The sequence below is a fragment of the Streptococcus oralis SK304 genome, from assembly GCF_000287715.1.
Lineage (GTDB): Bacteria > Bacillota > Bacilli > Lactobacillales > Streptococcaceae > Streptococcus > Streptococcus oralis_Y.
Genome location: NZ_ALJN01000016.1, coordinates 171,807 through 402,492, shown reverse-complemented (window position 1 = coordinate 402,492; position 230,686 = coordinate 171,807). Strand labels below are relative to the sequence as shown.

214 protein-coding genes, 3 tRNA genes, 8 pseudogenes and 1 other annotated feature (1 of these 226 running past the window's edge) are annotated in these 230,686 nt (G+C 39.1%); of the genes and pseudogenes, 38 read left to right on the top strand and 187 right to left on the bottom strand.

Features of this window, described 5'->3' with window-relative positions; all coding sequences use genetic code 11:
- Position 1: 1 nt before the first annotated feature.
- Positions 2-643: a redox-sensing transcriptional repressor Rex gene (locus tag HMPREF1125_RS08830; RefSeq protein ID WP_000653419.1), complete on the top strand. Its 642-nt coding sequence runs from the start codon at positions 2-4 to the stop codon at positions 641-643.
- A gap of 15 nt (positions 644-658) precedes the next feature.
- Positions 659-1,348 carry a gamma-glutamyl-gamma-aminobutyrate hydrolase family protein gene (locus HMPREF1125_RS08825; RefSeq protein WP_000743323.1) on the top strand — a complete coding sequence of 230 codons (690 nt, stop codon included), beginning with the start codon at positions 659-661 and terminating at the stop codon, positions 1,346-1,348.
- Here the strand turns inward: HMPREF1125_RS08825 and radC are convergent.
- From radC to HMPREF1125_RS08805, 4 genes are all read right to left on the bottom strand, one after another.
- Positions 1,345-2,025: a RadC family protein gene (gene radC, locus HMPREF1125_RS08820; protein ID WP_000286941.1), complete on the bottom strand. Its 681-nt coding sequence runs from the start codon at positions 2,023-2,025 to the stop codon at positions 1,345-1,347. The two genes, HMPREF1125_RS08825 and radC, sit on opposite strands and share 4 nt — an antisense overlap.
- Before the next feature lie 42 nt (positions 2,026-2,067).
- The gene (gene pcrA, locus HMPREF1125_RS08815) at positions 2,068-4,359 is read right to left on the bottom strand and encodes a DNA helicase PcrA (protein ID WP_000992899.1); all 2,292 of its coding nucleotides are present in this window, start codon (positions 4,357-4,359) and stop codon (positions 2,068-2,070) included.
- Positions 4,360-4,447: 88 nt separating this feature from the next.
- Positions 4,448-4,960, bottom strand: a complete 513-nt coding sequence (locus tag HMPREF1125_RS08810; RefSeq protein WP_001142346.1) for a GNAT family N-acetyltransferase — start codon at positions 4,958-4,960, stop codon at positions 4,448-4,450.
- 73 nt (positions 4,961-5,033) lie between these two features.
- The gene (locus HMPREF1125_RS08805) at positions 5,034-6,704 is read right to left on the bottom strand and encodes a formate--tetrahydrofolate ligase (protein ID WP_000845253.1); all 1,671 of its coding nucleotides are present in this window, start codon (positions 6,702-6,704) and stop codon (positions 5,034-5,036) included.
- 231 nt (positions 6,705-6,935) lie between these two features.
- Between HMPREF1125_RS08805 and coaB the strand changes: the two genes are divergently transcribed.
- The 5 genes from coaB (at position 6,936) to HMPREF1125_RS08780 (ending at position 9,972) form a co-directional block, all read left to right on the top strand.
- Positions 6,936-7,625 (top strand): phosphopantothenate--cysteine ligase, encoded by a 690-nt coding sequence (coaB, locus tag HMPREF1125_RS08800; protein WP_002883223.1) that lies wholly within the window; start codon positions 6,936-6,938, stop codon positions 7,623-7,625.
- A gap of 11 nt (positions 7,626-7,636) precedes the next feature.
- Complete coding sequence (coaC, locus tag HMPREF1125_RS08795) at positions 7,637-8,188, top strand: phosphopantothenoylcysteine decarboxylase (protein ID WP_001274052.1); 552 nt, start codon at positions 7,637-7,639, stop codon at positions 8,186-8,188.
- The gene (locus tag HMPREF1125_RS08790) at positions 8,172-8,735 is read left to right on the top strand and encodes an ECF transporter S component (protein WP_001042724.1); all 564 of its coding nucleotides are present in this window, start codon (positions 8,172-8,174) and stop codon (positions 8,733-8,735) included. Before coaC ends, HMPREF1125_RS08790 begins: the two co-directional genes overlap by 17 nt.
- A 182-nt stretch (positions 8,736-8,917) precedes the next feature.
- Positions 8,918-9,445 (top strand): ECF transporter S component, encoded by a 528-nt coding sequence (locus HMPREF1125_RS08785; protein WP_000354646.1) that lies wholly within the window; start codon positions 8,918-8,920, stop codon positions 9,443-9,445.
- An 11-nt stretch (positions 9,446-9,456) separates the two neighbouring features.
- A complete protein-coding gene (locus tag HMPREF1125_RS08780) occupies positions 9,457-9,972 on the top strand; it encodes a transcription repressor NadR (protein WP_000159161.1) in 516 nt (171 codons plus the stop codon).
- Here the strand turns inward: HMPREF1125_RS08780 and HMPREF1125_RS08775 are convergent.
- The 6 genes and pseudogenes from HMPREF1125_RS08775 to HMPREF1125_RS08755 all read right to left on the bottom strand — a co-directional run bounded on the left by HMPREF1125_RS08775 (position 9,969) and on the right by HMPREF1125_RS08755 (position 16,782).
- The gene (locus HMPREF1125_RS08775; protein WP_000091535.1) at positions 9,969-10,436 is read right to left on the bottom strand and encodes an 8-oxo-dGTP diphosphatase; all 468 of its coding nucleotides are present in this window, start codon (positions 10,434-10,436) and stop codon (positions 9,969-9,971) included. The genes HMPREF1125_RS08780 and HMPREF1125_RS08775 overlap by 4 nt on opposite strands.
- Positions 10,437-11,255: 819 nt before the next feature.
- A complete protein-coding gene (locus HMPREF1125_RS08770; RefSeq protein ID WP_000366286.1) occupies positions 11,256-11,759 on the bottom strand; it encodes a GNAT family N-acetyltransferase in 504 nt (167 codons plus the stop codon).
- Between the two features lie 16 nt (positions 11,760-11,775).
- Positions 11,776-11,859 (bottom strand): annotated as a pseudogene (locus HMPREF1125_RS12620) (UvrB/UvrC motif-containing protein); the annotation flags it as partial.
- Between the two features lie 33 nt (positions 11,860-11,892).
- The gene (locus tag HMPREF1125_RS08765) at positions 11,893-13,749 is read right to left on the bottom strand and encodes a DNA/RNA helicase domain-containing protein (RefSeq protein ID WP_000185537.1); all 1,857 of its coding nucleotides are present in this window, start codon (positions 13,747-13,749) and stop codon (positions 11,893-11,895) included.
- A gap of 14 nt (positions 13,750-13,763) precedes the next feature.
- Positions 13,764-15,752, bottom strand: coding sequence for an excinuclease ABC subunit UvrB (gene uvrB, locus HMPREF1125_RS08760; RefSeq protein WP_000610407.1), 1,989 nt, complete (start codon positions 15,750-15,752; stop codon positions 13,764-13,766).
- A 76-nt stretch (positions 15,753-15,828) separates the two neighbouring features.
- Positions 15,829-16,782: a CPBP family intramembrane glutamic endopeptidase gene (locus tag HMPREF1125_RS08755; protein ID WP_000792133.1), complete on the bottom strand. Its 954-nt coding sequence runs from the start codon at positions 16,780-16,782 to the stop codon at positions 15,829-15,831.
- A 172-nt stretch (positions 16,783-16,954) separates the two neighbouring features.
- Between HMPREF1125_RS08755 and HMPREF1125_RS08750 the strand changes: the two genes are divergently transcribed.
- The 3 genes from HMPREF1125_RS08750 to zwf all read left to right on the top strand — a co-directional run bounded on the left by HMPREF1125_RS08750 (position 16,955) and on the right by zwf (position 21,497).
- Entirely contained in the window at positions 16,955-19,120 is a 2,166-nt protein-coding gene (locus tag HMPREF1125_RS08750) for an ABC transporter substrate-binding protein/permease (protein ID WP_000726964.1), read from the top strand.
- Positions 19,120-19,860: an amino acid ABC transporter ATP-binding protein gene (locus HMPREF1125_RS08745; protein ID WP_001096337.1), complete on the top strand. Its 741-nt coding sequence runs from the start codon at positions 19,120-19,122 to the stop codon at positions 19,858-19,860. Before HMPREF1125_RS08750 ends, HMPREF1125_RS08745 begins: the two co-directional genes overlap by 1 nt.
- Positions 19,861-20,009: 149 nt before the next feature.
- Complete coding sequence (zwf, locus tag HMPREF1125_RS08740) at positions 20,010-21,497, top strand: glucose-6-phosphate dehydrogenase (protein WP_000096114.1); 1,488 nt, start codon at positions 20,010-20,012, stop codon at positions 21,495-21,497.
- Between the two features lie 43 nt (positions 21,498-21,540).
- Here the strand turns inward: zwf and ftsY are convergent, their stop codons facing one another.
- The 3 genes from ftsY to HMPREF1125_RS08725 are packed head-to-tail and all read right to left on the bottom strand — an operon-like array spanning position 21,541 to position 24,455.
- Positions 21,541-22,842, bottom strand: coding sequence for a signal recognition particle-docking protein FtsY (gene ftsY, locus HMPREF1125_RS08735; RefSeq protein ID WP_000522280.1), 1,302 nt, complete (start codon positions 22,840-22,842; stop codon positions 21,541-21,543).
- Between the two features lie 3 nt (positions 22,843-22,845).
- Positions 22,846-23,664, bottom strand: a complete 819-nt coding sequence (locus HMPREF1125_RS08730) for a Cof-type HAD-IIB family hydrolase (protein ID WP_000763413.1) — start codon at positions 23,662-23,664, stop codon at positions 22,846-22,848.
- Positions 23,664-24,455 carry a Cof-type HAD-IIB family hydrolase gene (locus HMPREF1125_RS08725; protein WP_002883258.1) on the bottom strand — a complete coding sequence of 264 codons (792 nt, stop codon included), beginning with the start codon at positions 24,453-24,455 and terminating at the stop codon, positions 23,664-23,666. The genes HMPREF1125_RS08730 and HMPREF1125_RS08725 overlap by 1 nt, the downstream gene beginning before the upstream one ends.
- 205 nt (positions 24,456-24,660) lie before the next feature.
- On the opposite strand from HMPREF1125_RS08725, the gene HMPREF1125_RS08720 reads away from it, so the two are divergent.
- On the top strand, positions 24,661-25,356 hold the full coding sequence (locus HMPREF1125_RS08720; RefSeq protein WP_000136043.1) for a VIT1/CCC1 transporter family protein: 696 nt from the start codon (positions 24,661-24,663) through the stop codon (positions 25,354-25,356).
- A gap of 39 nt (positions 25,357-25,395) precedes the next feature.
- Here the strand turns inward: HMPREF1125_RS08720 and HMPREF1125_RS08715 are convergent, their stop codons facing one another.
- Positions 25,396-27,384, bottom strand: coding sequence for an ABC transporter permease (locus tag HMPREF1125_RS08715; RefSeq protein WP_000489345.1), 1,989 nt, complete (start codon positions 27,382-27,384; stop codon positions 25,396-25,398).
- A gap of 1 nt (position 27,385) precedes the next feature.
- Entirely contained in the window at positions 27,386-28,144 is a 759-nt protein-coding gene (locus tag HMPREF1125_RS08710) for an ABC transporter ATP-binding protein (RefSeq protein WP_000173369.1), read from the bottom strand.
- 444 nt (positions 28,145-28,588) lie between these two features.
- On the opposite strand from HMPREF1125_RS08710, the gene HMPREF1125_RS08705 reads away from it, so the two are divergent.
- Positions 28,589-30,583 carry a DUF1430 domain-containing protein gene (locus HMPREF1125_RS08705; protein ID WP_000832033.1) on the top strand — a complete coding sequence of 665 codons (1,995 nt, stop codon included), beginning with the start codon at positions 28,589-28,591 and terminating at the stop codon, positions 30,581-30,583.
- Between the two features lies 1 nt (position 30,584).
- A complete protein-coding gene (locus HMPREF1125_RS08700) occupies positions 30,585-31,235 on the top strand; it encodes an ABC transporter ATP-binding protein (RefSeq protein WP_000571613.1) in 651 nt (216 codons plus the stop codon).
- A gap of 104 nt (positions 31,236-31,339) precedes the next feature.
- Here the strand turns inward: HMPREF1125_RS08700 and HMPREF1125_RS08695 are convergent, their stop codons facing one another.
- Genes HMPREF1125_RS08695 through HMPREF1125_RS08685 form a run of 3 tightly spaced genes read right to left on the bottom strand, consistent with a single transcriptional unit; the run spans position 31,340 to position 34,231 of the window.
- A complete protein-coding gene (locus tag HMPREF1125_RS08695; RefSeq protein WP_001092795.1) occupies positions 31,340-31,612 on the bottom strand; it encodes a PspC domain-containing protein in 273 nt (90 codons plus the stop codon).
- A 59-nt stretch (positions 31,613-31,671) separates the two neighbouring features.
- On the bottom strand, positions 31,672-32,115 hold the full coding sequence (locus tag HMPREF1125_RS08690) for a SprT family protein (protein WP_001054538.1): 444 nt from the start codon (positions 32,113-32,115) through the stop codon (positions 31,672-31,674).
- Complete coding sequence (locus HMPREF1125_RS08685; RefSeq protein ID WP_000359161.1) at positions 32,102-34,231, bottom strand: Tex family protein; 2,130 nt, start codon at positions 34,229-34,231, stop codon at positions 32,102-32,104. The genes HMPREF1125_RS08690 and HMPREF1125_RS08685 overlap by 14 nt, the downstream gene beginning before the upstream one ends.
- 136 nt (positions 34,232-34,367) lie before the next feature.
- On the opposite strand from HMPREF1125_RS08685, the gene HMPREF1125_RS12935 reads away from it, so the two are divergent.
- From HMPREF1125_RS12935 to HMPREF1125_RS08670, 3 genes are read left to right on the top strand one after another with little or no spacing between them, the layout of a single operon-like run.
- On the top strand, positions 34,368-34,499 hold the full coding sequence (locus HMPREF1125_RS12935) for an SPJ_0845 family protein (RefSeq protein ID WP_000268696.1): 132 nt from the start codon (positions 34,368-34,370) through the stop codon (positions 34,497-34,499).
- Complete coding sequence (locus HMPREF1125_RS08675; RefSeq protein ID WP_000151872.1) at positions 34,500-35,405, top strand: permease; 906 nt, start codon at positions 34,500-34,502, stop codon at positions 35,403-35,405.
- On the top strand, positions 35,402-36,217 hold the full coding sequence (locus tag HMPREF1125_RS08670; protein ID WP_000617755.1) for a TIGR03943 family putative permease subunit: 816 nt from the start codon (positions 35,402-35,404) through the stop codon (positions 36,215-36,217). Before HMPREF1125_RS08675 ends, HMPREF1125_RS08670 begins: the two co-directional genes overlap by 4 nt.
- Before the next feature lie 91 nt (positions 36,218-36,308).
- Here HMPREF1125_RS08670 and HMPREF1125_RS08665 read toward each other — a convergent pair whose 3' ends face one another.
- The 42 genes from HMPREF1125_RS08665 to gyrA form a co-directional block, all read right to left on the bottom strand.
- Positions 36,309-36,722: a type II toxin-antitoxin system death-on-curing family toxin gene (locus HMPREF1125_RS08665; protein ID WP_000219494.1), complete on the bottom strand. Its 414-nt coding sequence runs from the start codon at positions 36,720-36,722 to the stop codon at positions 36,309-36,311.
- Entirely contained in the window at positions 36,719-36,955 is a 237-nt protein-coding gene (locus HMPREF1125_RS08660; protein WP_000260599.1) for an AbrB family transcriptional regulator, read from the bottom strand. The genes HMPREF1125_RS08665 and HMPREF1125_RS08660 overlap by 4 nt, the downstream gene beginning before the upstream one ends.
- A gap of 356 nt (positions 36,956-37,311) precedes the next feature.
- Entirely contained in the window at positions 37,312-38,238 is a 927-nt protein-coding gene (locus HMPREF1125_RS08655) for a bifunctional riboflavin kinase/FAD synthetase (protein WP_000633636.1), read from the bottom strand.
- 143 nt (positions 38,239-38,381) lie between these two features.
- Positions 38,382-41,921, bottom strand: a complete 3,540-nt coding sequence (gene smc / locus HMPREF1125_RS08650) for a chromosome segregation protein SMC (protein WP_000280889.1) — start codon at positions 41,919-41,921, stop codon at positions 38,382-38,384.
- The gene (gene rnc / locus HMPREF1125_RS08645; RefSeq protein WP_000661473.1) at positions 41,912-42,610 is read right to left on the bottom strand and encodes a ribonuclease III; all 699 of its coding nucleotides are present in this window, start codon (positions 42,608-42,610) and stop codon (positions 41,912-41,914) included. Before rnc ends, smc begins: the two co-directional genes overlap by 10 nt.
- 173 nt (positions 42,611-42,783) lie before the next feature.
- Positions 42,784-42,855: transfer RNA gene (locus HMPREF1125_RS08640), tRNA-Arg, on the bottom strand.
- A gap of 66 nt (positions 42,856-42,921) precedes the next feature.
- Positions 42,922-43,908: a GMP reductase gene (locus tag HMPREF1125_RS08635; protein WP_000931191.1), complete on the bottom strand. Its 987-nt coding sequence runs from the start codon at positions 43,906-43,908 to the stop codon at positions 42,922-42,924.
- 173 nt (positions 43,909-44,081) lie between these two features.
- Complete coding sequence (locus HMPREF1125_RS08630; protein ID WP_001223078.1) at positions 44,082-45,386, bottom strand: McrC family protein; 1,305 nt, start codon at positions 45,384-45,386, stop codon at positions 44,082-44,084.
- Complete coding sequence (locus tag HMPREF1125_RS08625) at positions 45,373-47,271, bottom strand: McrB family protein (protein WP_000361337.1); 1,899 nt, start codon at positions 47,269-47,271, stop codon at positions 45,373-45,375. The genes HMPREF1125_RS08630 and HMPREF1125_RS08625 overlap by 14 nt, the downstream gene beginning before the upstream one ends.
- Positions 47,272-47,421: 150 nt before the next feature.
- A complete protein-coding gene (locus HMPREF1125_RS08620) occupies positions 47,422-48,201 on the bottom strand; it encodes an L-threonylcarbamoyladenylate synthase (protein WP_000160506.1) in 780 nt (259 codons plus the stop codon).
- A gap of 27 nt (positions 48,202-48,228) precedes the next feature.
- Entirely contained in the window at positions 48,229-48,822 is a 594-nt protein-coding gene (leuD, locus tag HMPREF1125_RS08615) for a 3-isopropylmalate dehydratase small subunit (RefSeq protein WP_000410644.1), read from the bottom strand.
- A 9-nt stretch (positions 48,823-48,831) separates the two neighbouring features.
- Positions 48,832-50,214, bottom strand: coding sequence for a 3-isopropylmalate dehydratase large subunit (gene leuC / locus HMPREF1125_RS08610; protein ID WP_000907580.1), 1,383 nt, complete (start codon positions 50,212-50,214; stop codon positions 48,832-48,834).
- 3 nt (positions 50,215-50,217) lie between these two features.
- Positions 50,218-50,487 carry a DUF1294 domain-containing protein gene (locus HMPREF1125_RS08605; RefSeq protein ID WP_000700095.1) on the bottom strand — a complete coding sequence of 90 codons (270 nt, stop codon included), beginning with the start codon at positions 50,485-50,487 and terminating at the stop codon, positions 50,218-50,220.
- Positions 50,484-51,521, bottom strand: coding sequence for a 3-isopropylmalate dehydrogenase (gene leuB / locus HMPREF1125_RS08600; protein WP_000162513.1), 1,038 nt, complete (start codon positions 51,519-51,521; stop codon positions 50,484-50,486). Before leuB ends, HMPREF1125_RS08605 begins: the two co-directional genes overlap by 4 nt.
- An 11-nt stretch (positions 51,522-51,532) precedes the next feature.
- Entirely contained in the window at positions 51,533-53,095 is a 1,563-nt protein-coding gene (locus tag HMPREF1125_RS08595) for a 2-isopropylmalate synthase (RefSeq protein WP_001261094.1), read from the bottom strand.
- 314 nt (positions 53,096-53,409) lie between these two features.
- Positions 53,410-54,066: an MmcQ/YjbR family DNA-binding protein gene (locus HMPREF1125_RS08590; RefSeq protein ID WP_000461570.1), complete on the bottom strand. Its 657-nt coding sequence runs from the start codon at positions 54,064-54,066 to the stop codon at positions 53,410-53,412.
- Between the two features lie 43 nt (positions 54,067-54,109).
- Complete coding sequence (locus HMPREF1125_RS08585) at positions 54,110-54,742, bottom strand: copper homeostasis protein CutC (protein WP_000638815.1); 633 nt, start codon at positions 54,740-54,742, stop codon at positions 54,110-54,112.
- Positions 54,743-54,835: 93 nt separating this feature from the next.
- Positions 54,836-55,195, bottom strand: a complete 360-nt coding sequence (locus HMPREF1125_RS08580; protein ID WP_001220360.1) for a YbaN family protein — start codon at positions 55,193-55,195, stop codon at positions 54,836-54,838.
- Positions 55,196-55,301: 106 nt separating this feature from the next.
- On the bottom strand, positions 55,302-57,389 hold the full coding sequence (gene topA / locus HMPREF1125_RS08575) for a type I DNA topoisomerase (protein WP_000179622.1): 2,088 nt from the start codon (positions 57,387-57,389) through the stop codon (positions 55,302-55,304).
- A 117-nt stretch (positions 57,390-57,506) separates the two neighbouring features.
- The gene (gene dprA, locus HMPREF1125_RS08570) at positions 57,507-58,355 is read right to left on the bottom strand and encodes a DNA-processing protein DprA (protein WP_000705332.1); all 849 of its coding nucleotides are present in this window, start codon (positions 58,353-58,355) and stop codon (positions 57,507-57,509) included.
- Between the two features lie 80 nt (positions 58,356-58,435).
- Entirely contained in the window at positions 58,436-59,059 is a 624-nt protein-coding gene (locus tag HMPREF1125_RS08565) for a hypothetical protein (RefSeq protein WP_000734764.1), read from the bottom strand.
- A gap of 138 nt (positions 59,060-59,197) precedes the next feature.
- On the bottom strand, positions 59,198-61,021 hold the full coding sequence (gene lepA / locus HMPREF1125_RS08560) for a translation elongation factor 4 (RefSeq protein ID WP_001047201.1): 1,824 nt from the start codon (positions 61,019-61,021) through the stop codon (positions 59,198-59,200).
- A 78-nt stretch (positions 61,022-61,099) separates the two neighbouring features.
- The gene (locus HMPREF1125_RS08555; RefSeq protein ID WP_000133325.1) at positions 61,100-61,828 is read right to left on the bottom strand and encodes a metallophosphoesterase family protein; all 729 of its coding nucleotides are present in this window, start codon (positions 61,826-61,828) and stop codon (positions 61,100-61,102) included.
- Positions 61,829-63,496, bottom strand: a complete 1,668-nt coding sequence (recN, locus tag HMPREF1125_RS08550; protein ID WP_000923558.1) for a DNA repair protein RecN — start codon at positions 63,494-63,496, stop codon at positions 61,829-61,831.
- Between the two features lie 6 nt (positions 63,497-63,502).
- A complete protein-coding gene (locus tag HMPREF1125_RS08545) occupies positions 63,503-63,934 on the bottom strand; it encodes an arginine repressor (protein ID WP_001034391.1) in 432 nt (143 codons plus the stop codon).
- Positions 63,927-64,742 carry a TlyA family RNA methyltransferase gene (locus HMPREF1125_RS08540; RefSeq protein ID WP_001041060.1) on the bottom strand — a complete coding sequence of 272 codons (816 nt, stop codon included), beginning with the start codon at positions 64,740-64,742 and terminating at the stop codon, positions 63,927-63,929. The genes HMPREF1125_RS08545 and HMPREF1125_RS08540 overlap by 8 nt, the downstream gene beginning before the upstream one ends.
- Positions 64,735-65,610 carry a polyprenyl synthetase family protein gene (locus tag HMPREF1125_RS08535; RefSeq protein ID WP_000743792.1) on the bottom strand — a complete coding sequence of 292 codons (876 nt, stop codon included), beginning with the start codon at positions 65,608-65,610 and terminating at the stop codon, positions 64,735-64,737. The genes HMPREF1125_RS08540 and HMPREF1125_RS08535 overlap by 8 nt, the downstream gene beginning before the upstream one ends.
- Entirely contained in the window at positions 65,607-65,819 is a 213-nt protein-coding gene (locus HMPREF1125_RS08530) for an exodeoxyribonuclease VII small subunit (protein WP_000043226.1), read from the bottom strand. The genes HMPREF1125_RS08535 and HMPREF1125_RS08530 overlap by 4 nt, the downstream gene beginning before the upstream one ends.
- Positions 65,797-67,137 carry an exodeoxyribonuclease VII large subunit gene (gene xseA, locus HMPREF1125_RS08525; RefSeq protein ID WP_025172351.1) on the bottom strand — a complete coding sequence of 447 codons (1,341 nt, stop codon included), beginning with the start codon at positions 67,135-67,137 and terminating at the stop codon, positions 65,797-65,799. Before xseA ends, HMPREF1125_RS08530 begins: the two co-directional genes overlap by 23 nt.
- Before the next feature lie 128 nt (positions 67,138-67,265).
- Entirely contained in the window at positions 67,266-67,904 is a 639-nt protein-coding gene (gene udk / locus HMPREF1125_RS08520; protein WP_001181376.1) for a uridine kinase, read from the bottom strand.
- Positions 67,905-68,238: 334 nt separating this feature from the next.
- The gene (locus HMPREF1125_RS08515; RefSeq protein ID WP_000273110.1) at positions 68,239-69,321 is read right to left on the bottom strand and encodes an HNH endonuclease signature motif containing protein; all 1,083 of its coding nucleotides are present in this window, start codon (positions 69,319-69,321) and stop codon (positions 68,239-68,241) included.
- 125 nt (positions 69,322-69,446) lie between these two features.
- Positions 69,447-71,402, bottom strand: coding sequence for an AAA family ATPase (locus HMPREF1125_RS08510; protein WP_000132388.1), 1,956 nt, complete (start codon positions 71,400-71,402; stop codon positions 69,447-69,449).
- Positions 71,403-71,797: 395 nt separating this feature from the next.
- Entirely contained in the window at positions 71,798-72,676 is an 879-nt protein-coding gene (gene truB / locus HMPREF1125_RS08505; RefSeq protein WP_001013230.1) for a tRNA pseudouridine(55) synthase TruB, read from the bottom strand.
- A 28-nt stretch (positions 72,677-72,704) separates the two neighbouring features.
- Positions 72,705-73,952 carry a hypothetical protein gene (locus HMPREF1125_RS08500; protein WP_000749104.1) on the bottom strand — a complete coding sequence of 416 codons (1,248 nt, stop codon included), beginning with the start codon at positions 73,950-73,952 and terminating at the stop codon, positions 72,705-72,707.
- A gap of 25 nt (positions 73,953-73,977) precedes the next feature.
- Positions 73,978-75,252, bottom strand: coding sequence for a DUF2130 domain-containing protein (locus HMPREF1125_RS08495; protein WP_001002600.1), 1,275 nt, complete (start codon positions 75,250-75,252; stop codon positions 73,978-73,980).
- A gap of 94 nt (positions 75,253-75,346) precedes the next feature.
- Complete coding sequence (locus tag HMPREF1125_RS08490) at positions 75,347-76,627, bottom strand: O-acetylhomoserine aminocarboxypropyltransferase/cysteine synthase family protein (protein ID WP_000196328.1); 1,281 nt, start codon at positions 76,625-76,627, stop codon at positions 75,347-75,349.
- 150 nt (positions 76,628-76,777) lie between these two features.
- Positions 76,778-77,575 (bottom strand): formate/nitrite transporter family protein, encoded by a 798-nt coding sequence (locus HMPREF1125_RS08485; RefSeq protein WP_000254787.1) that lies wholly within the window; start codon positions 77,573-77,575, stop codon positions 76,778-76,780.
- 124 nt (positions 77,576-77,699) lie between these two features.
- Entirely contained in the window at positions 77,700-78,047 is a 348-nt protein-coding gene (locus HMPREF1125_RS08480) for a hypothetical protein (protein WP_001008305.1), read from the bottom strand.
- 487 nt (positions 78,048-78,534) lie between these two features.
- Positions 78,535-79,164: a hypothetical protein gene (locus HMPREF1125_RS08475; protein WP_000359630.1), complete on the bottom strand. Its 630-nt coding sequence runs from the start codon at positions 79,162-79,164 to the stop codon at positions 78,535-78,537.
- 26 nt (positions 79,165-79,190) lie between these two features.
- Entirely contained in the window at positions 79,191-79,607 is a 417-nt protein-coding gene (locus tag HMPREF1125_RS08470) for a hypothetical protein (protein WP_000464449.1), read from the bottom strand.
- Between the two features lie 74 nt (positions 79,608-79,681).
- Positions 79,682-80,428 carry a class A sortase gene (locus tag HMPREF1125_RS08465; RefSeq protein WP_000018514.1) on the bottom strand — a complete coding sequence of 249 codons (747 nt, stop codon included), beginning with the start codon at positions 80,426-80,428 and terminating at the stop codon, positions 79,682-79,684.
- On the bottom strand, positions 80,428-82,896 hold the full coding sequence (gene gyrA / locus HMPREF1125_RS08460) for a DNA gyrase subunit A (RefSeq protein WP_001154043.1): 2,469 nt from the start codon (positions 82,894-82,896) through the stop codon (positions 80,428-80,430). The genes HMPREF1125_RS08465 and gyrA overlap by 1 nt, the downstream gene beginning before the upstream one ends.
- A 194-nt stretch (positions 82,897-83,090) precedes the next feature.
- Here gyrA and HMPREF1125_RS08455 point away from each other — a divergent pair, with 194 nt between their 5' ends.
- Positions 83,091-84,077, top strand: coding sequence for an L-lactate dehydrogenase (locus HMPREF1125_RS08455; protein WP_000204722.1), 987 nt, complete (start codon positions 83,091-83,093; stop codon positions 84,075-84,077).
- Between the two features lie 275 nt (positions 84,078-84,352).
- Here HMPREF1125_RS08455 and HMPREF1125_RS08450 read toward each other — a convergent pair whose 3' ends face one another.
- Entirely contained in the window at positions 84,353-84,628 is a 276-nt protein-coding gene (locus HMPREF1125_RS08450) for an HU family DNA-binding protein (protein WP_001284630.1), read from the bottom strand.
- Positions 84,629-84,734: 106 nt separating this feature from the next.
- On the bottom strand, positions 84,735-85,571 hold the full coding sequence (locus HMPREF1125_RS08445; RefSeq protein ID WP_000195448.1) for a DegV family protein: 837 nt from the start codon (positions 85,569-85,571) through the stop codon (positions 84,735-84,737).
- Positions 85,572-85,714: 143 nt separating this feature from the next.
- On the opposite strand from HMPREF1125_RS08445, the gene HMPREF1125_RS08440 reads away from it, so the two are divergent.
- Complete coding sequence (locus HMPREF1125_RS08440; RefSeq protein WP_000619961.1) at positions 85,715-86,563, top strand: YitT family protein; 849 nt, start codon at positions 85,715-85,717, stop codon at positions 86,561-86,563.
- A 22-nt stretch (positions 86,564-86,585) separates the two neighbouring features.
- Here HMPREF1125_RS08440 and HMPREF1125_RS08435 read toward each other — a convergent pair whose 3' ends face one another.
- The 17 genes from HMPREF1125_RS08435 to parE all read right to left on the bottom strand — a co-directional run bounded on the left by HMPREF1125_RS08435 (position 86,586) and on the right by parE (position 104,461).
- Positions 86,586-87,983 (bottom strand): APC family permease, encoded by a 1,398-nt coding sequence (locus HMPREF1125_RS08435; protein WP_001020303.1) that lies wholly within the window; start codon positions 87,981-87,983, stop codon positions 86,586-86,588.
- A gap of 124 nt (positions 87,984-88,107) precedes the next feature.
- Positions 88,108-89,520, bottom strand: a complete 1,413-nt coding sequence (gene sufB, locus HMPREF1125_RS08430) for a Fe-S cluster assembly protein SufB (RefSeq protein ID WP_000797062.1) — start codon at positions 89,518-89,520, stop codon at positions 88,108-88,110.
- A 53-nt stretch (positions 89,521-89,573) separates the two neighbouring features.
- The gene (sufU, locus tag HMPREF1125_RS08425) at positions 89,574-90,014 is read right to left on the bottom strand and encodes a Fe-S cluster assembly sulfur transfer protein SufU (RefSeq protein WP_001218489.1); all 441 of its coding nucleotides are present in this window, start codon (positions 90,012-90,014) and stop codon (positions 89,574-89,576) included.
- On the bottom strand, positions 90,001-91,227 hold the full coding sequence (locus HMPREF1125_RS08420) for a cysteine desulfurase (RefSeq protein WP_000887691.1): 1,227 nt from the start codon (positions 91,225-91,227) through the stop codon (positions 90,001-90,003). Before HMPREF1125_RS08420 ends, sufU begins: the two co-directional genes overlap by 14 nt.
- Positions 91,228-91,237: 10 nt before the next feature.
- Positions 91,238-92,500, bottom strand: a complete 1,263-nt coding sequence (gene sufD, locus HMPREF1125_RS08415) for a Fe-S cluster assembly protein SufD (RefSeq protein WP_000159853.1) — start codon at positions 92,498-92,500, stop codon at positions 91,238-91,240.
- Positions 92,501-92,527: 27 nt separating this feature from the next.
- Complete coding sequence (gene sufC / locus HMPREF1125_RS08410; protein ID WP_000114489.1) at positions 92,528-93,298, bottom strand: Fe-S cluster assembly ATPase SufC; 771 nt, start codon at positions 93,296-93,298, stop codon at positions 92,528-92,530.
- A gap of 152 nt (positions 93,299-93,450) precedes the next feature.
- Positions 93,451-93,645, bottom strand: coding sequence for a DUF3272 family protein (locus HMPREF1125_RS0102390; RefSeq protein ID WP_001081614.1), 195 nt, complete (start codon positions 93,643-93,645; stop codon positions 93,451-93,453).
- 27 nt (positions 93,646-93,672) lie between these two features.
- The gene (gene dnaX / locus HMPREF1125_RS08405) at positions 93,673-95,328 is read right to left on the bottom strand and encodes a DNA polymerase III subunit gamma/tau (protein WP_000283831.1); all 1,656 of its coding nucleotides are present in this window, start codon (positions 95,326-95,328) and stop codon (positions 93,673-93,675) included.
- Positions 95,328-95,825, bottom strand: a complete 498-nt coding sequence (locus HMPREF1125_RS08400; RefSeq protein ID WP_000887131.1) for a GAF domain-containing protein — start codon at positions 95,823-95,825, stop codon at positions 95,328-95,330. The genes dnaX and HMPREF1125_RS08400 overlap by 1 nt, the downstream gene beginning before the upstream one ends.
- An 82-nt stretch (positions 95,826-95,907) precedes the next feature.
- Positions 95,908-97,110, bottom strand: a complete 1,203-nt coding sequence (gene rpsA / locus HMPREF1125_RS08395) for a 30S ribosomal protein S1 (RefSeq protein WP_001001620.1) — start codon at positions 97,108-97,110, stop codon at positions 95,908-95,910.
- Positions 97,111-97,272: 162 nt separating this feature from the next.
- A tRNA-Gln gene (locus HMPREF1125_RS08390) sits at positions 97,273-97,344 on the bottom strand.
- Positions 97,345-97,352: 8 nt separating this feature from the next.
- A tRNA-Tyr gene (locus HMPREF1125_RS08385) sits at positions 97,353-97,433 on the bottom strand.
- A 49-nt stretch (positions 97,434-97,482) separates the two neighbouring features.
- Complete coding sequence (locus HMPREF1125_RS08380) at positions 97,483-97,713, bottom strand: DUF2969 domain-containing protein (RefSeq protein WP_000037107.1); 231 nt, start codon at positions 97,711-97,713, stop codon at positions 97,483-97,485.
- A gap of 112 nt (positions 97,714-97,825) precedes the next feature.
- On the bottom strand, positions 97,826-98,863 hold the full coding sequence (locus HMPREF1125_RS08375; RefSeq protein WP_318779489.1) for a branched-chain amino acid aminotransferase: 1,038 nt from the start codon (positions 98,861-98,863) through the stop codon (positions 97,826-97,828).
- A gap of 116 nt (positions 98,864-98,979) precedes the next feature.
- On the bottom strand, positions 98,980-101,460 hold the full coding sequence (parC, locus tag HMPREF1125_RS08370; protein WP_080585607.1) for a DNA topoisomerase IV subunit A: 2,481 nt from the start codon (positions 101,458-101,460) through the stop codon (positions 98,980-98,982).
- 205 nt (positions 101,461-101,665) lie between these two features.
- Positions 101,666-102,484 carry an aminoglycoside 6-adenylyltransferase gene (locus tag HMPREF1125_RS08365; protein WP_001258607.1) on the bottom strand — a complete coding sequence of 273 codons (819 nt, stop codon included), beginning with the start codon at positions 102,482-102,484 and terminating at the stop codon, positions 101,666-101,668.
- Positions 102,485-102,511: 27 nt separating this feature from the next.
- On the bottom strand, positions 102,512-104,461 hold the full coding sequence (parE, locus tag HMPREF1125_RS08360) for a DNA topoisomerase IV subunit B (RefSeq protein ID WP_000037255.1): 1,950 nt from the start codon (positions 104,459-104,461) through the stop codon (positions 102,512-102,514).
- 135 nt (positions 104,462-104,596) lie between these two features.
- Here parE and plsY point away from each other — a divergent pair, with 135 nt between their 5' ends.
- A complete protein-coding gene (gene plsY, locus HMPREF1125_RS08355) occupies positions 104,597-105,238 on the top strand; it encodes a glycerol-3-phosphate 1-O-acyltransferase PlsY (protein ID WP_025172350.1) in 642 nt (213 codons plus the stop codon).
- A gap of 108 nt (positions 105,239-105,346) precedes the next feature.
- Complete coding sequence (locus tag HMPREF1125_RS08350; RefSeq protein ID WP_000789516.1) at positions 105,347-106,621, top strand: MFS transporter; 1,275 nt, start codon at positions 105,347-105,349, stop codon at positions 106,619-106,621.
- 119 nt (positions 106,622-106,740) lie between these two features.
- Here HMPREF1125_RS08350 and HMPREF1125_RS08345 read toward each other — a convergent pair whose 3' ends face one another.
- The 9 genes and pseudogenes from HMPREF1125_RS08345 to HMPREF1125_RS0102385 form a co-directional block, all read right to left on the bottom strand.
- Positions 106,741-107,697, bottom strand: a complete 957-nt coding sequence (locus HMPREF1125_RS08345) for an ABC transporter permease (RefSeq protein ID WP_000029134.1) — start codon at positions 107,695-107,697, stop codon at positions 106,741-106,743.
- 2 nt (positions 107,698-107,699) lie between these two features.
- A complete protein-coding gene (locus HMPREF1125_RS08340; protein WP_000038645.1) occupies positions 107,700-108,758 on the bottom strand; it encodes an ABC transporter permease in 1,059 nt (352 codons plus the stop codon).
- Positions 108,751-110,285 (bottom strand): annotated as a pseudogene (locus tag HMPREF1125_RS08335) (ABC transporter ATP-binding protein). Before HMPREF1125_RS08335 ends, HMPREF1125_RS08340 begins: the two are co-directional and overlap by 8 nt.
- A gap of 137 nt (positions 110,286-110,422) precedes the next feature.
- Positions 110,423-111,478: a BMP family lipoprotein gene (locus tag HMPREF1125_RS08330; protein WP_001036153.1), complete on the bottom strand. Its 1,056-nt coding sequence runs from the start codon at positions 111,476-111,478 to the stop codon at positions 110,423-110,425.
- An 89-nt stretch (positions 111,479-111,567) separates the two neighbouring features.
- Positions 111,568-111,957 carry a cytidine deaminase gene (locus HMPREF1125_RS08325; protein ID WP_000246110.1) on the bottom strand — a complete coding sequence of 130 codons (390 nt, stop codon included), beginning with the start codon at positions 111,955-111,957 and terminating at the stop codon, positions 111,568-111,570.
- Positions 111,944-112,606 (bottom strand): deoxyribose-phosphate aldolase, encoded by a 663-nt coding sequence (deoC, locus tag HMPREF1125_RS08320; protein ID WP_000773699.1) that lies wholly within the window; start codon positions 112,604-112,606, stop codon positions 111,944-111,946. Before deoC ends, HMPREF1125_RS08325 begins: the two co-directional genes overlap by 14 nt.
- Before the next feature lie 19 nt (positions 112,607-112,625).
- Positions 112,626-113,903, bottom strand: a complete 1,278-nt coding sequence (locus HMPREF1125_RS08315) for a pyrimidine-nucleoside phosphorylase (protein ID WP_001202936.1) — start codon at positions 113,901-113,903, stop codon at positions 112,626-112,628.
- Positions 113,900-114,490, bottom strand: coding sequence for a class I SAM-dependent methyltransferase (locus tag HMPREF1125_RS08310; protein WP_080585606.1), 591 nt, complete (start codon positions 114,488-114,490; stop codon positions 113,900-113,902). The genes HMPREF1125_RS08315 and HMPREF1125_RS08310 overlap by 4 nt, the downstream gene beginning before the upstream one ends.
- A gap of 202 nt (positions 114,491-114,692) precedes the next feature.
- Entirely contained in the window at positions 114,693-115,097 is a 405-nt protein-coding gene (locus tag HMPREF1125_RS0102385; RefSeq protein WP_000698665.1) for a hypothetical protein, read from the bottom strand.
- A 200-nt stretch (positions 115,098-115,297) separates the two neighbouring features.
- Between HMPREF1125_RS0102385 and coaA the strand changes: the two genes are divergently transcribed.
- The 3 genes from coaA to HMPREF1125_RS08295 all read left to right on the top strand — a co-directional run bounded on the left by coaA (position 115,298) and on the right by HMPREF1125_RS08295 (position 117,108).
- Positions 115,298-116,218 carry a type I pantothenate kinase gene (gene coaA, locus HMPREF1125_RS08305; protein WP_000180476.1) on the top strand — a complete coding sequence of 307 codons (921 nt, stop codon included), beginning with the start codon at positions 115,298-115,300 and terminating at the stop codon, positions 116,216-116,218.
- 67 nt (positions 116,219-116,285) lie between these two features.
- On the top strand, positions 116,286-116,522 hold the full coding sequence (gene rpsT, locus HMPREF1125_RS08300) for a 30S ribosomal protein S20 (RefSeq protein ID WP_001274008.1): 237 nt from the start codon (positions 116,286-116,288) through the stop codon (positions 116,520-116,522).
- A gap of 52 nt (positions 116,523-116,574) precedes the next feature.
- Entirely contained in the window at positions 116,575-117,108 is a 534-nt protein-coding gene (locus HMPREF1125_RS08295; RefSeq protein WP_000684221.1) for a DNA topology modulation protein, read from the top strand.
- 16 nt (positions 117,109-117,124) lie between these two features.
- On the opposite strand, the gene metG is transcribed toward HMPREF1125_RS08295, so the two are convergent.
- From metG to HMPREF1125_RS08275, 4 genes are all read right to left on the bottom strand, one after another.
- Positions 117,125-119,122 (bottom strand): methionine--tRNA ligase, encoded by a 1,998-nt coding sequence (gene metG, locus HMPREF1125_RS08290; RefSeq protein ID WP_001291388.1) that lies wholly within the window; start codon positions 119,120-119,122, stop codon positions 117,125-117,127.
- Positions 119,123-119,257: 135 nt separating this feature from the next.
- Positions 119,258-120,517, bottom strand: a complete 1,260-nt coding sequence (locus HMPREF1125_RS08285; protein ID WP_000429252.1) for an ABC transporter permease — start codon at positions 120,515-120,517, stop codon at positions 119,258-119,260.
- Between the two features lies 1 nt (position 120,518).
- Positions 120,519-121,220 carry an ABC transporter ATP-binding protein gene (locus HMPREF1125_RS08280; protein WP_000733792.1) on the bottom strand — a complete coding sequence of 234 codons (702 nt, stop codon included), beginning with the start codon at positions 121,218-121,220 and terminating at the stop codon, positions 120,519-120,521.
- Complete coding sequence (locus tag HMPREF1125_RS08275; protein ID WP_000742428.1) at positions 121,204-122,355, bottom strand: efflux RND transporter periplasmic adaptor subunit; 1,152 nt, start codon at positions 122,353-122,355, stop codon at positions 121,204-121,206. The genes HMPREF1125_RS08280 and HMPREF1125_RS08275 overlap by 17 nt, the downstream gene beginning before the upstream one ends.
- A gap of 266 nt (positions 122,356-122,621) precedes the next feature.
- Between HMPREF1125_RS08275 and gor the strand changes: the two genes are divergently transcribed.
- The gene (gene gor / locus HMPREF1125_RS08270) at positions 122,622-123,968 is read left to right on the top strand and encodes a glutathione-disulfide reductase (protein WP_001209558.1); all 1,347 of its coding nucleotides are present in this window, start codon (positions 122,622-122,624) and stop codon (positions 123,966-123,968) included.
- A 143-nt stretch (positions 123,969-124,111) separates the two neighbouring features.
- Positions 124,112-124,648 (top strand): biotin transporter BioY, encoded by a 537-nt coding sequence (locus HMPREF1125_RS08265; protein WP_000709025.1) that lies wholly within the window; start codon positions 124,112-124,114, stop codon positions 124,646-124,648.
- 85 nt (positions 124,649-124,733) lie between these two features.
- Here HMPREF1125_RS08265 and HMPREF1125_RS08260 read toward each other — a convergent pair whose 3' ends face one another.
- Complete coding sequence (locus HMPREF1125_RS08260; protein ID WP_000359389.1) at positions 124,734-130,118, bottom strand: Cna B-type domain-containing protein; 5,385 nt, start codon at positions 130,116-130,118, stop codon at positions 124,734-124,736.
- Between the two features lie 904 nt (positions 130,119-131,022).
- Here HMPREF1125_RS08260 and HMPREF1125_RS08255 point away from each other — a divergent pair.
- Entirely contained in the window at positions 131,023-131,598 is a 576-nt protein-coding gene (locus tag HMPREF1125_RS08255) for a TetR/AcrR family transcriptional regulator (RefSeq protein ID WP_000159199.1), read from the top strand.
- 16 nt (positions 131,599-131,614) lie between these two features.
- Here the strand turns inward: HMPREF1125_RS08255 and HMPREF1125_RS08250 are convergent, their stop codons facing one another.
- A complete protein-coding gene (locus HMPREF1125_RS08250; RefSeq protein WP_000807302.1) occupies positions 131,615-131,833 on the bottom strand; it encodes a YdbC family protein in 219 nt (72 codons plus the stop codon).
- Positions 131,834-131,935: 102 nt separating this feature from the next.
- Here HMPREF1125_RS08250 and HMPREF1125_RS08245 point away from each other — a divergent pair, with 102 nt between their 5' ends.
- Positions 131,936-132,256, top strand: coding sequence for a hypothetical protein (locus tag HMPREF1125_RS08245; protein WP_001270812.1), 321 nt, complete (start codon positions 131,936-131,938; stop codon positions 132,254-132,256).
- A 27-nt stretch (positions 132,257-132,283) separates the two neighbouring features.
- Here the strand turns inward: HMPREF1125_RS08245 and HMPREF1125_RS08240 are convergent, their stop codons facing one another.
- From HMPREF1125_RS08240 to rpsP, 7 genes are all read right to left on the bottom strand, one after another.
- Positions 132,284-132,622: an ATP cone domain-containing protein gene (locus HMPREF1125_RS08240; protein WP_001196046.1), complete on the bottom strand. Its 339-nt coding sequence runs from the start codon at positions 132,620-132,622 to the stop codon at positions 132,284-132,286.
- An 11-nt stretch (positions 132,623-132,633) separates the two neighbouring features.
- Complete coding sequence (trmD, locus tag HMPREF1125_RS08235; RefSeq protein WP_025172349.1) at positions 132,634-133,353, bottom strand: tRNA (guanosine(37)-N1)-methyltransferase TrmD; 720 nt, start codon at positions 133,351-133,353, stop codon at positions 132,634-132,636.
- Positions 133,343-133,861: a ribosome maturation factor RimM gene (gene rimM / locus HMPREF1125_RS08230; RefSeq protein WP_001105879.1), complete on the bottom strand. Its 519-nt coding sequence runs from the start codon at positions 133,859-133,861 to the stop codon at positions 133,343-133,345. Before rimM ends, trmD begins: the two co-directional genes overlap by 11 nt.
- Positions 133,862-133,891: 30 nt before the next feature.
- A complete protein-coding gene (locus HMPREF1125_RS08225; RefSeq protein WP_000819213.1) occupies positions 133,892-134,683 on the bottom strand; it encodes an alpha/beta hydrolase in 792 nt (263 codons plus the stop codon).
- 102 nt (positions 134,684-134,785) lie between these two features.
- A complete protein-coding gene (locus HMPREF1125_RS08220; protein ID WP_000654127.1) occupies positions 134,786-135,115 on the bottom strand; it encodes a MazG nucleotide pyrophosphohydrolase domain-containing protein in 330 nt (109 codons plus the stop codon).
- Between the two features lie 44 nt (positions 135,116-135,159).
- Positions 135,160-135,399, bottom strand: coding sequence for an RNA-binding protein KphA (kphA, locus tag HMPREF1125_RS08215; protein ID WP_000379616.1), 240 nt, complete (start codon positions 135,397-135,399; stop codon positions 135,160-135,162).
- Positions 135,400-135,418: 19 nt separating this feature from the next.
- Positions 135,419-135,691, bottom strand: coding sequence for a 30S ribosomal protein S16 (rpsP, locus tag HMPREF1125_RS08210; protein ID WP_000268760.1), 273 nt, complete (start codon positions 135,689-135,691; stop codon positions 135,419-135,421).
- Between the two features lie 1,062 nt (positions 135,692-136,753).
- Here rpsP and HMPREF1125_RS08205 point away from each other — a divergent pair.
- From HMPREF1125_RS08205 to HMPREF1125_RS08190, 4 genes are all read left to right on the top strand, one after another.
- Complete coding sequence (locus tag HMPREF1125_RS08205) at positions 136,754-137,350, top strand: hypothetical protein (protein ID WP_000749565.1); 597 nt, start codon at positions 136,754-136,756, stop codon at positions 137,348-137,350.
- Between the two features lie 2 nt (positions 137,351-137,352).
- Positions 137,353-137,577, top strand: coding sequence for a helix-turn-helix transcriptional regulator (locus tag HMPREF1125_RS08200; protein ID WP_001123662.1), 225 nt, complete (start codon positions 137,353-137,355; stop codon positions 137,575-137,577).
- Between the two features lie 325 nt (positions 137,578-137,902).
- Entirely contained in the window at positions 137,903-138,064 is a 162-nt protein-coding gene (locus tag HMPREF1125_RS12765; protein WP_002883133.1) for a hypothetical protein, read from the top strand.
- A gap of 108 nt (positions 138,065-138,172) precedes the next feature.
- A complete protein-coding gene (locus HMPREF1125_RS08190; RefSeq protein WP_000731900.1) occupies positions 138,173-138,976 on the top strand; it encodes a peptidylprolyl isomerase in 804 nt (267 codons plus the stop codon).
- A 56-nt stretch (positions 138,977-139,032) separates the two neighbouring features.
- On the opposite strand, the gene abc-f is transcribed toward HMPREF1125_RS08190, so the two are convergent.
- The 7 genes from abc-f to HMPREF1125_RS08155 form a co-directional block, all read right to left on the bottom strand.
- The gene (gene abc-f, locus HMPREF1125_RS08185; protein WP_000025417.1) at positions 139,033-140,574 is read right to left on the bottom strand and encodes a ribosomal protection-like ABC-F family protein; all 1,542 of its coding nucleotides are present in this window, start codon (positions 140,572-140,574) and stop codon (positions 139,033-139,035) included.
- A complete protein-coding gene (locus HMPREF1125_RS08180; protein ID WP_000163105.1) occupies positions 140,571-141,053 on the bottom strand; it encodes a VanZ family protein in 483 nt (160 codons plus the stop codon). Before HMPREF1125_RS08180 ends, abc-f begins: the two co-directional genes overlap by 4 nt.
- Position 141,054: 1 nt before the next feature.
- Positions 141,055-142,140, bottom strand: a complete 1,086-nt coding sequence (gene rlmN / locus HMPREF1125_RS08175) for a 23S rRNA (adenine(2503)-C(2))-methyltransferase RlmN (protein ID WP_000804768.1) — start codon at positions 142,138-142,140, stop codon at positions 141,055-141,057.
- Positions 142,141-142,161: 21 nt separating this feature from the next.
- Entirely contained in the window at positions 142,162-142,692 is a 531-nt protein-coding gene (locus HMPREF1125_RS08170; protein ID WP_001224377.1) for a YutD family protein, read from the bottom strand.
- Between the two features lie 154 nt (positions 142,693-142,846).
- The gene (gene sodA, locus HMPREF1125_RS08165) at positions 142,847-143,452 is read right to left on the bottom strand and encodes a superoxide dismutase SodA (RefSeq protein WP_000974729.1); all 606 of its coding nucleotides are present in this window, start codon (positions 143,450-143,452) and stop codon (positions 142,847-142,849) included.
- A 72-nt stretch (positions 143,453-143,524) separates the two neighbouring features.
- Positions 143,525-144,559, bottom strand: coding sequence for a DNA polymerase III subunit delta (gene holA, locus HMPREF1125_RS08160; protein ID WP_000879621.1), 1,035 nt, complete (start codon positions 144,557-144,559; stop codon positions 143,525-143,527).
- 32 nt (positions 144,560-144,591) lie between these two features.
- Positions 144,592-145,527: a dihydroorotate oxidase gene (locus HMPREF1125_RS08155; RefSeq protein ID WP_000255181.1), complete on the bottom strand. Its 936-nt coding sequence runs from the start codon at positions 145,525-145,527 to the stop codon at positions 144,592-144,594.
- A gap of 205 nt (positions 145,528-145,732) precedes the next feature.
- On the opposite strand from HMPREF1125_RS08155, the gene gdhA reads away from it, so the two are divergent.
- The 3 genes and pseudogenes from gdhA to HMPREF1125_RS08140 all read left to right on the top strand — a co-directional run.
- Complete coding sequence (gene gdhA / locus HMPREF1125_RS08150; protein ID WP_000199512.1) at positions 145,733-147,079, top strand: NADP-specific glutamate dehydrogenase; 1,347 nt, start codon at positions 145,733-145,735, stop codon at positions 147,077-147,079.
- A 31-nt stretch (positions 147,080-147,110) separates the two neighbouring features.
- Positions 147,111-147,596, top strand: a pseudogene (locus HMPREF1125_RS08145) (GNAT family N-acetyltransferase).
- A gap of 15 nt (positions 147,597-147,611) precedes the next feature.
- Positions 147,612-147,761, top strand: a pseudogene (locus tag HMPREF1125_RS08140) (NADP-specific glutamate dehydrogenase); the annotation flags it as partial.
- A 96-nt stretch (positions 147,762-147,857) separates the two neighbouring features.
- On the opposite strand, the gene HMPREF1125_RS08135 reads toward HMPREF1125_RS08140, so the two are convergent.
- The 4 genes and pseudogenes from HMPREF1125_RS08135 to HMPREF1125_RS08120 all read right to left on the bottom strand — a co-directional run.
- Entirely contained in the window at positions 147,858-148,502 is a 645-nt protein-coding gene (locus HMPREF1125_RS08135; protein WP_000444596.1) for a TetR/AcrR family transcriptional regulator, read from the bottom strand.
- 16 nt (positions 148,503-148,518) lie between these two features.
- Positions 148,519-149,523: pseudogene (locus HMPREF1125_RS08130) on the bottom strand (NADP-dependent oxidoreductase).
- 213 nt (positions 149,524-149,736) lie between these two features.
- Positions 149,737-150,105, bottom strand: a complete 369-nt coding sequence (locus tag HMPREF1125_RS08125) for an EXLDI protein (RefSeq protein ID WP_000559017.1) — start codon at positions 150,103-150,105, stop codon at positions 149,737-149,739.
- Positions 150,106-150,167: 62 nt separating this feature from the next.
- Positions 150,168-150,980 (bottom strand): annotated as a pseudogene (locus HMPREF1125_RS08120) (DUF2268 domain-containing protein); the annotation flags it as partial.
- Here HMPREF1125_RS08120 and HMPREF1125_RS08115 point away from each other — a divergent pair.
- Positions 150,961-151,281, top strand: a pseudogene (locus HMPREF1125_RS08115) (NADP-specific glutamate dehydrogenase); the annotation flags it as partial. The pseudogenes HMPREF1125_RS08120 and HMPREF1125_RS08115 overlap by 20 nt on opposite strands.
- Before the next feature lie 21 nt (positions 151,282-151,302).
- Here the strand turns inward: HMPREF1125_RS08115 and HMPREF1125_RS08110 are convergent.
- The 30 genes from HMPREF1125_RS08110 to HMPREF1125_RS07980 all read right to left on the bottom strand — a co-directional run bounded on the left by HMPREF1125_RS08110 (position 151,303) and on the right by HMPREF1125_RS07980 (position 178,952).
- Complete coding sequence (locus HMPREF1125_RS08110; RefSeq protein WP_000443016.1) at positions 151,303-151,869, bottom strand: hypothetical protein; 567 nt, start codon at positions 151,867-151,869, stop codon at positions 151,303-151,305.
- Positions 151,870-152,306: 437 nt separating this feature from the next.
- Positions 152,307-153,494: a tyrosine-type recombinase/integrase gene (locus HMPREF1125_RS08105; RefSeq protein ID WP_000237021.1), complete on the bottom strand. Its 1,188-nt coding sequence runs from the start codon at positions 153,492-153,494 to the stop codon at positions 152,307-152,309.
- Entirely contained in the window at positions 153,466-153,735 is a 270-nt protein-coding gene (locus HMPREF1125_RS08100; RefSeq protein WP_000450956.1) for a DUF3173 family protein, read from the bottom strand. The genes HMPREF1125_RS08105 and HMPREF1125_RS08100 overlap by 29 nt, the downstream gene beginning before the upstream one ends.
- 269 nt (positions 153,736-154,004) lie before the next feature.
- Positions 154,005-154,232: a helix-turn-helix domain-containing protein gene (locus HMPREF1125_RS0102365; protein WP_000919634.1), complete on the bottom strand. Its 228-nt coding sequence runs from the start codon at positions 154,230-154,232 to the stop codon at positions 154,005-154,007.
- 103 nt (positions 154,233-154,335) lie between these two features.
- Positions 154,336-156,165, bottom strand: a complete 1,830-nt coding sequence (locus tag HMPREF1125_RS08095) for an SAG1250 family conjugative relaxase (RefSeq protein ID WP_000237136.1) — start codon at positions 156,163-156,165, stop codon at positions 154,336-154,338.
- A complete protein-coding gene (locus HMPREF1125_RS08090) occupies positions 156,152-156,517 on the bottom strand; it encodes a MobC family plasmid mobilization relaxosome protein (protein ID WP_000401235.1) in 366 nt (121 codons plus the stop codon). Before HMPREF1125_RS08090 ends, HMPREF1125_RS08095 begins: the two co-directional genes overlap by 14 nt.
- Before the next feature lie 4 nt (positions 156,518-156,521).
- A complete protein-coding gene (locus tag HMPREF1125_RS08085) occupies positions 156,522-156,878 on the bottom strand; it encodes an SAG1252 family conjugative relaxosome accessory protein (protein ID WP_000817504.1) in 357 nt (118 codons plus the stop codon).
- Positions 156,879-157,250: 372 nt separating this feature from the next.
- Positions 157,251-157,952 (bottom strand): MgtC/SapB family protein, encoded by a 702-nt coding sequence (locus HMPREF1125_RS08080; RefSeq protein WP_000103927.1) that lies wholly within the window; start codon positions 157,950-157,952, stop codon positions 157,251-157,253.
- A 97-nt stretch (positions 157,953-158,049) separates the two neighbouring features.
- Positions 158,050-159,051 carry a LacI family DNA-binding transcriptional regulator gene (locus HMPREF1125_RS08075; RefSeq protein WP_000793418.1) on the bottom strand — a complete coding sequence of 334 codons (1,002 nt, stop codon included), beginning with the start codon at positions 159,049-159,051 and terminating at the stop codon, positions 158,050-158,052.
- Between the two features lie 585 nt (positions 159,052-159,636).
- Complete coding sequence (locus tag HMPREF1125_RS08070; protein ID WP_001195063.1) at positions 159,637-160,347, bottom strand: MgtC/SapB family protein; 711 nt, start codon at positions 160,345-160,347, stop codon at positions 159,637-159,639.
- Between the two features lie 2 nt (positions 160,348-160,349).
- Positions 160,350-162,041, bottom strand: coding sequence for an ABC transporter permease (locus tag HMPREF1125_RS08065; protein WP_001216193.1), 1,692 nt, complete (start codon positions 162,039-162,041; stop codon positions 160,350-160,352).
- 11 nt (positions 162,042-162,052) lie between these two features.
- A complete protein-coding gene (locus HMPREF1125_RS08060) occupies positions 162,053-163,063 on the bottom strand; it encodes an ABC transporter ATP-binding protein (protein WP_000589130.1) in 1,011 nt (336 codons plus the stop codon).
- Positions 163,064-163,166: 103 nt separating this feature from the next.
- Complete coding sequence (locus tag HMPREF1125_RS08055) at positions 163,167-164,246, bottom strand: extracellular solute-binding protein (protein ID WP_000748691.1); 1,080 nt, start codon at positions 164,244-164,246, stop codon at positions 163,167-163,169.
- 37 nt (positions 164,247-164,283) lie between these two features.
- Positions 164,284-164,940 carry a DUF1868 domain-containing protein gene (locus HMPREF1125_RS08050; protein WP_000793817.1) on the bottom strand — a complete coding sequence of 219 codons (657 nt, stop codon included), beginning with the start codon at positions 164,938-164,940 and terminating at the stop codon, positions 164,284-164,286.
- Positions 164,941-165,084: 144 nt separating this feature from the next.
- Positions 165,085-166,098 (bottom strand): UDP-glucose 4-epimerase GalE, encoded by a 1,014-nt coding sequence (galE, locus tag HMPREF1125_RS08045; RefSeq protein ID WP_000996576.1) that lies wholly within the window; start codon positions 166,096-166,098, stop codon positions 165,085-165,087.
- Between the two features lie 12 nt (positions 166,099-166,110).
- On the bottom strand, positions 166,111-167,586 hold the full coding sequence (gene galT, locus HMPREF1125_RS08040) for a UDP-glucose--hexose-1-phosphate uridylyltransferase (RefSeq protein WP_001193547.1): 1,476 nt from the start codon (positions 167,584-167,586) through the stop codon (positions 166,111-166,113).
- A 16-nt stretch (positions 167,587-167,602) separates the two neighbouring features.
- On the bottom strand, positions 167,603-168,241 hold the full coding sequence (locus tag HMPREF1125_RS08035) for a phosphate signaling complex PhoU family protein (protein WP_000946442.1): 639 nt from the start codon (positions 168,239-168,241) through the stop codon (positions 167,603-167,605).
- Entirely contained in the window at positions 168,241-168,975 is a 735-nt protein-coding gene (locus HMPREF1125_RS12610) for a PP2C family serine/threonine-protein phosphatase (protein WP_000687247.1), read from the bottom strand. The genes HMPREF1125_RS08035 and HMPREF1125_RS12610 overlap by 1 nt, the downstream gene beginning before the upstream one ends.
- Positions 168,962-171,079: a glycosyl hydrolase family 28-related protein gene (locus HMPREF1125_RS08030; protein WP_000680431.1), complete on the bottom strand. Its 2,118-nt coding sequence runs from the start codon at positions 171,077-171,079 to the stop codon at positions 168,962-168,964. Before HMPREF1125_RS08030 ends, HMPREF1125_RS12610 begins: the two co-directional genes overlap by 14 nt.
- Before the next feature lie 851 nt (positions 171,080-171,930).
- Positions 171,931-172,221, bottom strand: coding sequence for a DUF5960 family protein (locus HMPREF1125_RS08025; RefSeq protein ID WP_001080185.1), 291 nt, complete (start codon positions 172,219-172,221; stop codon positions 171,931-171,933).
- Complete coding sequence (locus tag HMPREF1125_RS08020; protein WP_000981958.1) at positions 172,211-172,576, bottom strand: hypothetical protein; 366 nt, start codon at positions 172,574-172,576, stop codon at positions 172,211-172,213. The genes HMPREF1125_RS08025 and HMPREF1125_RS08020 overlap by 11 nt, the downstream gene beginning before the upstream one ends.
- Positions 172,573-173,988 carry a Y-family DNA polymerase gene (locus HMPREF1125_RS08015; RefSeq protein ID WP_000219661.1) on the bottom strand — a complete coding sequence of 472 codons (1,416 nt, stop codon included), beginning with the start codon at positions 173,986-173,988 and terminating at the stop codon, positions 172,573-172,575. The genes HMPREF1125_RS08020 and HMPREF1125_RS08015 overlap by 4 nt, the downstream gene beginning before the upstream one ends.
- A 2-nt stretch (positions 173,989-173,990) precedes the next feature.
- Positions 173,991-174,674: a LexA family transcriptional regulator gene (locus HMPREF1125_RS08010; protein ID WP_000492703.1), complete on the bottom strand. Its 684-nt coding sequence runs from the start codon at positions 174,672-174,674 to the stop codon at positions 173,991-173,993.
- Between the two features lie 263 nt (positions 174,675-174,937).
- Positions 174,938-175,696: a type II toxin-antitoxin system toxin PezT gene (gene pezT / locus HMPREF1125_RS08005; protein WP_000405347.1), complete on the bottom strand. Its 759-nt coding sequence runs from the start codon at positions 175,694-175,696 to the stop codon at positions 174,938-174,940.
- Positions 175,696-176,172: a type II toxin-antitoxin system antitoxin PezA gene (gene pezA, locus HMPREF1125_RS08000; protein WP_000579606.1), complete on the bottom strand. Its 477-nt coding sequence runs from the start codon at positions 176,170-176,172 to the stop codon at positions 175,696-175,698. Before pezA ends, pezT begins: the two co-directional genes overlap by 1 nt.
- 69 nt (positions 176,173-176,241) lie before the next feature.
- Positions 176,242-176,514: a hypothetical protein gene (locus tag HMPREF1125_RS0102345; RefSeq protein ID WP_000495440.1), complete on the bottom strand. Its 273-nt coding sequence runs from the start codon at positions 176,512-176,514 to the stop codon at positions 176,242-176,244.
- A gap of 37 nt (positions 176,515-176,551) precedes the next feature.
- Positions 176,552-176,935: a DUF5945 family protein gene (locus HMPREF1125_RS07995; RefSeq protein WP_000159212.1), complete on the bottom strand. Its 384-nt coding sequence runs from the start codon at positions 176,933-176,935 to the stop codon at positions 176,552-176,554.
- Positions 176,932-177,165, bottom strand: a complete 234-nt coding sequence (locus HMPREF1125_RS07990; RefSeq protein ID WP_000152421.1) for a DUF5965 family protein — start codon at positions 177,163-177,165, stop codon at positions 176,932-176,934. Before HMPREF1125_RS07990 ends, HMPREF1125_RS07995 begins: the two co-directional genes overlap by 4 nt.
- A gap of 50 nt (positions 177,166-177,215) precedes the next feature.
- Positions 177,216-178,301, bottom strand: a complete 1,086-nt coding sequence (locus HMPREF1125_RS07985) for a toprim domain-containing protein (RefSeq protein ID WP_000401895.1) — start codon at positions 178,299-178,301, stop codon at positions 177,216-177,218.
- A 9-nt stretch (positions 178,302-178,310) separates the two neighbouring features.
- Positions 178,311-178,952: a hypothetical protein gene (locus HMPREF1125_RS07980; protein ID WP_000933083.1), complete on the bottom strand. Its 642-nt coding sequence runs from the start codon at positions 178,950-178,952 to the stop codon at positions 178,311-178,313.
- 159 nt (positions 178,953-179,111) lie between these two features.
- On the opposite strand from HMPREF1125_RS07980, the gene HMPREF1125_RS07975 reads away from it, so the two are divergent.
- Entirely contained in the window at positions 179,112-179,309 is a 198-nt protein-coding gene (locus tag HMPREF1125_RS07975) for a hypothetical protein (protein WP_002883212.1), read from the top strand.
- Positions 179,310-179,322: 13 nt separating this feature from the next.
- Here the strand turns inward: HMPREF1125_RS07975 and HMPREF1125_RS07970 are convergent, their stop codons facing one another.
- The 5 genes from HMPREF1125_RS07970 to HMPREF1125_RS07950 all read right to left on the bottom strand — a co-directional run bounded on the left by HMPREF1125_RS07970 (position 179,323) and on the right by HMPREF1125_RS07950 (position 187,381).
- A complete protein-coding gene (locus tag HMPREF1125_RS07970; RefSeq protein ID WP_000998893.1) occupies positions 179,323-179,619 on the bottom strand; it encodes a DUF5966 family protein in 297 nt (98 codons plus the stop codon).
- A gap of 13 nt (positions 179,620-179,632) precedes the next feature.
- On the bottom strand, positions 179,633-179,917 hold the full coding sequence (locus HMPREF1125_RS07965; protein WP_000969635.1) for a DUF5962 family protein: 285 nt from the start codon (positions 179,915-179,917) through the stop codon (positions 179,633-179,635).
- A gap of 75 nt (positions 179,918-179,992) precedes the next feature.
- Positions 179,993-186,205: a DEAD/DEAH box helicase family protein gene (locus HMPREF1125_RS07960; protein ID WP_000404913.1), complete on the bottom strand. Its 6,213-nt coding sequence runs from the start codon at positions 186,203-186,205 to the stop codon at positions 179,993-179,995.
- A gap of 47 nt (positions 186,206-186,252) precedes the next feature.
- On the bottom strand, positions 186,253-186,663 hold the full coding sequence (locus tag HMPREF1125_RS07955; protein WP_000387491.1) for a thrombospondin type 3 repeat-containing protein: 411 nt from the start codon (positions 186,661-186,663) through the stop codon (positions 186,253-186,255).
- Positions 186,664-186,814: 151 nt separating this feature from the next.
- Positions 186,815-187,381, bottom strand: a complete 567-nt coding sequence (locus tag HMPREF1125_RS07950; protein WP_001263044.1) for a PBECR4 domain-containing protein — start codon at positions 187,379-187,381, stop codon at positions 186,815-186,817.
- Positions 187,382-187,399: 18 nt separating this feature from the next.
- Between HMPREF1125_RS07950 and HMPREF1125_RS12820 the strand changes: the two genes are divergently transcribed.
- Positions 187,400-187,588, top strand: a complete 189-nt coding sequence (locus HMPREF1125_RS12820) for a hypothetical protein (protein WP_196218623.1) — start codon at positions 187,400-187,402, stop codon at positions 187,586-187,588.
- A 30-nt stretch (positions 187,589-187,618) separates the two neighbouring features.
- On the opposite strand, the gene HMPREF1125_RS07945 is transcribed toward HMPREF1125_RS12820, so the two are convergent.
- The 24 genes and pseudogenes from HMPREF1125_RS07945 to mecA form a co-directional block, all read right to left on the bottom strand.
- Entirely contained in the window at positions 187,619-190,444 is a 2,826-nt protein-coding gene (locus HMPREF1125_RS07945) for a phage tail tip lysozyme (protein WP_000653447.1), read from the bottom strand.
- 11 nt (positions 190,445-190,455) lie between these two features.
- A complete protein-coding gene (locus HMPREF1125_RS07940; RefSeq protein ID WP_000824178.1) occupies positions 190,456-192,813 on the bottom strand; it encodes a VirB4-like conjugal transfer ATPase, CD1110 family in 2,358 nt (785 codons plus the stop codon).
- Positions 192,764-193,123, bottom strand: a complete 360-nt coding sequence (locus tag HMPREF1125_RS07935) for a PrgI family protein (protein ID WP_001097589.1) — start codon at positions 193,121-193,123, stop codon at positions 192,764-192,766. The genes HMPREF1125_RS07940 and HMPREF1125_RS07935 overlap by 50 nt, the downstream gene beginning before the upstream one ends.
- 53 nt (positions 193,124-193,176) lie before the next feature.
- Positions 193,177-194,031 (bottom strand): conjugal transfer protein TrbL, encoded by an 855-nt coding sequence (locus tag HMPREF1125_RS07930; protein ID WP_001054256.1) that lies wholly within the window; start codon positions 194,029-194,031, stop codon positions 193,177-193,179.
- A gap of 16 nt (positions 194,032-194,047) precedes the next feature.
- Positions 194,048-194,290, bottom strand: coding sequence for a hypothetical protein (locus HMPREF1125_RS07925; protein ID WP_000627865.1), 243 nt, complete (start codon positions 194,288-194,290; stop codon positions 194,048-194,050).
- 20 nt (positions 194,291-194,310) lie between these two features.
- Positions 194,311-196,188, bottom strand: a complete 1,878-nt coding sequence (locus HMPREF1125_RS07920) for a VirD4-like conjugal transfer protein, CD1115 family (RefSeq protein WP_002883241.1) — start codon at positions 196,186-196,188, stop codon at positions 194,311-194,313.
- Positions 196,188-196,676: a hypothetical protein gene (locus HMPREF1125_RS07915; protein ID WP_000093681.1), complete on the bottom strand. Its 489-nt coding sequence runs from the start codon at positions 196,674-196,676 to the stop codon at positions 196,188-196,190. The genes HMPREF1125_RS07920 and HMPREF1125_RS07915 overlap by 1 nt, the downstream gene beginning before the upstream one ends.
- Positions 196,666-196,965 carry a hypothetical protein gene (locus HMPREF1125_RS07910; protein ID WP_000869759.1) on the bottom strand — a complete coding sequence of 100 codons (300 nt, stop codon included), beginning with the start codon at positions 196,963-196,965 and terminating at the stop codon, positions 196,666-196,668. The genes HMPREF1125_RS07915 and HMPREF1125_RS07910 overlap by 11 nt, the downstream gene beginning before the upstream one ends.
- Before the next feature lie 313 nt (positions 196,966-197,278).
- On the bottom strand, positions 197,279-197,866 hold the full coding sequence (locus HMPREF1125_RS07905) for a CPBP family intramembrane glutamic endopeptidase (RefSeq protein ID WP_000821268.1): 588 nt from the start codon (positions 197,864-197,866) through the stop codon (positions 197,279-197,281).
- A 2-nt stretch (positions 197,867-197,868) separates the two neighbouring features.
- Positions 197,869-198,102, bottom strand: coding sequence for a hypothetical protein (locus HMPREF1125_RS07900; RefSeq protein ID WP_000840776.1), 234 nt, complete (start codon positions 198,100-198,102; stop codon positions 197,869-197,871).
- 12 nt (positions 198,103-198,114) lie between these two features.
- On the bottom strand, positions 198,115-198,495 hold the full coding sequence (locus tag HMPREF1125_RS07895; RefSeq protein ID WP_000566551.1) for a hypothetical protein: 381 nt from the start codon (positions 198,493-198,495) through the stop codon (positions 198,115-198,117).
- Entirely contained in the window at positions 198,488-198,937 is a 450-nt protein-coding gene (locus HMPREF1125_RS07890; protein WP_000645882.1) for a hypothetical protein, read from the bottom strand. The genes HMPREF1125_RS07895 and HMPREF1125_RS07890 overlap by 8 nt, the downstream gene beginning before the upstream one ends.
- Entirely contained in the window at positions 198,921-200,279 is a 1,359-nt protein-coding gene (gene dcm / locus HMPREF1125_RS07885) for a DNA (cytosine-5-)-methyltransferase (RefSeq protein ID WP_000668589.1), read from the bottom strand. Before dcm ends, HMPREF1125_RS07890 begins: the two co-directional genes overlap by 17 nt.
- A gap of 99 nt (positions 200,280-200,378) precedes the next feature.
- Complete coding sequence (locus HMPREF1125_RS07880) at positions 200,379-201,158, bottom strand: replication initiator protein A (protein ID WP_000822771.1); 780 nt, start codon at positions 201,156-201,158, stop codon at positions 200,379-200,381.
- Entirely contained in the window at positions 201,155-201,328 is a 174-nt protein-coding gene (locus HMPREF1125_RS12600) for a hypothetical protein (RefSeq protein ID WP_000159607.1), read from the bottom strand. Before HMPREF1125_RS12600 ends, HMPREF1125_RS07880 begins: the two co-directional genes overlap by 4 nt.
- A 201-nt stretch (positions 201,329-201,529) precedes the next feature.
- The gene (gene rplL / locus HMPREF1125_RS07875; RefSeq protein ID WP_001196962.1) at positions 201,530-201,898 is read right to left on the bottom strand and encodes a 50S ribosomal protein L7/L12; all 369 of its coding nucleotides are present in this window, start codon (positions 201,896-201,898) and stop codon (positions 201,530-201,532) included.
- 74 nt (positions 201,899-201,972) lie between these two features.
- Positions 201,973-202,473, bottom strand: coding sequence for a 50S ribosomal protein L10 (gene rplJ / locus HMPREF1125_RS07870; protein ID WP_001287266.1), 501 nt, complete (start codon positions 202,471-202,473; stop codon positions 201,973-201,975).
- Between the two features lie 38 nt (positions 202,474-202,511).
- Positions 202,512-202,647, bottom strand: a sequence feature (ribosomal protein L10 leader region).
- A gap of 62 nt (positions 202,648-202,709) precedes the next feature.
- Positions 202,710-203,968, bottom strand: a pseudogene (locus tag HMPREF1125_RS07865) (TRZ/ATZ family protein).
- Positions 203,969-204,068: 100 nt separating this feature from the next.
- The gene (locus HMPREF1125_RS07860) at positions 204,069-205,817 is read right to left on the bottom strand and encodes an ABC transporter ATP-binding protein (RefSeq protein WP_001254282.1); all 1,749 of its coding nucleotides are present in this window, start codon (positions 205,815-205,817) and stop codon (positions 204,069-204,071) included.
- 1 nt (position 205,818) lies between these two features.
- Positions 205,819-207,543 carry an ABC transporter ATP-binding protein gene (locus tag HMPREF1125_RS07855; protein ID WP_000681718.1) on the bottom strand — a complete coding sequence of 575 codons (1,725 nt, stop codon included), beginning with the start codon at positions 207,541-207,543 and terminating at the stop codon, positions 205,819-205,821.
- A 59-nt stretch (positions 207,544-207,602) separates the two neighbouring features.
- Positions 207,603-208,541 (bottom strand): peptide-methionine (R)-S-oxide reductase MsrB, encoded by a 939-nt coding sequence (gene msrB, locus HMPREF1125_RS07850; RefSeq protein ID WP_000818211.1) that lies wholly within the window; start codon positions 208,539-208,541, stop codon positions 207,603-207,605.
- A gap of 99 nt (positions 208,542-208,640) precedes the next feature.
- On the bottom strand, positions 208,641-209,510 hold the full coding sequence (gene thrB, locus HMPREF1125_RS07845) for a homoserine kinase (RefSeq protein ID WP_000707046.1): 870 nt from the start codon (positions 209,508-209,510) through the stop codon (positions 208,641-208,643).
- 1 nt (position 209,511) lies between these two features.
- Positions 209,512-210,798 (bottom strand): homoserine dehydrogenase, encoded by a 1,287-nt coding sequence (locus tag HMPREF1125_RS07840; protein WP_000216367.1) that lies wholly within the window; start codon positions 210,796-210,798, stop codon positions 209,512-209,514.
- A gap of 148 nt (positions 210,799-210,946) precedes the next feature.
- Positions 210,947-211,687, bottom strand: a complete 741-nt coding sequence (gene mecA, locus HMPREF1125_RS07835) for an adaptor protein MecA (RefSeq protein ID WP_000782709.1) — start codon at positions 211,685-211,687, stop codon at positions 210,947-210,949.
- Between the two features lie 122 nt (positions 211,688-211,809).
- On the opposite strand from mecA, the gene HMPREF1125_RS07830 reads away from it, so the two are divergent.
- Positions 211,810-213,288: an oligosaccharide flippase family protein gene (locus tag HMPREF1125_RS07830; RefSeq protein ID WP_000789701.1), complete on the top strand. Its 1,479-nt coding sequence runs from the start codon at positions 211,810-211,812 to the stop codon at positions 213,286-213,288.
- 45 nt (positions 213,289-213,333) lie between these two features.
- On the opposite strand, the gene HMPREF1125_RS07825 is transcribed toward HMPREF1125_RS07830, so the two are convergent.
- The 16 genes from HMPREF1125_RS07825 to HMPREF1125_RS07750 form a co-directional block, all read right to left on the bottom strand.
- Positions 213,334-216,042 (bottom strand): MBL fold metallo-hydrolase, encoded by a 2,709-nt coding sequence (locus HMPREF1125_RS07825; RefSeq protein WP_000792507.1) that lies wholly within the window; start codon positions 216,040-216,042, stop codon positions 213,334-213,336.
- Between the two features lie 44 nt (positions 216,043-216,086).
- Entirely contained in the window at positions 216,087-216,899 is an 813-nt protein-coding gene (locus HMPREF1125_RS07820) for a LicD family protein (RefSeq protein WP_002883278.1), read from the bottom strand.
- Positions 216,900-216,956: 57 nt separating this feature from the next.
- Positions 216,957-219,116 (bottom strand): LicD family protein, encoded by a 2,160-nt coding sequence (locus tag HMPREF1125_RS07815; protein ID WP_001011687.1) that lies wholly within the window; start codon positions 219,114-219,116, stop codon positions 216,957-216,959.
- A gap of 21 nt (positions 219,117-219,137) precedes the next feature.
- A complete protein-coding gene (locus HMPREF1125_RS07810; RefSeq protein ID WP_000971793.1) occupies positions 219,138-220,106 on the bottom strand; it encodes a glycosyltransferase family 2 protein in 969 nt (322 codons plus the stop codon).
- Positions 220,103-220,939, bottom strand: a complete 837-nt coding sequence (locus tag HMPREF1125_RS07805; RefSeq protein WP_001281440.1) for a LicD family protein — start codon at positions 220,937-220,939, stop codon at positions 220,103-220,105. The genes HMPREF1125_RS07810 and HMPREF1125_RS07805 overlap by 4 nt, the downstream gene beginning before the upstream one ends.
- Positions 220,940-221,084: 145 nt before the next feature.
- Positions 221,085-222,380 carry an LCP family protein gene (locus tag HMPREF1125_RS07800; protein WP_000032330.1) on the bottom strand — a complete coding sequence of 432 codons (1,296 nt, stop codon included), beginning with the start codon at positions 222,378-222,380 and terminating at the stop codon, positions 221,085-221,087.
- Positions 222,377-223,225 (bottom strand): prephenate dehydratase, encoded by an 849-nt coding sequence (gene pheA, locus HMPREF1125_RS07795; RefSeq protein WP_000686395.1) that lies wholly within the window; start codon positions 223,223-223,225, stop codon positions 222,377-222,379. The genes HMPREF1125_RS07800 and pheA overlap by 4 nt, the downstream gene beginning before the upstream one ends.
- The gene (locus tag HMPREF1125_RS07790) at positions 223,222-223,698 is read right to left on the bottom strand and encodes a shikimate kinase (protein ID WP_001151359.1); all 477 of its coding nucleotides are present in this window, start codon (positions 223,696-223,698) and stop codon (positions 223,222-223,224) included. The genes pheA and HMPREF1125_RS07790 overlap by 4 nt, the downstream gene beginning before the upstream one ends.
- Entirely contained in the window at positions 223,691-224,974 is a 1,284-nt protein-coding gene (gene aroA, locus HMPREF1125_RS07785) for a 3-phosphoshikimate 1-carboxyvinyltransferase (protein ID WP_000769896.1), read from the bottom strand. Before aroA ends, HMPREF1125_RS07790 begins: the two co-directional genes overlap by 8 nt.
- A gap of 89 nt (positions 224,975-225,063) precedes the next feature.
- Entirely contained in the window at positions 225,064-225,402 is a 339-nt protein-coding gene (locus tag HMPREF1125_RS07780) for a YlbF/YmcA family competence regulator (RefSeq protein ID WP_000065970.1), read from the bottom strand.
- 10 nt (positions 225,403-225,412) lie between these two features.
- Positions 225,413-226,516 (bottom strand): prephenate dehydrogenase, encoded by a 1,104-nt coding sequence (locus HMPREF1125_RS07775; protein WP_001140857.1) that lies wholly within the window; start codon positions 226,514-226,516, stop codon positions 225,413-225,415.
- A 9-nt stretch (positions 226,517-226,525) separates the two neighbouring features.
- The gene (gene aroC / locus HMPREF1125_RS07770; protein WP_001269853.1) at positions 226,526-227,692 is read right to left on the bottom strand and encodes a chorismate synthase; all 1,167 of its coding nucleotides are present in this window, start codon (positions 227,690-227,692) and stop codon (positions 226,526-226,528) included.
- A gap of 9 nt (positions 227,693-227,701) precedes the next feature.
- Entirely contained in the window at positions 227,702-228,769 is a 1,068-nt protein-coding gene (gene aroB / locus HMPREF1125_RS07765; protein ID WP_000702147.1) for a 3-dehydroquinate synthase, read from the bottom strand.
- A gap of 18 nt (positions 228,770-228,787) precedes the next feature.
- Positions 228,788-229,642, bottom strand: a complete 855-nt coding sequence (locus tag HMPREF1125_RS07760; RefSeq protein WP_000762469.1) for a shikimate dehydrogenase — start codon at positions 229,640-229,642, stop codon at positions 228,788-228,790.
- Positions 229,632-230,309, bottom strand: coding sequence for a type I 3-dehydroquinate dehydratase (aroD, locus tag HMPREF1125_RS07755; protein WP_000767777.1), 678 nt, complete (start codon positions 230,307-230,309; stop codon positions 229,632-229,634). The genes HMPREF1125_RS07760 and aroD overlap by 11 nt, the downstream gene beginning before the upstream one ends.
- On the bottom strand, positions 230,306-230,686 hold the end of the coding sequence (locus HMPREF1125_RS07750) for a class I SAM-dependent rRNA methyltransferase (RefSeq protein WP_001079981.1). It continues 783 nt past the right edge of the window; 381 of the gene's 1,164 nt are visible here — the last part of the coding sequence; the start codon falls outside the window, past its right edge; the stop codon is at positions 230,306-230,308. The genes aroD and HMPREF1125_RS07750 overlap by 4 nt, the downstream gene beginning before the upstream one ends.

The following is a 230,686-nucleotide window of genomic DNA, read 5'->3' as shown; positions in this document are numbered from 1 at the left end:
TGTGAAAGATAAACAGTCTGCTATTCCAAAAGCAACAGCAAAAAGACTCTCTCTCTACTATCGAATTTTCAAGAGATTTCATGCCGAGAAAATCGAACGTGCCAACTCCAAGCAAATTGCAGAGGCTATTGGTATCGATTCTGCGACTGTTCGTCGTGATTTTTCCTATTTTGGTGAACTAGGTCGTCGTGGTTTTGGTTATGATGTTAAAAAACTGATGACTTTTTTTGCTGATCTCCTAAATGATAACTCCATTACCAATGTTATGTTGGTTGGGATTGGGAATATGGGGCATGCCCTTCTCCACTATCGCTTCCATGAGCGTAACAAGATGAAAATCATCATGGCATTTGACCTAGATGACCATCCAGAAGTCGGAACCCAAACACCTGATGGAATTCCAATCTATGGTATCTCCCAAATTAAAGAAAAAATCAAAGAAGCAGATGTTAAAACTGCTATCCTAACTGTTCCAAGTGTTAAATCACAAGAAGTCGCCAATCTTTTGGTCGATGCAGGTATAAAAGGTATTCTCAGTTTTTCCCCTGTTCACCTCCACCTTCCAAAAGATGTAGTCGTTCAGTATGTCGATTTGACAAGCGAACTCCAAACCCTCCTCTATTTTATGCGTAAAGAGGATTAGAAAGCGAAAGCATTTATGAAAAAACCAGTTATTGGGATTACAGGAAATGAAAAAGCTCATCCAGATGATGACATCATGATGAGCTATGCAGCAAAGGGCTTTGTTGAAGGAGTCAAGGACGCTGGCGGAATTCCAATCATCCTACCGATTGGTGATCAAGAAATGGCTACCCATTACATCAGTATCATTGATAAGCTCATCCTAACGGGTGGGCAAAATGTTGATCCAAAATACTATGGTGAGCCTAAAACCATTGACAGCGATGACTACCATCTTCAAAGAGACCAGTTTGAATTAGCCCTTATCAGAGAAGCGATTAAACAGAAGAAACCAATTTTCTCTGTTTGCCGGGGTACTCAGCTTTTCAATGTCGCTATGGGAGGTACGCTTCACCAAGATATCGAGGATCATTGGCAGGACTGTTCAGCCGAATACACGACCCAACGCCTCGCAACGGAACCTGATACCATTCTCCGAGAGATCTATGGAGAAATCTCTCATATCAACTCCTTCCACCACCAGAGCATTAAAGATTTAGCTCCTAATCTTAAGGTTGTAGCACATGATCCTAAAGATGGAATCATTGAGGCTGTGACAACTACGGACGGTCTTCCTTATCTTGGTGTTCAATGGCATCCTGAATTTCTCTTTGAAAATCGCCCCAAAGACAAAACGCTATTTGACTATGTTGTTAATGAACTCTAGATTAGATCCGTCTTTTCACAGTAACTAAAGTAATCAGAGTGAGAGACAATCAGATGATCCAGGAAAACCAGTCCCATCAGTTCACAGGCTTCCTTGACTAACTTGGTTACATGATCATCATTTCGGCTAGGTGATACGGCACCGGATGGATGATTGTGAACAAGAATCACAGAGGTGGCCATATGCTTGATGGCATAGTGAAGGATTTCCCTTGGTTCTGCAATGCTGCGTGTCGCAGATCCGATAAAGATAGTTTGCTGATGAATGATTTGATTTTGAGTATTGAGATAGAGCGCCACTAGGTGCTCTTGTTTTTTATCGCCGAGTTCCTGTTGCATTTTCTTGGCTAGCTTTTGACTACTGAGAATACTTTCCATCTCAAGGGTTTCATGTTTGTGAATACGATGTCCCAGTTCAATCACCGCTTGTAGTTCAATGGCCTTAATCCGTCCAATACCAGACAGACTCTGCAATTCCTGCAGGGTCATTTTTTTCAAATCAGTTAGACTAGTCAGACTATTCAAGACTTTCTGAGCAATTTCAAATACATTAGCCTGACGCGTTCCGGTTCTAAGCAGAATAGCTAGTAATTCTTGATTGCTCAGAGCCTCTACTCCTTCTTTAACTAGTCTTTCTCTAGGCAAAAGTGAATCTTCTTGGAATGAAATACTGTACATAAAAATCCTCCTCACTTTATTATTCGTGAGAAGGATGAAAAATTAGATTTTTTTCTCAATTGGGGCAACACTAGCTAGGAGTTTTTTCAGACCCACTTCTGGGAAATTGATTTTCAATTCCTGAGTAGCGCCACTACCCGACACTTCAAGAACTGTTCCTTCACCCCACTTTTTGTGAAGTGCAATATCTCCAATAGACCAACTTGTATCAGTCGAATCTTTTTTATTTCCAGCTGTAAATTGTCCAAATGGGAGACTACTTGACTGGATAGAGCTTGGTGCGACATTGCGTTTCCGTTCTTGAAGGGCCTGAGCTAAACTCATACCTTGACCGAAAGCAATCCCACCACTGCTATAAGAAGCCTTGAAACTGGTATTTGCCGGACGAGCCAAACCTTGATACTCAAGCAGGTCCGAACTGATTTCATTGATGAAACGTGTTGGACGATTATAATTGGTACGACCAAAAAGCAGACGAGAATTTGCATTGGTCAGATAGAGGATCTTTTCTGCGCGTGTGATACCGACATAGGCCAAACGGCGTTCCTCTTCTAGCTCATCTGGATCTTCAGCTGCACGGCTAAGTGGAAAGACATTTTCCTCCATCCCAATGATAAAGACAACTGGGAACTCAAGTCCCTTAGCTGCATGGAGGGTCATCAAGGTCACTTCTGATGTCTCCTGACTGCCTGAATCTGTATCTGCAATCAAGGCTAAGTCATTCAGGAAACGACTGAGTTTATCCAAACCTGTTGCCTCTTCTTGACTATCAGGATTGTCGTCAAAATTCTTAGTAACAGATAGGAACTCTTCGATATTTTCAACCCGAGCCTTGCTTTCTAAGGTCGCTTGAGCATTAAGAATATCGATATAACCTGTTTTTTCTAGAACAGCCTCAACCAGCTCAGTAATACTTAACTGGTCCAGTTGCTCCCGCAAATCCAGAATCATATTGGCAAAATCCCAGATAGACTGGGCTGCTTTTCCTTTGATACCAGACAGCATGATATTAGCTGAAGCATCCAGCATAGACATGTCTTGCATATTAGCAAAGTCGCGAATTTTCTCAACCGTTCCTGGGCCAATTCCGCGTTTTGGTTCGTTAATAATGCGCTCAAAACTGATATTATCACTCAAATTGGCAATGAGGTTAAGATAAGCGATAATGTCACGGATTTCTTTACGGCTGTAGAACTTGGTTCCGCCAACCATAGTATAAGGAATATTGGACTTTAGGAGGGCTTCCTCAATAGTACGAGATTGGGCGTTAGTCCGATAAAGAACTGCAAAATCCTTGTGGGGGAAGTTTTGAGTTCGACCAAGTTCATCGATGGTTTTTGCTACAAAAACAGCCTCGTCTTGTTCGTCATTTGCACGATAGTAAATAATCTGTTCCCCATCAGCATTCTGGGTCCAGAGATTCTTGGGGCGGCGATTTTGATTGTTTTTGATGACGTCATTGGCAGCTTGGAGAATGGTTTTGGTTGAACGGTAATTTTCCTCTAACAAAACGACCTTGGCGTTAGGGTAATCTTTTTCAAAATCCAAGATATTCTGCATATCAGCCCCACGCCAACCGTAGATAGACTGATCCGCATCACCGACCACACAGATATTTTTAAAACGCGAAGCCAAGAGTTTGACCAATTGGTACTGGGCATGGTTAGTATCTTGGTACTCATCGACATGGATGTACTGGAACTTCTGCTGATAGTAGGTCAAGACGTCAGGATTCTGATCAAAGAGACGCAAAGTCAACATAATCAAATCATCAAAGTCAACGGATTCAGACTGACGAAGCTCCTTTTGATAGGCCGTATAACACTGGGCCACGATTTGCGTATACATATCACCAGCTTGAGCAGCATAAGCCACATCATCAATTAGGTCATTCTTAGCATTGGAAATGGTTCCCAAAATAGTCCGTTCATTCCATTTTTTAGGATCCAAGTTCAACTGCTTGAGAATGCGTTTCATGAGGGTTCGCTGTTCTCCAGGATCTACTATGGTAAAATTGCGGTTGTAGCCAATATGATCCGCATCGCGACGTAGGATACGAACACACATGGAGTGAAAGGTCGCAATCAGACAGTCCTGGGTTGCTGGATTGAGCCCATAGGCACGCTCCTTCATCTCACGCGCAGCCTTATTGGTAAAGGTAATGGCCAAAATATTCCAAGGATTGACCATCTTCTCATCAATCAAATAAGCAATACGATGGGTCAAAACTCGGGTCTTCCCAGAACCAGCCCCTGCCATGATCAACAAGGGCCCTTCTGTCGTTTGCACCGCCTCAGCCTGACGGTCATTCATTCCATTCAATAATGCGTTCATTTTCTCTTCCTTACTCTTGAAGTCAATGTTTCTATTATATCAGAAATTAGGGAAAATATCTTTACCTAGACTGGTTGCGTGTGGAATTCTACTCTTTCATATCATCAGGAGGAGTCAATGACTTTTGCATCCAAACGATATCATGCCATTTTTCAAACTTATAGCCTATCTTAGGGAAATGAGCTACTTGTTCATAGCCCCTCTTTCGGTGAAGAGAAATGCTCCTATCATTTGGCAAAGTGATACAAGCTAAGAAGCGTAAGTAACCCCTTGACACTAATTCTTCCTCCAGACAATCATAGAGTAGACTCCCTAACCCTCGACCTTTGGCTTCTTGGTGCAAGTAAATTGACACCTCAACTGACCAATCATAAGCTCTCCTATCATAATAGGTGGAGGCATAGGCATATCCCAAAATTTTGCCTTCTTCCTCTAGCACTAGATAAGGATATTTAAGCAAGGTCTTTTGGATTATTCTTTGAAATTCTTCAACACTTGGCACCTCATATTCAAATGTAATGGCTGTATTAAGGACATAGGGAGCATAAATAGCAAGTAGGTCTGGAATATCAGACTCCCTTACTGTTCGAATCGTTGGCATATATTTCTCTTTCTAAAATCGAAAATGAGCTTGGATAGCTTTTCCAAACTCATTTGAAATCAATTGCAATATACTAGAACAATCCTAAAACGGTTCCATCACTTTCAACATCCATATTAAGAGCGGCTGGACGTTTTGGAAGGCCTGGCATGGTCATGACATCACCAGTTAAGGCAACGATGAAGCCTGCACCCAATTTTGGTACCAATTCACGAATGGTAATTTCAAAGTTTTCTGGCGCTCCAAGTGCATTCGGATTGTCAGAAAAACTGTACTGAGTTTTAGCCATACAGATTGGCAATTTGTCCCAACCATTCTGAATGATTTGGGCAATTTGCGTTTGAGCTTTCTTCTCAAAGTTCACTTTGCTACCACGATAGATTTCAGTGACAATTTTTTCAATCTTTTCTTGGACAGAAAGGTCATTGTCATAAAGACGAGTATAGTTGGCTGGATTTTCAGAGATTGTCTTGACAAGCGTTTCGGCAAGCGCTACGCCTCCTTCTGCGCCATCAGCCCAGACACTAGCCAACTCAACTGGCACATCGATTGATGCACAAAGTTCCTTCAAAGCTGCAATTTCAGCTTCTGTATCAGAGACAAATTCATTAATCGCAACAACTGCTGGAATACCAAACTTACGGATGTTCTCAACGTGGCGTTTCAAGTTAGCAAAACCGGCACGGACCGCCTCCACATTTTCCTCTGTAAGAGCGTCCTTAGCTACACCACCATTCATCTTAAGGGCACGAAGGGTTGCGACGATGACAACTGCATCTGGAGATGTTGGCAAGTTTGGCGTCTTGATATCAAGGAATTTCTCAGCACCAAGGTCTGCACCAAAACCAGCTTCAGTAACAGTATAATCAGCCAAGTGAAGAGCTGTGCTTGTTGCCAAGACAGAGTTACAGCCATGAGCAATATTGGCAAATGGACCACCGTGTACAAAGGCAGGTGTACCGTAAATTGTCTGAACCAAGTTAGGCTTAATAGCATCTTTCAAAATCAATGCCAAAGCACCTTCAACCTGTAAATCACCAACAGAAACTGGCGTGCGGTCGTAACGATAGCCAATAACAATATTCGCCAAACGACGTTTCAAATCTTCAATATCAGTCGCCAAGCAAAGAATGGCCATGATTTCTGAAGCTACGGTAATATCGAAACCATCCTCACGTGGAATACCATTTAGAGGGCCACCAAGTCCAACGGTAACATGGCGAAGGGCGCGGTCGTTCAAGTCTACTACACGTTTCCAGAGGATACGACGTTGGTCAATTCCTAGCTCATTCCCTTGGTGCAAGTGATTGTCAATCAAGGCTGAAAGAGCATTGTTAGCAGTTGTAATGGCATGCATATCCCCCGTAAAGTGGAGGTTGATGTCCTCCATTGGCAACACTTGGGCATAACCACCACCGGCTGCACCTCCCTTAATCCCCATGACTGGACCAAGAGACGGTTCGCGAATGGCAATCATGGTTTTCTTACCAATCTTGTTCAAGGCATCCGCAAGACCAATGGTAATGGTTGATTTCCCTTCACCTGCAGGTGTTGGGTTAATGGCAGTAACCAAGATCAATTTTCCAACTGGATTGCTCTCAACTGCACGAATTTTATCAAAGCTGAGTTTAGCCTTATACTTCCCGTACAACTCCAGGTCGTCGTAAGAAATACCCAGTTTCTCTACAACATCAACGATTGGCTTCAACTCAATACTCTGTGCGATTTCAATATCTGTTTTCATTCAAAACTCCTCTAACCTCTAATATGATAACTCATTATAACACAAAAAAAAGTTTTTCACATACAAAAAGCTTAGTAAAGTTTATAAACATCAAGTTTTAAGGCCGATTTTAGTCATCTTTTTTACTTTTTATAAGTTTTTATAGCCAAAAACTATAATCTTGCTGGAAAATTAGATAAAATAACAAACGCTTTCTTTGACTTGCATTTCTTTTTTTTGTACAATAATCCTATGAAAATTTTAGTTACGTCAGGCGGTACAAGTGAAGCAATCGATAGCGTCCGCTCTATCACTAACCATTCAACGGGTCGCTTGGGGAAAATCATCACCGAAGCCCTACTTGCTGCTGGCCATGAGGTTTGTTTGATTACTACTCCTAGTGCTATTAAGCCAGAACCTCATCCCAACCTAAGCATTCGAGAAATTAATAATACCAACGACCTTCTTCTGAAAATGAAGGATTGTGTTCCAAATTATCAGGTCTTAATCCACTCAATGGCTGTATCAGACTATACTCCTGTTTATATGACGGGGCTGGGGGAGGTCCAGGCTAGCTCTAATTTAGAAGAATTTTTAAATAAGCAAAATCATCAAGCTAAGATTTCTTCAACTGACGAGGTTCAGGTTTTATTCCTGAAAAAAACACCCAAAATCATCTCTCTAATCAAAGAATGGAATCCTGCCATTCATTTGATTGGTTTCAAACTGTTGGTTGATGTCTCTGAAGATTATCTCATAGAAATTGCTAGAAAAAGCCTTATCAAGAACCAAGCAGACTTAATCATTGCAAATGATCTCACTCAAATTTCAGCAAATCAGCATCGCGCAATCTTTGTTGAGAATGATCATCTTCAAACTGTTCAAACCAAAGAGGAAATTGCAAACCTCCTTCTTGAAAAAATTCAAGCATACGATTCATAGAAAGGAAAGCCATGGCAAATATTCTCATCGCAGTGACAGGTTCCATAGCCTCCTATAAAGCAGCTGATTTAGTCAGTTCTTTGAAAAAACAAGGCCATGGTGTCACTGTCTTAATGACTGAGACGGCAAGAGAGTTTATCCAACCGTTGACACTACAGGTCCTCTCACAGAATCCAGTTCACCTTGATGTCATGCAGGAACCCTATCCTGATCAAGTCAATCATATCGAACTAGGCAAAAGGACTGACCTTTTTATTGTCGTCCCCGCTACTGCTAATACCATCGCAAAGTTAGCCCACGGATTTGCTGACAACATGGTGACAAGCACAGCGCTTGCCCTGCCAAACCACGTCAAAAAGTTAGTCGCACCAGCCATGAATACAAAAATGTATGACCATCCGGCGACTCAGGCTAATCTAAAAACATTAGAGACCTATGGTTATCAGATTATCTCCCCAAAAGAATCTTTACTAGCCTGTGGCGATCACGGCAAAGGCGCCCTAGCTGACCTGAATACTATATTAGAAAGAATAAAGGAAACCCTCGATGAACAAACGCTCTAACATTGCCCCAATTGCTATCTTTTTTGCAGTTATGCTCGTTATCCACTTTTTGAGCTCCCTCCTATTTAATCTTTTCCCATTTCCAATTAAACCAACTATCGTTCATATTCCAGTAATCATTGCTAGTATCATTTACGGCCCACGAGTTGGAGTTACACTTGGTTTTCTTATGGGACTATTGAGCTTAACGGTAAACACGATTACCATCCTTCCAACCAGCTACCTCTTTTCTCCATTCGTACCGAACGGAAACATCTATTCTGCGATTATCGCTATTGTCCCTCGCGTTTTGATCGGTCTGACACCTTACTTGGTTTATAAACTGATGAAAAATAAAACTGGGCTAATCCTAGCTGGTGCCCTTGGTTCCCTTACCAACACCGTCTTTGTCCTTGGTGGAATCTTCTTCCTTTTTGGAAATGTCTTCGATGGCAATATCCAAAAACTCCTAGCAACTGTTATCTCTACAAACTCAATCGCCGAATTGGTTATCTCAGCCATCTTGACTGTAATGATTGTCCCACGTCTCGAAACCTTGAAGAAATAAAAAAACAACTCCACTTTCGTCCTGAAGGTGGAGTTTAGTAGTTAAAACATAAGAATTAAGTTCCCAGTATTCTTTCTTTACCACATTTAACCAAATATCCATTAAAAATCACTAATGCTTCTTGACTTGATTGGTGATTTATTGTACTATACTTGTGTATATACAGATAAATGGAGGTTCTTATGGATATACGGAAAAAAACGCGGTTTATGACTATGACTGCCCTACTCACTGCAATAGCGATTTTGATTCCAATCATTATGCCTTTTAAAATCGTTATCCCACCGGCTTCTTACACCTTGGGAAGTCATATCCCCATCTTTATCGCCATGTTTCTTTCGCCTTTGATGGCTGCTTTTGTGATTATTGCTTCTAGTCTCGGTTTCCTGATGGCAGGCTACCCTATGGTTATTGTCCTACGTGCCTTCTCTCACATTGTTTTTGGTACTTTGGGGGCTTTGTACTTAAAAAAATTCCCTGAAACCTTGGATAAACCAAAGGCATCTTGGATTTTTAACTTTGTTTTGGGTGTTGTTCATGCTATCGCTGAAGTACTAGCTTGTATCATCTTTTATGCTACTTCAGGGACAAATGTTGAAAATATGTTTTATGTTCTCTTTGTCCTAGTTGGTTTTGGCACAATCGTCCATAGTATGGTAGACTATACATTAGCACTAGCTGTCTATAAAGTGCTTCGAAAACGTCGCTAAAAGGAAAAACTATGACAAAGGATCGCAAACAAGCTCTTCTCAAACTGTTAAAAGAGGCGCCAAAAGCTCTCAATGGTCAAACCTTGGCTGAACACTTCCATGTTACGCGCCAGGTCATTGTACAGGACATCGCTATTCTCCGAGCAGATGGGGCTCCTATCCTATCCACCAATCGTGGTTATATCTACAAAGAAAATGATGCCACCCCCTACGTCCACAAACTTTTTAAAGTGAAACATGAACTGGAAGAAATCGGGCAGGAACTTCTAGCCATTGTAGATAATGGCGGACGCGTTCAAAATATCTTAATCGATCATCCCGTTTATGGCGAAATTGAAACCCATCTCAAACTCACCTGTCGCCGAGATGTCCAGCACTTTCTGGAACAAGTCGAGAATTCAGACTTTAGACCCCTTTCTGAATTGACAGACGGCATCCATTACCACCTTGTTGAAGCTGAGACACAACAAGACCTCCACTATATCGAGGAGGCCTTGGATCAGTTGGGTTATTTGGTAAAAGACTAGAAAATTTCTTTCTCCCAGCCGTCCTCTGTACGGTGGCGATAGAAAAATTCAGACTTGTCAGGTGCTTCCATCATTTCCATCAAAGGCAACATATCATAGGCCAGATCCAAGCTTGGAATCTGGTCTTTTTTCACCCAAGAAACTTCTCCTTCATCTGAAGAGCGAAGGGTACCAGAGAACTCAGTCGCCTTATAACAAATGACAATATAGCGCTCACCTGTATCTAATGGCCAATTTTTAATGCCGACAAGTTGAGGATTTTGGATAGTCAATCCTGTTTCTTCATAGATTTCACGAATGACAGACTCTGCGAAAGCCTCGCCATTTTCTACATGACCTCCAGGAAAGGCATAACCAGACCAGCGATTGTTTTCAGGAGCGCGGTACTGCATAACCACGCGCTGAGTTTCGAGGTCTTCAATCAGACAAATGTTTGTTAAAATCGTTAATTGGGAACGGGACATAAATTCGCTCGCTTTCTAATTTGTTATATAATTTTTTCAGACTTGATGTCAGATTTCATGATGAAGGGATTAATCAGTTCATGATAATAGTATACATCATGAAGCAAATATCCTTTTTGAATGACGATTTCTTGTTCCTGAACTTCAAAATCAAGTGTTATTGGAACAGGAAACTTTGGAACAAAGGTAAAAATCGATAAAGACAAATACTAGTAAAATCAGATAGACTATTCTAAAAAAGTTAGATGTTTCAAAATGGTTTATTCCTTATTCTTTCGATATGGTTCTGCAATAGAACGGTTAAGCCAGCAAGGGAGAAAAAGAACAGATAAGTTGAAATTGGAAACCAGATGTAGCGGTGATCTAAGGATAAGAGGGAAGGCAGAATACCCTTACTGTTTTTCCCACCAATCCCTATAAAAAGATGTACAATTAAACCGATACTATTAAGATAGATAAATAATTCAGTAAATCTTTTTAGGGTCATCTTTTTTCTAGACGAGTCTAGAAAAAAATAGTCAAATACCCTATAAACTAGACAAAAAAGATTCAGATACAAGGGAAAACTATAATTGATTTCCTTGTAGGGCAATGGAATTGGTAAGATATTAAAAATTTGATTAACACCAAATCCTATCACTAATACCAAACTAAATATAAGACAGAATCCTACTAATTTATGAGAATCTAGCCCCGATGACTTCTTATACTTCGTCTCTTTTACTTTCACAATAACTTCTCTCTATTTAAAAATATATTCTAAAACGTAATCATTTGTTCATTGTGCAATCTGAAAACAAATCACAACTGTCCTTGCATTTAACTCTCTGATTTTGTTGAACTCTTAAATACCATTCTAATTTCAATGATAGGCTTTCCAAGTTCAAGTATTTTTTCTTGGCCATCAACAGTAAAACCCATTTTTTGATAAAAAGCAATGGCTCGCTTATTTTCTTTTAATACCCATAAGAATATTTCAGAGAAATGTTCAAGAGTAGTCAGAGCTTCCGTCATTAACTTCTGAGCAATACCTTTTCCATAATAGTCTTTTAAAACATATAAGGCGATAATTTCACCAGCTTGAATAGTCTCATTACGAAAGTTTCCATAACTGATAAAACCAACTACCTTCATGCCGTCCATCGCAATCAATGTATTTTCTGGATATTTTTGACTAAAGAATCGACATCTTTCTAATGTCATCGTCTCCTGAAATTCTGCAGGTAAAAGGTCATCATAAGCCTCTCTCCACGTTTGCCAGTGAACGAGGGATTTTCCTTCTATCTCTTCAGGAGTTTCCATCTGTTTGATAGTAAGATCCATTTATTTTTATCCTTCCCTATCCCAACGCCTTGACTTCCAACATCATATCCCGAATCTGGGCGGCAAGTTCAAAATCAAGCACTTCGACGGTTATTTGAATTTATTAAGAATCAATATATTCTTTCACAAACTATTAATTTTTATCAGTCGGAAATATTTTTAGCAAAAACTCCCTTAGTTTATCATCCTCTATATAAACCATTTGACCGTACACAGCTCTCGTCAATAAAATATAATAAGCATTTTTTACAAATTCATCAATTTGATCAACACCTTTTTTAGTAGCAGTATCGAAAGAATTATCTTTATCCACTTTAATACATTTTTCTTTCTCATCTAAATAGATATCTTTACCAATATAAATAGATGCAAAATCTATATCAAACCCATGAATATCATAAACATTTCCAACTTCTGTTGATTTATTCGCATAATTTCTAAACTTATCTCCATCCCTACTCCATTTCAATGAATATTCTTTAGTATGTATTTTTATGAATTCATAATCATTTGCTTTTTTTGCTGGTTTACAGTACCCAGCCAAACGAAGTGATTTCTTTTCAGGAAATTTAGATTGCTGATTTGATAAATAGTCTACCCACTCCTCTATATTTCTTGCTATTTTGAAATACCCTTTTTCTCCCAAGTCTTTATATTTAGAAATAAAGCGATTATCCAAATCTTTTTGAGATTCTATTCCTAACAGATCTTTTATAAATGTTATAAACTTATTTGCAAATTTACTATCACTACCTTTTAAAATTCTGAGCTGAGGTTCTAATTCAGGCGTATTATTAACAACATTCTGTAAATCTTTAAAAGTTTCTTCAACATATTTATTATCACCTTTTCTTAAACATTGAGTATTATCATAAGAAATTATTAATTGTGAATCATCGAATTTCTTTTTGATATAGTCTAAAACAGCTGGATAAGGTAGTTTATCAAACTCTTCCTTCGAAAAATCTTCTATATTATTTGAAATTCCATTAATATTTTTTAAAATATCTGTATCATGTTTGGCACCTGTAGGATAGATTAAATTCTCAGTTAATCTTGTTGTTCGTTGAGCCTCATCAATAAAAATATAATCAAACTTTTTGTTAGTATTTTTTAATTTATTAAAAGTAACAATATCTATATTGTTTTTATTTGGTTTCAATCCGTAACTAGTTAAAATTTTTTTAAATCTATCTCTATGTGTATTCCTTACAAATATAGCAATTTGAGAATTAGGTTTTTCTAATTTTAAACGAGCAATAAGATGTAATAATAGTACAGTTTTCCCTGTTCCAGCTCCTCCTTTAATAAAATGAACACGTTTATCACTTTGTTCTAAAATCATTTTTAAAATAGAATTTTGATTTTCTGTAAGTTCAAAGAATGGACTTTCTGCAAACAAACTTGAAGTTACTCGCTTTAAATTTGGTTTATCATCAATTAATTTATTTTCCTGTAAAAATTTAAGAATATTATTGATCACATCTTTTTCAACAATTTCTCTTAATGCTTGATATTTTCCCGATTCATTACCTATATCTTTGTTTGCAAGTAATTTACCAACGTAATCACCATCTTTATTCATGTTTACAAAATTTAAAAAATTAAATTCTTCTATAAAAGTTAAAATCAAAATTTTTTCAATATAATTTAAATTTTGGGATATATTCTCTCCATAAAAAGCTATATACTCACCATTTATAAATTCTTTAAAACGTTCATAATTTTCTTTTTTTAACTTTTCACTATGCTCTTTAGTTCTCCTACTCGCATCAATAGTCTGACCTATATAATAATACCTTCTTCCATCACTTTGAATAGGGGATATATAAATATAAATCAAAGGAAAGTCAGATAGTGCTCTAAAATCTTCATCAGAAATCTTAGGAATAATTGTATCATCGAGTTTGGCCCTAACATAATTAAATTTAGGATTATTTTTTGGATATTTACCCCAGCGTGGAAATTTATTATTTTCTGTATTTGTCATTCGTTTTCTCCTATCTAACCCAACGCCTTGACTTCCAGCATCATATCACGGATCTGAGCTGCCAGTTCAAAGTCAAGCACTTCGACGGCTTCTTGCATTTGTTTTTCCAGTTTCTTGACGAGTTCTTTGCGCTCTTGCTTGTTGAGGCTGTTGATGTCAATTTCCTTGTCCTCTTCCTTGGTAACTGCCTTGGTTACGGCAATCAGGTCACGGATTTCTTTCTTGATTGTCTGAGGTACGATACCATGTTCTTCATTATATGCCATCTGGATTTTCCGACGGCGAGCTGTTTCATCGATAGCGCGTTGCATAGACTGAGTCATCGTGTCCGCATACATAATCACGTGCCCTTCACTATTACGGGCAGCACGACCAATGGTCTGGATGAGGCCACGTTCGTTACGAAGGAAACCTTCCTTATCAGCATCGAGAATGGCAACCAAGCTTACCTCAGGAACGTCAATCCCTTCGCGGAGCAGGTTGATTCCGACTAAGACATCAAATACACCCAAGCGCAGGTCACGGATAATCTCCGTCCGCTCCAAGGTCTTGATGTCCGAGTGCATATACTTGACCTTGATGCCCATTTCCTTGAAGTAGTCGGTCAAGTCTTCTGCCATCTTCTTGGTCAAGGTTGTGATAAAGGTTCGTTCATTCTTTTCAACACGGGCATTGATTTCACCCAATAGGTCATCAATCTGTCCCATAGTCGGACGGACTTCCACCTCTGGGTCTAGAAGCCCTGTTGGACGAATGATTTGCTCAATCACTGTCTCGGTCTGTTCATTTTCATAATCACCTGGTGTCGCTGAAACGTAAACAATCTGATGAACGTGACTTTCAAACTCTTCACGACGAAGAGGTCGATTGTCCAAGGCTGATGGCAAACGGAAACCATAATTTACCAGCATTTCCTTACGAGAGCGGTCTCCATTGTACATGCCCTTGATCTGCCCCATGGTCATGTGACTTTCATCAATCATGATCAAGAAATCATCTGGGAAGAAGTCGAGAAGCGTATAAGGGGGCTCTCCTTCGCTACGACCATCCATGTGACGAGAGTAGTTTTCAACACCGTTGGTATAACCCATCTCACGTAACATCTCAATATCATACTCTGTCCGCTGTTTCAAACGCTGGGCTTCTAGCAGTTTACCTTCCTTCTCAAAGATAGCTAACTGCTCCTCCAACTCTGCCTGAATCTTGGCAATCGCAACCTCCATGTGGTCATCATTGGTCACAAAGTGAGTGGCAGGGAAAATCGCCAAATGATCCACTTCTCCCAATACCTGACCTGTCAAAGCCTCTACTTCACGGATACGGTCAATCTCATCCCCGAAAAACTCTACTCGAAAAGCGTGTTCATCACGAGAAGCTGGGAAAATCTCCACCACATCCCCACGAACGCGAAATCTTCCCCGTTGGAAATCAATATCATTACGTTCAAACTGGATATCAACCAAGTCATTCAAGAGTTTATCACGAGAAATCTCAAGACCTGGACGAAGACTAACGACGCTATCAGCGTATTCCTTTGGCGAACCCAGACCATAGATACAAGAGACAGAAGCCACAACGATGACATCATTGCGCTCTAGAAGGGCTGAAGTCGCTGAGTGGCGAAGCTTGTCAATCTCATCATTGACGGAACTGTCCTTCTCAATGTAGGTATCGCTAGAAGGTACATAGGCCTCTGGTTGGTAATAGTCATAGTAGGATACGAAGTACTCAACAGCATTTTCAGGGAAAAATTCCTTGAACTCCCCATAGAGCTGCCCAGCTAGAGTTTTGTTGTGGGCAATGACCAGAGTTGGCTTATTAACTTTGGAAATGACTTGACTCATGGTATAAGTCTTACCTGTACCAGTCGCCCCCATCAAAATCTGAGCCTTTTCTCCACCCTCGATATTGTCAACCAACTGCTCAATCGCTTGGGGTTGATCTCCTGAAGGTTGGTATTTTGATACTAGTTTAAATTTATTATCTGTAATCCGATTGATCATAAGAATCCTCTCTCGATGTGCTATTCCTATTTTAGCATACTTGTAGCATTTTCACGAAGAAAAGGACGGACCTAAGTCACATCCTTTCATTTTCTTTCTTTAATTGATAAGCGAGATAGACAATCAGAAGTAACAAGACTAAACTTGTCATGATAGAACCTTCAATCCCAAAAGAGCCTCCTGATAGCCAAACTTGATTGCCTTGTGGTAAAAAGGTCATCAGAGACGTTCCTGACGGTTGACCGCTAACTAAAATGCCAAAAAGATTGCCCTGAGCAAAATTCCAAGCTCCATGAATACCTGCAACACCCCAAACTGTATCAGCTTTGAGAAGGTAAAGAGCCATGGCAACTCCGAATAAGAAGAGATTCACTAGAGATAGAGGTGTTAGACCAGAATTTCCCACATGAAGCAGGGTAAAGAATATGCTAGATATGACAACAGCAAGTTTTAGATTGGTTCTTGAGGCCAATTGTGGAAGAAGCCAAGCACGGGACACCACTTCTTCTGCTGTCCCCTGTAAAATCCAAAATGGGATAGTAAAGACGACAAAAGTAAGCGAATAAGGATTCAAGCGAATGGATTCCAAACGATATTGCCCCAAGACCACCAAACCTAACAAGGTCAGAAGAAAAAGTGCCAAACCTAGGCCAAATCCTTTCAGAAGACTGCTAAGGAAATTTTCTCTATAAAATCCCAAGGTTCTAATAGATCTTTTCTCAACTTTTTTAGTCCATCTGAACACAGTGTTGAGAATAAAACCAAAGGACAGCAATGCTAAAATTAAACGAAAGTCACTTGTTTTATCCGTCAAGCTCTGCTGCAAGGTCTGCAAGTAAGTTGCAAGATTTTGACTAGCCTCTCCAAAATTTCTAGCAAGTCCGATGAGAGCTAACAAGCTAATACCATACAAAGTATATGCAACAAACTCTCCTATAAAGACAAAAACAAAGGCTAACAAAGGACTTGTGTAAATATTTAAACTCATTTGGGAAGATTGGAAGTCTTTAAATATTCTTTTATTCTTCATGTTCCTGCCCTCATTTCTTCTATTACATACTATTATTATATCATTTTACAGTAGCAATTCAAGAAGGAAAAGAAAACATAGATGTTATATTTTCTGACACAAAAATATAAAAATTTGCCTTTTCACCTTTTTTCTGGTATAATGGAAAAATATTCGAAAAAGGAGACTAAAAATGAAGAAAAAAATACTAGCATGTTTGCTCATTTTATTTCCCATTTTCTCACTAGGTATGGCAAAAGCTGATACTGTTAAGATTGTGTCTGATACAGCTTACGCACCTTTTGAGTTTAAAGATTCAGATCAAACCTATAAAGGAATTGATGTTGATATTATCAATAAAGTCGCAGAAATCAAAGGATGGAACATCCAAATGTCTTATCCTGGATTTGACGCAGCTGTAAATGCAGTGCAGTCAGGTCAAGCGGATGCCATTATGGCAGGTATGACAAAAACAAAAGAACGTGAAAATGTCTTTACCATGTCTGATACCTATTATGATACAAAAGTTGTCATTGCTACCACAAAGGCGAATAAAATCACCAAATATGAGGAACTTAGCGGGAAAACAGTTGGAGTTAAGAACGGAACTGCCGCTCAACGTTTCCTCGAAAGTATCAAAGATAAATACGGTTTTTCTATTAAAACCTTTGATACAGGTGATTTGATGAATAACAGTCTAAGTGCTGGTGCTGTAAATGCCATCATGGATGACAAACCTGTTATTGAGTATGCGATTAACCAAGGACAAGATCTCAGCATCAATATGGATGGTGAGGCTGTTGGAAGCTTTGCTTTTGGTGTCAAGAAAGGGAGCAAGTATGAACACTTGGTTACAGAGTTTAACGAAGCTCTAGCCCAAATGAAGAAGGATGGTAGCTTGGAGCAAATCATCCAAAAATGGACAGCTTCTACAACTACGGCAAGCCCAACAACAACTACTGCTGCTGGACAAAAAGCTACTCCAGTGAAAAGCAAGTACATTATTGCCAGCGACTCATCTTTTGCCCCATTCGTCTTTCAAAATTCAAGCAATCAATACACTGGTATTGATATGGACCTCATCAAGGCCATTGCCAAAGACCAAGGTTTTGAAATTGAAATTACCAACCCAGGATTTGACGCAGCCATTAGTGCTGTTCAAGCAGGACAAGCAGATGGTATCATTGCTGGTATGTCTGTAACAGATGCCCGTAAGGAAACCTTCGACTTCTCAGAATCCTACTACACAGCAAATACGATTCTCGGTGTGAAAGAATCAAGCACGATCGCTTCTTATGAAGACCTCAAGGATAAAACTGTCGGTGTTAAAAACGGAACTGCTTCCCAAACATTCCTTACTGAAAATCAAAGCAAATACGGCTATAAGATTAAAACCTTTGCAGATGGCGCATCAATGTATGACAGTCTGAATACTGGATCTATCGATGCCGTGATGGATGATGAGCCAGTTCTCAAATATTCTATCAGCCAAGGTCAAAAATTGAAAACGCCAATCGCTGGAACACCAATCGGTGAAACTGCCTTTGCGGTTAAAAAAGGAACAAACCCTGAATTGATCCAGATGTTCAATAATGGACTTGCGAACCTCAAAGCTAACGGAGAATTCCAAAAGATTCTTGACAAGTATCTAGCTAGCGAAACTTCAACTGACTCTACAAGTACGGTTGACGAAACTACTATCTGGGGCTTGCTTCAAAACAACTACAAACAACTTCTTAGCGGACTTGGAATCACTCTTGCTCTAGCGCTTATTTCATTTGCAATTGCCATTGTCATCGGTATTATCTTTGGTATGTTTAGCGTTAGCCCATACAAATCTCTTCGTCTAATCTCTGAGATTTTCGTTGACGTTATCCGTGGTATTCCCTTGATGATTCTTGCAGCCTTCATCTTCTGGGGTATTCCAAACTTCATCGAGTCCATTACAGGCCAACAAAGTCCAATCAATGACTTTGTAGCTGGTACTATCGCCCTCTCACTCAATGCAGCAGCTTATATCGCTGAAATCGTTCGTGGTGGGATTCAAGCTGTTCCAGTTGGGCAAATGGAGGCCAGCCGCAGTCTTGGTATTTCTTATGGAAAAACCATGCGTAAGATTATCTTGCCACAAGCGACTAAATTGATGTTGCCAAACTTTGTCAACCAATTCGTTATCGCTCTTAAAGATACAACCATCGTCTCTGCTATCGGTTTGGTTGAACTCTTCCAAACTGGTAAGATCATCATTGCCCGTAACTACCAAAGTTTCAAGATGTATGCAATCCTTGCTATCTTCTATCTTGTAATTATCACGCTTTTGACTAGACTAGCGAAACGCTTAGAAAAGAGGATTCGATAATGGCAAAACTAAAAATTGATGTAAATGATTTGCATAAGTATTATGGAAAAAACGAAGTTTTAAAAGGAATTACAACTAAATTCTATGAAGGAGATGTTGTCTGCATCATCGGTCCTTCTGGTTCTGGTAAATCCACTTTCCTCCGTAGCCTTAACCTTCTCGAAGAGGTAACGAGTGGCCACATCACAGTGAATGGTTATGATTTGACTGAAAAATCAACCAATGTCGACCATGTTCGTGAAAACGTGGGAATGGTCTTCCAACATTTCAACCTCTTCCCTCACATGTCCGTCCTAGAAAATATCACTTTTGCTCCTATTGAACACAAACGGATGACCAAAGAAGAAGCTGAAAAATTGGGGATGGAGTTGCTTGAAAAGGTTGGCCTTGCAGACAAAGCGAATGCCAATCCAGATAGCCTTTCAGGTGGTCAGAAACAGCGTGTAGCCATCGCACGTGGACTTGCTATGAACCCTGATATCATGCTCTTTGATGAGCCAACTTCCGCTCTTGACCCTGAAATGGTTGGAGATGTACTGAATGTTATGAAGGAATTGGCGGAACAAGGCATGACCATGATTATCGTAACCCATGAGATGGGATTTGCTCGTCAGGTGGCTAACCGTGTTATCTTTACGGCTGATGGTGAATTCCTGGAAGATGGAACTCCAGATCAAATCTTCGATAACCCGCAACACCCTCGTCTAAAAGAGTTCTTGGACAAGGTCTTAAATGTATAAAACAAAACTGTAAGGTTCTCCTTACAGTTTTTTAATTGCGTATTGGATTTTTTGTTTTTTTTGAAAATTATGATAAAATAAAAACTATGATAATGAGGAAATCTCATCCCTAGTCCAACTAGGAAAAAATATAGAAATTAGGTAGCTAGATGTCATCAAAGGTTATTGTTACAATTTTCGGTGCGAGTGGAGATTTAGCTAAACGCAAACTCTACCCTTCCCTTTTCAGACTCTATAAATCAGGCAATCTCTCTGAGCATTTTGCTGTTATCGGAACAGCTCGTAGACCTTGGAGTAAGGAATATTTTGAATCTGTAGTTGTCGAGTCCATCCTTGATTTGGCAGATAGTACCGAGCAAGCTCAAGAATTTGCTAGCCACTTCTACTATCAAAGCCATGATGTGAATGATACGGAACATTACATTGCTTTGCGTCAATTACAAGCTGAGCTCAATGAAAAATACCAAGCTGAACACAATAAACTCTTCTTCTTGTCCATGGCACCTCAGTTCTTTGGAACCATTGCCAAGCACCTCAAATCTGAAAACATTGTCGATGGTAAAGGTTTTGAGCGCTTGATCGTTGAGAAACCATTTGGTACAGACTACGAAACAGCTAGCAAACTCAATGAAGATCTCCTTGCGGCCTTTGATGAGGAGCAAATCTACCGTATCGACCATTACCTAGGTAAAGAGATGATTCAGAGTATCTTTGCTGTTCGTTTTGCCAACATGATTTTTGAGAATGTTTGGAATCGCGAACACATCGATAATGTTCAGATTACCTTTGCAGAGCGCTTGGGTGTAGAAGAACGTGGTGGCTACTATGATCAATCTGGTGCCCTTCGTGATATGGTGCAAAACCATACACTCCAACTCCTCTCTCTTCTAGCCATGGACAAACCAGCTAGCTTTACAAAGGATGAGATTCGTGCTGAAAAGATAAAAGTCTTTAAAAACCTCTATCATCCAACTGAGGAAGAACTGAAAGAACAGTTTATCCGTGGTCAATATCGCTCTGGTAAAATCGATGGTATGAAATACATTTCCTATCGAAGCGAGCCAAATGTCGATCCTGAATCTACAACAGAAACCTTTGCGTCTGGTGCCTTCTTTGTAGACAGCGATCGCTTCCGTGGCGTTCCTTTCTTCTTCCGTACTGGTAAACGCCTGACAGAAAAAGGCACTCATGTCAATATCGTCTTTAAGCAAATGGACTCTATCTTTGGAGAACCATTAGCACCAAATATCTTGACCATCTATATCCAACCAACAGAAGGCTTCTCACTCAGCCTAAATGGGAAACAAGTCGGTGAAGAATTCAACCTGGCACCAAGCTCTCTGGATTACCGTACAGATGCTACTGCTACTGGAGCCTCACCAGACCCATACGAGAAATTAATCTACGATGTCTTGAATAACAACTCTACCAACTTTAGCCACTGGGATGAGGTAAGTGCTTCGTGGAAATTGATTGACCGTATCGAAAAGCTCTGGGCTGAAAACGGAGCTCCACTCTACGATTATAAATCTGGGAGCATGGGGCCACAAGCTAGCTTTGACTTACTTGAAAAGTATGGAGCTAAATGGACCTGGCAACCAGATATCGCCTATCGTGAAGAGGGCCGTTTAGAATAGCAAAAATATCCTGCAAGATGACTTGCAGGATATTTATTTTGTATTAAATCAATCCTTCTAAGAGACCCTTCATAAAGTTTTCTGAGTTAAATTCCCCGATATCATCGATTTTTTCACCGAAACCAATCAATTTTACAGGGATATTGAGTTCTTCTCGAATTGCCAGAACAACACCACCACGGGCAGTTCCGTCAATTTTTGTCAAAACAATACCAGTCAATGGTGTTATCTTCGAAAATTCCTTAGCTTGTACCAAGGCGTTCTGTCCAGTTGAAGCATCGAGTGCCAGGAAAGTTTCATGAGGTGCTTCAGGAACGACACGTTTGATAATTCGACCAATCTTTTCCAACTCGGCCATAAGGTTGTCCTTGTTTTGCAGACGGCCTGCTGTATCAATCATAAGGATATCAATTCCTTCTGCTACAGCACGTTCCATCCCATCAAATACCACACTTGCTGGATCAGCCTTTTCAGGTCCCGTCACAACAGGAACATCCACACGACGGCCCCATTCTACTAGCTGGGCAACGGCGCCAGCACGGAAGGTATCTGCCGCAACCAACATGACTTTCTTGCCAGCTTGTTTGTAGCGATGAGCCAATTTCCCGATAGAAGTTGTTTTCCCAACACCATTGACTCCGACAAAGAGCATGACTGTCAAACCATCTTGGAAATGGATTTGTTCATCGTAGTTGCCATCCTTCTCATAGAGCTCGACCAATTTCTCGATAATGACACGACGGAGCGCGTCAGGCTTCTTAGCATTTTCGAGTTTAGCTTCATAGCGTAGTTCTTCTGTTAAGTTTGAAGCGACTTGCACACCGACGTCGCTCATGATGAGCAGTTCTTCCAATTCTTCGAAGAATTCTTCATCGACAGAACGGAAGTTGGCAAAGAAGGCATTCAAACGAGCACCGAATCCTGTACGGGTTTTCTTGAGACTGCGGTCATATTTTTCCTGCACGGTTTCTTCAACCTGAGGAAGTTCTTCTTCTACTACTTCTGACGCTAGTTCTTCTTCAGTTTCTTGGTTCTCTTCTTCTAGAAATTTTTCCGACTCTTGGAATTGTTCCAATTCATCAGATTCTAGCCCAAGCTCTTCCTGAGCAGTTTCCTCGACTGCTTCTGGTTCAATCACTTCTTCTGTTGAGACTTGAGGAAGTTCTTCTTGAGCAGGTGTTTTTTCCACTTTGTCTCTTGCTGTCTCTTCCTGAGCAGTTTCTTCGACTGCCGTTTGGTTTTCTTCAACCTCTTCTGACAAATCAAGATTTTCCAGAGCTTCTTTAACAATATCTTCGATTTTCGGCTCTTCTTTTTTCCCGAATAGACGGTCAAATAATCCCATATTCTAATTCTCCTTTAGCACGTATTCTTCGATAGCCCAGGCAACGGCTTCCTCGTCGTTGGTCATGGGGGTAATCACATTGGCAACTTCCTTAACCGCTGGAACAGCATTTTGCATGGCAACTCCTAGACCTGCCCACTCAATCATGGAAAGGTCATTGGCCTCGTCACCACAAGCCATGACTTGACTTTGATCGATTCCTAAGTGTTTAATTAATTTCGCTAAACCTGTTGCCTTGTGGACGTTTTTCGGCGACCATTCCAATAAGAGTTCACGCGATTTGAAGATTTCGTATTGGTCAAACAATTCTGGAGAAATCTGTTGAATCGCTGCATCCAAAGGTTCTTGGGCAAAAGCAGTCACGCATTTATTATACGTCATCTGACTAGATAGATCTTCAAAAGCGACAGGTACGAAAGTCAGGGCTGGGTTGAACTTAGCATAGAGACTTTCTTGGTCTGACTGGATTTGATAGACGGTTCCTTCTGAAATAGCATCTAACGGTAATCCGAGTTTTTCAGTTTCCTCGTACAAGCGTGCCACATCGTCGATTGAAAAGACGGTTTTATCGAGAATCTCCCCTGTATTTTTCTGTACTAGACCACCATTAAAGGTGATGGTGTACTCATCCTCCTGACCATCAGTCCCTAGCTCATGGAGAAAGAAATCCATAGCCTTCAGAGGACGTCCCGTTGTCAGAACGACCTTGATGTCACGGTCACGCGCAGCTTTGAGGACCGCCTTGGTACGATCTGTCAGCTTTTTATCCGTTGTCAGCAAAGTACCGTCCAAATCCAGTGCAATCAATTTAATATCTGCCATTACAAACCCTCCATATAAGCCATCACTGATTGGTCCTTATGGTGGCCAATCACTGCTTCTGCTAATTCTAAAATTTCTGGTCGCGCATTTTCAGGAGCGATGGGGTGCCCCACTACCTGCATCATGTGAAGGTCATTGAGATTATCGCCAAAAGCCATAACCTGATCCATGGTCAGACCCAGTTTTTTTGCCAGCTCAACAATAGCTACACCCTTATCAACATAGTCCAAGACAATATCAATGGATTCAAAACCAGTTGTCATGGCTTTCACACCAGGAACATTTTCGTTGACCCAGGCCTCACCAACTTCTATCGTTTCTTCTGTGAAGTTGGTGGTGAATTTAAAAATCTCATCCGTGATATCTTCTAAACTCGCTACTTTTTGAATGTTTTCATTGTAGTGACGACTAAACATCAGATAGATCTCATCCACTGTATCCAATACATAACAAGCTTTTTTCCCAGTCAAGAGCATTTTTCTTTCATCAAAATAGGGCGATTTCTTTAAAGCTTCAAAAGTGCTCAAGTAAAAATCCCGAGACATAGTAGCCTCATACATATCCTCACCATGAAACTCAACATAGCTCCCATTTTCAGCTATAAAAATCACTTCATCACGCACATCTGCAAACAACTTTTTCAGGGACAGGATACCACGACCTGAAGCCACTGCAAAATAAATTCCCTTTTCCTTGTAGGAAACAAGTACGTTTTTAAGGCGTTCCATATCAAACCGACCCTCTCCATCTAGAAAGGTTCCATCCATATCGGTTGCTACAAGTTTAATCATAAAATCCTTCATTCTCCAATTGATAAATCTATCTTCTATTATACCATAGATAAGTTTAAAAAGGTCCAGTACAGTAGGATAGCACTACTTTTTCGGAGAAACTTCAAAGGGCATAAAAATTAGAATAGTAGAACTTTTTTCAGATAGTTTAAAAAGTTTGTATTCCCCTACCCTTTTCTCTATAATGGAGAGAAAGGAGATGACTATGACAGAAATAAAACATGAAATTGATGCAAACTTTGCAGGCCGACTCAATATCCTGCGCGCGGGTGTTCTTGGTGCCAATGATGGGATTATTTCCATCGCTGGAGTCGTTATTGGTGTTGCCAGTGCGACAAGCAATATCTGGATTATCTTTCTATCAGGATTGGCCGCTATCCTCGCTGGTGCTTTTTCTATGGCTGGTGGCGAATATGTCTCTGTATCGACTCAGAAAGACACGGAAGAAGCCGCTGTTGCTAGAGAGCAATTACTCTTGGATAAAGACATGGAATCTGCAAAACAATCTCTCTATGCTGCTTACTTACAAAATGGTGAGTGTGAAACGTCCGCCCAACTCTTGACCAACAAGGCCTTTTTAAAGAATCCACTCAAAGCCTTGGTTGAGGAAAAATACGGTATCGAGTACGAAGAATTTACCAATCCTTGGCATGCTGCTATTTCTAGCTTTATCGCCTTTGTACTGGGTAGTCTTCCGCCTATGCTTTCAATCACTGTCTTTCCAAGTGGCTATCGCATCCCTGCTACTGTTCTTATCGTGGCCCTTTCCCTTCTCGTCACTGGCTATACCAGTGCTAAACTAGGCAAGGCACCTACGAAAACGGCTATGATCCGTAACCTCTGTATCGGTCTTCTCACCATGGCAGTAACTTACCTGTTTGGACAACTCTTTAGTATTTAAGATAAAAGAAATACCTCGATAAACATCGAGGTATCTTTTTTACATTTGCACAATCTTGCGATAACTTCTTGAGGTAATCATAAAGATTAAGACATAGACAATGAGGAAGATAGCACAGATGGATAAAGTGACTGTCAACATCATGGTCGCATCTAGCACACCAATGACTTTTAGGATGAGGCTAAGCATGTGATAAGCAAAGGCAAGGTGTAGGAAGGCAAATAGCAAAGGAAGGAAGAAAACAGTTAGGACCTGTTTGTTAATGGTTTGCTTGATTTGCTTTTGATCGAGACCGACTTTTTGCAAAATGATAAAGCGTTCACGATCTTCATAGCCTTCAGAGATTTGTTTGTAGTAGATGACAAGAACCGTTCCCACCATAAAGATGATAGAGAGGAAGATACCGATGAAGAAAACTCCACCAAAGAGAGCACTCATCTGCGCACTACTATCAGCCAGATTGCTTCCGTAAACATAGCTTCCTTCTTTGTTTAGTTCTCTATTAAAGTTGTTAACGAATTTTGAATAGTCATCTGCAATTTTAAGCTGCTCTTCCTCACTAGCCGTTACATTCATACCACCATAGTATTGATTAAAGATGGAAGAATTAGGATGCTGGTCAAGAAAGGCTTTCAAGTCAGGAACAACCAAATAGTTATAATCCGAAGTTAGAATATTGTACTGATTTGGGACATGTTCAAGAATAAAATCTTTTTTGATTTCTTCTTTGATCGTGTAGGTCTGGTCATTCAGAGTCAGTTCTTTTTGACCTTGAAGTTGCTTGTTTTGAGCAAACAATCCAACTTCCTTACCTGAAAGTGCAAGTTTCTGTCCTGTCATATTCTCATAGTCTTTTTGGTCAAAGACCATAAAAATAGTTTTCGGTTGAACACGATTTTGACCTTTCTCAAAAATTGTCAATTTCGTACCTTCTTGATTTGCCACACCAAAGTTACTGTATGTAAGGACTTCTTTCTTTGTGACAGTCAATCCTTTTTCACTAGCATACTGGCTCAAGAGTTTTTCGATATCTTCTTTTTCAACATTCTGTCCTGTAATCCCAAAATCATGTGGATTCATGACCTTCTTGAAGTTTTCTGATGCCTTAAAGATACTTGTTGCAGCAGACATAGTCACTAAGACCATGGTTGAGAGAATAGCAATCGTCGCCAGACCAACCGCATTTTTCTTCATACGGAAAATGAGATTGGATACGGAAATCATGTTGTTGGGTTGGTAATAATAACGCTTGTTTTTCTTTAAGATTTGTAAGAAAACTGTAATCCCTGCATTGAAGAGAAGATAAGTTCCCAAAATTACTAACAAAACTGCTACGAAGAAAATCAGAACAGCAGAAAGTGGGTTTTCGACTGTTACTGCTAGATAGTAACCCGCTCCCAAACTAATCAGACCTAGAATGGTTTGGACACCTAAGAAACGTCCTTTTTTCTCACCACTGGCCTTCTCACGAGAGAGCTGAAGGGCATTCATGCGTGCAATACGAAAGGCATTGATAAAAATCAGACCTAGGAAGATAGCTCCAAAGACGATGAGAACTAGGATAAAGACAATTGGTTGGAAAGTCGAAACGAGCTCCACTTTCATCTTCATCAGCTTCAGAAGAAGGGCGAAGATTAGCTTATCAAAGAGAGCTCCTAGACCGAGACCAGCTGTCAAGGTTAAGGAACCAAAAATAAGAAGCTCCTTAAAAACCATACTGATCAAATGGCGCTTTTCGAGACCCAGCATACCATATACACCCAGCTCCTTGGAGCGGTTCTTCATGACAAAACTATTGGCATAAAGTACAATAATTCCAGAAGCGATGGTAACAACCACCATACCGAGGGCAAGCGTCATAGAGATAGTTTCTCCCCCTCGGATCTTGCCAATGTTAGGATTAAGCGACAGTGAGTAAAAGAGATAGGTGATGGTCACTGCTAAGAGAACAGCTAAAGCAAAGGGATAGTAGAGTTTGCGGTTTTTGATCAAGTTGGATACCGCTAACTTATTGGTTAATCGGAACATACTAATTCACCTCGCTTGCCATAACAGTCAAAGTATCAGAGATTTCTTGGAACATCTGACGCTCTGTCTTGTCTCCACGGTAGATTTGGTTGTAAAGAATGCCGTCTTTGATAAAGAGAACGCGCTTGGCCCTGCTGGCTGCTGCCGTTGAGTGAGTTACCATGAGAATGGTTTGGCCACGTTCATTGATTTCATCAAATACATCCAGAAGTGCTGCAGATGACTTGGAGTCAAGGGCTCCTGTTGGCTCATCGGCAAGGAGAATTTCAGGTTCTGTGATGATGGCGCGTGCTACTGCTACCCGTTGCTTTTGACCACCAGAAATCTCATAAGGGTACTTCTCTTGCAATTGGTTTATGCCCAAATTTTCAGCTGTTACCACCAATTTCTTCATCATCTCTGTGATAGGTTTTCGTGATAAAACTAGCGGAAGCAAGATATTGTCCTTAACAGATAAGGTATCTAGCAAGTTAAAGTCTTGGAAGACAAATCCCAACTTCTCACGACGGAAACTCGAAGCCTGTGAATTTTTAATAGTGGCTGTGTCGGTTCCATTCAGGTAAACCTGCCCACGAGTTGGTTTATCCAGCATAGCTAGAATGTTGAGCAGGGTTGACTTTCCTGAACCAGACTCTCCCATGATAGCCACGTAGTCACCCTTTTCCACGGTAAAGTGAATATCCTTGAGGGCCTCTACTTGGTTGCCTTGGAAACGTGTTTTGTAGATTTTTTGAACGTGTTTTACATCTAAAAGTGTCATGATTTTCTCCTTCTTAATATCCCATCATTTGAAACTGCGCTTGCATCATAGCGCATCCAAGTTGAACACGCTCGATATCTTTTTGACTTGGTTTTCTTGTTTTCTTTTGTAAAATTCTTTTCATGGTTTTACTCCTTTGTTCTTTATGAGTCTAGTTTATCGCAAAAAAAGACGGCTTGCCATAATCTAACCTTACAAAAGAGACTTTAATCTTACATTTTTGTAAGATTGAAGAATATTTATGAAAATAGCTACTATAAAAAGCCATAGTATTGCTTGTTTTATCCTTAAAATAATAGTAAAATTAAATTATGAAAAGGCTTTCTTTAACGTCTTGTAAAAGAATTAGCTTTCTGATAATTATTTTTAAAAGTGCTAAACTATCATTCGTATCGCTGCTATAAGGAGGGAGGTTCAGCCCCTCTTTTTTAGAAAGAGGTTCCTATGAAACGTGTTTTTCTCTTTATCAGCAATCTTCTTTTAACTTTCTTTCTCATTGCCACTCTGTCCTTTTGGAAAGACTCTCTTCCACAAATCCTGTTCCCGGGTGCAGCAGTATTAAGTGGGCAAGCAGATTATTCTACCGTTAAAGATGAATTAAATAGTCTTGCTAAAGAACATAATAGTCTTATCGCAAGAACCATTTGGGAAGTAGATAGTGATGGAAAATCACAAACTTACTACGAAGTTTTTGGAGATGGGAAACTCCCAGACTGGATGCCTCCAGCAAGTCAAGAAAGCATTCACAAGAGCGATCTTCTCAACAACTACAATATTATCAGCGGATCCCTAACTAGTCAAGAATTGGCCACTCATCTGAAAGAACTTGGACTAGAAAAAGCGAATGCATTTGAAAATGACAGAGTATCCTTTGTACTTGCCCTCTTTACCCAACCTAATCAGCTTACCAGTATGTTAATCTTTTTGCTGACTTTCTTAGCTTTGATTGTTATTGGCCAAATTCAATCTCTCTCTCAGTCAGGGATTCGATTGATTTCTGGAGAACGACTGAGCCATCTCTTCTTTCGTTCTCTCGCAAGAGACGGACTTGATATCCTTCTTTTTGGTCTACCTGCTTTGCTGATAGCAAGTGTCTTGCTCGTTTCCCTAGGATATCCTTATGAAGTTCAGACTTTTCTAGGAATACTTTTTATTCTTTACAATAGCCTACTTCTCTTACTTAGCCTCCTAATTGCCCTTCTTTTTACCATTTCTTTAAAAAAAGTCCATCTCCTCTCTATCATCAAAGGAAAATTACCAATCAAGTCAATTCTACGCATTCTCTACTTTGGTCAGGTACTTGCCATTCTACTGGTTATTGTAGGATTTGGACGAATGTCTACTTACTATCATATCCTTGAGAAAAATGAGGCTGGACAAGCTACTTGGGAACAACGCTCCAATGTTGTCAATCTTCAAACAGGGCGTTCCAGTCATATAAAAAATTCAGATGAACTACAAACAAATGCTAATAAATGGTTTGACTTTATTCAGCATGCCATAGATAAAGAAAATGCCTTCCTTGTTAAACACAATTTAGTTGAACAAGCTCTTAAACAAGCTACCTCAAATCATAATGAAACTGAAAATAACCCTTATGGTGTGGAAGGAAAAAATATTCTCTATGTAACACCTAACTACTTCAAAAAAGAAGGTATAAAGTTAACATCAGAAACCTTTCAAAAAATCAACACCCTCAAAGATGGACAGATCCTTGCCATACTCCCAGAAGAACTACAAAAAAATGAAAAAGATATAAAAGCAAACTTGCAACAAGAGTTAACCAACCGATTATACAGTAGCAAGTCTAATCAAACTGTCGAAATTAGTATAGCTTATACCAATAAAAATAATGATGTATTTCTCTATAATACCACCCATATCGCTTATGATCAATGGTTATCAAATCCCATCTTTCTTGTGCTTTCTCCTAAAGCACTTGGTAAGGCTTCCTCCATCTTCTGGTTTACAAATCTAGAATATCTCTATTTTACAGACCTCCACCAGACACAAGAACTTTTAAAACACTATCAACTTGATCAAATGGTCTCAGGGCTATCGTCTGCTAGGGAAACCTATCTCCAGTTAAATCAAAAAATTAAAATCGAAATTTTTAGTAACTTAGCGAGTGCTATGTTTGCTATTTTGACTTCAATTTTGCTGTTTACAAGTTTAAATCTGCTCTATTTTGAAGCCTTTCGCAAAACCATATTCTTGAAAAAAATAGCAGGCTATTATTTCTTTGAATTACACAGTAGATATATCACTTCTCAAATAGCAGCTCTCTTTCTCGGAAGTGGTCTAGCTTTCATTATTTCTAAGAATATCTGGATTACCCTAATCCTATTTTTCAGCTTTTCAAGTTTAGCCGTTCTTCTATTGAAAATCTGTGATAAGAAGGAAAGTAAAACCTATGCTAGCATCATCAAAGGAGGATAGTATGATTGAATTACAACATATTTGGAAACAATTTGGTTCTCGTATTATTTTTTCAGACTTGAATCTGAATTTTCAAAGTGGTATGGTATATGCTTTGATAGGAGACAGTGGTTGTGGAAAAACCACTTTGCTCAATATGCTTGCAAAACTAGAGACTTTCGACAAAGGAGAAATCATTTATAAAGGAAAGTCTTTGACTTCTCTAAAAAATGAGGAATTCTATCGTAACGAGCTAGGTTATCTCTTCCAGAACTTCGGACTATTAGAAAGTCAGACCATTCGAGAAAACCTTGAGCTGGGACTGATTGGCAAAAAACAGAACAAGAAACAAGAAAAAGAGAGACTTCTTCTTCAAGCACTACAAGCTGTCAGACTAGATTATCTAAGTCTCAACCAAAAAATCTATGAATTATCTGGTGGTGAAGCTCAACGCGTAGCGCTTGCTAAGATTATCCTGAAAGACCCTCCCTTAATTCTAGCTGATGAGCCTACCGCCTCGCTAGACCCCAAAAATTCCAAGGAAATTATGGAAATTCTCCTTGAACTTCGTAATGCTAATAGAACAATTATCATCGCAACTCACAATCCTAGTATTTGGAAAATGGCTGATCAGGTAATTCGTCTTTCTAAAGACGAAACAGAATATAATTAAATACCAAAATCCCTTGTGGTTATTTAGCCACAAGGGATTTTCAATCATTTATGCTACTTCTTTTAAGTATCATAGTGCAAATAATAAATATTTACTGTTAAATCTCACCAAAACCAGCCATCATTGTCATCAATGGCTTCGGCTTCCTTGCGTTTGCGTGGTCCTGTTCCGTACATTTCTGCTTCGATTTCTTCCTTAGTTGGCAGGATGGAGGCGAGAATGATGTAAATAATCACACCAACTCCAAAATTTGATATGGTAAAAATGGCGAAGAGAAAGCGAACTAAGGTTACGTCAAAATTCCACTTGTCTGATAGACCAGCTAAGACTCCCGACACCATGCGATTTCGTCTCATTTTATAAAATTTTGTATTCATGATTATTTCCTCTTTCGGTATTCTTACAGGTAGTATAGCATGAAACAGGGGCACAAACATCAGTCCTTAGGCCGATTTAAGATGACGAGTTTACCACGGCAGACGCCACAGCGATAGCGTTTCGTGTCAATCTTCCTCTTTCGTTGATAGGATTGCTGGCAGGATTGGCACTGATAGACTAGGTAGGTACTTTGGTCTTTCAAAGGGGGAACAAAGCGCAGCCCATCCACTTCTTTCAAAAGTTTTTTAAAATCTCGGTCCTTATGTCGATATCCTTTTTTCTGAAAATAAAGGTGATAGTGACAGAGTTCATGGCGCACGATTTTCCGAAAAACCTCCAAACCAAGTTCATCATAAACCTTGGGATTAAAATCCAAATGCCCATCCTTTGGGAAAAATCGCCCACCTGTCGTTCGTAGACGAGAATTCCACTGGGCTTGGTGGGTAAAAGGTCTACCAAAGTCTTCGAGGGAAACAGACTGAACGTACTCAGTTAGATTCATCTGGAGCTAGGAGCGACAGATTAACTTTTTCACGTTCAGTATCGATTTTCTTAACCCAAACCGTTACCAAATCTCCGACTGACACCACTTGGCTGGGATGTTTGATAAATTTGCGACTCATGTGGGAAATATGAATCAAGCCGTCCTCGTGAATTCCGATATCAACGAAGGCACCGAAGTCAACGACATTACGCACCACACCTTCCAGCTTCTGGCCGACTTTTAAGTCTTTAATATCCAAGACATCTTGACGGAGAACTGGAGCATCAAAAGAATCACGGAAATCGCGACCTGGTTTGAGAAGATCAGCAATGATATCTTTAAGGGTTTCTGGTCCAAGTTCTAGTTCTTGCGCCATTTCTTTGGCTGAAAGGGACTTGAGTTTGCTTTGAGCTTCTTCATTCAAGTCCTTGATATCCAAGCGTTTGAAGAGCTCCTTAACAGCAGCGTAATTTTCTGGGTGAACTCCTGTATTATCAAGGATATTGCTACTTTCAGGGATACGGAGGAAACCAGCTGCCTGTTCAAAAGCCTTGGCACCTAGACGCGGAACCTTTTTGATTTGAGCGCGTGAAGTGATTTTTCCTTCTTCTTCACGGTATTTGACGATATTTTCAGAGATGGTTTTATTGAGTCCAGCTACGTGTGAAAGAAGAGCTGGGCTGGCTGTATTGACATTGACACCGACTTGGTTTACCACGGTATCGACGACAAAGTCCAGACTCTCAGATAGTTTCTTCTGACTAACATCGTGTTGGTATTGACCGACACCGATTGACTTAGGATCGATTTTAACCAACTCAGCAAGAGGATCTTGCAAACGACGGGCGATAGAGATAGCAGAGCGTTTTTCAACGGTTAATTCTGGAAACTCTTGACGAGCAAGTTCACTGGCAGAGTAGACAGAAGCGCCACTTTCATTGACAATGACATAGCTGACTTCTGGAAAATCTTTAAGAACTTCCGCCACAAAGGCTTCACTTTCACGACTGGCAGTCCCGTTTCCAATCGCAATAATTTCCACACTGTATTGACCGATCAGGTCGGCTAAATCTCGCTTGGCTTCTTCAATCTGACGAGCAGAGGCTGGTTTAACGGGATAGATGACTTGAGTCGTCAACATTTTCCCCGTCGCATCAACGACAGCAAGCTTGGCACCTGTACGAAAGGCGGGGTCAAAGCCTAGAACCACGCGCCCTTTCAGTGGAGCAACCAAGAGGAGATTTCGCAAGTTGTCAGAAAAAAGTTGGATAGCTCCTTCTTCTGCCTTCTCAGTTAACTCTGTCCGAATGCGTCGTTCGATAGCAGGCAAGACCTTTTTCTTAACTGACTGTTGGACAACTTCATCAATATAGGCATTTTTCACCTTGAAACGAGCAGCAAAGAAAGTCAGGATACGATCCGTCGCATGTTCAAAGCCAACTTTCAAGATGCCTAATTTTTCCCCACGATTGAGGGCTAAGGTTCGATAGCCCTGCATATTGCCAACTGTCTCTGAGAAATCGTAATATATCTGAAACACTTGTTTTTCATCGAGACTTTCATCCTTGACTTGCGAAGTGATTTTAGAGTGTCTCAACACTTCCTGATAGGTCATAGCACGTAGATTGACATCTTCGGATAAGGCTTCTACCAAGATATCAACTGCTCCAGCTAAGGTTTCTTGAACAGTCGCAAATCCTTCACAGACAAACTTCTCAGCCTCTTTCTCTAAGTCAGCTACGTTTTGCAAAATCAAGCGTGCGAGAGGGAAGAGTCCAGCTTCACGGGCAATAGTTGCCTTTGTTCGACGCTTTTCCTTGTATGGAAGGTAAAGTTCTTCTACGTCTGCTAATTTCTCAGCTGCCAGGATAGCTTCTTCCAGTTCTTTGGTCAGCTTGCCTTGTTCTTGAATCTTAGCCAAGACAGCTTCTTTACGGTCGTTGAGATTTGTCAGACTTTTATCCAGGTCAATAATAGCCTTAATCGCCACCTCATCCAGACTACCAGTCATGTCCTTGCGGTAACGTGCGATGAAGGGAATCGTCGTCCCTTCTGCCGTCAAACTTAGAACAGTATCGATTTGCTTTAAGGTTACACCCAAATCTTGGGAGATTTTTTCATATTTTTTATCCATATACCTATTATACCATAAGGGACAAGGCTTGTTTCACCTTACCTGTTTTCACCTCTTTGATTATCAAAATAAAAATAATCCCTTTTCCGCAAAATAATAGTATAATAGAGGTAACATTTAGAAACGAGGTAGGCCCATGGCTGTTAAATTTACAAAAACTGATGACTTGGACAAGATGTTTGAAGAGTTTGCCAAACTTCCTGACTTAACACAAGTCACTTTCCCAGATGACAAAGACAAAAAAGAAAAAGTTGAGAAGAAAAAATAGATGACGATTTTCCAATCTCTTCCTCCTAGCATCTTACAAGCAGGGGCTATTTTTCTCTCTATCATGATTGAAGCCCTTCCTTTTGTCTTGATTGGGAGTCTAATTTCGGGGTGGATTGAGATCTATATCACGCCTGATAAAGTTTATGAGTTTCTTCCTCGCAATCGTTGGGGGAGGATCTTTTTTGGTACCTTCATTGGTTTTCTCTTTCCTTCTTGTGAGTGTGGAATCGTCCCGATTATCAATCGTTTTTTGGAAAAAAAGGTGCCCAGCTATACAGCAGTTCCCTTTCTGGTGACTGCTCCCATCATCAATCCTATCGTTCTTTTCGCTACCTATTCTGCCTTTGGCAATTCAATAAAACTTGCCTTCTTGCGAGCGCTGGGAGCCATTGTGATTGCTTTGGTTATGGGGATTTTCCTAGTATTTTTCTGGAAGGAACCCATTCAAAAAGAGAATCCTATCACTTGTCACGAACATGACTTTTCACACTTAACTCCTGCTAGAAAGATCTTTCAGGCCTTTATACAAGCTATTGACGAGTTTTTCGATATGGGGCGTTACTTGGTCTTTGGCTGTCTCTTTGCGGCTATCGTGCAGGTCTATGTCCCGACTCGGATCCTGACCTCTATCAGTGCTAGTCCAGTCCTTGCGATTCTCTTACTCATGTTTCTAGCCTTTCTCCTCTCTCTTTGTAGCGAGGCGGACGCCTTTATCGGTGCTTCTCTCCTCTCGAGCTTCGGCCTAGCGCCAGTCCTTGCTTTTCTGGTCATTGGCCCCATGCTTGATATCAAAAATCTCCTCATGATGAAACACTATCTCAAAGCGCGCTTCATCTGGCAATTCATGGGGATCGTGACTCTGCTTGTCTTACTTTATTCTTACGTGATGGGGGTGATGTTATGATTCGATTTATCATTCTATTGGGCTATTTTGCTCTGACCCTTTATCTACAGCTATCTGGCAAGCTTAACCACTACATTAACCTCCACTATTCCTATCTAATCTATATTTCTATGGTCCTTTCTCTTCTGTTGGCTCTGATCCAATTCTATATCTGGATCAAGAAAATCAACTCTCACAGCCATTTGGAAAGTCGTCAAGCTAGACGAATCAGCATCCTTTTACTGTCTCTACCTCTCTTGATTGGAGTTGCTTTTCCGACAGTAAGTTTGGACTCGAGGACCGTATCTGCTAAGGGATATCATTTCCCGCTTGCTGAGGGAATAGACACAGCTATTCAGGCAAGCGAGGGTACATCCAGTCAATACCTCAAACCCGATACCAGTACCTATTTTTCCAAATCTGCTTATGAAAAGGAAATGAGGACTACAGCTGACAAATACCTCGCCCAGCCAACCATTCAGGTTACAGATGAAAACTATATGGAGGTCATGGAAATTCTCTATGATTATCCTCAAGAGTTTGAAGGAAAGAAAATTGAATTTACAGGCTTTGTTTATAACGATCCTAGCCATCCAGATAGCCAGTTCCTCTTTCGCTTTGGGATTATCCACTGTATCGCAGACTCTGGTGTATATGGACTCTTGACCAAGGGAAACTCACGCCAGTATCCTGACAACACCTGGATTACCGCTAGAGGAACCCTGACCCTCCACTACCATAAAGAACTCAAACAAAAACTCCCAACACTGGAGGTTGAGAGTTTCACAAAAGTAGACAAACCAGAAAATCCTTATGTCTATCGTGTGTTTTAATAAAAAGAGACAATATTAGAGTTTCTGCATTACAGAATTCTAATATTGTCTTTTCATTTTTTCTTATGCTCTTTCAATCCAGCATACTATCTTACTTTTTGACCTTTTCTCTGACAGAATGTTCAGAAACCCATTTAGAATAGCTTATCATTTTTTCATCAGTTAAAGCTTCTACCGCTATAGTCACGCACATATCAACCGCTTCTTCCACGGAAACAGAAAGGTGATAACCATTTAATTGTAAAAACTTCACCAAAACAAAGAAGGCTGTTCGTTTATTGGCGTTTGCAAAAACATGCTTCTTTATCAATTGGACAAATAATATTGTTGCTTTATCAAAAATTGTTGGATAAAGAGGTTTGCCAAAAACAAATTGTTCTGGTAAGTTCACAATCATATTTAACGCTGAAGGACTAACTGTTTGAATTTGCTCATTTGGAGAATACCGTTGAATTGCTAAAGAATTGATTTTTTCAATTTGCTTTTCTGATAGATAGACCGTCATTTTTCCACCAAAGCTTTGAAAACATCGTCGTATTCATCAAAAATTGTATCCAATTTTAAGTCAAAGGCATCATCAGAAACATAAGAAACCTGATGATCCAATTCTTCAGGAGTAAAGATAATTTCGCCACTTGGTAACAATTTCGCTTCGTATTTTACACCACTTGGAATATTGAATTCACTAGGAATGGTAATGGTGATTGAATTTCCTTGTTTTCTTGTTTTTACGACCATCTGATTTCCTCCTTTGAAGTATTATAACAAATAATTACCGTAATTACAATGATAGTGTAAAACTGCTATCTCCTCTCAAAGCTTATCCAAATATTCCTGCATAAGTGATTTTTTCAAAGTTTCTAATTCTTCCAGAGGTTTTTGAATTGCAAATTGTGATTTTGCTCGTTCTATCATAGGTTCAGTATTTATTAGAGGATTTTCGTTTCCTCTAGTCTCTTTTCTTTGGTTTTAAAGTTATGAATATCACTATTTTAACAGATTTTCAATCAAGCTTCAATTATGTTTCTCTCTATAAATATTTCTTTCAAAAATAAAAAAGCAAACGCAAAATATGGTTCACTTTTTTAACTCTTCTATTCTCCATCCTTCCAGTTCCGAGCAATCTCTTCGTCTTTCTGGAGTTGGTCTACGAGCTCTTCGATGGAGTCAAATTTGACCATATCACGGACACGGTCTAGCCAGTAGACCATGACTGTCTCACCGTAAATATCATCTGAAAAGTCAAAAATATTGACTTCAAAACGTGGTTCTTCGCCATCAAAGGTGACATTTTTGCCAACGCTCGCCATGCCACGATATTTTTGACGTTGCACCTCGACTTCGACTACGTAAACACCGTCTGCTGGCATATAGGTTCGATCTCTGAGGACCAAATTGGCTGTTGGATAACCGATAGTCCGCCCACGAGCATTTCCATGAACGACCATGCCACGAGATGGGAGCGGAGTGCCGAGAAGATGATTGACTTCCCTGACATCTCCATCAAGAATAGCTTGGCGAATCCGTGTGGAACTGATCTTGCCCTTTTCGTCCTCGACCGGAGGAACAATGATAATCTCTCCATCAAAATAATCCTTCAGGTCATCCGCAGTTTTCTTATCTGAACCAAACGTGTAATCAAATCCCGCTACGATAATGGCTGGTTTTAAAGCTCTAACATAAGTATCAAAGAATTCTTGACCCGTTAAACTAGCAAATTTGCTACTAAAGTCAAGTAAGAAGAGAGCCTCTACTCCGTGCCACTTCATCTTGTGCTCCCGTTCCTCGTGATTGACGATGTGAAGCATGAGCTCAGGTTGATAAGGTTGTAAGGCAAGTTTTGGCGACTCTGTAAAGGTCATCACGACAACTGGCAGATAGTCTTTCATCGAAGCCTTACTGGCTACTTCAAAGAGTTTCTGATGCCCCTTGTGGATGCCATCAAAATAACCTAGTACAAGGACTGTTTTCTCTGGTACTGCAATATCTTTTTCGTTCTTAATAGGTACTGTTGTAATCATGAAACTATTATATCATAGAGAAAGTCTTTTCGCTAAGAGGAAATCCCAAATGTCGTTTTTTGCGCCTGAACTGACCTTAAGAGAAAATTTAGCACTTTAGTTTTAAAAAATAGCACCTCCTAAGAGATGCTATCGTTTGGTAACTAGTCTATTGTTTCTTCCAAATCTTTTAACTTAACTGAAACAATCTTTGACACACCTGATTCTTGCATGGTAACTCCATAGATAGAATCCGCTGCCGCCATGGTCCCCTTACGGTGGGTTACGACGATAAACTGACTATCCTTATCAAAACGGTTGAGGTAATCCCCAAAACGTTTGACATTAGCTTCGTCCAGCGCCGCCTCTACCTCATCCAAGATAACAAAAGGAATCGTCTTGACTCGAATGATAGAGAACAACAAGGCCAGAGCCGATAGGGCTTTTTCACCACCACTCATGAGGTTGAGAGACTGGATTTTCTTACCTGGTGGTTGAACAGAAATCTCCACACCAGCTGTTAAAAGGTCGCCCTCAGTTAATATCAAGTCTGCCTGACCTCCGCCAAACATCTGTCTAAAAGTCACTTTAAAGGACTCACGAATAGCCTCAAAGGTTGATTTAAAGCGTTCCTTAACCTCATCATTCATCTCTGTGATGGTTTCAAGAAGCAGGTTTTTCGCAGACAAAATATCATCACGCTGGCTATTTAGGAAATCCAGACGGTTGTGAACTTCTTCGTACTGGTCAATAGCATCCAAATTGACTGGACCCAGTGAGCGAATAGCCTTCTCCAAATCCTTAACCTCTTGCTCTGCCAGATTGAGATTTTCCAGTTCATGAGCCTTTTCTAGAGCCTCTGTGTAACTGATCTGGTACTGGTCGGTTAATTGAGCTTGTAGATAGCGCAAGCGTTCGCTGACCTTTTCTTTCTTGGCTTCAGCACGTGTTTGTTTGCGAATCCACTCCTCATTCTGCTGACGAGACTGGTCCAAATGGCTGGCAATATCATCCAGCTGACCTTCGATATCATCCAACTCAAACCGCTTACGAATCAGACCTTGTTGGAGGTTTGTTTTCTGAGTTTTGGCCTCTTCCGTCTGCTGACTTAGCAAATCCGTATCCACTTTTTCAAGATTATCAACCTTTTCTTGGAGGAGACGCTGGATTTCCTCTTGTTCGAGATTGAGGTTATCCAATTCCTTACCTAGGCGTTCAATATCAGTCACTTCATACCGCTTTTGTCCTTGCAGTTCTGACTTAAGCAAGCGTGCTTGCGCTACTTGTTCCTGCAAGTTTTGATAGCGTTCTTGAATAGCGTTTTTGTTAGACTTAATTTCTTCAATCTCAGCTTCCAGATTTTGCTTTTCACTGGCGATAGTAGCAAGGCGCTCTTGGCATTTTTCCTTGTCCGCTTGCCAATCTCCTTCAGATAGGCGATTTAATTCCTCTTCTTGAAGTTTCCAAAGCGTTTCCAGTTCTTCGACCTGCTGATTGGTTTGTTGATAAGCAAGATACAAACCTTGCTCCTGAATACGAGCTTGCTCACCCTGAGATTTGATAGCTTCTAATCTTTCTGCCAATACCGCCATCTCATCTTGCAAGGTCTTCAAAGTCGCTTCTTCTGAACGAAGACTAGCTTCTTCTTCAACAATTTCTTTTTGTAATTGCTCCAGCTCTGGCTTGATGAAAATACTGTTATTCTGGCGATTAGCACCACCCGCGTAGGAACCACCTGTACGCAACTCTGTCCCATCCAGTGTCACCATACGAACTTGGTAACGAACTTGGCGAGCTGCGGCACGCGCATGTTCTACAGTATCAAATATTGCCGTTGTGGCTAGTAAGTTCTTGAAAATGGCTTCTAGTCTCTTGTCAAACGACACCAACTCATCTGCCATTCCCAGAAATCCTGGACTTGCAGCAATAGCATCTTGATTCTGACTAGAAATCGTACGAGCCTTGATAGTCGTCAGTGGAAGAAAGGTTGCACGACCAGCTCTGTTGCGTTTGAGTAAATCAATCGCCTTAGTCGCCGCGTTCTCATCTTCTACGATGATGTGCTGACTGCTTGCACCAAGCGCAATTTCTAGGGCAATTTGATAATGAACATCAAAAGTCAAATGTTCACTGACTGCACCAATAATCCCACCAAGACGGTCTTTTTCTTGAAGAACACTCTTAACACCCGCATAAAAATTACTATGATTTCTTAGGATGTTTTCCAAACTCTGAGCTCTAGCCTGCTTGTTTTTGAGACTATCCAGACGGTCAAAGAGTTGACTCTGCTGGGCTTGGTAAGAAACTTTCTTCTCCTCTTGTTCCTTGGCACTAGCTTGGTAGTCAGCCAATAATTTCTGAACCTGCTCCTTGGCAGATTCAAGCTCAGCCTGTTGTTGACTGGCCTTCTCTTTAGCTGTAGCCAGTTGTTCTTTCAGTTTCTCAACTTGATCTGCTTGTTTTTGAGATAGCTGACGGCTGTTCTCTAGTTCATTCTCGATGCGGGTCAGTTGGTTTGAGACATCCGCTTCTTCTTGTAAAAGAGCGACAAAGCGTTCGCGCAAGAGCTCAATCATCTGATCAGGATCATCTGAAAAAGCTAGCAATTCTGCTTCTAAACGATTGAGTTCCTTGTTATTTTCAGCTAGATTTTCCTCTAACTGTGCCAAGTTCGCTTCTTTTTCAGCCTTCTCTGTACTTAGAGTCTCTCTCTTATCTTCCAAAGCAGTCAAACGGGCTTGTGCTTCTTGTTGATTGAGGGCTACTTGCTCAGATTCCAGTTTAGACAAGGCTAGTTTTCGCTCTAAGTCACTGATCAAACTAGTCAAATCCATCAAGCTCCCTTGATCCTTGACCATTTGAGCTTGGAGATCCTGACGTTTCTTTTTAAGACTTTGATTTTCCTCCTCTAACTCTTCACGTTTTTGGTAATAGCTAGTCAAGAGTTCCTGAACTTGCGTTAGCTCTTCTTCTGTCAGCTCTAGTTCAGTCTTATTTTCCTTGATTTGGGAAACCAGTACATCCAAGTAAATTGTCTTACGTTGACCATCCAAGTCGAGAAACTTACGAGCATTCTCGGCTTGTTTTGCAAGGGGCTTGATTTGATTGTCCAACTCATAGATAATATCCTCTAAGCGGTCGAGATTGTCTTGAGTTTGTTGCAGTTTGCTTTCTGTTTCTTTTCGACGATTTTTGTACTTTAAAACTCCAGCAGCTTCTTCAAAAATGGCTCGGCGTTCTTCAGGCTTGGAATTAAAAATCTCCTCAACCTTCCCTTGAGAGATGATGGAGAAGGAATCCCGTCCCAAACCGGTATCCAAGAAGAGGTCATGAATATCACGCAAGCGCACTTTCTTTCCATCAATTCGATACTCGCTATCTCCACTACGGTAGATATGGCGTTCTACCTTAATGACTTGCCCTGCATCCTTGATAAAGCCATCTTCATTGTCCAAGGTCACGATAACAGAGGCATAATTGAGTGGTTTGCGACTTTCTGTTCCAGCAAAGATAACGTCAGGCATCTTACCACCACGAAGGCTCTTGATACTGGACTCTCCCAAGGCCCATCGCAGACTTTCTGTGATATTTGACTTTCCAGATCCATTTGGCCCAACGACAGCTGTCACACCTTGATCAAAAACGACCTTGGTCTTGTCAGCAAAAGACTTGAATCCCTGGATCTCAATCTCCTTTAAATACATGAACCCAGCCCTTTCTCAACAGCATTTTTTGCGGCCTCTTGCTCTGCTAATTTTTTAGAACGGCCTTGGCCTTTTCCTATACTCTTGCCCTCAACCAGAACTTCTACATCAAAAACCTTATCATGGGCAGGCCCCGTCTCAGAGGTCACCTGGTAACGAATATCCACATCGCCATTGACCTGGAGCAACTCTTGCAGGTGTGTCTTGTAATCCTTAATCATTTCAAAGTCACCTGCTTCAACCTTGGGAATCATGACCTGATAGATAAACTCTTTTACCCTAGCAACATCCTTGTCTAAAAGCAACGCTCCCAAAAAGGCTTCAAAGGCATCTCCAAGAATGGTGTCACGATTGCGACCACCAGATTTTTCTTCTCCTTTTCCTAGCTTGATAAACTGATCAAACTGGCAATCACGCGCAAAACCAGCCAAACTCTCCTCACGGACAATCATAGCACGGAGTTTAGACAAATCTCCCTCTGGTTTCTTAGGATATTTTTTATACAGATATTCTGAAATCAATAATTGCAGAACAGCGTCTCCTAAAAATTCCAAGCGCTCATTGTGTGAAATTTTTAAGAGGCGGTGCTCATTGGCATAACTCGTATGAGTAAAAGCCGTTTCCAATAAATTCTTGTCTGCAAATTCGATTGCAAAACGCTTCTTTAGTACAGTTTGTAATTCTTTCATACCAACCTCTTTCTAACTGATAACAGTCTCTTTTATTATATCAAAAAAAGCCCCCTGAGTCACTTTAAAACGGGACTAGAGGGGAATTGAGCATTTTTTAGAAGGCAATTTTCAATTTTAGGGGCAGTATAAAGAAAAAAGCCTTTAAATAAGGCTTTTTTAGGCTGTTTACATCCACCCTGAGGGAATCGAACCCCCATCTCAAGAACCGGAATCTTACGTGATATCCATTACACTAAGGGTGGAAACTTGTTCCATTATAACAAAAATTTGCTCTAATAACAAGTTTTTTTCTAGCCGTATAGCCCGTCTTAGTGGGATGCATCACCATTCCAGATAGAGTTTTTCACGATAACATAATCAACGTGCTTGAGGTCAGCAACCTTGCGTCCACCTGCGTAGGAAATGGCACTTTGCAGATCCTGCTCCATCTCAGTGAGGGTATCTTGCAAATGTCCTTTGGCAGGAAGTAAGATGCGTTTTCCTTCCACGTTTTTATAAGCTCCTTTTTGGTATTGAGAAGCTGAACCATAGTATTCTTTGAACTGTTCGCCATCGACTTCAATCGTTTTCCCTGGGCTTTCGATGTGTCCTGCAAAAAGGGAACCAATCATGACCATGCTAGCACCGAAACGGATAGACTTGGCAATGTCACCGTGTGTACGAATCCCACCATCAGCGATAATCGGTTTGCGAGCCGCCTTAGCACACCAGCGAAGGGCAGCCAACTGCCAACCGCCAGTGCCAAAACCTGTTTTCACCTTGGTGATACAAACCTTACCAGGACCGATTCCAACCTTAGTTGCATCCGCACCAGCATTTTCCAATTCACGAACAGCTTCTGGCGTTCCCACATTCCCAGCAATGACAAAAGTATCTGGCAACTCTTTCTTGATGTGTTGAATCATAGAAATCACGCTATCCGCATGACCATGAGCAATGTCAATCGTGATGTATTCCGGAGCATCAGCCTTGAGCTGGCTAACAAAGTCATACTCGTAATCCTTAACACCAACAGAAATGGATGCAATAAGCCCTTGATCGTGCATACGTTTGATAAAAGGAATGCGTCCCGCTTCATCAAAACGGTGCATAATGTAGAAGTAACCGCCTTTAGCAAGTTGCTCTGCTACGTTCTCATCCAAAATCGTCTGCATATTTGCTGGCACAACAGGTAGTTTAAAAGTGTGTTTTCCAAACGTAATACTTGTATCCGCTTCTGAACGGCTTTTAATCACACATTTATTAGGGATCAACTGAATATCTTCGTAATCAAAAATTGGAAATTCATTTAACATATCGATGTCTCGTTTCTTTTATAATGACCTACCTATGCTTGCGCATCCCTACGCCTTTTCCCGACGTTTCCTTGATTTATTATAAATCAAAGTACAGTTTTTGTCAAATATTTGTAATAATCACATCATATCGTTCGGAAATTACTTATATAAATAGCAAAAAAGTGAAGAGATTACCTTCTCTCCACTTCTTCATCAATAATCGCTTTAAAATTTTCTTCTGAATTTTCCATCATTTTACAAAATGCACTATAGAATGAGGCATTCTGAGGGATTCGAATAGACCACTTCTTCACTTGAGCTCCATAACCAGCTACTTTTCCTATTTCACTATTTACTGACTGCTCCATACTAGGAAAAATCAGTCCAGCTTTCTCAGCTTTTAAAATATAAGAATAGGAAATCAGCTGGAACAAGTCCTCGCGGTTAATTCCTTTTTCAGTGAACTCCAGTTTTTTATATTTTGCATCTAGAACAATCTTTCGTTCTCTGTCATAAAAATCTGGATATACTTTTCGTTTCCCAACAGAAAATACTGAAATTCCATCCGTCTTATCCTTATTTCTGGGATGTACAAAACCTTTTGGCAACAAGGTGTAAACATACTCTTCCCAAAGCCAGGCAACATCAAAGAGAATACCATGTACCCTTTGGGCTTGAGGTCCAAGACCATGCTTTTCTCTACTCAGAATCATCAAGCAGAGTTCCTGTAATTTTCTATACTCTCTGAAATAGGCGTGTCGGATGAGTTTGATTTTATTCATTCTGATAATCTTGGCACGATCAGATAGTTTATAAGCTGGAGTTACACGAGTAATTTCTGTCATATTTTCACGATTACTATCGAGCAGAACTCCGAAACTTTTCTGATTCTTTATGTACTCAATCGTATGTCGAATCAACTGCATGAGTGGATTATCATAAGTAAACTCTCTAGTTGTATAGGCAATATTTTCCATAAAAGGGAGATTTTTTTTCAGATGATTTCCAACATCTAGTACGCCCTTCACATGACTATCGTTATGGAAAAATCGCTGGTATTCCTTATAAAGACCTTTTCTGAGAGCAGCTTGCAGATATTTGGGAAAGAGGTAAATCAAGAGTTGATAGAGCTTATCTTCAGGAGACAGACCGACATCTAAACTAGTCAGATTGATATTGAGAACCTTTTGTAAAAGATAATGCAAAAAATGGTCGTTACTTTCATCAGAAAAACGAGAGGAAATCGTTAATCTTTCCTGACCGTATCCAAGAAAACCAATCACGTTTCCTGTCTTGATTTCCTGATTAACTGTTTCAAAAATCTTTTGGTCCTTGTCTAAATCGGGAGTATGAGTCAAATCATTTGGAAAAATAAAGATATTGTCCTCTCTAGAAAGGTTATCCAGTGTTCTATCAAGAAGAGCTTGACTTAGTTTGGGATATTCTGCGACAAAGTCTTCTTTAGCAATTCTATGCTGATTATCAGTTATCCGCATCATTATCACCAATATCTTGGGGTTCTTGCTCTTTATTTGTCAGATCAAATGCTTTTTTCAATGTTTGCAGAGTTTCATCTTCTTCATAAGAACCACGCAAGTAGTCTTCTAGTAGCGGTTTAATATAATCAGACCAGAGTAATTCATAGTCAAAATCTACATCCTTCAACTTAAGGAAATAACTTGGTCCGATATGATAATGGCTATTTAGCTCCTGAACGTTTTCGATAGCAGCGTTCAAATTTCTAAGACGAATTTTAGCTTCTTCGGCTTTATCACCAAGCACCTCATCAAGCATACCAACTTGACTCTCGGCAGTAACTTCAACAAAGCGGAAACGACGACGCATAGCAAAATCAAAGGTATCCACTGAACGATCAATATCATTCATTGTTCCGATGATGTAAACATTTTCGGGGATATAAAACTTTTCATCAGTTTCGTGTAGATTTGCATATTGGGTAGAAACACTTCCCTTTTCACCACGGTAGCCAGGGTCAATAGAGAAAAAGAGTTCACCGAAAATCTTAGAAATCTCCCCACGATTGATCTCATCTATGATGAAAACGAATTTCTTGTCTGTGTTAATCATTGGGGATACATAATCACATAAACCATAACTTTCTTTCATGTGCTCCAAAACAATTTTTTGATAAGTTTCGTACTTTAAATTAGTATCTTCACCCTTGTACAAAAGATACACTTTTTCTTTGGTAGCAACAGGAGAATCAAACTTCACATTCCCTTGACTATTTAAACTGGCTGGAACAGAACTACGAGGAAAGAAGTATTGTCCTTGCTTTTCATTGATAGCATCCGTTAGCTTCCTCCACGCTTCCTCAAAATTATCTTGTCCTCCAGTTTTCTGAGCATCTATAGCATTCTGACAAAACTTCTTAAAAATACCTTCTTTTAATTTAAAAAATATACTGCCATCCTCATTTGAATCCGGTCTTAAACCCTCAACAAAATCCGTATAATCATAAGATGGGTGAAACTGTACAAAGCCGATTTGGTCTTCATCGCCATCCGTTAATTCTTTAGCAATTTCTTTAGCAAGATAAGTTTTTCCTGTGCCAGGTGCACCACGGAGGATGAGGTTTTTGGATGAAAGTAAAGTTCGACTCAATGGATGTTGAAAATTAATTTGTGCATTCATTTGTTCCTCCTCTTGCTTATTATTATTGTCTATAAAATCTTTTGAATACTCAAATAAAATACTACCCAAAATTGAAGATTCTAGTTCAGGATAGGTTTTAGAAAACAGTTTACAAATCTCATGATTCTGACGATAGGGCCCTCCTTGATTACTTTGGGGAATCAACCTATTCCAAAATTCATTTTGACTATTCATATTTACTCCTAAAAAAGAGGGATTCTCAGAATAAATACAAAGTAGTTTTGTGACTACCGCAGAACGCCCAATAAATTCATTCTTTGACTGTTTCATGTCAAAGATAGGATTATTGAAATCCAACATTCTACCAGCTTGGATGATCTCGTACAAATCCGATTTTAATTTGTTAAATCGGTCTTCTAGTTCTGATTCTGGAATGATTTTATTAGCTTGATTCTTATAGCTTTTGGTATCCTCATTCCAATAAATACCAAATTTTGAAGAACCTCCTCCACCAATCCCCATAAATAATGATTGGTACTTTCCTATCTCAAGAGCATAGCAAAAAGAATTACTTTTAGCACCTTTCCCAATGACGTATTCATCGATAGACATGGTTAAAATTCTATCAAGTGGCCATTCTTTAAGAAATTCTTCCCGTAATTTTTCATTGTGAACACTATATTTAAATGCATCTTCTCTTAATCTTATTTTATTTTCTTGATACCAAGCATAAAAATCTTCCAAGCTAACCTTTCTTTTATCCATCAATCTTACTCCTTTTATAATAATGTTCGAATAAAAAACTATATATTTCATATATAGAATATCATATCCTATAGAAAAAGAAAAGAAATTCTAAACAAAAAGCCCAGTGTTAGGAGCTTTAATATCTCATAACACTAGACTCTTTTTATCTTAATAATACTCACCCTGACGGTAGTCCCATGAGTTAAAAGTATCTGACAGGTGCATCATGATTTTATCAATGTCAAGCCCTTTGCGGATCACAACTGGAGCTGGTGAGATTGAACGGTCTCCTCCTTGTTCTGGGATGAGCTTACCATCTTTATCAACCATAGACACCATCACACCTTGCTCGTAGCGAGTTTCGATTGTTTTGTCAGGTTGGATGGATGCCACATAGTCATCTGCCTCAATGACAAGGTCCACTGCTCCTTCGATCCGTTCTCCGATACCTTCCACCTTACCGCGGTTTCCTTTTCCAGATGGGTTGGCTGATGAGGCATAGACCATTTTGCCTTCTTCCCAAAGTTTAGCAGCCAACTGTTCTCCTGCTTTCCCGAATTTGATAACAAAACAGCTTGTTCCACGAACGTCTGTCATGAGCTCTTCACGGCCATCACCGTATGCTTTAAGTTTTTCAAAGGCTTCTGGTTTCCAAGGAAGGATACAACCTAGGAGAATGTCTTCGTCCCAATGTTTTTGGTAGAAGGCTTCAATTTCTGGGTTGAGTTGTGCTAAAGCGCGAAGTTCATCCATGCTTCCACAAAGTACAACACCTGGTTTGTTACGGTTACGCTCTTTGGCTTCAAATTTGCGTTCAAGACCTGCCTTATCGCTAGTCATGATAATGTAACCAACTTTAGTAGGGCAAACGATACATCCGCCCTCACCTTTTAAAATGTCATAGCCTTCTTGTGAAAGTGTTCCGTTCCATTGAATGTGTTTTGTCATAGTTCTATAGTTCCTTTTCTATTTTTTCTAATCCTGCCAGTAGGCTGGTCGTTGTTTTTCATAGGCAGCAATCAAATCTTCATACTGCAAAGTAATACCGATATCATCTAAACCATTTAAAAGCTTGTGTTTCCACTCGCTATCGATTTCGAAAGTGAATTCTCCGACTGGTGAGATAATTTTCTGTTGTTCCAAGTCTACAGTTACCTGGTCGGTCGGTTTGAGTTGGGCTAGCTTTTCTCTAACCTCCTTAGGCTGAACAATAGGCAACATGCCATTATTGAGTTCATTATTATAATGAATGTCCCCGAAAGATCCTGCAATCACGACCTTAAAACCATAGTCGGCTAGAGCCCAAGCTGCGTGTTCTCTCGAAGAACCTGCTCCAAAGTTATCCCCTGAGATGAGGATAGTGGCTTTTCGGTATTCAGGTCGGTTAAAGACAAAGTCTGGATCCTCTGTGTAGTTATCGTCCAGATAACGCCAAGCATACATGAGGTACTTACCAAAGCCTTTTTTATCAATTAACTTGAGAAACTGCTTGGGAAGGATTTGGTCGGTGTCAATGTTATCATTCATAAGAGGAACGGTCGTTCCCGTATAAACTGTAAATTTCTCCATATCCTCTCCTTACTGGGCTTCTGGCATTTGCCGAACATCTACGAAGCGCCCTGCGATAGCTGCCGCAGCTGCCATGGCTGGACTGCAGAGATGGGTTTTAGCACCAAATCCCTGTCTATCTTCAAAGTTTCGATTGCTGGTTGAGGCACAGTGAACACCATCTGGAACCTTGTCAGGATTCATCCCTAGGCACATAGAGCAACCTGGGTCTCTCCACTCAAAGCCAGCATCCAGAAAGACCTTGTCCAAGCCCAACTTCTCAGCAGCTCGTTTAACAGGACGAGAGCCTGGCACTACGATTGCTGTTAGATTGGGAGCAATCTTCTTCCCTTTGACAAATCGCGCAGCCAGTTGCAAGTCACTGAGTCGAGCATTGGTACAAGATCCAATAAAGATATAGCCTAGTTCAATGTCCGCTGGCTTTTGGCCAGGTTCCAAGTCCATGTAATGATAAGCTCGTTCATCATTCATATCCTTAATTTCTGGAAAACTACTGTCAAAGTCAACGCCCATAGCAGGATTGGTTCCCCAGGTCACCATAGGTGCCAAGTCAGAAACATCCATCTGGATAACCTTATCATAAACAGCATCACTATCACTGACAAGCGTCTTCCAGTCAGCAACTGCCTCTTCGAAAGCTTCTGGAACACATTCCCGTCCCTTGAGATAGTCATAGGTGGTCTGATCCGGATTCATAATCCCCATCTTAGAGCCAAACTCGATGGACATATTGCAGATGGTCATTCGCTCCTCCATGGTCAAAGCATCAACCGCTTCCCCACGATATTCCACAACGTAACCAACACCACAAGCAACGCCGTACTTGGCAATCAAGGCGAGGATATAATCCTTAGAATAAACTCCTTTTTGAGGAACACCAGTGAATTCTACCAACATTTTCTTGGGTTTAACTTGCCAAAGTGTCTGAGTAGCAAAGACATGCTCGACCTCACTGGTCCCAATTCCAAAGGCAATTGCTCCGAAGGCTCCATGAGTTGCTGTATGGCTATCCCCACAAACGATGAATTTTCCTGGTTGGGTCCGTCCTGTTTCTGGACCAACCATGTGAACAATCCCTTGCTTCTCAGAACCGTGAGCTGCATGTTCAATCCCAAACTCCTCAACATTTTCAGCTAGCTTATCAATTTGAACCTTGGAAATTACATCTCGAATATCATAGATATTGACAGTCGGGACATTGTGGTCAAAGGTTCCAAATGTCAAGTCTGGTCGTCTCAATCTGCGACCTGCGTCTCGTAATCCTTGAAAGGCTTGGGGACTGGTCACCTCGTGAATATAGTGTTGATCTACATACATGAGTTGGGGCTGCCCCTCTTCTCCCGTGATGACATGACGGTCCCATAATTTATCAAAAATCGATTTTCCTGCCATCCATTACCTCCAAATAAAATATAAGGCTACAAGTGTGGTTACCATCCCAAGGAACCAAACCGTTTTAAAATACCATTTTCTAGTCTTGTGGTGAAAGGCGATTCCTGCTAACCAAGCACCAAATCCACCACAGACAAGTGCTATAGTCAAGAGAATTTTCTCTGGGACGCGCCAAGCACCTCTTCTTGCCTTGGATTTGTCAATGCCATAAATCAAGAAAACCAGCAAATTCCAAATCAAGAGAGCAAGCGTGATTCCCTCATTTATCTTCATAATCTTTCAATGATGGCTTCTGTCATTTCCTTAGTCGAAGCCTGTCCTCCAATATCTTTCGTTAAAATTCCTGCTGCCAAACTGTTCTCAACAGCATGTTCGATACGCTCCGCATCCTCATAACGACCAAAGCTATCTCTCAACATCATGGCAACTGACAAAATCATGGAAATAGGATTGGCAATTCCTTGACCTGCAATATCAGGCGCTGAACCGTGAATAGGTTCATAGAGACTCGGTCCATTTTCAGAATGACTGGCTGATGGCATGACTCCAAGTGTGCCTGATAGAACGCTTGATTCATCAGATAAGATGTCGCCGAAAAGATTCTCCGTTACAATAACATCAAACTTGGTAGGATTGGTAATCATGAGCATGGAAGCTGAGTCCACTAGCTGGTGTTCCAAGGTCACATCTGGAAAATACTTTGCGACTTCCTCCGCAACTCTGCGCCAGAGTTTTGATGTTGCCAACACGTTTTGCTTATCGATGCTGGTAACGATTTTTCTCCGACTTCTTGCAATTTCAAAGGCCTTGCGAAGAATCTGCTCTACTTCCTCATAGCTGTAGTCGTTGATATCACGCGCTGTGCGCTCTTCAAGGATATGATCTCCAAAGTAAATCCCACCGGTCAATTCACGCACCACAACAAAGTCAACACCTGCAATTCTTTCTGGTTTGAGAGGCGACAAGTGCTTGAGACTCTCAAAGATTTTTACCGGACGAATATTGGCGTAGAGATTAAGTTCCTTGCGGAGAGCCAATAGGCCTTGTTCAGGTCGAACCGTTGCATTATCATACTGGGGACTACCGATAGCCGCTAGGAGGATGGCATCTGCTTCTCTACATTCCTTGAGGGTTTCATCAGGTAAGGGATGCCCCTCAGCATCAATACCTGCACCTCCAAAGGTGCGTCTATCTATTTCATAGTCAAAACCTGTTTTTGAAGCTAGAGCTTCCAGAACTGCTAAACCAGCTTCCATGATTTCTGGACCAATTCCATCCCCTGCTAGAGCTACTATTTTCTTTGTCATAGCCTTCTCCTTTACACACTAGGCATGTCTCGGTAGGAAACGCTGCGCCCCATCTCACCTGCATTCTCTTTTTGAACAAAGGTATTGGCATTGATGTAGGCAATAGCCGAAGCCTTCAATACATCGAAGTCAAGACCTGTCGCGTTAAAGATGGTCTCTGTATCTCTGTTTTCAACAGTAACCAAGACACGAGCTTGAGCATCAATTCCATCTGTCACAGCATCAATGGTATAGGACACCAAACGGACGGATTGGTTAAAGAACTTATCGATTGCGTTAAAGATTGCTTCAACGGAACCTTGCCCTGTCGCATTAAATTCAACTTTCTCACCATCCATATTAGCCAGGCTAACAAGCGCTTCGATGTCATTGTCCGCATGGGTTTGAAGTTGTAAATCATCAAAGTGGAAGCCTTCTGGATTTTCAACCATGGTTCCAGCTACCAGAGCTCGAATATCTGCATCTGTGATTTCTTGTTTCTTGTCCGCTAGTGCCTTGAACTTAGCAAAGAGTGGTTTGATATCCTCTTCTGTAAAATCTAGGGCCAATTCTCTTAGTTTTTCAACAAAGGCATGGCGACCTGACAATTTTCCAAGCGGAAGACTGTTACTCTTCACACCAACCAATTCAGGTGTGATAATCTCATAAGTGAGAGGATTTTTAAGGACCCCATCTTGGTGAATGCCAGATTCATGAGAGAAGGCATTACCACCGACCACCGCCTTGTTTTTAGGAACTGGAATACCAGAGAAGCGAGAAACCATTTCAGACGTATTAATGGTTTCATTTAGGACAATACTTGTCTCTGCCTGATAGTAATCTTGGCGAATATTGAGGGCCACTGCTATTTCTTCCAAAGCAGCATTCCCAGCTCGCTCCCCAATACCATTGATAGTCCCTTCAACACGTCTTGCACCGTTCTTGACAGCAGCAAGGCTGTTAGCCACTGCCATTCCGAGGTCATCATGACAGTGAGGTGAATAGATAATCTGACGATCCGTCTTGACATTCTCAATCAAGTATTTGAAGATAGCTCCGTACTCTTCTGGCGTGGTGAATCCAACCGTGTCAGGGATATTGATATAAGACGCACCAGCATTCACCGCTGTTTGAACGACTTGCAAGAGGAAATCCAACTCTGTTCTAGTCGCATCTTCAGGAGAGAATTCGACGATTTCAAACTTAGAACGTGCGTAAGAAACATGCTCCTTAATAGCTTCTAAAATCTCTTCCTTGCTCTTATTGAGCTTATACTTGCGGTGAATCGGACTGGTCGCGATAAAGACGTGAACCTGAGGATACTTGGCATCCTTGAGCGCCTCGTAACAAGCATCTATATCAGACTTGACCGAACGTGCCAAAGCTGTCACCGCTGTTTTCTTCAAGACTTTAGCAATCTCCTGAACTGCCTTAAATGAGTCTGGGCTAGCAGCCGGAAAACCAGCTTCGATAGCCGAAATCCCCCATTTCTCCAGCTGTCTTGCAATGGCAACCTTTTCCTTGATTGAAAAATTAACACCCGGCGTCTGCTCTCCATCCCGAAGGCTGGTATCTAGAAATTCAACTGTTCGCATAAGTTTTCCCCTTTTCCAAATATGGTTTTAAAAAAACATCTCGCTCAGAAACCCAAGCGAGATGTTGATTTACTCCCGCTTGGTAAGCCAAACAGGACTAATGCTTTTGCACTAGCCCGAGTACCTCAACAACAAAGCAAATTGATTAAACTTAGCTGTTTTCATGTTTGACTTTCTCCTTCGTTTGATATCTTGTTTAGTATTCTAGCATAGGAAAAATCACTTGTCAAGAAAAAATCCATTATTTTCTGAAAATTTCTTCAGTAAAGAATATTTTGCTAATTGAAAGTATTTGAAAACACAAGGGAATTTCCTTACTTTTTCAAAGTCAAATTCCAACTGATTTCTAGCAAATCTAGAACTTCATCATCCGATAAACTATCATCAAGAGCAAGACTAATCCAGTAACGTTTGTTCATATGAAAGGCAGGATATATGCCTTTTTGTGAAAGTAAATCCGCTACTTGGTTGTGTTTGATATTGACTGCTTCGACTAGCCCTTCTCTGCCCTTTTCCAGCTTATCCCAAGGAATTCTCATTAAAACAGCATACCATTTTTGATTACCTTCATGGCGTAATACAGCTGTATCAGGCGATTTCTCCCAAAGATACTCCAACTGATTACCATACTTTTCCTGAACTTGAGCCATGATACGCTTAGTCTGAGGACAGATAAAATCCTGCACATCAAAGCAAGCCTTCCGAATCTGGTGAAGAATCTCCAAACAAGCCTCACGGACACTTCCGACAAAACTTCCCCTCATGCTTTCCATGTGAACTTGAGGATAGAGGTCACCAGTCTCCTTATCAAAGACCTGAAAACTCACATTATCAGGAGTGATGGAGACTGTCATGATAAAGTCACCCTGCAAAATCTGGCAACTATAGGTCCAGATTTCTCCATTTTCTACAAAACCATAGGCATTAGCTTTTTCTTTATTAAACTGATAGGATTTAAAAATTTCAAACATAAGTGAAAACTGCTACCAAAAGCTAGCAGTTCCTTTCTATTTTTTAAAAGACAACCTTGGTTCCATGCAATTGTGTCACACCCAGCTGGTCGATAAAGGTTTGACGGTTATCCATGTCAATCCCCCCACCTGGTAAGATTTCAATTTTACCTTTTGCATGTTCCAAAATGCTGTGATAGTGTTCAAAACGTTTCTCTAGCGAGTCCCCAGACACACCAGCACGAGTTAAGATACGAGTGACACCAGCTTGGCTGAGCCAGTCAATGGCCTCCAATTGCTCTTCATCACTCAATTCATCAAAGGCCATATGGAAGACAATTTCCATTCCTTTAGATGCGGCAATCAGCTTCTCCAGATTAGCTTTATCCAACTTCTTATCAGCAGTTAATACCCCAAAAACGACTCCTTGACTTCCAGACTGAGCAGTCAAACGAATGTCTTCTAGCATGATTGCTATTTCAAGATCAGTATAGACAAAGTCGCCACCACGGGGACGAATCATAGTCATAATGGTCGTATCGTAGTTAGATGCCAGTTCAACCGCTGCCTTGGTCACTCCATAGCTAGGTGTTGTTCCTCCCACTGCTAGATTGTCACAAAGTTCGATTCGACGAGCTCCAGCCTGCATCGCTTTTTCAAGCAAGGTCACATTTTCAGCACAAAATTCGTAAATCATTTGATTCTCCTTGATGTTTTCTTTGAATTTATTATATCATATTATTTTAAATATGCTTTCATTTTTATCAAGGCAAATAACTACTATTTTTATCTATTCTTTGTCAGGAATGACTTTAAAGAGATAGTAGGTGATAAAGATAGTCAAGGCTCCCAGACCGATTTTGACTGGTAAGAGAGGGGCAAGATAAATGGAGATCCCCATCAAGATATAGATGGATACGATGATTTTTTTCTTGCGTTCTCGCGCGATAGACTTGGTCTCGCGAAAGTCAGCTACATAAGTCTGATAGAGCTTGGTATGATAAAGCCAGTCTTCAAATCTCTTTGAAGACTTGGAAAAGCAAGCGATTGATAGCAAAAGGAAGGGCGTTGTTGGCAAGAGGGGCAAGACAACCCCAACAAGAGCCAAGGCTAAAGAAATAAAACCAATACTTAGGTAAATAATACGCATGTCTTCTCCTAATTGAAATAATCTTCTACTAGTTTCCCACAAAGTGAGGAAATTTGTCAAGCTTCAAGTAAAAAGAGCCTGAAATTTATTTTCAGGACTCTTCTATTTATTTAATTTTCTCTTCTTCGTAGTCGCCATTACTACATACAACTTGCTTGCCACCACCACGGACCTTTTTCTCCACAAGGAAGTGTCCGCATTTTGGACAATCACGTCCAATTGGTTTGTCCCAGGAAGTAAATTCGCATTCTGGGTAACGATTGCAACCATAGAAGATACGATTGCGCTTGGTTTTGCGTTCGATGATTTGTCCTTGATGACAGCTTGGACACTCGACACCAATCTCCTTAACAATCGCTTGTGTATGACGGCAGTCTGGGAAATTGCTACAAGCATAGAATTTACCAAAACGACCGAGCTTAATCACCATCGGACTGCCACAAACTTCACAGTCAAATCCAGCTGGTTCATCCTTAATCTGGATTTTTTCCATTTCAGATTCAGCCTTGGCTACTTCTTTAGAGAATGGTTTGTAAAAGGCGTCAATAACACGTTGCCACTGCTCTTTTCCTACTTCGACATCATCCAGTTTTCCTTCCATCTCAGCTGTGAAGGTCACGTTGACGATGTCTGGGAAATATTCAACGATGAGCTTGTTAACAATTTCTCCCAACTCTGTTGGTTCAAAACGTTTGGCTGCCAGACGAACGTAGTAACGTTTTTGGATGGTTTCAATGGTCGGAGCGTAGGTTGACGGACGTCCAACTCCATTTTCTTCCAAGGTCTTGATAAGAGTCGCTTCCGAATAGCGAGCTGGCGGTTGGGTGAAATGTTGTTCTGGCTTGCTATTGACCTGCTTGACCACATCTCCAACAGCCATATCTGGCAACATTTTGTTCTTGTCAGAGTCATTGTAGATAGCAAGATAACCATCAAACTTAACTTGGCTTCCATTCGCTGCAAACTGAACCCCATTTTGAGAAAGCTTAACAGCCATGGTATCAAAGATAGCGCCTGTCATCTGGCTAGCCACAAAACGGTTCCAGATAAGGGTATAAAGTTTGAGCTGGTCTTTGTCCAAGTACTTAGCGATGCTTTCTGGTGTATTAAAGACACTAGATGGACGAATGGCTTCGTGGGCATCTTGAGCACCTGAGGCATTCTTGACCCTGCTACCATGCTTGGAATACTTGCTACCAAAACGGTCGTTAATGTAGCTTGCCGCTTCGTTCTGAGCTACTGGACTAATACGAGTCGAGTCTGTACGCATATAGGTAATCAAACCTTGCACACCTGATCCGATATTGATCCCTTCATAGAGCTGTTGAGCCACCATCATGGTCTTACGAGTACGGAAATTGATTTTGTTGGCAGCATCCATTTGCATGGTTGAGGTCGTATAAGGTAGTGGCGCATTGCGTTTGCGCTCCTTCTTATCTACCTGATCCACTGTAAAATCTTTGCTCGTTAGATGGGACAAGGCTTCTTTGACCTCTTCATTGGTGGTCAATTTCATCTTTTTGCCATTCATACCATAGAAAGAAGCTTGAAATTGCTTGGTTCCCTTCTTAAAGACACCATCAATTGTCCAGTATTCTTCTGGTTGGAAGGCATTGATTTCATTTTCACGGTCAATGATGAGCTTAAGGGCAACAGACTGCACCCGCCCTGCTGATAAGCCCTTCTTGACCTTTTTCCACAAAATTGGTGAAATCGAATACCCTACCAAGCGGTCCAAGACTCGACGAGCTTGTTGGGCGTCGACCAAGTCCATGTCAATCTTGCGAGGTTCTTTAAAGGCATTTTTTACTGCGTCTTTGGTGATTTCATTAAAAACCACACGGTTGGCATCATTCTCATCCAGATCAAGGATATGAGCCAAATGCCAGGAAATTGCTTCTCCTTCACGGTCCGGGTCACTTGCAAGAAAGACTTTATTGGCCTTTTTGGCTTCCTTTTTCAGGTCATTGATGAGAGGACCCTTGCCCCGGATATTGATATACTGTGGTTCATAATTGTTTTCAATATCGACCGACATACTGGATTTTTTCAAATCTCGGATATGCCCGACACTGGCTAAAACCTTGTAATTTCGTCCTAGATATTTCTCAATCGTTTTCGCCTTGGCAGGCGACTCCACGATGACTAGATTTTTTTTAACTGTTGATTTTTTCTTCTTTGTTGCCGTAGCCACACTATCACACCTTTTCAAAGTAATAAACTTTATAAAGTGTAAACCATTTTTCTATAGCTGTCAAGACTTAACTCCTATAGTATAGAAGAAAAGTTTATCTGAGTGAACAATTTCTCCTTAAAATTCAAACTCTGTTAGCACATCTTGACCACTTGTGACCAGTTTTGCTCCCTCTTGGATTAGGTGGTGACAGCCATCTGAATGGCCATCTAAAATGTTCCCTGGAATGGCAAAGACATCGCGCCCTTCCTCCATAGCACGCTCACAGGTGATGAGACTGCCTGAACGCATTCTTGCCTCTGCTACAATAACCCCACGACACAGTCCTGCTATGATACGATTTCGAGCTGGAAAATGAAATTTCAGAGGTTGCTCGCCAGGTCCATATTCACTGAGAACCAGATGGTCATTGCCAATGTACTCCTGCAAACGTTTATTGGCTTTAGGATAAAACACATCCAATCCTGTTCCAATCACAGCAATCGTTTTTCCACCATTATGGAGTGCAGCCATGTGGGCAGCCGTATCAATCCCTTTAGCCAAACCACTGACCACGATTAACTCGTTTTCCAAACCTTGAATGACTTTCTGAACCGACTTTGCTCCCTGACTAGAACATGAACGACTCCCTACAACAGCAACCTTTGGAAACTTCAACAAGTCCAGATTTCCTTTATAAAACAAGAGTGCTGGAGCATCGTAAATCTCACTCAAATCCCAAGGATAACAGTCGTCTAAAATGGAGAAAGATGGAAATTTTTGAAACTCCTTCTCCAACTGCGCATCATCTATCTGGAAATAGCGTTCCATAAAGACAGCGGGATTTCTGCAACTAGAGATTTCTGCAATATCACCTAGCAAGAGCTCCTGATCTACACTCTCGTCATATTCAAGAACAGTTAGAATCTGTTGATTGGTAAGCCCAGCTTTTCTCAATTTGTAAATCTCATAGTTTGTAATCTTCATATACAACTCCGTTTCTTTTGCTACTCATCTATCTATTCGTAAAAAAATAAAAAGAAGACCAAGGATCTTCTTTTTTTCATTTATTCAGATTTAGTAGTTGACCAGCTACTTTCAACCATCGGTAAGATTGTTTTTAAAGTTTCCCCATCCCCTTCAAGTGAAACATAGCGGATTTTACCATCATTTGATCGGAAAACCCAGGTAACGAGGTATTTCCCTGACTTAGCAATTGCATTGACAACATAGGCTTCATAACCTCCAATGGTCGATTTGGAGCCCCAAACCTTACTGAAATCAGAGCTTTGTTCTTTGGAAGTTAAAATACTAGATGAGACAGTCACAACATCCAGTTTAGCATATTCTTCTTCGCTGATATTAAACTGCTCAGCCTTGAAGGTATTCAGCGTAACAATGTTGATATCTGTTCCATCGCAATACTGTATATCATTTCCACCTTCTACTTCATGGAATCGAACCCATGATTTGGGTACCTTGACAAAACCATATTCATTCGAACCGATGATTTGAGTCTCTTCCTTCTTCGCTTCGGAAACAGTAGAGCTAGAGCTACTCGTTTCCTGACTGCTAGAAGAACTAACAGCCGCAGTCGAACTTTCTTCGGTTGCTGTTTGCGATTTATTAGAGCATGAAGCTAGAAAAACACTAGCAGTAACAACAGTTCCTAAAATTAATAATTTTTTCATCCTACCACCTTTCCATCTGCATTATAAGAAAAATAAGAACTTCTGTCAAATTCTAACCTGATCTATTTTGTCAGTTGATGATTTTACTCGCTCTCATTTAAAGTAAAAACTCTTGAATAATCTTCAAGAGTTTTATTTCTATTCTTCATCCATGCTTAAGACGCTAAGGAAGGCTTCTTGTGGGACTTCTACTGATCCGATAGCTTTCATCCGTTTCTTACCTGCCTTTTGTTTTTCAAGGAGTTTGCGTTTACGAGAAACGTCACCACCGTAACACTTGGCAAGTACGTTCTTACGAAGGGCCTTGATATCAGTACGGGCCACAATCTTGTGCCCAATTGCTGCTTGAATTGGAACCTCAAATTGTTGACGAGGGATGATTTTTTTGAGCTTATCAACGATGAGTTTCCCACGTTCGTAGGCAAAATCCTTGTGAACGATAAAGCTGAGGGCATCCACCTTATCACCATTGAGAAGGATATCCATTTTCACCAGCTTAGATGGACGGTACTCTGACAATTCATAGTCAAAGCTTGCATAACCGCGCGTTGAAGACTTGAGCTTATCAAAGAAGTCAAAGACGATTTCTGCAAGCGGAATTTGATAGATGACATTGACACGATTGTCATCAATATAGTCCATGGTCACAAAGTCCCCACGTTTGCGTTGAGCTAATTCCATTACTGCCCCAACAAACTCCTGTGGTACCATGATTTGCGCCTTAACATAAGGCTCTTCAATGGTAGCAATCTTGGTTGGGTCTGGAAACTCTGATGGGTTAGACACATCCATAGACTCCCCGTCGGTCAAGTTAACCTTATAGATAACAGATGGAGCTGTCATGATGAGGTCAATATTGAACTCACGTTCCAAACGTTCTTGGATAACATCCATATGGAGAAGTCCAAGGAATCCACAACGGAAACCAAATCCAAGCGCCTGAGATGTTTCTGGTTCAAACTGCAGACTGGCATCGTTGAGCTGCAATTTTTCTAGGGATTCACGAAGGTCATTGTATTTATTTGACTCGATTGGGTAAAGTCCTGCAAAGACCATAGGATTCATCTGCTTGTAGCCATGTAATGGCTCTGCCGCAGGATTGGTTGCCAAGGTAACTGTATCACCCACACGAGTGTCTTGAACTGTCTTGATAGAAGCCGCAATATAACCAACGTCACCTGTCGCTAGGAAATCACGCCCTACTGCTTTCGGCGTGAAAATACCAACTTCCGTCACATCAAAGGTCTTGCCATTGCTCATGAGTTGAATCTTATCGCCAGGTTTGACAACTCCGTCCATGACACGGACTTGAAGAATAACACCACGGTAAGCATCGTAGACAGAGTCGAAAATCAAGGCCTTGAGAGGAGCAGTTACATCACCAGTAGGAGCAGGAACTTTTTCCACGATTTGCTCGAGGATTTCTTCGATCCCAATACCAGCCTTAGCAGAAGCTAAGACCGCTTCACTGGCATCCAGTCCAATGACATCCTCAATCTCTGTACGAACACGCTCTGGATCAGCTGCTGGTAGGTCAATCTTGTTAATGACTGGCAGAATTTCCAAATCATTGTCCAAGGCTAGATAAACGTTGGCAAGAGTTTGCGCCTCAATCCCTTGGGCGGCATCGACCACCAAAATCGCCCCTTCACAGGCAGCTAGAGAACGCGACACTTCATAGGTAAAGTCCACGTGCCCAGGCGTATCAATCAAGTGGAAAATATAGGTCTCCCCATCTTTAGCAGTGTAATTGAGCTCGATGGCATTAAGTTTAATGGTAATCCCGCGCTCTCGTTCTAGGTCCATACTATCCAGAAGCTGGGCTTGCATTTCACGACTAGAAACCGTCTCGGTCTTTTCCAAAATACGGTCCGCCAGCGTTGACTTCCCGTGGTCAATATGGGCGATAATAGAGAAGTTCCGGATCTTCTCCTGTCGTTTTTTCAATTCTTCTAAGTTCATGATGCTCTTCCTTTCAGGGTATCTATTAATTATAAATTGTTTTTAACATTTTGACAAGACCATACCCTGCTAGGAGTACTAATCTTCGGCGATAAAGCCGTCATTTTCAATGAAATAGTGCTCGGTCATGCCTTGGTCAGTAAAGACAATCCCATGAAGGACACCGCCATAGACAGCTCCTCCATCCATGCCAATCTTGCCATCTTCTGTCACCCAAAGCTCAGCAGTACCACGGTCTTGCTTCAGCAACCCATAGACTGGTGTGTGCCCAAAGACAATGGTTTTTCCAGTATGATTGGTCGCTTCGTGGAACGGTTTTCTGAGCCAGACTTTCTTGTAATCAGTGGTTTCATGCCAATCATCCAAGGTCAAATCAATACCGGCATGGACAAAGATATACTTGTCTGTCTCAACGACAAAAGGCAGCTGACGAATAAATTCAACTAAATCTGCTGCTTCCGTCTCAACACGTTTAGCGTCTTCAACTGCATCCACAGGTGCATCCAAGGGACGACCTAGGATCGAGTTAATGGTTGTATCACCACCATTTCGACGATAGTGGTCATAGCTTTCTTCGGGATTGTCCAACCAAGTTAAAAACATATACTCGTGGTTGCCTGATAGACAGATAGACCCTTGATTGTCCACCAAGTCCTTGACCATTTCTAGAACACGGCGGCTATCTTCACCTCGGTCAATCAAATCCCCTAGAAAAAGCAACTGGGTGTGACCATCCCATGTTTTGAGAAGGTCTTCCAGCATACCTGCTTTTCCATGGACATCTCCAATTACATAATAGTCTGTCATTTATTTCTCCCTCGTTTGCAATAATTCTCTGGCTTGGGTAAGGGCAGCTTCGGTTACATTCTCCCCAGCCAACATTTTAGCAACTTCCTCTACTCGCTCTTCTAAAGTTAAGAGACGAACCGTTGAAACAGTTGAATGTTCGTCACTAATCTTTTCAATAAAGAATTGGTAATCCGCGATGGCAATCACTTGTGGAAGGTGAGAAATAGCAAGAACCTGACCATGCTGACCAATCTTATGAATCTTTTGAGCAATGGCTTGGGCCACACGACCTGAAACTCCCGTATCCACCTCATCAAAAACAATACTAGTCTTCCCTTCCTTACGAGAAAAGGCGGATTTAATAGCTAGCATAAGGCGAGATAGTTCCCCACCGGACGCAACTTTGACCAAGGGTTTAAAGTCTTCACCAGGGTTGGTGGAAATGTAAAACTCAACTGTTTCATTCCCCTCACGACTGAATTTGCCCTTACTAAAGCGAACCTGAAATTGAGCCTTCTCCATATAAAGATCTTGAAGTTCTTGCTTAATCTCTGCTTCTAGTTGCTGGGCCAAGTCATGGCGAGCAGATGCAAGCTGAGCAGCCAAATCAACAAGATTGACTTCCAATTTCTTAAGCTCTGCTTCCATGTCTTCGGAGGAAAGGTTATTTCCAGTCAAGAGATTGTACTCATCCGTGATCTTAGCAAAGTAAAGCAAGACCTCATCCACAGTTCCACCATACTTGTGGGTAATGGTATTTAGAAGGTCTAAGCGATTTTCAACCTGCATGAGGCGATTGCCATCAAAATCCAAGTCTTCAATAATATCTTCCAAACGCTTGCTAATATCTTCTAAAACATAGTAGGTTTCTGATAGAGAACTTGAAATTTCACGGTATTCAGGATCGTATTCTTCAACACTTTCCATGTCATTCATGGCTGAACGGACATTTGCTAGGCTGGAGAATTCCTCATTGTCCAACATACTGTAGGCATTTGTCAAGGTGTCTGCTATATTCTTGTGATTGAGGAGTTTATCTCGTTCTTGGTTGAGAGCCAAGTCTTCACCAGCCTGCAAGTTTGCTGCTTCAATCTCTGCCATTTGAAATTCCAACATCTCAATACGAGCCTTATGTTCCTGCTGGTTTTTCTTAACTTCTAGAACCTGCTTACGCATTTTGCGATAGGCATCAAAACTCGTCTGATAGGTCTCCTTCAACTCCAAGAAAGCTGCATCACCGAACTCATCCAACATTTGGATATGAAGTTGTGGACGCATCAACTCTTCTTGGTCATGCTGACCATGAATATCCACAAGGTGTTGCCCAATGGCACGCAAGACAGAAAGATTGACCATCTGGCCATTCACGCGACTAACACTTCGCCCATTTTGGAGAATTTCACGGCGAATGATGATTTCATCGCCCAATTCCAAACCTTGCTCATCAAAAAGTTCCTGTAAAACACGACTGTTTTCAACCGAGAAAAGTCCCTCAATCTCTGCCTTAGGAGCACCGTGACGAATAACATCTGTCGTTGCTCGAGCCCCCAACATGAGATTCATAGCATCAATAATGATAGATTTCCCAGCACCCGTTTCACCAGTTAAGACAGTCATTCCTTTTTCAAAATTGAGCGAAATCGCCTCAATAATGGCAAAGTTCTTTATTGAAATTTCAAGTAACATACTGACCTACCATTTTTTGACTTGTTCAACAATTTCTTCAGCTGCCTCTGCTGTTCTAGCTACAATTAAGATAGAATCATCATCAGCTAGACAGCTAAAAATCTGTTCAGAAAATGCTTCAACCAACTGACTTTTCACAAAAATAGTATTTCCAGGAATGACAGAAAGGTTGATCATATTTCCCATTAGCTCGGAACTCACAATGTTGTCCTCAGCCAACTGCAAACTTTTGACGATTGATTTTGGTAACTCATAAATATAGGTATTGTTCTTCAAAGGAATTTTAACAATCCCAAGCTCCTTGATGTCCCTTGAGACAGTGGCTTGCGTAGCAGAAATACCTGCTTCCTTCAAATGCTCAACAATTTCTTCCTGAGTCCCGATTTGATAATCCGTAACAAATCTTCTAATTTTTTCAAGTCTCTCTTTTTTATTCATCTTTAAATTCTCTATGCGCTCTCTCTACAACTTTTTCTATTTCAGGGGCAACTTGGTTACTTGCTCCCTCTTCCTTTTTCAAATATGCTAAAAATTCGATGTTTCCATGTCCACCTTGGATGGGAGAAAAGTCTAATCCAAACACTGAAAAACCTTGTTCAATTGCCATAGCAGTGACAGATTCAAGGACATGTTGATGAACCTTGGCATCGCGAATGATTCCATTTTTCCCAATCTGCTCACGACCTGCTTCAAACTGGGGCTTAACCAGAGCCACGACCTGACCTTGATCAGCCAAGACACGGTGCAAGGCAGGCAAAATCAGACTGAGGGAAATGAAACTCACATCAATACTGGCAAAGCTTGGTTCCTGCTCAAAATCAGTCTTTTCAGCATAACGAAAATTAAACTGCTCCATGCTGACAACCCGAGGGTCTTGACGTAATTTCCAAGCCAACTGATTGGTACCAACATCGACTGCAAAGACCAACTCAGCACCATTTTGCAACATGACGTCAGTAAATCCTCCAGTGGAGGCCCCAATATCAATCGTGGTTGCGCCATCCACTGATAAATCAAAGACCTGCAAGGCTTTTTCTAATTTTAAACCACCACGGCTGACATACTTGAGTTTTTCACCTTTGAGTTTTAGCTCAGTATCATCTGGGATTTTCTCTCCTGGTTTGTCAAACCGCTCTCCGTTAAGGACCGCTACGACAAGTCCAGCCATTACACCACGCTTGGCTTGTTCTCGTGTCTCAAACAAACCCTGTTTATAAGCTAGTACATCCACTCTTTCCTTAGCCATTGATTCTCAAACTTTCTACTACTTTCACAATCGGCTCTGTTTCAAAGCTGACTTGCTGGGCAATTTCTTCTAATTTAGCCGTGGCTTGATCCAGAGTTTGGTTACAAAAGGCAATGGCCTCTTCTAAACCCAACAAGGCAGGATAGGTTGATTTTTCTGCCTGTAGGTCCTTTTGCGGTGTCTTGCCAATTTCCTCGAAACTAGCCGTCACATCTAACACATCATCTCGAACTTGAAAGGCCAGCCCAATCAATTCACCAACTGTTTTCAGTTTTGCTTGGATTTCTGGTGCTAATTCAGCTATGATAGCAGCTGCTTGGAAAGGATAGGCTAGTAACTTACCTGTTTTATTAGCATGAATGGTCTGAAGTTCTTCCAAAGACAAATGTTGGTGTTCACCTTCCATATCTAAAACCTGCCCTGCAACCATTCCCAGACTTCCTGAAGCAAGGGATAAGTTGGCAATCAAGTCCACCTTGATCTGACTTGGCAAATCTGCCTGCGCTATCAAAGCATAGGGATCTAGGAACAAGGCATCTCCTGCCAAAATTGCCATTGCTTCACCGAATTTCTTATGATTTGTCAAGCGTCCCCGACGATAATCGTCGTCATCCATAGCTGGAAGGTCATCGTGAATCAAGCTCCCTGTATGAATCATTTCCAAGGCCGCAGCCACCTGTGCATGAGCAGGTTTAATAGCGACCTGCAAGGCTTCCAGAACTTCTAACAAGAGAAAAGGTCGAATACGCTTGCCACCAGCATGAATGGAATAGAGAACAGCTTCTCGCAAACTAGAGGCAAACTGCTGGTCTCCATAAAAATCTTCCAAGGCAGACTCGACAAGAGCTAATTTTTCTTGCTTCTTCATTCAAAATCACTTTCTGTTCCGTCTTCTTGCATGACCTTGACCAAGGTCTTTTCAGCCTTGTCCAGCGTCGCTTGGAGCTCTTTTGACAAGACCATACCCTTTTGAAAGGCAGCAATTGCATCTTCTAAAGCAATTTCACCATTTTCTAAACTTTGGACAATGGTCTCCAGTTCTGCTAGATTTTCCTCAAATTTCTTTTGTTTTGACATCTTTAACCTCTAATTCTACTTGACCATCTCGCATCAAAAGCGTCACTTGGTCCTTTTTCTTCAACTTCTCAACCGAATCGACTACTGACTCTTCTTTTTTGACAATTGCATAGCCACGCGCCACTATTCGACTGGTATCCAACATCAACAAGGCTTCTGAAAGTCGCTTGACTTCAGCAACCTTGGCATCATAAACTAACGCCATTTGGCTACGGAGGAGCTTGTCCAACTGACCTAGACGGTCTTGATAACGCTGGATTTTGGTAACGGGTGATAATTGGACTAGTTGATGCGTCCTTGCTTGGACTAGCTGGTTGCTATCAGAAATCCGTGTTCGCAAACTTTGTTTTAAGCGCAGTTGTAGTTGATCTAATCGTTGCAAATAACCATCATACAAGCGCTCTGGCTGTCTAAAGATGACTGACTGACTGCATTTTTTCAGAGCTTCTTTTTTTCTTGACAGGACATTTTGTACAGCTGTCGCCATCCGTTTTTCCTGATTTTGCAAATAGGTCAAGAGATCCAACTTAGTGACAGGCGTTGCCAGTTCTGCCGCAGCTGTTGGTGTCGCAGCTCTGCGATCCGCCACAAAGTCTGCCAAGGTCACATCCGTCTCATGCCCCACACTGGAGATAACTGGCAAACGAGATTCAAAAATAGCTCGTACCACAATTTCTTCGTTAAAGGCCCAGAGATCCTCGATAGAACCCCCACCACGACCAATGATGAGGACATCTAGGTCCTCACGCTGATTGGCACGAGCAATATTCCGTGCTATTTCCTCCGCGGCTCCATCTCCTTGAACCTTGGTTGGATAGAGAAGGATATCGACACCAGGAAAACGTCTGCTGACGGTTGTGATAATATCCTGGATAACTGCGCCACTGCGACTAGTTACGACACCAATTCTCTTAGCAAATTGGGGAAGAGGTTGCTTGAAACGTTCTTGAAACAGGCCTTCTTCTGTCAATTTTTTCTTGAGTTGTTCAAACTGAATCGCAAGCGCACCAACCCCATCAGGTTCAGCCTTCTCAATGATGATAGAGTAGCTCCCACTTGGCTCATAAACCTGAACACGCCCAATCACATTGATCTTCATTCCTTCTTCGAGGTCAAAGCCTAATTTCTGATAGATCCCTGACCAGATGGTCGCTTGGATGACCGCGTGATCATCTTTTAGGGAGAAATATTGGTGAGTAGGACGTTTACGAAAGTTGGAAACTTGACCAGTTAAATAGACCCGTTCCAAGTAAGGGTCTTTATCGAATTTCATTTTCAGATACTTGGTCAAAGTTGTTACCGATAAATACTTTTCCATCTCCACCCACTGTTCATTTTCCTGCTTTTCCATGGGTATTATTATACCAAAAATATGATTAAAAATCTCCTTTTGCATACCGAAACGAAAGGAAAAATAGAAAAAGGAGGCCAAGCCTCCTCATCTCTTTATTTGCTGTTACGAGCTTCTTCCAAAATCTTTGCAATCTTGGTCGTCAAAAGGTCGATAGCAACTGTATTGCTGACCCCTTCTGGAATGACGATATCAGCATAACGCTTGGTCGGCTCAATAAACTGGTGGTACATAGGTTTTACCACACCTAGATATTGGTCAATCACGCTATCCAAGCTACGGCCACGCTCCTCCATATCACGCTTGATACGACGAATAATGCGCACATCATCATCTGTATCCACAAAAATCTTGATATCCATCAAATCGCGCAGACGCTTGTCCTCCAAGACCAGAATCCCCTCAACGATAAAGACATCCTGAGGCTCCTGACGATAGGTCTTGCTACTCCGCGTATGCTCTGTATAGTCATAAGTTGGAATGTCCACTGGGCGCCCTGCCAACAATTCCTTAATCTGCTCGATCATCAAGTCTGTATCAAAGGCAAATGGATGGTCATAGTTAGTTTTGACACGTTCTTCAAAAGTCAAGTGAGACTGATCCTTGTAGTATGAATCATGCTCAATCATGGAAATCTTTTCATCAGGAAAATGCGATAAAATGGCTCTTGAAACACTGGTTTTACCACCACCAGAACCACCTGTCACTCCGATAATGATTGGTCTATTTTGCATGCTATCCTCCGTTTTTTTATCCGTCGTCTATTCTATCACATTTTTTGCAAAATTTATAGTCTGATTTTGGGTACTCGTCTAATAAATTTCAATAGAAAGCTTATTATCTACTTTGATTAACTAAACAAAAAGACTGTGCAATTTTTAATAAACAGATTTGATATCTATAACCAATTTTGTATAATCCATATATGCATTTTTTCTAAGAATATCTCTTACTTCTTATTAAATTGACGAGGCACGCTTTACTATCTCCTTCACTTATTTTTGATTCATCTCTTCTAATTTTTTATTATTCTCAACTTCGTTTTCTTCTACTATTTTGAGTTTCACCTTAAATAACAATTATAGAAGCACAATCTTCCCTGAAATGATCAAAACTTTTTCCACTTTCTAAATAGTATTTTACGATTTCTTCGATTAAGCGTTTTTTTCTTAACCTATCTTCTAAGCATTTTTTACTTAACTTATCTTCATCTTCATGAAATAATTTAGGAAATTCAATAGGAAGCCCTTGTTTTTTAATCTGTTGGTAATAGACAATAAGGTCTTCTTTGTTATTTTTAAAAAACATTTCTAAATCCGTCATTGTTTTTACTTCGCTCATTTCATTCTGAAATTCTTGATTTGAAAAAGCAATATATTGAGAAGGCTGACGACGTTTGTTTATCTCCTCATTTAATTTATAAATAACAGAAATATCATTATCTATTATTTCTGTTAAATACTTACATATTTTAAATCCAAAATAATTTTGATCAAACCAATACTTAGATTCAATCTTTTCAAATTCACTACTTTTGCTATATGTATCAAATAGATATTCTATGTATGACTTTAAAATAGACTTTGTTAAAGTTATTGGATTATTTGCTAATATAGTCAAAATCTTTTGAAACTCTAACCTTATTCTATGATTATATGTTTTTTCAATATTATAGTTATTAATGAAATTTTGAATACGTTTATCCATAGGATTGTCTTGATAGTGAAATTTAATATTTGGTTGAAAAGTCTCATCTGTATCATTAAAGTTTACCTCAATATAATCCTCAATATCAAACTCTTCAAAGTAAGGGTTAATTTCACTTTCTTCCTTTGTTAAAGACCTTTTACTATGTTTAGAGGTATTGCACTCCCCACAACATTTGACTAGATTAATTGGTAAAATTGCAAGCCTAGGTTCACCAAATTTTCGATCATCATTCTCTTTCTCACTCTTAGGCATAATATGTTCGAGTGTTACTTTAGTTGAAAACACACCTTCACAAATAGGACAAATTGCTTGATTATAGGTATTTTTTACAACTGCGAATTTTTGAAATAGGCCTTTTGAGGATGGTCGAACATACGTACCATACCATTTTGAATCAATCTCACACTGTGACTGAATTAGATCAATGTCTAATTCATACAATGAACCTATACTAGCTTTACTTTCATATTCTCTATCTAATTCTGTTAAAAAACTACGAAGCCCATCTTTATCGACAGTATCTGGTAATACAACTATAACGTCTTCTATAGATGGATATTCTTTAGCTACTCTTTTGATAAGACTTCACCCGCTTTCTCTAACTCCTCTTTCACTTCAAGATACTTCAGAAAAGCTTCATCACCTAGATATTTTTTATCATCTCCATAAGCTAATAGTTCAATCTGTTTCTTAATTATTTCATTATCATCTTTGAGTGATAATGAATCCATGCTTTCACCAATTTCTTGCTCCTCTTTTCTAGTTATTTTAATAATATTATCTCTTTTTTTATTAAAGAAACTATTATATCCTGTTTGCTGTAATTCAATTCCATATATATTCTTGTACAAAGTGTCTAAGTTCTGACCATAGGTTTTGTAATTAGTATTGCTTAATCCGTGATTAGAATCTAATCTATAGACATTACAATGAGGAATTTCTTGAATGATTACTGGAGAGTGTGTAGCAATCAAACAGAAAGCTTTATTATTGTTCACTATCTCTGAAACAGCTCTAACGAATGCTTTAATCATAGGTGGATGCATGAACGTTTCTGGTTCATCAAAAATAACTAAACTTCCTTGATTAATACTTGAAACAAGCTTCGTAATATATAAAAGAATAGTTGCTTGCCCTGAACTTAACTTATCTACTTTTTCTAGATCTTCTTTTATTATATCTCTATCTAAAAAAGCAATTTTAATATCTTCTACCCAAGTTTCAAATTCAAAGAACTCTATTGCTGACTCCCACTGAGATAATTTCTTATTAGAAGCAATCAAGTCAAATAATAGATTCTGTATGTAGTAGGAAAAACTTTCTTTAATACTTATTTTAGCTTCAAATCCTTGTTTTAATGTATTATCAGAATCAAGATACTTTCTAGATTTCTCATGTAGATACTCCTTAACATCAGTCAATGATGTAGCTTCTGCTTTCTTGACTACTTCTGGAATAGGAGGATGTTTAACGGAAACAAATCCTACTTTCTCATAGATAATTTCACCATAGGAATCTTTTTCTTTATCAGCAACCTCTATACTTGTGCTCTCTCTATTAAAATGAATAATATTGTCAAATGGGCTTAATGAAAAATGAAGTATCTGTGAGAACTTATTGTCTCCTTCTAAATGTTCCTTTATTATCTGATTAATTTTATAGGATTTTCCACTTCCATTTCCACCAACCACTGCAAAAACATTCATTGGTAATTCTGACATTCTATTTTTTATGAATTGTAGTTTCCCTTTATCTATACCATCTTCTTTAAAACTATAGTTTATAGATTCTACCCTATCATCAACTGCCTCTTTTAAATTTTCACTTGAGTAAGATGATGTTTCGTCCTCAGAATGACATTCCCTAGAGTCAGTATAGCCAAAAACGGTTAGTGGGTGAAATACTTCCTTGATTTCTTTTAAGGTAGTTGTTCTTAGAAATGAATTATATAAAAAACTATGGTATTCACTATTTGGTGGAGTGAAATCCAAAGTTTGTCCATGTAAATCAGATTTTTTTGAATACTCTATTGCAAATTTTTCCAATACACTTGTGTTAAAAGCAAGGTCTCTAGATCGAGTAAACCATTTTTGACGATCTTTATAAGAAAGATATTTTTTTAAAAATTCATAGTACGCCACTTCACCTAAGGAACAAAAATCCTCATCAGGATATTCTCCTCCGCCATTTTTTAAATAATCCAAGGTAACATTCTTATTCGGGTTAACTCGTAGTTCAAAAGTTTGTTCCCATATCTTAAGATTAAAAACCAACTGATATCCATAATCGTCCCACTTATTATGTTCTAAGCGCATCTGCTTCACAAAATCATCAAAACTTAAGGAAATAATTTCATGCAATGTCTCTAAGAATTCCTCACCATCCTTTTCAACTCTTATAAAATGACATGTAAAAAAGTCTTGTTCAATAGTAAAGTAACTTTGTCCAATACAGTTTTCAAATTCTCTTGCCTTATTATTTTTTGTAAACTCAATATTCCCTGTTTTAGGAGAGTCGGTCAATTCTGTAATAACAAAATAATTTTCTAAATCAAAATTCCAATCGATTGCTGATTTCGCAAATTTATTAATAATTAAAAATTTACTACTTTCATATTTTTTTCTAAATCTTTAAGATTATACTGAACAAATATTCCTTGATCAGGAATTTTATAAAAGTTGCTTCTACTTTTTAACCAGTCAATCTCTGAATACTCACTTCTAATTCTTTCAATAATTTCGCTCACGCTCATTTTTAAGAAATTCCTTTCATTTTGTTATCATTATATCAAAATAAAAATACAATGTCCTAGTTTTGTATGTAGTCGCTTTCATTGACTTCCTTTTTTGATATGCATATTAACACCTAGTGACAACTTACCCAAATCTATAATGAGAAATTAAAAAGACAGCAATGACTAGCCAAAAACCTTCCTCGGCTTATAGAGATTGCCCCTTTTTTCTAGAATGGCTAGCAATTTGTCTCCCTCAAATGCAGCCAATTCTTGGTCTGTTTGGTCTAACTCGATAAAACGACCAAAACGCACTTCTGTAGCCTCTTCTGGAGTTAGGATAACTTTAACAAGGTCCCCTGTTCCAATTTCAAGAGGATGGAGAAAGTCCAGCTGACCAGCCTCCACTTTTGCAGCAATTTCATTCAAAGTCAAGGCATCTTCTAACTGTAAACCTGCTGCACTCGTCCGAGTCAAATGGGACATATGGGCCGCATAACCCAGCTTCTCTCCCAAGTCAACTGACAAGGTACGGATATATGTTCCTTTACTGCATTTTACACGAAAAGTGAATCGTGCTAGATAACCCTCATAAGAAATCGGACTTGTTCGTTCAAATTGATAAATGGTCACCTGACGTTCTGGACGCTCCACTTCCTGACCTGCACGCGCATACTCATAGAGCTTGCGACCATTAACCTTAACAGCCGAATACATAGGTGGAATCTGAGTAATAGGCCCAGTCAGACTCGCAATCGCTTCATCGACAGTGGTTTCATCCAAGGACGACAAAACAGGTGTCTCTGCGACCACTTCTCCACTGGCATCCTCAGTCGTCGTTGAATAACCAAGAGTGATCTCCCCCTCATAGACCTTGCCCTCGTCCTGCATAAACTCGACCATGCGGGTTGCCTTGCCAACTGCAATAGGCAAAACACCCACCACATCTGGATCCAAGGTCCCACCATGACCAATCTTCTTGGTTCCCAAAATCTTACGCAGTTTAAAAACCGCGTCATGCGAGGTCAGCCCCGCTTCTTTTTTTAAGTTGATAATACCGTTCATGTGTTGCTTTCTGATTTCCCTTTCACTTCTATTCCTCATTGTTTAAATCAATTTTTTTAATATCATATAAATCCTCAGAGTAAAATGGTTTACCCGACTCAATTGGTAAAATATATTCAAAATTATCATCCTTTTCAAGTTGCTTATATTTTCCATTAACAACCAAAAAGTAGTCAGCATTTATGTTGTAATATCCATCTGGAAAGCTTGAAAAATCAATATCTCCTAGTTCCAATAGGTTGCTTTTGCTAAGTGTTAAATGCAAGCAAAGTGCTCCCTCCTTCATAAAGTCTTTAACAGAAAGAGTCGCATATCCTCTAAAAGCTTGTTTTTCTTTACTGAATGAATTTTGATTTTGAAGAGCCTTTTCTTTTATTAAAGGAGTTATCCTATATGAATTTGATATTTTAAAACCAGGGCTAGCTAATGGCTGTTCTTTATCATCAATAACTACTAAATCATATCCTTTCTTTTGTATTGCACTTTCTACAGCTGATTTAAAATCATTCAGAACTGTCTGTGCCTCTTGGCTCGATGCAGAAAGCCTCAAGAATTCTTTAAAACCATAATTCTCATTAATGAAACTGACCTGTGTTAATTTTTGACGAATGTACTTAGCACCTACTTGGATAGTCATTCCATTATCCGATACATCAAAAATACTAATATCTGAAACGTTGCTTTCTATTTCTACGCTTTTAAGAGCAACATCATAATTCATTCCCATAGAAGAATAAAACTCTTTTAATTGTTGAACTTTAGCATTATTTCTAAAGTGGATTTGAATTCTACTTCCTATAAGTGGAGAAAAAATCCCAATCAAAAATAGAATAAGTAACTTACGACTTAATTTTGGATTATAGTCTTCCTTTTGATAAATCCAATCTAAATACGGAAATAAAAATAATGAAAAAATGAAACTCCAAAGGTCAATATCTTTTATAAAGTCAAAGGAAACGATCATTTTAAATCTTAGCAAAAACATCAGAAAAATTGCTAAAAAAATATTTCCAATCAATAGGAGAGCAATGATGCGTTTCAATTCATTTTTTGCTTGTCGCACATAAGATATCCCCACCAGAAGATTAGCCAAAAAACTAATTCCATAACCGAATATAGTTGGAATAAATCCAAAAATAGCAAAGAATAAATTATATCTTGAGTCAGTATCGCCTACGCCTTCAATATTTAAAAGACCATATAGGAGATTAAGAAAAAATACAACTAATGGTAAATAAGCAATATAAATTTCCGAGAATTTCAAAGATTTTTTCATAGGAACTCCTGTTTTTAAGGTAATCTCACTCCCCCTTCAGCGCTTCAAACTTCGCTTTCATAGTTGGATTTTTTCGGGTCAATTTTTTAACTGAAACATCTTCCAGTTTATTATTTGCAAGACGAAGTTGATTTTCAGATGTGGTTAGGAACTTTTTGACCTCTTCCATGCGTTTGATGGCTTTGTCAATTTCATCGATAGCTTTGCCAAAATTGGTCGAAGCAGAGTTGTAGTTCTTGGCAAAGGCTAGTTTAAAGGCATCCAAATCTTCCTCAAAATGTGTAATATCGATATTCTGCTCGCGAACCAAGGCCAACTCTTGCTTGTATTTCAAAGAATTAAGAGCCGCATTTCGCAAAAGCCCAATCAACTGAATAAAGAATTGAGGACGGACCACATACATCTTTTCATACTCGTGACTGACGTCAACAATCCCTGTGTTAAAGTAGTCGTTATCTGCTTCTAGCATGGTCACCAGAACCGCATATTCGCAGTTTTTCTCCCGACGGTCCTTGTCCAATTCCTTGTAGAAGTCCGCATTCTTGTGCTTCTTCTCAGTTCCATCCGCTTCATTTTTCATTTCAAACATGATGGAAATAATTTCCACTCCATTTTCATCACATTCACGGAAGATAAAGTCTCCCTTAGACCCACGCGCAGAGACCTTGTTATCCTTCTCAAAGTAGGCATTTGGAAAGGCGAAACTACGTACCTTGTTAAACTCACTCTCTGCATACTGTTCCAAACTTTCCCCGATAGCTTTTGTAGATTGTTGGGCTTTGAAATTCTTGTAAAATTCTACTTGTTCACTAGCAGCATTGAGCTGAGCTTCGTAATTTTGCTTAACAGAAGCCAAAGACAACTCATTTTCCTTTTCTTGCAAGAGGAGCTGGTTTTTGACCTGATCACGCTCTCTTTCTAAATCAGAAAGGGTCTTTTGCAGTTGATTTTCATGCTCCAAACGCAAGGTGGCCAATTGGTTTTCCAAGGCCTGTACTTCCTTGTCCTTTGCCAATAAAGCCTGATGACTTGTCTGTTCAACTTCTTTCTTAGCTAACTCTTTCTCTGTATCAAAGTTTTGGATTTGACTCTGCAGTTGCGCGATTTCATGGTCTTTTTGAGCTAGTTTAGACTGTTGCTCATTCATAGCCTTTTGCTCAGCCAAGGCCAGCTCCTGCTTCATGCGATCGTGTAATTCCTTATCAAACTCGGCAGTTCTCACTTGGGATAAAAGTTCGGCATACTGACTCTCATTTACTGTAAAGACTTCCCCACAGTTGGGACATTTGATTTCGTTCATAACTTTCCTCTTTCTAGACTTCTGTAACCATTATATCATGCCTGAGGGAAAATCAAAAACAGCGAGTCGAAACCCACTGTTTATATCTGTTACTTTAAATTTTTTCCAAGGCCAAGCGCAAATCTTCAATCAAATCCTCTACATTTTCAAGACCGATAGACAAGCGGATTTGGTTTGGTGTTACACCTGCTGCTTCTAGATCTTTTTCTGACAACTGACCGTGAGTGGTTGTCGCAGGATGGACAACAAGAGATTTGGCATCTGCAACGTTTGCAAGGTCAGAGAAGATTTCCAAATTATCAATCACCTTGCGAGCTTCTGCTTCTCCACCTTTGACATGGAAGGTAAAGATTGAACCAACACCTTTTGGCAAATATTTCTCAGCCAAGGCATGGTAAGGACTGTCAGCTAGTTTTGGATAATTTACCTTCTCTACCTTAGGATGATTTACAAGGAAATCAACAATTTTCTCTGCATTTTGCACGTGACGTTCAACACGAAGAGAGAGAGTTTCAAGCCCTTGGAGCAAGAGAAAGGCATTAAATGGCGACAAGGCAGCACCTGTATCACGGAGCAATTGAACACGAACAGCGATAATAAAGGCTGCTGCACCCACATCACGAGTATAGCTCAAGTTATGGTAACTTGGGTCTTCCTCAACAAATTGAGGGAATTTTCCTGAAGCTTCCCAGTCAAAACGACCACTGTCAACGATAACACCGCCAATAGTCGTACCATGTCCACCGATAAACTTAGTTGCTGAGTGAATGGAAATATCGACACCGTGAGAGAAGACGTTAATCAAATATGGTGTGGCAAAAGTGTTGTCTGAAACGAGAGGAATCTGGTGTTTATGCGCAATCTCAGCCAATTTTTCCAAGTCAGGAATGTTAATCAAGGGATTCCCCAAGGTTTCAATCAAGACAAGCTTTGTATTGTCATTGATAGCTGCTTCCACTTCTTCCAAATTATCCACATCCACAAAGGTAGTTGTGATCCCATAACGAGGAAGGGTTTCTTTCAAGAGGTTGAAGGTCCCACCGTAAATAGTTGACGCAGCCACCACATGGTCACCTGCGTGAGCAAGCGCCAAAATAGTGTAGGTTACAGAAGCCATACCTGATGCTGTCGCTAGTGCTCCAACACCACCTTCAAGAGCAGCGATTCTTTCCTCAAAGGCTGCTGTTGTAGGATTTGTGATACGAGTATAGATATTGCCTGGTTTTCTCAAGGCAAACAAATCAGCACCTTCCTGCGTGTCATCAAAAACGAAGGATGTTGTTTGATAAATCGGTACTGCACGAGACTTAGTTGCTGGATCAACTACTTGCCCAGCATGTAATTGTAGAGTTTCAAATTTAAAATCACGAGTCATATGACGACCTCCAAATAGCTTCATTAGGGATATTGTATCATCTTGGGCTAGTCTTTTCCAATACCGTTTTTCTATATTTTGATATAAGGAACAACTATGACTAGTCTTACATCTCAAACAAAAAAGCACGATTAATTCGTGCCTGTTTTTTTAATCTACATAAGTATCTTCGTTTTTATTGAGGAAGGCGTAAGGCAAGCCCATCAAGAGACCTCCTCCGATAAAGTTCCCGACAAAGGTTACACCCCAGTGACGAAGAATATTAGGTATGTCAAAGTTAGCAATTGAATCAGCTGCAACACTGAACTTAACAATCGCAAAAGAAGCAAAGTTCGCAGCAATGTGTTCGTTTGTTAAGAATACAAACATGTAAATCGCTGATAAGACAAGCCAAAGTTTGGCTCCACCGTCTTTCACCAAAACAAATGAAAGAATAGCAATGTTTACAAAGATATTGGCTAAAATACCTTCAAGTAAGACTAACTCATTGGAACGACCTAACTTCATCTCTACAACCCCTGAAATGAAGCTATCATGTGTTAGATTTGCATAGGCTGCTGAGTGGGCAAAGCCCCAACCTGCTATCAAAGCTCCGATGAGATTGAACAAGGTACAGTAAAGTAAAATCTCAGCTGTTTTTCTCCAAGAGATTTTTTTCAAGAAACTACCAGCTGTCAAAAACATCATATTCGAAGTTACTAGCTCAGCATTCAAGAAAACAATGTAGGCCAATCCCCAAGCAAAAACAAATGGGAAGAGGAAGCGACCACTGCCTGGTGCGATCTTATTAATCAAGTCAGCCCCAACTGCACCCGCAGCCGTACTAAATGTTAAAAAGGCACCTGCAAACATGGAACGAATTGCATACTTAAACTTGCTTTGACTATAAAGACTTTCTTTCTTCTTACAAGCAAATTCAATCTTTGAGATAAATTCTGAAGAAACCATAAAAAAACTCCTAAACTTTTATTTGTGAATATTATAACATAAAGCACGCATTTTGAAAAGCCTTTCTTGTATACGTTTTCTACAAAGAAAATCAATGCATTGGGGAATTCCATAAATCTCTCCTTTACCCATTAACAGAAAAACATTCCAATGTTTCAAATTGATCATCCAAAAATTCAAACTCAAATAGGTGCCAGTCATCGAAGGTTTGCTCACAATAACTAACTGTTCCTTGATTGTAGTCAATGATAGGTTTCCCCAGCTTGTTCTTCACATCTTCCTCGCTGACTTCTCCATACATTTCCTTAAGATCAGCTAGCATGAAGTTGATAATTCTATTGAGATTTTCCTGATAATTTTTTGATAACAGTTCAACTTTATCTATAAAGTCACAATCAGGCTCTTCGTCCCAAACAAAGGTCACTCCCTCATGCTCATAAGTGTATTGCTGTAAACTCTCATCAAAATTCATTGTTCACTCTCCAAATCATTATCATTTACTAAAAATTTATTAACATTAATCAAAATGTTCAAATGATTTCATAAAAATGTCTTCCACACACGCGTACGATAAAATAACAACACTTGCAATGATTAGAAGATATCATCATACTGCGAAAGTCCTATACCTCATCTTCACCTAGTTCTCTAAAATGTGAAATATGATATCCAAAATAACACTTCCCCCGATTTTCCTATGAAGATTCAGTGTCCAGCCATATTGGCAATTTCTCCCAAGTATATCATAGGAAGATCCTTGTCAAATGGAAAACTACTTGTTATGTCTTCTTTGAGCCTAACTAAAGACTTTTCTCTTAACTGACTCATTATCTATCCTCTCTTATGCCAAGCATTCTTCGGTTTCTTACGATAAATCTTTCAACCTACTGACCAATTTCCTTTCACATTGAAAAGATACCATTAAAGTTGAATGATCATCTTACAAGCATCATACAGTATCAAGTTTTATAGTTTTCGATTTCTTCTCTACTCATGCCTACAAGCTCTGTCGTCCACATTCCCATAATGTCCGACAAGACTGAATCACAGGTATATTCTTCTTCCCCATCTATATACTGACAGGAAAAGACAGGCTCCCTTGTCGCTACTCGATAAAATGTCATGGCTACATCTTCTAGTTTTTCAGGATTAAAATCAAGTGATAGTTTTTGAGCCATATTTCCTCGTATCTGATCCCAATCTTCCTGCTTAATCTGATAGCTTTCTCGTATTTTAGACACATAACCTTTACAAAATGCTTTCAATAAGTCTGTATTCTGATAAAGATACTGACAGCTAAAATCCGAAATACAACCTGCGTGAAGTAGGAATGTCAGTAAGTCATCCAGACTTTCTGCTACTCTTCCCACTTGGCCCTCACTTCCGATAAAGCCTATGCTGTTATCTTCAAGAAAAACATATTCGCCCCCACTGCCATCCTGGGCAAATGCCTTACAGGCAAGAGAGTATTCCTCATTGTTCCCTGAAAACTGGACTTCACTTATCTTGTCATAAAAATAAATATCACATTCAGTCATCAGTAAGGTCCTTAACTGTTCATTTTCTCTGACTTCTTGTAGCTTATCCATGATCATTCCTTTCTTAAACTAAACACTTATCCATCTATTACAATTCTAATATGGTAGTTTTTAGTTTCATTCTTTAGATTCTTCACAAGGAGATCATTCTGTTTTGATTTGCCACAGAAAAATGATAGAGTCTTTCTGTTTTTCTGTTCAATAAACACATGATACCTTGCCCCATTCAATTTGACACTTCGAATATATTTGACTTCAATCCTTTTGATGTTATTCAGCGGAATGATTCGCTTCACAAATACGAAAGCATTGTGAATATAAAGTCTCCCATTGGCAATGTGAAATGGGGCAAAAAAATTACCACCACTACGACGGACAATTATAAAACGTCGCCAAAAGATTAGTAAAAGAATAGAGGTTAATAAGTAAAAGGCAAAACTAAAGACAGGACTTTCCCACATCATTTTCATTCCAATCCAAAAATATTCGAACATGTATTATTCTCCTTTGAATGATGACTCTATTTGAGAAAAAACCAGTGAAGAAGCAATTTCACTGGTTTTTGAGGTTAATAACGTTGTCTATACGGTTGATTAAAGGCCTTCAAAATATCCTCAGAAGTCTCTGAATAAGCTTTTGATTCTTTAAAAATCCCCTTAACAATTATACGCTCAGTCGCATTATAGTCCACACAAGTTACCAGCGTAATCTCCTTAACTCCTTCACGATCTTCGATTTCATCTACTCGGTCCGGAGTAACGTGTTTAACTTCCGTAATCTCATAAGTATAAACCTTATCCTTATCGGTCAGGTAAATTTTCATGCCCGCTTTAGCGTTAACTAAAGGTGAGAAGAGCATTTGACTGGCATTTTCAGCAGTAAAGATATGGTGACTCGCTAGAGAATAGTTGCCCTCTCCCATTTTTTGGTCTGGTTTCATGGTTCCTGCTCCGTAGAACAAGTTTACATTATCCAACCCTTTGAAAATTGGCAAGTTAATCTCCACTTCGGGAATAGCAATTCCTCCAATAACAGGAAGCTTCTGAGCGTCCCACTGAGCGGCTAGAACTGCTTCAGATGAGATAGATTTAACCGAATCAAAATCAAAATTTCCTTCTGTTTTGAGATTTTCATCTATATTTTCTTTAGTAACCTGATTGACTTGGTATTTATTGGTGTTCCACACCATAAAGAGATCTCGAATCTTTGAATTAAAAATCAAAGCTAAGGATAAAAGAATTAAGAAAACCGCTAAAATATTGAGAAATAGATTCCTACGCTTATTCTTCTTACTTTTCGTTTTTTTATGAGACATTATGCTTTACCTTCTGTTTCGTTTTCAGTCCCAACTTCTTCTTTTTCTACCGCATCAACCGTTGTAAAGGTCACAATCTTGGCATCCTGGTCTAGACGCATCACCTTAACTCCCATAGTTGAGCGTCCTGTTTGTGAAATATTGGCAACGTTTGTTCGAATCATAACACCTGTATCCGTGATAATCATCAGGTCTTCATCTCCTTTAACAGTGAGGAGACCTGCAAGAGGGCCATTCTTCTCAGCAACATTGGCTGTCTTCATCCCTTTACCACCACGACCTTTTGTTGGATATTCAGTTGCAAGAGTACGTTTACCATAACCTTTTTCAGTGATGATAAGGACCTCGTCCTGGTCAGTGATGACACTAGCACCAACTACAGTGTCTCCATCACGGAGGTTAACACCTCGGACACCTGTCGCGATACGGCTCATACCACGAACGGCTGATTGATTAAAGCGAACGGCATAACCAAACTTAGTACCAATGATGATATCTGTATCTTCTTCTGTCAGCAAGACATTAATCAGTTCATCTTCATCCTTGAGATTCAAAGCTTTAAGTCCATTTTGACGGATATTAGCAAATTCTTTAACACTGGTTCGTTTCACGATACCGTGCCGAGTTGTGAAGAAGAGATAAGCATCATCACTACGTTCAGACTCAACGTTGATGATGGTCTGAATGCTCTCACCTTCGTCCAACTTCAATAGATTGACAACTGGCAAGCCCTTAGCAGTACGACCGTATTCAGGGATTTCATAACCTTTTAGTCGGTATACGCGTCCTTTATTGGTAAAGAAGAGCAAATGATCATGGGTGCTGGTTGAAACCAACTCACGTACAAAGTCATCATCCTTAACTCCAGTACCTTGGACTCCACGACCACCACGTTTTTGGGCAGTAAACTCACCTTGGTCCAGACGTTTGATGTAGCCTTTGTCAGAGAGAGTAATCAAGACATCCGTCTCTTCAATCAAGTCTTCATCTTCAAGAGTCAAGACTTCTCCGACCATCAACTCCGTACGACGTTTGTCACCAAACTTGCGTTTGACTTCGTCCAATTCCTCTTTGATGATTTGCGCTACACGCTCAGGTTTGGCAAGAATATCGGCCAAATCTGCAATCAAGGCGATCAATTCATCATACTCAGACTGAATCTTATCACGTTCCAATCCTGTCAAACGACGAAGACGCATATCAAGGATAGCCTGACTTTGACGTTCAGAAAGCTTAAACTTGCCCATCAACTCAGCTTGTGCTTCCGCATCCGTTTCACTAGCACGGATGATACGGATCACTTCGTCGATATGGTCTAGCGCGATTAAAAGGCCTTCTAAGATGTGCGCACGCGCTTCTGCCTTTTCCTTGTCAAAACGAGTACGGCGAACAACCACTTCTTTTTGGTGCTCGATATAAGCATCCAAAATTTGACGAAGGGACAAAATCTTTGGTACGCCATTTTGAATAGCAAGCATATTGAAACCAAAGTTGGTTTGCATCTGGGTCATCTTGAAGAGGTTATTGAGGATGACATTTGCAGAAGCATCACGCTTCACTTCGATAATGAAGCGAACGCCTTCGCGGTTGGATTCATCACGTACAGCTGTAATTCCCTCAATTCGTTTTTCTTGCGCCAAACGAACGATATGCTCATGTACCTTGGTTTTATTGACCATATAAGGAAATTCTGTTACCACGATGCGCTCACGCCCTGTCTTAGTCGTCTCAATCTCTGTTCGAGAACGGAGGACAATGGAACCTTTACCAGTCTCATAAGCCTTATGGATACCTGATTTCCCCATGACAAGAGCACCAGTTGGAAAATCTGGACCAGGCAAGACTTCCATCAAGTCCTTAGTCGTCACTTCAGGATTGTCCATAACCAACTTCACTGCATCAATGGTTTCACCCAAGTTGTGAGGTGGAATATTGGTTGCCATCCCAACAGCGATACCCGTTGCCCCATTGACCAAAAGGTTTGGAAAACGAGCTGGCAAAACCAAGGGTTCACGTTCGTTAGCATCGTAGTTGTCTACGAAATCAACTGTGTTTTTGTTGATATCACGAAGCATTTCAAGAGCAATCTTGCTCATACGTGCCTCAGTGTACCGCTGCGCGGCAGCACCGTCCCCGTCCATAGAACCAAAGTTTCCATGCCCATCAACAAGCATGTAACGGTAGCTCCACCACTGAGCCATACGAACCATGGCTTCGTAAATTGAGGAATCACCGTGTGGGTGGTATTTACCCATAACATCCCCTGTAATACGGGCTGATTTTTTATGAGGTTTGTCTGGTGTAACACCTAGTTCATTCATTCCGTATAGAATACGACGGTGAACAGGTTTTAAGCCATCTCGAACATCAGGAAGGGCCCGCGCAACGATAACACTCATAGCGTAATCGATAAAGCTGGTCTTCATCTCCTTTGTCAGATTGACATTCACTAAATTTCTATCCTGCATTAATAAATGCCTCATTTCACTATTAGTAATTAGATATATTATACCATAATTTGTCCTTCATTTCAGTCTTTGAAAACCACTAAAACGTTTACATCGATAACCGAATAGAATATTCGTGACAAAGTTTTTTAAAAGTGATAGAATGAAAGTGTCTGGGGATTCCCCTAAAAAAAAATGAAGGAGATGTTTAGATAATGACTTCAACTAAACAACACAAAAAAGTGATCCTTGTTGGTGACGGTGCCGTAGGTTCATCTTACGCTTTTGCACTTGTTAACCAAGGAATTGCACAAGAGCTTGGAATTATCGAAATTCCACAATTACACGAAAAAGCTGTTGGTGATGCGCTTGACCTTAGCCACGCCCTTGCCTTCACTTCACCTAAAAAAATCTACGCTGCTCAATACTCTGACTGTGCAGACGCTGATCTTGTTGTTATCACTGCAGGTGCTCCTCAAAAACCAGGTGAAACTCGTCTTGACCTTGTAGGTAAAAACTTGGCAATCAACAAATCAATTGTAACACAAGTTGTTGAATCAGGTTTTGATGGTATCTTCCTTGTTGCGGCTAACCCAGTTGACGTTTTGACTTACTCAACTTGGAAATTCTCTGGATTCCCTAAAGAACGTGTTATCGGTTCAGGTACTTCACTTGACTCAGCACGTTTCCGTCAAGCACTTGCTGAAAAATTGGATGTTGATGCTCGTTCAGTTCACGCCTACATCATGGGTGAACACGGAGATTCTGAATTTGCGGTTTGGTCACATGCCAACATCGCTGGTGTAAACCTTGAAGAATTCCTTAAAGATACTCAAAACGTTCAAGAAGCTGAATTGATTGAATTGTTCGAAGGTGTTCGTGACGCTGCCTACACAATCATCAACAAAAAAGGAGCTACCTACTACGGTATCGCAGTAGCACTTGCTCGTATCACAAAAGCAATCCTTGATGACGAAAATGCAGTACTTCCACTTTCAGTCTTCCAAGAAGGTCAATACGGTGTTAAAAACGTCTTTATCGGTCAACCAGCTGTTGTTGGTGCACACGGTATCGTTCGTCCAGTAAACATCCCATTGAACGACGCTGAAACTCAAAAAATGCAAGCATCTGCTAAAGAATTGCAAGCTATCATTGATGAAGCATGGAAAAACCCTGAATTCCAAGCAGCTTCTAAAAACTAATGAAAAGAAGGTTCCCAAACATGGGAACCTTTTTTCTTTTACTGTAAAGGCTTAAACCCTATTTTTCAAGAGACTACTTATCTCAGAAGTTATATATTATATCAAATACTCGATTGAAAAAATACCTAAATTTATATATAACTAAAGAAATGAAATCAACAGTGGTAGCTATCACGAAAAAGTATTCGTCTTTGCCCCCAAAATGCCCCAAAGCAACAAAAAAAGCCTATTGACCAAGCTAGAAAGCTTGATACAATAGGCTTTTTCTAAATTCATTATTTAACAGCGTCTTTAAGAGCTTTACCAGCTTTGAATGCTGGAACTTTAGAAGCTGCGATTTCGATTTCTTTACCAGTTTGTGGGTTGCGACCTTTACGTGCAGCACGTTCACGAACTTCAAAGTTACCAAAACCAATCAATTGAACTTTTTCACCAGCTGCAAGGTATTCAGTTACTGCTGCAAATACAGCATCAACTGCTGCTGCTGAATCTTTCTTAGTTAAGTCTGTAGCTTCTGCCACTTTAGCGATCAAATCTTGTTTGTTTGCCATGTTAACAAATCCTCCAAATAATTTCTGATTAACAAATATAATCATATCCTAAAATTGCCCATAGGTCAAGTCAAAAACACCATTTCAAACATTTTTCTCTATTTTTTTAGGAATTATAGCGGATTAGAATTGCCCAAGCATTCTCTCCAGTATGAGTTTGAATAATAGAGCCAGTTTCCAGTACAGAGATTGGTTTCTCAACATAGGCTTGCAATGAACTCTTCATCTCATTTGCCCATTCATTCGTTCCAGCATAGGAAATTCCAATTTCTGCAACTGATTTATGAGTAAGGGCCACCGTTAACTCTTCAAGCCATTTTTTGAAAGTTTTCGCACCACGCCCTTTGACGATTGGTTGGAGTTCGTGGTTTTTCATCTGCATCACTACACGAATATTTAATAGTGAGCTTAATAGTCCCGTCACACGTCCAATACGCCCACCTTTCACTAGGTTTTCTAGAGTCGAAACACCGATATAAAGCTCTGTGTGATTCTTCACTTCTTCTATATGTGCTAGAATAGTTTCTAAATCTTTACCCTCTTTAGCAAGTTTTGCAGCTTCAACAACTTGAAACTTCATAGCCTGATCTGTGAAGGAACTATCAATAACAGTCACATCAGAACTTGAGAGACTTGCGCCTTGGCGAGCAGCTTCAACCGTTCCAGACAAGGCATGAGACATATGAATAGCAACAACCTGACTGCCATCTTTTCCCAGCTCTTCAAAGACTTCAGCAAACACTCCTACTGGAGGTTGGCTCGTTTTAGGGAGATTCTTGCTTTGTTGCATGAGATGAAGGAATTCCCCCTCTTTTAAATCAGCATCTGAGTAGAGTACGCCATCAATCATAACTGATAAGGGGACAATAGTGATATTTAATTCTTTAACTACTTCTGGTTCGATAGTAACAGAAGAGTCCGTTACAATTTTTACTTGTGTCATAAGTTCAATCTTTCTATTCTTCTCAATAGGATTGGGATTTTTCACTCTTATTATATCAAAAAAATGATAAAAAATCATAAGTAATCCAATTAAAAAAACTGAATTTTTGGTATAATCTATCTATAGAAAAGCGAGGAACAGCTATGATTCGAAAAGTTCAACCGATTATTACGATTATATTTGGAGCAGCTATCTATGCCTTTGGTCTCACCTACTTTGTTGTTCCTTATCATCTATTTGAGGGAGGGGCGACAGGTATCACCTTGATTACCTACTATCTTTTTAAAATCCCTGTCTCATTGATGAATCTCTTGATTAATATCCCTTTATTTATCCTAGCTTGGAAAATATTTGGACCTAAGACCCTCTACTCCAGTCTTTTAGGATCTATTTCACTTTCCGTTTGGCTAGCAATTTTTGAGCGTATTCCTTTGCACATCGACTTGCAAGGGGATCTCATCATTGTCGCTTTGGTCTCAGGAGTCTTACTGGGGGTTGGTTTAGGAATTATCTTTAATGCTGGTGGAACCACTGGTGGTTCTGATATCGTTGCCCGTATCCTCAACAAATACACCAATATTTCGATTGGGAAATTGCTCTTTGGGATTGACTTTTTTATCCTAATGTTGATTTTGATTATCTTCCAGGATCTTCGTCTAGTTACCTATACCCTCTTGTTTGACTTTATCATCGCTCGTGTTATCGACCTTATTGGCGAAGGGGGTTACGCTGGCAAAGGATTTATCATCATTACTCAATATCCTGACCAACTGGCTGATAAGATTAATGAGGAGCTTGGCCGTGGCGTTACCTTTATATCTGGTCAAGGATACTACAGCAAAAAGGATTTAAAAATTATCTACTGTATCGTCGGTCGAAACGAAATCGTAAAAATGAAAGATATGATTCACAAAATCGACCCTCAAGCCTTTATCACCATCACTGAGGCTCATGAAATTCTTGGTGAAGGATTTACTTATGTGAAAGATTAAAAAAGCTGGGAATTCCCAGCTTTTATTTTTCTTCTGTGAGGGTTGAATGATGATAACCATAAGTAAAGTAGATGACTAGACCAACTACAAGAGCAATGCCAAAGGCAATCCAGGTATCTAGACTATATTGAAGCATAAAGGAAACACAGATAAGGATGGAAAGGATTGGCAAAAGTGGAACCAAAGGAGTTTTAAACTCTCCTTTTTGGGGCATACCCTTATCTTTTCTGAGTTTTATTATTCCGTAGGCTAGTAAAATGAGATAAGCTAGCGTACAGATATTTAGGAAGGCTGCAATACTGGCTAGAGGAAACACTCCGGCAGCAAGGGCTGAAACAACTCCTGTTAAGAGGGTCGCATTTTTAGGAACGCGACTGGTCTTGCTTAGTTGTTTGAAACTTTGAGGTAAAAGTCCATCACGTGCTAAGCTATATATCATTCGAGACAAAGCATAAGTCATGGAAATACATACCGTTATCAGGGTGAGAATGGCTACAAGCGAAACATAGTTAGCTGCCCAACCGATACCAATACTCCGTAATGAAAATGCTACTGCATCGTCCACATTGAGCTTACTGTAGTGAACAATCCCTGTCAATACTAAGGTTACCAAGGCATAGAGAATGGTGACGATTGTCAGAGAAAGTACAATTCCACGAGGAATATTTTTTTGCGGGCTTTGGATTTCATCAACTGCCATGGAAATAGACTCAAATCCGAGAAACCCAAAAAACATCAAAGATGCACCTGCCATAATCCCAGTGCTTCCTCCATAAATCTGGCCAAAGCCAAAAGGAGCAAAATTCGACCAATTTTCAGGTTTGATGTACCAAATACCAACTAGGATAAATAAGGCTAGAGCAGAGAATTTCAAGATTACTAGAAGCGAATTAAAGCGTAAGGCTGCCTTGGAATTTAATAAAACCAATCCTGTTACCAAGGTCAGCACTAAAATAGGTAAAAGGTCGATATAGGTACCTTGTTCAGGGTTGAAGGTGCCATTCAAGGCTTGGGGCATGGAGATACCATAATCACTGAGTAAGCCCTTAAAGTAAGCTGCCCAGCCAGACGCCACACCAGATACGGCAGTCATGAATTCCATGATGGTCAACCAGCCAGCAATCCAGGCTGGCAATTCTCCTAAAATCGCATAGAGATAACTATAAGCACCTCCAGTTGCAGGTACACGAGAGGCAAATTCTGCAAAAAAGAGAGCTGATAAAGAAACACATAAGGCAGAAATCACAATGGAAATCACTAGTGAGGGACCAGCTAGAGTAGCCGCCGCTGTTCCTGTAATGGTGAAAATCCCCGTCCCTACCATGGCACCGATCCCCAATAGAATTAAATCCCACAACTTCAAATGGCGACGCATCTCTGTCTGTCTCAGACTAACATCCTTGGTTCTAAAAATATTCATACTTCATCTCCACTAAATGTAATTGTTTTATTTTACCATATAAAAGCATTTTTGTGAATATTTATTAGGTTCTTTTTGAAAAAAATCTGAACATGAAAAGTTCCTGTTCAGATTTTGCATACTCTTATCCGACTGAACCTTCCATTTCATAGCTAATCAAGCGGTTAAGCTCAACTGCGTATTCCATTGGAAGTTCTTTTGTGAAGGGCTCTACAAATCCCATGACAATCATCTCAGTTGCCTCAGATTCTGACAAGCCACGGCTCATGAGGTAGTAGAGTTGTTCTTCTGAAATCTTAGATACTTTGGCTTCGTGTTCCAAAGCAACTTGCGAGTTGTGAATTTCATTAAATGGAATAGTATCTGATGCTGACAAGTCATCCATGATAATGGTGTCACACTCAATGTGAGAAACAGATTTCTTAGAGTTTTTGTTAAAGGTTACTTGTCCACGGTAGTCCACTTTACCTCCACCTTTAGCGATGGATTTTGACACGATAGACGAGCTTGTATGTGGAGCGTTGTGGATCATCTTAGCCCCTGTGTCTTGGTGTTGCCCAGCATTAGCAAAGGCGATAGAGAGCATGGTTCCACGCGCTCCTTCTCCATCAAGGTAAACAGATGGGTATTTCATGGTTGTTTTGGCACCCAAATTTCCATCGATCCACTCAACAGTCGCATCTTTCAATGCTTTGGCACGTTTGGTTACCAAGTTATAGACGTTATCAGACCAGTTTTGGATGGTTGTATAGCGCATGTAAGCTCCATCCAAAGCAAAGATTTCTACAATGGCAGCGTGCAAGCTGTTGCTTGAATATGTTGGTGCTGTACATCCTTCTACGTAGTGGACACTTGCTCCCTCGTCAACGATGATCAAGGTACGTTCAAACTGACCTGTATTTTCGTTGTTGATACGGAAGTAGGTTTGTAGTGGAATATCTACCTTTACTCCTTTTGGTACGTAGATAAAAGTTCCTCCAGACCATACTGCCGAGTTGAGGGCTGCCAACTTGTTGTCTGTCGGCGGTACCAACTTAGCAAAGTATTGTTTAAACAAGTCTGGATATTCCTTGAGGGCAGAATCCGTATCTGTAAAGATAATGCCCAACTTCTCGAATTCTTCTTTCATGTTATGGTAAACCACTTCAGACTCGTACTGAGCAGAGGCTCCTGCTAGATAAGCACGTTCAGCTTCTGGAATACCGATACGTTCAAAGGTTTCTTTGATCTTTTCAGGTACATCATCCCAAGAACGGGCAGGTTTATCAGATGGTTTTTGGTAGTAGATTAAGTCATCAAAGTCAATCTCTGACAAATCTGCTCCCCATGTTTGCATGGGCATTTTTTTGAAGGTTTCATAAGACTTCAAACGAAATTCTAACATCCACTCAGGTTCCCCCTTGGCAGCAGATAATTCACGAATAACACCTTCGTTGAGTCCTTTTCCTGTCGATAGGACAGGCTCTACATCATCATGGAAACCAAATTTATATTCACCAAGGTCAATTGGTTTTGGTTCTACTCTTTCTTCAGCCATAATATCCTTTCTTTCTTCATTTCTAATGATTTATAAGACAAAAGAAACTTGTCTTATCTGTTATCTTGATTTTCAATTGTCTTCTTAAGAGCGTTCCAAGCTAGAGTTGCACACTTAATCCGTTGCGGGAATTTGGCAACACCTGATAAGAATGCCGCGTCTCCAAGTTGGTCTTGACGGTAATCCTTTTGACCTTGAACCATTTCAGAAAAGATGGTTGCAAGTTCTAGAATTTCTTGCTTGGTCTTCCCTAAAACGGCATCTGTCATCATACTAGCAGAGGCAGTTGAGATAGTACAACCCGAGTTTAGAAAAGCGATATCTTCCAAACGATTCTCTGCATCAAACTTGACAGAGAGATTGATGACATCCCCACAGGTTGGATTGTTGAGACTGATTTGCTCAGCGTCTTCTAACTTCCCTTGGTGATGTGGATTTTTCGAATGGTCCGCTACCACTGCCATATAAAGGCTATCTAGTTTAGAAAGTGCCATTGAAAAACTCCTTTGTCTTTTGTAAGGCATCGACTAGTTTGTCGCAATCTGCCTTGGTATTGTAGATATAAAAACTTGCACGAGCAGTTGCTGGGACGTCCAAATACTGGAGCAAAGGTTGGGCGCAGTGGTGACCCGCACGAACGGCTACTCCTTCATAATCCAAAGCAGTCGCAAGATCGTGAGGATGAAGATCACCTAGGTTAAAGGCAATAACACCTGAACGTTGAGACAAGTCCTGAGAACCGTAAATGGTCAATCCCTCAATTGCCTGCAGTTTTGGATAGACGTACGCAATCAATTCCTGTTCATGAGCTTCAATGGCATCCATGCCAATCTTTTCAAGATAATCTACTGCAGCAGCAAGTCCGATTGCACCCGCCATATTTGGCGTTCCAGCCTCAAATTTCCAAGGCAATTCCTTCCAACTAGCAGATTGCTCATAGACGAAATCAATCATCTCGCCACCAAATTCTACTGGAGACATTTGTTCTAAATACTTCTCTTTTCCGTACAGAACACCGATACCAGTCGGACCAGCCATCTTGTGACCCGAAAAGGCGAAGAAGTCCACATCCAAGTCCTGGACATCAATCTTCATATGAGGTGTAGATTGAGCACCATCCACTACCATGATTGCTCCAACTTGGTGGGCTAATTGGGTGATTTCTTTGATAGGATTGACCACACCAAGAACATTTGAAGCATGAGCTAGGGAGACAAATTTAACCTTATCAGTCAATTTAGCTCGCAAGTCATCCATATCCAAGGCACCGTTCTTGAGATAAACATAGACAAGCTCTGCTCCAGTCTTACGGCAGGCTTCCTGCCAAGGAATAATATTAGAATGGTGTTCCATGATAGAAATCAAGACCTGGTCTCCCTCAGTCAAAATTTCCTCAGCAAAGCGTGCCACCCAGTTAAGACTGGTTGTCGTTCCTCTGGTAAAGAGAACTTCCTTTGTAGAGTCTGCATTGATAAACTTACGAATGGTTTCACGAGCAGCTTCATAAGAAGCTGTTGCTCGCTCAGCCAAGGTATGAACACCACGGTGAACGTTGGCATTGTCTTTCTCATAGTAGCGGTTAATCATTTCAAGAACTGCTAGTGGTTTTTGTGTCGTCGCAGCATTGTCCAAATAGACCAATGGTTCATCATTAACAATCTGGTCTAAAATTGGAAAATCCTTGCGAATCGCTTCTACATCTAACATAGGCTTCCCCTTAGCGTTTTGACAATTTTTCTTCGATAGTTGCAATCATTTCGTCACGAACTTCCTTGACTGGAATCTCAACGATAACAGATCCAAGGAAACCGCGGACAACCAAACGTTCTGCAGTTGCTTTATCCAAGCCACGGCTCATGAGATAGTACATGTCTTCTGGATCCACCTGACCGATAGAGGCCGCGTGTCCTGCAGTAACGTCATTTTCGTCAATCAAAAGAATTGGGTTAGCATCTGAACGAGCCTGGTCTGAAAGCATGAGAACACGGCTTTCTTGTTGCGCATCCGCTCCCTTAGCGCCCTTGATGATGTGACCGATACCATTGAAGGTCAAGGTTGCTTTTTCAAGAATAACCCCATGTTGGAGGATATTTCCGATAGAATTGCATCCGTAGTTAGTCACTCGCGTATCAATCCCTTGTACCTGACGACCACTTGAAAGAGCTACGGCTTTAAGGTCAGCATGGCTACCATTCCCAATCAAGTCGCTATCAAAGTCAGCAACAACATTTCCTTCGTTCATGACACCGATTGCCCAATCAATGCTTGCATCGTTGCCTAGTTTACCACGACGGCTAATGTAGGCAGTGACATTTTCACCTAGACGGTCAATGGCAGCAAATTTCACTTGCGCACCAGAACGAGCAATCACTTCAACTGTGATATTGGCAGTTGCTTTTGCACTGCCTCCACCTCGTGACTCTAGACGTTCAAGATAGCTTATTTTAGAGTTTTTACCAGCAATGATAAGGATATGCTTGTTAAATGGCACATCGCTGTCGCTATCTTGGTAGAAAATCCCTTCGATTGGCTCTTTAATCTCAACATTATCAGGGATGTAGAGAACAGCACCACTGTTAAAGTAAGCTGTATGGTAGGCTGCCAACTTGTCGTCATCATACTTAACAGATGACATGAAGAATTCTTCGATCAGCTCTGGAATTTCTTCTAAAGCTGAGTAAAAATCTGTAAAGAAAACACCCTGTTCAACTAACTCAATTGGAGTTTGCTCAAAAACAGTTTGCGTTCCAACTTGCACCAACTTCAAGTGATTATCTAGTGCAGTGAAATCTGGAACATTTGCTGAAGGCTCACTTTCTGTGATGGTTCCATACCCCAGATTCCAACGGTGAAATTTCACACGCTCAATAACTGGTAATTCCAAACTCTCAATCTTATCAAAAGCTTTTTGACGGAGGTCAGACAACCAGCTTGGTTCAGCGTGCATTTCTGAAAAAAGTTTAATAGTTTCTTTAGTCATTTACTTCTCCTAAAAGATACGAGGAAATTACAATTCTTCCTTGTAGTCGTAGCCAAGTTCTTCAGCTAGTTTTGCGTATCCTTCACGTTCTAGACGCGCAGCCAATTCTGGACCACCAGAAAGGACAACACGACCTTCCATCATCACGTGTACCACGTCTGGTGTGATGTAGTTCAAAAGACGTTGGTAGTGAGTGATGATCATCGCACCAAAGCCTTCACCACGCATAGCATTGACACCTTTCGATACGACTTTAAGGGCATCAATATCAAGACCTGAGTCAATCTCATCCAAAAGGGCAAATGTAGGTTCCAACATCAAGAGTTGAAGAATTTCATTACGTTTTTTCTCACCACCAGAGAAACCTTCGTTAAGGTAACGCTCTGCCATTTCTTCTTTCATGTTGAGCAATTCCATCTTCTCGTCTAATTTAGTGATGAACTCACGAACTGAAATCTTTTCATCGTCTTCTTTACCAGCATTCATAGCTGCACGAAGAAATTCAGCGTTGGTAATTCCTGGAATTTCAGATGGGTATTGCATAGCAAGGAAAAGTCCCATACGCGCGCGTTCGTCCACTTCCAACTCAAGGATATTTACGCCATCAAACAAGACTTCACCTTTGGTAACTTCATAGTTTGGATTTCCCATGATAGCGGCTGAAAGAGTCGATTTACCAGTACCATTTGGTCCCATGATAGCTGCGATTTCTCCTGTTTTCAGAGTCAGATTGACTCCTTTCAAAATTTCTTTTCCTTCAATCTCAACGTGAAGATCTTTGATCTCTAATACTGACATGATAATTCCTTTCTTTTTCTGGCCTACTTCCTTTATCATTAGAGAAATCACTTACATTTCTCTAAAAAACACAAGAAAAGGTCCATAAATATACTCTACTAGTATAACAAAAAAAAGCCTAAAAGGCTTTGATTTTGTCTAGAAGCTGGGAGCTAGTCCTTGCGGTTTAGGTGCTGATCAATGGTGTTTACAATTTTTCCCATCACGTAACTTAACCTAAAATTTCGAAAGAGTAGAATGGCCCAAAAGGCTGTCATAATATAGCGACCAGTCATCCAGGCTTCATTGAAAAAATAAGTCTCAGCAGCCGTAAATAACGCTATCATAATAAATTGTTGTCTATTCATAAACTTATTGTATCATGAAATCTTTCTTTAGTCTTCCTCTACCTTCACTTTATCAGCCAAAAATTCAAATCCTTCTGGAATCAGACTGTCTTCTGCTTCTTTTTCAACTTGAGAAGATTTAGCTTTAGCTGAAAAGGCCGCTCGAACCTCTTTCCATTCCTCTAAGGAAATCGCCAAGATTTCAGGTGAAAAACCTGCTGCCTGACTGAGGATGTTCCCAAACATGGTATTGAGATTGTCCCGTTTCATGGTTTGCCCTGCATTGAAATTAGACTCAAAGGCTAAAATAGCATGGTGTTCGTTTGCCGCAACTGGTTGAGAACCAACGAGCAGAGCCTTATCCGGACCAGCTAAGCTTTCAATCACTTCTCCCCATGCATTTTGGAGGCGAATCAAGTTTTGCCGTGCCAAATCAGGATTTTCGACAGCTTCTTGCAGGATAGTCTGAACTTTGTTGCGATCCACTCGATAGACTGTCTTGGAAGTGGCTGGACGGCTAGGAACTGGCACCACTTGTTTAGGAGCTGTTCCAACATTAACAAGTTCTTGTTTGAGACGAGCGACTTCCTGTCTCAGTGCAGCTATTTCTCCTTCAACAGCTTCTGAAAGCACTGGTTCAGGCTTAATCTCAGCTAAACGAATGGTCATCATCTCAGCATAAATCTTAGGTTGCAGGCTAGCTTTCATATCTGCCAAGCTCACAGTCGCCATTCGAATCATTTCAAAGAGGCTTTCCTGAGATAAAGCTAGATTGTCCATAAAAACTGGACTATGATGAGTATTTTCGCCACCCGTCTGGACGACCAGTAAATCACGCAAATACTGCAAGAGATCTGTCACAAAACGAGTCATGCTCTTGCCATTCTCAAATAAAAGATTCAAAGAATCAAGTGCTTTTGGAACATCCTGCTGAGACAAGGCAGCTACATAGTCATCTAGTGCTGATAAACTAATGGTGCCTGTAATCTCCTCAGAGATAGCAGTCGTGAGCTCGTTTCCCTGTGTTAAACTCAAAGCTTGATCCAGAATGGACAAGGCATCCCGCATTCCACCTTCAGCTCGTCTGGCAATGATTTCCACAGCCTCCGGTTCAGAACTGATATTTTCTTTTTCTAGAATATGATAAATATGCTCCTTGATATCTTGAGTTTTAATCGATTTGAACTCAAAACGTTGAACACGCGATAAAATGGTTGCAGGAATCTTATGCAATTCAGTGGTCGCCAAGATAAAGACAACATTCTGAGTTGGCTCCTCAAGAGTCTTCAAAAGCGCATTGAAGGCTCCCGTAGACAGCATATGGACCTCGTCAATAATATAGACCTTGTAACGTGCTAAGCTAGGTGCATAGGTAGATTTGTCACGAATTTCACGGATTTCATCAACTCCATTATTTGAAGCCGCATCCATTTCAATAACATCTTCTAGGCTCCCTTCTGTCACTGCCTGACAGATATAGCAGTGATTACATGGTTCTCCATCTACTTGATTTGGGCAGTTCATGGCCTTGGCAAAAATCTTGGCTACGCTAGTTTTCCCAGTTCCACGAGGGCCTGAGAAAAGATAGGCATGACTAATCTTTTCCTGCTCGATCGCTTGTTTTAGGGTTTTAGCCACAACCTCTTGACCTACCAGTTGTGAAAAAGTCTGGCTTCTATATTTTCGATAAAGTGCTTGATACATTAGGCTTTCTCCTCAAACATCGTAAAGTCCCATTCTGTCTTCTCAAGCAAAATAGCGACAAATTGTTCCAAGTAATCACGGTCAACGGCATTGTAATCATCAATAAGTGAAGAATCCAGGTCTAAGACACCCAGCAATTGACCATTCTTGAGCATGGGAACCACGATTTCACTCTTGGCCATACTATCACAAGAAATGTAGTTTGGATAGGTGCTCACATCGCAAACTAAAACAGTCTCTTGAAACTCAGCAGCTTCTCCACACACGCCTTTCCCAAGCGGAATGCGAATACAAGAAACACCACCCTGAAAAGGCCCTAAAACCAACTCGCTACCATCAAACAGATAAAACCCCGCAAATACAGTATTGGGAAAGCGAGATTTTAGAAGGGCACTAGCATTTGAAAGATTGGCAAGAACATTGCTCTCACCTTCAAGTAAATAAGAGAGTTCCTCATTTAACAATTGATAACATGATTGTTTTTCTGAATCTAACATAGAACTATTATATCAAAAATGAGAAAGAGACAAAAGAAAAATCCCTTGTTTTAAACAAAGGATTTTGCGATTATCAATTTGATTAAAGTTCGATATCACCGAACAAGTCAGCCATTGAGAATCCTGTTTGTGTTTCTGGAAGTTCAAAATCACGTTTTTCTTGACGTTTTGGACGACGTGGACGAGCAGCACGTTTTTCTTCTTTTTGTCCTTCTTCTTGAGCTGGACGTTCTTCAAGAGCTTTGATAGAAAGAGATACGCGTTCTGCGTCAGCGTTAACATCAAGTACTTTAACAGTAACTTCTTGACCAACAGTAAGAGCTTCTTTTGGATTTTCGATACGTTTGTGTGAAATTTGTGATACGTGAACAAGTCCATCGATACCTGGCAATACTTCAACAAATGCACCGAAGTCAGTCAAACGTTTAACTGTTCCTTCTACTACATCACCTTTAGCCAATTTTTGCTCAACGCCATCCCATGGTCCAGGTGTTGTTGCTTTAAGTGAAAGGGATACGCGTCCTTCTTCTTCATTAAGATCAAGAACTTTAACCTCGATTTCTTCACCAACAGTTACAACTGATTTAGGTGATACGTTACGTTCGTGTGACAATTCAGTCAAGTGAACCAATCCGTCAACACCACCGAGATCGATGAAAGCACCGAAGCTAGTGATACGAGCAACTTTACCAGTTACGACATCACCAACAGCTAATTTACTGAATACTTCAGCACGAGCTGCTGCAGTAGCTGCTTCAACAACTTCACGACGTGAAAGGATGAAGCGGTTTTCTTTAGGATCAACTTCTTTGATTTTAGCATCAAATTCTTGACCTACGAAACGCTCAGTGTTACGTACGAAACGAGTATCCAACATTGAAGCTGGGATGAATCCACGAACACCTTCAAATTCTACTGAAAGTCCACCTTTAACGGCACGAGTTCCTTTAACAGTAACAACTTCTTCTTCGCGTCCTACAAGTTTGTCCCATGCTTTGCGAGCTTCAAGGCGTTTTTTAGATACAAGGTATGTAACTGTATCAGTATCTTTACCAACTACTTGACGAAGTACAAGAACATCCAATACTTCTCCTACTTTCACAAAGTCATTGATATCTGCATCGCGATCGTTTGTCAATTCGCGAAGAGTCAAGACACCTTCAACACCAGTCCCAGAGATTGCAACGTTAGCTTGAGTCGCATCAACTGTCAATACTTCAGCACTAACAACATCACCAGGCTCAACTTGGCTAACGCTATTTAGCAAATCTTCAAATTCGTTCATCTAAAAAATCCTCCAACAATCAAGTCTTTCCAAACTTGACATACTTATAATTTTTTTCCTAAGCACCCGCAAAGACATGTTCACATCGTTCACGCCTTTCAATTATAAAAATAAAATACCCTAAGATATTTTTCTTTTTATCTTGAATTTATTACCTAAGAACTGGGGTAGCTGGATTCGAACCAACGCATGAGGGAGTCAAAGTCCCTTGCCTTACCGCTTGGCTATACCCCATTGATGAATGGAGAGAGAGGGATTCGAACCCCCGAACCCGAAGGAGCGGATTTACAGTCCGCCGCGTTTAGCCTCTTCGCTATCTCTCCAATGTTTAACGAGAACTATTATATCATGAAATTTTCAATAAAACAAGTATTATTTTGTCAAATTATAGTTTTCAATCAAAATTTCCACAGCTTTTTCAAGTTTTTTATAAAAACTATCGACATTTCCATTCTTTATGATGGCAAATTGACTATCTAATTCGGCAATTTCTCCAATGACCTTTTTCCCAATCGTCAAAACGTATCCTTCATAGCTGTCTTTTCCAACAGTCACTTTAGCATCTGTTAATTGAATTTCAATTTTCTTATCTTTTTTACTCATACTGTACCTCTTTTCACTTTTTCTATTGTACAAGAAAAAGCTCAAACTAGCAAGAAAAAACTCCATTTCAGTCCTTACAACTGCTATGGAGTTCTTCTTTACTTCATGTCTTTTAGTCCACTTTGACAATCCATCCTTCAGGTGCTTCTACGTCACCAAATTGGATACCCGTCAATTCATCATAGAGTTTACGTGTAACAGGACCTACTTCTGTTTCACTATAGAAAACATGGAAATCATCGCCATGTTGGATACCTCCAATTGGCGAAATGACCGCTGCAGTACCACAAGCTCCTGCCTCTACAAAACGATCCAAATTATCGATTGGGACATCACCTTCAATCGGTGTTAAGCCCAAGCGGTGTTCTGCCAAGTAAAGCAAAGAGTACTTGGTAATAGATGGCAAGATGGATGGACTCAATGGTGTAACAAATTCATTGTCTGCCGTGATTCCAAAGAAGTTAGCTGAACCGACTTCCTCAATCTTTGTATGTGTAGATGGGTCTAGGTAGATAACATCTGAGAAATGGCGTGATTTGGCCAACTTCCCTGGCAAAAGACTCGCAGCATAGTTTCCCCCAACCTTAGCCGCACCCGTACCATGTGGAGCTGCACGGTCGTATTCATCCTGAATCAAGAAATTGGTTGGAACCAATCCACCCTTAAAGTAATTTCCAACTGGCATAGCAAAGATAGTGAAAATGTACTCTTCTGCTGGTTTTACCCCGATGATATCTCCGACACCAATCAAGAGAGGACGAAGATAAAGGGTTCCACCTGTTCCATATGGTGGTACGTATTCTTCATTTGCACGGGCAACTGCTTTACAAGCTTCTACGAACATTTCTGTTGGTACTTGGGGCATCAAGAGACGGTCGCAGGTACGTTGCAGACGCTTGGCATTTTCATCAGGACGGAAAAGTTGAATACTACCATCCTTCGTACGATAGGCTTTCAATCCCTCAAATGCTTGCTGTCCATAGTGAAGACTTGGAGAAGACTCTGAAATATGCAAGGTCGCATCCTCTGTCAATTCTCCTTGATCCCATTGACCATTTTTGTAGTGAGCGATATAACGGTAAGGTAATTTCATATAAGAAAATCCAAGGTTTTCCCAATCAATTGCAACTGTCATGTGTTTCTCCTTTATACTATTCAAACTATGTGTTCTATTCTACACTTTTCTAGTAAAATTTCAAGTATTATTTGTAATTTTCTGAAAATTTTCTCGACAAAAAGAAATCAGTCACTTGGACCGATTCTTTTTTACGAATTTGTTTTGTCCTCTTTAAAGACTTCTTTGAGGTAAGCATCGAAAACTTCTTCATCTGAAATGGTGTCTGATATAAAGCTTCCATTGCTAGTACGTTCTGACAAGCTGAGATCTTGCAATCGACTTTCATAGATTGTGCCTTTGTTAGATTGGACAAGTAACGTTTGATCGTTTTCTTCTACTACTGTACTAAAGAGATCACCAACGAATCCTTGCTCTGAAACTGCTCCAGCCAAGAAGACACGATGCGGTTTGTTTTTCAACTCACGCAAGACTTGTAGGCCTCGTTTGGCACGGCTGGTTGCCGGAATTTCCTCACAAGAGACACGTTTCAAGCTACCACGTTGGGTCAAGAGGTAGAAGGATGAGGTGTTACAGATAAAGGCAGCTTGAAGTGCATCATCTGCTTTCAGGTTCATAGCCTTGACACCCGCAGCCTTGGCACCAACAACCGGTACCTCTTCGATATTGAAACGAAGGGCGTAACCGTTTTGGCTAATCAAGAGAACATCATCTAGTTTAATAGGAGCCACTGCTACAATCTGATCTGTCTCGTCTTTGAGCTTAGCGTACTTGACAGACTTCGACTTGTAGGTCCGCCATGGGGTGAATTCTTTTCGTTCTACACGCTTAATTTGCCCAAGACGAGTTGCAGCAAAGTAGGTTGTCGCATCTTCAAACTGGTCCACGACTTCCACATAAAGGATTTCTTCGTTAGTTTCAAAGTTTGTAATAGTCTGGCTCAAGTGCTCTCCGATGTCCTTCCAGCGAATATCTGATAACTCATGGATTGGTCGATAAATGACATTTCCAAGAGTTGTGAACATTAAGAGGTGTTGCGTTGTCTTGGCAGATTGTACAAAGATCAGACGATCATCATCACGTTTGCCAATTTCTTCCAGAGTGGAAGCTGCAAAGGAACGAGGACTGGTACGTTTGATGTAACCTGCCTTAGTCACACTGACATAGGTATCTTCCTCGGCAATCAAACTAGCTGTGTCAATCTCGATTACTTTCGCAGTATCTTCTAAAGTACTCAAACGTGGTGTCGCAAATTTCTTCTTGACCTCACGGAGTTCTTTCTTCATGAGATTATACATAGTCCGTTCATCACCGATGATGGCTGCAAGCATGGCAATCTTTTCACGCAATTCTGCTTCTTCTTCTTGCAAGACAACCACGTCTGTATTGGTCAATCGATACAGTTGTAAAGTAACGATGGCCTCAGCCTGCTCTTCTGTAAAATCATAGCTAACCTTGAGGTTTTCCTTGGCGTCAACCTTATTCTCAGAAGCACGAATAAGGGCAATAACTTCGTCCAAAATCGAAATCACGCGAATCAAACCTTCGACGATATGGAGACGTTTCTCAGCCTTTTCCTTGTCAAAGCGGGAACGTGCCAAAATCACTTCACGACGGTGGGCAATATAGCTAGACAGGATTGGCACAATCCCGACCTGACGAGGTGTGAAATTATCAATCGCCACCATGTTGAAGTTGTAGTTGATTTGCAGGTCAGTGTATTTGAAGAGATAGTTAAGAACGAGCTCGGTATTAGCGTCTTTCTTGAGTTCGATAGCGATACGAAGACCGTCACGGTCAGACTCATCACGAACCTCAGCAATCCCTGCCACCTTGTTATTGACACGAACATCATCGATTTTTTTAACTAGATTAGCCTTGTTGATTTCATAAGGAATCTCAGTGATAACGATTTGTTCCTTACCACCTTTTAGCTTTTCAATCTCCGTCTTAGAACGAACGACCACGCGCCCTTTCCCAGTTTCATAAGCCTTTTGGATCTCGTCACGCCCCTGGATGATAGCTCCTGTAGGGAAGTCTGGTCCAGGCAAGAATTCCATGAGTTTGTCCACCTTGGCTGTTGGGTGGTCAATCATGTAAACAGTCGCATCAATGACTTCAGCCAAATTATGCGGAGGAATATCTGTGGCATAACCAGCCGAAATACCAGTCGAACCATTGACCAAGAGGTTTGGAAATGCTGCTGGCAAAACCGTCGGCTCTTTCTCCGTATCGTCAAAGTTCCAGGCAAAAGGAACTGTCTTTTTCTCGATATCCTGAAGAAGATAACCAGCAATCTCAGACAAACGAGCCTCGGTATAACGCATCGCCGCAGGCGGATCTCCGTCCATAGAACCGTTGTTACCGTGCATTTCAACCAAAATCTCACGATTTTTCCAGTCCTGAGACATACGGACCATGGCATCATAGATGGAACTGTCACCGTGGGGGTGAAAATTCCCCATGATGTTCCCGACAGACTTGGCAGACTTACGGTAGCTCTTGTCAAAGGTATTGCCATCTTTATTCATAGAATAAAGAATACGTCGCTGAACCGGCTTCAATCCATCACGAATGTCTGGCAAAGCCCGGTCTTGAATAATGTACTTGGAGTAGCGACCAAAGCGCTCTCCCATGATGTCCTCAAGGGACATGTTTTGAATGTTACTCATATAGGATACAGAGCCCGTAAAATACAAAGGAAATTTATCTTTTTCACACAGTATTTAGGGCATGTTCAACTCCTTTCAAAGAATGTAGAGTAGGTTTTTATAGAATAAGGGATAATTTACAGAAATTAGTCTCGTGTTCAGTTACTATATATAACCAAACGATCCTTTCTGTAGTTTAATCTTTTAAATTATATATTTTTTTTAGTTAGTGATTTGAAAGTCTCTCCTCAGCATACTCAATCATCCTCTCTGCCACTTCCTTATCATAGTCAAGACCCATCTTGTTAGCAAGGTATTGAGCTTCTTGGTGGAAATGTTTCATTGTTGCAAATAAAGACTGAGTGATTTTTTCTAAACTGGAGAAATCAAGCAGATTTAAGAATTCCTTCTCTTTCTCAGTAGGTAAATAGTTAAAGAGATATTTATAGTTCTTGCCAATATCGACAGTCCCCTTATCACTTGCTACCTGCCAGGCTAAGACCTTCAGGAGTTCTTGGTGACAAATCCCATAGAGATGGTCAGTAGCGTAGAGTAGTTGCTTGCGACAGATTCCTTTGACTACGTAGGCTGACACCCACCAAAATTCATTGCAGGCTTTTTCAAAATCTGTCTGACTAGCTGGACTTATCCAGTAACGTTGAGGACTTGGTGAATAAGGGGCAAACAAACCCTTAGTGTCCTCCAGCACCGTGAAATCCGCTTCGCTTTCTACCCACTCCTTGATATACTCTTTAGGACATAAAGTCAAATCAATGCGATTGTCATCTTCAAAAAGCATCAGATAAAGTCGACGGTTGCCTAGGATATTATGCTGCTCAATGATACGTGTTCCAAACTGGTCCAACCAAGTAAGATTACTCGTCAGATTATCTAAGTCGTCCACGACATAAACAACATCATAATCTTGAAACTCATCTTTTGGAGCTTTTGGATTTGTCCGTGAACCAGACATGGCGACAGCCTCGACTTGTAAAGTTTGGGCAGTCTGTAAAATCACATCGAGCATTTCTGTTTCTGTTCTCATGGTCAGTCCCCATTCATTATAGACTTCTTAAAACACCATCTCCCCACTCTCCTCCAGCGTAAACTTGACATTATCCTCAATCCACTTACGGCGTGGTTCGACCTTGTCTCCCATGAGGACGTTTACGCGGCGTTCAGCGCGTGCTAGATCTTCAATTGTAACACGTATAAGAGTGCGAGTTTCTGGATTCATGGTTGTTTCCCAGAGTTGGTCCGCATTCATCTCACCAAGACCTTTGTAGCGTTGAAGGGTAGCGCCTTTACCGAACTGCTTGCGGAGTTCTTCTAACTCTCCGTCTGTCCAAGCATAGGCCACTTCTTCTTTCTTGCCTTTCCCTTTGGACATCTTGTAAAGAGGCGGAAGGGCGATATAGACATGTCCTGCCTCGACTAGTGGACGCATGTAGCGGTAGAAAAATGTCAAGAGCAAGGTCTGAATATGGGCACCATCTGTATCCGCATCGGTCATGATAATAATCTTGTCATAGTTGGCATCCTCAATGGAGAAGTCTGCTCCCACACCCGCACCGATGGTATAAATCATGGTATTGATTTCTTCATTTTTGAGAATATCCGCCATCTTAGCCTTGGCTGTATTGATAACCTTACCTCGAAGAGGTAAGATAGCCTGAAACTTACGGTCACGACCTTGTTTAGCAGAACCACCGGCAGAATCACCCTCGACCAGGTAGAGTTCATTCTTTGCTGGATTTTTAGACTGGGCTGGGGTCAATTTTCCAGACAGCAAGCCTTTGTCTTTTTTATTTTTCTTGCCATTTCGGCTCTCATCACGCGCCTTACGGGCCGCTTCACGGGCATCACGAGCCTTGATAGCCTTTCTGATGAGATTTGAAGCTAGTTCTCCATTCTCCATTAGGAAGAAGGTCAACTTATCAGATACTATGCCATCCACAACAGGACGAGCTAGTGGACTTCCAAGTTTGTCCTTGGTCTGTCCCTCAAACTGAAGGTGTTCTTCCGGAACTAGGATAGAAAGAACGGCAGCTAGTCCCTCACGATAATCTGAACCTTCTAGGTTTTTATCTTTTTCCTTGAGGAGCCCAGTCTTACGCGCGTAGTCATTCATGACCTTAGTAATGGCTGACTTGAGTCCTGTCTCGTGCGTTCCACCATCTTTAGTACGAACGTTATTGACAAAAGACAAGATGTTATCTGAAAATCCATCATTGTACTGGAGGGCAACTTCCACTTGGAAGCCATTGTCTTCGCCTTCAAAGTATAGGACTGGCGTCAAGGTTTCCTTGTCTTCATTGAGGTAAGAAACAAAGTCTTGTACCCCGTTCTCATAATGGAATTCGATTGCTTCATCTGTTCGCTTATCTGTCAAAGACAAGGTAACATTTTTTAAGAGAAAGGCTGACTCATTGAGTCGTTCTGAAATGGTATTGTACTTGAAGTCTGTCGTAGAAAAAATCGTCGCATCAGGCATGAAGGTGACTTTGGTACCTGTCTTAGACTTGGGTGCTGTACCAATTTTCTTCAAGGTTGTGACGGGTTTCCCACCATTTTCAAAACGCTGTCTATAGACTGCACCATCACGGGTGATTTCAACTTCCAACCAGCTTGATAGGGCATTAACAACAGAAGACCCCACCCCGTGGAGACCTCCAGATGTCTTATAACCTCCTTGACCGAATTTCCCTCCGGCGTGAAGAATGGTAAAGATAACCTCGACAGTTGGAATTCCCATGGCGTGCATACCAGTCGGCATCCCACGACCTTGGTCTTCTACTGTTAAACTTCCGTCTTTATTGATAGTCACATCAATGCGATCACCGAAGCCAGACAAGGCCTCATCGACTGCATTGTCCACAATTTCCCAGACTAGGTGATGGAGACCTGCACCGTCGGTCGAACCAATATACATCCCCGGACGTTTACGGACCGCATCCAACCCTTCTAGCACCTGAATGGCATCATCATTGTAGTTATTAATATTGATTTCCTTTTTTGACACAAGGAACCTCCTATTCGTTCATCTTTTCTATTTTACAGGTTTTCTAGGGATTTTGCAAAATTTTTCCCATTCAGCCGTCACAATTTCACAGGATATTCTCTGACTTTCGAAAGCATTTCATGGTATAATAGGTCTATGATGACATTTGTATTATTAATTTTTGCTTATCTGCTAGGTTCGATTCCGTCTGGTCTTTGGATTGGACAAATCTTCTTTCAAACAAATCTGCGCGAGCATGGTTCTGGTAATACTGGAACGACTAATACCTTTCGCATTTTAGGTAAGAAAGCTGGTATGGCAACCTTTGTGATTGACTTCTTTAAAGGGACCTTGGCCACTCTACTTCCTATTCTTTTCCACCTACAAGGTGTATCGCCTCTTGTCTTTGGACTTTTAGCTGTAATTGGACATACCTTTCCTATCTTTGCAGGATTTAAAGGGGGCAAGGCTGTCGCAACTAGCGCTGGAGTTGTTTTCGGATTTGCGCCTATCTTCTGTCTCTACCTAGCAGTCGTATTCTTTGGAACCCTCTATCTTGGTAGTATGATTTCCTTGTCTAGCGTTGCCGCTTCTATCGCAGCCGTCATCGGAGTTCTACTATTTCCACTATTTGGATTTATCCTAGACAGCTATGACCCTCTCTTCATTCTGATTATCCTAACACTTGCTAGCTTGATTATCATTCGTCACAAGGATAATATCACACGTATCAAAAATAAAACTGAAAATCTTGTCCCTTGGGGACTAAACTTGACACATCAAAATCCTAAAAAATAAAACGCCAGTTTAAACTGGCGTTTAAAAATATTCTATTACACTAGTATCCTAGTGAAGAATTTTAATATATAAACTTTCTAAGTAATAATTTTCATGGTGGAAATAAAAATGAAAAATATAATTAGTGATCGTATATCAAATAAGCAAATTATAAAAGATTTTATTAGCAATTTCATTGGCTCTTTGAGCGGGAAATCTTTCAATTTTGCTTTAGGTCTGATGCTACTGGATCAAACAAAATCTGCAATGAGTTTTGGGATTAATATGATTATTTATCCTTTAGTCAGTTTGATTTTCTTAATTCCCATTGGTAATCTAGTAGATAGATACCCACACAAGAAAATTTTAATATATAATTTCATCTTTAGGATTTTTATCTTTCTTTTGTTTTATACTTTTTATTTTCTTATGGATTCTTCTAGTATCTTATATCTAGTAATTCCATTTGTAATACTCCACTCTATTACAGTCAATATAAGTGATACTTGTTATTCAGCCTCAATTCATGAATTAGTAAATGATAAAAAAATTCAAAGATTAAGTTCTGTTACACAGACTGCCATTGCAATTGCAACCATGATTTCTCCAGCTATTGGAGTCATTTTTTATGGTTGGTTAGGTTTTGCAGGTTTTATTCTAATTGAAATTTTTGCAAATCTTCTCTCTTTAGGAGTTCTACTTAGTATGAAATTTTACTATGAATATAACGAGAAAGAGAACAAGGCTACGAGTTGTGAAAATCCTCTGCATGGAGTCAAAGAAATTATTCAATTTCTTAAAGAAAATCAAATTGTAAAATACATTATTCTTGTAAGTGTTATCCTCAATTTTTTCTACACATCTATCAGTATTGGGGTGCCATTTGTAGTAAAGGAACAACTTCTGTTAGGTAACTCAACAGTAGGAATGCTTGAAACTATGGCAGCAGTAGGAATGCTTTTAGCCAGTATTTCAATGTCACTATTGCCAGATAAGAAAGAAAACAACATCTTACTCTCGAGTAAGATAACCATGCCACTTGTTCTCTTAACTATAGCTATTATTGGTTTAGGCATCACATTTGCATCAACTAACTCTCAAATTATTATTTCTTTTCTTGGTAGTATATTTATGGGAATCATAGCGTTTACTCTTGTTGTTTTAAATATTATTGTGATGACTTACCTTCAAAGTACCATCGAAACAAAATTTTTAGGCAGAGTAATGAGTACTTTATTTACACTAAATACATCTATCATGCCAATAGGTACCATAGTATTCACTTATCTTTTTCAAAAAGAAGTGAATGGAGGGGTGATATTCATATTTGGAGGAGGAACCCTCCTAATATATATAATTATAATGTTACCTAAAATTTTTAGAATACTAAAAATTGAAAACTAAGTTTAATTAGAACTTAAAATTTAAGAGTTGCTTATTCGCTATAATTTACTATCATATGTTTCAAAACTGAAATTTTAAAAATAGAAAACGCCAGTTTAAACTGACGTTTTTTTGTATGCTTATTTTGACTTGATGTAGTTGATACCGTCTGCCTTTGGTGCAACTGCTTTTCCAAAGAAAGCTGCTAAGACAAGGATGGTCAAGACATAAGGGGCGATTTGAAGGTAAACCGCTGGTACTCCTTGTAGGAAAGGCAATTGAGAACCGATAACTGCCAAACTTTGTGAAAGTCCAAAGAAGAGACTAGAAAGCATAGCACCGATTGGGTTCCATTTACCAAAGATCATTGCAGCAAGGGCAATAAATCCAGGTCCAACAATAGTTGTCACTGAGAAGTTAACTGAAATGGATTGAGCATAAATCGCTCCCCCAATTCCACCTAGGAAACCTGAAATGATAACCCCAAGATACCGCATCTTGTAGACATTGATCCCCAAGGTATCTGCTGCCTGAGGGTGTTCACCAACAGAGCGAAGGCGAAGACCAAAGCGGGTCTTAAAGAGAATAAACCAAGCAAAGAATGAGAAGGCAATCGCGATATAACCTAGCAAACTTGTTGACTTGAAGAAGATATCTCCAATCACTGGGATATTAGCCAAAACTGGAAAATCAAAACGTCCAAAAGTCTGGCTTAAGTTATCCGTTTGCCCTTTGTTATAAAGAACCTTAACCAAGAAAACTGCTAAGGCAGGAGCCATCAAGTTCAATACTGTACCACTGACAACATGGTCCGCACGGAAATGAACTGTAGCGACTGCATGAATGAGGGAGAAAATAGCTCCCACGATACCGGCAACTAACAAGGAAATCCAAGGAGTCGCTGCTCCAAGTTGTTCTGCAAACTCAAGGTTAAAGACAACCCCAGAAAAGGCTCCCATAACCATAATTCCTTCAAGACCGACGTTAACGACACCACCACGTTCAGAGAAGACTCCTCCAATACTCGTAAAAATAAGTGGTGCTGAGTAAATCAGCATAGAAGAGACCAAGAGGGTGAGTAATGTTGTAATAGACATCCTTACTTACCTCCTTTAACTTGTTTTTTTGGTTTGACAAAATGTTCGATAATATAGTGAACACTGACAAAGAAGATAATGGACGCTGTTACAATGCTGACAAGTTCAGACGGAACTTGCGCAGCGTTCATACCTGGTGCTCCTACTTGCAAAACTCCAAATAAGAAGGCTGCAAAGAGAATTCCAATTGGTGAATTCCCAGCAAGCAAACTAACCGCCATCCCGTTAAATCCGATAGCTAATGATGATCCCTGAACGTAAACGTTTTGGAAGGTTCCAAGACCTTCGACAGCTCCACCAAGACCAGCCAAAGCACCAGAGATAATCATTGATAGAATGATTGTACGTTTTGCTGAAATACCAGCGTACTCTGAGGCATGGGGATTGAGACCAACTGCACGAATTTCAAAACCGAGGGTCGTTTTCTTGAGCAAGAACCAAATCACGCCAACAGCAATGATTGCAAAGAAGATTCCAATATTCATACGGGAATTTCCAGTCAACTCTGATAACCATGGTGTCTGGTATGTAGCATTGGCACTAACACGAATCGTTGAGTCTGTACTTTGCATAAAGTCTTTCGGGAAAGAATGAATAAAGGCATTCCCTACGTACAAAACAATATAGTTCATCATAATGGTTACGATAACCTCTGATGTACCTAAATAGGCTCTGAGAATACCTGGAATAGCACCTACAATTCCACCTGCAATCAAAGCAATTACTACGGTCGCTAAAATCAACATTGGGCGTGGCATGTCCGGATGCGACAAAGCAAACCAACCACTAAGAATCCAACCTGCTAGTGCCTGACCAGGAAGCCCAACGTTAAAGAAACCTGCACGGCTGGCAACTGCAAAACCCAGACCAATCAAGATAAGAGGACCCATGGCACGGAAAATTTCACCAATTCCACGGAGACTACCAAAAGCTGTATAGAACAACTCCTCATAACCCCAGATAGCATCGTAGCCGAAAATCCACATGACAATGGCCCCGAGCAAGATTCCTAAGAATACGGAAATCAAGGGAACCGAAATTTGTTGTAACTTTTTAGACATCATCCTTCTCCTTTCCCAAGTTTCCACCTGCCATCAAGATACCAAGTTCTTGTTTGTTAGTCGTTTCTGGCGACACAATACCTTGAATCTTCCCATCATGAATAACAGCAATTCGGTCTGAAACATTTAAAATCTCATCCAATTCAAAGCTGACAACAAGCACAGCTTTTCCGTTATCACGTTCTTCAATCAAGCGTTTGTGGATATATTCAATGGCACCGACATCCAAACCACGAGTTGGTTGGCTGACGATAAGGAGATCAGGATCACGATCAATCTCACGAGCGATAATCGCTTTTTGTTGATTTCCCCCTGAAAGAGCTGCTGCTGGAACAAACTCGCTCGCCGCACGGACGTCAAATTCTTCCATCAATTTCTTGGCATGTGAAGTGATATTGGCATAGTTTAAGATACCATTCTTGCTGAGTGGTTCTTTGTAGTAGGTTTGAAGAGCGATATTTTCTGAAATCATCATATCCAAAATCAAACCATCACGGTGGCGGTCTTCAGGAACATGCCCTACACTGAGTTCCGTAATTTGTCGAGGGTGCATCCCTACGATTGATTTGTCTTTTAATTCAATACTACCAGACTCAACCTTACGAAGACCCGTAATGGCTTGAATGAGTTCAGATTGGCCATTGCCATCAATACCTGCAATACCGACAATTTCACCAGCACGAACATCCAAAGAAAGGTTCTTCACAGCTGGTACACCACGGTTTTCATTGACAACCAAGTCTTTGATAGACAAGACTACTTCTTTTGGTTGTGGTGCCTGTTTCTCCGTTTTGAAGGAGACAGAACGTCCTACCATCATCTCTGCCAAGTCTGCATTGGTTGCCCCTGCAATTTCCACCGTCTGGATTGATTTTCCACGACGGATAACCGTCACTCGATTGGATACCGCACGAATTTCATCCAGTTTATGGGTAATCAAAATAATGGATTTTCCTTCTTTGACAAGGTTTTTCATGATAGCCATCAACTCATCAATCTCTGAAGGAGTCAATACTGCCGTAGGTTCGTCAAAGATGAGGATATCAGCACCACGGTAAAGTGTCTTCAAGATTTCTACACGTTGTTGAGCACCAACGGAAATATCTGCCACCTTGGCAGCAGGATCCACTGCCAAACCATAACGTTCAGAAAGAGCCTTGATTTCTTTAGTAGCTTCAGCTATATCTAGCACACCATTTTTAGTGATTTCACTCCCCAAAATGATATTTTCAGCTACTGTAAAAGCCTCAACCAACATAAAATGTTGGTGAACCATCCCAATTCCAAGACTAGCAGCTTTAGAAGGTGAATCTAGTTTGACAACTTGACCATTCACCGCAATTCACCACTAGTTGGCTCGAGAAGTCCTGCCAGCATATTCATCAGAGTGGATTTACCCGCTCCATTTTCTCCTAAAAGTGCATGGATTTCACCTTTTCGCAGTTGCAAGTTGATCTTGTCGTTCGCTACAAATTCACCAAACACCTTGGTAATATCCCGCATCTCAATGACATTTTCGTGTGCCATATGCTTTTCCTTTCCGAGGTTTATTTTGTTTCAATAAAACCTGCTAATCATGTTAACAAGTTCTATTGAGACAAAAAATTGCCTCAATTCTTAAAGAAGCGACCGATGGTCGCTTCCTAAGAAATGACTTTTATCCATTATTTTTCAGGAACTTTTACGCTTCCGTCAAGGATTTTAGCTTTTGCGTCTTCAACAGCTTTTTTACCTTCTTCTGAAAGGTTTGTTACTGCCAAGTCAACCCCTTTATCCTTCAATGAGTAGACAATAACTTGTCCGCCAGGGAATTCACCTTTTTCTGTTTTGTTGGCAATATCTTTTACAGTTGTACCAACTTGTTTCAATGTAGATACAAGAACAAAGTTTGATTCTTTACCATCTTTAGAAGTGTATTTACCTTCTGCTGCTTGGTCACGGTCTACACCAATAACCCAAACTTTTTCGTCTTCATTTTTACTTTCGTTCAAAGATTTTGCTTCAGCAAAGACACCAGCACCTGTACCACCAGCTGCTTGGTAAACAACGTCTGCACCTGCAGCGTATTGAGCAGCTGCAATTGTTTTACCTTTGGCAGCATCACCAAATGAACCAGCGTAGTCAACTTGTACTTTGATAGATGGGTCTACTGACTCAACACCAGCTTTAAATCCAGCAGCAAAACGTGAAATAACTTCAGACTCGATACCACCTACAAAACCAACTTGTTTTGTTTTAGTTGTTTTAGCTGCCGCAACCCCAGCAAGGTAAGCTGCTTCGTTGTCAGCAAATGTTACGCTCGCAACATTCTTTTGATCTTTGATCACATCATCAATCAAGACATAGTTTAAGTCAGAGTGATCTTTTGCTGCCTCTTCAACTGCATTGTGAAGTGCAAAACCAACACCGAAGATCAGGTTGTAACTTCCAGCCGCTTGTTGCAAGTTGTTAGCATAGTCTGCTTCGCTTGTTGATTGGAAGTAAGTATAACCTTTATCTTTAGAAAGATTGTGTTCTTTACCCCAGTCTTGCAAACCTTCCCAAGCTGATTGGTTAAATGATTTATCATCAACACCACCAGTATCTGTTACAATCGCTGCTTTCGTCTTCATTTCAGATGAAGATGAAGCTGCGTTACGAGAAGAGCGGTTACCACATGCAGCAAGTCCAACTGCTGCCACTGCAACTAGACCAAGGCCTAGCCATTGTTTCTTGTTCATTACTGAACCTCCTAAATAAGATGTGCAACGATGTTGCAAGTATGGATTGGTTGGCCACAAGGACCGCGTCACTCAAAGAGTGACTCAGACTAGTTTAAGTCTGTAAAAGAGTATGGAAGTAACTCCCCGACCGTCATCTCGACCGTCGATTTATCTTTTGCGACAAGTGTCACTTTTAGATCTTTTTCAAAAAATTCAGCCATCACTTGGCGACAAGCACCACATGGTGATATAGGTTTTTCAGTCTGTCCATAGACAATCAACTCTGAAAACTCTCTTTGGCCTTCGGAAACTGCTTTGAAAATCGCTGTACGCTCTCCGCAATTAGTCAAGGGGTAACTAGCATTCTCGATGTTCACACCCGTATAAATGCTACCGTCCTTAGCTACTAAAACAGCTCCAATAGGAAAATGAGAATAGGGTACATAGGCTTGTTTGCTGGTTTCAATTGCTAGTTCAATCAACTCAGTAGTCGCCATCTGCTAATTCTCCTTTTAAAATTGCCACACCAGCTGATGTTCCAATACGGGTAGCGCCCGCTTCCACAAAGGCAAGAGCATCTGCATAAGAACGAGCTCCACCAGCAGCCTTAACTCCCATATCTGGTCCGACTGTTTTACGCATCAACTTAACATCCTCTATAGTGGCACCACCAGTTGAAAATCCAGTTGAAGTTTTGACAAAATCAGCGCCTGCTTTCTGGGATAATTGGCAAGCCACAACCTTTTCATCGTCTGTCAACAAGCAAGCTTCAATAATGACCTTAACCAACTTGTCACCACTTGCTTCTACGACAGCACGGATGTCCGATTCAACCAAATCAAGATTACCTGATTTGAGAGCACCGACATTGATAACCATATCAATCTCATCTGCACCGTTTTGAACAGCTTCTTTTGTTTCAAAAGCTTTTACAGCTGAAGTTGTCGCTCCCAAAGGAAAACCTACTACTGTACAAACCTTTACATCTGAGCCTTCAAGTCCTGTTTTCGCATGTTTAACCCATGTGGGATTAACACAAACGCTGGCAAAGTCATACTCACGCGCTTCAGATAGCAAACGATCAATTTGTTCTTGACTTGCATCTTGCTTCAAAAGCGTATGATCGATGTATTTGTTTAATTTCATATTCGGATTCCTCTCTTTTTCATGAGATGATTTCAATTATTTCCTGCAAACGTTTCACTCCATCATTTATTTTAACATATTTTTGGAATTCTGTAACTAGTTGAGGGGAAATTTTTCCATTTGTATAAACTTTTGCGACAATTTCTCCCTTTTGAACGGAGTCACCGACCTTCTTCTCAAAAACGATCCCAGTTTCATAGTCCAAGTCATCAGTCTTGACTGCACGACCGGCTCCTAGTCTCATGGCATAGAGCCCAAATTCCATTGCAGGAAGAGCTGAAATAACACCTGTATCTTGAGCCGGGATATCAACTACATGCGCCACCTTGACTGGGCGATAGAGATCTTCTAAATCACCGCCTTGAGCTGCTACCATTTCTTCAAACTTAGCCAGCGCTTGGCCATTTTCCAGGTGTTGACGGATTTCCTCGATCGTTTTCTCAACATCAGCCAAGCCAAGCATAATCTGAGCTAGCTCGCAGATAAAATGGCTAATATCTTCTCGACCCTTTCCTTGAAGAATTTCAATTGCTTCTAGGATTTCGAGACGATTGCCAATAGCTCGCCCTAAGGGTTGGCTCATATCTGTAATGACTGCAACTGTTTTTCGACCAACGGCCTTACCCAAATCGACCATGGTTTGAGCCAATTCTCGTGCCTCATCGACAGTTTTCATGAAGGCACCCTCACCAACAGTCACGTCTAGCAAAATGGCATCCGCACCAGCAGCAATTTTCTTGCTCATGACAGAACTCGCAATCAAAGGAATCGTGTCGACAGTCGCCGTCACATCACGAAGGGCATAGAGAAGTTTATCTGCTTTAACAAGCTGATCTGACTGCCCAATGACAGATACACCAATGTCCTGTACCTGACGGATAAAATCCTCTTGACTGCGCTCCACTTGGTAACCCTTGATTGCTTCCAACTTATCTAGGGTTCCGCCAGTATGCCCTAGTCCACGACCACTCATTTTTGCCACGGGCACTCCAAAGCTAGCAACAAGGGGAGCTAAAATCAAGGTCACCTTATCACCTACACCACCAGTAGAATGTTTGTCAACTTTAACCCCATCAATAGCTGACAAGTCAAACTCCTGACCTGTCTTAACCATATTCATCGTCAGGTCAGAAATCTCTCGTGTCGTCATTCCTTTGAAATAAACCGCCATAGCAAAGGCAGACATCTGATAGTCTGGAACAGTTCCTGCCACATAGCCTTCTACTAGCCACTTGATTTCATTTGAAGTAAGTTCTTGACCATCTCGTTTCTTTTGGATTAAATCAACTGCTCTCATTCTTTCACACTTCTAAGGATATAGTATCCCTTATCTTTCTTTACGATTTCACAATTTCCAAAAACGTCTTCCATCTTACTTTTAGCACTCGGAGCACCTTGCTTTTTCTGAATGACAATGGTTAAATCACCTCCATCTTTCAAGAAATCTCTGCTCTTTTCGATAATCTCATGAACAACTTGTTTACCCGCTCGAATAGGCGGATTAGAAATAACATGGTCAAATTTCCCTTCAACTTGTTCATAGATATTGGATTGGAAAATCGTTGCTTCAACCTTATTTCGTTCAGCATTTTGTCGAGCCAAGTCTAGAGCACGATTATTGATATCAACCATGGTTGCCTGAACTCCATAAGCCTTGGTCAAGGACAAGCCCAAAGGCCCATATCCACAACCCACATCAAGGACCGTTTCTCCTTTGTTAACCTCTAGACACTTCAATAAAAGCTGACTCCCAAAGTCAACCATTTTCTTGCTAAAAACACCCGCATCCGTCAAAAAGGTCATTTTTTCTCCCAACAACTCCACTCTCAACTCATGTATGTCGTGAGCAGCGTCAGGATTTTCTGCATAATACATTTTACTCATAAAACTATTTTACCATAATTTGGCTTGAATTGTAAGTCGTTTACAAAGTGATGATAAAATGAAAAAGACTGAAGAATCCTAGTCAAAAAACCTTTTCTTCAATCTCTTTCAATTATTAGAAATACATTACAATCTATCGGGAACTACAAATTATCATAGTCAGGATAAAGCAGATCGTCTGTAATCAGGCGCATTTTTATTACTATTTCTTAACCTTAAAATACTTTATTATCAACAAGATTCCCAATATGATGTTTAGATAAAAACCCAACTGATAAGTTTGTGTCAAGATTTCCAAACTTGTCCAAAGTCGTATCAAATCTTCTAGTGACATACGGAATAGATATCCTTCTGTAGCAATCCACAAAATCAAAAATAGATAACTACCAGCAGCAAGCCATTTCGTCCACTGCTTTTTTACTAGCCAGGCAATCAAGAGCGAACAGATAAAGACAGCTGTTATAAGGAGATGATCCATTAAGAAGGTAAAACCGTAATAGGTTTCTACAAAGCGTCTACCATTATCCGCATTCGCTCCCCTTATAAAAGGTAGTGTAAAACTTAAAATAAAACAGAGTTCCAATATGTAACATCTCAAGATTTTCATTGTATACCTCCTATAAGTTGCGAACTAAAAAACCACTTTTAATAACTGATAACTCTTCAGAAACAATTCCCTATCTCATCATTAAATTATTCAACCTCCATCTACCTCTATTATACGATATTGGCTTACTACCATCAAGAAACCGCTTTATTTTTTTAGCTTTTTATGGTATGATAAACAAAATATCTAGGGGAAAACAAATGACCAACGAATTTTTACATTTTGAGAAAATCAGCCGCCATACTTGGCAATCATTGCATCGCAAAACAACCCCTCCCTTGACAGAGGAAGAGTTAGAATCCATCAAGAGTTTCAATGACCAGATTAGTCTGCAGGACGTAACGGATGTCTATCTTCCCCTTGTCCATCTTATCCATATTTACAAGCGCACCAAGGATGATTTGGCATTTTCAAAAGGAATTTTCCTCCAACGTGAAAGCAAATCCCAGCCTTTTATCATTGGAGTTTCAGGAAGTGTCGCTGTAGGAAAATCAACAACTAGCCGACTTCTGCAAATCCTTCTCTCTCGTACAGTTACTGATGCTACTGTAGAGCTAGTGACAACGGATGGCTTTCTCTATCCCAATCAAACCTTGATGGATCAAGATATATTAAATCGCAAAGGTTTTCCTGAAAGTTATGATATGGAAACCTTGCTGAATTTTCTTGATCGCCTAAAGAATGGGCAAGATGTAGATATCCCCGTCTATTCTCATGAAGTGTATGACATCGTTCCTGGAGAGAAGCAGCGTGTCAAAGCTGCGGACTTTGTTATTGTTGAAGGCATCAATGTCTTTCAAAACCCTCAAAATGAGCGCCTTTACATCACTGATTTCTTTGATTTTTCCATCTATGTGGATGCTGCTGTCGAGGACATTGAAAGTTGGTATCTGGATCGTTTCTTAAAACTGCTCAGCTTTGCCCAAAATGATCTCAACAGCTACTACCACCGCTTTACGCAAATGCCGATTGGAGAAGTTGAAGCCTTTGCACATCAGGTTTGGACCAGTATTAATCTCACAAATCTACAAAACTATATCGAACCGACAAGGAATCGCGCCGAGGTCATTCTCCACAAGACTAAAAACCACGAAATCGATGAAATTTACCTAAAAAAATAATTTCCCCTTGTCAAAACCTAAGTTTTCATATATAATGGTATAGTTAGTAAATATGGAGGTAAGAACATTGGCAAACATTAAATCAGCTATCAAACGCGCTGAATTGAACGTTAAACAAAACGAAAAAAACTCAGCTCAAAAATCAGCTATGCGTACTGCTATCAAAGCTTTCGAATCAAACCCTTCTGAAGAACTTTTCCGTGCTGCTAGCTCAGCTATCGACAAAGCAGAAACTAAAGGTTTGATTCATAAAAATAAAGCAAGCCGCGATAAAGCTCGTCTTTCAGCTAAACTTGCTAAATAAGAAACAGTCCACCGAGGCTGTTTTTTTGTCCTCCATTACGAAAAGGTAGAAAATGAAAATCGCAATTATCGGCTATTCTGGTGCTGGGAAATCAACCCTGGCACAAAAGTTATCCCAGTTCTACTCAATTCCCAAACTGCATATGGACACCCTCCAATTTCAACCAAATTGGCAAGACAGTGATCGTGATTGGATGAAATCTGAGATGAAAAAATTCCTAACCACTCACTCAGACTGGGTCATCGATGGAAACTACTCTTGGTGCTGCTATGAGGAAAGGATGGAGCAAGCTGACCAAATCATCTTTCTCAATTTTTCACCATGGACTTGTCTCTTTCGAGCCCTTAAACGGTATCTCACATACCGAGGCAAGGTCCGAGAAAGCATGGCTGCAGGTTGCCCCGAACGCTTTGACTGGGACTTTATCCGATGGATTCTCTGGGATGGGCGGAGCAAATCCGCTAAGGAACGCTACAAGGGGATTCAAGAAACCTATCCAGAGAAAGTAATTCTCCTCAGGTCTCAAAAGGAGATAGACCACTTCTTAGATAATCTCGCATATAACAAGAAAAACCAACGTACCTAACGTTGGTTTTTTGCTATTACCCAATCATACTTCCGTTTGGTACAGCTGGATCAACTGTGAGAAGGGTTAGTTTGCCATCATGTTCAGCTGAGAGAATCATCCCTTGGCTGACATATTTTTTCATCATCTTACGAGGTTTGAGGTTGGCAACGATTTGAACTTTCTTGCCGACCAATTCTTGTTCGTTTGGATAGTATTTTGCAATTCCTGAGAGAATTTGACGGTCTTCACCATCACCAGCATCCAAGCGGAATTGAAGCAACTTATCAGAACCTTCCACTTTAGAAACTTCTTTGACTTCTGCGACACGAATTTCAACCTTATCGAAGTCTTCAAACTTGATTTCTTCCTTGCTTAGTTTGAGTTCGACTTCTTCTGGATTCCATTCTTTCTCGACGTCTGGCTTGTTGCCTTCCATTTGTTCCTTAATATAGGCGATTTCTTCTTCCATATCCAGACGCGGGAAGATTGGAGTTCCTTTGGCAACTACAGTCACACCTGCAGGTAAATCAGCCAAGCTCAAGTTTTCAAGGCTAGCAACTTCTGCCAAACCAAGCTGAGTCAAGACTGCACGACTGGTTTCCATCATAAAGGGTTCAATTAAGTGAGCAACGACACGAAGGCTAGCTGCCAAGTGGCTCATCACACTTGCTAATTGGTCACGAAGAGCTTCATCCTTAGCCAAGACCCATGGAGCAGTCTCATCAATGTATTTGTTGGTACGAGAGATAAGAGTCCAGACTGCTTCAAGTGCACGTGGGTAGTCAACTTCTTCCATGTGTGTATGGTAGTCAGAGATAGATTGCTCTGCTACTTGAGCAAGAGCATTGTCAAATTCAGTCACACCTTCTACATAGGCTGGAACTTTTCCATCAAAATACTTATTAATCATGGAAACCGTACGGTTGAGGAGGTTTCCTAGGTCATTTGCCAATTCATAGTTGATACGGCCTACATAGTCCTCAGGAGTAAAGGTTCCGTCTGAACCGACTGGGAGGCTACGCATGAGGTAGTAACGAAGTGGATCCAGTCCATAACGTTCTACTAGCATTTCAGGGTAAACGACATTCCCTTTAGACTTAGACATCTTGCCGTCTTTCATGACAAACCAACCGTGGGCAATCAAACGTTCTGGCAACTTGATATCGAGCATCATGAGCAAGATTGGCCAGTAGATTGAGTGGAAACGGAGAATATCTTTTCCGACCATGTGGAAGACTGTTCCGTTCCAGAACTTGTCAAAGTTAGTATGATCGTCTTGACCATAACCAAGAGCAGTCGCATAGTTGAGAAGGGCATCGATCCAAACATAGACAACGTGTTTTGGATTAGATGGTACTGGCACACCCCAGGTAAAGGTTGTACGAGAAACCGCTAAGTCTTCCAAACCTGGCTCAATAAAGTTACGTAACATTTCATTAAGACGACCATCTGGAGTGATGAAATCAGGGTGCGATTTGAAAAATTCAACCAAACGGTCTTGGTATTTGCTGAGACGAAGGAAGTAAGACTCTTCTGAAACCCATTCCACTTCATGTCCTGATGGAGCGATACCGCCCGTTACATTTCCAGCTTCGTCACGGAAAACTTCCGCAAGCTGGCTTTCTGTAAAGAATTCCTCATCTGAAACTGAATACCAGCCAGAGTATTCGCCCAAGTAGATATCATCTTGAGCAAGTAAACGTTCGAAGACTTGAGCCACTACTTTTTCATGGTAGTCATCAGTTGTACGGATAAATTTATCGTATGAGATATCGAGTAATTGCCAGAGTTCTTTAACTCCAACTGCCATTCCATCAACATAGGCTTGTGGTGTAATCCCAGCTTCTTCTGCTTTTTGTTGAATCTTTTGACCATGCTCATCTAAACCCGTCAGATAAAAGACATCGTAGCCCATAAGGCGTTTGTAACGAGCTAGGACATCACAGGCGATGGTTGTGTAGGCTGAACCGATATGAAGTTTCCCAGATGGATAGTAAATCGGTGTTGTAATATAAAAATTCTTTTCAGACATAATATTTCCTTTCCAGGCAAATGAAACCTGTTTTTCTAACACTTCATTATATCATATTTTTAGTGATTTTCGATAGGAAAATCCATACAAAAACAAGACGGACAAATGTCCATCTTGTTTTTTCTGCTCTATATCTTATTCATAACGAAGGGCTTCGATTGGATCGAGCTTAGAGGCCTTATTGGCTGGTAAGACACCAAATATCATACCAACGCTGGCTGATACAGCCAAGCTAAAGAGAGCAATTGGGAGGGAAACCCCAACTTCGATACCTGCAATCATGTTTTGGAGCAGCACTCCAGCTAACATGGTCATTCCAGCAGCAATTCCAAGACCGATGACACCACCTAGCAAGGTCAAGATCATGGACTCAATCAAAAACTGTACTAAGATATTAGCCCGTGTAGCACCGAGAGCTTTCCGCAGACCAATCTCACGCGTGCGTTCTGTCACCGAAACCAGCATGATATTCATAACACCAGTTCCCCCGACAAAGAGAGAGATTCCTGCGATGGCACTGATAACAGTGGTCATAAAACCAAATAGTTGTTGTACTTCTTGGAAGGCGGCAGTTGCGTCCGCAACTTGGTACTCCCCTTGCTGAAGACCAGCAATCTCAGTCAATTTTCGAGCCAACTCTGGACCCAAGGTCTGCGTTAGACTAGTATCATTGACACGAAAGACGATGTTCGAGATTTCATCAGTATTAAAATTGGCTGCGAGAGAGATATTGGTCGTAATTGGAAGACCACCAATCCCAAAGGCTTTAGCAGTTTTAGCTTCAGTACTTGTATATACTCCAATAACTCGATAATGAAAGTTATTAACTGAAATTATCTGATTAAGAGCTGCCTGTGGTGAATCAAAAAGACTTTTAGCCAATTCTTCATCAAGTAAGATAACACTTGCAAAATCTCTGTAATCTTGTTCTCTTAGACTCCTACCAGCGATTATTTCATTTTCAGTGGCAGTCATATAAGTCATATTACCACCTGTTAAACTAGCCTGTTCAACTTTTTTATCTTTATAAGTCAGAGTAACATTTATACTATTCGTCACAAAGTAACTATCTACACCTTTTACTTTAGCGGCTTCCTTAACCCATGCTTCCTGTGTTTTGGGTGGAACAACATAAGCTGTATCTTCTCGACTAGACAGTGTTAGAGAAGATTGTTTTTGGGTAAAAGAGCCATCCTTACTTTTAATAGGCGAGAAGAAGACCTGAATATTTTTCTGAGATTTGGTCATATTTTTATTGACCTGACGAGACATAGAGTCTCCCAGAGCCATGATAACAACGACTGAAGATACTCCTATAATAATCCCAATCATCGTCAAAAATGAACGCATCTTGTGTGCCATAATCGATGAAAAGGCAAATTTTAGATTTTCCATCTCAATGCCCCTCCCCTTCTAAATGCCCACTATCAGATGCAATAACCCCATCACGAATTACAATCTGACGTTTTGCATAAGCTGCAATCTCAGGCTCATGCGTGACCATAATAATGGTTCTTCCTTCTTCATTTAACTCCACCAAAAGTTCCATGATTTGGCTTCCTGTCCTTGTATCCAAAGCCCCAGTTGGTTCATCTGCCAGAATAATCGAAGGATTGTTGACAAGGGCACGGGCAATGGCTACCCGTTGTTTTTGCCCACCAGATAATTCCGAAGGCAAGTGGTGACTTCTATCTGTCAAGTCTACCTTTTTCAAATAGGTCTCTGCCAATTTACGGCGTTTGGAAGCTGAAACTCCAGCATATATTAAAGGCAATTCAACATTTTGAAGGGCATCTAGTTTAGACAAAAGAAAGAATTGTTGAAAGACAAAACCAATCTCTTTATTACGGACTTTGGCCAACCGCTTTTCATCCAATCGAGCCACTTCCTGCCCCTCTACGTAATACTCACCACTAGTTGGTGTGTCCAACATTCCAATAGTATTCATTAGAGTAGATTTTCCAGAACCAGACGGTCCCATAATAGCAACAAACTCTCCCTCATTCACTTCTAAGTTGATATTTTTCAAAACCTGAAGTTCCTGATCTCCATTTCGATAACTCCGACAGATATTTTTTAGACTAATTAGTTTCTTCATCAGCCTTCACCTCTTTTCCTTCTTCCAAGGAAGTTGTTGGATTACTGATGACTTTAGCCCCATTTGTCAAGCCAGAAGTGATTTCCTGGTTTTCTGCGTCAGCATTTCCTAGGCTAACTTCGATTTTCTTAGCCTTATTCTCTTCGTCAACAACCCAGACATAGTTTTTACCTTCTTCTTCTACGATGCTGGTTAATGGTACGAGAAGAGATGTACTGTCGCTCTTAACTTCTACACTAACAGAAAATCCTTGCTTCAACTCACCGATATCACTCGTAATTTCAATAGTGTATGGATATTTAGGGCCAACATTCGATGCACCTTTACCATTGCTTCCATCAGCACCACTCTTTGAATAAGTTGCGATATAGTTGATCTTCCCTGTCCAAGCCTTATCTGGGTAGACCTTAGAAGTGAAGGTCACTTCTTGTCCGACTGAAAGCTTGGCAAGATTGTACTCAGATAATTCACCTTTAACTTGCAAATTTTCATTGCTCACTATATGAACTATTACTTTGCCATTACCCGCAGAGGATTTGGAAAGATCACGATTCACCTCTACAACTGTTCCTTCTATCGTGCTTAAAATAGTTGTCGCATCTAGTTGAGCCTTTGCTTTTTTAACTTGAGCTTCTGCATCTGCACGATTGTCACATGCATCCTTAATTTGAGAATCAAGAGAAGATACTGTGTTACTCTCTGAACCACCATATTCTTCTGAGTAAGTAAGGGCTTTGCTTCGAGATTCCTTTAATTCACTAATATGACGATCAATCTTTGCTACTGCACGATTGGCAGCATCATATGCTGCCTGAGCATCGGAACTATTGTATTTTACTAATGCTTGTCCTTTTTCGACCTTATCTCCAACAGAGACTAAAATTTCTTCAATCTCACCCATACTTGCATCAAAATATACATACTGTTCATTTTTTACAGTAACAGTTCCAGATAAAAGAATAGATGAAGCAACTGTTCCTTCTTTGGCAGTCACCAAATGAGAGGTCGTATCTTTAACAGTAGCCTGAGAAGGTTGTCTAAAAAGTAAAATTCCCATAGCTCCGACAATAATAATACTTGCAATTCCAATGACTGTGTAAAATTGCCTTTTTTTTCTTTTCGTATTCTTCTTCATCCCAAAATGCCTTTCATATTTTCCATTAAAGTCCATTATATCAAATTTATCCACTGTGAACAATGATTGTATAGCGAGAAAAGAGAAATATTCAGGAAATGGGCCTTATTTTCATTTAATTTATGCAGAATTGTACTAGTAACATCATACACCTTATTTCTATATTTAGCAAGTGATTTCTGCGATTTATTTAGAGCGTAGCAGATTTTTGCATTCAAATAGTAAAAACGATAGAATATGACTATCAAAGCTATAAGGAGTTTTCTATGAGAGAATATGATATCATCGCCATCGGTGGAGGGAGCGGTGGCATTGCCACCATGAACCGAGCTGGCGAACACGGTGCTAAAGCAGCTGTTATCGAAGAGAAAAAATTAGGCGGAACTTGTGTCAATGTCGGCTGTGTTCCTAAAAAAATTATGTGGTATGGAGCCCAAATCGCCGAAAGCTTCCACCACTACGGTCCTGACTATGGTTTTACAAGTTCAGATGTTCAATTTGATTTCGCAAAACTTCGTCAAAACCGTGAAGCCTACATCGATCGCGCTCGCTCATCTTATGATGGAAGTTTCAAGCGTAACGGCGTTGATTTGATTGAAGGCCGTGCTCATTTCGTTGATTCCCACACAGTCAGCGTTAGTGGTGAATTGATTCGTGCCAAGCATATCGTGATTGCGACTGGAGCTCGTCCAAGCATCCCAACTATTCCTGGAGCTGAACTCGGTGGCAGCTCAGACGATGTCTTTGCTTGGGAGCAACTTCCTGAATCCGTTGCGATTCTTGGAGCTGGCTATATCGCGGTTGAACTAGCAGGTGTTCTCCACGCGCTAGGAGTAAAAACGGATTTGTTTGTCCGTCGCGATCGTCCCTTGCGCACTTTTGACAGCTACATCGTTGAAGGACTTGTCAATGAAATGGAAAAAACTGGTCTGCCTTTACACACACATAAGGTACCCGTCAAGCTCGAAGAAACGGAGCAAGGTATTACGATTCATTTTGAAGACGGTTCTAGTCACACTGCCAGCCAAGTTATCTGGGCTACCGGGCGACGTCCAAATGTAGACGGTCTGGAGTTAGAAAAGGCTGGCGTCACACTCAACCAACGTGGATTTATCCAAGTGGATGAGTATCAAAATACAGTTGTAGATGGCATATATGCTCTTGGAGATGTTACTGGTGAGAAAGAACTGACCCCAGTAGCCATCAAGGCAGGACGCACACTGTCTGAACGCCTCTTTAATGGAAGAACAAGTGCTAAGATGGACTACACAACTATCCCTACTGTTGTCTTCTCTCACCCAGCAATCGGAACAGTCGGTTTAACTGAAGATCAAGCTATCAAAGAATACGGCCAAGATAACATCAAAGTCTACAAGTCAAGCTTTGCTTCTATGTACTCAGCCGTTACAAACCATCGTCAAGAATCACGCTTCAAACTCATCACAGCTGGTGATGATGAAAAAGTTGTTGGCCTTCACGGACTAGGATACGGAGTGGATGAGATGATTCAAGGATTTGCAGTCGCTATCAAGATGGGAGCGACCAAGGCAGACTTTGATGCTACAGTAGCTATCCACCCAACTGCCTCAGAAGAATTTGTGACCATGCGCTAATTATCGCAAGAGACCTCTTGAGGTCTCTTTTTACATGTAAAATCGGCTGTTACAAAATTGTTACCTCGTTATAAAAAATAGGTTGACTTTTTCTTCTGAATTAGTATAATAGTTACTATAATTTTGAAAAGAGGTTAACAGTTTTGAAAAAAGCTCATATCTATGCTCTCCCTGCTATCGGTGCTGCTCTCATCGCCGTATTGGCACAAATCAGTCTCCCTATCGGTCCTGTCCCCTTCACTCTGCAAAACTTTGCAATCGGTCTGATTGCTACTGTTTTTAGACCCAGAGAAGCCGTTCTATCTGTAGCTCTCTACCTCCTGCTGGGAGCTATTGGTCTACCTGTCTTTGCAGGGGGAGGTGCGGGATTCCACGTTTTAGTCGGTCCAAGTTCAGGCTATCTTTGGTTCGACCTTGTCTATGCAGGACTTACATCTTATCTCATCCATCAAAATAGTGGCCATATTCGCATTTTCCTAGCCAACCTCTTGGGTGACTCCCTCGTCTTTGTCGGAGGTATTCTCAGCCTCCACTTCCTTGCTGGAATGCCATTCGACAAGGCACTCGCTGTTGGTGTCCTTCCCTTTATCCTCCCCGACCTTGGTAAGATCATTGCCATTAGTTTTATTGGTCGTCCCTTACTCGAACGATTGAAAAGCCTTCCTTATTTCTCAAGATAAAAAATAGTCCAGAACACTTGTTCTGGACTATTTCCTTTCCAATTACTTCCTAAGAACTAACTGAAAATCATCTCTCATCTAGAGATTATTTATTTTTACGGCTTACAAAGTACAATCCACCAGTCACTGCCATCAAAGCAAGTCCTGCAACTACTGCTACATTAGATGCTTTTTCACCAGTGTTAGGAAGTTGAGGTTTTTGTCCTGGTTTTCCTGGTTCATTTGGTTCACCTGGTGTTGGTTTTTCTGGAATGTATGTATTTGTGATATTGAAGTCTTCTACTTTAGATGTGTAACCTTTAACCGGAACTTCTACTACAGAGTACTTGATTTCTTGACCGTCTTTGTAACGATCAAGGTCTGTAAACTCATAAATCCAACCACTTGCTTCTGAAGCTATTGCAGTTTTACCAGTATCTTTACCATCCGCAAGAAGTTTCACAGTGATAGAAGATGGACGAGCGTCTTTATGGTTTTCATCACCTTTCCAGATCTTCTTACCTTTTACAGATGCTTTCTCTGGTGTATGGGTGTTGGTCACATTCATACCAGTTTCAGTAGCTGTGTAACCTGTAGGAACACCAACTTCTTTGACTTTGTACTCGATTGGCTTACCATTTTGGTAACGGTCCAGATTAGTAAATTCATACTTCCAACCTGTTTCCGCTGTGGCTGTAGCTTCTTGGCCAGTTTCTTTACCATTCGCAATTAGCTTCACTGTGATAGATGCTGGACGGATACGATCTTGGTCGTTATTGTCAATCCAAGTCTTTTGTCCACTTACAGCAATTTTTTCTGGTGTATATTCATTGGTAATGGTGTACTTACCTTCTTTTTCTGTTGTGATTGTTGAAGTATATCCTTTCACAACCACTTCTTTGACTTTGTACTCGATTAGTTTACCATTTTCATACTTAGGAAGTGCTTTTGATTCGAACTTCCAACCAGTCGCTTCTGAAACTTCAATTTCTTGAACGACTTCTTTATCGTTTTTAAGAATTTGAACTTTCACAGATGTTGTACGTTTGCCGTCTTGGTTGTTGTTATCTTTCCACACCTTAGTTCCTGAAAGGATAACTGTATCTGGATTGTGGGTGTTAGTTACCACTTGTCCAGTTACAGAGGATTCGTAGCCAGCTGGTACATCCACTTCCTTGATGGAGTAAGTAATTTCTTTACCAGCTTCGAATTGTGGAAGTTTTGTAAATGATGCTACCCAAGTGTTAGCGTCCGTCTTATCCTTAGCTGTCAAGGTCAATTTCTTACCTTCAACGGCTACTGCTTTAGATCCACCTACAGATTTGAAAAGTTGAACCGTTACGGACTTAGGACGTTTTCCGTCTTGGTCGTTCGCGTCGTTCCATACTTTTGTTACCTTGTAGTCTATTTCTTTTGGTGCATATTTGTTTGTGATGGTAAAGTCTGTAATAGTCGATTCGTATTCTACTACGGCTTCTTCTGTTACAGTGTATTTGATTTCTTTACCATCTTTATATTTTGCAAGTTTTGTAAATTCAACAGACCAAGTGCCGTCTGGTGCAGCTTGAATCTCTTTTGAATCAACTTTCTGACCGTCTGCTAAGAGATTGATTGTAATCTTAGTTGGACGTTTGCCGTCTTGGTTATTCGCATCATCCCAGTTCTTGGTTGCTTTTACATTAACTGTTTCCGGGGTGTAGTTATTGGTGATTGTGAAGCCTGATACAGGGGCACCAGTAACTTCAGAATTGTAGCCAGTAACAGTTACTTCGACTACTGAGTAAACAATCGCTTTACCAGCTTTGTTCACATCAAGATCTGTGAAGTTTCCTGACCAGTTGTTGTCTTTATTGAGTTCAAGGGTCTTACCTGTGTCTTGACCATCGGCAAGAAGTTTAACTGTGACTGATCCTGGACGTTTGCCGTCTTGGTTCTCGGCATCATTCCAAACTTTCTTCACTGGAACTTGAGTCTTACCTGGTGTGTAGCTATTAGTAATGGTGTAGCCAGTTGTGGCATCTCCTGTCACCTTAGACTCATATTCTGCGACTGAAACTTCTTCGATTGTATAGGCGATTGGAGTACCACCTTTATCTGCGTCCAGATCGGTGAAAATAGCTTGCCAGTTGTTCGCAGCATTCAATTCACGTGTTTGACCAGTTTCAACACCATCTGCTAGAAGTTTAACAGTAATAGACTCTGGACGTTTACCATCTTGGTTGTCACTATCATTCCAAACTTTCTTCACTGGAACCTGTGTTTTAGCTGGTGTGTAAACATTGGTGAAGGTTGTGCTATTAGCTGTACCATCACTGCTGTATTCAACCGTTGCATGCAATTTACCTTGACCATCATCGGTTACAGTTACTTTAGCTGTGATGGTCTTAGCATCGTAGGTGATACCATTCTCCGTTGTGCCAGCTTTTACTTCCTTAATAGTGTAAGTGTAAGTACCTGCTTCATCAAATGTCAACTCTGAGAACTTAACTTTTCCGTCAGCACCATTCTTCGCTTTTTCAACGTTACCAACTTGGTCTGTCAATGTAAATTCGAACATGTCAGCTTCGAGATTGCGATTGCTTAGTTTCTTATCTACTTCAAGAACAGCTTTGGTATTTTCAGCCTTATAGGTGTTTTCGAAAGTACTGTCGTTATTGTCATAGGTAACAGTTGCTTCAAGCGCTCCCTTACCGTTGTCAACAACTTTAATCGTTACTTCGATAGTCTTGTTAGAATAAGTGATTCCTTTATCAGTTGTCCCAGCATTCTTTTCAACGATGGTGTAATGATAAGTGTCAGCTTTATTGAATTCTAAATCTTCAAACTTAATGTTTCCAGCTGCATCATTTGTTGTTGTTTGAATTGGAGCTGTACCATTTTTCTCAAACAAGGCAAACTCGAATTCACCACCTTGAAGCTGAATTGGCTTATCAGTGTTCTTATTGATGAATGATTTGGTTGCCGAAACAGGAGCTTTCACATTAGCAGGCTTATAAGTATTGACGAATGTTTGAATTCCGGCATCTGTAATGGTGTTGATGGCACCAGAGATTGGTGGTACAAGATTAGAACCAGGTGCTGAAGTTGAAAATTCAGCTGCTGGAAGTGCTACTTGAGAAATTTCTAATTTCTCAACCCAGGCAACCAGTTGGCCTCTTCCATTATCATAGACGTGTACAATTACAGGAACTGTTCTATTATCATAGGTGATACCATTTTCAGTTTCACCTGCTTTTGCTTCCACAATGGTGTACTGATAATGTCCTTCTTTTGTAAATTTAATAGGCTTGAAGACTACGCGACCAGTTCCATCAGCATTAGTACCTTTATTCTTGATTCTTTGAACTTCTTTTCCATCATTATCTTTCAAGATAAATTCAAATTCTTCGTCTTGAAGCTCTGTTGGACGGCCTTCCAATTTTTTCTTAGCTTCAATTACAGCCTCAGCTGGTTCAGTGCTATACGTATTTGTAACAGTCAAATCAGCTGTTTGTGCTGGAGTATAGCCGTCTATCGTATCTACGATGAGATTGCCATCTTCATCGACTTCCATCACACTATAAGTGTACTTCACACCGTGCTCATCTGTCGCAGGAAGGTCTGTCCATTCTACAGTTCCATCTGTTTTGGGAACTTCTTTTTGACTAACACCAACTACTTCTTCAACCGCTCCACCTTCTGGCGTACGATAGAGTTTGAAGTAGACAGTTGGACGAACTGTTTCCTGACCGCCACTCCAGACTTTCTTAGCAGTCACGTTTGTCTTTGGAACTTCGTAAGTGTTGGTGACTTTGTTGTTTCCGTTATAGGATACAACATAGCTGTTGTCGCCTACTTTGACTTTCTCTCCTTCTTTCAGAGGAAGACGCGTCTGATCTTCAAGTTCTCGAACAGAATAAACTAGCTTGCTTCCATCAACATCACGTTCAGGAAGTTGATTTTTCCATTTATAAGTGTAAACACCATTAGACTCTGTCACTTCAGGGGTGTAGTTCCCAGTAACAGGTTTTGCATCTGCAACAGTTTGTCCTTCTTTGTGCACATACAAACCGAGTTTGACTTTTTTGTAGTCAGTTGCTTTTCCGTTTACCCAAGTCTTGGTTGCTTCAAAGTCAACTGTCACACGTTTGTTAGAGATATTGAGGGGAACACCCTTTCCATCTTTCATCTCCACTTCGAACTCTTGACTATTTACCTGATAGCCTGATTTAGGAGTTTTTTCTTTAACGATATACTTACCATTATTGAGAGCCTTTGAGACAGCTATCCCATCCGCATCTGTTGTAACGGTATCAACCAAATTATTAGTGGTTTTCTCACGGATTTCAAAGACAACGCCTGCCAACTTAACAGTTGCATCCGCTTCATCGTATTTTGTGATTTTGATCTTACCAGCAATATCAGCTGTGACTGACGCACCTACAGATTTAACCGTCTTTAAATTAAACGTTGCTTCTGTTCTGGTTCCAATACTACCTCCGTAGTTTTCCCAAATAAGTTGTGGTTGATTATCAATCAAGTACTGCGCTGAGTTACTTATCATTGAAGTATCTGCTGGTGAGGATGTATCATACGTTAAGAAAAAGCTCTTTGTTCCCATATTGGTCGGCATGAGCAACTCAAATCCTCGTTTCCCGTTGACAAAGGTCAACAAAGCTTTTTTATCTGAGTTAGCCTTGTATACCTCCGGATCGGTTGTGATTTCGTATTCATCACCTAAATGTTTAAGAGCAGATGAATTCGTATTCGTCGTTTCGAATTCCGCTTCATGCATATAGAAAGTACCTTCCACATAGTTAGCAAAGGCTCCCTTTGAAACATCATCTGTAATCTTCACCACATGTCCAGTCATATCTTTCTTAGCACGATTAATCTTCATCTGAAAATGTGCTATCGCCTTATTGTTATCGTTATAACCGTACTTTGTAATGGTTTCTCCTATCACGTCGGACTTTTGATATTTATTCACTTTATACGTGATGGTCTGTTTGTCACCATTTGGTAAAACATAGGTAACCGTTTTCCCCTCTTTTTTGAGCGTTTCAGTTGCTTCTGCAACAAAGTCCCCACGAATATTTTGCTTGTCCTCCACCTTTTCGTTGAAAGTAAATACCAGCTGATGGTTAGCATTATCCACCTGGACAGTCCCCATTTTGGTATTTGATGTCGAATCAATCAAATCCAGACTACCATCCGTCAAACTCAAGTTATCTGGAGCTTTTACGATAAAGTAATCACCATTCTTGATTTCATTAACTGCCACATTGGGAAATGAGAATTTACCCGAATATTTCAATTTCATCGAAGTATCATTTGAACCATGAATTCCTTCAGTCTTGCTTCCTGTAGATGCTATAGTAATCTCCAACTTCTCGACATGGGCCTTATCGGTAACATCAGTTGCAGCATGTGCTTCACCTGTCGGGAAGAACATCAGCAATAGCAAAAGAGGGAATACTAGAAAACCTAGTACTTTCTTTAGTTTATCCATAAAAAATCCTTTCTATTTGATTAAATTTAATTGAGAAGTATGTCACATCTGTTCAGTAGGCAACACCCCTTTCAATTGCTAGATTTACCATAAGACTCTTCCTATGGTAGCTGCGACGGTTACTTGCTATGGCTAGTAATACTGCTCAAAGTAATGATTTAATTTAATCTTTAATAGGATTTCTTACTCACTTATGAATGAAAACTCGCAAAATATCATTCATCTTATTATACCATAACCTCAAGTATTATATTAATTTTTCATGAATATTCCTTAAAGAAAAAATTTACAGTTTGTCAAGTATTTTACATAGAATACATGGCACCATTATATTGATGTTTTAGCTATCTGTATTTTAAAATTTTAGAATATCATAAATTTTAAAATATAGTATAAATCATAATCTGTCCTAAACAGAATATAAAATAATCTTAAGTATTTCTATATTACATGGATTGGGAAACTAAAAATATACCAATAATTTCCTATATTTCTGTCAAAAATACACTAATTATAAATTATGAAATCAATTTTAAATAATTACTTTAAAGTAGTTTCTTCACCGTATGAACTAGAAATCACTTACATATTAAATAATGTTTGGATTAATATATTTTCAGATTAGAAAGTGTCAATTTGCTTCACTTATAATTTGTTAAAATTGTGTTCTTTCCTACCTCTATAAATAGTTAATTTTCTTTTGATACATCAAACAAAATAGACATTTCTTTATAATTCTCTATGAAAACGGTTAATTTTATGTTATAATTTTCTTAGTAAAAATAAAGAATATCACAATATTTTATCAGCGCAATTCTTTCCAGACCGTTTCTTTTAAGTTGTCAATTTTATCTAATATTTATATTGATACCTATTCACGATTTATTTCATAGAAAGGACACTTATGACTAAAGATACTCAAGATTCTATCGTTTCTGCTTTGATAACACTCGCTAAACAAAATCCTAAGCGTAGCTCGTTCACAATGACTGAAATTGCGAGACAAGCTGGTATTTCAAGACAAGCTATTTACCAAAAACATTTTCATAACTATGAAGATATTATCAAGTACATTCATGAACAGGCCGATCAACAGATTTTCCAGATATTTAATAATTATTGTCTGATAAGGGATGGAAATCCTATTGAGTGTTTTGCAGATTATGCAATTCCTTTAATTTATGAAAATAGGAATATTATTCGAACTCTTTTTATAACTCAAGTAGACCCTGGTTGGAAGGAATTTCTGAGAGTTGCTTATTCAAAATGGCTTCAAAAAAACATCCATTACAACAAGGAATTCGATTTTAGTGAAAATGATATGACCTATGTCGTCACCAATATGATTATCACTTTTATTGAAGCTTGGATACGAAAAGAGAACCCTACTCCACCAGAAAGGTTTAAAAAAACTTTTCTCCTATTAACAACAATATCTCTTCGAGACTATATGATTTTACAAGAAAAGGATAGTGAGTAAACTCACTATCCTTCTTTCATTTCCCGCCTTTAAAAGCTTCGACCATGACCTGAACTTCTTCGTTTGTAAGAGTAATTCCCTTGCCCATTTTGGTATGGTCTGGACTCCAAGAACGAATGTCAAACTTTGCAGGGGCACCGTTAAAACTGACACGGTTGATTTCCTTGGTCCAACCCTTTTCATTTTCAGATAAGGTTAGCAAATGCTCTTCGATTTTAAATATGAATTCTGCCATTTTTAACTCCTTTTTGTGATATGCTTTCTCTAGTCTATTCGTAAAAATCTTGTGGATTTTGGGATTTTTTTATATAATATGAATATAAGAAGGGAGATGCCTATGAGGTACACATTCAAGCAAGTCTTAGATAAGATACAAGACTTTCTCAGTGGACATAATGAACAAGATTATTCTGAAAACGACTCCCTTATTAGCACAATTGAACAGGCCATCCAGAAAAAAACGGCTGTTCATATCATACTCGCTGAGACAAGTTTTACTGGTGATATTGTTAAACATGATTGCAAACGTCAACAAATTATCGTCAAGAATTTTTCAAAAAACGTGACTCGAATCATTCGTATCAGTGATATTAAACGACTTCGTTTCGTCCCCTCAACCGTACAAAAAGCTCAGAAAAGTCTATTTAAGAAAGAGTGAGATGTTCATTGCATCCCACTCTTTTTCTTAACGGACTTGTTCAAAATGAAGATGAACGGCGATATGGTCGCCATAACCACTTCTCTCCAAATCGCGTTGCAAGCGATAAGAGATATAGTGTTCTGCAATGGTAATGTAACCAGCACCAAGTAAGCGGTGCTCAACCATTGATTGGATCATGCTGATAGTCGCACGTTCCACTTTTGCTTCTTCCAAGTCCAAAACGACTTTTTTAGTAACTTGTGCAAGGTTTTGACGCAAATCATCTGTCAAAACATAAACGGTTTGAGCTGCTTTTAGGACAGCTTGGTAAATTTTATCTGGATCAAATTCAGCAATTTCTCCATTACGTTTGATTACTTGCATAAGGTTCTCCTTTATTCTTTGTTTTCTTTGATTTCAGCCAGCATTTTTTCTTCTTCGGCTGTTAGTTGATAGTTTTCTAGCAAGTCAGGTCTGCGCTCGTAGGTTTTCTTTAGGCTCTCATACAGTCGCCACTGACGAATCTTTTCATGGTGTCCACTCATGAGCACATCTGGAACCACCATGCCTCGATAGTCATATGGGCGTGTGTATTGAGGATATTCAAGAAGACCTGAAGAGAAGCTATCATCCTGGTGACTAGACTCCTTGCCAATCACTTCAGGAATTAGGCGCACAGTCGCATCAATCATGGTCATGGCCGCCAATTCCCCGCCAGTTAAAACATAGTCTCCTAGGGAAATCTCATCGGTTACCAGGGTCTTGATGCGCTCGTCATACCCTTCGTAGTGACCGCAGATAAAGATCAGTTCATCTTCTTGGGCTAAATCTTCAGCATAAGCCTGGTCAAACTGTTTCCCAGCAGGATCAAGAAGAATGACGCGGGGATTTTTCTTTTCAATGGCATCAAAGGCATCGAAAATGGGTTGAGCACGGAGCAACATCCCCTGACCGCCTCCGTAAGGTTCATCGTCAACATGACGAGCCTTTTCAGCGTATTCTCTGAAATTATGATAATGGATATCCAAGAGCCCTTTTTCTCGAGCCTTTCCAACGATCGAGTGTTCCAATGGAGAAAACATCTCTGGAAAGAGGGTTAAAATATCAATCTTCATCATCTAACCCTTCTAAGATGTCCACATCAACCCGCTTGTTTGGAATATCAACATTGAGAACTACTGGCGGAATGTAAGGTAAAAGCAAATCTCGCTTACCTTTTCGTTTGACCACCCAGACGTCATTGGCACCTGGTTGCAGAATCTCCTTGATGGTTCCTATCAAGTTATCTCCCTCGTAAACATCCAAACCGATAATCTCGTGATAATAGAATTCACCATCATCTAAATCGTTCAAATCTTCCTCAGCGACCTTGAGACTATAACCCTTGTACTTTTCAATCGCATTGATATGGTACATGTCTTTGAATTTTATAATGTCAAAGTTCTTATGCTTACGGTGGCTAGCGATGATCACTGTTTGAACAAACTGATCTTTTTCATCGAATAAAGCCAGCTCTGCTCCTTTTTTAAATCGTTCTTCTGCAAAATCCGTCACAGACAAGACACGCATCTCACCCTGCAGACCCTGCGTATTAACGATTTTCCCAACATTAAAGTAGTTCATCTTGTCTCCTGTATTCTCCTTCTTTCCATCTTATTCTGACAATTCTCGAATAATAGTCGCAATTTTTTCTGATTCAGACCATTGTAAATAATGGTGATTCCCTCCTGAAATGAGTTTAGTATTGGAAGTACAATATTCTGACTCTCTGTACTCTTTTTCTCTATAAGCCTGGCAAAAAATAAATACAGGGACATGAGTTTCTATGGACACATTCTCAAAATCTTCCTCAGTAATCTCACAATATATCTGAAATCCTGGAACTTGCCTTTCCAACTCTGGGCCTTTTTCTTGCATTAATTCCCATATTCTTTTATTAGTTTCAGGGCTAAATGTTGCTTGAGTTAAGTTCTTAAAATAAACTTCAGGACCACACTCTTCAATCAGTCTCATCTGCTCTTCCATTTCTGGATAAGGATTTTCTGAAAAATCAGCAAACATGACTTTTTTAGTTGTCGGTTCAATCGCTACTAAAGCTTGACAATTAATAATTGATTTGTTCATCAATTTGCAAGCTAAAATTCCACTCAAACTATGTACACAAAGTATATATTCAGAAATCGCCAATTCTTCAAGTACTTCATAAACCGCGTCTACAAGATTATCCAGCTTTTTTCCAGCTTGGTCATGAATCGGACTCCTGCCTGTGTTTGGAAAATCAATTGTCAAATAACCAATTGTAGGAGGAAGTTTTTCAAGTATAAATGAATAATTTTCATAACTTGGTAGCAAACCTGCGCCATTTAAACAGACAAGCACTTTCTTTTGCTTTTTATAAGTAACAGAGAGACTGCCAATTTTTGTAGTTACTTCAAACCGCTTCATAAAGAAATCCACTCATTCTATAACAATGATTTATTAAAAAACCTTATCCTTTATTTTATCACGTTCCAAGGATTTTCACAAGTTGAAGAACAGTGACTGCAATTAGCTTTGAGCGTCTAAAAACTTTTCTAAATCACGTTCATGTTGGTACTTAATGGCAGCCTTCTTATCTTTGTCAAAGATGGCTTTGGTTAGATCAATATCGTTGATGGCCGCAATTGCGACAGTGTAGTGAATAATATCAGCTAGTTCTTTGGCTAGTTCGTCGTTCGAGTCCTGAACGCCCTCTTTTCGACCAGAGCGCCCATTCAAGACCTCGGCTACTTCTCCGACTTCCTCCACTAGCTTGATAAAGAGGCCTTCCTCAGTTCGAGATTGCTGGTAATGTTCGAGTAAATAATCTTGTAATTGTCTAAACGTTAAATCTTTCATCTTCTGCTCTCCACAAAAAAAGCGAGACATCCGTCCCGCTTTTTTTATTTTTCATTGATAACGATTCTTACTTTTTTGTCTTCAGTTGGGACAGAGTAGACAATCGTTCTTATCGCTGAGATAGTGCGACCCTTACGACCGATAACACGACCGACATCGTTTTGGTCAAGATCCAAGTGATACTCCAAAAACTCTGGTGTGTCTTCAATCTTGATAGTTAAGGCATCTGGTTGTGAAATCAAAGGTTTCACAATTGCAATAATGAGATTTTCAATCGTATCCATCTGTCAACCTACTTTAAACTTATTTTGAGAATTTAGAATCGTGGAATTTCTTCAATACACCTTCTTTTGAAAGGATGTTGCGAACTGTATCTGAAGGTTGAGCTCCATCAGCCAACCATGCAAGAACGCGGTCTTCTTTCAAAGTTACTTGGTTTTCAGCAACAAGTGGATTGTAAGTTCCAACTGTTTCGATGAAACGTCCGTCACGTGGTGAACGTGAATCTGCTACGTTGATACGGTAGAAAGGTTTTTTCTTAGAACCCATACGAGTCAAACGGATTTTAACTGCCATTTTTTAATGTCTCTTTTCTTATTTTTTATTTCGGTGAAATAGCTGAGCTATTTAGCACATGTTCTATTATAGCAGATTTCTGGCAGGTGTCAAGAAAAAAACTTGACAGACTATAAAATTTTTAAACCATTTAGAAATTTGTTATATTTTTAAAGAAAAATCAGAAAGAGAATGTCATAAATACTATTTTAGAAACATTTTATAAAGACCATCAAGTCAAACCCTTCATCTCTCCTGAACGTGATTTGGATGCTTGGCTCCTAAATTCCAAGCCTGTTCCAAAACGCAACATGGAATTACTAGAAGATAATCTCCTAGCAGGCGATATTATCCTACTTTAGCGAATTCACTTTGGAACTTTTACCACCGAAACAGGATTTCAAAAACTCCCATTCGAATATGATTCAAAATTCGCGTAAAATCAATGTTTTTCCACTTTTTCAGAAAACAAATTTTCATCTAATTTAAATAACTTTCAATTAAATGGTGTGAATTTTGCTTAAAATCATCAAAAACACCTCATGGTGTGGACCATGAAGTATTGTAAATGCTGTATTGTAGCTAGTTCTTAACGTTTAGAGAACTGGCTAGCTTTACGAGCTTTCATAAGATCTGGTTTGAAAAGTATAGGTTTTAATTGGACTAAAAACAGCGAAATATCAAGGATTTTAAGAACGATATCTACTAATTAATTTATAAAATATGAATTAATAGATTCTAAATAGGGGAATAATTTAGTTCTGTAAAAATTAACTTCTACACCTACAAAGCTTATTCTGACAGACTTTATAACAGTCTAAGAAAAAAAGTAGAGATTCATACAGTATCTAGATTTTTCAAAAATTCTTAATCTTCAAATATTATTAACGAAACTATCCAAACCAAATCCGATGCATTACTTCAAAGAATTCTTTAGTTGTTTGACTAGCGAAGGCTTTCATTAAAAAATTTTTTCAAATAATTGCACCTTGGCACATAAATTCTTGATTTCTAAATTTAAGTGTGATATATTTATAACATAAAGATTGTTAAATATTTCTAACATAAGGAAAGGAGTCTATCATGAAAAAAAGTCAAAAAACGGGTGGCCTCATTACAATGATTTCCGCAGCTCTCTTTATTGATTTTACTGTTTTATTTGGTTCTAATCTTAGTTGGGGACCCAAGTTAGTTATTGCTGGTATTTCAGTGTTAGGTCAGATTGTAGCTATTTGGGGCTGGCTACATATGAAACCATGGCCTCATAAGAGTCAGAAAGGTAAAGGAAAGACTATTTTTGACTTGTCTGCTAAGCTTTACACGATACTTTTGTTTGCAGCAAGCATTTTTTATACAGTAGGGATTTGGGTTGCGACCCCAAGCGAAAGTTCTGGTATTAAAGAATGGATTTTGGGAATTGGCCTCGTTATTGAAGTGATTGTATTTGGTTTTTTCTGTTTGAAAAATGTCAAGGAAACTCCGGACGAACGCTTTTATGCTAATTTAGCCAAGGCGGCTAGCTTGATGTTTGTTTTTATACTAGGCGCACTGATGATCCTAGCAGTTATCATTGGGTATATGGGGTCTCTCACTCTTTACATGGGCCAGATCTTTATTAGCATAGCTGTCTTGATTTGCATCTTTGCGGTTGTCTATCTTATCTTAGAATGGATAGGATAAGCATGCCCAAAGAAATCAAGATTATTACTAATCTCAAATCTGTTCGTGAGTCCACAGGCATGACCCAGCAGGAGTTAGCCGACCTCATTGGCATGCGACGCGAGACAATTCTGCACTTGGAAAATAACCGTTACAATCCTTCGTTGGAAATGGCTCTTAAAATTGCTCAAGTTTTTAATCTGAAAGTAGAAGACCTCTTTGAACTCAGACAGAAAGAGGAAGCATAATTCTTTTCGAGACCTAGCATTAAGTTCATTGATTAATTAGGAATTGAAGTCGAAAGAAAAAATCCGTTGAAAATGTGCTCTTTTAAAATATAGTAATTCTTTCGAATTAACGTTTACTAATTATGATTCTTTACGAGCTTTCTTAAGAACTAGTTTCCTAAATACTTCAAGTAGACTTATAGCATTGATGCCCCAAAAAATTTAGAAATACCTGTTGAAAAAGGCTATGCTCTTGTCGAAACTGTCTTTGACTCGCTTGATCATCTAAATACCACTATGAAAGAGAATATCCTCAAAAGTAAGGAGAGTTACAGTACTTTCTAAGATGAAGGCTCCAGATTTGGACCAATCCCTTCGTGACAACTTTTCAGGAGAAGAATTAGCAAGTTACTTTTCAATTCGTGGTTACAAATTGACTCCAAAGGGAGAGCAGATACTGGAACAGTACCAGGACATTATCGACCGTCATCCAAAGAAAAATCTCTAAGCAAGCGACTTTCTGGTCGGCTTCCTCTTAAACTACCTTGTCACTAATATTTGAAATCCCCTTACTTTTAAGGTACAATGATAGAAATGAATTTTTGAGAGGAAAACAATGAAAAAACTAGCAACCCTTCTTTTACTATCAACTATAGCCCTTGCTGGATGTACTAGTATCCAACGTGGTCTCCGTGGCGATGACTATGTTGACTCTAGTATCTCAGCTGAAGAAAGTTCTAAAGCAGCTGCTCAGGCTGCCAAAGATTTGAATGACGCTTTAACCAATGAAAATGCCAACTTCCCTCAACTTTCTAAGGAAGTTGCTGAAGATGAAGCCGAAGTGGTTCTCCACACAAGTCAGGGTGATATTCGTATTAAACTCTTCCCTAAACTCGCTCCTCTAGCCGTTGAAAACTTCCTTACTCACGCCAAAGAAGGCTACTATAACGGCATCACCTTCCACCGTGTCATCGATGGCTTTATGGTCCAAACTGGAGATCCTAAGGGAGATGGTACAGGGGGCCAATCTATCTGGCATGATAAGGATAAAACGAAGGACAAAGGAACTGGTTTCAAAAATGAAATCTCTCCTTACCTATACAATATCCGAGGAGCCCTTGCTATGGCTAACACTGGTCAACCAAACACCAACGGTAGCCAGTTCTTCATCAACCAAAACTCAACAGATATTTCAGCTAAACTCCCTACCAGCAAGTATCCAAAGAAAATCATCGAAGCCTATAAAGAAGGTGGAAATCCAAGTCTAGACGGCAAACACCCTGTCTTTGGTCAAGTCATCGATGGCATGGATGTTGTTGACAAGATTGCCAAAGCTGAAAAAGATGAGAAAGACAAACCAACGTCTGCTATCACCATTGATAGTATCGAAGTGGTGAAAGACTACGATTTTAAATCCTAAATAACCTAAAAAATACAGTATCCACATTCGATACTGTATTTCTTTTTTCCTCATTTTTAAGTTAGCTTGTTAAAGTCCCAAATTTGGTCCATCCAACCTTCATAAAAGTCTGGTTCGTGGCAGACCATAAGGATAGATCCCTTGTATTCTTTGAGAGCACGTTTGAGTTCATCCTTGGCATCTACATCCAAATGGTTGGTCGGCTCATCCAGCACTAAAACGTTGTTTTCACGATTCATCAAGAGACAGAAACGAACCTTGGCTTGTTCCCCACCTGATAAGACTTGAATTTGACTTTCGATATGTTTAGTTGTCAAGCCACAACGAGCAAGAGCCGCACGGACTTCTGCTTGGTTAAGTGCAGGAAAGGCATTCCATACAGCCTCAAGAGGAGTTTGGCGATTTCCACCTTCTACTTCCTGTTCAAAGTAACCAAGTTCTAGGTAGTCACCGCGTTCGACTTCTCCAGCGATTGGTGGAATAATACCCAGGAGAGACTTCAAGAGAGTTGTTTTCCCGATACCATTTGCCCCGATAATGGCAACCTTTTGATTCCGTTCAAAGGTAAGATTTAAAGGTTTGGTCAGAGGACGGTCATAACCAATCTGCAAGTCCTTGGCTTGGAAGATAAAACGTCCAGGTGTACGAGCTGGCTTGAAATCAAAGGACGGTTTTGGCTTCTCACTTTGCAGTTCGATAATATCCATCTTGTCGAGTTTCTTTTGACGGGACATGGCCATATTACGCGTTGCGACACGCGCTTTGTTACGAGCGACAAAATCCTTGAGGTCTGCAATCTCTTTCTGTTGACGTTCATAGGCCGCTTCCAACTGAGATTTTTTCATAGCATAGACTTCTTGAAACTGGTAGTAGTCACCAGAATAGCGAGTCAATTGTTGATTTTCCACATGGTAGACGATATTGATTACGTCGTTGAGGAAAGGAATATCATGCGAAATAAGAACAAAGGTATTCTCATAGTTTTGGAGATAACGCTTGAGCCAGTCAATGTGTTCAGCATCCAAGTAGTTGGTTGGCTCGTCAAGCAACAAAATATCTGGTTTTTCAAGGAGAAGTTTAGCCAAAAGAACCTTGGTTCTTTGTCCACCTGACAAGGCTGTTACGTCTGTATCCATACCATAGTCCATGACACCGAGGGCACGCGCTACTTCATCAATCTTGGCATCTAAAGTATAAAAATCACGACTCTCCAAACGATCTTGGAGTTCGCCAACTTCTTCCATCAGCGCATCGATATCTGCTCCTTCTTCTGCCATTTCCATATAAAGCTCATTGATACGAGCTTCTGCTTTAAAAAGCTCATCAAAGGCTGTCCGTAAAACATCACGCACGGTTTGGCCTTCTTTTAGCACAGCGTGCTGGTCCAGATAGCCAGCGGTTACATACTTAGACCACTCCACCTTCCCTTCATCTGGTAGCATTTTACCAGTCACGATACTCATAAAGGTTGATTTTCCTTCACCGTTAGCTCCGACTAAACCGATGTGCTCCCCCTTGAGGAGGCGGAAGGACACGTCTTCAAAAATTGAACGGTCACCAAAACCGTGACTCAGATTTTTAACTTCTAAGATACTCATTCTAATTCCTTGTCTTTTTTATGTAGTAGTTTATAGAGGACCCAAGCCAGGTAACCACCTAAAGTATTGGTCCACAAATCATCAATCTCAAATACCCGATTAAAATCAAAGAAAAAGTCTAAAACTAGTTGTGTGCACTCGATTCCCAAGCTCAGTATAAAACTGAGAAGAAGAACCCTTTTAGTTTTTCTTAAAGAGGGCAAGAGATAGAGGAGTTGGAAAATCAGAGGGAAGAGCAAGAAGATATTTAAAATGTTCTGCAAAAAGATCCAAATGACTTGTCCCAAACTAGTCACTTCACCCAGTTTCCAAAGGGAGTTTAAGGGAGTTAAAAGAAAAACCAGGCGTCCAAAAGTTTGAATACCTGGAGTTTCCACTCCTGTAGGAAGTTGAGGCTGGGGAGTGAAGCAAAAACAGACAATGCATAGGCTATAAACAGCCACTCCCAATCTTAAGATTAATTCTCTTTTTTTAGTCATTTTATGGATTTACCGCTGCGACTGCCTTCTGGCGGTCACGTTTCATTGTATTGGAGCGTAATTGTCCACAAGCTGCATCAATATCAGTACCATGTTCTTGACGAACAACACAGTTGACCCCTTTTTTCTTGAGGGTATCGTAGAAGGCCATCACGCGCTCTTTAGGACTACGGCTATATTGGTCATGTTCACTAACTGGGTTATAGGGAATCAAGTTTACATAAGACAATTTCTTGATATTTTTGAGCAATTCCGCCAGCTCCAAGGCTTGTTCTACTCCGTCGTTGACTTCATTGAGCATGATGTATTCAAAGGTCACACGACGATTTGTTGTTTCGATATAATACTCAATAGCTGCGAAGAGTTTTTCAATCGGAAAGGCACGGTTGATCTTCATGATGCTTGAGCGCAATTCATTATTAGGTGCGTGAAGGGAAACAGCGAGATTGACCTGTACGCCTTCATTAGCAAAGTCACGAATTTTGTGTGCCAAACCTGAAGTTGAAACTGTGATGTGACGAGCACCGATAGCCATTCCCTTGTCATCATTGATGGTACGGACAAAATTCAAAACATTGTTGTAGTTATCAAATGGTTCACCAATTCCCATGACAACGATATGGCTGACACGTTCGTCCTGACCACGCTCATCAAAGTATTTCTGAACCAACATGATCTGCGCTACGATTTCCCCGTTATTAAGGTCACGTTGCTTCTTAATCAGGCCTGACGCACAGAAGGTACAACCAATATTACAACCAACCTGAGTGGTCACACAGACTGACAAACCGTAGTGTTGACGCATCAGCACTGTCTCAATCAACATGCCATCCGGCAACTCAAAAAGATACTTAACGGTACCGTCAGCTGACTCTTGCACAATTCGTTGTTTCAATGGATTGACCACAAACTGCTCATTGAGCTTGGCAATCAAATCCTTGGAAAGGTTGGTCATTTCTTCAAATGACTGGACACGTTTACGGTAGAGCCATTCCCAGATTTGATCTGCACGGAATTTCTTTTCTCCTTGTTCTAATACCCATTCTTGCATGGTTTGACGTGTTAAACTATAAATAGACGGTTTCATCTCTTCTCCTTATTTCTCTATCTATTTCTGACGAATGACAAAATGGCGCTGTCCCTTGTCCTCTTTCTGAGACTTTTGGTCCTTATGACGACGTTTATTTCGCTTATCCGCATTTGGTTTTCTCTTATTTTGCGAAGGTTTCTTGCCTCTTCTAGGAAGGTTTTCCTCATCCTTTTTACGCATTTTCTTGTCAAATGAAGCCCGCTTCGGTGCTTGATTTTCTAGGACAAAATAGGCACAACCATAACTACAGTACTCCAAAAGATAGTCCTGTAAGCGACTGATCTTTTCAATTTTTTCCTCTGTTCGGTCGTCTTTGTAAAAACCACGTAGGCGGAGCTGTTCATTGCTCCAGTCCCCCACGACATAATCAAACTTGGTCAACACTTCTGAGAAGCGCTGATTAAAGACTGTCACATCGAAGGCATCCTTGATATTTTCAACCAAGGTAAAAGCGATTCCTTCAGTCTCAACCTTTTCCCCATTTACTTGAAATTCTGGGCCAGGAAACTTGTTATAGTTGTATAATTCAGGTGCAATTTCTTTACGCATAGTCTTCCTTTTCCACGATTACTTAACACTCTATTTTACCATAATTTCTAGCAATTAGTACATTTCTCATAAAAATGAAAAAAGTCTGACTATTTTGTCAGACTTCTGCCATATAAACCAAAAAAGAGAAGATTGGCTCTTCCCTTCCTATTTTTTATTTAGCTGCTGCGTAAAGCTCATTTACTTTGTTCCAGTTAATGACTGAGAAGAAAGCTTTGATGTAGTCAGGACGTACATTGCGGTATTTCACGTAATAAGCATGTTCCCAAACGTCCAAGCCCAAGATTGGTTTTTGGCCTTCTGAGATTGGGGTGTCTTGGTTTGCTGTTGAAGTTACTTCAAGCTTCCCTTCTTTGTTGACAACCAACCATGCCCATCCAGAACCAAAGCGAGTTGTAGCTGCTGCTGTAAAGGCTGCTTGGAACTCTTCAAATGAACCAAATGTTGCATCGATTGCTGCAGCAAGTTCTGCTGAAGGAGCTGTTTTTTCAGGAGTCATCAATTCCCAGAAAAGAGCGTGGTTCAAGTGTCCCCCACCGTTGTTGATAAGCGCTTGGCGGATATCAGCTGGGATAGAATCTACATCAGCAAGCAAGGCTTCAAGGTCTTCACCGATTTCAGGGTGTTTTTCAAGCGCAGCATTGGCATTGTTGACGTAGGTTTGATGGTGCTTGTCATGGTGCAAGTGCATTGTTTCTGCATCGATGTATGGTTCCAAAGCGTCGTATGCGTATGGAAGGTCTGGTAAGATAATAGCCATCTGTAATACCTCTTTTTCTTTCTATATGAAGATGATAACGCAATCATCCTTTTTTTTCAAGTTATATGCTCATTACGCTTGGCTAGATATCTGTAACAGCGCTCTCTCAAAAAGGTAGCCTTTTTCATAGACACCTGTCTTAATCTGATAGTCTGCTTCAATTAAATAAGAAATTGCTTGTTTGAGAAAGGCCAAGGAAATCCCTCTCGAATCTCTTAATGCGAACTTGATTTGATAAGGATTAGGATTGCGCCCCAAGTAAGTTCCCAGACTGCTTGCGATCTGCGATTCCGTCTGACCAGTATCTGATAAAATTTTCACCTGGGTAAAGGTTCGAAACTGTCCTAACATGACAGCTATGAGCTTGATTTCGTCCTCCCCTTGCAAGGTCAAATCTCTAACCAAGTCACGCGCCTGGTCAATCTTCTTAGCTAAAATAAACTGAGTCAAATCAAAAATATTGTCTTGCAAAGTCTTTGGAATGGCTTCGATAATATCCTTTTCCTCAATCACATCGCCTGACTTATAAGACTGTAAGAAGAGGAGATTTTTCTGGATTTCACTAAATTGAAAACCAGACTTGATAAGTAGATTTTCAAAGGATTGCCCCACAAACTGCAGACCTTGTTTCTGGCTCCACTTTTGGAAATACTGGCGCAATTCTTGTTCCTTGGGTTCAATAGCATCAAAGACAGTCGCATCTCGTTTGAGCAATTTGACCAGCCGTCTTTTACTATCTAACTTTCCTTCTGCAAAAATCAATAATTTTGTTGTTGGCGAAGGGTTATCAAGGTATTCTTCAAACGACTTGAGCTCATCATCTGTTAAAAAACGTTTCTTGGCAGTTGTAATATCGACAAAATGGTCTAATATCACGATTTTCTCATCAGCAAAGAAAGGGAGACTGACCAACTCCAACTCTAAGTCTTTATAGGCTACTTCTTTCATATCAAAGTAAGCAAAATTGAGATCAGCTGGATCATAACCAATCTGCTTCAACACTTGACTCTTCATAACTTCAAACTGACCCTGATCTGTCCCTGTAAATAGGTTCAAGCTAGATAGATTTGATAAAGTCAACTTCTGACTGTCTTCAATGGCTAGCATCTTCTCTCCTTTCTTCTGATTTTTTATTAAACTTAATCAATATAGCGCAATTTCCCACGGAAATCTTCTAGGTTCTCATAACATTTTTCTGCCATGATTGCTTTTAGTTCTTTGGTAATGCGTTCAAAAACACCGACGCCTTCCTTGTGGAGCGTCGTTCCTACTTGCACCATACTAGCACCGCAAAGGATGTGTTCAAAGGCATCACGACCCGTCAGAACGCCACCCGTTCCGATGATTTTGATTTGCGGATTTAAGCGTTGATAGAAAGCATGGACATTAGCTAGAGCAGTTGGTTTGATATACTCCCCACCAATGCCACCAAAACCATTTTTAGGACGAATCACGACCGACTCGCCTTCTATATAAAGGCCGTTTCCGATAGAGTTAACACAGTTAACAAACTTGAGCGGATATTTGTTGAAAATAGCTGCCGCTTGATCAAAGTGAACAATATCAAAATATGGTGGCAATTTGATCCCAAGAGGTTTTGTAAAGTAGGCAAATACTTCAGACAAGATACGGTCTGTTGTCTCAAAATCATAGGCGATCTGAGGTTTTCCTGGAACATTTGGACAAGAGAGATTAAGCTCTGTCAGTCCTTTAAACTCACTCTCTTGGACTTTTTTCAAGATGGTATGTGTTTCCTCTGGAGACATGCCGACTAGAGATAGGAAGAAAGTACGGTTTGGCTCCTTTTCCTGCAAGTCCAAAAGATAGTCCAGATAATAGTCTAAACCATTATTTGGCAAGCCCATAGAGTTGATAGAACCAAGTGGAACATCCTGGTAACGTGGTTCAGGATTTCCCTGACGAAATTCCAAGGTCGCTGTCTTCGTGACAAAGGTTCCCGCTGCTGAGTTTTTGACTCCTTCAAGTTCCTCTATTGTCATACAAGCTACACCTGCTGCGTTCATCAAGCAATTGTCAAACTCAAAGCCAGCTATTTGTGTTTTCGTTGATACCATGATTCTGATCCTCCAGATTCCTTTTATTTCTAATATTATACCATACTTTCAAATTTTCTCTTTGAGAAACTAATTTCTATCTAAAACGTTCGGTTTTGTAAATTGAAAGAATTTTTAGAAAATTTCTGTTTTTTTCTTTACACTCAAAAAAATTTCTGCTATAATGGCTCATGTAATAAAATATAACAACAAAAAGGAGAACGATATGACATCTGCTAAAGACTATATCCAAAGCGTGTTTGCAACTGTGAAAGCTCGTAACGGGCATGAGGCTGAATTTCTCCAGGCGGTTGAAGAATTCTTCAGCACTTTGGAACCTGTATTTGAAAAACACCCTGAGTACATCGAAGAAAACATCTTGGCACGTATCACTGAGCCTGAGCGCGTGATTTCTTTCCGTGTTCCTTGGGTTGACCGTGATGGAAAAGTCCAAGTGAACCGTGGTTACCGTGTTCAATTCAACTCAGCTGTTGGACCATATAAAGGCGGACTTCGTTTCCACCCAACTGTAAACCAAGGGATCTTGAAATTCCTCGGCTTCGAACAAATCTTTAAAAACGTCTTGACTGGACTGCCAATCGGAGGCGGTAAAGGGGGATCAGACTTCGATCCAAAAGGAAAGACTGATGCTGAAGTGATGCGCTTCTGCCAAAGCTTCATGACTGAATTGCAAAAATACATCGGACCATCACTTGACGTCCCAGCCGGTGATATCGGTGTTGGTGGACGTGAAATTGGTTACCTTTATGGACAATACAAACGTCTTAACCAATTTGATGCGGGTGTCTTGACTGGTAAACCTCTTGGATTTGGTGGTAGCTTGATTCGCCCAGAAGCAACTGGTTACGGTTTGGTTTACTACACTGAAGAAATGCTCAAAGCTAACGGTAACAGCTTTGCTGGTAAAAAAGTGGTGATTTCAGGTTCTGGTAACGTAGCTCAATATGCACTTCAAAAAGCAACTGAACTTGGTGCTACTGTCATCTCTGTATCTGACTCAAATGGTTATGTCATTGATGAAAATGGTATCGACTTCGACCTTCTAGCAGATGTGAAGAATAACCGTCGTGCACGTTTGACTGAGTACGCTGCTGAGAAAGCAACTGCTACTTACCATGAAGGTTCTGTATGGACTTACGCTGAAAACTACGACATCGCTCTTCCATGTGCGACTCAAAACGAAATCAACGGCGACGCAGCTAAACGTTTGGTTGCTCAAGGAGTTATCTGCGTATCAGAAGGTGCTAACATGCCTAGTGACCTTGATGCGATTAAAGTCTACAAAGAAAACGGAATCCTTTACGGACCGGCCAAAGCTGCTAACGCTGGTGGTGTAGCTGTATCAGCGCTTGAAATGAGCCAAAACAGCCTTCGCCTTTCATGGACCCGTGAAGAAGTTGATGGACGTCTCAAAGACATCATGACAAACATCTTCAATACAGCTAAAACAACTGCTGAAACATACGGACTTGGTATTGACTACCTTGCAGGAGCAAATATCGCTGCCTTCGAAAACGTAGCAAACGCTATGATTGCACAAGGTATTGTTTAATTAGTCGATACATCCTATCGGAGGACAAATGATGAACTTACGGTCGATGGAAGTAAGAGACAATCCAGCTGTAGCGCAACTCATTCGAGCTAGCCTAGAAGAATTCGGGCTTGACAAACCAGGAACTGTCTACTTTGATTCTCATCTAGATCATTTGGCCGACTACTATCAACAGCAAGAGAGAGCAGCTTACTTTGTTCTGGAAGACGAAGGACAGCTGGTTGGCTGTGGTGGCTTTGCACCTGTGTCTGATAAGATTGCTGAATTATAAAAACTGTATGTCACTAAAAATAGCCGTGGCAAAGGTTATTCCAGCAGGTTGATAAAGCGGATATTCCAGGAAGCCCGCCTAGCAGGTTACGAACAGCTTTATCTAGAAACCTCTACTGAACTGGCTACGGCTGTGGCCATCTATCAACACTATGGTTTTATAGCATTGCAACAAGCACTTTCTAACGCCGCCGGCCACCCAGCTATGAATATCTGGATGATAAAATCCCTCTCATCATATGAATAGATGTTAGTATACTCTGGTCGTCTCGAGGACATCCTGACCAACATCTTCAACACAGCTAAAACAACCGCTGAAACTTACGGTCTTGGTACTGACTACCTTGCAGGAGCAAATATCGCTGCCTTCGAAAATGTAGCAAACGCTATGATTGCACAAGGTATTGTTTAAGATTCATTTGCTTAATCCTCAATCGCTCTGATTGGGGATTTTTATGTAGGCTTCAAAAAAGCTCACTATTTAAAATAGTAAGCTTAAAATCAAGATTTATTTTACTTCTACTAAGGCAAAAGACAGGCATTCAACAATTTCATTTACTGCTTCATCTATGTCTAGGACCTCCTTATTATTCAACATCATTGGAAGAACATAAGAAAGGCTCAAGGCTAAAATATAGCGAACAATTCTTTCATTTGACCAATCTCGGATAGCACCATTTTCTTTAAACTGATTCAAAACTGGACTAATTGGCTTAATGATAGAGTGAACAATAACATTCCCTAACTGGTTAGAAATCGTTCCATCAATAAAAGAACGGTTCAAGAGAATTTTAACTTGCATTTGATTCTCCTGAATAAAAACTAGTCTATCTCGAACTATGCTTCTTAAAAATAGCGGAAAAGACTCTTGGTTTGCTGTAAATTTCTTCTCAGAAAAATCAGCAATCACATCTGGAATAACTTGCTTAAGAAAAGTCGATAAAATTGCTTCTAAGATGCCTTCCTTAGTTTTAAAGTAACTAAAAACTGTCCCTTCTGAAACTCCAGCCTCCTTAGAAATAAGGCTAGCTGTTGTATTTTCAAAGCCAATTTCTGAAAATAACTTTAGACTTGATAATAAAACTTGACGTTGTTTTAAGCTCAAGTTGCTATTTTCTAATGTCTGAGCATACTTTTGTTCTAAACTTTCCATTGCTGGCACCTCTCTCCTACCCTCTTACTTTTACAACTTTCTTACCTCGAGTGTGTCCCGACTTCAGGCTACGATATGCCTCTCTAACTGATTTTAGAGAAAAATCATAAACCTGGTCAATATTCAGCTGAACCTTCCCTTCTGAGACCATTTCCGCTAGAGTGTTAAAATCATCATATGTGGAATGTCTCGGACCCGTGAACTGGGCACCTTTTATCATAACATATGGTGAAGGTACTAGCGTTCCAATAGCCGTGCCCTTCAATCCCAAACTGAAAGCCAATTTAACATAATCACTTCCATAGCAATCCAAGAATTTTGTAATTGGCTTTGCACTTGCTGATAGAAGAGCATTCTGGATGTTCTCTTCGTAGGCTACCAGTATAGCACCTAAAGACTTCAGATAATCTGAATTTTTCTTACTCGCAATTCCAATAACTGTCGCACCTTTAGCAACCGCATACTGTACTGCGATACTTCCAATACCTCCTGCTGCTGCTGAAATAACTACAACATCTTTAGAGTTTAGCTCAATCTTTCTAAAAGCACCTCCCACAGTTAGAGAGGCTACACCCATAGTAGCTGCATGGTTCATATCAATCATCTCTGGCTTCAACACAATTTCTGATTCATTGACACAAATTTCTGTTGCCAAAGCTCCCCTCTTGGTGCCTAATCCAGGGTCACTGATCATTGTTCCAAAAACCTTATCACCTACTGCAAACCGACTTACTCCTTCACCAACTTCTGTGATAACTCCAGCAAAATCCCGACCAATACCTCTTGGAAAAAGAGATGATTTTTACTCAAACCAATGACTTGGCTTCCTTAGTTTCGTCATAAAAGATAGAAAACGAAGTGGCTTTGCACCCTCAAAAGTTTTATAATCAATAGGATTTAAACCAACTGCATAAACTTCTACCCTAACTTGATTCACTTTCAAAGAATCAGATTTAATGTTCACTAAATCTAACACTTCTTCATCACCGAAACGACTATATTGTATTGCTTGAACAACCATTGTATGAACTCCTTACACATCTACAAAATTGAGTGAGCACTCAATTATTTTTTCTTGATTATACACCTATTCTTCATAGATTTCAACTATACTGTTTCCACAATTTCTAACTAAGTTTGCTGTTCATAATAAAAAAAGATCTATTTTCCCTTATGAAAGATTATCAAACTATAAATTAGAGAAATCCGACTGCTTATCAAAGCAGCCGGATTTTTATATATCTAATTTTTCAAAAAATTTGCCTGCTATCTGCTTTTCTTTTAGCTTCTCTAACAGCTTATTCTCCAGGAAAGGACTTAGTTCGTCAAAATCTTGGCAAACCTTAAAAACAGTCTCTCTGTCCAACTGACCATAAGCTAGTTCATAATAATCCTTCTTATGATGCCAGTTCTGGTCATAGTTGACATCTGTCCGTTGATAGTAAACAATGTTTTGCTTCGGTGTCAGGTAAATCTTCTGTGTCAAAATGCTTTTCTGATCTTTGGATAACTTGCTGCGGCTGAAAATCTTAACCCCTTGAAAAATCTTGCGCTCATGGATACCTTGATTTGTAACTTTTAATTCAATTCTTTTATAATGCATACTATCACCTCCAGAAATCACCTACATTATATCAAGTTTTGGCAGATTTTCAAGCAAAAGTGTCATTTCCAAAAGTCTTTAGTCGCCTCTAAAATCTCTTCAGTCGATGTTACTGTGGCCTCAATGATGCTCTTACCTGTCCTTTTAAGATAGTCTTGTATCAGATGATAGCCATAAGCATAGCCTGCAGCATAAGGCATTCCAACTGGTATCTGACCCTGTATCTCTGCAATTTCATCACCGTAGAGATATGGAGCCATTTCCGCCATCCCCGTTAGCTGAAGCTGACTTGAGATGATGGGCTTAATCTCTTCTATCTGCTCGGAACTAGTTGAAGTGACCCAAGGTCCGATGAGCTCCTTGCCATAGAGTTCAGCTGCAAAAGACTCTGCCAATCCTTCACTAACTACCCAGTCTGCTAATGTCGTCTGCTGGTTCCATTTGATAAATTGGAAGCGGACATTGTGATTGCACTCGTGGGCTAATGCCGCCTGCACACGTGGCAAAGTATAGTCATTTGGTAGTAGACTAAGCATGAGGTAGCCTGGGATTCCACCATCTCCGCTGTAACCCTTATTGAGCTGTAGCATAGGCTTGTCTGGATTGCCCAATAAAATAGTAAAATGGTAATTCTCAACCTCTAAATCATAGCCAGCCTGTTCAAAAAGACCGATACTCCTCTTGATAGTATCCTGACAATCTTGCCAGAGTTGATCAGAGCTCAGAGCGTCGATAGCTGGTCTATCCTTCTCTGACAGAGTTCCGGGTAGCTGATTCATAAAACCAAGTAGGAACAAAGCATCAAATCCTCCGGGATACTTGGCTTTCAGAGGAATATGTTGAGTTTGGTATTTCGTATCAGAAGGTGCCAACATGCCTAGCGACCTTGATGCGATTAAAGTCTACAAAGAAAACGGAATCCTTTACGGGCCTGCCAAAGCTGCCAACGCTGGTGGTGTAGCTGTATCAGCACTTGAAATGAGCCAAAACAGCCTTCGCCTCTCATGGACCCGTGAAGAAGTTGACGGCCGTCTCAAAGACATCATGACCAATATCTTCAGCACAGCTAAAACAACCGCTGAAACTTACGGTCTTGGTACTGACTACCTTGCAGGAGCAAATATCGCTGCCTTCGAAAACGTAGCCAATGCTATGATTGCACAAGGTATTGTTTAAGAAATATGCTAAAAACCTCAATCAAAACGATCGAGGTTTTTTTGAAGCTTTATCTTCTATCAAAACTTCTTCTTCCATAGCATTTTTTATTTTTTTGCTCAAAGATAATAACGTTTCTACATCAGAGGGTTTGCTTGTCCCGAGAGGATTCCAAGTAGAAGATGATAAATTTTCATATTCCTTAGACCGAACTCGAAATTTAATGTTATTCCCCTTGGTGTCTATGTCTACATTTAAGGCTCTCGCCCCCAGTTTAGGCTCCTTATTTTTTATCCTACAGAAAATAACTTCTCCTGATACAATCTCCTTTCCATCACACCGAATCCTAATATTTCTTCCAGATAATTCTACGACAAAATTCTTCACTAGACTACCTTGTATTTTTTTAATTAAAAGAAAACTAATACCAAAAAATACTAATACTATCGTATAAAGAAAAAGAGGTTGTGATTTAAAAAAATCATTCAGTTTTAAATAGAATATAGCCAACTGTATTCCCAATACAGGAAGCATGAGGAACATGGGAAAAAGGATACCAATTATTATATCTGATTTTGCTGTTGTCGCTGTAAATTCATATCTTTCCATCAATATCACCTTTATAACATTTCCTTTTTATAGGACATTAATCCCATACTAAGACGGATGCATCAGGGAGTTCAATCTCCCTTTCCCCTAGCAAAGATAAATTTTGAACTATTCTAAGGATATTGTACCACTATTTCTGCAAAAAATACCTTAGCAAACATAATCTCCTTCCACAAATACATCATCGCTTTATCGAGCGTTGGAGTTTGATTGACATGGTTCTCTAATCAAACTCCAGAACTTTATGATGAAAATCTTATGGAACAACTGGAGACACTTTATAAATTTTCTCTTTTCAATTATAAAGAAAACCGCTAATCCTAAGAATAGCGGTTTAATCATGTTTTTAAGCTACAAATGTAGTCGCTCTATTATTTAAGAGTAACAATTTGCAAATCCTATTTTCTCCCAGTATTAGTGGGTTAATTCCTCAATTTTCAACTCTGGCAGGAATTTGGTAGGTAAATTGATAATCCAAGATTATCTAAACTGTTTGTAATCTCTTCTGAAATTGTTGAATCACCTGAATAATACCAGTGACTATATGTATTCAACGTGGTTGACTTATCAGCGTGTCCTAATCGATATGAAACATATAAAGTATCCTTATGTAACACATTTATAAGATAAGATGCATGACTATGTCTTAATCCTTTCCCCGTAATTTCTGGTACGCCAGTAATCTTAGCATGCCTTCTTATTATCCTAGAAATTGTAGACTTACACAAGGGGGCACCAAAACGTGATACTACATAATCTTTATCATCATTCTTGATTTGAACTTCTCGCCATTTTTTAAGTATTGTAATCGTAAAATCATCTAAATCAATTTTACGATCCCCTGCTATTGTCTTTGTTTGTTGTTTAGCATACCATACACCGTTTTTATCTTTCTCAATTGTCGAATGAACATGAATCCATTTACGTTCAAAATCAATATCTTCCCATTTAAGAGCAATACCCTCACTAACTCTTAAACCAGTCATAAAATATAACCAGATCGTCATGTAATTATGGAGTCCCTCATACTCACTAATATCAAAAGAGTTTATTACCTTCTTAAATTCATCAAATGTCCAAAATTTTGTATCAGGGTGCTTTCCTCTAGGATTATCTAATCCTTTAAAAGGAACTCTATCAATATAACCCAATCTTTCTGCATAGCCCAGACATGCTTTAAATCTAGACCACATATTTTTAGCATAGTTACTAGAATACTTGTCTATAATAGCTAAGCGAAATCTTTCACAGTCAATAGTACTAATATCTGATAATTTTTTACTACCAAATTGCTTAATAAATAACTGATGATGTGGTAAAGCGGTCTGATAAGTTACAAATTGAACTTTTTGTTGATAATATTTTAAATAAATCTCTTCCATAAACTCTCTAAAAGTTAGAAAACTATTATTAGTAGTAGAGTTCACAAATTCATGTTTTAAACGAAGTATCTCTTCATATGCTTCCTTAAAAGAATTAAACGGTAGTCCTTGTTGATTTTTCCTTCCTTTCTTTTGGATTCTTTTCCCAGTTATTGGATCAACTCCTAATTCAATTTGAAAATAAATTTTTCCTTTTGAATCTTTGTATACACCTTTATATTTCTTTGTCTTTGATATAACCATTTTTCTCACCTTCTATATCTGAAAAAGAAATACCAATTAAATTTTCTACAATATTTTTAGGAGCAATGCCTAACCTTTTATTATCGAAAGGTGAACATCCTAATTGTACCGCATTCTTATCATTTTTTCTAGCTTCTTCAAACTTTTTTACAGCAATTTTTTTTGCTTGTCTAATAATATTCCTCGATGTGTGCTCTGGAAAACCAATCGCAACTAAATCTTTATAGTTTACTGTTTCCATGATTTTACTACTTCCTTTCTTAGATTTTTTCACCTCCATGGCATGACTGATGAAGTCATCATAAGAATTTCACTTGCTGCTCTTTTACGGTGGCAGCCTGAACGGTCAGAAGTATCATTGTATATCATTTGTATCATGGCATATAAAGTATCGCTCTATTTTATTGATGGTTTTAAAATCGCTCTTATCATGGCGAGCCATTCAAATCTGCTCCACAAATGAGGAAAGTACCATTTTGGACTATTCAATTGTCAATGTGCTTTCTTAACCTAATACTTTTTGGAGTAATGGTCTTCTTTATTATCCACTCGACCTACAAGGTAATCTAAACTTACATTATAAAAATCTGCAAGTTTGATAAGGTCATCTATAGAGATTAACCTGGTACCTGATTCCATTTTAGAATACGCTGATCTTGTACAATTTAAGATTGCTTTTGCAACATATTCTTGTGTCAAATCAGTATCCTCGCGTAAATCTCTAATCCTTTTCAACATTCAATGTCTCCTAAAACAAGTATAATATAGTTATTTTCTTATTTTTAAATATGTGACAAATTGGCACATGAAACTATGCTATATATACTTTTTAGGAAACTGTTTACTCTAAATGTATCTCATTTTCCTTAATAGATTTCATATTTTGTTTTTTCTTATATTTCTGTATTGTTTTATTAAACATTTCAAATAAATTTATTGCTTCTCTATGTTGTTCCTTCAGTGTTTCAATCTTTCCTTTATATATGTATAAATCCTTCTCTATTGTATCTACTGAACTTTTACCTTGAATACTATTTTCTAAATTGCTAGAACTATTTATCGTATTATTCAACAATACTTCCTCTAAATTAGTTAAATCATCAATTTTATTTTGGACTTGTTCAATCATATTCTCTAGATATGATATTTGGGCAATGAAATCATTTGTTATATCTTCGAAATCATTCGGACTATTTTCCGCAGATATAAGAAAATCTAATTGTTCTATTTTTTCTCTAATTTCGCTAAGAGGAATTCTTCTATACATATACTGCGGTTCATACTGAAGATTAAATTGCCTAATCAAAGTTTTACCTTTCATAAAGCGATTTTTTTCTGCTGAATCTTTATGGTATACATAGTAAGAACTAGTTTCTCTGAGAAATACTTTAACTTTTTCTTCTTCCATATTGATTTGAATATTTGGTACAAAAATAAGTCCTTCTTGTCGGATGCCAAAATGTACCTTAATGTACATTCCATCGTCTACTACTTCTTCTATTTGATTAAGATTCAACTCTACCTCAAACTCATGAACTGCATCCCTATTTCTCTTGAAATCTTGATAGGATTTCCATACCACCTCTTCTGTCGGCAACTCTTTTTCTTTAATTATCTTTTCTTCATTGTAAAGTTCAACTAAATTTTTATTATCTAAGACAACAGTTTCATTTTTGTTATTAAAATAGTCTTGAAAATAACTAACACTATACCGATTCGTTTTTACCAATTCCTGCTCTGAAATCTTAATCTCATCAAATTTAAATTGAACATGTTTTTCTTTCGGAATTATTTTTAATCCAAAAAATTCTGCTCGTTGAATCAATTCATTCATATTCTTCATTTTCGGAAGTAAAAATTCTAAGATGTTTATGATTTCCCTTTGAACAAACTTTTTCTTAAAATAAGTTTCATTATAAGTTTGTTTTCTACTCAATTTACTATCACGTACGACTTGTTTCATATTTGAATCAGTCATAAAAAAAGTAACATGCTTGTGTCTAAAATCAATTTTTAAATGTAAAGCTTTTGCTTTATTCTTGAAATCATCAAAATTTTTCGAGTTCTCGATTAGAAAATATACTCGTTGTTTTATTTCATATTTGTAATTTGTTTTGCGATAAACTTCATACTGACGATGCGAATAACGATTTTCTATAATTTTTGCCCCTGCAATTTTTGAAAGACGATCAGAAACCATTCGTAGATTATGTTCTGCCTTATAATCCCATAGAAACTTTTTATCAGAATTCTGATCAATTGAATTTAGGATGATGTGATTGTGGATATGATCTTTATCGACATGAGTTGCCACGATAAATCGAAATCTACCTCCTGTCAACTCTTTAACTGTCTCATAACCAATCCGATTGATTTGTTCAGGAGTGAGATGGTCATCTGGAGAAAAGGACTGAATGATGTGATGAGAATGAATTTTTCGTTGATTTACTTCTTGCCTATCATGACGAAATTCATAAAGAGTATCATTACTTAAAAAATTATCATTGTACATCTTCACTAGTTCTTTATAACTAGGAAAATCTAAATAATTTCTCATACCAAAATCTGAAACTAGTGTTAGATTTTTTGTTTTACTTGGATTCAAAATATATTTGATTAGTTTACTACGATAATTTTTTCCATGAATCGCAAAGTGTTTAGTGATGACCATAAAATTTCCTCAATTTTTCAGATTGAATAAGAAAATCTTTCTCCACTTCTACTATTAACTCTTCTATACCTTTTCTCAACTCATTTAATTCAACTTCCGTTATTAAATTCGAATAATTTATGCTTCTGGCTATTTGATTAATATTATTTCCGATTCGTTTTAATTCAAAAATCAAATCTTGATAACTATTTGTATCAATGGTGATAAAATTCATACCAGGATCTAGTAGAGTTCGTCTAGCATATTCTGAGAATGATAAGCAGTTACTTTTTGAGATATTTTCATTCAATTTGACTAATTCTAGGTCAGATAAAAAGACTTTTTTTAAATTTGTTCTATATCGGTGCTCCACTCTACTACCTCATGTATTTGTTACGAAAATTTTCACTAAGAGGACTTGTTTTTTCTACCTCTTTAATTAATTCCTGAATACAAGTTAACAAAATAGAAACATGTTCTTGAGTAACCTGATGATTTATTTTAGCAATTATTAATATTTCATGAACATCACGGCTAATTTGTTCCAACTTTTGCTGTTTCCAAAGGTTGAAACATTTTTCCATCTGTTTTTGTCCATCAGACAATAGTAAGCTTTTACGGAGAAAATCAGAAAAATTATCCTCTCCTTTCTCTCTCATTAAATCTAGTATTTGTTTTTCCTCCGTTTCTGTTAAGCGAAATTGTTTCCGAATACTACGTATATCTCTTTTCATATGGCTTTTCCTCCTTCATAGATACTTGTACTGACAATGTAAGCTTACAGACACTGTCAGTACGTTTTTCAAAATAGATTCAACATTTTTGTAAGGCTTTGCGAGCTCAGATATTGTGTCCACAATATCCCAAAAATCATATCGCTTGCCATTTCAAACCATACTGTTCAAAAGACAAACGATATGAAAATATGGTGGCTAGCCCCCAAACCCCCAACATAAATCTCAATTAAAAAAAGTATAACAAATACTATTTGAAAAAATTATCACAGAATAAAAGAGCCCAAACGGACTCTTACAAACTTAAATCTATTAAAAACGAAAGGTAGTTGTATTTTTTCTTTAGAAAAATAAAAATTTTAGATAGAAAATTTAACTCTTCATATAATTCTTTAGCTTAAACTCTTTTATTTTTATATTTTTATCTTCATTAAGTAAGAAATCCTCAATATCTATAATCGAAATTTCCTTATCATTCTCAATTGAAATCAAAATATCATAAGAATTATTAGACGACTGTTCTTTTAATTCAACATTATATTTTCTGAAATCAAGTGTCCCTAGATTAGTATAAATCTTACCAAGTAAAGAAATATCAATTGTTTCTAACACTATCTTTGCTTGATAAATTTCATGATTTCTACCATTACTGTGTGTCACTAATTGCACAAGAACAACTATGAAACTACAAAAGGAACCAAATATCCAAAAATCAGCACCAATTGCCATACCTATACCAGCAGTAGCCCAAATCCCAGCAGCAGTAGTGATTCCACTAACTTTCTTATCCCGAGTAAAAATAATCCCCCCACCTATAAAGCTAATGCCACTAACAATTTGAGCTGCGACCCTAGAAGTATCATAGGATGGTGTGTCTAAAAATGCTTCTTTTGAGAGAATCATCATTAAAGCCGACGTTAAAGCAACAATTATATGCGTTTTGACTCCTGCTTGCTTGTTACGTGCCTTACGCTCATAACCAATTGCCCACCCACATGCACAAGCGATTAATATTGAAATAACATGCCTTAACTCGACAATACTATTAAATGAATGATTAAAAATTGTAGACATTGATCCCTCCTACTCTAAAATGACATCGGTGTCATAAGTTATATTCTACTACTATTTTAATATTTTATGTATAAAAAAATCGGTATTTTTTTACCGATTAAAAGCTTTGTCTTCTAATAATTTTTGAAGATATTTCAACGGATTCTATATTTTCACCGTTAATGATTGCTAAAACACTTTCTATCATTTTTTGGGCTAACATAGCATAATTAGGAGAAATAGTAGACAGAGCTGGAGTATAATATTGCGAAATAGGAATATTATCGAATCCAATTATTGAAATATCATCAGGAATGATAATCCCCTTCTCATAGCACGCACGAATCAGCCCTTGAACCTTCTCATCCCCAGAAACAAATATCATATCCGGATGATTTTGATTAGATAAATTATTTATAGCATATGAATAAACTGAATCAATTGTAGTTAAACCATAAATAACTTGCAAATCCATTAAATAATTTTTATCAGTCAAAAAAGCACGAATACCTTTTTCACGATCCTTATTAACAAGAGATTCCCCTCCCATAAGTAACAACATACTTTTAATATTCTCTTTTGTTACTAATTCCATCATATCATAAGTGGCTTGAAAATTGTTATTAGATACATAAACAACATCAGGTGTTCGAGATTCTCCAAAAACTATAAAAGGCATATTATTCTTCTGTAAATAATTAATCCGAATATCGTCTTTACTTTCATAAAATACTATTACTCCATCTATTAAGCTTCCTGTACTTGAAATTATTGAATTCCTAATCGTATCTTCTTCACCAAAGTATTCAACAATGGCGTTTACACCAAACTCTTTACAAGTTTGTAGAACTCTATCTAGTAAAGTTTGAAACCAAATCAAGGGAAAAGAATCAATCTTTTTAACGGAAATCAAAATGTTTGTAGTTTCTTTCTTAGTCAAATTTTTTGCATATGCATTTGGAACATACGACAACTCATCAATGACTTTTTGAATAGCTCGATAAGTTTCTTCTTTTACCTTTTCACCACCGTTAATAACACGTGAAACAGTTTTTGGAGAAAAACCTGATAAATGCGCAATATCATAAATAGTTACCTTTTTATCGTTTAAATTTTTCACTTTAGTCCTCCATTTATGATTTATCTAATATTATTATACAATATTTACTTTTTTTAACAAGAGAATTTAGTAAAATATTTTAATGTATCTTAACAAAAACTTTAATTTCAAAATTTCTATTTTGTACTCTATTCTTCCGATTCAAAAAAATAACATTGACAATTAAAATTCTTATTCTTTACAATTCTTTCTACTTCACAACTGATAAACTTGTATGAAAATAACTTACCATAAAAATATAAAGAATCATTTTTGGTAAAATCCATTGAAACTATAAATGTATCTAATAACATTTGAACATAGCAGTCTAAGATCGGAATAATCTTTTCCTTATCAATAAGCTTTGTTAGTATATCATCAGCTGGTAAAGAAGACGAAAATACCATTTCACAAATATCATAAAAAGAATGAAATCTATACACTTGCATTAAAGAATTATATTCAAAATACGTTATTCTTCCACAGTCAAAATTAATATTATACACCTTCATTTATGTACACCTTTATACATTGAAAATAATCTTGAGTAATTTTTAATCTAAAAAACAAAGGGACAAGAATAACTGCCCCTTTGTTTATTCTATATCAACTAACTTCTTCAACATAAATAACACCAACAATATCTGCTATTTCTTCCATTAGTTTAAGATGTTCAAACTTACCTGAAAGTTCTAGAGTCATAAATGATGCTATTCTTTTGTCTGGAACATCAAAATATTCAATTCTTTCAGAATTAACATCTCCAAAAGCAGTTCTTGAATCAGTCAATCGAATTCCATTTTCTGCACAATAAACTAATACTCGATTATATGCCTCAGTAGATTTAACTACAATATATAATTCAATAACTTTTGAACGACTTTGAAGATATTTTTTTAAAGGCTGAAACATAGAAATCACACTCCAAACAGAAATAGCTACTAACAGAGCACCTTGATAAAAACCTACTCCAATAGCTAAACCTATTCCTGCAGAAGCCCAGATTCCTGCTGCAGTTGTCAGACCCGTAACCTTCTTTTTATCTGTGATTAGAATTGTTCCAGCTCCAAGAAAACCAACACCAGATATAACCTGAGCACCTAAACGTGTTGGATCTCCTGTTCCAAACTTATAAGATACGAATTCATTAGTCATCATAATTAAACAAGCAGCCATACAAACAATACTATGTGTACGAATACCTGCTGGTTGAGATTTACTTCCTCTTTCTAAGCCAAAAATACTTCCAATGACCAAAGATAATACGACTCTAATTATAATTTCGATGTTCGATAGTCCTATACTGGATGTTTGCATTACTATTTCCTTTTCTTACCGCGTGGTCTCTGTGTGAAGTATAACACAGTTCCAGAAATAATCATTAGAATAATTGTATAAACGAATACAAGAGCTTGTGCGTTAGATGTTGCTGTTTCATCACCTGCAGAACGAATCGTAATACCTAATGGTTGAGCCAATGGATGATAAAGGAATACAGATAAATCGAAATCGGTCAATAAAGAGTTAAAGTTGAGTGCGATAACAGAGAGAACAACCGGCAAGATGAAAGGAATAATAACCTTCATCATTGTGTAAAATGGTGAAGCCCCCATACTTCTAGCAGCATCCTCCATCTCATCATCAACACTAAATAAGATTGCACGTACCATTCTATAAGAGAATGGAATTTTTACAACAATATAAGCGATTAGCAAAATTACTAAACTACCAACTAGAATCTGGTTAAAGACTAAAAGTTGAGGTTGGTTGAAAGTGAATAATAAACTAACTGCTAGAAGTGTACTTGGTAATAGCCAAGGAAGAAGAGCTCCGTATTCGAACAAGAAATCAAATCGAGCTTTATGTTTACGAACTACTCGCGCAAACACAACAGCAAGAACTGTTGCAGTAGTTGCTGCAATGATAGAATATATAAAGCTGACTAGGAATGGAGAAAACGCAGCACTATTACTAAAGAACAATTTGTAATTATCAAGAGTAAAGTTTGATAATGATAAGTTTCCTGTCTGTATTGCAACTGGGTCAGTAAATGAATACAATACAATGAAAATCAATGGTAACATGAAAACAGTGAACAAAGCATAAGCAACAATATGTGCAATGATATTCCATGGTTTAGATGTGATTTTTTGTTTTTTCAAAGGTGCTTTCGTTTTAGAAATAGAAATATAATTTCCGCCTTTTTCGATCTTGTTCATAATAGTAAGCAAAATCGTAGTGGCAACACCCAAAATAATTGCTAGAAAGGCGGCTAAGTCACGAGAATTTCCCATTCCAGCAAATGTTATGATCATTGGGTTAATAGTTTGGAATTCTTTCCCACCAACAATCATAGGTGCTGCTACTGCTGATAACCCACTTAGAAAAACCATAATTGTCAGAGCGAATAAAGTAGGAATAAGAGTTGGCAATACTACTTTTCTAAACACTGTAAATGGTTTTGCACCCATATTACGTGCAGCTTCAATAGTATGATAGTCTACACTACGAATTGTATTAGTTAGGAATAAGGTGTGATTAGCAGTACCAGAAAATGTCATAATAAATAGAACTGCACCATAACCAATAAACCAGTTAGGATCTAAAGATGGAATAATACTTTGTAAAAATTTGGTAATCATTCCATATGGTCCATAAACGAATTTATAACCAGTAGCCAAAACTACTCCACCGTAGATTAGTGACGTCATGTATCCTAGTTTTAATATTTTAGCTCCTTTAATATCAAAATATTCTGTAAACAATACACAAAGTACACCAACAACATTAACAGTTATAATTAGTGAGAATGCTAACTTAAAACTGTTCATAATACTCTGAATCGCACGTTGAGATTTAAGAGCTCGTTGTACGACATCAAGTGAAAACTCCCCACCTTTCACAAATACATTAACTACTAAATCAAAGTTTGGATAAATGATGAAAGTTACCAAGAACCAGATTAAGCCTAAACGAATGAGCCAATCTTTCCAATTTAATTTATGACGCATACTGCACCTCCTTAAAATTGCAGAACGTCTGATGGTGTGATAAATAATTCCACACTTTCTCCGACAGATCTAATAGCTGACTGACTATCGATACTTGTTACATTAAGAATTTGATTTTCAGATACCTGAACAGTATAGCGAATTGTAACTCCTGAAAATTCCACATCAATAATTGAACCTTTTAAGACAAGATCCTGATCCGTTTCACGTTTGAAGCGAACTTTTTCTAAACGAATGTAACCTTTTTTATCTTCCAAAAGAACATGAGCATTATTTAGAAGAATTCCGTGAACAGTTTCATCTGTAAGTACGTTAATGTCTCCAATAAAATCACATACAAATTCTGTTTGAGAATTATGATAAATTTCTACTGGTGTTCCAACTTGTTCAATAAAACCATTATTAAAGACAGCAATCCTATCAGATAGCGTTAACGCTTCCTCTTGGTCATGTGTAACATATAGAGTCGTAATTCCCAATTCTTTTTGAAGACGTTTCAACTCTTTTCTCAAATCCACACGTAATTTTGCATCTAGGTTTGACAAGGGTTCATCCAAACATAGGATTTTAGGTTCCAAAACAAGAGCACGAGCTAAAGCTACACGCTGCTGTTGTCCTCCAGATAATTCTGAAACGTTACGTTGCAATTGTTGATCTGAAATCTTAATTTTAGCAGCCACTGCAGAAACCTTGGCTTTAATAACATCTGGAGCAACTTTTTTAACTTTTAAACCAAAAGCAATATTATCAAAAACTGTCATTGTTGGAAATAGTGCGTAAGATTGGAATACGATCCCGATTCCACGTTTTTCAGGCTCCAAGTGCGTAACATCTGTGCCATTAACCTCAATACTTCCAGATGAAGGGTCTAAAAAACCTACCAAAGCTCTTAAAGTTGTTGATTTACCACAACCAGATGGTCCAAGGAAGGTAAAGAATTCTCCTTCCTTAATATCTAAATTTAGATTATCAATCGCGATAAAATCACCGTATTTAATTTGAATGTTATCAAATTTAATCATATTACTAACTTCCTTTACTTATAAATGAAAAGTCTCTCTTAATTTCTCATGTAGGTTTAGAAACTTTAGAGAGACCTGGAATTTTAAAATTTACACTTATGTCCTATTTTACATATTCTAGTTCAGCTTTTTCAACCCATTCATCCAAATGTTTTCCAACAGCTTCCCAATCAATACTTTGCGGTTTCACTTGATCAACAAATTTCTTAGTAGCTTCTGGTAACTCTTTCACTGCCTCAGTATTTGCAGGAATAGAACCAAAGTTTTTGCTGTACTCTACTTGAATTTCTGTTTGACCAAACCAATCAATAAATTCTTTAGCTAAAGCTTGTTTCTTACTAGTATTCAAAATCATTGTTTGTTCAGTTACAAACGGAACACCAATTTCAGGAGACATTACTTTAAATACAACATTTTGTTCTTTTTGTCCAACTAATGCACCAGAACCCCACATCATACCGTACTGGATTGGGTCATCCTTATCTAACATTTTAACAATTGAACTTTCACCCTTTTGAAGAGTGTACGCATTTTCCAAATATTCTTTAGCTGCTTGCCAACCTTTTTCAGAAACGCCTAATTCTCCTTTATCATCGAGATAGCGAACAAGGATACTTGCCAAGATCGCACGCCCTGTTCCCCCTGAAAGTCCAGAAATTGAATATTTACCTTTATATTTGCTGCCTAACTCAGTCCAATCTTTAGGCATTTCAGTAACATCAGGAGCACCAATCAAGACCAATGGCTGAACAATTACAGGATTGTAGTAGTTATCTTTATCTGATAGAGATTGGTCAATTTTATCTAACCATTTAGGTTTGTACTGTACCAATAATTTTTGATCTCTAATTTTATTTGAATCAACAGCTCCAATACCAAATACCATATCAGCTACTGCATTATTTTTTTCAGCAATAACACGATCTGCCAACTGAGCACCTGGAATGTCAACCATTTTAATATTGAAACCAGCTTCTTTTGCTTTAGCAGTTAGCCAATCTCCACGTCCGTTTGAAACAGAGTTAGAATAAATTACTAATTCTTGGCTCTTATCAGCTTTTTCTTCTGATTGAGGTGTATCGCTCGAAGAATTTGATGAATTAGTTGAACCACCTGAACATGCTGCCAATGTTGTAACCGCAACCCCTGCAGCTAAAAACGATAATAATTTAGATTTTTTCATATGAAATCTCCTTTTTATTTTTAATTATAATTTTATTTTAAAATTTTTCGCAATATGGAACAAAGCGTCTCATATCTTCAAATACTGTGTAATCGATACGATTTACTGTAATGACAGGAATCTTTTCAAGCAGAACTTCGGTTAATTCCTTTTTCACTTTAGTAAACTCTTCATTTTCTTCTTCAGTTAATGGAACTCGAAGATATCCAATTGAGATATGGAATTGATAGCGATCATGATTAGGGAATCGAACACCTGCTTTTTCAGAAACATATGTTCTAATTTCTTCTAATCGTTTAGCTGATTTTTCATCGGCTGGTTCTACTAAAATGTTTTGATTTCCCATTTCAGTCACACGCATATGAATATCTTCGTTTAGCAATGGGAAAATTTCTAGTTGTTTTGCAAAGTAATCATGAATTTCTTGTAATGGCGTATCCAATGGTAGATGGCTACTCCAAAATTCAGGCTCACGATTTTCATGGCAAAGCAATTCAATTACAGTCATATGAATAGAATCTCTTGGAGTTAATGTGAATTTGTCTATAAATGGTAACTCTCTATAGCGTGATTGAATGATATCAACAACTTCCATCAAATCTGAATTAGTATAAAGATTTGCTACAACTGTATTTCCGGGAAAATGATTAAATTCTCCGTTCTCTTTGAACTTAATTTTTGTTAAGTTTTTCATAAACAGACCTTCTTTTATATTTTTTGACATCGGTGTCATTTATATTTGTATTATACAATGTAATCGTTTACTTTGTCAAGCGCTTTCATTGTTTTTTTTAAAATTTTTTTAATATATACATGTTACAAGACTACTTGAACTTTATTATTTATTGTATCCATTAGGATTTTTTGATTGCCAATTCCATGTATCTCTACACATGTCTTCGACCGTTTTTGTAGTCTTCCAATTTAATTCCTTATACGCCTTATCTGCATTTGCATAACAAGTCGCAACGTCTCCTGATCGTCTTGGTACAATTTTATACGGAATTGGAACCTTATTAACACTCTCAAATGTATTTACAAGTTGTAATACACTTGTACCTTCTCCTGAACCAAGGTTATAAATATAAACATCTGTTTTTTCAGATACTTTTTCTAAAGCTTTTATATGCCCTATCGCTAAATCCACTACATGGATATAATCGCGAACACCAGTACCATCTACCGTATCATAATCATCTCCAAAAACACTTAGCTCTGGTCGCTTACCTACCGCTACTTGTGCAATAAAAGGCATTAAGTTGTTAGGAATGCCTGATGGATCTTCTCCAATCAACCCAGACTCATGAGCACCAATCGGATTGAAATAACGAAGCAACGCAATACTCCACTCTAAATCTGCTACATGAACATCTTTTAAAATTTGTTCAAGCATCACTTTTGTGTACCCATACGGATTCGTTGCACTTGTTGGCATCGTCTCAATAAGAGGAGACTGATTGTGAACGCCGTATACAGTCGCACTCGATGAAAATACAATCTTTTTAACATTAAACTCTGACATCACTTCAACAAGAGATAATGTACTCATAATATTATTTTCGTAGTACATCACAGGCTTTTGCACGGATTCGCCGACAGCTTTGTATCCTGCAAAATGAATTGCAGCCTCAATAGATTCTTGTTCAAAAACTTTTCTCAATCCTTGTTTATCACAAACATCTAATTCGTAAAACGTAGGACGTTGCCCTGTAATTGCTTCAATACGATCTAATACTAAAATGCTTGAGTTTGAAAGGTTGTCGACAATAACGACTTCCTTTCCTAAATTTAGTAATTCTACTACGGTATGGCTACCAATATAACCAGCTCCGCCTGTTACCAATATTGCCATTTTTATTTCCTCCTAATTAATTCCAACCGATTTAACAAATCTCATAAATGCTTCATGTCCGGTTTGAGTATTCTTATAAACACCTGCATCTTCGAGAACTCTCGCAAATACTTGCCCTACTTCATGTTGAACTACGCTATGAACCTCCTCCTCTTTAAGGACAGGATATTTTTCTTTCAATTGAACGGCCCATTCTAAATGATAATCAGCAATTGCGTTATCTTTTCCTAAAAGATATTTCTCAACTTCTTCTAACTCTGTTTTCAAACGAGGTGGTAAAATCGCAAGTCCCATCACCTCAATTAACCCGATGTTTTCCTTTTTAATATGTTGTACATCTTGATGAGGATGGTAAACACCATCTGGGTATTGTTCAGTAGTATGATTATCTCTCAAAACAATATCCAATTCATATCTCCCGTTTACTTTACGAGCAATAGGAGTCACCGTATGGTGTGGAATATCTTCAGTCTTAGCAATGATGTCTACGTCTAAATCTGAATATTCTCTCCAGATATCTAGGATTTTAGTGGCTAATTCTACCAAACGATTTTTATTTTCACCTTGTAGCCTAATCACTGACATCGGCCATTTTATAATCCCAGCTTTAACATCCTCAAAGTCTTTAAAAAGAAATTCTCTCTCAAATTTTGCTTTTTCCATTGGGAAAATATATTTTCCTCCCTGGTAGTGATTATGACTAAGAATAGAACCTCCTGAGATAGGAAGATCAGAATTTGAACCAGCAAAATACCCTGGTAAAATATCAACAATCTCCAATAATTGTTCAAATGTTTTGGACGTAATAGCCATAGGTACATGTTGACTATTCAAGAATATCGCATGCTCATTAAAATATGAGTATGGAGAATACTGGAATCCCCATACTTCGTCTCCCAGTTCCAATCGAATAATTCTATGATTAGCACGTGCTGGATAATTTATTCTCCCCTGATAACCTTCATTTTCCATACAAAGTAAACATTTTGGATAATTAGATGACTTTACTAATTTCTCTGCCGCGATTGTTTTCGGATCTTTTTCCGGTTTTGATAAATTGATTGTAATTTCAAGTGAACCATAATTAGTTTCAGTATGAAAAGCTATATTTTTAGAGATAGCTGACAATTTAATATAGTCGCTATCTTTACTTAGCTGATAGAACTCTTCAACTGCTTCCTGTGGCGAAACATCATATGAACTCCAAAAAATATCATTAAGGCGACTTGGTAATGGAACGATGAAATTCATCAGCTCTGCACCTAAACATTCCTTCGCCTCAGCTAAATCAGCAATTTTACCATTCTTTAAAGCTATTTCTACTAAATCGTCTTTTAATTTTTTAAGATCACTATCATTTGAAATCTTATCAGTTCCTTCTTCCCCGATTAAGGCCAAAACTCTATTTTTTATATATATCTGGTCCATCGGTTTATAAATTCCATATTCAATAACTCTATTAACAAAATTATCTACTATTGTCTGCATATTTACTCCTCTTTATCTATAATACTCCTCTTTCCTGATAATCTAACCATTCATAAATAGATTGTGTTGTATGGGATATCTTATCAAGAATATTAACAACTTCTAAAAATACAATAACTTCATCAACATTTTTGGGTTCAATAAGAAAATTCTCTACTGCTTTATCTCCTAGTTTTTGACATAAATTAGATATTAAATGATATTTTTTATTATAGTCATATACGTCAAACTCATAATTTCTCTTCTTAAACCATAATAAAGCTTTCTTTAAGTACTCGCCTAGTTCAAAATGTATTTTCAGCATTTCATAAAACAACGCCCCCCATTCATGCATTGCATGAACATTTTTTAAAACTATAACTATTTCAACGATTCGGTCTCCGATACGTTCAATATCTGTTGATAGCTTTACTATAGTAATAATTTTTCTCAAATCACTAGAGACAGGATGTTGTAAACAGATTAGTTCGATTCCTTTCATATCTATTTCAACAACTGCTTCATTGATAACTAAATCATTATCTACAATACTTTGTTTTTGAACTTCGGTTAGAGTGTCAAATATTATTTCATACTTTTTTATTATAGAGTCCCATATATCTTCTAGATTGTTTGACAATTCAATGATTTCATTGTCAAAATTGCTTCTCAACATTATCTAACCTCAATAATCAAAATACTTGCATCATCTTTTTTTCCATAAATAGGATCAATATTTCTAGATTTTTTTCTTATTTCAATCAATTCTTCAAAAGAGTAGCCTGAATTTTGAGTATAAAAGTCGTAAAAACCATCAGTCATTAAAACAATATGATTACTAGTTACTTCCAAACTACCATTTAAAACATGATTTATACTACTTTTGTCTAGTGAACCTATCCAATATCCTTCTGGTTTATTAGCTAGCTTCCTAATATTTTGTAATATTGTCTTTTTATCAACTTCATGATTAGATTTGATTGCAAATTTTCCTTGCTCAAAAAGACAATCTACTCTATGATCTGTAATCACTTGATTGTTGACTATCATAACACAATCGCCAACCATTATGTATTCTAATTTTAAACCGGATAATTTTGCAAAAATAAAGGCAAATGTTGGCAACTGGGAATAATCATCAAACTCACACTTATCTATCTTAATTCTTTTTCTAACGTCATCTAAAGCAAGCTCGAAAATTTTCTTCAATGATAAAGAATCTTTACAATACTGCTTGAGACACTCAGAAATAAGATGAGATACTTCTGAAACTGAATAACCTATAGAGTCTTTTGCATTAAATAAATCTGTTGCTCCATCTATAATCCAGAAATATTGGTTTTTGTAATCTACGCTATCTTCGTTCTCTTTAGCGCTACCTTGTATTGAGCAAATTCTATCTATCTTCATAACGACGTTTTAAACTCCATTGTCCAAATAGAAGGCAAATTCCAAATACAGTTATAACCATCTCAGCCATTTTATTTAATCCAGTTTTTGGTAATGCATGTTGATTATCTTTTACCTTCACTACTTCACTAATATTGGTTACATCATCTTGTTTTTGTGAAATTTCTACTGTTACTACATTATCTGAATCATGATTTGATTTTTCAATTTTATCATCTACACTATTTGCTGAGTAATTATTAGCTAAATTATTTTTGTTTTCAACTACAGGTTTTAATTCCTCCACATGATTATCTGAGTGGTTGTCTGAGTGGTTGTCTGAGTGGTTATCTGAATTTTGAGAAAAGATTTTATAACTTTCATTCTCAGTTATAATATTAAAATCACCAACATTATTATTTGTGTCTGAACTAGTCCCTTTAAAATCTGTTTTAAGTAAAGAAACGTGATTTCCTGTTAAATTGGAAAGTTGATTATTTAAGACAGTGATAGTTCCAGCGGATTCTTCAATTACAATTCCGTCTTTACCTCCGGAAATGATATTATCAGACACTACCAAATTGTCACTGACTCTTAATAATTCAATATTTGGCTGTTCAGCATTTTGCGAATTATTATGAATGATATTCTTTGTTACAGTAATATCAGACACTTTTCCAAGATAATCTGCACTATCTTTTGCAACTCGTATTGCTTTTGTTTTAGCGTCAGCAATATTAAATACATTTTCAGTAATAGTCACATGTTTATTCAGATCTAATACGTCTTTAACATTTTTATAACTATAAGCATTAACTAAAGCAGCACCATTTTCACGATAGTGTTCACTTTCCTCTTTAGTTTTCTTATCAAACCTATTTCCTTTTATTAAAATATCAGTAAATCCTGTAAAGCGAACACCCGCATACATCATATTATCAAAATGATTATTTAGAATTTTAATATTTGAAGGATTTTCAGTTGTTGCAGTTTGATAATGTGTCCCAATTGCAGTTACTAATTCACCTGATTTTTCACTTTTACCAAAATAAGAATTTTGAATCGTTACATTTTCAGATTTTTGACCATTATCATTTAATGCATATGGAAAGCCTTTTCTGGTTAATGGCTCTATTTGAATAGACTCCTTACTGATGATCTGACCATCCTTCATAGTCTTAGGAAGAGCTTGTCCCAAAAAACGAGAGTTATCTACTAGTACATTTTTTGAACCTGCAATTTGAATGGCATGCCCCTGATAGCTATCTTTAAAGGTAACATTACTTATTGTTACGTTTTTTGAATTTCCTATAGCAAAGGCTCCTGAAGAATTAATCAAAGGGAGATTCTTAGCTTTTGTCCTCTCTTCATTCAAAGCTCCGTTCATATCAATTGTTCCACCAGAGTAACTGATATCTTCAGTTGGTTCCCACTCAACTTGATCTCCATCGTCAGTGAATAAACCTGTCATGAATACAATAGAAGGATGATTTTTGATATTGATACCATTTAATATGGTAGCTTTTTCATGTACTTCTAGGTGTGTATGACTTCTCAAAAAGACAATCTCTTTAACTAAATAAGTCCCCTCAGGAAAATATACTTTCCCTCCACCTAATCCTTTAGCAGCTGCATCTATTGTATCCTGAATTGCTTGTCGGTCATCATTAACCCCATCGCCTACTGCACCATAATCTTTTACATTTAAAGCAATTTTTTCAAAATCTTTTTTTATAGTGCTATCATTTACAATATCTTCTTTACTATTCTTACTTTCATTATTAGATTTTTCTATAGATTCAACAGTTTTATTATCTTGTGAATCAGAATGAATAGTATTATTAGAGTTATCACGATTAACACCTGACAAACTATCTAAATTATTAGTAGATGAATTAGTATCGATACTTCCAATAGAATCATTATTAGAAATATTTTGAGAGTAACCTAAATCATTGGTAGTTACATTAGAAATCTCTTTTGTATCAATCTGTGATGTAGTAGTACCAACTTCATCAGCTAAAATACTTTGGCTTCCCAAAATTGAAATAGCCAATAAAACTGAGCATGTTCCAACTTTCAATTTACGAATGCTAAATACTTCATTATGAAAAATGTGTTTCATAAGGACCTCCAATATTTTTATTAATTTACAATTTATTATTACTTTTCTTAAAATAGAGAAAATGACACCGCTGTCATTATCTTTATCATATATTTTCTAATTTGAATTGTCAAGAAATAACACAATAAAATACAACATTTTTGAAAACGCAATCATATTTAAATTTTTATATCTAATCAATATATACAAAAAATTTTTTTAACTTCTTCCAATATTTCTAGTTTGAGATAATAGTTTCATTGTTTCGAAAAAATCTTCTAAAATATCACTAAATTCTATTTAATAAAAGTCGTAATCTTTTAATTATAATTTAAAATCATGACCATCCGTCAAACGGGTGATCTGTGCTAGGGCTATAAGTTCAGATTACTAGCTAGCGTCTAAAGACGCTGGCTTTCACTATGTGACTATTAGTCCGTCTCACACCTAGCGGAGCGAGACGGACTAATAGTCACGTAAAAAAGAACGCTTGGTAAAAAGTCTTTAAAATAAAAAAACGCATATTATCAGGTATCTAAAACCTTAATAATATGCATTCTTGTGGAAAGATTTACTTCATTTTCTCCTCAAATTGAGTTTTACCCAGCCTCCAGTATTGTTATAGAATTACTTAGAGTCCTAATTTTTCCTTTATAATCATGTCAAACGAAATAGTTAATTCATCACCTCCTATTATTTTTTTGGATGTTATCAATATTAGAATGAGATAGTTTTTAATTATAGTATTAAAACAGTCGTGATGTTTTTTAATTTATTTATTCAACTACTATATTTCTTGTTTCACAATTAAAATTATTTTATTAATCTTTAATTTTATCTATTGATTTTTGTTTTCAATTGTTCAATAATTTTCATAAACTAAAGCAATGTCTCTGATATTCATACTGCCTAATCCCACTACTATCTTTATTCATCTTGATAGAAAAAACAAAGTAATGGTCCCGACCGTCTAAAGATTTACTTTTGTCAAGTTTAAAATAATGTTTTTGAGACATAGCCATTGTGCGTAAAATATCATCGGTAATAAATGTTAATGGTATATCTAAAGCAGAATACTTGTAAAAATCTGACTCAAATCGTAAATAAGAATCAGAAAAATAATCTAGCTGCAATTTATCGTCATATAATTCTTTACGATTCATGTAATTCCTCACCTTCTATCTGGATATCAAGTATATCTAACCATTCTAATCGAAGAAATCCAATGTCTGATTTTATAGATATAAACTCTTTCCCAATTTCTTTAACAATACCCGATACTACTTTTCTTCTATTTGAGTGCTTAAAAATAAACGTTGCAGGGAATGTATTCGTATAAAGTTGACGAACAAGTAAAACTTTCACTTCCATTGATAAAGTAATTGAGACATCTTCTTTATTTTTTTCTTCCCAAAGAGAACTTGAATGTTCTGACAAAAAGAATCCCATCCACTTAGCCATCCCACGATCTTGATACTCTCTTGCAGATAAAAACGGCAAATAAGAACGATTCATCATTTTAGCCCATCTAATCCTCCAGCTGAATGACCACCAATGAGTTTACTTCTTGCAATTGTTCTAGAAGCCTGATCCAGGGCATTTCCTTTCAATAGTGAAGTAAAACCAAATTCTGTTCGAATAGCATCAATTGCGGACTGGAGCCTTTCTTCTTTTTCTATTTTCTCAATATCATCAAATAATGAAATCAATCCAAAGGATTCATCTACTAAACCAGAATAGTTAACCGCAACATTCCTAATAGCTCCTGAAGTATATTTAGTTTTAAATAACTTTAAAACGTAATTTGTCAGTAATGCTGTTTGATTGGTCGGTTCAATCTTCATTTGAGTATGAATAGATCGTTTCTGTTCTACTTTAGAATATCCTAAGTGTATAGAAACCACAGTCGCTTTTTTACCAGCTCTTCTCAATCTAACTGCAACTTGTTCTGCCATTTCACGAAGTATAATTTCAATATCTCTTTGTTTGACATAATCTCTAGGTAAAACTTGAGAGTTCCCTATCCCTTTTGACTTCGGCTTATAAGGTTTATGAACATTGCTTTCATCAATACCATTAGCGTGAAACCACAACTCTAGTCCCATAATCCCAAGCTCTTTTTTAATCAAGTCAGGATTAGCCTGTGCCAATTCTTTAATCGAAAAGATACTTAGATTATGTAATCTCTTCTCCATTCTATTTCCAATTCCCCAGAAATCTGTCATTTTAGGAATAGCCCATACTTTCTTTTCTATATCCTCATAGGACCAATTAGCTCTCATTGTCGGAGTCTTTTTAGCTTCATTATCAAGTGCCAACTTAGCTAATAAGGGATTGGCGTTAGACATACCTACCGTTGAATAGATTCCTGTTTTTCTCCAAATCTTTTTTTGAATAGCAGCCGAGATAATATCTAATTTATCTTTCCGACTAATACTTTTATCTGGCACAAAATAATTTAATGAACTTGTTAAATCAATAAATCCTTCATCAATTGAATAAGGATAAATATCGTCTGGTGCCGCAAAATCTTGAAAGATTTTTTGAATTTCCATATTGACTGCTATATAAGTATCCATTCTCGGAGGAACAATCACAGTTGATTTTGCCCATTCCTCAATAAAACGCACATAATCTATCGTTGTCGGTAAACCTTGCTTCTTAGCGTTATAGTAAGAGAACTTCCTAGTTTTTACATCAAATGGTAAATCATAGGAACGTCCAACGTTTGATTTTCCAAAGACCTTTTTAAACATAGGAGAGGAAGCAAGGATTAACCCGGCAGAATTATCTGCACGACTCATAACACAAAGCGAAGTCTTAAGTGGATGTAAGCCTCTATCGACACACTCTACACTTGCGTAAAAAGATTTCATATCAATAAATGCAACGTCACTCTTTGGTTCGAGACTATAATCAAACCAAGTCATACTCAATCCTCTAAAGGCATAAAGTTTCCAACGATTTTCCCTATGATACGAGGATTCTCATCATAAGGCGCAAACTTATCTGAATAGTTCCGATTGAGTGAAACTAATCGAAGCCCATTTCCTTCACGATACACTTTCTTAATATAGGTTTGACCATCCCAATCTATCGCATAGATAGCCCCGTCATAATCAAATCCCGTTTGCTTAATAAGGGCTACCGAACCATTTTCATATGTCGGTTCCATTGAATTACCAAACACCCACGATGCAAAATCATAATCAAATTGATGATCGAAGTAAACTGTATCGTAATTACCATCATCAAAATAAGCTGTTCCTGTACCAGCTGATAATTTTTCGTAGACCTTATAGGCAAAACGCTGAGGAATGTCTACAACCTTTGCATTCTGTTTGTTCAACAATTCTGTAGCATAATGAAGTGTTGCTTCTTGATTCCTTTCCGTTAGTTTGAGATAGATTTCAACTATTTCATACTCTGATTCAAAATATCGAAGATCTACATTCAAAATCTCACTCAATTTGCTTAAATTGTTTTGATTAGGCTTTGTTTTACCTGATTCCCAATTAAAGTATGAGGCTCTACTAATTCCCAAACTGGATGCAAGTTGAGATTGAGATAATCCTTGACTTTCTCTTTTTCTTTTTAATTTAGTAGGTGAAAACATTTATTCTCCTTTTGTAAGTTTATTAACTAACAAAAGGATACCATAGCTTGTTGAAAAAATCAAGAGTTTAATAACCCTCAAGATTTAAAATAATCATAAACTGCGCTAAATTCGTACTTTTATTGTTAGGAAATCATCACTGAAGAATGCTAAAACTTTTGAAAAAATATGAAGAAGAAAATAGAGAATATAAAAAAGAATCGTTATTTTTTAATTAACGATCCAATAGACTTTATTTTAAAAATCTAACTCTACAAACCATTTCAATTAGTTAAATCTTTCAATCTTTCTTCTCCAGATTTAAGCATCTCTTTCTCCACTTGATTCCATTCTCCAAATAGTAAATCATGAAGAACGGTTGCTGCTGAAGTTGTATTTTCTTTTGAATCATATACACAACTTCTATCTCGTTGGTAAATTTGAATTCTTTCAAAGATAGCTAGTTCTTCCAATTGCCGTGTATTATCAACTAGATGATTTACAATGAAATCATGATGTTCTTTTGGAGTTGCGCGTGCTTGATTTGGATTGATAGCGTATAGTTCTTCATATCGGATAAGGGTGCTCAGATAGGACAGCTTAGGCTTTGTCGCAATCAAGGCTAATTGTACTTCATATCCCCTACTTTTCAAGAGTTGTGCTGTTTTCTTTGGAACATCAATCGTTCGTAAAGTTCCCTCTATCAAAAGATTGTATCCCAAATGACTCAATTCTGTTACTAAAGACTCTACCATTTTACCTGCAAAATCTTTGGTGTATTCTACACTATCTTTGCCATATTCTTGCTGCAGTCCTGAATAGTGTGGATGCTGAGAACGAAAACTATCACCATCTATGATAACAATATTTCCTTGAAATTCTTTCTGTTTAATACGATGAATTGTAGTCTTACCAGCACCACTTTGCCCTCCAAGCAAAATTGCTATAGGTTGCTTACTGGACTTTTTTCCTCTTATCAGTGAACGAAGATTCCGTGCTAGAGCATGTTTGAATTCACTATCAGTATAATCTTGGATTTCCATTAGGCTACCATCCGTTTTTCAGACATCTCTAACATACGTTCAATTCCATCCAAATAGCCGCTATACCTCTCAATTTCATCAAAATTTTCTACTAAATAGATATTCGTATGAATCAAGTCAGATAGATCATCACTCATTAAAATCCAAGGATTAGATTCATCATCAATACTAATTCCCTGACTATCTTGATAACGATAGAGTCGAGATAATAGATTAGCACCTCTTTCTTTCACAATTTCAATTTTTAAAGTCAATTCATAATCTTCAACAGGATTGAGCATTTTATCTTCTCCTACAATATCGACATAAGATACATTAAACTTCTGACAAATGATGTCTATTAATTCGGTAGAGACTGAACTCGTTCCATTTTCATAACGACTCAGACTATTTCGTGAAATACCTACAATCCGTGCAAATTCGAGTTGTGTTAAGTCATGTGTTTTACGTAAGGATTTTATGTTCTTTCCAATCATGGCAAACTCCTTTCATTTGATAACACCATTATAACATTTAGAAAAAGTAAATGCACCATTTTTGGTGCATTATTTATTGTTTTTTCTAAATCTCTCTAAATTCTTCTCCAATTGTTCCTTATGAAGTTGATTCTTAGCTTCCTTTAATGTGTCGTCCAATGTTTCTTCCCTATAAATTGATTCTGTTTTTACTTGTTCTGATTCTTGATCTGGAGTGAAAATGATATCTAGCAGTCGGTCTATTTTTTCAAGATCTTGGACAGACATATCAGATAGTCTATGAATTAGCTTCTTAAATACATCACTATTGTCGTGATTTTTCTTAAAAAATGTTGTAAACATCTATAACCTCTCAAAAAAAGCAGCCTATCAGGACTGCTTAGTGTAATTCGGAAATCGCATCATAAATGGACTGCAATTTCTTATTGTCTTTATTCTTAGTGTCAATCAAAGTATGTAGCTCTTCAATTTTCTTTTGACTGCTTTGAATATCACTATTGTTATCCGCAATAAGTCTTTTAAGATGTTGCTGATAACTTGTAGTGATATCTGTCTCTTTTCCTGTTCTAACCTCTGTAACTTTGGGTTTAGAACTAGGATTTGATTCCGTTACAGGTGCTTGTTTGCGCTTTTGAAAAGCTGCTTCATAATTTACATCATTACCTCCTTGATGATTTCCAAATAAGGCCGCAATTTTATCTGGATCTTCTTGATTTTCTGATTTACTTTCTAATGGTTGATTAAAATTCCAATCTTTTGTCATTCACTCATTTCATCCTTTCTAGATTCAGAATCATCGAATTGTCTTTCTTTACCAAAGGCATGGTCAAGAGCTTCTTCAAAACTCATGTGACTGATGCTTTGACGCCTTTTGAACGTCGCAAACATCGCTGTCTCCAGTTGTTCTTTGTAAGCAGCTAGTTTTTCTGTCTCTCTTGCTACCTTACTTTCTTGCCTAGTGACCTTTTCTTCTAAGCGTTCGATTATGGTCATATACGATCCTCCTTCATTTTAATATTAGCTAAAACATCTTGATTTTGTTATCACAATTCTAAACATTGAGAGGTTTGTCTTACTGGCTGATTCCCAAATGTCTCTTTTGCAGACTCAAGCATCAATTGTAAATCTGATTTGTTTTCTCTAAGGACATCATTCCAGTCTCGTTTTTCTTTCCCAGATTCATTATCAGGCAAATCCAGTAAAACAGGAAATCCTGATTGAGATAACTTATCAGAAAATTCTTTACCTGCATCATCACAATCTACCGCAAGTGTCAATAAATCAGGATGATTATCAAAATAGCTGGTGGTATCACGAATTGTATTGATTAAAGGCAATAACTTTGAAGGTATTACTGTATCCAAAAATTCCAACTTCTGATTTTCTTCAGCTATCAGTCGTAAAGTTTGATAAGCAACAATAGACCTTTTTAATCCTTCCATAGATACCAAACGAACATCAGATAGACTTTGTTGATGAAGCTCGTAATAGCTCATCAAGTCTACGAACGATTCACAAAAGACCAGTCTATTTGGTTTACCAATATCAAAGGATATTCCAATATGTCCATGGCTTCCTTTTAGAATCGTTTTCAGCCTCTCTCTAGGAAGAGAGTGATTCTTATAAATCCCTTGTAGGCTTGCCGCCTGCAGTTTGTGACGATGATCAAAACTTTTAAAAACAATAACAGGTTCAACTGTTTCATTTGTTTTCCAACTGGCTTGTGTAATCAGACCTTGTTGAATCATCTTTTGTACGATTTCTTCTGAGATTCCTCTACATTCTGTTAAGTAATATCTGGTCAAACGACAGTCAGAATCTTCTATTGACTTTAAAGGATAATAAAATGGTCTCTCTCTTTTTTCTTGAACAATGCCTTTTTGAAAAGGTTCTTCAGAAAGAAAAGATAGAGCTTCTCTAAAAGAAATTCCTTTAACTAGGCGAACAAAATCAATAACATCACCTTGAATATCTCTTGAAAACCATTTAAAAGTATTGGTAGTTGAAAAAATCCGGAATGAATCGTGTTCAGGATGTTCATAGACACTGTTTGAAACTTGTTTAAAGGATATACCTAAACGATTGGCTACATCAAGAATTGAGATTTGCTTACATTCTTCTATTTCCATGCAATATCATCATTTTGTCGTAGTATTTGGCAGTGAGGGGACAGATGATGATTCTTCTAAAGTTTTGGGAGTGGCCTTATCTAAATCATCTAACCCAGATTTCCAAACCTGTACTTGATTAACCAATAACTTACCTGGTAGTTTCGAATAAGACAACTTAACCGTTCTGGTTTCTGTCTGATTGGTCTTTGATTGGTTGGCATTCTTTAAATCAGATACATAGGTTACATTATAAGAGACCATGGCAATGGCTTGATTCGTAGTCTGATTGACAAAGATATCTGCTTTTTCAAAATGATAATCCAAAATATAGTCCTTATAAACTTGGTTCATGGCATCATTTTGACTTGACAATTCTTGAGAATAAGCCGATTCAGTCATATAAGGTTGAATACGTGTATTATTTTCTCCGAGCTTTTCTTTCGTATAGTACTGCGTCAAAAATTCTTTTACAGTATCTGATGACAAAATACTTGCTTTATCTTCTGCTTGTTTGTCCTCTACAAGTTTAGCTGCAGCTAATTCAATCTCTTTACGACTTTGTTTAGCAGTCGAGTGTTGACCAGCAGTATATCCCATCATGAGAATAAAGCTAGTTGCAGCCACTGCTCCAACACTAATTAAGGCTTTAGTTTTGACTTTATTTAACATCTTAGACCTTCTTTCTATAAAAACTAGGTCAAGAATAACAAAAAGAACTTGTAAGTTTTATCACATCACAACGAAAGGTAATTCCTACATTTCAGGCGCAAAATCGTACAGTTCAGAGAAAAATATCAAAACTAGATGTCTTTATCTTATAATGTAACTATGAATAATTTAAAAGAAGAAAATTTGAGAAGAGCTCTTTCTCATATTGAACGACATAAACAAGCCATAAATACAAGTAATAATAGTAAGGATAAAAATTATCATAAATTATTGTTCCAATTTAGCTATGAAGTGTATGAAAGAATCAAGGCTAATAAAAAACCTTATCCGAATTTAGATTCAGATAAAGTTTTTTAACCATCTAACAAGTTTACATACTTTCCTTAGTTTTGGAGTTTATGAAACGCCAACTGAATCCTAGAACCAACATCAGATTGATGAAAAGGTACACAGCCGTAAAACTAGTTAAACCATGTTGTCTGATATCATCAAAGTATAAAGTCGGTTCAGTAAAGAACAAATAAATTCCATAGACCTCCACGAAAATAAGAAAACTGATAAAACCAATCAGGAAAAGTCCACTGGCAATAAGAAAGAGTCTCCATAAAAGAATGAGAATTCCTCCTACTGCTAAAAAAATTACTGGGATAAGGAGTAAATCATTCATGACTTTCTCCTTTCTAGTCAATCAATTGACGATAATGGGTGGCAAGAGAGGAATCAAATTCCTCTAGCTTTTGAACTAAGTCCAAATACTCCTCTTTCTCATGTTCTTCAAAGTCCACACCTCGATGATTCTGAAGAGCGATTTCCAATTGACTAGTAAGTTCTCGTATAGAAAAGCTGTAATCGCCTGTCACTTCCTCATAATGTTCCTTTAACTCCTTGTAGGCTTGGTATTCTTCAGGTGTTTGAAATCCCTGTACTAAGGCCTCTTCTAATTGATAATAGGTATCTTCCATCATAATCGTTACCTCGTTTCTTTCTATCTTTATTCTACCGCGCTTTTCTTTTCTTGTCCGCTATTTATATCTATTTTTTTAATCTAATTCAAAAGAAAGTTGTTCTTGCTTTTCTTTTCCTTTTTCGTGGAATTGTCTTAAGGCCTGATCAATAATATCTAAATCCGTTTCTGTTTCAATCAATGGCGCGAGTACATCGTATTCGGCCTTTTTTGTTTGATAGTCCTCTTCCTTTGGAAAATTTTTCTCAATTTCTACTTTAGCAGTAGTCCATTTATCCTTTAATTCATCCAATAAGTTCTGAGTTTTCACTTGGTCCTCTTTAATGTGATCAATCGTATGCTGAAGCCTTTGAATTGTCCCCAAAGGAGAATACAAATCTAAACTGACAGAATACTGATTTTCTCCTACAATCTTAACAGAGAAAGTTTCAGGAAGAGGTTGATTTGTTGGAAGACTAAGCATTTTAATGTCAAATCCTCGATAACTGGCAAGGGTACGGAATTCTTTGCTGTCAGCTTGATTATGACGGATAAGACGGTGTAGGGATTCCCCTGCTTCAGCTCGTTGCTCAAAAGCTTGCTTACCTACTGTCATAGTAAATGCCAGGTCTTTCGACATTTCAGACTGTTGAATGTCGCCTTCATACTTGCTTAATCGTTTCTCAAGAATGGGCATATTTTCTTCACAGTAAGAGATTGTATGACGATAGTGATCCTTGCTGCGTTGAAAGGCGCGTCTTTGATTTTCTAATAGAGTTAGATCATTCTCTAGTTCCATCTTATATTTGAGATAAGGATTACCTGTTGCTAGTGCCTTAAAATCAGAAGCTGTCATGGTCTGTTCATCAATGTCTTCCGCAGCACGAATCGGCTCCTTAGAAGTCATAATCTGCTTAATATAACGAAGTTTGTTCTCCTGAGTTGCCCATAGATAATTATCAAATGAACCTTTGGTAATGTAGTGGTAAATATCCACTTCCTTGTTTTCATTTCCCTGTCGGATAATCCGTCCATTGCGTTGCTGAATGTCACTTGGTCTCCACGGTACATCCAGGTGATGAACTGCTTTCATCTTGCTCTGAACATTTAAACCTGTTCCTCCTTTTTCAGTTGAAGCAAGGAGAATCCGCACCTCTCCTGCATTGACCTTTCGAGACAAACTATTCTTCTTTTCATCACTATTGGCATCATGTACAAAGGCAATTTCTTTACTAGGGATTCCTCTATCAACTAATAATGCCTTAATCTCAGAATAAACATCAAAGCCATTGTCCTTTTTCTTAGGTGTGCCAATATCTGAAAAAATCATCTGAGTAGCCTTATTTTCCATTCCTTCTCGATAAATTCTCTCAACATTATCCACTACCTGAAGCAGTTTATGATTGTCTGCTAGACTATAACTAGAGTCCAATAAACGCATATCAATAGCTAGTTTCCGTGCCTCACCTGTTATCTTTAACATGTTATCCTGGCTCGGATCAACTGTTCCACATTTGACCGCATCTGACCTCATAACCAATTCTTCTAAATAGAGTTTCTGGTTTTCGGTTAACTCACTCTCAATAGGGATAATATGGGCTTCTGGGACAGGTAAATCCAACATATCTTGTGTTTGAATGTCGGCTGTTTCTTTATAGATTTTCATCAACTCAGGTAGATTGACAAACTTTTTAAATCGTTTCTTAGGTTGGTACTTATCCCCTGTAGGAGCTAATTCCATAGAGTTTTGAATTTCTCCAAAAGCACCTACCCAAGAGTCAAAATAATCAACTTGATAGCGTTTTAAGATATCTGGTTGAATATAGTTCATCATAGTGTACAACTCACTAATAGAATTTGAAACGGGTGTTCCTGTCGCAAAAACAATATTCTTAAAATCATGTTCTTCCTGAATCTGTCGCACCTTCATTTCCATATCCACATTCTTCTTAGACGTTGTATTGGTAATCCCTGCTACATTCCCAAGTCCAGTAATTGGGCGAATATTTTTAAAGTGATGTGCTTCATCCACAAAGAGAAAATCAATTCCTAAGTTCTCAAAATCAATAAAACTATCACGATTAAAGCGTTGGAGTTCTTCCAATTGTTTCTCTAGACCACTTATTGATTGCTCTGCTTCTTTAACGGTATACTTATTTTCAGAATGTGTTTTAATCTCTCGTAGTTCATTAAGTTTATCCTCGATATAATTCATCTGTCTTTCCTTACTGACAGGGATTTTTTCAAATTGAGAATCCCCAATGACAATGGCATCGTAATCTCCTGTAATAATACGAGAAACAAATTGTTTTCTTCTCGCCTTCACAAAATCTTTCTTAGTAGTCACAAAGACTTTTTTAGTAGGGAAAAATTTCATGATTTCTTGACCAAATTGAGCAGACAAACTAGAGGGCACTACATACAAAGGCTTATGAACCATCCCTAACTCCTTTAATTTAAATCCAGCACCAAGCATGGTCAATGTCTTTCCTGAACCTACCTCATGAGCTAATAAGGCTCTTTTTTCTTCTACGATTCTTTGAATGGCATTCTCTTGGTGAGGACGAAGACTGATGTTTTGTGCCAAGCCATCAATGACTAGATGGCTACCGTCATACTCTCGACTAACCGTTCGATTATAAAGACGATTATAGCTTTCCTCAATGACTTGTTGGACTTCTGGATACCGTGAGACAAATTCTTGAAAGAGCTCTTGTAAATGCTGCTCTTTTGCTCTTAAAACAGAGGTTTTTTCCAAATCTGTGATAGTCTTTTTCTTTTCTCCCTCCGTAACAGTCATAGTAATCGTCGGTTGGTTCGAATTAAGTAAATTCTCAAAGATCTTTCTTCCTGTATCATAACGTGACCCACTAACTCCAAGACTACTATCTTTTGCATTCGGATAGCGATAAGCAAATGATGTCCTTAAATGAACCTGACCATCGACAGGATTCACTTCAATAACTTGTTCTACATCTGGAGAAGACAGTCCAAATTCACGATTGGTAAAACATTCAAAGGCAAATTTACCATAAACGGATTGAGGAATCCAACGTGACCCTATTTTAAACTCAATATCTGCCAGATGAATCCGTGGAGAACGAACAGATTCTAACAAATCTAAAGCATGGTTCCAATCACATTCTTGGTTGTTTTCCTCTACTAACAGTTGAACTACTTCTATCTTGTTGAGAATATCTCCTGACAAAAACTGGTTCTTAGAAAGATATTTTCTTTCCCCTCTTAAATAGCTTTCTGGATCCATTAAAATCTGGTCACCTAACTCATCTAAAATAGTAGCTTGGCTATGTTCGGGATAAATGGATACCATATAGTCTAAATCAACCCCTCTACCATCCGATAAACTGGAGTTTAAGGCATCTAGAGCTGTTGAAACTCTTGTAATCACCCTCTCCGGCCTAACCAATGCTTTCTCAAAAGCTAAAGATTTTTTATATTTTACTTTCTGACTTTTAGAATCAATGTATTCATCTTCTAAACTAGCTAGTAAGGAATACTTATCGTCACTATCAAATAAGTTCCGATTGACTGAGGCATTCAAGTATCCAAATTGACTTACAAAACGGTCATAGTCATGATTGAGTTTACTAAGTAATATCTGAAAATCTGGACGACTATAATCTGGACGACGTTGAATTTCAATTAAGGCTTGATAGGTCTCTCTCAAATCAACCATGCCCTTAATGCGACTAATATCCTTATCCGATAAGGGACTTTCATAAAAGACAGTTTTTTTGAACAGTCCCTTATATTTCCCCCTTTTACTCGCTTCTTCTGACTTGTATACATCTAGTGCTTCCTCATCTGTCAAATGAAGTTGCACGAATCGATCTATTTTATGTTCAGACAAAGAACTGTCCCAGGCTTTAAATTCTCCCTTCTCGTCTACATAATAACTAATTTCGTCTACTTTTGAACTTTTCCGAATGCCATGCGTATCTCGGTAATAAATTTGATTTCCCTCATATCCAAAAGAATAGAGCGCTAAATCCTCACGTATACGACTTGGGATAGAATTATCCACTTCTTCTTGGATAAAAACAGGTGCTTTCAAAGAATTGTCACTTTGTTTAGGTGCTTCCACATTCTCTAATGCTTTCATTATGTCAGCAGATAATGTTTCTGATACCCCCTTAACATTGAGGGTTCCTCCATTAAAATTACGTACCTCATATTCACCCAAAACTTGTGTGTTGTATTTCCCATCAAAATAAGGATTGATCCAGACACGCTTATCCTCCTCAAAGGGAATAGAACCACTAAAAACAAGTTCCTCTTCATTAAGATTCTTTGCTTGATTCTTTTGAAAGAAGAGGAGGTCTGTGGTCACTCGAGTACCTGCAATCTTTTTAAAAGCCGTATCCGGCAAACGAACTCCCCCTAAAAAATGAGTATTGGTTTTAATCTCTTGTAAGACATTATCTGTCCGCTTATCCATTGTCCCAATAGATGAAATAATCGAAACTTGCCCTCCATCTCTTACTAAATCAAGTGAGTGTTTGACAAAGTAGTCATGAATCATATAAGGTTTATCATAGTTTTTATCGGCAATGCGAAAATTTCCAAAAGGAACATTCGTTAAGACTAAATCAAAACTATTATTTTGATAGGGAACTTCTTCAAATCCTCGCACTTCAATATGGGTATTGGGGTGTAGTTGTTTTGCGATTGCGCCTGTCACACTGTCTAATTCAACCCCATAGAGTTCTGATTTATCTCGTATACTTCTAGGCATAGCCGCAAAGAAGTTCCCAGTCCCCATAGATGGATCTAATATCCTTCCTCCATCAAAGCCGTCTTCCACTAATTTTTGCCAAATCTGGCGAATAATCATCGGGTCTGTATAATAGGCTGTGAGAGAACTTTGTTTCATGGTGGAGTATTCTGATTTACTTACTAAACTCTTAAGAGTTAAACGTTCTGCTTCATACTTTGGATTGAGTTCATCAAAAAATTCATTGGCAAGACCACCCCAGCCGACATACTTGGCTAGTAGCTCTTGTTCTTCTAGATTCGCTTGTCGTCCCTCTTTTTCTAATCTTTTAACAAGGTCAATTGCGGCGATATTCGTTTCAATTTTTTCTCGATTTGTCTTAGGATAAAAGTCCTCTAAATCATCTGGAAAAACAAAATCTAGAACAGGGACATCCGTCTCTTCTATGCCTACAATAAGCGTTTCTGTTTCCTTATCCTTTTCATTATCTTCTTCCAGATAGGAAAACAAATCTATTTCCTGGCTTTCACTTGGTGATTCAATCTCAATCTCTGAATCTTCTTTTTCAAGTTCTACAAGAGACAAGACTTGTTCAATCTCTTCCAAACTGTTCAAGTATAAAATAGGATTTTCTTCAAATAACTGGTTGGAATCATTGAATAGCTCTAGGCGAACTAAGTCATTTAAGTGTGCATTTTCAATCGAAACTAACTGAAATACTTGGCCTTTATAACTCACTTGTGAACCGATTGGATATTCCCTCAAAGCTTCTTCCACAATTTTATCAACATTAGAAAAAGAGTTAGTTTCTTCCATTTCCTGTTCAATATCAGTTGAAGGAGATAAGGATTCCTCTACTTGCTTATACTTTTCACTTCTAGCCTTTACATCATCAAAATGAGTAATAATCTTCAGCTTTTGTGTCAGTGGAAGTTGTTGGTAGTTTTCTTCATGATGGACAAGCTCCGTAACTGTATCTAAAGTAGCCATCAATTCCGAACCCAAATAAGCTAGAATGTCTCCCTCTTTTTCTTCAAAATGAATCTCAAGAACTTCTTTTTTAAGTTCTTTGGAATCAACCATTAGAAGAAATTCCTCTATATCTCTACTAATACGATCAGATAGATTATTCGCAACTCGATAGACGTTGACTAAATTAACTTCCTGATTCTGATGAAATACAAGCTCACTTAGTTGTTCTAGTTTTTCTTTTTCAGATTGGATGTAAAATCGAGAGGAAAGGTTATAGGTTGCGACTTCTAGCACCAAGTTTTTCTCCCAATTACTTAATTGAGATAATTTACCTAGACCCGCTTGTCCAAAACTTCTTGTGTAACCTTCTAAATCTTGATCATTATTTTCAGAACTAGCCTCTAAGAAAGAAACAATATCTTGATCAAAAGAATAGACATGAGGAACCTCTTCTATCTTACCTTCTTCAGACAAAAACCTCTCTACCAAGTCCTGCCATTTCTCATCAAAATGTTGCGCTTGATAACGAAGAAATAGGGCCATTTTCTCCCTATCTTTTGGAATTGTTCCACGAAACATAGCCAATAATTGCATTATTTCCATACTCGCTCCTTTCATCTATACGAAAATAGGAGAATCACATGATTCCCCTACAACTCTATCTCCATTTCAACCTCTTGAGGACTGGTTTCTAAATCACTAGACAAAAGAGAAACGGCATCTGTTCTCATGTAGTAAGTATATAAGTCTTCTAGGTCTTGTTGATTTTCAATCCCTGTTTCAATACTAATCAGAGCCTGTATAAATTCCTTGTAGTGACTCTCCATCATATCTGAAATCTTTTGTTTCATTTCCATAAATACTGATGACGGTTCAGTTATACTTGTTTGGTCTATGTCTTGTAAATCCTTTTCTAAGGGATTTGTTCCTTCTTCTACTTCCACTAAATCTGAACGTCCATCACCATCAGAATCTGCGCTAAGAGGATTTGTTCCTAGCGCCAATTCTTGAGCATCAGTTAGTCCATCTTGATCCGAATCACGGTGATAAATGGCTTCCATATACTTCCTTCTTTCCTAGTTAATCTTTTTTCACTCCAATCCTACCAAATATTCCTTGAAAGAAGTATCACAACGAAAAAAGAGAACGAGCCAAAACCTCGTTCTCCTTAAAATGATAAAAATATATTTTATGCCACAAAAGATATGTAAACTAATCTTTTAAATAATAAAAAAGTTCTGACGTTTGTAAATGTTTTGAGTAAATTGAAATTACTTTTTTACCTTTTGGAAATACTGTCTTTCTCTTCAAATCTAATAAAGATTGAGGAACAATTTTCCTAGATGTCTCTTTCAATGTTAATGCTAGTATCTGTTTTCTTGTACGTAGAGCATAATCAAACTCCAAATACAAATAACGTCCTGAACCAGTTAGATGAACATACTTTCCCAATAACTCCTCAATGGATCCTAAAACTTGTAACTTTTGCATCGTGGTTCCATCTTTTTTTATTTTCAACTCATCAATTATGACATGTTTATTTAAACAATCGTCAAAGAAACTGCCTGCACCTTTTCGGTAATCAACACCACATAGGTGCATGAAATTAGTAGGTGAAAAATGAAGTTCAACACTTTCAATTTCTGTTTCATAATACATGATTTTGCCAACAAAGTGTTCTTTAAAAAAAGAAGCCGCAATTTGTAACTGGGTAAAAAAACGCTGAAGTTTTATTTTTTCGGTGTAATTAGGATTACGATAATCTTCAAAATTTGCCATATTTTCCTCACAAAAAAGGTGGTTTACAGAGTCTGTAAGCCACCTAGTCAGTCGGTTTATTCTGGTGTCTGCCACCGCTTGGCCCTTACGTCCAAGATTACTATCGGATTTCGTTCTGGTGTCCGCCACCGCTTGGCCCTTATGTCCAAGATTACTATCAGATTGACCATGAGCCGACTACTCATCTACACTATTTATTCTACCTGAAAATTGTTAAAATTTCAAGTGTAAACTCTTCTATTTCGTAGTATAGGCAAAACTAATGGCACTATCTGCTTGCGAAATTTTTCTAAAGGTATAGTTAGGGTTGCCACCATAGTTAGTTTCAGACACAAGGAAAGAACCATCATCATAGACCTTCTCTACAAAAGCCACATGACCATAGTCTGCTGGTGTGCCATGTGTACCTCCCACAAAAGAAACAATAGCACCTGCTCTTGGTGTAGAGCCTGTTTCACCTCCAAGACTTGACGCTGTCGCAACCCAGTCCTGACCATTTCCCATGGTATTAATGATTGAAATCTTCTTTCCATTACTTCCTTTTAATTTTAAGCCTAATTGGTTCATACGAGCCGCAACCCCCCATGTACATTGTCCATAGGCATAGGCCATACCATCTCCACCACCAGGAACAGAATGATCATACAAGTCCCCACGAACCCCTTCAAGGGATTGCGGGTCACTTTTTGCCTGTCCTCCATTTGTTTGGCTGAAGCCTTTTTCAATTTGGTAATACCATTCCGTTGCTCTGGTTTGTCTTTCCAGTAGTTTGTCACCAGAATTTCCCTCCCAATAGGTGAGGAAGAGTTGGGCGAGATTGGCTGCACTGCCCGTATTTCCAAAGAAATCCTTTAACCAACTTTGATAGTAAGGACTATCCCCGTGAAGCATAAAATCAAGTTGGAGGTCTAAATCATACCACTTCTTATTTTTGGCGTGTGCATAATTCAATAAAGCTGTATGACGTGTTGAACCATCTGCGGTATCTGTCCATTGACCTAACCCCAAACCTCTATGAAGGATATTAGGATAAGCACCACTATAAATGGCTGGCCCTCCTATCGCTAACCAGCTTTCATCATCCCATGAGGAATCGGTGGCGCCAACTGGAGGAGATAAATAATCCCCTTCAGCTCGTTTAGGATTGATAGAAGACTCTACAGACCAATTTCCTAAAATAGCCGCAATGGCTTGGGGACTTGCCCCTTGAGATTTCAAAAAATCATAAATATGTTTTGCTCGTTCAAACTCATCTCCACCAAACTGACCAATGGCAGGTAAGATAGTGGTCTGAAGTTGAATGACTTTGGGAAAATAAAATTGCGGATTGACATACACCAATTTTTCTTTCTTGTTTTTATACTTTTGATAGGAAACTTTCAAACCTGTATCGTCTGGTGTCTCACCAATAATATCACCAGTTAAGACTCTCGTCCCCTCTATCGCACGGCCATTATGAATGGAATACAAGGTTAAACGACTTTCATTCTCTCCTTTTCCATTAGTGAGAATAACATTATCACCATCAAGAGATACAACACCATCCATTGGTGCGACAATTGTTTGGTGAGCCTTCGCTTCTAGTAGAATGTACTCCTGAAGAGTAGGTTTTCCGTCTAAATCATAGTATCCATAACGATAAGCCATGGTTAGACTATCTTCGTTGCTTTTCCCCTCAAATGGATTGTCCAATTCCTGCATGGAAGCATACACACCCTCTTCTTTTAGTTCCTTTATTCCCTCTTGATCGTCTTTCGATAGTTTATACTTAGGAGTTTCATAGAGGTCTTGCATGGATTTCAAATCATCCCCATCGTTTAAATCATGCCACAAAGTAGATAGATAATCCTTGTAAGTTTCTGAACTAAACAAGTGAACTGGTTTGTGTAACTCATAGTCATGGAATTTAAAGTTCATATACCCCATCACATCATCAATTTTTGTGTAATAGGTAATTCCTTTGTCATTTGTGCGAGTATGTTCTGCATCTTCCCAAGTTAGGTGGGTATAAGCTTTTGTTAATTCAAATTCATCTTGTTGAATCAAACTAGCAGATGAAAATCCCAAAAAGAAGCTCATCATAAGTAAGAGAAGAAAGACTAATCCTCCAACTATCCATGTTGCAGGATTTCCAGCCGCAAATGTAAAGAAGGAAAAGGCTGCTTTTAGTTTTTGATAGATATTTCGGACACTTGTAAGACCTTGTTTCTTTAATTTTCGAAACCGATTTTTAAAGGAACTTGGATTCTCTTTCGCTAGTTTCCATCCTTTTCCATCCTTAAAATGATGGTATCGCTCTTTTGTGTTGGTCAGTCTTTTTTTGGTAAAACGACCTGTTACTTGTCCAGTTTTGACACTAGCTTTCCCAAGATTATAAGAAAGCCGACTGTAGCGTTTCCCTTTTCTAATGGTCTCTTGAAGTGTGCGATAGCCTTCTAAATCTTCATTTTCTGAAGCTAACTCTCCACCTTCACGTCCAAGGACATAAAGAAAAGTTTTGGCTTTCCTACTGACTTTTTTGGACTTATAGGCTTGTTTAGTAGATTTTAGATTCTCTTTTGCGGCCTTGACTTCTTTCTTAGCTTTTAATTCTTCTAAACTCTTCCCTTGAAAGAAAAAATTAGATTTTTGTTTCGATTCCTGACCATAAAGAAATTTTTGATTGTTTTTTCTTTCTTTACGACTCTCTTTTCTTTCTTCTTTTCTTTCTTCTTTTGCTTCTACCTTGGCTTCACTATATTGCTTCTTGGCTATTTTCAATCGTTTCCTAGCATGAGGCAATCGTCTGTCTCTTAGTTCTTTGCGATTTAAAAGAGATGGAGGACTATTTTGAAGAATATGATTGTAGTCTTCATTTGCTTGTTTTACTCTAGCCTTTGAAGCTTCTCTCATCTCCTCTAACTTTTCCTTTATCTCTTTTTTCCATCTTTTTTCATCCAGTACAGCGGAATCTTTTTTCTGTTTCTTCACCTCCTTCTTTCCTTTTTTCAAGAATTTCTTCTCATCTATTAGACTTCTTCTAAATGCCTTTCGGGCACGTATGATTTCTCTTTTATCCTTCATTTACCTTCCCCTTAATTAGAAGCCATTTTATCAGGATCTGTACTCATGATATCAAACAATTGAGTACCTTTAGGAATCTTATTTTTAAAGGGAACTACAACGGAACCAGCTTTTATCAGTCCTGCACCTTTTTCTGGATTGACTAGGTATTTTTCAAGTTCTTTTGACAATCCTAAGAGTTGAACCAATTCTTCTCGGTCATTTTTTGCTTGCTTGAGGAGAATCATAAATTCACTATTTGCAATAATCCGTCTACCATTTGGATCTAACAATAAGGTTTCGACATTTTGGGTTATCCCAGTCGGACTGGCTCCATATTTTCTGACACGACTCCACAATTTAAAGAAGAAATCACTGGCATATTTATCTAATAAGAGAAGCTGCATTTCATCAAAATAAATCCAGGTCTTCTTCCCTAATTTTTGATTCCGTACGACACGATTCCATATCTGATCAAAAACCACCATAAGGGCGATTTGTTTCAGCTCATCTCCTAACTTCTTAACGTTATAAATCAAGAAATTAGATCCTGTCTGAATATTGGTCTTATGAGAAAAAATATCAAGAGAACCTTCGACATATAGTTCCATATCAAGCGCCAAATTCTGCGCTTCTTCTTCTGGTTGTTGACTCAAGACAAAGACCCATTCTTCCAAAGAAGGCTCTTTAAATGACTGATAGGTGAGTCTGGTGACTCGGTCGATAATCGATTTTTCTCTCCCATCCATTTTTCTATCCAATAACTTGCCAATAAAGGATAAAAGAAATTCTGATTTTACCTTAACAGGATCCTCATCCATATTTTCCTCAGACAAGTCAAGTACATTGAGATAGGTTTGGGAATCTGGCGCAATATCAATCATTTCTCCACCAAAAGCCCGTCCAATCACACTGTACTCTGCTTCTGGATCAACAATGATAATTTCAGTATTTTCACCAGATTCCTTGATTTTGGTCGTAATAATCTCATGCTTGGTAGCCATGCCTTTACCAGCTCCAGATGTCCCTAAAATCAGACCAGACGGTGTATTTAATAAGCTGCGGTCAATGGTAATAATATTGCTTGAGATTTGATTGATCCCGTAATATTTTCCACTACGGTCTTGTAAATCTACTGAAGTCCAAGGAGAGTTCACTGCTATATTGGACGTTAATAAACTCCGTGATACGCCCTCTAAAAAATCACAACCAAATGGCAGCAAACTATTAAAGGCTGCTTCTTGCATATATGGAAGTTTATCAATCATTAGGTCATTTGAGCCGGCCACTTGTTGAATAGTGTCTAGGGCTTGTTTAAGTTCTTCTTCATCCTTACCAAAGACCCCAATCAAGAAGACCGTTTGAAATAGTTTATCTCCTGTCTCGGTCATTGTTTTTAAGAGTTCCTCAGCTTCATCGATATTGCTTTCTAATACATGGCCTACTTTTTCCAAATAGATACCTGTACGAGCAAGTTTTTGTTGTTCCCCAATCTTTTGGGATTCCATCAAGGTTTTCTTCGTTCGTAGTTTCTTCATGGCATCCGCCTTGGTCGAACTTTGAGCATGGAGGCTCACAATCAATTCCAAATCTCCTTGCATGAGGTCTCTGATAAACTGATCTCCTAATTCCATACCGTAGTCTCTGACATAGACAATCTGCAATAAGCGGTCATTGATTTGTAGGTAATTCTTGTTTTTAAAATCCAAGAGGTTAGGAGCTATAAAGTGACGAGTTGTCTGACCCGATCTCGTTAAATCACGGTAAGAAAAAGGAAGATGGTGTTCTCCTCTTAGCATATCTGCCAACAAGTTCACCCGTTCTTCTCCAGCCAAGGATTCAAAGCGAGCATCAATTTCTGAGAAACCACTCTTGAAATATTCTCCTATTTGGGACAGGGAACGATAAGCTTGTTTGGGATTAGAATCCTTTCTACCAAAGCTAATCAGTTTCACAGATGAGAAATTATTTTCTCCACTGTCTAAATTCTGATTCATCATCCGATTCAATTCTTTACGATAGCTATCATACCCATCTTCTTTTTCCTCATACAAAACACTTTGTCTAAACTTTTCTAAATTCAATCTTTTATTAAAGATAGTCAATTGGAAGTTGGTTTGATCATCTAAAGAGTTAATCAAATCAGAATACTTCTCAATGATTGCGCCCTTATCTTCTAAACCAACAGTTTGGTAATTGACATCACCAAGTAAATAGCTTTGTGAGAAATAATCTTCTTTTACCTGCATTAGACCATTTTGATACAGAGCTTGATAAGAAAGAGTATTCGCTGTAGAGGGTAACACTTCCTCTTTTTTCCCTTTAACTACTTCTTTCTGATTAGTCATTGAAGTTTTTTGTTTCTTTAATGTATTTGATTTTCTTTTCATGTTCAGGTCCTTTCTTTCCTGTAATTGTGCGTAGGGGAACCGTTAATTCAAAATGAAGACGGTATTTCAAATAATGTTCAAAATATAAATCATTGGGTTTATAGACTCCAAAAAGCATGAGGGGGATGGTAAAGGCAAACACAAAACCGTAAACAAACCAATCTCCAAATTGCCAGAAAAAGAGATTCAAGCCCAAAACAATAATTGTGACAATAAAGGCTGGTAAAACAAATATGATTTGCCTTGTGGTAAAACCTAACCAAGCCCTGTGTTGGTATTTTGAGATGTCTTTAAAGACACGTGTATTCATGACTTTCCTTTCTAAAAAGGCTAAGAAGCATTCACTTCCTAGCCTTTATCTAATTACATACCTAAGATTGAGCGAGCCGTACGTTGAGAACCAACGAGGGCAATAATCAGTAAGATAGCTTGTATCAAACTACCAAACATAATCGCAAGTGATTGCAAGACTCCTGCACCATTTGAAACAGCTATTTTCCCAGCAGATTCAAATAAAGGAACAAGAGAAACAATCAGAAAAATAAGAACCCCTTGTACTGCATAGACCATAATATTTTTTAAATAGCCTATACCAATAGACTTCCATTCATCACTTAAAAATGTTGGAATCGTAAGAGGGGCAAATGGGATCATAAGGTATAGTTGAATAAATCGAATAGATACCAAAAGATTAACCATGGCTGCACTTACTATCCGAACTAGCCAAATGAGGAGGGCGAAAAAGCCCACAATCATCCGGCCAATAAATCCTGACCCTTTTAATCCAGAAATGGTATCATACTTTGCCCCACCGTGAGCCACAATCGAGGCCACTTGTTCAATGGCATGACTCGCAATCCCAATGATGGCTTCTACAATGACGGTAGTGTTGGTAATTACAACTGCAACCATAATATAACTAATCAACATCGGCGCTAATGCTTCAAAGGTCATCGCTCCTCCTGAGTTAGCAATTTTCTTTGCCATCTTCGAAAATTCTAAGATAAGAACCACTGATAAAATCGCAACTCCAAGAGGTTGCATGACACTTTTAGTAATACTAGACATATAAGTCCAAACGGTTGGATTGTAGCTAGATAGAGATTTAATCAGATCTACCGTAGATTGTAAATCTACATTAAATCCTTCAAATAAATTTTCAGCTGATATTTTTTCAGATGCAAGGTAAACAAAGGGTGAGACTAAACTAAGATTCATGTCATTGTTTATCCTCCTAAATTGAAATTTGAGTTACAAAGGCTCCAGCAGCCCCTACCATAACACCACCGACAATTTCCAGAATGGCATTCCGAACACCTGGTCCACCATCTTTAATGTTGGTTGCAAGATTGACAATCCCCACAACAACGAGAAAGGCACCAACCGCAATCAATCCCTTCTGTAACAAAGACATAGCTTGTGCAAACATGGCACTTGCGTCTACTCCATAAACAAAACCTTTAAAATGCGTAATCATCTATTTCCTCTTTTCTATTTTTATTTTAAACTAGATTCAAAAGTTAAATCACGAATTCTAAGGCCTTCAAGATGGTTTTCTTGTCTTTGATTTAAAGGATTGATCTGATAGTTCCACCACCGTTCATCGGTTTCTTGATTGGCTAGGTACTTCCAGTTTGGATGCTTAGTGGAATTGTATTTTTTGCTTTTAAAGACTGGCATATTAGCAATTCGAACCAAGCATTCATGCCGTTTCATATTTCCGACTTCATCAGGTGTCATTAAATCACGAGCAATCTTTTGATGAGAAAGGGATCCTGAACCTGTCTGGCCAAAGGAACGACTAGTATTTCGAACATCAATGGTTTGTTTACCGAGTAAGCCACTCATAAATTTAAAGGTATCTTCATCATTCCCACCTAAGTAGACTAAGCTATCACAGTTCCCCAAAATGGTTTTCCAAGCTTCTTTTTCTTTATAGAGCCCTTGAAGTTGGGCAATATTTTGTAGAATAGGAACGAGACTCATATTACGAGAACGAACTGTTGAGGTTTGTTCAGCAAAATCTGGAATTTCTCCGATATTTGCGAACTCATCTAAGTAGACTCTCACATGAAGAGGCAATTGACCCTTAAAATCAATATCTGCTTGTCTTGTTAGGGTTTGAAATACGGTTGAAAAAAAGAGGGCTGAAAGAAAGCGAAAGGTACTATCGTTATCTGGGATAACTAAGTAAACCATTGATTTTTTCTGGCCCCATGTCTTCATATCAAGGGTATCTCTTTTGGTCAAATCCATGACACTTTGAATATTGAAGAGGGCAAATTTAGCAGTGGTTACAGCTATAACAGAATCCAGAGTCTTATCCTTATAATTTTGAAAATCTGCCCAATTTCGCATGGTAAAATTTTCAGTTCCATACTTTTTAGCATAATTTTCAAATAGAATTTCTAAGACACTTTTTTCTTGGTTTTCACCCTTGGATAAGTGTTTAATGAGTTTTGAGATTTCAGCAAAACTTGGATAACGCCCTCGTTTTTTTCGCTCTTCCACTTCTTTTTTTTGACGTTTCAACAAGTTTTGATATTCCTTTTGACTTAAACGACTTTCTTCTATGAGCTGTTCTCTTGTTTTAGGTGGGTTATAGAAATCGACCAAGTAGGAGGCTAAAGCTCGTACCAAAGTCATAGAAGCTTCATCCCAAAATGGATCACTACGAGATCCAGAGCCTTTGGTGTTATTGAAATAAACCGTCAGCATGCGATTCAAATCATTTTCTGTCTCTATATAGCGAAAAGGATTGAAGCCATCTGAGTTCTTCATATTGACTAAATCTAACACCTTTACTTGGTAGCCATTTTCTAAAAAGAGTTTGCCTGTTTTTTCGGCCAAGTGGTCTTTAGGATCTACTACAATATTAGAACTATTCATCTGAATCAGATTAGGTTTCACAAAGCGAAATGTCTTCCCACTTCCTGAACCTCCGATCACCGCAATATTCTTATTTCTATCATATTGGGGTGGTTTTTTATCTAATAATGTCAAACGAACATCCTGTGCTAATATCGTATCATGAGAAAATTCTTTACCGTAAAAGAGCTTCTTTTCTTTTAGAGTTCCAAAACGGGCGCTCCCGTATTCTACCCCTTCTCGGTATTGTTTTTTACCGGTCTCTAAATAGAGATAAGCCAGCAACATCATCACAAATCCTAGTAGAAAAAAAGCACTTGATTTTCCAGTAAAGGAAACATTCCATGGCGACTGAAGAACTTCATCTTGACCTTCCATCAGAAGATGAGTCCATTTATCTAAGCTATTTCCAGTATAGGAATCATACAAAAGCGTCAAACGATGGAAAAGATAGCCTAGTAAGATACCTAACAGTGAGAATAATAGGAATTTCTTTCCACTGTACATCATCTCACCATCTCTTTCTGTTTGACGGCTCCTTCTTGTGCAAAGGTAATTTGGGATTTAGCCTCATCAATTGCATCGTCTATTGACTTATCCATGGTAAAATCAGCTAATTTCTCCGGATCATTAACCATTTTTTCTAACAGATGGTCTAAATGATTGTCTAGAATCGAACGGTCTTTCGTGTAGAAATGCAGAGAATCCCCTTGCCAAGCGATGGCTAAAGGAATCTCTTCTTTTTCTAAAAAATCTTTAAATTTCTCTATATCAATTGGTTTGTCTAAAAAATCTTTTTTCAGATTAATCGTATCAATCGAATAAGGAGATTGTAGCAATTCTTCTAATTTCTGTACCCCTATCTTATAGGCGGAATCTTGTGCTAAAGCCTGACGTCTAGACCATTCTAGAATCTTTAAGAGACTTTTGACGGTAAATAAAAGACTACGCTCAGCATATTGAACTGCCATTCGTTCCTGTTGTTCAGAGGACATCTGATGCCTCCTTCTTCACAAATAGCAGCTTTCCTTCTTTATAACGATAAGCTATCAATTTCTGACGTTGCTTAATTGACTTGACAACCTGCAGTAAATCTCTCGAATAAGGTTCTCGAAGAGTAACTTCTACTGCTTTCCCATCAATGATACCAACACGTTTAAACTCAATGTAGTCTTTTTTGAGATGTCCTAAGCCCATACCAAAGGGAAAGTGATGAATCAATTGGATGGTACAACCACCTTTATTTCCCATTTGTTTCAAATCATACAAGTTTACTACCTTCATGATTAACTCCTTTATCTAGTTTGTCGCATCGTTTAAGTCTGGTAACGATAAACTCCGTGTCTGTTAGAAAATTCTCACACACGTCTTGTGCCAGTTGCCCTTCACAGGGAAATACTCTCAGTCCCTACTTACACAGGCACGCTAATCAAGACGGAGTGGATTCAATTTTCAAAGAACAGGTAGCTTTATTATAGATAAGAGTAGTTGAAATTTTTATCACATTTCTTATTTTTCTATCGAGCTAAATTCATATTCATCAAATAGTTTGAAATAAAAGACTAACATTGTTACATAACGTTAGCATTTCATTTCCCTAAACAAGCAGCAAACTATAAACTAGTAGGTTCCACACCAAATGCAGCCCCATACTGCCCCATAAGTCCGATTTATAGCGCACCATCCCTAAAAACATTCCCAATGAAACATATAAACACCAAGCTAGAATGGTTCCTGGATGATGTACTAAGGCAAATAAAACACTTGTCAAAGCAACTCGAATATCTAATTTTCTGACCAAGTTCCATAAAATTTCTCGATACAAAAATTCTTCAACCATACTCGCATTGATTAAGAACAATAAAAATGAAAACCAAGGAACTTGATGTTGAAGGCTAATTAAGTTTGCTTGATTCGTGCTTCCTTGAGCATGGATTAGGCTAAAACATAGACTTATAATCAGTAGACTGGCTAATCCAATACCAATCCATTTTATCCTAGTTTTCATATTGACCTTGGCCACTTGTTTACGTTGACCATACATCCATAAAAAAGAAATGAGCGACCCACCATAGAGAATCTGTAGTATAGTTAACTCACCGATACAAAGCAATTTCAGTAAGTATAGGGATAGTAATAGGACATTTACTTGTTGGAATATATAAACTGGAATTATTCTTTTCATAGTTACCTCCGAAATAAATCTTCATAATCTAAATCTAATACCTGCACAATCCTTTCTACCCATGGACTTTGAGGCATTCGTTGTTCCATCTTATAGTGACGAATCTTTTGATACAAACGATTCAATTCACTTGGATAGTGAAACTCTCCCGCAAACATTTTTCTGGTTAACTCAATCCAGCTGATATTTCTTTCAGCCAAAATAATGGACAAGTTCTCCCAAAATCGTTCAGCCATATTGCTTCTCCTTTAGTTAGATAAATAATGTGTTTGTGCCATGTAAATCAATTGTTTCGTATCTCTTGGCAATAAAGCTCTAGCTTCCTCTAGATTCAGATTTGGATAAACCCTCTTATTTGAAACCGCAAGAGGAAGTCTAATAGTTAGTTCAGGATTTTTTAATATCATTTCAATGAAATCTGTTAATTTTAGATTGTCACGGTTCTTAAATCGTAATAAATTAGGAGATAAAAACTCAAAACAATCTGAAGAATAGCTCATCATCTCAATTAATTTATCCTTTGTCATTTCAGAAACTGAATGACAAGATACCTCGATGCCATAGTTTTGGAAGAATTCTAAAAGAAGTTGATTTCTTTGGCTATTTTTACTTAGATAGAGATCAATCATGGGAGACCTCCCAAAGATTCGGTTCCATTTGATATTCTGAGACGATTAAGGAATCTAATAAATTTGCGAAGTTAATCGGTTTCTTGTCTTCATCATAAGCTTTTACAGTTACTTGGGTTGTAAGTATTCCCTCTTTTCCCTCGGCTCGATAGCCTTGTCCATATAAAACAAAAACAAGATTTTGATGATCATCTACAAAGGCATCAGCTCCGTTCTTTATATCCTGACTTTCAAGGAATTCCATAATGTTTTGAAGATAGGATTCGTAAAATAGGGGGTAGTTGTGTTTTTTATGGTAATCATCTAAAAATGTCACCTCAAACTCACATGGATAATTGGGCATCAAAAATATTTGTTCATCCAGCTGTTTGATTTCTGCGTCATGTAATTCTGTTTCTAATTCATCACAATCTAGTATTGATTCTTTATTTAATGCTTTCATCTTTTTCCTCTATTTCTTTTAATTTTTTTGCGATTGCGGCAATCACAGGAACGGTTACACTATTACCAGCTTGTTTATAGAGCTGACTATTACTAGAGACTTTTCTAGCAGCTTCAAAAGCCCAATCAGGAAAGCCCTGCAGTCTAAAACACTCTTTAGGAGTGATTCGTCGTATCCTCAAACGGTAAAATTGCCCATCAATTAAGACACCAGCTACTTGGTAAACTTGTTTATCTTCTCCTTCATAGCTAGCCACTACTACTCCCATTTGCCCACTAGTTGTTAACGTATTCGCTATACCTTTTCCAACTCTACCACGACGATACTGAGAACTTGGTCTTTCTAAATTGATTGAATCCCCAATCTCTGCTTGAGCATATCCTTTTTTCGTTGCTTCCCGTACTTTTAGAAATTGGATTGGTTCTGGAATTAGTATTTTGGGGATTTTATCTCCACCTTGCATTGTAGTCAGTGTTGGAGATAAGCCCTCACTTCCATAGATGCGACCAGTTTCCTTAAAGCTAGTTGGTAAATCTCCAACAACTACAATACCATGACGATCTTGAGTATTTAAAGTAAACATCGCCTCTTGGTTTTCCTTAAAGCGTCTACCATTTTGTCTCTTGTCTAATCTATCTGGTGTAATGCAAGGAATCGCAACCTTAAATCCTTCTCCTTTTCCACGAACTAATGTTGGCGCAAGACCTTCTGAATAATAGACTTCACCACTCATTCCACATCTTGATGGATTCAAATTTCCTAGTGCTTTCAAAGTCTCAGAGTTAGTTGCTTGACCTTCTCGTCTGAAAGGAAATAAGAGTCTGGTACCTTTCTTTCTAGAATGTCCGATAATAAACACCCTCTCTCTGTTTTGGGGAATGCCAAAATCCTTACTGTTAAGCACCTGCCACTCAACATCAAACCCCAACTCATCAAGTGTGGTAAGGATTGTGGTGAACGTCCGTCCCTTATCGTGATTGAGTAGGCCTTTAACATTTTCAAGAAAAAGAAAACGTGGTTGGATTTGTTTGGCCGCTCGAGCAATTTCAAAGAATAAAGTTCCTCTAGTATCTTCAAATCCCAATCGTCTTCCTGCGATTGAAAATGCTTGACAAGGGAATCCCCCACAGATGACATCGACTTTCCCTCTAAGTTTTTTAAATTCGTCATCTGAAACATCTCGTATGTCATGAAATTCAATTTCTCCTTCCGTTTGAAAAATGGACTTATAAGATTTCCTAGCAAATTTATCAATCTCACAAAATCCAATACACTCGTGTCCAACACTTTCCATTCCAAGTCGAAAACCACCAATACCTGAAAATAAATCAATAAATTTCATTTCTTTATCCCCCCTTCCTGATCGACTATCAATGTCCAAAGTGTCACTCCACTTGAAATGACAATGAGCATAACTAATATCCACTCTATTGGCGACATTTTAACCACCTCCTTTTCTAACGCGGTTGTTCCAAACAGAATACAAGCCATTAAACACAAATTCAGCCAAAACTTCCGCTCGTCTAACAAAGCGAACATTGTCAAGAGCATACTGATAGATTCTCTCAAAATCAGTCATAGCAATTTCACTGGCTGTTTCAGAAAAGCCTTCTCGTCTAAATTGATCTTGTACCAATCCCCAAATATAATCTCGATCATATTTTGTGACCTTTTCTACTTTTCTTTTCAAGATAGGTTGAGTATTCCTATCCTCCTCATCCTCAATAAATAAAGAATCAGTCTCACTATATTTAGTCTCACTAACTTCAGTCTCACTAGGGGCTGAATATGAGACGGGGGCCGTTTCATTTTCAACCTGCCCTAGTCTTTTTTTAACACTAGGCCTGTTTGAATTACCTACTGGGGTAGAAGACAATTCCCCTAAATAAATCTTATTAGCTAGTCTTCCTTTCTCACTTGAAGACTGTTGGACTTCATCAATTAAGTCATATTCTTTAAGAATTTTTTTGATTGTCAGTAATTTCGACTTCGAACAACCTAATAGCTTCATCAGTTTAGAATTAGAAAATACTAAATAGACCGCGCCCTCTTCATCTATCCAACCACGACTGAGAGATAATTCTAAACGATCTTTTAAAATAGAATAAGCCACCTTTACTTCTAGTTTCATATCCATATATTTCTCATCCTCAAAAAGAATTTTAGGTAATTTGTAATACCGTTCTGAAGTTTGGTATTGATTTGCGGTGATTCGTTTCATAGCGCTCCTCCAAGTTCTTTGAGTATTAAATCTCCACTTGATTCCAATCGAACCAAGCCACTTTTTTCTAATTCAGCCATAAGAGAGATGGCTTCAACAATATCAATACCCATTTCACGTACTAAAAATGAAATGACAATATAGCGTGATGATTGTAATTCTTTTGTCATTTTCCCTCCTGAAAATAAAAAAAGGAGAACAATATTCAATTGTTCTCCACGATAAATTTGTTAAAAAGAAAAACCCTGCCAAATTAATTTTTGGTAGGGTTTTTGGTAGGAAACTAAATTAATTTATCAGTTTCTAAAATGTGTTCACGATTCTAAAAGGCTGATACTATAGTATTCCGAATTCTAATTGGTATATGCCTCTTATTTAAGAGTAACTGAAGCTCCAGCTTCTTCCAATTTAGCTTTGATTTCTTCAGCTTCTGCAGTTGGAACGCCTTCTTTGATAACGCCTGGTGCACCATCAACAAGTTCTTTAGCTTCTTTAAGTCCAAGACCAGTGATTTCACGTACAGCTTTGATAACGCCAACTTTTTTGTCACCAGCAGCTGTCAATTCAACGTCAAATGAATCTTTAGCAGCACCAGCGTCAGCAGCACCAGCTGCAGCTACAGCTACAGGAGCAGCTGCAGTTACACCAAATTCTTCTTCGATAGCTTTTACAAGGTCGTTCAATTCAAGGATTGAAGCTTCTTTAATTTCAGCAATAATGTTTTCAATGTTCAATGCCATTGTTATTTCCTCCAAATAAGTTTTTAATTATATAATAGTTTTTTCGTAGCTATGCTACGCTGCGTAGCTTAAGATTAAGCTGCGTCTTCTTTGTTGTCTGCAACCGCTTTGACTGCAAGAGCAACGTTGCGCACTGGCGCTTGAAGTACAGAAAGGAGCATAGAAAGAAGTCCTTCGCGGTTTGGAAGAGTTGCAAGAGCAACGATTTCTTCTTTAGATGCGACAGCGCCTTCGATTGCACCACCTTTAATTTCAAGTGCTTCAGCGTTTTTAGCAAAGTCGTTCAAGATTTTCGCTGGTGCGATAACATCTTCATTAGAAAATGCTACTGCCGATGGTCCAACAAAAACAGATGCAAGGTCTTCAAGACCAGCTTTTTCAGCTGCACGACGCAAGATTGAGTTTTTAATGACTTTATACTCAACTTCGCTTCCACGAAGCTCACGACGAAGAACTGTATCTTGATCAACTGTCAAACCACGAGCGTCTACAACGACGATAGATGCAGCAGCTTTCATTTTTTCAGCTACTACGTCAACTAGTTCCGCTTTTTTAGCAATAATTGCTTCACTCATTAGTGTGTTCACCTCCGTAATTATTTTGCTTGGGGAATTTTTTCAAAAGAAAAACGCGCCCAAACCTAGACACGAAAGTACAATACGCTTCTTTTTACATGATACGTTTTGTCCTCGGTAGGATCTTTATGAGTCGAGCTCCCCTACTGTCTTAGGCAGTTTTTTCAAACCGTATATAAGTATAGCATAGACAAAAAAAGAATGCAAGATTTTTGCAAACTTTTTTTGAAATTTTTTTAAATCTCTACCGTCAAAACTTTGCCTTGCTTGACAACTTGTTCTCCTGCAATATAGACATCGTCAACATCACTGGATTTGACTGCGTATACGAGGTGAGAGAGCATATTTTCCTGAGGTTGAAGATGGATTTTTCTCTGTGGTTGAATCACGAGAAAATCTGCCTGCTTGCCGACTTCTAGGCTTCCTATCTGCTTTTCCATTCCAAGGACCTTGGCACCTTCTATCGTCAGAGCTTTGAGGGCTGTCTCGATGGGAAATTGACTGGCATCTCCACTTTTCATCTTCTGAAGAAGAGCTGCAGTCCGTCCTTCCTCAAACATATCAAGGTTGTTGTTGGAAGCAACCGAATCTGTCGCAATACCTACTGCCACTCCTGCTTTTTGAAGTTGGATGATTGGAGCAATTCCTGAGGCCAGCTTGAGATTGCTGATAGGGTTGTGGGCAATAGCCACTTGAGAGGATGCCAAGCGCTTAATTTCTCGCTCGTTTAATTCGACCCCATGAGCAAAAACGGACGGATGGTCTAAGTAACCCAATTCTTCGAGAAAGGCGAGGGGGCGTTTGCCGTATCGTTTCAGGATAATTCCTGACTCCTCCTTGGTCTCCGCCACATGGATATGGATAGGAATGTCCAGCTCTTTTGCCATATCTAAGCTCGCTTCCAGCAAGTCTCTACTACAGCTATACGGAGAATGTGGAGCTACCATAACCTTGAAATTTGGATTTTCATATCCTAAAATTTCCTCTATAATGGTTCGTGTTCTGTTTATGGTCTCAGCAGTTGTTTCTGCCTCTGAAGAAAAGAGGGTCGGTGAGAAATAACAACGCATCTTAGATGCCTTGACTGCCTGATAAATTCTCTCAATATCCACACCATTGGGATTATACATATCGCTAAAGGTTGTTGTCCCTGACTGGAGCATCTCCGTCAGAGCTTCTTTGACCGCCTTGGTAGTCATGTCGGGAGTAAATCCTGCTTCTGCTGGCCAAATATAGTCATTGAGCCATTCGTGGAGATTGCTATCATCTCGGATTCCGCGTAGCCTGTCATAGCAGAATGGGTATGGCAATTGATCAAACCAGGCATAATCCAAGCCCCTTGATAGTCTATAATCTGCTCGGCTTGATCTAAAATCTCTTGCTTCTCTTGACCAACATAGATGATTTGAGAATCCTTAACAGCCAAAATACCATCCAGATGCACGTGGAAATCTTGGTCACAAGTCACGATATTTACATGCTGATAGGCTTTCATTGTTTTCTCCTTCTAAGACCCTGATTTTTTCTAGCTATTGTAACAAAAAAGTCACCCGAAGGCAACTTTTTTTGTCCATAAGATTTCAAAATAGAAAGGATTATTCAGAGCTAAAATCTGAAGCTTTTTGCATTTGGTAATACTTGCCCTTTCTAGCCATGAGGTCATGATGGTTACCATGCTCAACAATATCACCATCTACTAAGACTAGAATCAAATCCGCATCCTGAATAGTTGACAAACGGTGAGCAATGATAAAACTTGTGCGCCCCTTCATCAGTTTAGCAAAGGCATCCTGAACCAGCACTTCTGTACGGGTATCGATAGACGAAGTCGCCTCGTCTAAGATAAGAATCTTAGGAATAGCTAGAAAGACTCGGGCGATTGTCAAGAGCTGGGCTTGACCGACAGATAGTGATTCTCCTGCATTTTCCAACTTGGTATCGTATCCCTGTGGCAACTGTTGGATGAAAAAGTCTGCATTGGCTGCTTTTGCAGCAGCAATCACCTGCTCCCGACTGGCTTCAGGATTGCCAAAGGCAATATTGTCATGAATGGTCCCTTGCTTGAGCCAAGTTTCCTGTAGCACCATCCCAAACTGTTGTCTCAATGATGCTCGGGTATAGTCGTAAATGGAACGACCATCTAACAAGATATCTCCTGAGTTAATAGGATAAAAACGCATGAGAAGATTGATGAGAGTTGATTTTCCGGCACCTGTCGGACCAACAATGGCTACCTTGCTACCAGCTGGAATATCAATAGATAAATCCTTAATCAAGATCTTTTCAGGATTGTAACCAAAAGAGACATGTTTAAAGGAGATAGCTCCCTTAACTTGGTCACTGGTCAAGACTTCCTTACCTGTTTCAGCCACCTCAGGGCTCTCTAAGACAGCATAAACACGCTCTGCACAAGCGAGAGCACTTTGCAATTCGGCTAGAACTGAAGAAATATCGTTAAAGGGCTTGGTGTACTGTTGGACATAGTTCAAAAAAGTCACTAAACGACCGATGGTCAAGGTGGAACCCATCATGATACGATAAACTCCTACTCCAGCTAAAAGCGCGTAAATGAGTGCATTGACAAAACGAGTCGAAGGATTGACCGTTGATGAATAAAAGATGGCTGACTGAGAATAGCCTGCATAGTTGGCATTCGCCTCGTGTAGTCTTTGGATAAACTCTGTTTGAGCATTGAAAGTCTGGATAATAGTTTGCTGGCTAAGCGATTCTTCAATCAACTGAGTCTGAATCCCCCTCGTCTCTGTTTGCTTCTGGAAGAGATGATAAGATTTCTTGGCAATAAAGCGTGAAATCACCATGGACAGTGGCGTCAACAGCAAGACCAAGAGGGTCATGAGGAGATGAATTTGGAGCATAGCCAGAATACTAACCAAAATCATCAAGACACCAATGAAAAATTGATTAAAAATCATGGTCAAGCCAGCTGCCAACTGCTCTATGTCCGTGGTCACACGACTGACCATCTCTCCACTTCCTTGCCTATCTACAAAGGCAATCGGTAAACGATGGAGCTTATGGATGATTCGCTCTCGCAAATCTTTAGTATAAGAGAAGATTAGGCGATTATAAAGAAGAGGATTGGCCCATTGTACCAGTGTATTTCCTATTACCACCAAGATCATCTGGAGAAAAATCTGACAAAAAACTGGTGAAGAACCAGCCACTAGGACTTGGTCAATGACCTGCCCAATCAAGATAGGTAGATAAATTGATAAGCCAACTTGGGCAATAGTTCCTAGAAAGGCTAGAAAAAGGAGGAAGGGATGGCTTGCTAAATCCTTAGCCAAACGTTTGAGCGTCTGGTTTGCGGTTTGTCGTCTCATGCTAGTCCTCCTTTCCATGTTGGGATGCATTGATTTCCCGATAGACTTGGCTGGATTTCATCAAGTCATCGTGCTTGCCAACAGCTAGTAGCTCACCTTTTTCCAAGAGGAGAATCTGGTCAGCCATCTGAAGTGTCGAAGTCCGTTGAGAAATCAAGATTAAGCTCGTGTTTGGCAAATTTTCTCGAATAGATTTCAAGAGCTTGGACTCGGTAATGGTGTCGAGGGCCGAGGTTGCATCATCTAGGATGAGAAACGGAGCTTGGCGCAGGACTGCTCGGGCGATAGACAACCTTTGTTTTTGTCCACCTGAGAAATTTCGTCCTCCTGCCTCAACTATGGCGTCTAAGAGTCCTTCCTTTTCACTGACAAAATCCTTTGCTTGCGCAATCTCCAAGGCCTGCCAGAGTTCTTGGTCAGTTACTTCTTGATTGAAACCCAAAGTCAAGTTGGAACGAATAGTTCCTTTAAAGAGCTCGACTTTTTGAGGCACATAGGCAATCCAAGACCTCCACTGCTCCAAATTAAGAGGACTACGTCCATCTCTATAAAGGTTAATGCTTCCCTTATCTGCTGGATATAGACCAAGTAAGACTTGCACCAAGCTTGATTTACCAGAACCCGTTCCCCCAATGATACCAAGGATTTGCCCTTGAGTCATATCAAAGGAAATGCCTCTCAGAGAAGGCTGGGCCGCATCAGGATAGGTAAAAGTCAATTCTTGGACTTGTAAAACCTGATTACTGATAACTTGCTTTTGTTCTAACTCCGAATGGATATCTTCTGGAGCCTCAGCAAAGACTTCCTCGATTCGTTTAGCTGAGATATAAGACTGATTGAGAGAATTAATCAACATAGCTAGCTTGACCAATTCCACCAAAATCTGCAAGAGATAGTTGATAAGGGCAATGAGGGCACCTTGACTGAGTAAACCTCCTTGAATTGAAATATATCCCTGCCAGATGATAACGAGGAGAGTTCCATTAACAATCAGATAGGTCAGAGGTGTTAACAAACTAGACCAGAAGCCCGTCTTTTCTTGCAATCTAGCATAAACTTGGTTAAGAGTTTGAAAAATTTGTAACTCTCGTTTTTCCTGACCAAAAGCACGAATAACTCGCATGCCTTGTAATTGCTGACGCGTCTCCTGAACCAGTTGGTCCGTTTTCTTTCTGAGACTACTGTAGAGAGGATTGACCAGTCGAGAGAGACCGACAATAACGATTGTCAAAAAACCAACCATGACCAAAAACCAAAAAGTCAGCTCAGCTGAGATACGATAGGCCATAAAGATTGCACCAAAAACGATAATAGGCGCTCGCAAAAAGAGGCGCAGGAATTGATTGATACCAGTCTGTATCTGGTAGGTATCAGAAGTCAAGCGAGTCACCAAGCTAGAAGTTGTCAAACGGTCTCTGCTGTCCTTAGATAAAGAAAGAATATGACGATAGAGGTCGTTTGTCAGTTCCTTGGTAAACCCAACCGCTGCCTTGGCTGAGTAAAACTGGGCTACCAAGGCCACTAAAATGCCAATCACTGCAAAGATAAGAAGCAGGCCAATCTGCATCCAAAGGTGCCCTTGATCTCTCTGAGGCAAGGACTGGTCAACAATCCCAGCAATCACCATGGGAACCAAGAGTTCAAAAACAGCTTCTAGCAGCTTGAACAGGGGTGCCAAAATTGATTCTTTAATGTAGGGTTTGAAGTAAGATAGTAAGTGTTTCATAAATCCCTTCTATTCTTATTCTGGAAATGAAGAAAGTGGGAAGCCCCACCCTCTCAGTTTTATTTGTTTAAGTAAGGTAATAGATAGCCATATCCTGCTTCTTCCATCTCATCCTTGGCTACAAAGCGCAAGGATGCCGAATTGATACAGTAACGGAGGCCACCTAACTCCTGAGGTCCATCTGTGAAAACATGACCCAAGTGAGCATTTCCTGACCGAGAACGAACCTCGATTCGCTCCATCCCATGGCTCAAGTCCTTGTAGTAATGAATCAATTCCTTAGAAATCGGACGACTAAAACTTGGCCAACCACAACCTGAAGCAAACTTATCCTTAGCAAAAAAGAGTGGCTCACCCGTCGTGATGTCTACATAAATCCCTTCTTCAAAGGTCTGGTCATAAGCATTGCTAAATGGAGCCTCTGTTGCAGCTTCTTGGGTGACACGGTAAGACTCTGCTGACAAACTTTCCCTTAACACTTCTTGACTAGGCTTTTCATAATTTGAGGCGTCAATCAATGGCTTCTCAGCATCTGTCACATCGATATGACAGTAACCGGAAGGATTTTTCTTGAGATAGTCTTGATGATAGTCTTCAGCCAGAATATAGTGGCGAAGTTTCTCCACTTCTACTGCAATCTTTCGACCCAACATACGCTCCTGCTCCCGCACCACTGTATAGATAGCGGGCAAGTCTGCTTCATCCTGATAATAGATTCCCGTTCGATATTGGCGACCACGGTCATTTCCTTGCTGATTGATAGATAAGGGATCAATAACACGGAAATAATAGAGCAAAATCTCTCTGAGTGACACTACTTTCTCATCATAAATCACTTGAACAGTCTCTGCATGGTCTGTTTCTTTGAGCAACTGATAATTGGTCGTTTCGACTTGGCCATTAGCGTAGCCGACACTGGTTGTTAATACGCCTGAAATTCGTGAAAAATACTCCTCTAGGCCCCAAAAACAACCACCTGCTAGATAAATTTCTGCCATCTTCGTTTCTCCTCTATCAAGTTTTTAACTAGACTTCTTTTCAAAAAAAGGACAGGAAGCCCTCTAATCAAGAGTTTCCCCATCCTGTCTTCTATTTCTTTATTTTGCTTGGATACGGACACCTTGGGTATCCACCTTCAAATCATGAAGTTTGCCTTTGAAAGACTGCTTTTGCAATTCTGCCTTAATCGCCGGCATCTTGTCATGAGAAGCCAAGACCATAACTGTTGGCCCGGCACCAGAAAGATAGGTTGCATAGGCACCATTCTCTTTGGCTACTTGCTTAATCGTCGCAAATTCACGGACCAGACTTTGACGATAACGCTCGTGGAAGAGGTCCCCCTCGATTGCTTGTCCAGCTGTCACCATATCTCCTGCTAACAAGGCTGCAACAGCAACATTTGCGATAGAACTAGCTGCAACTGCTTCCTTGTAGGGCAATTTTTTAGGCAAGACACCACGACTGTCTCGAGTACGCAATTCATAGTTTGGAATGTAGGCTAGGAAATCACATTCTGGGAAGTCTGCTACGATAGCAGAGACTTGCCCTTCAACGGAACTTGCAATAACGAGTTTACCATAAATAGCTGGAGCCACATTGTCAGGATGTCCTTCAATCTTGGTCGCCAGCTGCAATTTGTCATGGTCAGATAAGTTGAGCTTGGCCAGTTGGTTGGCCAGTTCAATCCCAGCAACGATAACCGAGCTAGAAGAACCCAAACCACGCGCCAGGGGAACATCACTGATCATTTTCAAGCGTCTCGGTTGCAAATCAGGCGCAATTTGCAAGGCAATCTTAAGCAAAAGATTACGCTCGTCATGGGGAATCCATTTGCCAATCTGGTGTTCAATCAGCCACTCATCTCGTTCTTCACAGACCTCAATTTGAAGATACTTGGTAACAGCTACACCGACCGAATCAAAACCTGGCCCGATATTAGCACTGGTTGCAGGTACAACAATCTTCATCCTATTCTCCTAACACCTTGAAGGTATTCAAAAGGTCAAATTCTGAAGCTTTGGCCAACTCAGCTGAAACATTCTCAAGTTGTGCTTTATTGATCTTATGAGTAATAATCACTACACGTGCCTTGTCACCCTCTTTGCCATCTTGGAGGATTTGCTTGAAGGAAATATCTTGAGCATTAAAGATTTCAGCCAGTTTCAAGACCTGACCTTTTGAGTCTGGTGCCAAGATTGAGAAGTAATAATTGGCTTTGACATCTTCTGGATTTGCCAAGACAAGTTCACGGCTATATTCGTTGAAGTCTTTGCCAATGGTGCCATCATTCAAGCGACGAACGATACGGACAATGTCCGCTACAACACTTGTTGCAGTTGGTTTTTGACCAGCACCTGGTCCGTAGTACATAGACTCACCGATACCAATAGATTCTACAAAAACAGCGTTCATTACCCCATTCACACTGGCAAGTGGATGTGCTTTAGGAAGGAAGGTTGGAGTTACTTCCGCAGCAATACCTGAAGGAGTTTCCTCGATAGAACCTACCAATTTCACTACATAGCCGAGGTTTTGGGCAACAGCTACGTCTTCTGGTGTGATGTTGCGGATTCCCTTGTGGGCTACATCGTCAAAGGCAACCTTCATGCCAAAAGCAAATTGGCTCAAAATCACCATCTTATAAGCTGCGTCAATCCCATCCACGTCATTTGTTGGGTCACTTTCTGCAAATCCAAGTCTTTGAGCTTCAGCCAAAGCATCATCATAAGACCAGCCTTCTTCGACCATTTTGGTCATCATAAAGTTAGAAGTTCCGTTAACGACACCAAGAACTCGCGTGATTTTATCAGAAGCCAATGAATTTGCTAGAGTGCGAAGAATTGGAATCCCACCAGCTACTGCTGCTTCGTAGTAAAGTGCTACATTATGATTTTTAGCGATTTCTAACAATTCTGCACCATGGACAGCCAAAAGGTCCTTGTTAGCAGTAACAACGTGTTTCCCAGCTTCTAAGGCACGAGTGATAAAGGTCTTAGCTGGCTCGATACGCCCCATCAATTCCACTACGATAGTAATATCCTTGTCTGATAAAATATCGTCTACATTGGTTACAAAGTTAAAGTCATTTCCTGCTGCAAGCAAGCGGTTCTTTTCATCTTCATCCTTGACCAATACCTTGGCCACTTCAATCTCTGAATGAGCTGACTGAACGATTTTTTCTCCATTTTCCTTTAGGAGGAATGGCACACCACTTGCAACGGTACCAAATCCAAGTAAAGCAATTTTAACTGTCATGTTTATCTCCTAGAAATTTTCTGATATAGCCATTATAACAGAATTTTGTGAAAATTCCTAATATAGTAAATCACTATTTCAGTCTAGAAAAGAAAAAACGAATCATCTGATTCGCCTTTTCTGATAAGTAAAAATTGATTTCTAAAAACTATGAATGAATTTTTTGAAGACCGAGAACTGCATCGTGATTGATCAAGATTTGCCCATACTCTTGCAAAACTGAACGACTGATGTCACTATCATCTGCAAATTCACGCATACGAGCCAAGAGCCAGGCTGGATATGAACTTGGATGATTTTCCACATCAACTAAGATTGTCAAATAATAGTGGTCATTCATCTTATAGAGTTCAGATGTTTCCATCTGGTAGTTAACCGTCTTTGCAAAAGCAACTAAGTCAGCAAGACTTGCAAAGCGCAAGATATAGTAGATATAAGGTTCTTTCTTACTCTCAGTTTCCTTTTCTGTTTGCTCTTGCTCTTCTTCCTTTGCTTCGACCTGCTCTAGAGATTGGATAGCTTCAATATCGTCTTTGGTCTTGTCTGCAATGCTCTTTTCCAAGGTTTTGAGAAATTCATCCGGCGACATTTGAGCTAATTCTTCCATGTCTGGTAGATCCGCCAAATCTTCAAAATCCAGATTCTGGTCAATCTTGGACTTGGTCACAAAGACGTCGACCTTATCAGGTTTTGGCGTCACACGAAAACTCAACATGCCACTATCCAAGAAATTGTCTGGCATCTCTAATTCATCTAAAATAGCATAGAAAAACTCTTCGGTTTTTTCCTGAGGAACGAGAAAGTCTGCAATCTCCATTCCCCGATCCATCAAATCATCTAAAGTCATCGTGATTTTTAGTGTTGTATCACTAATTTGTTTCATCTTCATATCTAGTAACCTCATACTTTCAGTCTATCTATTATACTAGATTTTTACGATTTTATCAAAAGAATGAAGCGAGAATGTGATATAATACTAGATATGATTTTAGATTTAAGAAAGAAAGTTCAATGAAAAATATAAAAGTAAATGCCTTGGCCAGCCTGCTGGTCAATATTCTCAATATCGTTTTTCCACTGATAACCAACCCTTATCTGACGCGGATTCTCAGTAAATCCAATTACGGTTATTTCAATACGGCCAATACCTGGGCTAGCTTTGTTATTCCACTAGCTGCCTTTGGGATATACAACTACGGGATTCGAGCTATTAGTAAGGTCAAGGATGACAAGAATAAAATCAACTACGTCTTTTCTAAGTTATTTTATATCTCAGTTTTTACCTCTCTCCTGACCACTGGTATCTACTTCCTCATTATCTTCTTTGACGCCAGTATTGAGAATCTGAAAGTCCTCTACTACATCCTAGGGGCCCAAGCGCTCTTCCAATTTCTCAATATTGAATGGATGAACGAGGCTTATGAAAACTATGCCTTCATCCTCTACAAAACATTAATTATTCGAATTACCATGCTGGTCGCTATCTTCGCCTTCGTTAAAACGGCAGATGATATCGTTCCTTATGCTATCGTTATGACAGCGACCACTATCCTAAACTACCTGCTCAGTTTTCTTTGGATTAAGAGAGAAGTTTCTTTTGTTAAGATCGGTTTCGTCGAATTAGCTAAAGCTTCTAAACCGCTCTTTACTATGCTTCTCTTAGCAAACGCTAATATGCTTTATACCTTGCTAGATAGAATGTTTATCACCAAGGGACCGGATGAGAACTATATTTCCTACTATACAATTGCCTATAGTATCGTCATGTTGATTGCTAGTGTCTTGAGTGGAGCTATCAACGTCAGTATTCCACGCCTTGGCTACTATCTCGGTAAAAAGGATTACAAGTCCTATAATTATCTCGTGAATCAAGCGGCATCCTTATTCTATTTCCTTATGGTTCCAACTAGTATCGGGATTATGATATTGGGACGGTACGCAACTGTTATTTATTCTTCTGAAAAGTATCTTGAAGCGGGTATCGTAACTAGCGTCTTCGCTTTTCGTACCATCATTTGGGCTATTGAATTGATTCTTGGTAAACAGATTATCTTTATCAATGACCATGAAAATCGTTTAACTGCCTTCTACTTCCTCGGTGGTGGCGCTAATATTCTATTAAATAGTATCTTGTATTTCAATAATATTTTTGCACCTGAGTATTACATCGCTACGACCATTATCGCAGAAACTATCGTCGTTTTACTTGAAATTCATTTTATCAAGAAACATCAACTGATTAGTTTAAAAGAAATTTTTATAACCTTAACACGTTATAGCTTCATATCCCTTGGTTTTATCCCAATCTTCTATATTTTCAAGATGATTTTCCAAATCAATTCCTACACAGTAAACTTCAATATGATTCTCATGGTTCTTTCTACCGTAGCAACTTGTGGTATCTATTATCTCTTGGCCCTCTTTATCGCCAAAGACAAAACACTCCACTATGCACTGAACCTTGTACTTGCTAAATTAAAACGAAATTAAAAAATCCCCTACTGATAAATTAGTTGCCAGTAGGGGATTTCTTCTTTATTCTTTTTCCTTCTTTCCAGAAGCCTTGGCTTCTAGGTTTGAATCTTGTTTAGGTTGTTCAACAATAGAGGAATTAGCTTCTTGTTTCTGTTCTGGCTTAACTGCCTCGCTATTTACAGCAGCAACAGCCTGTTTCCAGATACCTTCTTCGTTTACTTTATAACCATCAGGTGTTGTTGCGTTCTTCAACAAAGAACCATCAGCTTGGAAATAGTACCAATTACCATCAAGCTGTTTCCAACCAGTTTGCATAGCTCCTGATTCATCAAAGTAATAATGATCACCATTTACTTTATGAAGGCCAACCAACATGATGCCATCTTCAGGATTTAGATAATACCAGACGCCTTTGTCTTTTATCCAACCAGTTTTCATGGCTCCATTTGATTCAAAGTAACGGTAATGATTATCAAACCATTTCCATCCAGTTTGCATGGCTCCAGATCTGCTAAAGTAATATTGCTTACCATCTACTTGATGGAGGCCAACTAACATAACGCCTTCCTTACCTTCAAGATAATACCAGGCATCACCATCTTTTAACCAACCAGTTTGGACTGCGCCAGACGTAGCGTAATAATGCCAAGAATCATTTGACCACTGCCATCCAACTTGCATAGTACCTGCAGAGCTGAAGAGATAGTTCTTACCGTCAATTTCTTTAGAGCCTACAGCCATGATACCTGTTTCTGGATCCAAATAATACCATGATTCATTATCTTTCAACCAACCAGTTTTCATAACTCCAGAACTTGCGAAATAGTTCCAGTGACCATCAACAAAGGCCCAGCCTGTTTGCATGGCACCACTGGCATTCAAATAGTAACGGACACCATTGATATCTTGGCTTCCAGTTAACATGATGCCATCTTTATCCAAATAATACCATGTTTCCTGATCCTTGACCCAACCAGTTTTCATAGCTCCAGAACTTGCAAAATAGTTCCAGTGACCATCAACAAAGGCCCAGCCTGTTTGCATGGCACCACTAACATTCAAATAGTAACGAACACCATTGATATCTTGGCTTCCAGTTAACATGATGCCATCTTTATCCAGATAATACCATGTTTCCTGATCCTTGACCCAGCCAGTTTTCATAGCTCCAGAACTTGCAAAATAATTCCAGTGACCATCAACAAAGGTCCAGCCAGTTTGCATGACACCTTCTTGATTAAAGTAGTACGTGCTTCCATTGATATTCTTTTTACCGACAGTCTTTAGCCCATCCTCATCATAGAAATACCAATCTGAATCAATCTTTTGCCAAGTTGAAGGCTTACCTGCTGCTTGGAGTGCACCACTTTCGCTAAAGAACATCTTCTTGCCATTATAGACTTGATGTCCCGTTAGCATCTTCCCATCTGCCGCAAAGAGATACTTTTTCCCTCCAATTTCAGAGAGCTCGCTAAATCGTCTAGCACCATTTGATTGGATATAATACCAAGAGTCATCTAGTTTGAACCAACCACCAGTTTGCATTTTACCATTTTGGTTCAGATAGTAATCATTCCCTTTGGCATTTTCTCCCCAGTCGTCGTTAAGATGAAGCCAGCGACCTGCTTGCATTTGTCCTTTTCCGTTAAAGAAATAAGTGGCTCCGCCAATCTCTCTCCAGCCGATAGCCATTTCTCCGTCAGTCAAACGATATTTCCAATAACCATCTTCTTGATACCATTTTTCGTCAACTACAGGGATATCAGGGAAGGTATTTGAAACATTAGCAAATCCTTTATCGCTAATATCAAAAACGGTAGCATCTTGAGTTTGGCTAGCAGCATGAAGAACCTGAATATTTTTCTTCTGAAGGTATTCTCTGGTTGAAGCAACATTAATATCTCCACCAGTTGTCTGAATAACCATTTTTGGTGATAAGTTTTCAAGGAAATTAATCGTATTTGAAATTGTCGCATCATAATGGTGGTTCCATTTCATCATATCAACCTTGCCGATAACTGGACCTAACTTATCTTCTGCTCCCTCGGCATTATCCAAATCTCCACCAAGATAGATTCTCTTTCCTGCCACAGTCACCACTGAAACAATGGAGTTGGAGTTATCATCTCGAACTCTTTTCAGATTCCCATCAGCATCATATTCATTCTTATAGTTATAGAGTTGGATATCCATATCACCTAATTTAAAGTGACTATCCTCATCTGTAATATTCTGAATAAGAGTAACCCCTCGTTTTTGAGCCGCTCTCAAAGCATTATCATAATTAAAAAGATTATCCCAAAGTCCCCAGTGTGAGGTGATCCGATCATCTGAATATTTTTTCAGATAAAACTTATCAACTTGATAACGATTAAGTATCTCATCTGCTCCGCCGATATGATCACTATGGACATGAGTTCCTAGAATAAAATCTAATTTTTTTACACCTATTTGATCCAGGTGGCGAATCAAGCGATCTTCCAATACTTGATTATTTCTCATGGAAATTCCCCAGCGGCTTGGATAGCGTGGGTCACTCCCATCAGGGAAATCATAGTCTTCTCCCATATCAATCAAAGCATAATGACCATTACTTTCCAGAAGGATGGCATCACTTCCAGATTTTGCTTTAGTATTTATGAAATGGATACGATTGCCCGAACCTGCAGAGATAGTATCTGCATCTACTCCTTGCGATAACTGAATCAGTAATAGAAAGAATGCGAGAACACTATATCTAACTGATTTTAATAACCATTTATTTTTCACCTTGAACACTCCTTTATCTTAAACAATAAGCAACTTTTACTAATCTAATCAATCCAGTAGTTTTTATCCCCTCCTGGAACTTGTTGCTCAATAGGGGGTGGAGTCATATAGTTTTCTCCAAATTCGTAGACAAGTATTTCATGGTATTTTCTCGGAACCTTGACCACAATGTTTTCATAAGGTATATCAATCAAATCATAGAGCCATTCTTTTTTTATACCATCTGGATAATAGGGGTCATAGATAGTACAAGTAAGATCTATTGCTTGATCTACACTATATTTCAAAGCAAGACTCTCTAATTTTTGATTCCATAGCTGTGGAGAAGTTAAGCGGAAAATAGCTGATCCCATATAACGAGGGAGGTTTTTAAGTCCACCATTCTCAGACTTGATCCCTTTAAAATTCAAAGAAGAAAGGCGAACGAAATATTTGTAGAGTTTCATTTTCTTACGGTCACTTTCCTGTGTTACGACACCATCATATGGAAAAATGTCAACGCAAGTTCCCAATACGACCGTTGGGTCTACGAGGTTAGCATCTCGACGTGTCCTTACATCATAGACTCTCATATAACTGTATGGATATCCCTTTGTTTCTCTGAATGAAATCAATTTATAGTAGGGATGATTTTCATTTTGTAAAACCTTATACAGTTTTTCAAATTCATCACGCGCTAAGGAAATATCTGTATCATCATCCCAAGGGATGAATCCTTTATGGCGTACAGCTCCTAGTAAGGTTCCAAAATCAATAAAGTATTTGATTTGATGTTGTTCACAAAGCTCATGTAGATACTTTAAAATATCCAATTCTACTTGTTTGATTTCTTCAAGAGTTAAAGTTCTTTCAGACATAGGTTTTATTCTCCTAAATTTGACTATATTTTTAAACGTTTCTTAATTTCAATCTCGTCATTTAGACCTTTTAATAATCTTCCACAATTTAAAATCATGATGAGATACTCTTTGTTCAACCGGTGGCAATTGCATATAGTCTCCATAGTCTGAGGTCAAAATTTCATGATAATTTTTCGGAATGGTAAATTCCTTACCTTCAAATGTTCCAGTAGTAGCTTGTTCCAGCCATTCACGTCTCCACACTGGTTTGTTCATATCTTTGTAGATAAGATAATCCACTTGCTCATAATCTGAGACTTTACGGGATTTTGCAAGCTCTTCAATCTGGGCAACGTATTTGTTCGTATTGGTGAAATAGAAAATAATAACTGATACATAGCGTAGCAGTGAATTCAGTACACTTTTCGTATTAGTAATGCCTTTAAAGGTGTAGCAACTCAATTGACGTTTCTTTATCAGTTTCGTCATCTTGTTTTTAAATTCTACGTCATCCTCGTAGCCATCTACAGGAAAAATATCTACATATATTCCCATATTTGAATCGATGCGAACATCTTCTTCCAACAAGTAGGTATGGTTATCCTGCACTTTCATGAAGGGATAGACATAGTTGAGATTATTTTTATAAGACATGACCTCGTAACGTTCATCAGGGTTAGCGATAAGGTAGTCTTGTAACTTTTCATAATCTTCTCGTAACATGCAGATATCCATGTCATCATCCCAAGGAATAAATCCTTGATGGCGAACAGCACCAATTAGACTTCCATATGCTAAGAAATACTTAACCCCAATTTTCTGACAAACATCATGAATATACTCCATGATTCCAAGTTCCATCTGTTGAATTTCACTGACATCTGTTACTTCTTGATACCGAATTCCTTCATCCTGTTTGCAGACTACAAGTCCATAGCCAATCGCTAGCCAGAAGATGATATTAATAAAGTTAGTTGAATACATAATCTGACTTTCAAATAATTGACCAAGCAAGATACCGAAGAAAAGAATCATGATCAATTTATCAGTATTTTTCTTGGAAACAATCAAATAAGTTAAAAAGCGCTTGATTACATATCCCAATATAAGAAGGAAGAATGCTAAGCCTAGAACTCCCGAACTGACAAATATGGTCACAAAAATGTTATGGAAGTTCCCACCGATAAGAGAGTTTTGAATCTCAAATTTACTAAAATATTCTGTGTAGTAATCTGGAACATTTCGTACACCATAACCAAAAATTGGTTTCGTACTTCCCATCTTGATGGCATTTTTCCAGATATAGGTTCTACCACTTGGTGTTGTTTCAATCAGATGGAGCTCACCGTTCTTCTTAGTGACAGACGAATCTGTTTCAGCATAGGATTGTCCTTTGTTTAAATCTAAGACAGTCGCAGTTTCAGATGAGATATAAATTGAAGTTATATAGCTTAATCCTATATTAGTTGCAGTAATCAGCAAACCAGCAACTATAAAAGTGAGGAATCGTTTAACGATACTTCCTCTAGTAGCAAAGAAACTATAGAGTCCAATCATGAGAAGTAAAGAAAGTAAGGCTCCTCGACTTTGCATCGTAGCGAAGTAAACTAATTGAATCACATTGTTCAGTTTAAGATAAACAGAATACTTACTTCCTTTATGGATCAAATACATAGCCAAAATAATGCTAATGTATGAAAATATCGCACTAGCATTCGGATTGACAATCCCCCACAGACGTCCATTCATGACACCATAGTAATAAGATTGCTCTCCAATCTTAAATAGGATAAGGACTCTACTTACTAATAAACCAAATGCAAAGATTGCGGAAGAGAAAGAAATGATTTGAACTGTATAGGCAATCCAGTCAAATAATTTTTTAAGTTGCCCTGATTGTAACATGGTAAATAATAAAACATAGGTTACCATGAAGAGAATTTCAATCACATTTCCAATCAAATGTCCCGAGTGATTGAAAATAGCAGATAGCAGATGGCTTCCAGCTAAGAGTCCAAATAAGGATAGAAATTTACGATCTACTGTGATTTCTTTCCACTTAAACAATAAAGTATAGCAAATATAAAGCACTACAATCGCTGACAATCCCTTATAGAGGGGATTTGCTATCTTATAAACCAGTGAACTCATACTTAAAATCGAAATGAAAACAAATAGATACGCAATCCATAGTTTTGATTTTTCAAAGTATTCATCCATTTTTGAAAAATTCATTTTCAACTCCTTCTCATGATATTAGTTTTTTAATCCAACAATTTTCTTATATAGCCATGGAGAAATGACAAGTGAAAGGATCGCTACCTTGCGAAAAGTAGTGAAATAAGCATCCTTCCATATTTCGCGTCGATGCTGAACAATCCAAGTTCTCAGATTGGCTTTCTCCTTTTGATACTCTTCACGTGAAGTAAAGATAATTTTATCGTAAACTGTGATGTACGACCAACATTCTCTGTTTATTAATTCGTATTTTAAATTAGGAAAGGCTTGTGAAACTTGAGCGATTATTTGCTGATAAACTTCTATCGTATCAAACACATGCTGATTAACAGATGTTGTTGCACTTCCCTCACGATGATCATAATAATAAACAGGTTTGTCAATAAATACGCTACTGCATCTTGTCTTTAGTAGCAATTCAGTTAAAAATAAGGCATCTTCAGCTAGATGATAATGTGTATTAAACTTTTCATCCGCAAGCAGGTCTCTATTAAACAGTTTTGCAACTGGAAAAAATGACGTTCTGGTGGTCATCAGTAGTTCCTTCATGGTTTCTTCTGTTGACCAGAGTTCTGTTTTTCCAGAATGTGGAGGTAAATCTGTCACAATGCCGTTTTTAATATGGTGCAGAGGAGCAATTACAAAGCCTATGTTTTCCCCCTCAACTGCACTTGCTAAAGTAGCTAGGTAATCCTGGGTAACGAAATCATCGCTATCAATAAAGGTAACCCAAGAACCCGTCGCTAGCTGAATTCCCATATTTCTAGCATTTGAAACTCCAGCATTTTCGATATGATGAGCCTTAATATTCTCATACTGAGATGCTAAGTGATCACAGATTTGTCCGCTGGAATCAGTAGAACCATCGTTGATTAAGATTAACTCAAAATGGGCATAAGTCTGTTGAAGAATCGACTCCACACATCGCTCCAGATAGGCTTCTACATTGTAGACCGGAACAATAACGCTTATTTTTTCTCCCATCATGCTCCATATTCTCCCTTGTATTCTGTATAAGACTTATCCATATCAGCTATGACAGCATCATGATGCGGTACTTGCTTGTCCGCTGGTGGTGGTGTCATATAGTCCCCAAAAGCAGTTCTGAGATAGGCATCATAACCGACTGGAATGGGCATCTCTGTTCCTTCAAATGGCAAGAAGAGATTGTCTTCAAAGGATGCGATTGGGTACTTGTTTCGCATGTAGCCTGGGCCCGAGCATAATTCTGTGATTCCATCGCTCTCAGCCAGACTATACTTGGTCATTTCTTTTTCAGCTTTTTTCCAAATGCGATAGCGTAGAGATTTTGGAGTCAGGCCGAGTAAGATGCGACTTCCCCATTTCATGATGGCACCATGCTTTTCTGGAACAGTTTGAGCACAAAAGAGTGAATAGATCAGGGCCCAACGAACCTGTTTCTTACGCTCAGCTGGATTTTCCGGATAATAATCTAAAGGCAAAACATCCAAGGCCAAACCGTGTGGCAAATCCAAATCCTGCTGGTAAGGTTTGATACAGGTGGTTTCCTTGTCACGAATGGTAATAAAAAGGTTACGGTCTACAAAGTCCTTGTGACTCTTTGACAAGAAATAGCGCTCATCTGCATAACGGGGCCACAGTTCTGCTAATTTTTCATAGTCCTTACGCGGCATGAAAAAGTCTAGATCATCATCCCAAGGAATAAAGCCCTTGTTACGAAGGGCGCCAATGGCTCCTCCACCACAGAGGTAGCATAACAAATCATGTTCTTTACAAAATGCGACGAAATATTCAGCCATTTCCAGACTACGAGCCTGAATCGCTTTCAAATCACTCATATCTCTCCTCTTCTGTCCAATAACGAGTTATATCATTTTATTATACCATAAAAAAGACTTAAAAATCTATCAGATAGTAAGAAAAACCAAAGCTCAGAATACCATTTCACTAGTGAATCAAACTTTGATTTTCATTTATCACCTCTTATCTCATCCCCATTTGAGCGAGCTTGGTTTGGTATTTATTTTGATCGACCAGAAGTCCTTGCCCTCCATAGACATCATAAGCATCTACCCAGTCACCAAGTTCGGGGACAGTGAGTCTTTCGATGCCATTTTGAGCACCTTCTAGGACAGATAAGCCATTGGTCAACAAGAAGCTATATGGTAGATTTGTTGACGTCATTCCAAAAACTTTTCCAAGTGCCTCTGATCCCGTAAAGAGCTTGGTTGGATCTTTGATCTGCTCAAGAACGGCTGACATGACTTGTTGCTGACGTTTGGTACGACCGTAGTCCCCTTCATCATCATCACGAAAACGAGCATAGTTCAGCAAGGTAGATCCATTCATCTGCTGCTTCCCAACTTTGATGGTTTGGGTTGGCGACTCTGTCTCTGTTGCATGAAGGTCATCTCCAACTGTAGCTTCTGTCAAAGGTTGACCATTCAATGTTGAAAATTGAGCATCAATTGTTACTCCGTCAGGGAAGAGAGTATCAATGGCTGTTGCAAAGGCCTGGAAGTCAACTAGGGCATAGTACTTGATGTCCAAGTCAAAGTTGTCTTTTAGAACCTTGCGGACCATTTCTGCCCCTTTTTGCCCTTCTTGTTCCCCAAGTTCATAGGCAACATTTAATTTGTTATCCGTTTGTTTCTGTCCATTTACAATCTTACTATACCCATCGATATAGACTAAGTTATCACGCATAAAGCTGACTAGCTTGATTTTCTTATCCGATCCGCTGACATTTAGTACCATGATTGTATCGGTACGGGTCTCCGCACTATTTTGGCCGATACGGCCATCTGTCCCCATGACTAGGATATTCACACCGTCTTTGGTATCATGACCGTTAAAGACCTCTACCTGAGCTGCCTTGGCGTCAGCTGGCTTATTTGTTGGATTGGTCGCTGACTGGAACCCTCGAAGAAACATGAAAATCATCCCTGCAGCCACACATGTAATCAACAGTAAGAACCAAGTCAGTATTCGTTTGAAGCGAATTCTTCTTTTTTTCTTTTTGACTTTAGGCAGAGGAGCTACCTTTTCACTTCTCTTAGATCGACTTCTACTGCCATAAGTCGGAAGATCAATATCTCTACCCCAAGTTTCTTCTTTTTCTTCTTGGTAGAAATGGTGAACTTCAGACTTGGGACCTGTCATTTTTTGTTGCAGATAATCAAACTCCCTCCGTTCACGGTCGTTGAGGTAATGAATATTTTTGAAGAGATAGTCATAACGTAACTGCTCGTGATGACTTAAAGGATTTTCTTTGCTCATTGACTCTCCTTTTCTATATCAGTTATGGTAAAAATCGGGTAGGTTCCCAGTATCTTGTGCTGAATTCCAATGGCTTCTAGTTCTTGTCTGGCAAAATGAATCAGTTCTTTGTCACTATAGTCTATATCGATAATGAAAAAGTATTCTCCCAAGGCTGTTTTAAGGGGGCGACTTTCAATCTTTGTTAAGTCAATCCCCCTCCAAGCAAAGGTCGAAAGTGCCTTGTAAAGAGCACCAGGTAGGTTGTCTGGTAAGGTCAAGGTCAAACTCATTTTTTCAGCTTGTGAGTTCAAAGGAATCTTCGGTATCTCTGCCCCTAACACCCAAAAACGTGTGAAATTAGCTTCCATTTCCTGAATATCCTCTGCAATCAATTCCAAGCCATATTCTTCGGCAGAACTTCTTGGTGCAATGGCTGCGTATGGCTGATCTGGATGTTCTGAAATAAATCGAGCTGCATAGGCAGTACTAGCGGTTACCTCTATTTTAGCAGCTGGATAGTGTGCATCAATGAACCTCTTTCCTTGAGCTAGAGCCTGAGGATGAGAAAAGATCTTTTCAATTTTTGACTGACCTGGAACCACCATCAACTGCTGGTGAATAGGCTGGACGATTTCTGCAACTGCTTGGATGCGAGCCTGATGAAAAAGGTAATCCAAGGTTTCATGAACACTACCCTCGATAGAATTTTCAACTGGCACCACAGAATAGTCCACTAAGTCCTGTTCATAGGCCTTGATAACATCTGTGATATTAGCAAAAGCCTGCAATTCCTCATGAGGAAAAGCTGTCTGCACAACATGATGCGAAAAAGATCCCTTAGGACCTAGATAGGCAATTTTCATCTCAGTTCCTCTATAATTTCCTCTGGGCTTAACTTGGTCACATCCAGAACCCGACTGGCTACTTCCTCATACCAAGCTTGTCTTTCATGGAAAATACTGGCTAGTTCTTCTTTACTTTTGTTGAGAAAAAGCGGGCGCTGGTTGTCCTTATCAGCCGAGATACGCTGATAGAGAGTTTCAAAATCTGCTTTTAGATAGATGTTATCAGGATTGGTCTTGAGCAAGTCGCGATTTCTCTGAGAAATGACAACTCCTCCGCCAGTTGACACAACTTGATTTGTTTCTAATAACTCAGCTAGGACTTCAGACTCTACTTGACGAAAGGCCTCTTCTCCCTTTTCAGCGAAAAAATTCGCAATGGACATGCCCAAACGTTCCTCGATTAAGGCATCCATATCGATGTAGTCTGGGTCCAATCCTCTAGCGATTGTCGACTTGCCTGCCCCCATAAATCCGAGTAATACCTTAGCCATGAATCAAGCTCTCCAAATCATCAAAGAAGCTAGGATAACTGGTATTGATAGCTTCAGCACGGTCAAGTTCCACTTCTCCATCTGCAACCAAGAGGGCTGCAATAGCTGTCATCATTCCAATTCGATGGTCACCAAACGTATTGACTCTAGCGCCATGAAGTCTTGATTTCCCTTTGACAATCATCCCATCTGCTGTAGGAGTGATGTCCGCCCCCATGCTATTTAAGGCATCTGCCACCACCTGAATGCGGTCGGTTTCCTTAACCTTGAGTTCTTCAGCATCCTTAATGACCGTTACACCTTGCGCTTGGGTCGCTAGAAGGGCAATAATAGGCAATTCATCAATCAAACGTGGAATCAAGGATCCACCAATCTCTGTTCCTTTCAGGTCTGAAGACTCGACAGTCAGCGTTGCAGATTTAGCGATTGGGTCGATTTCAGTTATTTCTAATTTTCCACCCATGGCACGAATGACATCAATAATACCAGTACGCGTTTCATTGATCCCCACATTCTGTAGCACCACACGAGAGTTTGGCACAATCAAACCAGCGATCAACCAAAAGGCGGCACTGGAAATATCTCCTGGAACAACTACCTTTTGTCCTGTCAGTTTTTGTGGTCCTTGGACTGTGATCTTTTTGCCATCCACACTTAAATGACCACCAAATTGCTGAAGCATATCTTCGGTGTGGTTACGAGTACATTCTTTCTCGAGAATAACGGACTCCCCCTGAGCCTGCAAGGCTGCAAATATCAAGGCAGACTTGACCTGAGCAGAGGCGATTGGCAACTCATAGTGAATTGGTGTTAGGTTTTTAGTACCTTTCAAGTGCAGAGGAGGCAAGTCTCGCTCTGTTTGACCAGAAATGCTGACGCCCATTTTTTTCAGAGGAATCGTCACACGGTCCATAGGGCGTTTAGAAAGACTATCATCTCCAAACATCTCTACTTCGAAGTCGGCACCAGCAAGGACACCTGAAATCAGGCGAATCGAAGTGCCAGAATTCCCCATATCCAAGGCGTTCTGCGGAGCTTTTAAGGCATCCATGCCTACACCTTGAATGGTAATAACCCCATCTTTGTCCTCAATTTTAACACCAAGGTCACGAAAAACCTGCATGGTTGAGAGCACATCCTCTCCACGCAGAATATCATATACCTTGGTTTCTCCCTCAGCCAAACTTCCAAAAATAATCGAACGGTGGCTGATAGACTTGTCACCTGGAACTCGGATACTGCCATGTAAGTGGCGAATGTTTGTTTTTAGTTTCATAGTTGACCTCATACTTGCAATACTTTTCTTATTTTATCACAAAAAAGCCAGAAATTCCTGAAATTTCTGGCTTTTATACAGATAAAATACTATTTCAACAATTCTGAAACAGGTTCAAAGACAATTTTTTCAATGTCTGAAAGGTAAATCGATAACTGTTGCTGCTTGGTAAAGAAATCTGACAAAAGAGCGTTTTCTTGGATTTGCTTGCTGAAGGACTGCATCTTTTCTTGGAAAGAGGCATCTGGCATTTGTCCAGTTTGCGCCATGACTTGGATTTCTTGTTGGAAGGCAAGGTAGTCTGAAAAAATCTTGCCAGCATGTTCATCTGCTTGGATGGCATCTTTAGCCGCCTTGACAGCCTTGTATTCTGGTAATTCGCGTAAGCCGCGACTGAGTTCGTTTGCACTATCATAAATATTTGACATGTTTTTCTCCTTATTTGATGACGACTGTGTAGTCCGTATTTTCAGAAATTAAGCGCTCAGCTCGTTCCAGATCCTGAGCATTTTTAAATGAAATTTGTAGAATCCCGTGAACATCCTCACGGTTTTCTTCGTTGATGTGGATATTAACCAAAGAAGTTCCTCTTAGCAATTCCAAAATTCGCAAGATAACATCTTCTTCATCGGGAACGTCGACATAGAGGTCATAAGAACTATCCACACCACCACGTTTATGGATTTCCATGGCCTGACGTTGCTCACGCGCTTGGTTGAAAAAGTTCCAAATCTTCTCTTCTTCCCCCTTGCTGATGGCTTGTCCAACCTCATCTAAGCGTTCCTTGAAATCCGCAATTCGCTCTAGAATGGTCTCGCGATTGGACAAGAGAATAGAAGTCCACATACCTGGGTCACTCTCTGCAATCCGGGTCATATCTCGAAAACCACCCGCCGCAAAGCGCCTTGTCATCTCATGTTCTTGAGCATAGACAGCTGTTTGCTCCATGAGACCTGATGCCAAGATATGGGGAAAATGGCTAATCTGTGAAGTCACTCGATCGTGCTCCTTGGCCTCAATCTCGATAAAACGAGCATGGAGACCAGAAAGTAGGTCCTTCATTTCCTCAAGCGTGTCCTGACTTGTCAGGCTCGAAGGTGTGAAGATATAGTAGGCATTTTCAAAGAGATTAACATCCGCAGAGGCAGCCCCTGTTTTGTGGCTACCAGCCATGGGATGGGCCCCGACAAATCGAACAGGCTTGCTAGCCAAATACTTCTCCGCTGCATCCACAATGGCTGACTTGGTTGAGCCCGCATCCGAGATAATGACGCCTTCTTTCAAGTATAAATCTGCCAGCTCCTTAATAAAAGCAATGGTCTGTTTGATTGGCAAGGTCAAGATGATGACATCTGCCAGAGGAGCAAAACTGGCAAAATCATCCGTCGCACGGTCAATCATACCTTCTTTCAAGGCAATATCTCTAGAAGCTTGACTGCGATTATAACCTAGAATTTCATAATCAGGATGATCACGCTTGATACCTAGGGCCATAGAGGCTCCAATCAATCCAAGACCTGCTATATAGACTGTTTTTGCCATAGGAACTCCTTAATAGTTCTTTGTATACTCACGGTGTTTGGCTACCGCTTCTTTTAATTCCTCTAGGTTGTCAGATGAGAATTTTTCAAGAATTTCCTGCACTAGAACTGTTGCCACAACAGCCTCCATGACCACACCTGCTGCTGGAAGAGCGGTTGGATCACTTCTCTCAACAGTTGCCTTGTAAGGTTCGTGAGTTTCGATATCCACACTCATCAATGGTTTGTAGAGAGTGGGAATGGGTTTCATGACACCTCGAACAACGATAGGTTGCCCATTGGTCATGCCACCTTCGAAACCACCTAGATTATTGGTACGGCGAGTATAACCGTCTTCTTTAGACCAGAGAATTTCATCCATAACTTGGCTGCCTTTTCGGTAACCAGCTTCAAATCCGAGACCAAATTCTACTCCTTTAAAGGCATTGATAGAAACAACTGCTTGGGCCAATCGCGCATCCAATTTTCTGTCCCATTGGACATAGGAACCAAGACCAACTGGAACACCTCCGACGACTGTCTCCACAACCCCACCGATGGTATCACCGTCACGCTTGATTTGGTCAATATAATCCTTGATTTCCTGTTCCCGTTCTTGGTTGACAATAGAAACTTCAGATTGGGCAGCTCTTTCCTTAATCTCAGCGACTGTTAGATTTTCAGGTACATCGATTTCCTTACCACCAAAGACCACAACGTGGTTGGCAATCTCCATATCCAGCTCAGCTAAGAGACGTTTGGCTACAGCTCCAACTGCCACCCGCATGGTTGTTTCACGAGCTGATGAACGTTCCAAGGAATTTCGTAAATCATCAAAACGGTACTTGATGCCCCCAACCAAGTCGGCATGACCTGGCCGAGGATGGGTAATTTTTCGTTTGCTTTTAAGGCGGTCTTCAATGTCCTCAGCAGACATGATATCCAGCCATTTTTGGTGGTCTTTGTTGATGACATCCATGGTAATGGGGGCGCCTGTCGTCTTCCCGTGGCGAACGCCCGATGTAAAGACGACCTGGTCGCTCTCAATCTTCATACGACCACCACGACCATAGCCACCCTGACGGCGTTTAAGGTCCTCATTAATATCCTCTGCTGTCAAAGGAAGTCCAGCTGGAATTCCCTCGATAATAGCCGTCAGACGGGGTCCATGTGATTCTCCTGCAGTTAAATATCTCATAGGTTCTCCTTATTTTACCAAGTAGTCTTTCATCTCTTCCAGAGAAACTGGGTGAATGGTCGCTGAACCAAGCTCTGGTACCAAGACCAATTTCAAGGTGTTCCCACGCGCTTTCTTGTCATGAGTCAAAGCTTGATAAAGTTTATCAACATCCCAGTTTTCATAGTCAACAGGCAAACCAAATTTCTGACACATAGCTGTGATGGACTGGGTTATGCCAATCGGCATAAGGCCTTTTTCCTCAGCAACCTTGGAAATCTGAACCATGCCCATGGCCACAGCCTCACCATGCATGACCTTGCCATAACCAGCAGTCGCTTCAATAGCATGGCCAATAGTGTGCCCAAAATTGAGGTAAAGGCGAACACCGTTATCCAACTCATCCTCAACCACCATCTTGCGCTTAACCTGACAAGAATGTTCTATCAAAGTCTCTGCATGTTCCAGAATACTCTCAACAGAACCATCCAGCTCCGTTAAGAGAGCCCATAGTTCTGGATCCTCAATCAAGCCATACTTGATAACCTCACCCATTCCTTCAATCAACTCTCTTTTTCCGAGTGTTTCAAGGACAAGCGGATCAATCAGAACCCCATCTGGTTGAGCAAAGGTCCCCACCATATTTTTAGCAAATGGAGTGTTGACTCCTGTCTTACCACCGATAGAAGAATCAACCTGAGCAGTCAAACTAGTCGGAATCTGAACAAAGTGAATGCCCCGCATATAGGTAGAGGCTACGAAACCAGCCAGATCCCCTACGACACCACCACCAAGAGCCACGATTCCATCGCTACGTGTCAAACCCTGCTTAACTAGAAATTCATAAACTTTCTGAACAGTGGTTAAATTCTTTCTTTCTTCACCTTCTAAGAAATCAAAAACAGCTACCTGAAAACCAGCATCTTCTAGGCTGAGTTTAACCTTCTCTGCATAGAGAGAAGCTACATGGTTATCGGTCACAATGACTACCTTTTGAGGTTGCCAAAGTTCTTTCAACCATTGACCAGTCTGAGCCAAACAACCTTTTTCAATCTGAATATCATAGGGATGATGCGGAATATCAATTCTGATTTTCATAGTAGGGTCTCCTTTTCACTATTTATATTTTTCTGTTAAGGACTGCCAAATCTCGTCTGTCGGCATTTCTTTACCTGTCCACAATTGAAAAGCTTCAGCAGCTTGATAGAGCAACATTCCCAGACCATTGACGGCTGGATTGCCCTGGCTTCTAGCCCATTTCAAAAATGGCGTCTCAAAGGGTCGGTAAATGATATCTGCGACCAAGAGAGCCTTTGGCAAATTGATGCTTTCAGGAACTGGGGACGACTGACCATCCATCCCCACACTAGTCGCGTTGACGAGCAGGTCCGACTCAGCAATCCTTGCTTGCAGTTCAGAAAGATTTTCTAAAGCATACAAGTCCACTTTAAAGCCTGTCTGCTCCTGCAACTTGTCTAGGTAAGATCTTGTTTTTTCCATGGAAACTGAACGAACAAAGACTGAAACCTGACTGACACCATCCAAAATAGCCTGTGCCAAAATGGACTTGGCCGCACCACCTGCTCCCAGAATGGTCATTTTCTTATCCGAGATTGTAAAAGAAGGCAAGCTCTTAAAAAATCCCTTGCCATCTGTATTATATCCAATTAACGTTCCATCTTGATTAACAACTGTGTTGACCGCCCCAATCAAACGAGCCTCATCACTCAACTCATCCAGATAAGGAATAACCTGCTCCTTGTAAGGCATAGACAGGTTGATGCCAAACATCTGGTAACGGCGAATATTGGCGACTGTTTCTGCCAAGTCACCCGCTTCAATCTCCCAAGCTACATAGGCACCATTGGTAGCTGTCGCCTCAAAGGCCCTATTGTGGATAAAGGGGGAAATAGAGTGTTTGATGGGATTGGCAACAACTGCAGCTAAACGTGTATAGCCATCAAGCTTCATCCAAAATCTCCCTGATTTTCTTCATGTTTGATAGAGAAATCTGACCTGGGGCACTCGCTTCATCTAGACTAGCAAAGGACCAACTCGAACCCGTCACATCTGAAGTGATACGAGATACCTTGCCCATTTTCCCCATGGAAATGGTCACGTAGTCTTGTTCAGGATTGAGTGTTTTAAATCCTCGTGTGTAGTTCATCAGGTCTAAAACATCCTGCTCCGTATGGGCCATGACAGATACCTTGACCACTTTTGGAGAAAGACTGGTCAACTCAGACAGGATTTCCATCATGTTTTCAGGTGTCTCTTGAAAATTATGGTAACTCAAAACAAGATTTGGAAAATCCAACATTTCCTCAAATACATCCTTGTAGCTGAAGTACTCAAAATCCACATAGTCTGGTTGATAGAGTTGAGTGACTTCCTTGATGATTTGAACATACTCCTCAGAAGACAGTTCGATTTCTCCTCCCTCAGAGCGAGTCCGAAGGGTAAAGACCAGTTCGCGGCCTGCGAATTTCTCAAAGATTGCAGGTGCTACCTGTAAAATGGCTTCCTTGGCGAGGAAGTCTGCACGCCACTCGATGATATCGGCATCTTCATACCGTGTGGCATCCAGTTCTTGCGCTTCTTCTAAACTTCTTGGCATTACTGAAACGATTAATTTCATCTACTAACCTTCATACTAATCACCTTGAGGTAATTACTGCTTTCATCTTTTTTATTATAGGCAAAGTCTGCTGGAAGACCATATTGGTTTAAGATCTGATATTTTCTTCCTGCAAAACCTTTATCAATTTGTTCTGTAAATTTCTGACGGGAAACATTGGCAGCATTGGTACTGGCAATGATAATGCCTCCCAGATTTAAAATCTCTAGACTTTGGGAAATCAGCTTGTGATAGTCCTTAGCTACAGAAAAAGTTTGTTTTTTATTGCGAGCAAAGCTCGGCGGATCAAGCACAATCACATCATAAGTCAAGCCTTTTCGCTTGGCATACTTGAAGTACTCAAAAACGTCCATGACGATAAAACTGTGATTGTCCGT

Coding starts and splice junctions, on each gene's coding strand:
- HMPREF1125_RS08825 (WP_000743323.1), top strand. CDS start 659: ATGAAAAAACCAGTTATTGGGATTACAGGAAATGAAAAAGCTCATCCA.
- radC (WP_000286941.1), bottom strand. CDS start 2,025: ATGTACAGTATTTCATTCCAAGAAGATTCACTTTTGCCTAGAGAAAGA.
- pcrA (WP_000992899.1), bottom strand. CDS start 4,359: ATGAACGCATTATTGAATGGAATGAATGACCGTCAGGCTGAGGCGGTG.
- HMPREF1125_RS08810 (WP_001142346.1), bottom strand. CDS start 4,960: ATGCCAACGATTCGAACAGTAAGGGAGTCTGATATTCCAGACCTACTT.
- HMPREF1125_RS08805 (WP_000845253.1), bottom strand. CDS start 6,704: ATGAAAACAGATATTGAAATCGCACAGAGTATTGAGTTGAAGCCAATC.
- coaB (WP_002883223.1), top strand. CDS start 6,936: ATGAAAATTTTAGTTACGTCAGGCGGTACAAGTGAAGCAATCGATAGC.
- coaC (WP_001274052.1), top strand. CDS start 7,637: ATGGCAAATATTCTCATCGCAGTGACAGGTTCCATAGCCTCCTATAAA.
- HMPREF1125_RS08790 (WP_001042724.1), top strand. CDS start 8,172: ATGAACAAACGCTCTAACATTGCCCCAATTGCTATCTTTTTTGCAGTT.
- HMPREF1125_RS08785 (WP_000354646.1), top strand. CDS start 8,918: ATGGATATACGGAAAAAAACGCGGTTTATGACTATGACTGCCCTACTC.
- HMPREF1125_RS08780 (WP_000159161.1), top strand. CDS start 9,457: ATGACAAAGGATCGCAAACAAGCTCTTCTCAAACTGTTAAAAGAGGCG.
- HMPREF1125_RS08775 (WP_000091535.1), bottom strand. CDS start 10,436: ATGTCCCGTTCCCAATTAACGATTTTAACAAACATTTGTCTGATTGAA.
- HMPREF1125_RS08770 (WP_000366286.1), bottom strand. CDS start 11,759: ATGGATCTTACTATCAAACAGATGGAAACTCCTGAAGAGATAGAAGGA.
- HMPREF1125_RS08765 (WP_000185537.1), bottom strand. CDS start 13,749: ATGACAAATACAGAAAATAATAAATTTCCACGCTGGGGTAAATATCCA.
- uvrB (WP_000610407.1), bottom strand. CDS start 15,752: ATGATCAATCGGATTACAGATAATAAATTTAAACTAGTATCAAAATAC.
- HMPREF1125_RS08755 (WP_000792133.1), bottom strand. CDS start 16,782: ATGAAGAATAAAAGAATATTTAAAGACTTCCAATCTTCCCAAATGAGT.
- HMPREF1125_RS08750 (WP_000726964.1), top strand. CDS start 16,955: ATGAAGAAAAAAATACTAGCATGTTTGCTCATTTTATTTCCCATTTTC.
- HMPREF1125_RS08745 (WP_001096337.1), top strand. CDS start 19,120: ATGGCAAAACTAAAAATTGATGTAAATGATTTGCATAAGTATTATGGA.
- zwf (WP_000096114.1), top strand. CDS start 20,010: ATGTCATCAAAGGTTATTGTTACAATTTTCGGTGCGAGTGGAGATTTA.
- ftsY (WP_000522280.1), bottom strand. CDS start 22,842: ATGGGATTATTTGACCGTCTATTCGGGAAAAAAGAAGAGCCGAAAATC.
- HMPREF1125_RS08730 (WP_000763413.1), bottom strand. CDS start 23,664: ATGGCAGATATTAAATTGATTGCACTGGATTTGGACGGTACTTTGCTG.
- HMPREF1125_RS08725 (WP_002883258.1), bottom strand. CDS start 24,455: ATGATTAAACTTGTAGCAACCGATATGGATGGAACCTTTCTAGATGGA.
- HMPREF1125_RS08720 (WP_000136043.1), top strand. CDS start 24,661: ATGACAGAAATAAAACATGAAATTGATGCAAACTTTGCAGGCCGACTC.
- HMPREF1125_RS08715 (WP_000489345.1), bottom strand. CDS start 27,384: ATGTTCCGATTAACCAATAAGTTAGCGGTATCCAACTTGATCAAAAAC.
- HMPREF1125_RS08710 (WP_000173369.1), bottom strand. CDS start 28,144: ATGACACTTTTAGATGTAAAACACGTTCAAAAAATCTACAAAACACGT.
- HMPREF1125_RS08705 (WP_000832033.1), top strand. CDS start 28,589: ATGAAACGTGTTTTTCTCTTTATCAGCAATCTTCTTTTAACTTTCTTT.
- HMPREF1125_RS08700 (WP_000571613.1), top strand. CDS start 30,585: ATGATTGAATTACAACATATTTGGAAACAATTTGGTTCTCGTATTATT.
- HMPREF1125_RS08695 (WP_001092795.1), bottom strand. CDS start 31,612: ATGAATACAAAATTTTATAAAATGAGACGAAATCGCATGGTGTCGGGA.
- HMPREF1125_RS08690 (WP_001054538.1), bottom strand. CDS start 32,115: ATGAATCTAACTGAGTACGTTCAGTCTGTTTCCCTCGAAGACTTTGGT.
- HMPREF1125_RS08685 (WP_000359161.1), bottom strand. CDS start 34,231: ATGGATAAAAAATATGAAAAAATCTCCCAAGATTTGGGTGTAACCTTA.
- HMPREF1125_RS12935 (WP_000268696.1), top strand. CDS start 34,368: ATGGCTGTTAAATTTACAAAAACTGATGACTTGGACAAGATGTTTGAA.
- HMPREF1125_RS08675 (WP_000151872.1), top strand. CDS start 34,500: ATGACGATTTTCCAATCTCTTCCTCCTAGCATCTTACAAGCAGGGGCT.
- HMPREF1125_RS08670 (WP_000617755.1), top strand. CDS start 35,402: ATGATTCGATTTATCATTCTATTGGGCTATTTTGCTCTGACCCTTTAT.
- HMPREF1125_RS08665 (WP_000219494.1), bottom strand. CDS start 36,722: ATGACGGTCTATCTATCAGAAAAGCAAATTGAAAAAATCAATTCTTTA.
- HMPREF1125_RS08660 (WP_000260599.1), bottom strand. CDS start 36,955: ATGGTCGTAAAAACAAGAAAACAAGGAAATTCAATCACCATTACCATT.
- HMPREF1125_RS08655 (WP_000633636.1), bottom strand. CDS start 38,238: ATGATTACAACAGTACCTATTAAGAACGAAAAAGATATTGCAGTACCA.
- smc (WP_000280889.1), bottom strand. CDS start 41,921: ATGTATTTAAAGGAGATTGAGATCCAGGGATTCAAGTCTTTTGCTGAC.
- rnc (WP_000661473.1), bottom strand. CDS start 42,610: ATGAAAGAATTACAAACTGTACTAAAGAAGCGTTTTGCAATCGAATTT.
- HMPREF1125_RS08635 (WP_000931191.1), bottom strand. CDS start 43,908: ATGTTAAATGAATTTCCAATTTTTGATTACGAAGATATTCAGTTGATC.
- HMPREF1125_RS08630 (WP_001223078.1), bottom strand. CDS start 45,386: ATGCGGATAACTGATAATCAGCATAGAATTGCTAAAGAAGACTTTGTC.
- HMPREF1125_RS08625 (WP_000361337.1), bottom strand. CDS start 47,271: ATGGATAAAAGAAAGGTTAGCTTGGAAGATTTTTATGCTTGGTATCAA.
- HMPREF1125_RS08620 (WP_000160506.1), bottom strand. CDS start 48,201: ATGACAAAACACATTCAATGGAACGGAACACTTTCACAAGAAGGCTAT.
- leuD (WP_000410644.1), bottom strand. CDS start 48,822: ATGGAGAAATTTACAGTTTATACGGGAACGACCGTTCCTCTTATGAAT.
- leuC (WP_000907580.1), bottom strand. CDS start 50,214: ATGGCAGGAAAATCGATTTTTGATAAATTATGGGACCGTCATGTCATC.
- HMPREF1125_RS08605 (WP_000700095.1), bottom strand. CDS start 50,487: ATGAAGATAAATGAGGGAATCACGCTTGCTCTCTTGATTTGGAATTTG.
- leuB (WP_000162513.1), bottom strand. CDS start 51,521: ATGACAAAGAAAATAGTAGCTCTAGCAGGGGATGGAATTGGTCCAGAA.
- HMPREF1125_RS08595 (WP_001261094.1), bottom strand. CDS start 53,095: ATGCGAACAGTTGAATTTCTAGATACCAGCCTTCGGGATGGAGAGCAG.
- HMPREF1125_RS08590 (WP_000461570.1), bottom strand. CDS start 54,066: ATGTTTGAAATTTTTAAATCCTATCAGTTTAATAAAGAAAAAGCTAAT.
- HMPREF1125_RS08585 (WP_000638815.1), bottom strand. CDS start 54,742: ATGATTTACGAATTTTGTGCTGAAAATGTGACCTTGCTTGAAAAAGCG.
- HMPREF1125_RS08580 (WP_001220360.1), bottom strand. CDS start 55,195: ATGCGTATTATTTACCTAAGTATTGGTTTTATTTCTTTAGCCTTGGCT.
- dprA (WP_000705332.1), bottom strand. CDS start 58,355: ATGAAGATTACAAACTATGAGATTTACAAATTGAGAAAAGCTGGGCTT.
- HMPREF1125_RS08565 (WP_000734764.1), bottom strand. CDS start 59,059: ATGAAAAAATTATTAATTTTAGGAACTGTTGTTACTGCTAGTGTTTTT.
- lepA (WP_001047201.1), bottom strand. CDS start 61,021: ATGAACTTAGAAGAATTGAAAAAACGACAGGAGAAGATCCGGAACTTC.
- HMPREF1125_RS08555 (WP_000133325.1), bottom strand. CDS start 61,828: ATGACAGACTATTATGTAATTGGAGATGTCCATGGAAAAGCAGGTATG.
- recN (WP_000923558.1), bottom strand. CDS start 63,496: ATGTTACTTGAAATTTCAATAAAGAACTTTGCCATTATTGAGGCGATT.
- HMPREF1125_RS08545 (WP_001034391.1), bottom strand. CDS start 63,934: ATGAATAAAAAAGAGAGACTTGAAAAAATTAGAAGATTTGTTACGGAT.
- HMPREF1125_RS08540 (WP_001041060.1), bottom strand. CDS start 64,742: ATGGCTAAGGAAAGAGTGGATGTACTAGCTTATAAACAGGGTTTGTTT.
- HMPREF1125_RS08535 (WP_000743792.1), bottom strand. CDS start 65,610: ATGAAGAAGCAAGAAAAATTAGCTCTTGTCGAGTCTGCCTTGGAAGAT.
- HMPREF1125_RS08530 (WP_000043226.1), bottom strand. CDS start 65,819: ATGTCAAAACAAAAGAAATTTGAGGAAAATCTAGCAGAACTGGAGACC.
- xseA (WP_025172351.1), bottom strand. CDS start 67,137: ATGGAAAAGTATTTATCGGTAACAACTTTGACCAAGTATCTGAAAATG.
- udk (WP_001181376.1), bottom strand. CDS start 67,904: ATGCAAAATAGACCAATCATTATCGGAGTGACAGGTGGTTCTGGTGGT.
- truB (WP_001013230.1), bottom strand. CDS start 72,676: ATGAACGGTATTATCAACTTAAAAAAAGAAGCGGGGCTGACCTCGCAT.
- HMPREF1125_RS08500 (WP_000749104.1), bottom strand. CDS start 73,952: ATGAAAAAATCTTTGAAATTCTCGGAAATTTATATTGCTTATTTACCA.
- HMPREF1125_RS08495 (WP_001002600.1), bottom strand. CDS start 75,252: ATGAACGAAATCAAATGTCCCAACTGTGGGGAAGTCTTTACAGTAAAT.
- HMPREF1125_RS08490 (WP_000196328.1), bottom strand. CDS start 76,627: ATGACTCGTGATTTTAAATTTGAAACTCTACAATTACATGCTGGGCAA.
- HMPREF1125_RS08485 (WP_000254787.1), bottom strand. CDS start 77,575: ATGGTTTCTTCAGAATTTATCTCAAAGATTGAATTTGCTTGTAAGAAG.
- HMPREF1125_RS08480 (WP_001008305.1), bottom strand. CDS start 78,047: ATGAATTTTGATGAGAGTTTACAGCAATACACTTATGAGCATGAGGGA.
- HMPREF1125_RS08475 (WP_000359630.1), bottom strand. CDS start 79,164: ATGGATAAGCTACAAGAAGTCAGAGAAAATGAACAGTTAAGGACCTTA.
- HMPREF1125_RS08470 (WP_000464449.1), bottom strand. CDS start 79,607: ATGTTCGAATATTTTTGGATTGGAATGAAAATGATGTGGGAAAGTCCT.
- HMPREF1125_RS08465 (WP_000018514.1), bottom strand. CDS start 80,428: ATGTCTCATAAAAAAACGAAAAGTAAGAAGAATAAGCGTAGGAATCTA.
- gyrA (WP_001154043.1), bottom strand. CDS start 82,896: ATGCAGGATAGAAATTTAGTGAATGTCAATCTGACAAAGGAGATGAAG.
- HMPREF1125_RS08455 (WP_000204722.1), top strand. CDS start 83,091: ATGACTTCAACTAAACAACACAAAAAAGTGATCCTTGTTGGTGACGGT.
- HMPREF1125_RS08450 (WP_001284630.1), bottom strand. CDS start 84,628: ATGGCAAACAAACAAGATTTGATCGCTAAAGTGGCAGAAGCTACAGAC.
- HMPREF1125_RS08445 (WP_000195448.1), bottom strand. CDS start 85,571: ATGACACAAGTAAAAATTGTAACGGACTCTTCTGTTACTATCGAACCA.
- HMPREF1125_RS08440 (WP_000619961.1), top strand. CDS start 85,715: ATGATTCGAAAAGTTCAACCGATTATTACGATTATATTTGGAGCAGCT.
- HMPREF1125_RS08435 (WP_001020303.1), bottom strand. CDS start 87,983: ATGAATATTTTTAGAACCAAGGATGTTAGTCTGAGACAGACAGAGATG.
- sufB (WP_000797062.1), bottom strand. CDS start 89,520: ATGGCTGAAGAAAGAGTAGAACCAAAACCAATTGACCTTGGTGAATAT.
- sufU (WP_001218489.1), bottom strand. CDS start 90,014: ATGGCACTTTCTAAACTAGATAGCCTTTATATGGCAGTGGTAGCGGAC.
- HMPREF1125_RS08420 (WP_000887691.1), bottom strand. CDS start 91,227: ATGTTAGATGTAGAAGCGATTCGCAAGGATTTTCCAATTTTAGACCAG.
- sufD (WP_000159853.1), bottom strand. CDS start 92,500: ATGACTAAAGAAACTATTAAACTTTTTTCAGAAATGCACGCTGAACCA.
- sufC (WP_000114489.1), bottom strand. CDS start 93,298: ATGTCAGTATTAGAGATCAAAGATCTTCACGTTGAGATTGAAGGAAAA.
- HMPREF1125_RS0102390 (WP_001081614.1), bottom strand. CDS start 93,645: ATGAATAGACAACAATTTATTATGATAGCGTTATTTACGGCTGCTGAG.
- dnaX (WP_000283831.1), bottom strand. CDS start 95,328: ATGTATCAAGCACTTTATCGAAAATATAGAAGCCAGACTTTTTCACAA.
- HMPREF1125_RS08400 (WP_000887131.1), bottom strand. CDS start 95,825: ATGTTAGATTCAGAAAAACAATCATGTTATCAATTGTTAAATGAGGAA.
- rpsA (WP_001001620.1), bottom strand. CDS start 97,110: ATGAACGAATTTGAAGATTTGCTAAATAGCGTTAGCCAAGTTGAGCCT.
- HMPREF1125_RS08380 (WP_000037107.1), bottom strand. CDS start 97,713: ATGAGTAAAAAAGATAAGAAAATTGAAATTCAATTAACAGATGCTAAA.
- parC (WP_080585607.1), bottom strand. CDS start 101,460: ATGAGTAACATTCAAAACATGTCCCTTGAGGACATCATGGGAGAGCGC.
- HMPREF1125_RS08365 (WP_001258607.1), bottom strand. CDS start 102,484: ATGAGAACAGAAACAGAAATGCTCGATGTGATTTTACAGACTGCCCAA.
- plsY (WP_025172350.1), top strand. CDS start 104,597: ATGATGACATTTGTATTATTAATTTTTGCTTATCTGCTAGGTTCGATT.
- HMPREF1125_RS08350 (WP_000789516.1), top strand. CDS start 105,347: ATGAAAAATATAATTAGTGATCGTATATCAAATAAGCAAATTATAAAA.
- HMPREF1125_RS08345 (WP_000029134.1), bottom strand. CDS start 107,697: ATGTCTATTACAACATTACTCACCCTCTTGGTCTCTTCTATGCTGATT.
- HMPREF1125_RS08340 (WP_000038645.1), bottom strand. CDS start 108,758: ATGTCTAAAAAGTTACAACAAATTTCGGTTCCCTTGATTTCCGTATTC.
- HMPREF1125_RS08330 (WP_001036153.1), bottom strand. CDS start 111,478: ATGAACAAGAAACAATGGCTAGGCCTTGGTCTAGTTGCAGTGGCAGCA.
- HMPREF1125_RS08325 (WP_000246110.1), bottom strand. CDS start 111,957: ATGGCGACTACTGAGTTGATTGAACTAGCAATTGAAACCAGCAAACAA.
- deoC (WP_000773699.1), bottom strand. CDS start 112,606: ATGAAATTAAACAAATACATCGATCATACGCTTTTGAAGCAAGATGCA.
- HMPREF1125_RS08315 (WP_001202936.1), bottom strand. CDS start 113,903: ATGAGAGCAGTTGATTTAATCCAAAAGAAACGAGATGGTCAAGAACTT.
- HMPREF1125_RS08310 (WP_080585606.1), bottom strand. CDS start 114,490: ATGAGTAAAATGTATTATGCAGAAAATCCTGACGCTGCTCACGACATA.
- HMPREF1125_RS0102385 (WP_000698665.1), bottom strand. CDS start 115,097: ATGAAAATCTTGAGATGTTACATATTGGAACTCTGTTTTATTTTAAGT.
- coaA (WP_000180476.1), top strand. CDS start 115,298: ATGACCAACGAATTTTTACATTTTGAGAAAATCAGCCGCCATACTTGG.
- HMPREF1125_RS08295 (WP_000684221.1), top strand. CDS start 116,575: ATGAAAATCGCAATTATCGGCTATTCTGGTGCTGGGAAATCAACCCTG.
- metG (WP_001291388.1), bottom strand. CDS start 119,122: ATGTCTGAAAAGAATTTTTATATTACAACACCGATTTACTATCCATCT.
- HMPREF1125_RS08285 (WP_000429252.1), bottom strand. CDS start 120,517: ATGGAAAATCTAAAATTTGCCTTTTCATCGATTATGGCACACAAGATG.
- HMPREF1125_RS08280 (WP_000733792.1), bottom strand. CDS start 121,220: ATGAAGAAACTAATTAGTCTAAAAAATATCTGTCGGAGTTATCGAAAT.
- HMPREF1125_RS08275 (WP_000742428.1), bottom strand. CDS start 122,355: ATGAAGAAGAATACGAAAAGAAAAAAAAGGCAATTTTACACAGTCATT.
- gor (WP_001209558.1), top strand. CDS start 122,622: ATGAGAGAATATGATATCATCGCCATCGGTGGAGGGAGCGGTGGCATT.
- HMPREF1125_RS08260 (WP_000359389.1), bottom strand. CDS start 130,118: ATGGATAAACTAAAGAAAGTACTAGGTTTTCTAGTATTCCCTCTTTTG.
- HMPREF1125_RS08255 (WP_000159199.1), top strand. CDS start 131,023: ATGACTAAAGATACTCAAGATTCTATCGTTTCTGCTTTGATAACACTC.
- HMPREF1125_RS08250 (WP_000807302.1), bottom strand. CDS start 131,833: ATGGCAGAATTCATATTTAAAATCGAAGAGCATTTGCTAACCTTATCT.
- HMPREF1125_RS08245 (WP_001270812.1), top strand. CDS start 131,936: ATGAGGTACACATTCAAGCAAGTCTTAGATAAGATACAAGACTTTCTC.
- HMPREF1125_RS08240 (WP_001196046.1), bottom strand. CDS start 132,622: ATGCAAGTAATCAAACGTAATGGAGAAATTGCTGAATTTGATCCAGAT.
- trmD (WP_025172349.1), bottom strand. CDS start 133,353: ATGAAGATTGATATTTTAACCCTCTTTCCAGAGATGTTTTCTCCATTG.
- rimM (WP_001105879.1), bottom strand. CDS start 133,861: ATGAACTACTTTAATGTTGGGAAAATCGTTAATACGCAGGGTCTGCAG.
- HMPREF1125_RS08225 (WP_000819213.1), bottom strand. CDS start 134,683: ATGAAGCGGTTTGAAGTAACTACAAAAATTGGCAGTCTCTCTGTTACT.
- HMPREF1125_RS08220 (WP_000654127.1), bottom strand. CDS start 135,115: ATGAAAGATTTAACGTTTAGACAATTACAAGATTATTTACTCGAACAT.
- kphA (WP_000379616.1), bottom strand. CDS start 135,399: ATGGATACGATTGAAAATCTCATTATTGCAATTGTGAAACCTTTGATT.
- rpsP (WP_000268760.1), bottom strand. CDS start 135,691: ATGGCAGTTAAAATCCGTTTGACTCGTATGGGTTCTAAGAAAAAACCT.
- HMPREF1125_RS08205 (WP_000749565.1), top strand. CDS start 136,754: ATGAAAAAAAGTCAAAAAACGGGTGGCCTCATTACAATGATTTCCGCA.
- HMPREF1125_RS08200 (WP_001123662.1), top strand. CDS start 137,353: ATGCCCAAAGAAATCAAGATTATTACTAATCTCAAATCTGTTCGTGAG.
- HMPREF1125_RS12765 (WP_002883133.1), top strand. CDS start 137,903: ATGAAGGCTCCAGATTTGGACCAATCCCTTCGTGACAACTTTTCAGGA.
- HMPREF1125_RS08190 (WP_000731900.1), top strand. CDS start 138,173: ATGAAAAAACTAGCAACCCTTCTTTTACTATCAACTATAGCCCTTGCT.
- abc-f (WP_000025417.1), bottom strand. CDS start 140,574: ATGAGTATCTTAGAAGTTAAAAATCTGAGTCACGGTTTTGGTGACCGT.
- HMPREF1125_RS08180 (WP_000163105.1), bottom strand. CDS start 141,053: ATGACTAAAAAAAGAGAATTAATCTTAAGATTGGGAGTGGCTGTTTAT.
- rlmN (WP_000804768.1), bottom strand. CDS start 142,140: ATGAAACCGTCTATTTATAGTTTAACACGTCAAACCATGCAAGAATGG.
- HMPREF1125_RS08170 (WP_001224377.1), bottom strand. CDS start 142,692: ATGCGTAAAGAAATTGCACCTGAATTATACAACTATAACAAGTTTCCT.
- sodA (WP_000974729.1), bottom strand. CDS start 143,452: ATGGCTATTATCTTACCAGACCTTCCATACGCATACGACGCTTTGGAA.
- holA (WP_000879621.1), bottom strand. CDS start 144,559: ATGCTAGCCATTGAAGACAGTCAGAAGTTGACTTTATCAAATCTATCT.
- HMPREF1125_RS08155 (WP_000255181.1), bottom strand. CDS start 145,527: ATGGTATCAACGAAAACACAAATAGCTGGCTTTGAGTTTGACAATTGC.
- gdhA (WP_000199512.1), top strand. CDS start 145,733: ATGACATCTGCTAAAGACTATATCCAAAGCGTGTTTGCAACTGTGAAA.
- HMPREF1125_RS08135 (WP_000444596.1), bottom strand. CDS start 148,502: ATGGAAAGTTTAGAACAAAAGTATGCTCAGACATTAGAAAATAGCAAC.
- HMPREF1125_RS08125 (WP_000559017.1), bottom strand. CDS start 150,105: ATGCATTATAAAAGAATTGAATTAAAAGTTACAAATCAAGGTATCCAT.
- HMPREF1125_RS08110 (WP_000443016.1), bottom strand. CDS start 151,869: ATGGAAAGATATGAATTTACAGCGACAACAGCAAAATCAGATATAATA.
- HMPREF1125_RS08105 (WP_000237021.1), bottom strand. CDS start 153,494: ATGGTTATATCAAAGACAAAGAAATATAAAGGTGTATACAAAGATTCA.
- HMPREF1125_RS08100 (WP_000450956.1), bottom strand. CDS start 153,735: ATGGAAACAGTAAACTATAAAGATTTAGTTGCGATTGGTTTTCCAGAG.
- HMPREF1125_RS0102365 (WP_000919634.1), bottom strand. CDS start 154,232: ATGTTGAAAAGGATTAGAGATTTACGCGAGGATACTGATTTGACACAA.
- HMPREF1125_RS08095 (WP_000237136.1), bottom strand. CDS start 156,165: ATGGTCATCACTAAACACTTTGCGATTCATGGAAAAAATTATCGTAGT.
- HMPREF1125_RS08085 (WP_000817504.1), bottom strand. CDS start 156,878: ATGAAAAGAGATATACGTAGTATTCGGAAACAATTTCGCTTAACAGAA.
- HMPREF1125_RS08080 (WP_000103927.1), bottom strand. CDS start 157,952: ATGTCTACAATTTTTAATCATTCATTTAATAGTATTGTCGAGTTAAGG.
- HMPREF1125_RS08070 (WP_001195063.1), bottom strand. CDS start 160,347: ATGCAAACATCCAGTATAGGACTATCGAACATCGAAATTATAATTAGA.
- HMPREF1125_RS08065 (WP_001216193.1), bottom strand. CDS start 162,041: ATGCGTCATAAATTAAATTGGAAAGATTGGCTCATTCGTTTAGGCTTA.
- HMPREF1125_RS08060 (WP_000589130.1), bottom strand. CDS start 163,063: ATGATTAAATTTGATAACATTCAAATTAAATACGGTGATTTTATCGCG.
- HMPREF1125_RS08055 (WP_000748691.1), bottom strand. CDS start 164,246: ATGAAAAAATCTAAATTATTATCGTTTTTAGCTGCAGGGGTTGCGGTT.
- HMPREF1125_RS08050 (WP_000793817.1), bottom strand. CDS start 164,940: ATGAAAAACTTAACAAAAATTAAGTTCAAAGAGAACGGAGAATTTAAT.
- galE (WP_000996576.1), bottom strand. CDS start 166,098: ATGGCAATATTGGTAACAGGCGGAGCTGGTTATATTGGTAGCCATACC.
- galT (WP_001193547.1), bottom strand. CDS start 167,586: ATGCAGACAATAGTAGATAATTTTGTTAATAGAGTTATTGAATATGGA.
- HMPREF1125_RS08035 (WP_000946442.1), bottom strand. CDS start 168,241: ATGTTGAGAAGCAATTTTGACAATGAAATCATTGAATTGTCAAACAAT.
- HMPREF1125_RS12610 (WP_000687247.1), bottom strand. CDS start 168,975: ATGAAGATAGATAGAATTTGCTCAATACAAGGTAGCGCTAAAGAGAAC.
- HMPREF1125_RS08030 (WP_000680431.1), bottom strand. CDS start 171,079: ATGAAACACATTTTTCATAATGAAGTATTTAGCATTCGTAAATTGAAA.
- HMPREF1125_RS08025 (WP_001080185.1), bottom strand. CDS start 172,221: ATGAATCGTAAAGAATTATATGACGATAAATTGCAGCTAGATTATTTT.
- HMPREF1125_RS08020 (WP_000981958.1), bottom strand. CDS start 172,576: ATGATGAATCGTTCTTATTTGCCGTTTTTATCTGCAAGAGAGTATCAA.
- HMPREF1125_RS08015 (WP_000219661.1), bottom strand. CDS start 173,988: ATGACTTGGTTTGATTATAGTCTCGAACCAAAGAGTGACGTTGCATTT.
- HMPREF1125_RS08010 (WP_000492703.1), bottom strand. CDS start 174,674: ATGTTTTCACCTACTAAATTAAAAAGAAAAAGAGAAAGTCAAGGATTA.
- pezT (WP_000405347.1), bottom strand. CDS start 175,696: ATGGAAATCCAAGATTATACTGATAGTGAATTCAAACATGCTCTAGCA.
- pezA (WP_000579606.1), bottom strand. CDS start 176,172: ATGATTGGAAAGAACATAAAATCCTTACGTAAAACACATGACTTAACA.
- HMPREF1125_RS0102345 (WP_000495440.1), bottom strand. CDS start 176,514: ATGTTTACAACATTTTTTAAGAAAAATCACGACAATAGTGATGTATTT.
- HMPREF1125_RS07995 (WP_000159212.1), bottom strand. CDS start 176,935: ATGACAAAAGATTGGAATTTTAATCAACCATTAGAAAGTAAATCAGAA.
- HMPREF1125_RS07990 (WP_000152421.1), bottom strand. CDS start 177,165: ATGACCATAATCGAACGCTTAGAAGAAAAGGTCACTAGGCAAGAAAGT.
- HMPREF1125_RS07985 (WP_000401895.1), bottom strand. CDS start 178,301: ATGGAAATAGAAGAATGTAAGCAAATCTCAATTCTTGATGTAGCCAAT.
- HMPREF1125_RS07980 (WP_000933083.1), bottom strand. CDS start 178,952: ATGTTAAATAAAGTCAAAACTAAAGCCTTAATTAGTGTTGGAGCAGTG.
- HMPREF1125_RS07975 (WP_002883212.1), top strand. CDS start 179,112: ATGAATAATTTAAAAGAAGAAAATTTGAGAAGAGCTCTTTCTCATATT.
- HMPREF1125_RS07970 (WP_000998893.1), bottom strand. CDS start 179,619: ATGAATGATTTACTCCTTATCCCAGTAATTTTTTTAGCAGTAGGAGGA.
- HMPREF1125_RS07965 (WP_000969635.1), bottom strand. CDS start 179,917: ATGATGGAAGATACCTATTATCAATTAGAAGAGGCCTTAGTACAGGGA.
- HMPREF1125_RS07960 (WP_000404913.1), bottom strand. CDS start 186,205: ATGGAAATAATGCAATTATTGGCTATGTTTCGTGGAACAATTCCAAAA.
- HMPREF1125_RS07955 (WP_000387491.1), bottom strand. CDS start 186,663: ATGGAAGCCATTTATCACCGTGATTCGGATCAAGATGGACTAACTGAT.
- HMPREF1125_RS07950 (WP_001263044.1), bottom strand. CDS start 187,381: ATGGCAAATTTTGAAGATTATCGTAATCCTAATTACACCGAAAAAATA.
- HMPREF1125_RS07945 (WP_000653447.1), bottom strand. CDS start 190,444: ATGAAGGATAAAAGAGAAATCATACGTGCCCGAAAGGCATTTAGAAGA.
- HMPREF1125_RS07940 (WP_000824178.1), bottom strand. CDS start 192,813: ATGAAAAGAAAATCAAATACATTAAAGAAACAAAAAACTTCAATGACT.
- HMPREF1125_RS07935 (WP_001097589.1), bottom strand. CDS start 193,123: ATGAATACACGTGTCTTTAAAGACATCTCAAAATACCAACACAGGGCT.
- HMPREF1125_RS07930 (WP_001054256.1), bottom strand. CDS start 194,031: ATGAATCTTAGTTTAGTCTCACCCTTTGTTTACCTTGCATCTGAAAAA.
- HMPREF1125_RS07925 (WP_000627865.1), bottom strand. CDS start 194,290: ATGATTACGCATTTTAAAGGTTTTGTTTATGGAGTAGACGCAAGTGCC.
- HMPREF1125_RS07920 (WP_002883241.1), bottom strand. CDS start 196,188: ATGTACAGTGGAAAGAAATTCCTATTATTCTCACTGTTAGGTATCTTA.
- HMPREF1125_RS07915 (WP_000093681.1), bottom strand. CDS start 196,676: ATGTCCTCTGAACAACAGGAACGAATGGCAGTTCAATATGCTGAGCGT.
- HMPREF1125_RS07910 (WP_000869759.1), bottom strand. CDS start 196,965: ATGAAGGTAGTAAACTTGTATGATTTGAAACAAATGGGAAATAAAGGT.
- HMPREF1125_RS07905 (WP_000821268.1), bottom strand. CDS start 197,866: ATGAAAAGAATAATTCCAGTTTATATATTCCAACAAGTAAATGTCCTA.
- HMPREF1125_RS07900 (WP_000840776.1), bottom strand. CDS start 198,102: ATGGCTGAACGATTTTGGGAGAACTTGTCCATTATTTTGGCTGAAAGA.
- HMPREF1125_RS07895 (WP_000566551.1), bottom strand. CDS start 198,495: ATGATTGATCTCTATCTAAGTAAAAATAGCCAAAGAAATCAACTTCTT.
- HMPREF1125_RS07890 (WP_000645882.1), bottom strand. CDS start 198,937: ATGAAAGCATTAAATAAAGAATCAATACTAGATTGTGATGAATTAGAA.
- dcm (WP_000668589.1), bottom strand. CDS start 200,279: ATGAAATTTATTGATTTATTTTCAGGTATTGGTGGTTTTCGACTTGGA.
- HMPREF1125_RS07880 (WP_000822771.1), bottom strand. CDS start 201,158: ATGAAACGAATCACCGCAAATCAATACCAAACTTCAGAACGGTATTAC.
- HMPREF1125_RS12600 (WP_000159607.1), bottom strand. CDS start 201,328: ATGACAAAAGAATTACAATCATCACGCTATATTGTCATTTCATTTTTA.
- rplL (WP_001196962.1), bottom strand. CDS start 201,898: ATGGCATTGAACATTGAAAACATTATTGCTGAAATTAAAGAAGCTTCA.
- rplJ (WP_001287266.1), bottom strand. CDS start 202,473: ATGAGTGAAGCAATTATTGCTAAAAAAGCGGAACTAGTTGACGTAGTA.
- HMPREF1125_RS07860 (WP_001254282.1), bottom strand. CDS start 205,817: ATGAGACGACAAACCGCAAACCAGACGCTCAAACGTTTGGCTAAGGAT.
- HMPREF1125_RS07855 (WP_000681718.1), bottom strand. CDS start 207,543: ATGAAACACTTACTATCTTACTTCAAACCCTACATTAAAGAATCAATT.
- msrB (WP_000818211.1), bottom strand. CDS start 208,541: ATGGCAGAAATTTATCTAGCAGGTGGTTGTTTTTGGGGCCTAGAGGAG.
- thrB (WP_000707046.1), bottom strand. CDS start 209,510: ATGAAGATTGTTGTACCTGCAACCAGTGCTAATATCGGGCCAGGTTTT.
- HMPREF1125_RS07840 (WP_000216367.1), bottom strand. CDS start 210,798: ATGACAGTTAAAATTGCTTTACTTGGATTTGGTACCGTTGCAAGTGGT.
- mecA (WP_000782709.1), bottom strand. CDS start 211,687: ATGAAGATGAAACAAATTAGTGATACAACACTAAAAATCACGATGACT.
- HMPREF1125_RS07830 (WP_000789701.1), top strand. CDS start 211,810: ATGAAAAATATAAAAGTAAATGCCTTGGCCAGCCTGCTGGTCAATATT.
- HMPREF1125_RS07820 (WP_002883278.1), bottom strand. CDS start 216,899: ATGTCTGAAAGAACTTTAACTCTTGAAGAAATCAAACAAGTAGAATTG.
- HMPREF1125_RS07815 (WP_001011687.1), bottom strand. CDS start 219,116: ATGAATTTTTCAAAAATGGATGAATACTTTGAAAAATCAAAACTATGG.
- HMPREF1125_RS07810 (WP_000971793.1), bottom strand. CDS start 220,106: ATGATGGGAGAAAAAATAAGCGTTATTGTTCCGGTCTACAATGTAGAA.
- HMPREF1125_RS07805 (WP_001281440.1), bottom strand. CDS start 220,939: ATGAGTGATTTGAAAGCGATTCAGGCTCGTAGTCTGGAAATGGCTGAA.
- HMPREF1125_RS07800 (WP_000032330.1), bottom strand. CDS start 222,380: ATGAGCAAAGAAAATCCTTTAAGTCATCACGAGCAGTTACGTTATGAC.
- pheA (WP_000686395.1), bottom strand. CDS start 223,225: ATGAAAATTGCCTATCTAGGTCCTAAGGGATCTTTTTCGCATCATGTT.
- HMPREF1125_RS07790 (WP_001151359.1), bottom strand. CDS start 223,698: ATGGCTAAGGTATTACTCGGATTTATGGGGGCAGGCAAGTCGACAATC.
- aroA (WP_000769896.1), bottom strand. CDS start 224,974: ATGAAACTAAAAACAAACATTCGCCACTTACATGGCAGTATCCGAGTT.
- HMPREF1125_RS07780 (WP_000065970.1), bottom strand. CDS start 225,402: ATGTCAAATATTTATGATAGTGCAAACGAACTCAGTCGCGGCTTACGC.
- HMPREF1125_RS07775 (WP_001140857.1), bottom strand. CDS start 226,516: ATGGCAAAAACAGTCTATATAGCAGGTCTTGGATTGATTGGAGCCTCT.
- aroC (WP_001269853.1), bottom strand. CDS start 227,692: ATGAGATATTTAACTGCAGGAGAATCACATGGACCCCGTCTGACGGCT.
- aroB (WP_000702147.1), bottom strand. CDS start 228,769: ATGAAAATCAGAATTGATATTCCGCATCATCCCTATGATATTCAGATT.
- HMPREF1125_RS07760 (WP_000762469.1), bottom strand. CDS start 229,642: ATGAAGCTTGATGGCTATACACGTTTAGCTGCAGTTGTTGCCAATCCC.
- aroD (WP_000767777.1), bottom strand. CDS start 230,309: ATGAAATTAATCGTTTCAGTAATGCCAAGAAGTTTAGAAGAAGCGCAA.